General features: G+C 66.5%; 209 protein-coding genes, 5 tRNA genes and 3 pseudogenes (2 of these 217 running past the window's edge). 86 read left to right on the forward strand and 131 right to left on the reverse strand.

Annotation, left to right across the window (positions count from 1 at the left end):
• The 3 genes from der to V7S63_RS02420 all read right to left on the reverse strand — a co-directional run.
• On the reverse strand, positions 1–1,104 hold the 5' portion of the coding sequence (gene der, locus V7S63_RS02410; protein ID WP_100960129.1) for a ribosome biogenesis GTPase Der. 285 nt of this gene lie to the left of the window's left edge; 1,104 of the gene's 1,389 nt are visible here — the first part of the coding sequence; it begins with the start codon at positions 1,102–1,104; its stop codon lies off the left edge, out of view.
• 104 nt (positions 1,105–1,208) lie between these two features.
• Positions 1,209–1,871, reverse strand: coding sequence for a tetratricopeptide repeat protein (locus tag V7S63_RS02415; RefSeq protein WP_336529088.1), 663 nt, complete (start codon positions 1,869–1,871; stop codon positions 1,209–1,211).
• Between the two features lie 154 nt (positions 1,872–2,025).
• A complete protein-coding gene (locus tag V7S63_RS02420) occupies positions 2,026–2,631 on the reverse strand; it encodes a TetR/AcrR family transcriptional regulator (RefSeq protein ID WP_336529089.1) in 606 nt (201 codons plus the stop codon).
• Between the two features lie 70 nt (positions 2,632–2,701).
• Between V7S63_RS02420 and V7S63_RS02425 the strand changes: the two genes are divergently transcribed.
• Both V7S63_RS02425 and V7S63_RS02430 read left to right on the forward strand, forming a co-directional pair.
• A complete protein-coding gene (locus tag V7S63_RS02425; protein WP_100960123.1) occupies positions 2,702–3,106 on the forward strand; it encodes a VOC family protein in 405 nt (134 codons plus the stop codon).
• Positions 3,107–3,171: 65 nt separating this feature from the next.
• Positions 3,172–4,188: a purine-nucleoside phosphorylase gene (locus V7S63_RS02430; RefSeq protein ID WP_336529090.1), complete on the forward strand. Its 1,017-nt coding sequence runs from the start codon at positions 3,172–3,174 to the stop codon at positions 4,186–4,188.
• 3 nt (positions 4,189–4,191) lie between these two features.
• Here V7S63_RS02430 and queA read toward each other — a convergent pair whose 3' ends face one another.
• From queA to V7S63_RS02555, 25 genes are all read right to left on the reverse strand, one after another.
• Positions 4,192–5,286 carry a tRNA preQ1(34) S-adenosylmethionine ribosyltransferase-isomerase QueA gene (gene queA / locus V7S63_RS02435; protein WP_336529091.1) on the reverse strand — a complete coding sequence of 365 codons (1,095 nt, stop codon included), beginning with the start codon at positions 5,284–5,286 and terminating at the stop codon, positions 4,192–4,194.
• Positions 5,287–5,362: 76 nt separating this feature from the next.
• Positions 5,363–5,830, reverse strand: coding sequence for a peptidylprolyl isomerase (locus V7S63_RS02440; protein ID WP_091829418.1), 468 nt, complete (start codon positions 5,828–5,830; stop codon positions 5,363–5,365).
• A complete protein-coding gene (locus V7S63_RS02445; RefSeq protein ID WP_336529092.1) occupies positions 5,830–6,435 on the reverse strand; it encodes a hypothetical protein in 606 nt (201 codons plus the stop codon). The genes V7S63_RS02440 and V7S63_RS02445 overlap by 1 nt, the downstream gene beginning before the upstream one ends.
• A gap of 31 nt (positions 6,436–6,466) precedes the next feature.
• Entirely contained in the window at positions 6,467–7,039 is a 573-nt protein-coding gene (locus V7S63_RS02450; RefSeq protein ID WP_091829422.1) for a peptidylprolyl isomerase, read from the reverse strand.
• 394 nt (positions 7,040–7,433) lie between these two features.
• Positions 7,434–7,664, reverse strand: a complete 231-nt coding sequence (locus V7S63_RS02455) for a DUF1467 family protein (RefSeq protein WP_336529093.1) — start codon at positions 7,662–7,664, stop codon at positions 7,434–7,436.
• Complete coding sequence (locus tag V7S63_RS02460; protein WP_336529094.1) at positions 7,661–8,062, reverse strand: RidA family protein; 402 nt, start codon at positions 8,060–8,062, stop codon at positions 7,661–7,663. Before V7S63_RS02460 ends, V7S63_RS02455 begins: the two co-directional genes overlap by 4 nt.
• 3 nt (positions 8,063–8,065) lie before the next feature.
• A complete protein-coding gene (gene mce / locus V7S63_RS02465) occupies positions 8,066–8,470 on the reverse strand; it encodes a methylmalonyl-CoA epimerase (RefSeq protein WP_091829432.1) in 405 nt (134 codons plus the stop codon).
• 176 nt (positions 8,471–8,646) lie between these two features.
• Positions 8,647–10,317 (reverse strand): ribonuclease J, encoded by a 1,671-nt coding sequence (locus tag V7S63_RS02470; RefSeq protein ID WP_336529095.1) that lies wholly within the window; start codon positions 10,315–10,317, stop codon positions 8,647–8,649.
• A 106-nt stretch (positions 10,318–10,423) separates the two neighbouring features.
• A complete protein-coding gene (locus V7S63_RS02475; RefSeq protein WP_336529096.1) occupies positions 10,424–11,203 on the reverse strand; it encodes a biotin--[acetyl-CoA-carboxylase] ligase in 780 nt (259 codons plus the stop codon).
• An 8-nt stretch (positions 11,204–11,211) separates the two neighbouring features.
• Complete coding sequence (gene nuoN, locus V7S63_RS02480) at positions 11,212–12,642, reverse strand: NADH-quinone oxidoreductase subunit NuoN (RefSeq protein WP_100960106.1); 1,431 nt, start codon at positions 12,640–12,642, stop codon at positions 11,212–11,214.
• A 10-nt stretch (positions 12,643–12,652) separates the two neighbouring features.
• Positions 12,653–14,164 carry an NADH-quinone oxidoreductase subunit M gene (locus tag V7S63_RS02485; RefSeq protein ID WP_336529652.1) on the reverse strand — a complete coding sequence of 504 codons (1,512 nt, stop codon included), beginning with the start codon at positions 14,162–14,164 and terminating at the stop codon, positions 12,653–12,655.
• Positions 14,165–14,168: 4 nt separating this feature from the next.
• Positions 14,169–16,208 carry an NADH-quinone oxidoreductase subunit L gene (gene nuoL, locus V7S63_RS02490; RefSeq protein WP_336529097.1) on the reverse strand — a complete coding sequence of 680 codons (2,040 nt, stop codon included), beginning with the start codon at positions 16,206–16,208 and terminating at the stop codon, positions 14,169–14,171.
• A gap of 26 nt (positions 16,209–16,234) precedes the next feature.
• Positions 16,235–16,543 carry an NADH-quinone oxidoreductase subunit NuoK gene (nuoK, locus tag V7S63_RS02495; RefSeq protein WP_091829440.1) on the reverse strand — a complete coding sequence of 103 codons (309 nt, stop codon included), beginning with the start codon at positions 16,541–16,543 and terminating at the stop codon, positions 16,235–16,237.
• The gene (locus tag V7S63_RS02500; RefSeq protein WP_091829442.1) at positions 16,540–17,163 is read right to left on the reverse strand and encodes an NADH-quinone oxidoreductase subunit J; all 624 of its coding nucleotides are present in this window, start codon (positions 17,161–17,163) and stop codon (positions 16,540–16,542) included. Before V7S63_RS02500 ends, nuoK begins: the two co-directional genes overlap by 4 nt.
• Before the next feature lie 129 nt (positions 17,164–17,292).
• Positions 17,293–17,781, reverse strand: a complete 489-nt coding sequence (gene nuoI / locus V7S63_RS02505) for an NADH-quinone oxidoreductase subunit NuoI (protein WP_057192642.1) — start codon at positions 17,779–17,781, stop codon at positions 17,293–17,295.
• Between the two features lie 21 nt (positions 17,782–17,802).
• Complete coding sequence (locus V7S63_RS02510; RefSeq protein WP_091829444.1) at positions 17,803–18,042, reverse strand: hypothetical protein; 240 nt, start codon at positions 18,040–18,042, stop codon at positions 17,803–17,805.
• On the reverse strand, positions 18,042–19,061 hold the full coding sequence (nuoH, locus tag V7S63_RS02515) for an NADH-quinone oxidoreductase subunit NuoH (protein WP_091829447.1): 1,020 nt from the start codon (positions 19,059–19,061) through the stop codon (positions 18,042–18,044). The genes V7S63_RS02510 and nuoH overlap by 1 nt, the downstream gene beginning before the upstream one ends.
• 6 nt (positions 19,062–19,067) lie before the next feature.
• Entirely contained in the window at positions 19,068–21,131 is a 2,064-nt protein-coding gene (nuoG, locus tag V7S63_RS02520; RefSeq protein WP_336529098.1) for an NADH-quinone oxidoreductase subunit NuoG, read from the reverse strand.
• A gap of 4 nt (positions 21,132–21,135) precedes the next feature.
• Positions 21,136–22,440, reverse strand: a complete 1,305-nt coding sequence (gene nuoF / locus V7S63_RS02525; RefSeq protein WP_336529099.1) for an NADH-quinone oxidoreductase subunit NuoF — start codon at positions 22,438–22,440, stop codon at positions 21,136–21,138.
• 14 nt (positions 22,441–22,454) lie between these two features.
• Entirely contained in the window at positions 22,455–22,688 is a 234-nt protein-coding gene (locus tag V7S63_RS02530; protein WP_336529100.1) for a hypothetical protein, read from the reverse strand.
• A gap of 10 nt (positions 22,689–22,698) precedes the next feature.
• Entirely contained in the window at positions 22,699–23,943 is a 1,245-nt protein-coding gene (gene nuoE / locus V7S63_RS02535; RefSeq protein WP_336529101.1) for an NADH-quinone oxidoreductase subunit NuoE, read from the reverse strand.
• On the reverse strand, positions 23,943–25,133 hold the full coding sequence (locus V7S63_RS02540; protein WP_091829454.1) for an NADH-quinone oxidoreductase subunit D: 1,191 nt from the start codon (positions 25,131–25,133) through the stop codon (positions 23,943–23,945). The genes nuoE and V7S63_RS02540 overlap by 1 nt, the downstream gene beginning before the upstream one ends.
• A gap of 12 nt (positions 25,134–25,145) precedes the next feature.
• Positions 25,146–25,751 carry an NADH-quinone oxidoreductase subunit C gene (locus tag V7S63_RS02545; RefSeq protein ID WP_091829456.1) on the reverse strand — a complete coding sequence of 202 codons (606 nt, stop codon included), beginning with the start codon at positions 25,749–25,751 and terminating at the stop codon, positions 25,146–25,148.
• A 36-nt stretch (positions 25,752–25,787) separates the two neighbouring features.
• Positions 25,788–26,366, reverse strand: coding sequence for a NuoB/complex I 20 kDa subunit family protein (locus V7S63_RS02550; protein ID WP_091830506.1), 579 nt, complete (start codon positions 26,364–26,366; stop codon positions 25,788–25,790).
• Between the two features lie 67 nt (positions 26,367–26,433).
• Positions 26,434–26,799, reverse strand: coding sequence for an NADH-quinone oxidoreductase subunit A (locus tag V7S63_RS02555; protein WP_091830508.1), 366 nt, complete (start codon positions 26,797–26,799; stop codon positions 26,434–26,436).
• A gap of 419 nt (positions 26,800–27,218) precedes the next feature.
• Between V7S63_RS02555 and V7S63_RS02560 the strand changes: the two genes are divergently transcribed.
• Positions 27,219–27,827, forward strand: coding sequence for a YcbK family protein (locus tag V7S63_RS02560; RefSeq protein ID WP_336529102.1), 609 nt, complete (start codon positions 27,219–27,221; stop codon positions 27,825–27,827).
• Between the two features lie 203 nt (positions 27,828–28,030).
• Here V7S63_RS02560 and V7S63_RS02565 read toward each other — a convergent pair.
• A tRNA-Asp gene (locus V7S63_RS02565) sits at positions 28,031–28,107 on the reverse strand.
• Positions 28,108–28,461: 354 nt separating this feature from the next.
• Between V7S63_RS02565 and V7S63_RS02570 the strand changes: the two genes are divergently transcribed.
• Positions 28,462–28,537, forward strand: a tRNA-Val gene (locus V7S63_RS02570).
• Positions 28,538–28,555: 18 nt separating this feature from the next.
• Here V7S63_RS02570 and V7S63_RS02575 read toward each other — a convergent pair.
• The 6 genes from V7S63_RS02575 to V7S63_RS02600 form a co-directional block, all read right to left on the reverse strand.
• Positions 28,556–29,638 (reverse strand): MerR family transcriptional regulator, encoded by a 1,083-nt coding sequence (locus tag V7S63_RS02575; RefSeq protein WP_336529103.1) that lies wholly within the window; start codon positions 29,636–29,638, stop codon positions 28,556–28,558.
• 112 nt (positions 29,639–29,750) lie between these two features.
• Entirely contained in the window at positions 29,751–32,180 is a 2,430-nt protein-coding gene (gene lon, locus V7S63_RS02580; protein ID WP_336529104.1) for an endopeptidase La, read from the reverse strand.
• Between the two features lie 336 nt (positions 32,181–32,516).
• On the reverse strand, positions 32,517–33,785 hold the full coding sequence (clpX, locus tag V7S63_RS02585; protein ID WP_091829463.1) for an ATP-dependent Clp protease ATP-binding subunit ClpX: 1,269 nt from the start codon (positions 33,783–33,785) through the stop codon (positions 32,517–32,519).
• A 269-nt stretch (positions 33,786–34,054) separates the two neighbouring features.
• On the reverse strand, positions 34,055–34,675 hold the full coding sequence (locus tag V7S63_RS02590) for an ATP-dependent Clp protease proteolytic subunit (protein ID WP_100960805.1): 621 nt from the start codon (positions 34,673–34,675) through the stop codon (positions 34,055–34,057).
• A 144-nt stretch (positions 34,676–34,819) separates the two neighbouring features.
• A complete protein-coding gene (gene tig / locus V7S63_RS02595; protein ID WP_091829465.1) occupies positions 34,820–36,253 on the reverse strand; it encodes a trigger factor in 1,434 nt (477 codons plus the stop codon).
• A gap of 84 nt (positions 36,254–36,337) precedes the next feature.
• A tRNA-Leu gene (locus V7S63_RS02600) sits at positions 36,338–36,422 on the reverse strand.
• 166 nt (positions 36,423–36,588) lie between these two features.
• Here V7S63_RS02600 and V7S63_RS02605 point away from each other — a divergent pair.
• From V7S63_RS02605 to V7S63_RS02615, 3 genes are all read left to right on the forward strand, one after another.
• Entirely contained in the window at positions 36,589–38,034 is a 1,446-nt protein-coding gene (locus tag V7S63_RS02605) for a multicopper oxidase family protein (RefSeq protein WP_336529105.1), read from the forward strand.
• 66 nt (positions 38,035–38,100) lie between these two features.
• A complete protein-coding gene (gene kdsA, locus V7S63_RS02610) occupies positions 38,101–38,970 on the forward strand; it encodes a 3-deoxy-8-phosphooctulonate synthase (RefSeq protein ID WP_336529106.1) in 870 nt (289 codons plus the stop codon).
• On the forward strand, positions 38,963–40,180 hold the full coding sequence (locus V7S63_RS02615; protein ID WP_336529107.1) for an MFS transporter: 1,218 nt from the start codon (positions 38,963–38,965) through the stop codon (positions 40,178–40,180). Before kdsA ends, V7S63_RS02615 begins: the two co-directional genes overlap by 8 nt.
• A gap of 17 nt (positions 40,181–40,197) precedes the next feature.
• Here V7S63_RS02615 and queF read toward each other — a convergent pair whose 3' ends face one another.
• Positions 40,198–40,653: a preQ(1) synthase gene (gene queF / locus V7S63_RS02620; RefSeq protein ID WP_336529108.1), complete on the reverse strand. Its 456-nt coding sequence runs from the start codon at positions 40,651–40,653 to the stop codon at positions 40,198–40,200.
• 159 nt (positions 40,654–40,812) lie between these two features.
• On the opposite strand from queF, the gene eno reads away from it, so the two are divergent.
• Positions 40,813–42,096: a phosphopyruvate hydratase gene (eno, locus tag V7S63_RS02625; RefSeq protein WP_336529109.1), complete on the forward strand. Its 1,284-nt coding sequence runs from the start codon at positions 40,813–40,815 to the stop codon at positions 42,094–42,096.
• 100 nt (positions 42,097–42,196) lie between these two features.
• Positions 42,197–43,105 carry a DMT family transporter gene (locus tag V7S63_RS02630; RefSeq protein WP_336529110.1) on the forward strand — a complete coding sequence of 303 codons (909 nt, stop codon included), beginning with the start codon at positions 42,197–42,199 and terminating at the stop codon, positions 43,103–43,105.
• On the opposite strand, the gene V7S63_RS02635 is transcribed toward V7S63_RS02630, so the two are convergent.
• The 3 genes from V7S63_RS02635 to V7S63_RS02645 form a co-directional block, all read right to left on the reverse strand.
• A complete protein-coding gene (locus V7S63_RS02635; RefSeq protein ID WP_336529111.1) occupies positions 43,079–43,870 on the reverse strand; it encodes a hypothetical protein in 792 nt (263 codons plus the stop codon). The two genes, V7S63_RS02630 and V7S63_RS02635, sit on opposite strands and share 27 nt — an antisense overlap.
• Positions 43,867–44,988: a tRNA guanosine(34) transglycosylase Tgt gene (gene tgt / locus V7S63_RS02640; protein ID WP_336529653.1), complete on the reverse strand. Its 1,122-nt coding sequence runs from the start codon at positions 44,986–44,988 to the stop codon at positions 43,867–43,869. Before tgt ends, V7S63_RS02635 begins: the two co-directional genes overlap by 4 nt.
• Before the next feature lie 74 nt (positions 44,989–45,062).
• Positions 45,063–45,413, reverse strand: coding sequence for an ArsC family reductase (locus tag V7S63_RS02645; RefSeq protein ID WP_100960798.1), 351 nt, complete (start codon positions 45,411–45,413; stop codon positions 45,063–45,065).
• Between the two features lie 181 nt (positions 45,414–45,594).
• On the opposite strand from V7S63_RS02645, the gene V7S63_RS02650 reads away from it, so the two are divergent.
• The gene (locus V7S63_RS02650; RefSeq protein ID WP_100960079.1) at positions 45,595–46,176 is read left to right on the forward strand and encodes a phosphoribosyltransferase family protein; all 582 of its coding nucleotides are present in this window, start codon (positions 45,595–45,597) and stop codon (positions 46,174–46,176) included.
• Positions 46,177–46,194: 18 nt separating this feature from the next.
• On the opposite strand, the gene V7S63_RS02655 is transcribed toward V7S63_RS02650, so the two are convergent.
• Together V7S63_RS02655 and V7S63_RS02660 are read right to left on the reverse strand one after the other, a co-directional pair.
• Entirely contained in the window at positions 46,195–46,416 is a 222-nt protein-coding gene (locus V7S63_RS02655) for a 2'-5' RNA ligase family protein (protein WP_336529112.1), read from the reverse strand.
• A gap of 471 nt (positions 46,417–46,887) precedes the next feature.
• The gene (locus tag V7S63_RS02660) at positions 46,888–47,763 is read right to left on the reverse strand and encodes a helix-turn-helix domain-containing protein (protein ID WP_336529113.1); all 876 of its coding nucleotides are present in this window, start codon (positions 47,761–47,763) and stop codon (positions 46,888–46,890) included.
• A gap of 128 nt (positions 47,764–47,891) precedes the next feature.
• Here V7S63_RS02660 and pobA point away from each other — a divergent pair, with 128 nt between their 5' ends.
• On the forward strand, positions 47,892–49,061 hold the full coding sequence (gene pobA / locus V7S63_RS02665) for a 4-hydroxybenzoate 3-monooxygenase (protein WP_100960073.1): 1,170 nt from the start codon (positions 47,892–47,894) through the stop codon (positions 49,059–49,061).
• Positions 49,062–49,200: 139 nt separating this feature from the next.
• On the opposite strand, the gene V7S63_RS02670 is transcribed toward pobA, so the two are convergent.
• From V7S63_RS02670 to V7S63_RS02710, 9 genes are all read right to left on the reverse strand, one after another.
• Positions 49,201–49,620 carry a GFA family protein gene (locus V7S63_RS02670; protein WP_100960071.1) on the reverse strand — a complete coding sequence of 140 codons (420 nt, stop codon included), beginning with the start codon at positions 49,618–49,620 and terminating at the stop codon, positions 49,201–49,203.
• Positions 49,621–49,678: 58 nt separating this feature from the next.
• Complete coding sequence (locus V7S63_RS02675; RefSeq protein WP_248307390.1) at positions 49,679–50,137, reverse strand: SRPBCC family protein; 459 nt, start codon at positions 50,135–50,137, stop codon at positions 49,679–49,681.
• The gene (locus tag V7S63_RS02680) at positions 50,134–50,463 is read right to left on the reverse strand and encodes an ArsR/SmtB family transcription factor (RefSeq protein ID WP_336529114.1); all 330 of its coding nucleotides are present in this window, start codon (positions 50,461–50,463) and stop codon (positions 50,134–50,136) included. Before V7S63_RS02680 ends, V7S63_RS02675 begins: the two co-directional genes overlap by 4 nt.
• 327 nt (positions 50,464–50,790) lie before the next feature.
• Positions 50,791–52,011: a M20 family metallopeptidase gene (locus V7S63_RS02685; protein WP_336529115.1), complete on the reverse strand. Its 1,221-nt coding sequence runs from the start codon at positions 52,009–52,011 to the stop codon at positions 50,791–50,793.
• A 16-nt stretch (positions 52,012–52,027) separates the two neighbouring features.
• Positions 52,028–53,650 carry an ABC transporter ATP-binding protein gene (locus tag V7S63_RS02690; RefSeq protein ID WP_336529116.1) on the reverse strand — a complete coding sequence of 541 codons (1,623 nt, stop codon included), beginning with the start codon at positions 53,648–53,650 and terminating at the stop codon, positions 52,028–52,030.
• Positions 53,651–53,653: 3 nt separating this feature from the next.
• Positions 53,654–54,478, reverse strand: coding sequence for an ABC transporter permease (locus V7S63_RS02695; RefSeq protein ID WP_336529117.1), 825 nt, complete (start codon positions 54,476–54,478; stop codon positions 53,654–53,656).
• Positions 54,471–55,418 (reverse strand): ABC transporter permease, encoded by a 948-nt coding sequence (locus tag V7S63_RS02700; protein ID WP_336529118.1) that lies wholly within the window; start codon positions 55,416–55,418, stop codon positions 54,471–54,473. The genes V7S63_RS02695 and V7S63_RS02700 overlap by 8 nt, the downstream gene beginning before the upstream one ends.
• A gap of 21 nt (positions 55,419–55,439) precedes the next feature.
• Positions 55,440–56,993, reverse strand: a complete 1,554-nt coding sequence (locus V7S63_RS02705) for an ABC transporter substrate-binding protein (protein WP_336529119.1) — start codon at positions 56,991–56,993, stop codon at positions 55,440–55,442.
• An 11-nt stretch (positions 56,994–57,004) separates the two neighbouring features.
• Positions 57,005–58,330 carry a M20 family metallopeptidase gene (locus V7S63_RS02710; protein ID WP_336529120.1) on the reverse strand — a complete coding sequence of 442 codons (1,326 nt, stop codon included), beginning with the start codon at positions 58,328–58,330 and terminating at the stop codon, positions 57,005–57,007.
• Positions 58,331–58,464: 134 nt separating this feature from the next.
• Between V7S63_RS02710 and V7S63_RS02715 the strand changes: the two genes are divergently transcribed.
• Complete coding sequence (locus tag V7S63_RS02715; protein ID WP_336529121.1) at positions 58,465–59,277, forward strand: GntR family transcriptional regulator; 813 nt, start codon at positions 58,465–58,467, stop codon at positions 59,275–59,277.
• Positions 59,278–59,288: 11 nt separating this feature from the next.
• Here the strand turns inward: V7S63_RS02715 and V7S63_RS02720 are convergent, their stop codons facing one another.
• From V7S63_RS02720 to V7S63_RS02760, 9 genes are all read right to left on the reverse strand, one after another.
• Complete coding sequence (locus V7S63_RS02720) at positions 59,289–60,686, reverse strand: mannose-1-phosphate guanylyltransferase/mannose-6-phosphate isomerase (protein WP_336529122.1); 1,398 nt, start codon at positions 60,684–60,686, stop codon at positions 59,289–59,291.
• A gap of 150 nt (positions 60,687–60,836) precedes the next feature.
• Positions 60,837–62,264, reverse strand: coding sequence for an HlyD family type I secretion periplasmic adaptor subunit (locus V7S63_RS02725; protein WP_336529123.1), 1,428 nt, complete (start codon positions 62,262–62,264; stop codon positions 60,837–60,839).
• Positions 62,261–64,000 carry a type I secretion system permease/ATPase gene (locus V7S63_RS02730; protein WP_336529124.1) on the reverse strand — a complete coding sequence of 580 codons (1,740 nt, stop codon included), beginning with the start codon at positions 63,998–64,000 and terminating at the stop codon, positions 62,261–62,263. The genes V7S63_RS02725 and V7S63_RS02730 overlap by 4 nt, the downstream gene beginning before the upstream one ends.
• A 261-nt stretch (positions 64,001–64,261) precedes the next feature.
• Positions 64,262–66,715, reverse strand: a complete 2,454-nt coding sequence (locus V7S63_RS02735) for a right-handed parallel beta-helix repeat-containing protein (protein ID WP_336529125.1) — start codon at positions 66,713–66,715, stop codon at positions 64,262–64,264.
• A gap of 584 nt (positions 66,716–67,299) precedes the next feature.
• Positions 67,300–69,468 carry a GumC family protein gene (locus V7S63_RS02740; RefSeq protein WP_091829509.1) on the reverse strand — a complete coding sequence of 723 codons (2,169 nt, stop codon included), beginning with the start codon at positions 69,466–69,468 and terminating at the stop codon, positions 67,300–67,302.
• Positions 69,469–69,563: 95 nt separating this feature from the next.
• Positions 69,564–71,039, reverse strand: coding sequence for an exopolysaccharide biosynthesis polyprenyl glycosylphosphotransferase (locus V7S63_RS02745; RefSeq protein WP_336529126.1), 1,476 nt, complete (start codon positions 71,037–71,039; stop codon positions 69,564–69,566).
• A gap of 43 nt (positions 71,040–71,082) precedes the next feature.
• Positions 71,083–72,093: an NAD-dependent epimerase/dehydratase family protein gene (locus tag V7S63_RS02750; protein WP_100960045.1), complete on the reverse strand. Its 1,011-nt coding sequence runs from the start codon at positions 72,091–72,093 to the stop codon at positions 71,083–71,085.
• A gap of 106 nt (positions 72,094–72,199) precedes the next feature.
• The gene (locus V7S63_RS02755) at positions 72,200–72,961 is read right to left on the reverse strand and encodes a WecB/TagA/CpsF family glycosyltransferase (protein WP_336529654.1); all 762 of its coding nucleotides are present in this window, start codon (positions 72,959–72,961) and stop codon (positions 72,200–72,202) included.
• Positions 72,962–72,993: 32 nt separating this feature from the next.
• Positions 72,994–73,980, reverse strand: coding sequence for a UDP-glucuronic acid decarboxylase family protein (locus V7S63_RS02760; protein WP_091829515.1), 987 nt, complete (start codon positions 73,978–73,980; stop codon positions 72,994–72,996).
• Between the two features lie 336 nt (positions 73,981–74,316).
• On the opposite strand from V7S63_RS02760, the gene V7S63_RS02765 reads away from it, so the two are divergent.
• From V7S63_RS02765 to V7S63_RS02790, 6 genes are all read left to right on the forward strand, one after another.
• On the forward strand, positions 74,317–75,600 hold the full coding sequence (locus V7S63_RS02765) for a polysaccharide biosynthesis/export family protein (protein ID WP_336529127.1): 1,284 nt from the start codon (positions 74,317–74,319) through the stop codon (positions 75,598–75,600).
• Between the two features lie 142 nt (positions 75,601–75,742).
• Positions 75,743–76,177 carry a hypothetical protein gene (locus V7S63_RS02770; RefSeq protein WP_336529128.1) on the forward strand — a complete coding sequence of 145 codons (435 nt, stop codon included), beginning with the start codon at positions 75,743–75,745 and terminating at the stop codon, positions 76,175–76,177.
• A gap of 3 nt (positions 76,178–76,180) precedes the next feature.
• Positions 76,181–77,050, forward strand: a complete 870-nt coding sequence (locus V7S63_RS02775; RefSeq protein ID WP_336529129.1) for a methyltransferase, TIGR04325 family — start codon at positions 76,181–76,183, stop codon at positions 77,048–77,050.
• 259 nt (positions 77,051–77,309) lie between these two features.
• Positions 77,310–79,316, forward strand: coding sequence for an amino acid adenylation domain-containing protein (locus V7S63_RS02780; RefSeq protein WP_336529130.1), 2,007 nt, complete (start codon positions 77,310–77,312; stop codon positions 79,314–79,316).
• Positions 79,309–87,273 (forward strand): hybrid non-ribosomal peptide synthetase/type I polyketide synthase, encoded by a 7,965-nt coding sequence (locus V7S63_RS02785; protein WP_336529131.1) that lies wholly within the window; start codon positions 79,309–79,311, stop codon positions 87,271–87,273. The genes V7S63_RS02780 and V7S63_RS02785 overlap by 8 nt, the downstream gene beginning before the upstream one ends.
• A 6-nt stretch (positions 87,274–87,279) precedes the next feature.
• On the forward strand, positions 87,280–89,535 hold the full coding sequence (locus tag V7S63_RS02790; protein WP_336529132.1) for a condensation domain-containing protein: 2,256 nt from the start codon (positions 87,280–87,282) through the stop codon (positions 89,533–89,535).
• Positions 89,536–89,560: 25 nt separating this feature from the next.
• On the opposite strand, the gene V7S63_RS02795 is transcribed toward V7S63_RS02790, so the two are convergent.
• Both V7S63_RS02795 and V7S63_RS02800 read right to left on the reverse strand, forming a co-directional pair.
• Positions 89,561–90,259, reverse strand: coding sequence for a 4'-phosphopantetheinyl transferase family protein (locus tag V7S63_RS02795; protein ID WP_336529133.1), 699 nt, complete (start codon positions 90,257–90,259; stop codon positions 89,561–89,563).
• Positions 90,256–91,656 (reverse strand): lipopolysaccharide biosynthesis protein, encoded by a 1,401-nt coding sequence (locus V7S63_RS02800; protein ID WP_336529134.1) that lies wholly within the window; start codon positions 91,654–91,656, stop codon positions 90,256–90,258. The genes V7S63_RS02795 and V7S63_RS02800 overlap by 4 nt, the downstream gene beginning before the upstream one ends.
• A gap of 222 nt (positions 91,657–91,878) precedes the next feature.
• Here V7S63_RS02800 and V7S63_RS02805 point away from each other — a divergent pair, with 222 nt between their 5' ends.
• From V7S63_RS02805 to V7S63_RS02845, 9 genes are all read left to right on the forward strand, one after another.
• The gene (locus V7S63_RS02805) at positions 91,879–94,773 is read left to right on the forward strand and encodes a right-handed parallel beta-helix repeat-containing protein (protein ID WP_336529135.1); all 2,895 of its coding nucleotides are present in this window, start codon (positions 91,879–91,881) and stop codon (positions 94,771–94,773) included.
• Positions 94,774–94,862: 89 nt separating this feature from the next.
• On the forward strand, positions 94,863–95,519 hold the full coding sequence (locus V7S63_RS02810; RefSeq protein WP_336529136.1) for a class I SAM-dependent methyltransferase: 657 nt from the start codon (positions 94,863–94,865) through the stop codon (positions 95,517–95,519).
• 5 nt (positions 95,520–95,524) lie between these two features.
• Positions 95,525–96,394, forward strand: a complete 870-nt coding sequence (locus tag V7S63_RS02815) for an HAD family hydrolase (protein ID WP_336529137.1) — start codon at positions 95,525–95,527, stop codon at positions 96,392–96,394.
• Between the two features lie 970 nt (positions 96,395–97,364).
• Positions 97,365–97,919 (forward strand): methanogen output domain 1-containing protein, encoded by a 555-nt coding sequence (locus V7S63_RS02820; protein ID WP_336529138.1) that lies wholly within the window; start codon positions 97,365–97,367, stop codon positions 97,917–97,919.
• The gene (locus V7S63_RS02825) at positions 97,894–99,075 is read left to right on the forward strand and encodes a sensor histidine kinase (RefSeq protein WP_336529139.1); all 1,182 of its coding nucleotides are present in this window, start codon (positions 97,894–97,896) and stop codon (positions 99,073–99,075) included. Before V7S63_RS02820 ends, V7S63_RS02825 begins: the two co-directional genes overlap by 26 nt.
• A complete protein-coding gene (locus tag V7S63_RS02830; RefSeq protein ID WP_248307388.1) occupies positions 99,072–99,731 on the forward strand; it encodes a response regulator in 660 nt (219 codons plus the stop codon). The genes V7S63_RS02825 and V7S63_RS02830 overlap by 4 nt, the downstream gene beginning before the upstream one ends.
• Positions 99,732–99,986: 255 nt before the next feature.
• Positions 99,987–100,667 (forward strand): LuxR C-terminal-related transcriptional regulator, encoded by a 681-nt coding sequence (locus V7S63_RS02835; RefSeq protein ID WP_248307387.1) that lies wholly within the window; start codon positions 99,987–99,989, stop codon positions 100,665–100,667.
• 375 nt (positions 100,668–101,042) lie between these two features.
• Positions 101,043–101,795 (forward strand): response regulator transcription factor, encoded by a 753-nt coding sequence (locus V7S63_RS02840; RefSeq protein WP_091829545.1) that lies wholly within the window; start codon positions 101,043–101,045, stop codon positions 101,793–101,795.
• 31 nt (positions 101,796–101,826) lie between these two features.
• Positions 101,827–102,639, forward strand: a complete 813-nt coding sequence (locus V7S63_RS02845; protein WP_336529140.1) for a glycosyltransferase family 2 protein — start codon at positions 101,827–101,829, stop codon at positions 102,637–102,639.
• 88 nt (positions 102,640–102,727) lie between these two features.
• Here V7S63_RS02845 and V7S63_RS02850 read toward each other — a convergent pair whose 3' ends face one another.
• The 3 genes and pseudogenes from V7S63_RS02850 to V7S63_RS02860 all read right to left on the reverse strand — a co-directional run.
• The gene (locus V7S63_RS02850; protein ID WP_336529141.1) at positions 102,728–102,937 is read right to left on the reverse strand and encodes a hypothetical protein; all 210 of its coding nucleotides are present in this window, start codon (positions 102,935–102,937) and stop codon (positions 102,728–102,730) included.
• Positions 102,938–103,035: 98 nt separating this feature from the next.
• Positions 103,036–103,209, reverse strand: coding sequence for a hypothetical protein (locus V7S63_RS02855; protein WP_336529142.1), 174 nt, complete (start codon positions 103,207–103,209; stop codon positions 103,036–103,038).
• 374 nt (positions 103,210–103,583) lie between these two features.
• A pseudogene (locus V7S63_RS02860) lies at positions 103,584–103,766 on the reverse strand (ABC transporter ATP-binding protein); the annotation flags it as partial.
• Between the two features lie 10 nt (positions 103,767–103,776).
• Here V7S63_RS02860 and V7S63_RS02865 point away from each other — a divergent pair.
• Positions 103,777–103,968, forward strand: coding sequence for a hypothetical protein (locus tag V7S63_RS02865; protein ID WP_336529143.1), 192 nt, complete (start codon positions 103,777–103,779; stop codon positions 103,966–103,968).
• Positions 103,969–104,034: 66 nt separating this feature from the next.
• Here V7S63_RS02865 and guaA read toward each other — a convergent pair whose 3' ends face one another.
• The 4 genes from guaA to V7S63_RS02885 form a co-directional block, all read right to left on the reverse strand.
• On the reverse strand, positions 104,035–105,615 hold the full coding sequence (gene guaA / locus V7S63_RS02870; RefSeq protein WP_336529144.1) for a glutamine-hydrolyzing GMP synthase: 1,581 nt from the start codon (positions 105,613–105,615) through the stop codon (positions 104,035–104,037).
• Positions 105,612–106,064 carry a type II toxin-antitoxin system VapC family toxin gene (locus V7S63_RS02875; RefSeq protein WP_336529145.1) on the reverse strand — a complete coding sequence of 151 codons (453 nt, stop codon included), beginning with the start codon at positions 106,062–106,064 and terminating at the stop codon, positions 105,612–105,614. The genes guaA and V7S63_RS02875 overlap by 4 nt, the downstream gene beginning before the upstream one ends.
• Positions 106,057–106,284: a hypothetical protein gene (locus V7S63_RS02880; protein WP_091829609.1), complete on the reverse strand. Its 228-nt coding sequence runs from the start codon at positions 106,282–106,284 to the stop codon at positions 106,057–106,059. The genes V7S63_RS02875 and V7S63_RS02880 overlap by 8 nt, the downstream gene beginning before the upstream one ends.
• Positions 106,285–106,370: 86 nt before the next feature.
• Positions 106,371–107,669: an RsmB/NOP family class I SAM-dependent RNA methyltransferase gene (locus tag V7S63_RS02885; RefSeq protein WP_100959040.1), complete on the reverse strand. Its 1,299-nt coding sequence runs from the start codon at positions 107,667–107,669 to the stop codon at positions 106,371–106,373.
• Positions 107,670–107,826: 157 nt separating this feature from the next.
• Here V7S63_RS02885 and V7S63_RS02890 point away from each other — a divergent pair, with 157 nt between their 5' ends.
• Positions 107,827–107,964, forward strand: coding sequence for a hypothetical protein (locus tag V7S63_RS02890; protein ID WP_167561506.1), 138 nt, complete (start codon positions 107,827–107,829; stop codon positions 107,962–107,964).
• Between the two features lie 182 nt (positions 107,965–108,146).
• A complete protein-coding gene (locus tag V7S63_RS02895; protein ID WP_336529146.1) occupies positions 108,147–109,304 on the forward strand; it encodes a glycerophosphodiester phosphodiesterase in 1,158 nt (385 codons plus the stop codon).
• Positions 109,305–109,383: 79 nt separating this feature from the next.
• Here the strand turns inward: V7S63_RS02895 and V7S63_RS02900 are convergent, their stop codons facing one another.
• The 7 genes from V7S63_RS02900 to V7S63_RS02930 form a co-directional block, all read right to left on the reverse strand.
• A complete protein-coding gene (locus tag V7S63_RS02900; RefSeq protein ID WP_091829615.1) occupies positions 109,384–109,653 on the reverse strand; it encodes a hypothetical protein in 270 nt (89 codons plus the stop codon).
• Positions 109,654–109,791: 138 nt separating this feature from the next.
• Entirely contained in the window at positions 109,792–110,508 is a 717-nt protein-coding gene (locus V7S63_RS02905; RefSeq protein WP_091830542.1) for an amino acid ABC transporter ATP-binding protein, read from the reverse strand.
• Positions 110,509–110,598: 90 nt separating this feature from the next.
• Entirely contained in the window at positions 110,599–111,978 is a 1,380-nt protein-coding gene (locus tag V7S63_RS02910; protein WP_336529147.1) for an amino acid ABC transporter permease, read from the reverse strand.
• A 10-nt stretch (positions 111,979–111,988) separates the two neighbouring features.
• Entirely contained in the window at positions 111,989–113,179 is a 1,191-nt protein-coding gene (locus V7S63_RS02915) for an amino acid ABC transporter permease (RefSeq protein ID WP_244543673.1), read from the reverse strand.
• A 146-nt stretch (positions 113,180–113,325) separates the two neighbouring features.
• Positions 113,326–114,303, reverse strand: a complete 978-nt coding sequence (locus tag V7S63_RS02920; protein ID WP_425285407.1) for an amino acid ABC transporter substrate-binding protein — start codon at positions 114,301–114,303, stop codon at positions 113,326–113,328.
• A gap of 192 nt (positions 114,304–114,495) precedes the next feature.
• Positions 114,496–115,515 (reverse strand): amino acid ABC transporter substrate-binding protein, encoded by a 1,020-nt coding sequence (locus V7S63_RS02925; RefSeq protein WP_091829622.1) that lies wholly within the window; start codon positions 115,513–115,515, stop codon positions 114,496–114,498.
• A gap of 148 nt (positions 115,516–115,663) precedes the next feature.
• Positions 115,664–116,689 carry an amino acid ABC transporter substrate-binding protein gene (locus V7S63_RS02930; RefSeq protein ID WP_091829624.1) on the reverse strand — a complete coding sequence of 342 codons (1,026 nt, stop codon included), beginning with the start codon at positions 116,687–116,689 and terminating at the stop codon, positions 115,664–115,666.
• A 273-nt stretch (positions 116,690–116,962) separates the two neighbouring features.
• On the opposite strand from V7S63_RS02930, the gene metC reads away from it, so the two are divergent.
• On the forward strand, positions 116,963–118,153 hold the full coding sequence (gene metC, locus V7S63_RS02935) for a cystathionine beta-lyase (RefSeq protein WP_336529148.1): 1,191 nt from the start codon (positions 116,963–116,965) through the stop codon (positions 118,151–118,153).
• 11 nt (positions 118,154–118,164) lie between these two features.
• A complete protein-coding gene (locus V7S63_RS02940; RefSeq protein WP_336529149.1) occupies positions 118,165–118,872 on the forward strand; it encodes a transporter substrate-binding domain-containing protein in 708 nt (235 codons plus the stop codon).
• Positions 118,873–118,881: 9 nt separating this feature from the next.
• On the opposite strand, the gene V7S63_RS02945 is transcribed toward V7S63_RS02940, so the two are convergent.
• The 3 genes from V7S63_RS02945 to V7S63_RS02955 form a co-directional block, all read right to left on the reverse strand.
• Positions 118,882–119,226: a lipid-A-disaccharide synthase N-terminal domain-containing protein gene (locus V7S63_RS02945; protein WP_091829630.1), complete on the reverse strand. Its 345-nt coding sequence runs from the start codon at positions 119,224–119,226 to the stop codon at positions 118,882–118,884.
• The gene (locus V7S63_RS02950; protein ID WP_100959034.1) at positions 119,226–119,978 is read right to left on the reverse strand and encodes a glycosyltransferase family 2 protein; all 753 of its coding nucleotides are present in this window, start codon (positions 119,976–119,978) and stop codon (positions 119,226–119,228) included. Before V7S63_RS02950 ends, V7S63_RS02945 begins: the two co-directional genes overlap by 1 nt.
• 66 nt (positions 119,979–120,044) lie before the next feature.
• Complete coding sequence (locus tag V7S63_RS02955; protein WP_248307308.1) at positions 120,045–121,733, reverse strand: ArnT family glycosyltransferase; 1,689 nt, start codon at positions 121,731–121,733, stop codon at positions 120,045–120,047.
• A gap of 241 nt (positions 121,734–121,974) precedes the next feature.
• On the opposite strand from V7S63_RS02955, the gene V7S63_RS02960 reads away from it, so the two are divergent.
• Positions 121,975–122,199 (forward strand): hypothetical protein, encoded by a 225-nt coding sequence (locus V7S63_RS02960; RefSeq protein WP_091829634.1) that lies wholly within the window; start codon positions 121,975–121,977, stop codon positions 122,197–122,199.
• Positions 122,200–122,415: 216 nt separating this feature from the next.
• The gene (locus tag V7S63_RS02965; protein ID WP_336529150.1) at positions 122,416–124,230 is read left to right on the forward strand and encodes a caspase family protein; all 1,815 of its coding nucleotides are present in this window, start codon (positions 122,416–122,418) and stop codon (positions 124,228–124,230) included.
• A 100-nt stretch (positions 124,231–124,330) separates the two neighbouring features.
• On the opposite strand, the gene V7S63_RS02970 is transcribed toward V7S63_RS02965, so the two are convergent.
• The 5 genes from V7S63_RS02970 to V7S63_RS02990 all read right to left on the reverse strand — a co-directional run bounded on the left by V7S63_RS02970 (position 124,331) and on the right by V7S63_RS02990 (position 126,946).
• A tRNA-Arg gene (locus tag V7S63_RS02970) sits at positions 124,331–124,407 on the reverse strand.
• Between the two features lie 42 nt (positions 124,408–124,449).
• Positions 124,450–124,755, reverse strand: a complete 306-nt coding sequence (locus tag V7S63_RS02975; protein WP_100959032.1) for an ETC complex I subunit — start codon at positions 124,753–124,755, stop codon at positions 124,450–124,452.
• Between the two features lie 31 nt (positions 124,756–124,786).
• A tRNA-Pro gene (locus tag V7S63_RS02980) sits at positions 124,787–124,863 on the reverse strand.
• A 122-nt stretch (positions 124,864–124,985) separates the two neighbouring features.
• Positions 124,986–126,137: a M24 family metallopeptidase gene (locus tag V7S63_RS02985; protein ID WP_336529151.1), complete on the reverse strand. Its 1,152-nt coding sequence runs from the start codon at positions 126,135–126,137 to the stop codon at positions 124,986–124,988.
• Between the two features lie 14 nt (positions 126,138–126,151).
• Complete coding sequence (locus V7S63_RS02990) at positions 126,152–126,946, reverse strand: transporter substrate-binding domain-containing protein (RefSeq protein WP_336529152.1); 795 nt, start codon at positions 126,944–126,946, stop codon at positions 126,152–126,154.
• A gap of 155 nt (positions 126,947–127,101) precedes the next feature.
• Between V7S63_RS02990 and V7S63_RS02995 the strand changes: the two genes are divergently transcribed.
• Positions 127,102–127,818, forward strand: a complete 717-nt coding sequence (locus V7S63_RS02995) for an IclR family transcriptional regulator (RefSeq protein WP_336529153.1) — start codon at positions 127,102–127,104, stop codon at positions 127,816–127,818.
• A gap of 37 nt (positions 127,819–127,855) precedes the next feature.
• On the opposite strand, the gene V7S63_RS03000 is transcribed toward V7S63_RS02995, so the two are convergent.
• Positions 127,856–128,341: a DUF192 domain-containing protein gene (locus V7S63_RS03000; RefSeq protein WP_442896405.1), complete on the reverse strand. Its 486-nt coding sequence runs from the start codon at positions 128,339–128,341 to the stop codon at positions 127,856–127,858.
• Positions 128,342–128,623: 282 nt separating this feature from the next.
• On the opposite strand from V7S63_RS03000, the gene V7S63_RS03005 reads away from it, so the two are divergent.
• Complete coding sequence (locus V7S63_RS03005; protein WP_336529154.1) at positions 128,624–130,507, forward strand: hypothetical protein; 1,884 nt, start codon at positions 128,624–128,626, stop codon at positions 130,505–130,507.
• A gap of 106 nt (positions 130,508–130,613) precedes the next feature.
• The gene (locus tag V7S63_RS03010) at positions 130,614–131,201 is read left to right on the forward strand and encodes a CatB-related O-acetyltransferase (RefSeq protein WP_336529656.1); all 588 of its coding nucleotides are present in this window, start codon (positions 130,614–130,616) and stop codon (positions 131,199–131,201) included.
• Position 131,202: 1 nt separating this feature from the next.
• Here the strand turns inward: V7S63_RS03010 and V7S63_RS03015 are convergent, their stop codons facing one another.
• The 4 genes from V7S63_RS03015 to aspS are packed head-to-tail and all read right to left on the reverse strand — an operon-like array spanning position 131,203 to position 134,626.
• Positions 131,203–132,120: a glycosyltransferase family 2 protein gene (locus V7S63_RS03015; protein ID WP_336529155.1), complete on the reverse strand. Its 918-nt coding sequence runs from the start codon at positions 132,118–132,120 to the stop codon at positions 131,203–131,205.
• Between the two features lie 43 nt (positions 132,121–132,163).
• Positions 132,164–132,463 carry a hypothetical protein gene (locus tag V7S63_RS03020; RefSeq protein WP_336529156.1) on the reverse strand — a complete coding sequence of 100 codons (300 nt, stop codon included), beginning with the start codon at positions 132,461–132,463 and terminating at the stop codon, positions 132,164–132,166.
• A 6-nt stretch (positions 132,464–132,469) separates the two neighbouring features.
• Positions 132,470–132,841, reverse strand: coding sequence for a hypothetical protein (locus V7S63_RS03025; protein ID WP_336529157.1), 372 nt, complete (start codon positions 132,839–132,841; stop codon positions 132,470–132,472).
• 6 nt (positions 132,842–132,847) lie between these two features.
• Entirely contained in the window at positions 132,848–134,626 is a 1,779-nt protein-coding gene (gene aspS, locus V7S63_RS03030; protein ID WP_336529657.1) for an aspartate--tRNA ligase, read from the reverse strand.
• Positions 134,627–134,768: 142 nt separating this feature from the next.
• Between aspS and rnd the strand changes: the two genes are divergently transcribed.
• Together rnd and V7S63_RS03040 are read left to right on the forward strand one after the other, a co-directional pair.
• The gene (gene rnd / locus V7S63_RS03035) at positions 134,769–135,908 is read left to right on the forward strand and encodes a ribonuclease D (protein ID WP_336529158.1); all 1,140 of its coding nucleotides are present in this window, start codon (positions 134,769–134,771) and stop codon (positions 135,906–135,908) included.
• Between the two features lie 76 nt (positions 135,909–135,984).
• Positions 135,985–136,800: a bestrophin-like domain gene (locus tag V7S63_RS03040; RefSeq protein ID WP_336529159.1), complete on the forward strand. Its 816-nt coding sequence runs from the start codon at positions 135,985–135,987 to the stop codon at positions 136,798–136,800.
• 15 nt (positions 136,801–136,815) lie between these two features.
• Here V7S63_RS03040 and ppx read toward each other — a convergent pair whose 3' ends face one another.
• From ppx to V7S63_RS03055, 3 genes are all read right to left on the reverse strand, one after another.
• Positions 136,816–138,378, reverse strand: coding sequence for an exopolyphosphatase (ppx, locus tag V7S63_RS03045; RefSeq protein ID WP_100959000.1), 1,563 nt, complete (start codon positions 138,376–138,378; stop codon positions 136,816–136,818).
• Positions 138,314–140,530: an RNA degradosome polyphosphate kinase gene (locus tag V7S63_RS03050; protein ID WP_336529160.1), complete on the reverse strand. Its 2,217-nt coding sequence runs from the start codon at positions 140,528–140,530 to the stop codon at positions 138,314–138,316. The genes ppx and V7S63_RS03050 overlap by 65 nt, the downstream gene beginning before the upstream one ends.
• A 145-nt stretch (positions 140,531–140,675) precedes the next feature.
• On the reverse strand, positions 140,676–141,356 hold the full coding sequence (locus V7S63_RS03055; protein ID WP_336529161.1) for a TetR/AcrR family transcriptional regulator: 681 nt from the start codon (positions 141,354–141,356) through the stop codon (positions 140,676–140,678).
• Positions 141,357–141,564: 208 nt separating this feature from the next.
• On the opposite strand from V7S63_RS03055, the gene V7S63_RS03060 reads away from it, so the two are divergent.
• Positions 141,565–142,134, forward strand: a complete 570-nt coding sequence (locus V7S63_RS03060) for a hypothetical protein (protein ID WP_336529162.1) — start codon at positions 141,565–141,567, stop codon at positions 142,132–142,134.
• An 82-nt stretch (positions 142,135–142,216) separates the two neighbouring features.
• Complete coding sequence (locus tag V7S63_RS03065; protein ID WP_336529163.1) at positions 142,217–143,449, forward strand: acyl-CoA desaturase; 1,233 nt, start codon at positions 142,217–142,219, stop codon at positions 143,447–143,449.
• Between the two features lie 4 nt (positions 143,450–143,453).
• Here the strand turns inward: V7S63_RS03065 and V7S63_RS03070 are convergent, their stop codons facing one another.
• The 3 genes from V7S63_RS03070 to V7S63_RS03080 form a co-directional block, all read right to left on the reverse strand.
• Positions 143,454–144,152, reverse strand: coding sequence for a P-loop NTPase family protein (locus V7S63_RS03070; RefSeq protein WP_336529164.1), 699 nt, complete (start codon positions 144,150–144,152; stop codon positions 143,454–143,456).
• Positions 144,139–145,233 carry an AI-2E family transporter gene (locus V7S63_RS03075; protein ID WP_336529165.1) on the reverse strand — a complete coding sequence of 365 codons (1,095 nt, stop codon included), beginning with the start codon at positions 145,231–145,233 and terminating at the stop codon, positions 144,139–144,141. The genes V7S63_RS03070 and V7S63_RS03075 overlap by 14 nt, the downstream gene beginning before the upstream one ends.
• Positions 145,234–145,302: 69 nt before the next feature.
• A complete protein-coding gene (locus tag V7S63_RS03080) occupies positions 145,303–145,833 on the reverse strand; it encodes a CDP-alcohol phosphatidyltransferase family protein (protein ID WP_091829669.1) in 531 nt (176 codons plus the stop codon).
• A gap of 247 nt (positions 145,834–146,080) precedes the next feature.
• On the opposite strand from V7S63_RS03080, the gene purM reads away from it, so the two are divergent.
• Together purM and purN are read left to right on the forward strand one after the other, a co-directional pair.
• Complete coding sequence (gene purM, locus V7S63_RS03085; RefSeq protein WP_336529166.1) at positions 146,081–147,151, forward strand: phosphoribosylformylglycinamidine cyclo-ligase; 1,071 nt, start codon at positions 146,081–146,083, stop codon at positions 147,149–147,151.
• Positions 147,148–147,768 carry a phosphoribosylglycinamide formyltransferase gene (gene purN, locus V7S63_RS03090; protein ID WP_336529167.1) on the forward strand — a complete coding sequence of 207 codons (621 nt, stop codon included), beginning with the start codon at positions 147,148–147,150 and terminating at the stop codon, positions 147,766–147,768. Before purM ends, purN begins: the two co-directional genes overlap by 4 nt.
• A 9-nt stretch (positions 147,769–147,777) precedes the next feature.
• On the opposite strand, the gene V7S63_RS03095 is transcribed toward purN, so the two are convergent.
• Positions 147,778–148,524: a helix-turn-helix transcriptional regulator gene (locus tag V7S63_RS03095; RefSeq protein ID WP_091829673.1), complete on the reverse strand. Its 747-nt coding sequence runs from the start codon at positions 148,522–148,524 to the stop codon at positions 147,778–147,780.
• Positions 148,525–148,645: 121 nt separating this feature from the next.
• Between V7S63_RS03095 and V7S63_RS03100 the strand changes: the two genes are divergently transcribed.
• Positions 148,646–149,353 (forward strand): glutathione S-transferase family protein, encoded by a 708-nt coding sequence (locus tag V7S63_RS03100; RefSeq protein ID WP_336529168.1) that lies wholly within the window; start codon positions 148,646–148,648, stop codon positions 149,351–149,353.
• Between the two features lie 12 nt (positions 149,354–149,365).
• Here V7S63_RS03100 and V7S63_RS03105 read toward each other — a convergent pair whose 3' ends face one another.
• On the reverse strand, positions 149,366–149,680 hold the full coding sequence (locus tag V7S63_RS03105; RefSeq protein ID WP_143079640.1) for a hypothetical protein: 315 nt from the start codon (positions 149,678–149,680) through the stop codon (positions 149,366–149,368).
• A gap of 166 nt (positions 149,681–149,846) precedes the next feature.
• The gene (locus tag V7S63_RS03110; RefSeq protein WP_336529169.1) at positions 149,847–151,937 is read right to left on the reverse strand and encodes a molybdopterin-containing oxidoreductase family protein; all 2,091 of its coding nucleotides are present in this window, start codon (positions 151,935–151,937) and stop codon (positions 149,847–149,849) included.
• 226 nt (positions 151,938–152,163) lie between these two features.
• Between V7S63_RS03110 and V7S63_RS03115 the strand changes: the two genes are divergently transcribed.
• Positions 152,164–152,988: a MipA/OmpV family protein gene (locus tag V7S63_RS03115; protein WP_336529170.1), complete on the forward strand. Its 825-nt coding sequence runs from the start codon at positions 152,164–152,166 to the stop codon at positions 152,986–152,988.
• A 76-nt stretch (positions 152,989–153,064) separates the two neighbouring features.
• Here the strand turns inward: V7S63_RS03115 and ndk are convergent, their stop codons facing one another.
• Entirely contained in the window at positions 153,065–153,487 is a 423-nt protein-coding gene (ndk, locus tag V7S63_RS03120; protein ID WP_057192434.1) for a nucleoside-diphosphate kinase, read from the reverse strand.
• Between the two features lie 279 nt (positions 153,488–153,766).
• On the opposite strand from ndk, the gene V7S63_RS03125 reads away from it, so the two are divergent.
• Positions 153,767–154,309 (forward strand): GNAT family N-acetyltransferase, encoded by a 543-nt coding sequence (locus V7S63_RS03125; protein ID WP_100958991.1) that lies wholly within the window; start codon positions 153,767–153,769, stop codon positions 154,307–154,309.
• Position 154,310: 1 nt separating this feature from the next.
• On the opposite strand, the gene V7S63_RS03130 is transcribed toward V7S63_RS03125, so the two are convergent.
• On the reverse strand, positions 154,311–154,580 hold the full coding sequence (locus tag V7S63_RS03130) for a sel1 repeat family protein (protein ID WP_244543676.1): 270 nt from the start codon (positions 154,578–154,580) through the stop codon (positions 154,311–154,313).
• 362 nt (positions 154,581–154,942) lie between these two features.
• Between V7S63_RS03130 and V7S63_RS03135 the strand changes: the two genes are divergently transcribed.
• Positions 154,943–155,317 (forward strand): DUF2147 domain-containing protein, encoded by a 375-nt coding sequence (locus V7S63_RS03135; RefSeq protein WP_100958990.1) that lies wholly within the window; start codon positions 154,943–154,945, stop codon positions 155,315–155,317.
• Between the two features lie 130 nt (positions 155,318–155,447).
• Here the strand turns inward: V7S63_RS03135 and V7S63_RS03140 are convergent, their stop codons facing one another.
• The 4 genes from V7S63_RS03140 to gatB form a co-directional block, all read right to left on the reverse strand.
• On the reverse strand, positions 155,448–156,155 hold the full coding sequence (locus tag V7S63_RS03140) for a glutathione S-transferase N-terminal domain-containing protein (RefSeq protein ID WP_091829687.1): 708 nt from the start codon (positions 156,153–156,155) through the stop codon (positions 155,448–155,450).
• 113 nt (positions 156,156–156,268) lie between these two features.
• Positions 156,269–156,754, reverse strand: coding sequence for a GNAT family N-acetyltransferase (locus V7S63_RS03145; protein ID WP_336529171.1), 486 nt, complete (start codon positions 156,752–156,754; stop codon positions 156,269–156,271).
• A 32-nt stretch (positions 156,755–156,786) separates the two neighbouring features.
• Positions 156,787–157,293 (reverse strand): GNAT family N-acetyltransferase, encoded by a 507-nt coding sequence (locus V7S63_RS03150; protein WP_158673221.1) that lies wholly within the window; start codon positions 157,291–157,293, stop codon positions 156,787–156,789.
• Positions 157,290–158,771: an Asp-tRNA(Asn)/Glu-tRNA(Gln) amidotransferase subunit GatB gene (gene gatB, locus V7S63_RS03155; RefSeq protein WP_100958987.1), complete on the reverse strand. Its 1,482-nt coding sequence runs from the start codon at positions 158,769–158,771 to the stop codon at positions 157,290–157,292. Before gatB ends, V7S63_RS03150 begins: the two co-directional genes overlap by 4 nt.
• 249 nt (positions 158,772–159,020) lie before the next feature.
• Here gatB and V7S63_RS03160 point away from each other — a divergent pair, with 249 nt between their 5' ends.
• The 3 genes from V7S63_RS03160 (at position 159,021) to V7S63_RS03170 (ending at position 164,193) form a co-directional block, all read left to right on the forward strand.
• On the forward strand, positions 159,021–160,154 hold the full coding sequence (locus tag V7S63_RS03160; RefSeq protein WP_091829693.1) for an efflux RND transporter periplasmic adaptor subunit: 1,134 nt from the start codon (positions 159,021–159,023) through the stop codon (positions 160,152–160,154).
• A 133-nt stretch (positions 160,155–160,287) separates the two neighbouring features.
• A complete protein-coding gene (locus tag V7S63_RS03165; RefSeq protein WP_091829695.1) occupies positions 160,288–163,473 on the forward strand; it encodes an efflux RND transporter permease subunit in 3,186 nt (1,061 codons plus the stop codon).
• 12 nt (positions 163,474–163,485) lie between these two features.
• Positions 163,486–164,193 carry a glycine-rich domain-containing protein gene (locus V7S63_RS03170; protein WP_336529172.1) on the forward strand — a complete coding sequence of 236 codons (708 nt, stop codon included), beginning with the start codon at positions 163,486–163,488 and terminating at the stop codon, positions 164,191–164,193.
• A gap of 8 nt (positions 164,194–164,201) precedes the next feature.
• Here the strand turns inward: V7S63_RS03170 and V7S63_RS03175 are convergent, their stop codons facing one another.
• The gene (locus V7S63_RS03175) at positions 164,202–164,792 is read right to left on the reverse strand and encodes a DUF2345 domain-containing protein (protein WP_091829699.1); all 591 of its coding nucleotides are present in this window, start codon (positions 164,790–164,792) and stop codon (positions 164,202–164,204) included.
• A 143-nt stretch (positions 164,793–164,935) separates the two neighbouring features.
• Here V7S63_RS03175 and V7S63_RS03180 point away from each other — a divergent pair, with 143 nt between their 5' ends.
• Both V7S63_RS03180 and aac(3) read left to right on the forward strand, forming a co-directional pair.
• Positions 164,936–166,393 carry a cryptochrome/photolyase family protein gene (locus tag V7S63_RS03180; protein ID WP_336529173.1) on the forward strand — a complete coding sequence of 486 codons (1,458 nt, stop codon included), beginning with the start codon at positions 164,936–164,938 and terminating at the stop codon, positions 166,391–166,393.
• A gap of 9 nt (positions 166,394–166,402) precedes the next feature.
• Entirely contained in the window at positions 166,403–167,233 is an 831-nt protein-coding gene (aac(3), locus tag V7S63_RS03185) for an aminoglycoside 3-N-acetyltransferase (protein WP_336529174.1), read from the forward strand.
• Between the two features lie 40 nt (positions 167,234–167,273).
• On the opposite strand, the gene V7S63_RS03190 is transcribed toward aac(3), so the two are convergent.
• Positions 167,274–168,083, reverse strand: coding sequence for an SDR family NAD(P)-dependent oxidoreductase (locus V7S63_RS03190; protein ID WP_336529175.1), 810 nt, complete (start codon positions 168,081–168,083; stop codon positions 167,274–167,276).
• A 158-nt stretch (positions 168,084–168,241) separates the two neighbouring features.
• On the opposite strand from V7S63_RS03190, the gene V7S63_RS03195 reads away from it, so the two are divergent.
• Positions 168,242–168,964 (forward strand): alanyl-tRNA editing protein, encoded by a 723-nt coding sequence (locus V7S63_RS03195; protein ID WP_091830563.1) that lies wholly within the window; start codon positions 168,242–168,244, stop codon positions 168,962–168,964.
• A 211-nt stretch (positions 168,965–169,175) separates the two neighbouring features.
• On the forward strand, positions 169,176–170,030 hold the full coding sequence (gene sseA, locus V7S63_RS03200) for a 3-mercaptopyruvate sulfurtransferase (RefSeq protein ID WP_336529176.1): 855 nt from the start codon (positions 169,176–169,178) through the stop codon (positions 170,028–170,030).
• 4 nt (positions 170,031–170,034) lie between these two features.
• On the opposite strand, the gene V7S63_RS03205 is transcribed toward sseA, so the two are convergent.
• Positions 170,035–170,958, reverse strand: a complete 924-nt coding sequence (locus V7S63_RS03205; RefSeq protein ID WP_336529177.1) for a glutaminase — start codon at positions 170,956–170,958, stop codon at positions 170,035–170,037.
• Positions 170,959–171,087: 129 nt separating this feature from the next.
• Here V7S63_RS03205 and V7S63_RS03210 point away from each other — a divergent pair, with 129 nt between their 5' ends.
• Positions 171,088–171,837, forward strand: coding sequence for a proteasome-type protease (locus V7S63_RS03210; protein ID WP_091829711.1), 750 nt, complete (start codon positions 171,088–171,090; stop codon positions 171,835–171,837).
• Here the strand turns inward: V7S63_RS03210 and V7S63_RS03215 are convergent, their stop codons facing one another.
• Positions 171,838–172,422, reverse strand: a complete 585-nt coding sequence (locus V7S63_RS03215) for an ankyrin repeat domain-containing protein (RefSeq protein ID WP_248307312.1) — start codon at positions 172,420–172,422, stop codon at positions 171,838–171,840.
• A 367-nt stretch (positions 172,423–172,789) separates the two neighbouring features.
• Positions 172,790–172,995, reverse strand: a pseudogene (locus V7S63_RS03220) (TOBE domain-containing protein).
• A 115-nt stretch (positions 172,996–173,110) separates the two neighbouring features.
• Here V7S63_RS03220 and modA point away from each other — a divergent pair.
• Genes modA through modC form a run of 3 tightly spaced genes read left to right on the forward strand, consistent with a single transcriptional unit; the run spans position 173,111 to position 175,712 of the window.
• Positions 173,111–173,929: a molybdate ABC transporter substrate-binding protein gene (gene modA / locus V7S63_RS03225; RefSeq protein WP_336529178.1), complete on the forward strand. Its 819-nt coding sequence runs from the start codon at positions 173,111–173,113 to the stop codon at positions 173,927–173,929.
• Positions 173,923–174,624 (forward strand): molybdate ABC transporter permease subunit, encoded by a 702-nt coding sequence (gene modB / locus V7S63_RS03230; protein WP_137880396.1) that lies wholly within the window; start codon positions 173,923–173,925, stop codon positions 174,622–174,624. The genes modA and modB overlap by 7 nt, the downstream gene beginning before the upstream one ends.
• A complete protein-coding gene (gene modC / locus V7S63_RS03235; RefSeq protein ID WP_336529179.1) occupies positions 174,621–175,712 on the forward strand; it encodes a molybdenum ABC transporter ATP-binding protein in 1,092 nt (363 codons plus the stop codon). Before modB ends, modC begins: the two co-directional genes overlap by 4 nt.
• Before the next feature lie 4 nt (positions 175,713–175,716).
• On the opposite strand, the gene V7S63_RS03240 is transcribed toward modC, so the two are convergent.
• From V7S63_RS03240 to V7S63_RS03250, 3 genes are all read right to left on the reverse strand, one after another.
• Entirely contained in the window at positions 175,717–176,085 is a 369-nt protein-coding gene (locus tag V7S63_RS03240) for a winged helix-turn-helix domain-containing protein (protein ID WP_336529658.1), read from the reverse strand.
• A 57-nt stretch (positions 176,086–176,142) separates the two neighbouring features.
• A complete protein-coding gene (locus V7S63_RS03245; RefSeq protein WP_100958975.1) occupies positions 176,143–176,778 on the reverse strand; it encodes a pyridoxamine 5'-phosphate oxidase family protein in 636 nt (211 codons plus the stop codon).
• 86 nt (positions 176,779–176,864) lie between these two features.
• Entirely contained in the window at positions 176,865–177,692 is an 828-nt protein-coding gene (locus V7S63_RS03250; protein WP_336529180.1) for a phosphogluconate dehydrogenase C-terminal domain-containing protein, read from the reverse strand.
• A 220-nt stretch (positions 177,693–177,912) separates the two neighbouring features.
• Here V7S63_RS03250 and V7S63_RS03255 point away from each other — a divergent pair, with 220 nt between their 5' ends.
• From V7S63_RS03255 to V7S63_RS03265, 3 genes are read left to right on the forward strand one after another with little or no spacing between them, the layout of a single operon-like run.
• A complete protein-coding gene (locus V7S63_RS03255; protein ID WP_336529181.1) occupies positions 177,913–179,106 on the forward strand; it encodes a CaiB/BaiF CoA transferase family protein in 1,194 nt (397 codons plus the stop codon).
• Between the two features lie 10 nt (positions 179,107–179,116).
• On the forward strand, positions 179,117–179,899 hold the full coding sequence (locus V7S63_RS03260; protein ID WP_336529182.1) for an enoyl-CoA hydratase/isomerase family protein: 783 nt from the start codon (positions 179,117–179,119) through the stop codon (positions 179,897–179,899).
• Positions 179,896–180,780 (forward strand): NAD(P)-dependent oxidoreductase, encoded by an 885-nt coding sequence (locus tag V7S63_RS03265; protein ID WP_336529183.1) that lies wholly within the window; start codon positions 179,896–179,898, stop codon positions 180,778–180,780. The genes V7S63_RS03260 and V7S63_RS03265 overlap by 4 nt, the downstream gene beginning before the upstream one ends.
• Before the next feature lie 7 nt (positions 180,781–180,787).
• Here the strand turns inward: V7S63_RS03265 and V7S63_RS03270 are convergent, their stop codons facing one another.
• Positions 180,788–181,528, reverse strand: a complete 741-nt coding sequence (locus V7S63_RS03270; RefSeq protein WP_091829729.1) for a GntR family transcriptional regulator — start codon at positions 181,526–181,528, stop codon at positions 180,788–180,790.
• A 119-nt stretch (positions 181,529–181,647) separates the two neighbouring features.
• Between V7S63_RS03270 and V7S63_RS03275 the strand changes: the two genes are divergently transcribed.
• The 8 genes from V7S63_RS03275 to V7S63_RS03310 all read left to right on the forward strand — a co-directional run bounded on the left by V7S63_RS03275 (position 181,648) and on the right by V7S63_RS03310 (position 190,223).
• Positions 181,648–182,319 (forward strand): cyclase family protein, encoded by a 672-nt coding sequence (locus V7S63_RS03275; protein WP_091829730.1) that lies wholly within the window; start codon positions 181,648–181,650, stop codon positions 182,317–182,319.
• A gap of 39 nt (positions 182,320–182,358) precedes the next feature.
• Positions 182,359–183,756, forward strand: coding sequence for a flagellar biosynthesis protein FlgA (locus V7S63_RS03280; RefSeq protein WP_336529184.1), 1,398 nt, complete (start codon positions 182,359–182,361; stop codon positions 183,754–183,756).
• A gap of 166 nt (positions 183,757–183,922) precedes the next feature.
• A complete protein-coding gene (locus tag V7S63_RS03285; RefSeq protein WP_336529185.1) occupies positions 183,923–184,891 on the forward strand; it encodes an amidohydrolase family protein in 969 nt (322 codons plus the stop codon).
• Positions 184,888–185,433 carry a TRAP transporter small permease gene (locus V7S63_RS03290; RefSeq protein ID WP_199777325.1) on the forward strand — a complete coding sequence of 182 codons (546 nt, stop codon included), beginning with the start codon at positions 184,888–184,890 and terminating at the stop codon, positions 185,431–185,433. The genes V7S63_RS03285 and V7S63_RS03290 overlap by 4 nt, the downstream gene beginning before the upstream one ends.
• A complete protein-coding gene (locus V7S63_RS03295) occupies positions 185,430–186,713 on the forward strand; it encodes a TRAP transporter large permease subunit (RefSeq protein ID WP_091829739.1) in 1,284 nt (427 codons plus the stop codon). Before V7S63_RS03290 ends, V7S63_RS03295 begins: the two co-directional genes overlap by 4 nt.
• A gap of 39 nt (positions 186,714–186,752) precedes the next feature.
• Entirely contained in the window at positions 186,753–187,748 is a 996-nt protein-coding gene (locus V7S63_RS03300) for a TRAP transporter substrate-binding protein (RefSeq protein WP_336529186.1), read from the forward strand.
• Positions 187,749–188,030: 282 nt separating this feature from the next.
• The gene (locus V7S63_RS03305; protein WP_336529187.1) at positions 188,031–189,356 is read left to right on the forward strand and encodes an LLM class flavin-dependent oxidoreductase; all 1,326 of its coding nucleotides are present in this window, start codon (positions 188,031–188,033) and stop codon (positions 189,354–189,356) included.
• Between the two features lie 375 nt (positions 189,357–189,731).
• A complete protein-coding gene (locus V7S63_RS03310; protein WP_091829746.1) occupies positions 189,732–190,223 on the forward strand; it encodes a GAF domain-containing protein in 492 nt (163 codons plus the stop codon).
• Between the two features lie 9 nt (positions 190,224–190,232).
• Here the strand turns inward: V7S63_RS03310 and V7S63_RS03315 are convergent, their stop codons facing one another.
• Entirely contained in the window at positions 190,233–191,003 is a 771-nt protein-coding gene (locus tag V7S63_RS03315) for a DeoR/GlpR family DNA-binding transcription regulator (protein WP_091829748.1), read from the reverse strand.
• A 288-nt stretch (positions 191,004–191,291) separates the two neighbouring features.
• Between V7S63_RS03315 and V7S63_RS03320 the strand changes: the two genes are divergently transcribed.
• The 5 genes from V7S63_RS03320 (at position 191,292) to V7S63_RS03340 (ending at position 197,138) form a co-directional block, all read left to right on the forward strand.
• A complete protein-coding gene (locus V7S63_RS03320) occupies positions 191,292–192,206 on the forward strand; it encodes a PfkB family carbohydrate kinase (RefSeq protein WP_336529188.1) in 915 nt (304 codons plus the stop codon).
• A gap of 190 nt (positions 192,207–192,396) precedes the next feature.
• Positions 192,397–193,803 (forward strand): hypothetical protein, encoded by a 1,407-nt coding sequence (locus V7S63_RS03325; protein WP_336529189.1) that lies wholly within the window; start codon positions 192,397–192,399, stop codon positions 193,801–193,803.
• An 83-nt stretch (positions 193,804–193,886) separates the two neighbouring features.
• Complete coding sequence (locus V7S63_RS03330; RefSeq protein ID WP_336529190.1) at positions 193,887–195,167, forward strand: ABC transporter substrate-binding protein; 1,281 nt, start codon at positions 193,887–193,889, stop codon at positions 195,165–195,167.
• 187 nt (positions 195,168–195,354) lie between these two features.
• Complete coding sequence (locus V7S63_RS03335; RefSeq protein ID WP_100958961.1) at positions 195,355–196,248, forward strand: carbohydrate ABC transporter permease; 894 nt, start codon at positions 195,355–195,357, stop codon at positions 196,246–196,248.
• Positions 196,245–197,138: a carbohydrate ABC transporter permease gene (locus tag V7S63_RS03340; RefSeq protein WP_091829759.1), complete on the forward strand. Its 894-nt coding sequence runs from the start codon at positions 196,245–196,247 to the stop codon at positions 197,136–197,138. Before V7S63_RS03335 ends, V7S63_RS03340 begins: the two co-directional genes overlap by 4 nt.
• 130 nt (positions 197,139–197,268) lie before the next feature.
• Here V7S63_RS03340 and V7S63_RS03345 read toward each other — a convergent pair whose 3' ends face one another.
• Positions 197,269–197,748 carry an Lrp/AsnC family transcriptional regulator gene (locus V7S63_RS03345; RefSeq protein WP_336529191.1) on the reverse strand — a complete coding sequence of 160 codons (480 nt, stop codon included), beginning with the start codon at positions 197,746–197,748 and terminating at the stop codon, positions 197,269–197,271.
• Between the two features lie 117 nt (positions 197,749–197,865).
• Between V7S63_RS03345 and V7S63_RS03350 the strand changes: the two genes are divergently transcribed.
• Entirely contained in the window at positions 197,866–199,062 is a 1,197-nt protein-coding gene (locus V7S63_RS03350) for a diaminopropionate ammonia-lyase (protein WP_336529192.1), read from the forward strand.
• Between the two features lie 11 nt (positions 199,063–199,073).
• Positions 199,074–199,691, forward strand: coding sequence for a glutathione S-transferase family protein (locus tag V7S63_RS03355; RefSeq protein ID WP_336529659.1), 618 nt, complete (start codon positions 199,074–199,076; stop codon positions 199,689–199,691).
• A gap of 3 nt (positions 199,692–199,694) precedes the next feature.
• Here V7S63_RS03355 and V7S63_RS03360 read toward each other — a convergent pair whose 3' ends face one another.
• Positions 199,695–200,324, reverse strand: coding sequence for an FMN-binding negative transcriptional regulator (locus V7S63_RS03360; RefSeq protein WP_336529193.1), 630 nt, complete (start codon positions 200,322–200,324; stop codon positions 199,695–199,697).
• Positions 200,325–200,374: 50 nt separating this feature from the next.
• On the opposite strand from V7S63_RS03360, the gene pdxR reads away from it, so the two are divergent.
• Positions 200,375–201,841, forward strand: coding sequence for a MocR-like pyridoxine biosynthesis transcription factor PdxR (gene pdxR, locus V7S63_RS03365; protein WP_336529194.1), 1,467 nt, complete (start codon positions 200,375–200,377; stop codon positions 201,839–201,841).
• Positions 201,842–201,844: 3 nt separating this feature from the next.
• Here the strand turns inward: pdxR and V7S63_RS03370 are convergent, their stop codons facing one another.
• From V7S63_RS03370 to V7S63_RS03385, 4 genes are all read right to left on the reverse strand, one after another.
• On the reverse strand, positions 201,845–202,645 hold the full coding sequence (locus tag V7S63_RS03370) for an aldolase (RefSeq protein ID WP_336529195.1): 801 nt from the start codon (positions 202,643–202,645) through the stop codon (positions 201,845–201,847).
• Between the two features lie 94 nt (positions 202,646–202,739).
• Positions 202,740–203,837 (reverse strand): ABC transporter ATP-binding protein, encoded by a 1,098-nt coding sequence (locus V7S63_RS03375; RefSeq protein WP_336529196.1) that lies wholly within the window; start codon positions 203,835–203,837, stop codon positions 202,740–202,742.
• Between the two features lies 1 nt (position 203,838).
• Positions 203,839–205,554 (reverse strand): ABC transporter permease, encoded by a 1,716-nt coding sequence (locus tag V7S63_RS03380; RefSeq protein ID WP_336529197.1) that lies wholly within the window; start codon positions 205,552–205,554, stop codon positions 203,839–203,841.
• Between the two features lie 149 nt (positions 205,555–205,703).
• Positions 205,704–207,032, reverse strand: coding sequence for an ABC transporter substrate-binding protein (locus tag V7S63_RS03385; RefSeq protein WP_336529198.1), 1,329 nt, complete (start codon positions 207,030–207,032; stop codon positions 205,704–205,706).
• Between the two features lie 159 nt (positions 207,033–207,191).
• On the opposite strand from V7S63_RS03385, the gene V7S63_RS03390 reads away from it, so the two are divergent.
• Both V7S63_RS03390 and V7S63_RS03395 read left to right on the forward strand, forming a co-directional pair.
• Positions 207,192–207,836, forward strand: a complete 645-nt coding sequence (locus V7S63_RS03390) for a DUF47 domain-containing protein (RefSeq protein ID WP_091829777.1) — start codon at positions 207,192–207,194, stop codon at positions 207,834–207,836.
• Positions 207,837–207,857: 21 nt separating this feature from the next.
• Positions 207,858–208,865 (forward strand): inorganic phosphate transporter, encoded by a 1,008-nt coding sequence (locus tag V7S63_RS03395; protein WP_442896425.1) that lies wholly within the window; start codon positions 207,858–207,860, stop codon positions 208,863–208,865.
• Positions 208,866–208,874: 9 nt separating this feature from the next.
• Here V7S63_RS03395 and V7S63_RS03400 read toward each other — a convergent pair whose 3' ends face one another.
• A complete protein-coding gene (locus V7S63_RS03400) occupies positions 208,875–209,753 on the reverse strand; it encodes a TIGR01459 family HAD-type hydrolase (protein WP_336529200.1) in 879 nt (292 codons plus the stop codon).
• Positions 209,754–209,901: 148 nt separating this feature from the next.
• On the opposite strand from V7S63_RS03400, the gene phnD reads away from it, so the two are divergent.
• Genes phnD through phnE form a run of 3 tightly spaced genes read left to right on the forward strand, consistent with a single transcriptional unit; the run spans position 209,902 to position 213,388 of the window.
• The gene (gene phnD / locus V7S63_RS03405; protein WP_442896406.1) at positions 209,902–210,948 is read left to right on the forward strand and encodes a phosphate/phosphite/phosphonate ABC transporter substrate-binding protein; all 1,047 of its coding nucleotides are present in this window, start codon (positions 209,902–209,904) and stop codon (positions 210,946–210,948) included.
• A 20-nt stretch (positions 210,949–210,968) separates the two neighbouring features.
• Positions 210,969–211,760: a phosphonate ABC transporter ATP-binding protein gene (gene phnC, locus V7S63_RS03410; RefSeq protein ID WP_336529201.1), complete on the forward strand. Its 792-nt coding sequence runs from the start codon at positions 210,969–210,971 to the stop codon at positions 211,758–211,760.
• The gene (gene phnE, locus V7S63_RS03415; RefSeq protein WP_336529202.1) at positions 211,757–213,388 is read left to right on the forward strand and encodes a phosphonate ABC transporter, permease protein PhnE; all 1,632 of its coding nucleotides are present in this window, start codon (positions 211,757–211,759) and stop codon (positions 213,386–213,388) included. Before phnC ends, phnE begins: the two co-directional genes overlap by 4 nt.
• Positions 213,389–213,412: 24 nt before the next feature.
• Here the strand turns inward: phnE and V7S63_RS03420 are convergent, their stop codons facing one another.
• The 8 genes from V7S63_RS03420 to V7S63_RS03455 form a co-directional block, all read right to left on the reverse strand.
• Positions 213,413–214,483 carry an LLM class flavin-dependent oxidoreductase gene (locus V7S63_RS03420; protein WP_336529203.1) on the reverse strand — a complete coding sequence of 357 codons (1,071 nt, stop codon included), beginning with the start codon at positions 214,481–214,483 and terminating at the stop codon, positions 213,413–213,415.
• A 307-nt stretch (positions 214,484–214,790) separates the two neighbouring features.
• Positions 214,791–216,128: an MmgE/PrpD family protein gene (locus V7S63_RS03425; protein ID WP_336529204.1), complete on the reverse strand. Its 1,338-nt coding sequence runs from the start codon at positions 216,126–216,128 to the stop codon at positions 214,791–214,793.
• Positions 216,125–216,982: a nitrilase-related carbon-nitrogen hydrolase gene (locus V7S63_RS03430; RefSeq protein WP_336529205.1), complete on the reverse strand. Its 858-nt coding sequence runs from the start codon at positions 216,980–216,982 to the stop codon at positions 216,125–216,127. Before V7S63_RS03430 ends, V7S63_RS03425 begins: the two co-directional genes overlap by 4 nt.
• A 55-nt stretch (positions 216,983–217,037) precedes the next feature.
• The gene (locus V7S63_RS03435; RefSeq protein WP_336529206.1) at positions 217,038–217,928 is read right to left on the reverse strand and encodes a glycine betaine ABC transporter substrate-binding protein; all 891 of its coding nucleotides are present in this window, start codon (positions 217,926–217,928) and stop codon (positions 217,038–217,040) included.
• A 35-nt stretch (positions 217,929–217,963) separates the two neighbouring features.
• Positions 217,964–218,692, reverse strand: a complete 729-nt coding sequence (locus V7S63_RS03440) for an ABC transporter permease (protein ID WP_091829794.1) — start codon at positions 218,690–218,692, stop codon at positions 217,964–217,966.
• Position 218,693: 1 nt separating this feature from the next.
• Positions 218,694–219,800, reverse strand: a complete 1,107-nt coding sequence (locus V7S63_RS03445; RefSeq protein WP_336529207.1) for an ABC transporter ATP-binding protein — start codon at positions 219,798–219,800, stop codon at positions 218,694–218,696.
• Positions 219,797–220,342, reverse strand: coding sequence for an ABC transporter permease (locus V7S63_RS03450; RefSeq protein ID WP_336529208.1), 546 nt, complete (start codon positions 220,340–220,342; stop codon positions 219,797–219,799). Before V7S63_RS03450 ends, V7S63_RS03445 begins: the two co-directional genes overlap by 4 nt.
• Before the next feature lie 220 nt (positions 220,343–220,562).
• Positions 220,563–221,555, reverse strand: a complete 993-nt coding sequence (locus tag V7S63_RS03455; protein ID WP_336529209.1) for a GlxA family transcriptional regulator — start codon at positions 221,553–221,555, stop codon at positions 220,563–220,565.
• 183 nt (positions 221,556–221,738) lie between these two features.
• Between V7S63_RS03455 and V7S63_RS03460 the strand changes: the two genes are divergently transcribed.
• The 4 genes and pseudogenes from V7S63_RS03460 to V7S63_RS03475 form a co-directional block, all read left to right on the forward strand.
• Entirely contained in the window at positions 221,739–222,977 is a 1,239-nt protein-coding gene (locus V7S63_RS03460; protein ID WP_336529210.1) for an aromatic ring-hydroxylating oxygenase subunit alpha, read from the forward strand.
• On the forward strand, positions 222,974–224,026 hold the full coding sequence (locus V7S63_RS03465) for a flavin reductase family protein (protein WP_336529211.1): 1,053 nt from the start codon (positions 222,974–222,976) through the stop codon (positions 224,024–224,026). Before V7S63_RS03460 ends, V7S63_RS03465 begins: the two co-directional genes overlap by 4 nt.
• Positions 224,027–224,282: 256 nt before the next feature.
• Positions 224,283–225,668 carry an RNB domain-containing ribonuclease gene (locus V7S63_RS03470; RefSeq protein ID WP_336529212.1) on the forward strand — a complete coding sequence of 462 codons (1,386 nt, stop codon included), beginning with the start codon at positions 224,283–224,285 and terminating at the stop codon, positions 225,666–225,668.
• 160 nt (positions 225,669–225,828) lie between these two features.
• Positions 225,829–226,072: pseudogene (locus tag V7S63_RS03475) on the forward strand (integrase core domain-containing protein); the annotation flags it as partial.
• 60 nt (positions 226,073–226,132) lie between these two features.
• Here V7S63_RS03475 and V7S63_RS03480 read toward each other — a convergent pair.
• The 3 genes in view from V7S63_RS03480 to V7S63_RS03490 are tightly spaced (at most 26 nt apart) and all read right to left on the reverse strand, a layout consistent with a single transcriptional unit that may run on beyond the window.
• Complete coding sequence (locus V7S63_RS03480) at positions 226,133–226,489, reverse strand: hypothetical protein (RefSeq protein WP_336529213.1); 357 nt, start codon at positions 226,487–226,489, stop codon at positions 226,133–226,135.
• 26 nt (positions 226,490–226,515) lie between these two features.
• Positions 226,516–227,778 carry a TRAP transporter large permease gene (locus V7S63_RS03485; RefSeq protein ID WP_336529214.1) on the reverse strand — a complete coding sequence of 421 codons (1,263 nt, stop codon included), beginning with the start codon at positions 227,776–227,778 and terminating at the stop codon, positions 226,516–226,518.
• A 1-nt stretch (position 227,779) separates the two neighbouring features.
• Positions 227,780–228,135: the 3' portion of a TRAP transporter small permease gene (locus V7S63_RS03490; RefSeq protein ID WP_336529215.1), read on the reverse strand. The gene runs 277 nt beyond the window's last position; 356 of the gene's 633 nt are visible here — the last part of the coding sequence; the start codon falls outside the window, past its right edge — the gene reads right to left on this strand; it ends in the stop codon at positions 227,780–227,782.

The following is a 228,135-nucleotide window of genomic DNA, read 5'->3' on the forward strand; positions in this document are numbered from 1 at the left end:
CCAGACCTCATAGGAGCGGAACACCGCCTGCATCAGCCGGTCGATGCCCTCGCCGGCGATGCCGGAGAGCGGCACGATCTCGACGCCGCGGATCTGCGCCAGCAAATGATGCGCCTTCTCCTTGAGCTCGGCGAGCAGGCCCTGCTTATCGGCGACCAGGTCCCATTTGTTCAGGCCGATGACGACGGCGCGGCCTTCGCGCTCGCTCAGGTCGGCCAGGGTCAGGTCCTGCTTCTCGAAGGGGATGGTGGCATCGAGCAGGACGACCACTACCTCGGCGAAGCGGATGGCCCGCAGCGAATCCGCGACGGCGAGCTTTTCGAGCTTCTCGTCGATGCGGGCGCGCTTGCGCATTCCGGCGGTGTCGAACAGCTTGACCGGCCGTCCGCGCCATTCCCATTCGACCGAGATGGTGTCGCGGGTGATGCCGGCCTCGGGGCCGGTCAACAGGCGCTCCTCGCCGATCATCCGGTTGACCAGCGTCGACTTGCCGGCATTGGGCCGGCCGATGATGGTGACGCGCAGCGGCCGGTTCGGATCGATGTCCTCATCAGACGGGGCATCGGCGGGCACGTCGGCCCAGGCCTCCTCCTCGTCCTCCTCCGGCTCGTCGTCGACGTAAGGCGCCAGCGCCTCCAGCAGGTCGGAGGTGCCCTCGCCATGTTCGGCCGAGAACGGCACGGGATCACCGAGCCCGAGCGCAAAGGCCTCCATCACGCCATCCTTGCCCTTGTTCCCCTCGGCCTTGTTGGCGAGCAGGATGACGGGCTTGCCGGAGCGGCGCACCAGCTCGGCGAAAGGCTGGTCCATCGGCGTCAGGCCGAGGCGGGCATCGATCATGAACAGGATGACGTCGGCCTGGTCGATCGCGGTTTCGGTCTGGGCGCGCATGCGGCCAGCGAGCGAATCCTTGTCGGCCTCTTCGAGGCCGGCGGTATCGATCACCGTGAAGCGCAGATGGCCGAGGCTGGCGTCGCCCTCGCGGCGATCGCGCGTGACGCCAGGCTGATCGTCGACGAGCGCGAGCTTCTTGCCGACGAGCCGGTTGAACAGGGTCGACTTGCCGACATTGGGTCGGCCGACGATGGCGATGATGGCGCTCATGATCCGTCTTTAATGCAGCATCGGGCTTCGTCCGGAAAGTGGCTCCACTGTCCGGAAGAGGCCCAAGCCTGGAGGGCGGCCACCTGTGACGGCGGCGCCCGATGTCAGTTCTTGATGGTGACAGGGCCGCCGCGCACCAGCGTGAGATAGAGCTCGACGCGCTGGCGCAGCACCTGCGGTGATTGCGGATCGGCAACCACGGCGTCGAACCAGCGTCCGGCATCCTCGAACAGGTTGGCCTTCAGCGCGGCAATGCCGAGGAATTCGCGGGCCGAATGGCGCCACAGCCCGGTGGGCGTCGCCAGCGGCTCGAGCTCCTTGCGCAGCTCGGCGAAAGGCACGAGGTCGACGCGCAGCATGCCGGCACGCAGGCGGGCGAGATCGCGATAATACTGGTCGAGCGTGGTGTCGTTGGCGAGGGCGTCGAAAGCGGTCGCGCCGGCAGCCGCATCACGCTTGCCGACCTCGGAAGCGAGGCGGAAGCGCGAGAGCAGCCGGTAGCCGGCCGGCGCATTGGCGGCGAGCTCGGTCAGCGTCGTTTCGGCGGCGCTGGCGTTGTTGTCGCGCGAGGCGCGTACCGCCTCCTCGAACCTGGCGCCAACGGCCTCGGCCTTCTTGCGCTCCTGCTGCTGCCAGAACTGCCAGCCGGCAACGCCCGCCACCGCCAGCACGGCGATGGCGATGAAGACATTGCCATATTTCTTGAGGATGGCGCTCGCCTTGTCGCGGCGAACCTCCTCGTCGATCTCGCGGAAAATGTCGGACATGACGCCTCGAATTGATCTTCACGCGCCATCCGCTCGACCAAAATCGGCCAAACCGACAGAATTCGCGCAAAGCTGAAAAGCTGCGGCATGCCGGGTAGCATCTTTGCCGGCGGAATGCGAGCCGGAACGGCCACACGGAGCCGTCAGGGCAAGCCTATCGTGACGGCGCGCCCGGCGTAGCCAGGCCAGCCACCACAGCATCGATGAGCTTGTGCCATTCGCCCGGCTCAGCTCCGGCCGCGATTGCAAGAGCAGCGCGGTCATAGGCCGCGCCGAGCAACTGGGCTGTCGCCGCCAGCGGCAACTTCGGCAATGCACCAGCTTGTATCGCCGCTGCGAGCCCTTCGCGAAGCGTCCGCCCGCCATGGCGCGCATCGATCGCGTCGAGCTCCTCGCGGCCGAGCACCGCCACGGCATCGATCAGCAGAAGCTGGGTTCGGCCCGGTTCCCGCATCGCCTCCAGGAAGGCCGCGCCGCCCTTGCTGAGCGCTTTCAGCGGCGCCAGGCCGGGCCGGGCCGCGCTCTCGATCTCCCGCGCGACCGCCGCCGATTCCACCTCGACCACGGCCCGGAACAGCGCCCGCTTGTCGGCGAAGTGATGGTAGAGCGCACCGCGCGTCACCCCCGCCTCGGCGACAAGTTCCGGCGTGCCGGTCTCGGCATAGCCCCGGCTGACGAAGAGCTTGCGCCCCGCCGCAATCAGCGCGGCGCGCGTGGTGTCGGAGCGATCCTTGTTGGACCGGCGTCCAGCTTCTTGCATACGTGCAGCCTGTATGTTAATTCACATAAACATGCAGATTGTATGTTTTTGATGAAAGGCAGGCAAGCCCATGAAAGTCAGCAGTTATTACCCGGTGATCATGACCGACAAGGTCGCCGAGACCGCCGCCTTCTACATTGCTCATTTCGGCTTCGAGGCCCAGTTCGAGGCGGACTGGTATGTCCATCTGCAGTCGACCGTCGACGAGCGGGTGACGCTGGCGGTGCTGGACGGGAGCCACGACACCATCCCCCTCCCCGGCCGCGGCCGCGTCAGCGGTTTGATCCTGAACTTCGAGGTCGAAGACGTCGACGCCGAATATGCCAGGCTGACGGCAGCCGGTCTGCCGATCCTGCAGGAGCTGCGCGATGAATGGTTCGGCCAGCGCCACTTCATCACAGCCGATCCGAGCGGCGTGCTGATCGACGTGATCAAGCCGATCCCGATGAGCGCGCCGCCCGAAGCCCACGCTTGATCGCACCGTTCGTGGCAGGCACCTTGCTTCAGCGTCCACCATCACGCTGCGGCAAGGAGAGCGCCATGAACCGGATCGCCAGCAGGCTCGGAGCAGCCCTTCTCAGCCTCGCCCCGCTCGGCAATGGCGGTGCGGCAGAAGCGGCACCGATCAAGGTCAAGGTCTTCGTCGCCTCGATGTTCGAGATCGGCGCCAATACCGGCGACCGGGCTGGCGAGTTCCAGCACTGGTATGAGCGCTACTGGCAGAAGAGCCAGCCGCACGAGGTGCGCGGCGCGCTGAAGCCGGCCTATTGCAATGACGACGGTGTCTGCGGCGCGGTGCTCGGCATGGGCAAGGTCAACTCATCCTCCTCGATGCAGGCGATCCTGCTCGATCCCGAATACGACTTCTCGCAAGCCTATTTCGTCATCACCGGCGTTGCCGGCACGCCGCCTTCGCGCGGCACGATCGGCGACGTCTCCTGGGGCACCTGGCTGGTCGACTACGATCTCGGCCATCGCTGGGCGCCGGAGGAAGGCAAGCCGGGCGAGCCGGTATTCATCCCGCGCAAGGGCTATGAGGAGTACCGGGTCTTCAAGCTCAACCCGACGCTGGTCGGCTGGGCGACGCGGCTGAGCGCCGGGGTCAACCTGCAGGATTCGGAGTCGGCGAAGCAGTATCGCCAGCGCTATCCGGACGAGAAGGCACGGGCGGCGCCCTCCGTCCAGACCGGCACGCACATGACCGGCGACACTTTCTTCCACGGCCCGGGCCTGTCGAAGGAGGCGCAGTACATGGCGAAGCTCTATGGCGCCGACGACTATGTCATCACCGAGATGGAGGCCGCGGCAATCACGCTGGTGATCAAGCGCCAGTTCGGCACCGACCGGATCCTGAGCCTGCGCGGCGCGGTCAACTTCGACCAGGGCAATCCGAACGAGACGACGCAGCAGCATCTCGACCCGGCACCCGGCCAGACAGCCGGCGGCTTTGCCGAGACCGTGGCCAATGTCGAGGCGGTCGGCTCGCGTGTCGTCGATCACATCGTCGGCAATTGGGGCGAGTGGCAAAAGGGCGTGCCGCCGCTACCGGCGAAGTAAGGCTCAGGCCGAGGCGTCGGCCCGGAACAGCAGGCTGCCATCGCCATAGGAATAGAAGCGATAGCCCTCGGCGATGGCGTGGGCATAGGCGCGCTTCATCACATCGAGCCCGCTGAAGGCGCTGACGAGCATGAACAGCGTCGAGCGCGGCAGGTGAAAATTGGTCATCAGCAGGTCGACGGCGCGGAAGCGATAGCCCGGCGTAATGAAGATCGCCGTATCGCCCGAAAACGGCTTGACGACGCCATCCTCGCCGGTCGCACTTTCGAGCAGGCGCAGCGAGGTCGTGCCGACCGCGACGATGCGGCCGCCGGCGGCGTGAACCGCATTGAGCGCGTCGGCCGTCGCGGCGCCGACCGTGCCCCATTCGGCGTGCATGCGATGCTCGTCGGTGTCCTCGGCCTTGACCGGCAGGAAGGTGCCGGCGCCGACATGCAGGGTGACAAAATGGCTGGAGACGCCGCGCGTCCTCAGCGCATCGAATAGCTCCGGTGTGAAGTGCAGGCCGGCGGTCGGCGCGGCGACGGCGCCTTCCTCGCGCGCATAGGTGGTCTGGTAGTCGTGGGCATCGGCCTGGTCGGTCGCGCGCTTGCCGGCAATGTAAGGCGGCAGTGGCAACTCGCCGAGCCGTGCGATCGCCTCGTCGAGATAGGGACCCGTCAGCGAGAAGCGCAGGCCGATATCGCCGCCCTCCCCCTTGTCCTCGACTTCGGCCTGAAGCCGGGCGAGTTCGCAGGCATTGCCGGCGCCGTCGCTGTCGAAGACGATCGTCTCGCCGACATTGAGCTTCTTGGCCGGACGGGCGAAGGCGCGCCAGCGATCATCCGCTTCGCGCTTGTGCAGCATGATCTCGATGCGGGCCGAAGCCTCGCCGCGAGTGCGCCTCCCCCAGAGGCGGGATGGGATGACGCGGGTGTCGTTCAACACCAGCGCATCGCCCGGCTGCAGCAGCTCGACGAGATCACGAACGCCGCGATCCGCAAGAGGCTCAGGCGAGCCGGGGCGTACGACGAGCAGCCTGGCCGCATCCCGCGGAGTTACCGGCCGCAGCGCGATGCGTTCTTCGGGCAGATCGAAATCGAAGAGACCGACGTCCATGGACCGATCCTGAAAAATCATCCCGGGCCGACGAAGTCGACCCGGGATGACGTTGTTCGCAACGTGTGGGAACGCCTCAGGCGTCCGCCATCACCTTCATCGAGACGATGGAGTCGGGATCGCGCACCGGCTCGCCGCGCTTGATCCTGTCGACGTTCTCCATGCCCTCCACGACCTGGCCCCAGGCGGTGTACTGCTTGTCGAGGAAGCGGGCATCGTCGAAGACGATGAAGAACTGGCTGTTGGCCGAGTTCGGGTTCTGGGCGCGCGCCATTGAGCAGACGCCGCGGACATGCGGCTCGGCGTTGAACTCCTGGGCGAGGTCCGGATAGCTCGAGCCGCCGGTGCCGGTGCCGTGCGGGCAGCCGACCTGCGCCATGAAGCCGTCGATGACGCGGTGGAAGACGATGCCGTCATAGAAGCCCTCGCGCGCGAGCAGCTTGATGCGCTCGACATGGTTGGGGGCGAGGTCCGGCCGCAGCTTGATCACCACGCGGCCCTTGGTGGTCTCCATGACGAGGGTGTTCTCGGGATCGAGCGACATCAGACTGATCTTTCGTTGGTCGGCACACGGCCGAAGAAGCGGATTGTAATCGGGCGGCCTGCGATACTCCCTCCAAGCCCCAGCGACAACCTCATCGGCGTGCAATCGCGCACGGCCCTCATGAGGGAGTCGCTGAAACGCTCGCGCAGGCCGGTCGGCGCCCGCCGCATCTCCCAGGTGACGCGCGGCTGGCCGAAGAGCGTGCCGTCGCGGCGCAGGCTGAAGCGGACACTGGCGCTGGCGCCGCCGCTCTGGGCATCGAGCGCCGGCGGCTTCCAGCAGCGTCGCAGCGCCGGGCCGATCTGATCGAGCCGGTCGACAGTCTCTTCGCCAATTCCGATCGTCTCGGGATTGACGGTGCCGATGACGCCGCGATCGACGCCGGGCGTCGGCGACGGTGCCACCGGGCGGCGCGCGCCCTCGCCGAAGGGGCCGCCGATACCCGGCATGTAGCGCTGGCCCGATTGCGGAGGCAGCACCGGGTTCTGCGAGCCGGACGGCGGCGGCAGGACAGGGTTCTGGAAGCCCGACGCAGGGGGCAGGCCAAGATCGCGCGTGTCCTGCGCCTGTACCGGGCCGCTGGCGCAGGCCAGCAGCAGAAGCATGAGCACAAGCACGCGCGAGCCGCGCATCGGACTACTTGGCGTCCGCCAGCAGACGCATACGGATGATCTTGTCGGGGCCGCTCACCGCGCCGTTATTGGCGCTGCTGCCCTTCTTGATCTTGCGCACGGCGTCCATGCCGGAGACGACCTCGCCGAACAGGGTGTACTGGCCGGTCAGCGAGCCGCAACCCTCGAAGCAGATGAAGAACTGCGAATTGGCCGAGTTCGGGCTCTGCGAACGGGCCATGCCGACCGAGCCGACCTTATAGGGCGTCGGGGTGAACTCGGCCGGGATGTTCGGCAGGTCGGAACCGCCGGTGCCGTCTCCCTTCGGATCGCCGGTCTGGGCCATGAAGCCATCGATGACGCGATGGAAGACGATGCCGTCATAGAAGCCACGCTTGGTCAGGGCCTTGATCTGCTCGACATGCTTGGGTGCCAGGTCCGGCCGCAGGCGGATGGTGACGCGCCCGTCCTTGGTGTCGAGCGCCAGGGTGTTCTGCGGATCGAGATTGGCCGGTGCCGGCGCCTGGGCGTTGGCTTGAGACTGGGCCAGGCCGAGCGAAGCGGTAAGCGCCAGGGCGGCGAGCGTGGTGCGAAGCATCGAAAAACCTCTCCTGACCGCCGGAACGGCCCGGCGCATCTGACGTTGCGAGGTAGCGACATCCTATGACTGGAACAAGGCGAGGAATCGCGCCGAGCGAACAATGTTGCACTGCACAAGAGCAAATTGGAATAATTTTGCAAAAAAATCGATCTCGGGCTGCCTAAACAGGTGACAACATTATTGCGATGGGCTAATCACTCTGGCGCTGGGCACGCCCGACCGTTTTCAGGGCGCCGCGGACCAGGTCTCGGGAGGAACAAACAGCCGTTCAGTATATGAGTGCGCGGGAATAATGGTGCGCCGATACTGCGGTAAAAAACAGACTTCCAAAGGCAGGGCGCAAGCCTTGCCTTTTGTTTTGGTCTATACACTAAACACTACTGAACACTGTTCAGGCATCGAGCTGCGTCCAGATATACCAGACGATGCAGAAGACAATGCCAGCTATGATCGAGGTCGCGACCGCCTTCTTGGCCAAGCCCGGCAGGACAGGCGCACCCGGATCCGTGCCCTTCTGGACCTCACCACTCTCCGCCTGGCTGCGCACGCCGAAAGGCAGCGTCACGAACAGCACCGTCCACCAGATCACGAAATAGACCGCGAGCCCGCCGCCGATCGTCATGACGGCCTGTCCTCGTCAGCCAGGGCAATGCACGCGAACGCGACCTTGGCGTCGGTCGGCACGCCGAAGCGCGCCGTGTGCCGAGCCGGCAAGCCATTCGGGAAATGCTTCACATATTCAGCATTGCAGGCGGCATAGTCGCCGGGATCGGTGATCAGCATCGTCATCTGCACGACGCGCTCAAGGCTGCTGCCGGCCTCGGCCAGGATGGCGGCGACATGCGCCAGCGCCTGCCGCACCTGCTCGGCCGGCGTCTCCCCCCGCACGATACCCTTCGCAGGCTCATGGGGCGCCGACTGGCCGGAGACGAAGACGAGGCCGCCGGCCCGCGTCGCCAGGCTGAAGGGGCGCGGTGAGCCGGGTTCCGGCTCGCCGAAGAAGGCGATCTCGGAGATCATGGCTCAGGCCTGCTCCAGCTCGACGAGCGTGCCGCAGAAATCCTTGGGGTGCAGGAAGAGCACAGGCTTGCCATGGGCGCCGATGCGCGGCTCGCCCGAACCGAGCACGCGCGCGCCCTGCGCTTTCAACCGGTCGCGCGCCGCGAGGATGTCGTCGACCTCGTAGCAGATGTGGTGGATGCCGCCGTCGGGATTGCGCTCGAGGAACTTGGCGATCGGCGAATCCGCGCCCATCGGCTCCAGCAGCTCGACCTTGGTGTTCGGCAGTTCCACGAACACGACGGTGACGCCATGCTCCGGCTGCGGCAGCGGCTGCGAGACGCGGGCGCCGAGCGTGTCGCGGTAGAGCGCGGTCGAGGCGGCGAGGTCCTTCACGGCGATGGCGACGTGGTTGAGGCGTCCGATCATTGAGTTCTTCCCTGGCGCATCATCGTGACTTCAAACGAAGCGTCATCCCGGACAAGCCGCGATAGCGGCGCCGATCCGGGATCCATTCCTGAACCTCTATCGGATATGCTCCGGAATGGATCCCGGGTCTCCCTGCGGTCGCCCGGGATGACGCCGCAATTCAATACAAAGCTCTTCTACACCGTGATCACCAGTGCGTTCACCAGCGGCTTCTTGCCCCACTCCTCGTTGACCGCAGCGCGCACGCCGCGCTCGAGCGCGCTGCGCACGGCCTCGGGATCGCGGCGCTTGCCCTTGGGCAGGCCCTCGATCAGGTCCTCGACAGCGTCGGCGACGATATCGTCGAAGGGCGTGCCGTCCTTGGCGGCAAGCGGCAGGCCGATCAGTGCGACCTCCGGATCGCCGGCAAGTTCGCCCTTCTCATCCAGGGCCACCGCGATCGAGATGACGCCGGCGAAGGACAGCTTGCGGCGCTCGGGGATGGTGCGGTCGAGCGCGCCGATCAGAAGCTCACCATCCTGATAGAGTCGGCCATGCTGGACCTCGGTGAGCTTGCGGGCCCCGTCCTCGGCGATCACAACGACATCGCCATTGCCCGCGCGCAGCACATGCTTGACGCCGAGGCTGCGGGCGAAGGTGGCGTGCTCGGTCAGGTGCTGATCCTCGCCATGGGCGGGAATCGCGATCTTCGGCTTCAGCCAGCCATAGAGCCGCGCCAGTTCCTCGCGCCGCGGGTGGCCGGAGACGTGCACGAGATGGGTGCGGTCGGTGATGATCTCGATATTGTCGCGCGCCAGCCGATTGAGGATGGCGCCGACGGCCTTCTCATTGCCGGGGATGGTGCGCGAGGAGAAGATTACCCGGTCGCCCGGCGAGAGCGCGATCTCCGGATGGTCGTCGGCAGCAATCCGCGAGAGCGCGGCGCGCGGCTCACCCTGGCTGCCGGTCACGAGTGCCACGACCCGGTCGCGCGGCAGGTAGCCATAGGTCTCGACCCCGCGGAAAGCGGGAATGCCGTCGAGGAAGCCGCATTCGCGGGCGACGTCGATGACGCGGTCCATGGCGCGGCCGACAACGACGACCTCGCGCTGATTGGCCATCGCAGCCTCGGCGACGGCGCGCAGACGCGCCACATTCGAGGCGAAGGTGGTGACGGCGACGCGGTTCGGGGCAGAGGCGACCAGTTCCTTCAGCTTCGCCGCGACATCGGCCTCGCTCGGGCTGATGCCGTCACGCAGGACGTTGGTGGAGTCGCAGACCAGCGCCAGCACGCCCTCCTCGCCAAGCTGGCGCAGGCGGGCCTCGTCAGTCGGCAGGCCGACGCGCGGCGTCGGGTCGATCTTCCAGTCGCCGGTATGGACGACGAGGCCGGCCGGGGTGCGGATCGCGAGCGCGTTCGATTCCGGGATCGAATGCGCGACCGGCACGAATTCGATGTCGAACGGGCCGAGCGTGAAGCGCCCGCCCTGGGCGACGATGTTCATCTCGACCTTGGGCGCGCCCGGCTCGGAGAGGCGCCGCGTCGCCAGCAGGCCGGCGGCGAAGCGCGTGCACCAGACCGGCACGCGCAGTGAGGGCCAGAGCGCGGCGAGCGCACCGATATGGTCCTCATGGGCGTGGGTGATGACGATGCCGAGCAGGTTGGCCCGATCCTGGATGATGTAGCTGAGGTCGGGCAGGACGATGTCGACGCCCGGCGCCTCCGGCCCGGCGAAGGAGAGCCCGCAATCGACCAGGATCCATTTGCGCTTCTTTTCCGGCCCGAAGCCGTAGAGCGCGGCATTCATGCCGATCTCACCGAGGCCACCGAGCGGAACGAAGACGAGCTGGTCGCTGGAACGGGTCACTGGCAATCCTGACATTCTATGCTGAAGCTGGCGAAGCGGCCGGCGGCAGGCCTAGCATGCTCTCTGGCGCGCCTCCATAGCGGCAGGAGCAGGCGGAAGCGTTACCTCAACCTGCCGGTGTGCCAGAAGTGGGCATCGAGCCGAAATAGAGATCGCCGGCATCGATCAGCCGCCGGCCGGCTTCGGTTTCGAGTTCGAGCCGCCCGGAGGCGTCGAGGCCGAGGAAGCGGCCCGAGACCGGCCCCTCCGGCAGGCGCATGGTGATGGTCTCGCCGAGATAGGCGGCGCGCTCCAGCCAGGCGGCGCGGGTCGGGCCGAAACCGCCCGGCAGCGACCAGGCCGAGAAGCGCTGGTGCCAGGCATCCGACAGGGCTGCCAGCAGACGTTCTACAGTCACGTCCGCTGCATGCGCCAAAAGGTGGGCGGCGGGGTAAGGCGTGCCCTCCGGTGCAGAGGCCACGTTGACGCCGATGCCGATGACCACGTTGAAGCGCCCTGCCCGGCTCTCGCCCTCGAGCAACAGGCCCGAGGTCTTGGCCCCGCCGATCAGCAGGTCGTTCGGCCATTTCAGGGCAAGCGCCGGATGGGACAGGCCGGTCACGGCTGCAGCCGCATCGTGCAAGGCAAGGCCCGCAACGAAGCCGAGCTGCGGCGCCAGCGCCGGCTCGCAGGGAGTAACCAGCAGCAGGCTGGCATAGAGATTGCCGGGCGGCGAACCCCAATGCCGGCCATGCCGGCCGCGCCCGGCATTCTGGCTTTTCGCGACAATCCAGAGTCGTCCAGGATCGCCCTCGCGCAGCGCATGGCGCGCCTCCTCCATGGTGGAGGAGACCTCGTCGCGGACGATCAGGCGATAGCCGGCGGCGCGAGCGCCTTCGCCGAGCACTTAGGCGCTCAGAACAGCGACTTCGCCGCCGCGGCAGCGGAGTCGAACAGCGGCGCCGGCAGGAAGGACAGCACCAGCACGAACAGCGCCGAGATCAGCAAGACGCCGCGCACGCCGGCGTCGCCCTTGTCGAAGGCCGGCTTGGCGTCGTCGAAATAGATCACCTTGACGATGCGCAGATAGTAGTAGGCGCCGACGACGCTGGTGATCACGCCGACCACGGCGAGCACATAGAGCTTGGCCTCGATCGCGGCGAGGAAGACGTACCACTTCGCCCAGAAGCCGGCGAGCGGCGGGATTCCGGCGAGCGAGAACATCATCATCGACATCGCGAAGGCCATCCAGCCATTCGTGCGGGACAGACCGGCGAGCTCGCCGATATCCTCGACCGGCTTGCCATTGCGGTTCATCATCAGGACGCAGGCGAAGGCGGCGAGCGTGGTGGCGAGATAGATCGCCATATAGGTCATCACGCCCTGGACGCCGGCCGGCGTGCCGGCGGCGAGGCCGACGAGCGCGTAACCCATGTTCGCGATCGAGGAATAGGCGAGCAGTCGCTTGATGTTGGTCTGGCCGATCGCGGCGAAGGCGCCGAGCGCCATCGAGGCGATCGCCATGAAGACGATGATCTGCTGCCAGTCGTGCAGCGCGCCCGGGAAAGCGCCGACGAAGATGCGCACGGTCATCGCCATCGCCGCCATCTTGGGCGCCGAAGCGAAGAAGGCGGCGACCGGGGTCGGGGCGCCCTCATAGACATCCGGCGTCCACATATGGAACGGCACGGCCGAGATCTTGAAGGCGACGCCGGCGGCGACGAAGACGAGGCCGATGATCAGGCCGATGCCGGGATGGCCGCCCTTCACCGCTTCGGCGATGCCGGCATAGCTCACCGTGCCGGTGAAGCCGTAGACCATCGACGAGCCATAGAGCAGCATGCCCGAGGAGAGCGCGCCGAGGACGAAATACTTCAGGCCAGCCTCGGTCGAGCGCGGATTGTCGCGATCGAAGGCGGCGACGACATAGAGCGCGAGCGATTGCAATTCCAAGCCAACGTAAAGCCCGATCAGGTCGCTGGCCGAGATCATCATCATCATGCCGATGGTGGCGAGGACGACGAGGATCGGGAATTCGAAGCGCATGGCGCCGTCGCGACGCAGGAAATCGGCCGAGAGCACGATCGCGGCCGCGGCGCCGATCAGCGTCAGCACCTTCATGAAGCGGCCGAAGCCATCGGCGATGAAGGCGCCGTTGAAGGTAACGACCTTGCCCTCGCCGCGCAGGACGAGCACCAGCGCCAGCGCGAAAAGCGCAAGCGCCGCGATCTCGAGCGTGCGCGTCGAGCGCTCGCCCTGGATCGCGCCGTAGAGCACCATGGCGATGGCGCCCAGTGCCATGACGATTTCCGGGAGCGCCGGACCGAAAGCGGGCAAGGTGGTCATCGGAGCAGCCTTACTGGACTGCCAGCATCGCCGTCTTTGCGGCGGTGATGGCGGCCTGATAGTTCTTGATGAGGGCTTCGGTCGGCGCCGCGAAGGCGTCGAGGATCGTGCCGGGCGCAATGCCGTACCAGATCGTCAGCAGGACGAGCGGCACGAAGATCGCGATCTCGCGGGCGTTGAGGTCGGTGATGTCCTTGAGCTCGGGCTTGGTGAGCTCGCCGAAGACGACGCGCCGATAGAGCCAGAGCGCATAGCCCGCCGACAGGATCACGCCGGTGGTCGCCAGGAACGCCACCCAGGGATTGGCCTTGAAGGCGCCCATCAGCGTCAGGAACTCGCCGACAAAGCCGGCGGTGCCGGGCAGGCCGACATTGGCCATGGTGAAGATCATGAACACCACCGCATAGAGCGGCATGCGATTCACCAGGCCGCCATAGGCCGCGATCTCGCGGGTGTGCATGCGGTCGTAGATCACGCCGACGCAGAGGAAGAGCGCGCCCGAGACCAGGCCGTGGCTGACCATCTGGAACATCGCGCCCTGGATACCCTGCGGCGTCAGGGTGAACAGGCCCATGGTGACGAAGCCCATATGCGCCACCGAGGAGTAGGCGATCAGCTTCTTGATGTCCTCCTGCATCAGCGCCACCAGCGAGGTGTAGATGATGGCGATGACGGAGAGCGCGAAGACCAGCGGCGCGAACATCGCCGAGGCGTCCGGGAACATCGGGATCGAGAAGCGGATGAAACCGTAGCCGCCCATTTTCAGCAAGATCGCCGCCAGGATGACCGAGCCGGCCGTCGGCGCCTCGACGTGCGCGTCGGGCAGCCAGGTGTGGACCGGCCACATCGGCATCTTCACCGCGAAGGAGGCGAAGAAGGCGAGCCAGAGCCAGGGCTGCATCTGGACCGGGAACTTGTGGGCCAGCAGCGTCGGAATGTCGGTCGTGCCGGCGTTCCAGTACATCGCCATGATGGCGAGCAGCATCAGGACCGAGCCGAGCAGCGTGTAGAGGAAGAACTTGTAGGAGGCGTAGACCCGGCGCTTGCCGCCCCAGATGCCGATGATCAGGAACATCGGGATCAGGCCCGCCTCGAACAGCAGGTAGAACAGCACAAGGTCGAGCGCGACGAAGACGCCGATCATCAGCGTCTCGAGGATCAGGAACGCGACCATGTATTCGCGCACCCGCTTCTCGACCGAGGTCCAGGACGCCAGGATGCAGAACGGCATCAGGAAGGCGGTCAGGACCACGAAGGGGAAGGAGAAGCCGTCGACGCCGAGCTTGAACTTGATGATGTCCGAGACCCAGACATGGCTCTCGACCATCTGGAAGCCGGGATTGGCGGAGTCGAAGCGCCCCCAGGCGACCAGCGCCAGGATGAAGGTCGCGACCGTCGCGATCAGCGCCGCCCAGCGGGCGTTGGAGTTGACGGAAGCCTCGTCGCCGCGCTGCGCCAGGATGAAGGCGGCGCCGACCAGCGGCAGGACAAGAAGACCGGTGAGGATACCGAAGCCGAACATCATCTCACCCGCGGGCCATGAGGTACCAGGTCACCAGCCCGGCGACGCCGATCAGCATGGCGAAGGCATAGTGATAGACATAGCCGGTCTGCAGCCGCACGACCCGGTTGGTCACGTCGACGACACGGGCCGAGACCCCGTCCGGGCCGAGGCCGTCGATGACGGCGCCGTCGCCCTTCTTCCAGAGGAAACGGCCGAGCCACATCGCCGGACGTACGAACAGGAAGTCGTAGATCTCGTCGAAGTACCACTTGTTGAGCAGGAACTTGTAGAGAACCGGATTGGCGGCGGCGAGCTTGCCGGGGACGTCCGGGCGCAGCACGTACATGTAGAGCGCGAGCAGGAAGCCGATCAGCATCGCGACGAAGGGCGACCAGACCACCCATTTCGGCACTTCGTGCATGGCATGGAGGATGTGGTTGTCCTTGCCGGTGAACAGCGCCGTCTTCCAGAAATGCTCGTAGTCGTGGCCGATGAACGCCTCCTTGAAGGCGTAGCCGGCCAGGAGAGCACCGAGCGAGAGCACGGCGAGCGGGATCAGCATGACGAGCGGGCTCTCATGCGGCGTGTGGTCGTGACCATGGCCATGGCCGTGATCGTTGTGAGCATGCGCGGCGTGGGCATGGTCGTCATGCCCATGGCCGTGCGCGTGATCGTCGTGGCCGTGAGCGGCATGGCCGTGGCCGCCCCAGCGCGGGGCGCCCTCGAAGGTCATGAAGTAGAGCCGCCAAGAGTAGAACGAGGTCATCAGCGCGGCGACGACCAGCAGCACGAAGGCATAGGAACTGGCGAAGCCGCCATGCGCCACCGAGGCGTAAGCGCTCTCGATGATCGCATCCTTGGAGAAGTAACCGGCGAAGAGCGGGAAGCCGGTCAGCGCCAGCGTGCCGATCGTCATGGCCGCAGCAGTCAGCGGGATGTGCTTCCTGAGGCCGCCCATGTTCCGCATGTCCTGCTCATGGTGCATCGCATGGATGACCGAGCCGGCGCCCAGGAACAGCAGCGCCTTGAAGAAGGCGTGGGTGAACAGGTGGAAGATGCCGGCCGAGTAGGCGCCGACGCCCATCGCCACGAACATGTAGCCTAGCTGCGAGCAGGTCGAATAGGCGATGACGCGCTTGATGTCGTTCTGCACCAGGCCGACGGTCGCGGCGAAGAAGGCGGTGGTGGCGCCGATGACGACGACGACAGTCAGCGCGACCGGTGCGTATTCGAAGATCGGCGACAGGCGCGCCACCATGAAGACGCCGGCGGTGACCATGGTCGCGGCATGGATGAGGGCCGAGACCGGGGTCGGGCCTTCCATCGCGTCCGGCAGCCAGGTGTGAAGCAGGAACTGCGCCGATTTGCCCATGGCGCCCATGAACAGCAGCAGGCAGGTCAGCGTCAGCGCGTTCCAGTCATAGCCGAGGAAGCGGAAGCTGCGCTCCGTCAGGCCGGCGATCTGCGGGAAGATGCTGTCGAAGGCGACCGAGCCGGTCAGCACGAAGACCAGGAAGATGCCGAGCAGGAAGCCGAAATCGCCGACGCGGTTGACGACGAAGGCCTTGATCGCCGCGGCGTTGGCCGAGGGCTTCTGGTACCAGAAGCCGATCAGCAGATAGGAGGCGAGACCGACGCCTTCCCAGCCGAAGAACATCTGCACGAGGTTGTCGGCCGTCACCAGCATCAGCATGGCGAAGGTGAACAACGACAGATAGCCGAAGAAGCGCGGCCGCGACGGGTCCTCATGCATGTACTCGATCGAGTAGAGGTGCACGAGCGAGGAGACGGTGTTGACGACGACCAGCATGACCGCGGTCAGCGTGTCGATGCGGAACGCCCAGTCGACGCGCAGGTCCGCCGAGGCCAGCCAGGTCGCGACCTGGACGCGTGTGGTGCCGGAACCAAAGCCGACCTGGATGAAGGCGACCCAGGACAGCGCCGCTGAGATCAGCAGCAGCGTGGTGGTGACGATCTCCGAGGCGCGCGCGCCGATCAGCCGGCCAAAGAGGCCGGCGATCAGAAAGCCGATCAGGGGAAGGAAGACGATCGCTTGATACATGGCAGGTTACGGGCGCGTCGCCGCGCTCAGCCTTTCATCATGTTGATGTCTTCCACCGCGATCGTGCCGCGGTTGCGGAAGTAGACGACGAGAATGGCGAGCCCGATCGCGGCCTCGGCAGCGGCGACGGTCAAGACCAGCATCGCGAAGACCTGGCCGACAATGTCGTTCAGGAAGCTCGAGAAGGCGACGAAGTTGAGGTTGACCGAGAGCAGGATCAGCTCGATCGACATCAGGATGACGATGACGTTCTTGCGGTTGATGAAGATGCCGAGCACGCCGAGCGTGAACAGGATCGCAGCGACCGCGAGGTAAGATCCAAGCCCGACCATCACGCCATCTCCTCGGGAACGCCGGCGCGCGAGGGCACCTGCTTCACATCCATCGCCGCAGCCTTGGTGCGAGCGTTCTGGGTCGGGATATCCTGGCGCTTGATGCCCTTGCGGTCGCGCAGGGTCAGCACGATCGCGCCGATCATCGCGACCAGCAGCACGAGGCCGGCCGCCTGGAAATAGTAGATGTATTTCGTGTAGAGCACCTGGCCGAGCGCCGCGGTGTTGGTGACATTGGCCGGGATCGCCGCGACGGGCGCACGCACGATCTGCGGGTCGATCACCCACGCGCCGACGACCAGAAGCAATTCGACCGCGAAGATCAGTCCGATCAGGCCGCCGATCGGCAGGTATTGCAGGAAGCCCTGGCGCAACTCGGCGAAATCGACGTCGAGCATCATCACCACGAAGAGGAAGAGCACCGCGACCGCGCCGACATAGACGACGACCAGCAGCATCGCCAGGAACTCGGCCCCGAGCAGCAGGAACAGGCCCGCCGCGTTGACGAAGGCGAGGATCAGGAACAACACCGAATGCACCGGGTTGCGCGCCGAAATCACCATCAGCGCCGAGGCGATGGTGACGCCTGAGAAGAGATAGAAGAAAGCCGCTGCGGCATTCATCTTCGCCAGCCTTTCCGCCCTTGCGGGCGGCCCTCGTTTCATCAAGCGGCGGGCCCGAGTCCCGCCGCAGTTTGGAGCGTCTATAGTCAGGCCCGCCCAGCGCGACAACCGCGCGACGGGCCGCAGTCCTCAGCGATACGGCGCATCCATCGCGATGTTGCGCGCGATCTCGCGTTCCCAGCGGGCGCCGTTATCGAGCAGCTTGTCCTTGTCGTAGAACAGCTCCTCGCGCGTCTCGGTGGCGAACTCGAAATTCGGCCCCTCGACGATGGCGTCGACCGGGCAGGCCTCCTGGCAGAAGCCGCAATAGATGCACTTGGTCATGTCGATGTCGTAGCGCGTCGTGCGGCGGGTGCCGTCATTGCGGCGCGGGCCGGCCTCGATCGTGATCGCCTGCGCCGGGCAGATCGCCTCGCAGAGCTTGCAGGCGATGCAGCGTTCCTCGCCGTTCGGATAGCGGCGCAGCGCGTGCTCGCCCCGGAAGCGCGGCGAGAGCACGCCCTTCTCGAAGGGGTAGTTCAGCGTCGCCTTCGGCTTGAAGAAATAGCGCATCGACAAGGCGAACGCGCCGACGAACTCCTTGAGGAGCAGTCCCTTGGCGGCTTGCGCGAGTGACATCCGTCTCGTCCTTCTCTCGTCTCAGCCAAACAGAGTCCGGCCGATCAGGTAACCGACGATGGGCAGACCGCCCACCGAAACCACCAGCACCGCCGCCTTCAACAGGCGGATGCGCCGTTCGTAGTCGTCCTTCTCGGCCTCAGTCTTCGAGCTGTCGGTGCGGCGCAAGGCGCCGACCACCAGTCCAGTGACGAGCCGATACTCGATCAGGCCGACGACGAAGCCGATCAGGGCTCCGATCAGGCCGGCCTGACCCGCCATCAGGGAGCGGGCCCCCAACCGGTGATCTGCAGCACCGCCGCCACGATCACGACGCAAGCCAGCGACAGAGGCAGGAAGACCTTCCAGCCCAGCCGCATCAGCTGGTCATAGCGGTAGCGCGGCACGAAGGCCTTCACCATCGCGAACATGAAGAAGACCAGCATCACTTTCAGCACGAACCAGACCACGCCCGGCAGCCAGGTGAAGGGAGCGATCGGGAACGGCGGCAGCCAGCCCCCGAGGAAGAGGATCGTGGTCAGCGAGCACATGGTCATGATCGCCACGTATTCGCCGAGCATGAACAGCAGATAAGGGGTCGAGGAGTATTCGACCATGAAGCCCGCGACGAGCTCCGACTCCGCTTCGGCCAGATCGAAGGGCGGCCGGTTCGTCTCGGCCAGCGCCGAGATGAAGAAGACGATGAACATCGGGAAGAGCGGCAGCCAGTACCAGCCGAACAGGCCGGCCCTGGTGTTCTGCGCCTCGACGATCGCCGAGAGGTTCAGCGAGCCGACGCAGAGCAGCACGGTGACGATCACGAAGCCGATCGAGACCTCGTAGGAGACCATCTGTGCCGCCGAGCGCAGCGCGCTGAGGAACGGGTACTTCGAGTTCGAAGCCCAGCCGCCCATGATGATGCCGTAGACGCCGAGCGAGGATATCGCGAAGATGTAGAGCACGCCGACATTGATGTCGGCGATCGCCCAGCCTTCAGCCACGGGGATCACCGCCCAGGCCGCCAGCGCCAGCAGGCAGGTGACCAGCGGCGCCAGCAAGAACACGCCCTTGTTGGAGCCCGAGGGTATGATCGGCTCCTTGAAGACGAATTTCAGCAGGTCCGCGAAGCTCTGCAGCAGGCCGAAGGGGCCGACGACGTTGGGGCCGCGACGCAGCTGCACCGCCGCCCAGACCTTGCGGTCGGCGAGCAGCATGAAGGCGATGAAGACCAGCAGCGCCACCAAGAGCAGCAGGCTCTTGCCGGCGATGATCGCGAGATCGAGGACGAGGTCCCAGTTCATCGAGGCTTACTCCGCCGCCTGGCGCATGCGGCCGGAGGCCAGCGCCGAGCATTCCGCCATCACCGCCGAAGCGCGGGCGATCGGGTTCGTGGTGTAGAAGTCGGCGATGGCCGGGGTAAAGCCGGCCTTGTCGGTCGCGCCGCCCTGCCCAGCCAGCTTCGCCAGTCCGGAGCGATCGCTGTCGGCGACCGTATCGACTGCCGCGAAATGCGGATGGGCGGCATAGAGCTCGCGGCGCAGTGCCGACAGAGAATCGAAGGGCAGCGGCTTGCCGAGCGACGCAGAGAGCGCCCGCAGGATCGCCCAGTCCTCCTTGGCATCGCCCGGCGGGAAGGTGGCGCGCGCCGCCATCTGAACCCGCCCTTCTGTGTTGACGAAGGTGCCGGACTTCTCGGTGTAGGCCGCGCCCGGCAGGATCACGTCGGCGCGGTGCGCGCCTTTGTCGCCATGGCTGCCCTGGTAGACGACGAAGGCGCCGGCCGGCACCTCGATCTCGTCGGCGCCGAGCAGGAAGAGCACGTCGAGCGCGCCCTCCCTGGTCATGCCGGCGACGTCGTGACCGCCCTCGCCCGGCACGAAGCCGAGATCGAGACCGCCGACGCGGGCGGCCGCGGTGTGCAGCACGCCAAAACCGTTCCAGCCGTCCTTGACCGCGCCGAGGACGTCGGCCGCCTTGGCCGCGAGCGAGAGCACCGCGGCGCCGTCGCCGCGGGTGAGAGCGCCCTGCCCGACCAGCACCATAGGCCGCTCGCCGGCAGCACCGGCGCGCTTGACCAGATCGGCCAGCGTCTCGGCGCCAGCGCCGAGATAGTCATAGGCATAGGTCAGATCGACGGCCTCGCCGATCAGCGAGACCTTGAAATCGCCGCGCAGCCAGCGCTTGCGGATGCGGGCGTTGACGATCGGCGCCTCGCGGCGCGGGTTCGAGCCGATGATCAGCAGCGAGGTCGCGTCCTCGATGCCGGCGATCCCGGCGTTGAGGATGTAGCTGGCCCGGCCGAAGGCCGGGTCGAGCTTCGCCCCATCCTGGCGGCAGTCGAGATTGGCCGAGCCGAGGCCGGCCATCAGCGCCTTCAGCGCATACATCTCCTCGACCGCGGCGAGATCCCCGGCGATGGCGCCGATCCGCTCGGGCTTGGCGGCCTTGAGCTTGGACGCGACCAGCGCGAGCGCCTCGGTCCAGCTCGCCGGACGCAGGGCGCCGTTCTCGCGGATATAGGGCCGGTCGAGCCGCTGGGTCCGCAGGCCGTCGGCGATGTGGCGGGTCTTGTCGGAGATCCACTCCTCGTTCACCGCCTCGTTGACGCGCGGCAGAACGCGCATCACCTCACGGCCGCGCGAGTCGACGCGGATCGCCGAGCCGACCGCGTCCATCACGTCGATGGATTCGGTCTTGGTCAGCTCCCAGGGCCGGGCCTTGTTCTGGTAGGGCTTGGAGGTCAGGGCGCCGACCGGGCAGAGGTCGACGACGTTGCCCTGCAGCTCCGAGCTCATCGCGTGCTCGAGATAGGTGGTGATCTCCATGTCCTCGCCGCGGCCGATCGCGCCGAGGTCGGAGGCGCCGGCGACCTCGGTGGTGAAGCGGACGCAGCGCGTGCACTGGATGCAGCGCGTCATCGAGGTCTTGACCAGCGGGCCGATATACTTGTCCTCGACAGCGCGCTTGTTCTCGGCATAGCGCGAGGTGTCGACGCCGTAGGCCATGGCCTGGTCCTGCAGGTCGCACTCGCCGCCCTGGTCGCAGATCGGGCAGTCGAGCGGGTGGTTGATGAGCAGGAACTCCATCACCCCTTCGCGCGCCTTCTTGACCATGGGCGACTTGGTCGAGACGACCGGCGGCTCGCCGTTCGGGCCGGGGCGCAGATCGCGCACGCCGATGGCGCAGGAGGCCTGCGGCTTCGGCGGGCCGCCCTTCACCTCGACCAGGCACATGCGGCAATTGCCGGCGATCGAGAGCCGCTCATGGAAGCAGAAGCGCGGCACCTCGGCGCCAGCCGCCTCGCAGGCCTGGAGAACGGTGTACTCCGGCGGGACGTCGACCTCGATGCCGTCGATCAGAAGCTTGGTCATGGTCTTACTCCGCCGCCATGAGCCTGACCGGCTCGCCATGCGGGTTGGCGGCATAGTCGTCGATGCGCTGCTCGATCTCGTGACGGAAATGGTTGATCAGGCCCTGGATCGGCCAGGCGGCAGCATCGCCCAGCGCGCAGATGGTGTGGCCCTCGATCTGCTTGGAAACGTCGAGCAGCATGTCGATCTCGCGCTTCTGGGCGCGGCCTTCCGCCATGCGGCTGACGACGCGCCACATCCAGCCGGTGCCCTCGCGGCAGGGCGTGCACTGGCCGCAGCTCTCATGCTTGTAGAAATAGCTGATGCGGGCGATGGCGCGGATGATGTCGGTCGACTTGTCCATGACGATCACCGCCGCCGTGCCGAGGCCCGACTTCAGCTTGGAGAGGGAGTCGAAATCCATCGGCGTGTCGATGATCTGCTCGGCCGGCACCATGCGCACCGACGAGCCGCCGGGGATGACCGCCTTAAGGTTGTCCCAGCCGCCGCGGATGCCGCCGCAATGGCGGTCGATCAGCTCCCGGAAGGTCAGGCCCATCGCCTCTTCGACGTTGCAGGGCTTGTTCACATGCCCGGACACGCAGAACAGCTTGGTGCCGACATTGTTCGGCGTGCCGATCGATGAGAACCAGCTCGCGCCACGGCGCAGGATGGTCGGCGCGACCGCGATCGACTCGACGTTGTTGACGGTGGTCGGGCAGCCGTAGAGGCCGACATTGGCCGGGAAAGGCGGCTTCAGCCGAGGCATGCCCTTCTTGCCTTCGAGGCTCTCCAGCAGCGCCGTCTCTTCACCGCAGATATAGGCGCCGGCGCCGTGATGCACATAGAGATCAAAGGGATAGCCGTGCTTGTTGTTCTTGCCGATGAGGTTCGCCTCATAGGCCTCGTCAACGGCACGCTGCAGCGCCTCGCGCTCGCGGACATATTCGCCGCGGATGTAGATGTAGGCGGCGTGTGCGCCCATGGCGAAGGAGGCGATCAGGCAGCCCTCGACCAGCGTATGCGGGTCGTTGCGCATGATCTCGCGGTCCTTGCAGGTGCCGGGCTCCGACTCGTCGGCGTTGACGACGAGATAGTGCGGGCGCCCGTCGCTCTGCTTGGGCATGAACGACCATTTCAGGCCGGTCGGGAAGCCGGCACCGCCCCGCCCGCGCAGACCCGACTTCTTCATCTCGTCGATGATCCAGTCGCGCCCCTGCTCGAGCAGGAACTTGGTGCCGTCCCAGGCGCCACGCTGCATGGCGCCCTTCAGCGACAGGTCATGGAGGCCGTAGAGATTGGTGAAGATGCGGTCGCGATCAGCAAGCATATGGATGGTCCGCCTTACTGCGCCGGTTCCGAGATGAGATTCAGCCGGTTGTCGATCCGGTCCAACCGCACATCATGGGACGCAAGCTTGCCGTAGATGTTCGCGACATCCGTCTGGATCGCGAGCATATGGCCACGCATGGCAGCCAGCTCGGTGCGAATTTCCGTTTGCCCCTCGCGCAACGCGGCCGTATCGCCCTGAATGCGCTTCAGGACCTCATAGATCAGCTCGTTGGTGACTTCTGTCATCGCCACCTCCTCAGTTCGCCGGCTTGTCGCCGAGCTTGCTCTCCGGCCGCCAGCCGGTAGCGAGCTTCTTCGCCTGCGAGATCCAGTCGTCGCGGACCGCCCTGCCCTTGAAACCGGTCAGCCTTGCATCGACCCAGGCGAGTTCAGCCGGGGTCCAGGCAGAAATCTGGTCATAGTGCCAGACGCCCATCTCGTTGAGCATCTTGCCGAGCTTGGGACCGACGCCCCAGATCAGTTCGAGATCGTCGCCCTTGCCGTCGCGGGCCGCGGACAGCAGAGCGGGCTTGGATTCAGCGACGGCGGGAGCCGGGTCGGTGGCGGGTGCAGCCTTGGCCGCCGGTGCCTTCGGAGCCTCGGTCTTGGCGGTGTCCTTGATCGCCTTGCTCGTCGCGGACGGGGTGTCCTGCGCGGCGCTCGCCGGCTGCTTCGGATCGGAGGGCTGCGGGCGGCCGGGCGCGGCTGCCTCGGGAGCCGGCGCGGTCTTGACGTCGGTCGGGCCGGCCTTGGCCGCCGCGGCTGCAGTCTCCGCCTCCGCCTTGGCCTTGGCCTCGGCCGCAGCCTTCTCGCTGGCGATCCTGATCGCAGCTTCTTCGCGCTGCCTGGTGATGCGGGCCTGCCAGTCGCCGGCACCGATCACCGAACCGTCGAACAGGGCCGGGTCCTTCAGCGTGTCGCCGCCGCCGAGCGGCTCCGAGCAGGAGCGGTCGACCTGCGGGCCGGGCTTGATCGGGCGGCCGTGGCGCAGATCGTCCAGCAGCTTGCGGAAATTCTCAGGGTCGAGGTCTTCGTAGTAATCGAAATTGATCTGCGCCATCGGGGCGTTGCAGCAGGCGCCGAGGCACTCGACCTCGAGCCAGGACAGCTTGCCGTCGGCCGTGACGGTCGATTGCGGGCCGATCACGTCCTCGCAGACCTTCTTCAGCGCTTCGGCACCGCGCAGGGCGCAGGGCGTCGTGCCGCAGAGCTGGATGAAATGCGTGCCGACCGGCTGCAGGTTGAACATGGTGTAGAAGGTCGCGACCTCCAGCACCCGCATCGGCGCCATGCCAAGCTTTTGGGCAACCGCCTCGATCGCGGCGCGCGGCAGCCAGCCATGATGCTGCTCCTGCGCCTTCCACAGCAGCGGGATCACGGCCGAGGCCTGCCGGCCTTCGGGGTACTTGGCGATCTGCTGGTCGGCCCAGTTCTCGTTCGCCGCATTGAAGGCGAAGGAGGCCGGCTGAACGTGATCGGGCGCGAGACGACGGACGGACATCAGCGGTCCACCTCACCAAAGACGATATCGAGGGAGCCGAGGATCGCGGAGACGTCGGCGAGCATGTGCTTACGGCACATGAAATCCATGGCCTGGAGATGGGCGAAGCCCGGCGCCTTGATCTTGCAGCGATAGGGCTTGTTGGTGCCGTCAGAGACGAGATAGACGCCGAATTCGCCCTTCGGGGCCTCGACGGCGGCATAAACCTCGCCCTCGGGCACCTTGTAGCCCTCAGTGTAGAGCTTGAAGTGGTGGATCAGCGCTTCCATCGAGCGCTTCATCTCGCCGCGCTTGGGCGGCACCATCTTGCCGTCGAGCGAGGAGACCGGGCCGCCGCCATCGGCAGCCAGCAGCTTCTCGCAGCACTGCTTCATGATGCGCACCGACTGGCGCATCTCTTCCATGCGGATGCAGTAGCGGTCGTAGCAGTCGCCGTTCTTGCCGACGGGGATGTCGAATTCCATCTCCTCGTAGCACTCGTAGGGCTGCGACTTGCGCAGGTCCCAGGGCGCGCCGGAGCCGCGCACCATCACGCCCGAGAAGCCCCATTTCCAGCAGGTTTCGAGATCGACGACGCCGATGTCGACATTGCGCTGCTTGAAGATGCGGTTGTCGGTGAGCAGGCCTTCGAGGTCGTCGCAGACCTTGAGGAACGGGTCGCACCACTCGGCGATGTCGTGGATGAGCGAGGTCGGCAGGTCCTGGTGGACGCCGCCCGGCCGGACATAGGCCGCGTGCATGCGCGCGCCGCAGGCCCGCTCGTAGAAGATCATCAGCTTTTCGCGCTCCTCGAAACCCCACAGCGGCGGGGTGAGCGCGCCGACGTCCATCGCCTGCGTGGTGACGTTGAGGATGTGCGAGAGGATGCGGCCGATCTCGGAATAGAGGACCCGGATGAGCTGGCCGCGGCGCGGCACGGTCACGCCCATCAGCTTCTCGACCGCGAGCGCGTACGCATGCTCCTGGTTCATCGGCGCGACATAGTCGAGCCGGTCGAAATAGGGCACGGCCTGGAGATAGGTCTTGTGCTCGATCAGCTTCTCGGTGCCGCGATGCAGCAGGCCGATATGCGGATCGACGCGCTCGACGATCTCGCCGTCGAGCTCCAGCACCAGACGCAGCACGCCGTGCGCCGCCGGATGCTGCGGGCCGAAGTTGATCGAGAAATTGCGGATGTTGTGCTCTGACATCGCCCAGTCCGATCAGGCCGTCTTGGCTTTTTCATCGCCCGGGAGGACGTATTCCGTCCCTTCCCAGGGCGAGAGGAAGTCGAAGTTGCGGAATTCCTGGTTCAGCTTCACCGGCTCGTAGACGACGCGCTTCTGCTCATCGTCGTAGCGGACCTCGACGAAGCCGGTCAGTGGGAAGTCCTTGCGCAGCGGATAACCCTCGAAGCCGTAGTCGGTGAGGATGCGGCGCAGATCCGGATGGTTCGAGAACAGGATGCCGTAGAAATCGTAGGCCTCGCGCTCGTACCAGTTCGCAGCCGGGAAGACCTCGATCACGGAGGGGACCGGGGTCGCCTCGTCGGCCTGGACCTTGACGCGGATGCGCCGGTTATGGCGCGGCGAGAGCAGGTGATAGACGACCTCGAAGCGCTTCTCGCGCTGCGGATAGTCGGCGCCGGCGATGTCGGTGAAATTGACGAAGCGGAAGCGCTGATCGTCATAGAGGGTCTTGAGGACCCGCACGATCTCGGCCGCCTCGGCCAGCACCGTGATCTCGTCGAAGGCGACGACGATGTCGGTCACCGCGCCGGGCAGCGCCGCCTTGATCTCTTCGCCCAATGTCACGAGCGCTTCGCTCATCGCATCACCTTCGCAAGCCGCCGGTCGCCAAGCGCCTCAGCGCTCGATCGTCCCTGTCCGCCGGATCTTCTTCTGCAACAGCAGCACGCCATAGAGCAGCGCTTCCGCGGTCGGCGGGCAGCCCGGCACATAGACGTCGATCGGCACGATACGGTCGCAGCCGCGCACCACCGAATAGCTGTAGTGGTAGTAGCCGCCGCCATTGGCGCAGGAGCCCATCGAGATGACGTAGCGCGGCTCCGGCATCTGGTCGTAGACCTTCCGCAGGGCCGGGGCCATCTTGTTGGTCAGCGTGCCGGCGACGATCATGACGTCCGACTGCCGCGGTGAGGCGCGCGGGGCGAAGCCGAAGCGCTCGACGTCGTAGCGCGGCATGGAGAGCTGCATCATCTCGACCGCGCAGCAGGCGAGGCCGAAGGTCATCCACATCAGCGAACCGGTGCGGGCCCAGTTGATCAGGTCGTCGCTCGCCGTGACGAGGAAGCCCTTGTCGGCCAGCTCGTTGTTGATCTCGACGAAATAGGGATCGCGCGCGCCGAGCGGCTTGCCGTCGGGGCCGAGCAGACCCCTGGGAGCCTGCGCGACGAGCGGATCACCGCGATCGATCGCTGTCATGGCCATCAGTTCGAACCTTTGGGTTTCGTCGAATGTAAATTGATATCAGCCCGACGCGACAAAACGATCAATCCCACTCGAGCGCGCCCTTGCGCCACTCGTAGACGAAGCCGACCGTCAGCACGCCGAGAAAAACCATCATAGACCAGAAGCCAACCCAGCCGAGCCCGCCGAAGGCGACCGCCCAGGGGAAAAGGAAAGCGACTTCGAGATCGAAGATGATGAAGAGGATGGCGACGAGATAGAAGCGCACGTCGAACTTCATGCGCGCGTCGTCGAAGGCGTTGAAGCCGCATTCATAGGCCGAGAGCTTCTCGGCGTCCGGCTTGGAATAGGCCACGGCGAAGGGCGCGATCAGCAAGGCGAGGCCGATCACCAGCGACAGGCCGATGAAGATCACCAGAGGCAGGTAGTCCGACAGCAGGGACTGCACAGGAAGAGCTTGCATCTGTCACCCCGCTTCAACCCGGCGCCGCGACTGGCGCCCTCAATCTCGCCAGTCGATTAGACCCTGCTTTAGAATCACGCAAGGGTTCGCCGCGCCGCACAACGCGCCTGTCGCCATGTCTTTGCCGCATATGCGCGAGCCGCCCGCGGAAGCGTCGCGATTCCCGGCTGTTTCGGGGCCGATTTTCGTGATCGGCCGCGCCTGGCCCAAGACGGTTGTCGCAGCGCGCAGAAGCATGGCAAACGGGGACGCAACGCGAAGTCTTCGGCGCCGACACGATTCGTCGGCAGGCACTGCCGATGCGTCAGGAGCACCGTTGCGGGAATGCCGTGGCCAACAACGCATCGTGATCGCGCGCTCTTGGCCGCAGCCTTGTCATCGGCATCCCGGATCGCATGAGCGCAATGCGGAGGACAGCGCTGGCCTGCGCCATTGCGATGGCGTTCGGCGCCGAGGCGACGGCGCAGATGATGCTCGCGCCGCTGCCGCCCGAGCGCCCCTTCGATCTCGACCTGCAGGTCAAGCCGGGCGCGCCACCGGTCGTCGTGCCCCCCCAGGCTCCGATCGCGGCCAGCGTCGTGACCACGCCGGGCCCTGCGCCCACCCTCGCCCAGCCCGAGCCCGATGACGATGAGGGCCCCGAATGGCCTCAGCGCACGCCGGGACAGACCGCTGAGGAACCCGCCTTCGATCCCAACGAAAAGCCCGACCGGCCGGGAATCTCGACCGATCCAGGCACGTCGATCGTCTGCCTGCCGCCGGTGCTGAAGAGCATTCTCGGCAAGATCTCGGACAAGTACGGAGCGGTGAAGGTGACCTCGACCTGGCGGCCGCCCTGGCGGGCACGACGCGGCTCCTTCCACAAGCGCTGCGAGGCGATGGATTTCCGTGTGCCGGGCGTCAGGCCGCGCGCCGTGCTGGAATGGGCACGTACCCTGCCCGAGGTTGGCGGCAACAAAGTCTACTGGAACGGGCTGATCCACATCGACACAGGGCCGCGCCGGCCCTGGTGAGCTCATGCCGGCTCCTGGCCGGAGCGTGTCTGATCGCGTGATCCGGGCGCTCCCTCACCGCCTCGGCGCAGCATGGGCGACAGCCAAGCAAGACGTCGCATCGGACAGTGCAGGCAATTTGCGGAGGACGGGAACCTGTGTCCGAACAGCTTCAGCACGACATGAAGCAACAGCTTCAACAGACTGGGATCATGTGCTGAAAATGGCGCGGGCGACGGGGCTCGAACCCGCGACCTCCGGCGTGACAGGCCGGCACTCTAACCAACTGAGCTACGCCCGCGCGGGCGGCGGAGGAACTCGTCCCCGGCGGCGTTGGGATTATGGCCCCCGGCCCTGACTGTCAAGCACAGAAGCCGTCAAAATATCGATCACCGCCAAAGTCGGTGGAAAGAGGCTGAAACCGGCAGTTCTCCAGCTCTGCGATCGAGGCGACCTGCGTTGATCGATCGGCGTGCCCGGCCAGCGACGGCGAATCTGGGCGTCGGACTGCGCAATTGCGTCCTTCTGGCATGGCGCCTGGAGCTGTTCAGATCGCCCCGCGCGATTTGCCGCGAAACTCGCCGCTGGGCAAAGGCTGCGGACTCCGCGCCCTGTGGCTTGCGCAGCCGGCGCCATAGCCTTAAACGGCGGGCAAGGGCGGTTAGCTCAGTCGGTAGAGCGCTTCGTTTACACCGAAGATGTCGGCGGTTCGAGCCCGTCACCGCCCACCAGTCTTTCCTTTGAGCCACTCAGGCCGGCAGCATCCAGAGCGTGTGGACGCGGCCGTCCTGGCCGAAGCCAATGCCGCATTGCAGAGTGCCCTGGGCGAACTGCGCCTCGTAGATGTCGACGCCATCGTCGGCGACCCGGCGGAAGCTGAGCTTGCGCAGATCGCCCTTCGATTCGAGTTCGGCGCTGACGATCGGCTGCTGCTCGCGCACGATCGCCGCCAGCTCTTCACTCAAAAGCTCGGACGGCATGGTGCCGCACCGCTGCTGTTCGAGAAAGTCGCGCAAGGTTTCTTCGCTGCGCGGATGCGGGAAATGGTTGCGCACCCGCTCCCCGAGCTCCTCGCTCCGGCGCTTCGCCTCGGCCTCGTCGATGCGCGTGGCGACAGCCTGGTACCCACCCTGATGCAGCGTCAGCGTCTCGGCGCGGTCGCTCCCAGCCGACGCGAAGGTGAGCTGGGCCGGAACGACCTTCAGGAAGAAATTGCTGTCGCTCTCGGCGAAGAGCTCGACCTTGGGCTGGCCGGTGAGCTGCAGGAAGAAGCGATCGCCTTCCAGTGTGACGGCCATGATCAGCCCGACAGGATGCTTGTAGAAGCCCGTACAGCGCGCGAAGCGGCGTGGGTCGATCTTGACCTCGGTGCGCGGCCGCGCCTGGTCGTAGCGCCGCCAGGCAACGGTATCGGTGTTGCTCTCGGTCATGTTGGCCTCCTTCGCGAGCCTGATCAGTTCGTCGGCAGTGAGGGAGGCGCCTGTCGCCAGCTTGGCCTGCGCGGCTCGGACCAGGGCAAGCCCCTGCTCGGCCCGCTCGCGTTGCTCGGCGAGCAGATCGTGCTGGATGCTGAGAACCCCGGCGAGATCGATGGCCTTGCCCTGCAGCAGGGCCGTGATCCGCTGCAGGCTCAGGCCCAGCCGCTTCAGCGCGAGGATCTCGTGCAAGCGCGCGATCTCGTTAGCGCCGTAGAGGCGCCAACCCTTCTGCGTCCGCCGCGGCCGGATCAGGCCGTGCTCCTCGTAGAGCCGCAAAGCCCGCTTCGACAGCCCGATCCGGGCCGAACACTCATTGGCCTCGAGCCAGATCTCGCTATCGTTCCGCGCGCTCATCGGCACCTCCTGACCCAGCGCTAAGCTATGACGCAGGGTGCGGCTCAAGGGCCCAGCCAATAAAAAAGGCCGCCGGCGATGCCGGCGGCCTCTCAATTCGCGAGCGTTGGGCTCAGTGGGCGACGCCAGCCGTAGCTGCGTCGTCCTCGGGACCCTTGGGCACAGGTGCCTTCAGGTCCTCTTCCCAGACGATCGGCGTCGGCTGACGCACCAGCGCGTGCTGGAGCACCTGGTCCATCCGCGAGACCGGGACGATCTCGAGCCCGTTCTTCACGGACTTCGGCAGATCGACCAGATCCTTGGCGTTGTCCTCCGGGATCAGCACCTTCTTGATGCCGCCGCGCAGAGCAGCGAGCAGCTTCTCCTTGAGGCCGCCGATCGGCAGCGCCCTGCCCCGCAGCGTGACCTCGCCGGTCATGGCGACATCGCGGCGGACCGGGATGCCGGTCATGACCGAGACAATCGCCGTGGCCATGCCAATGCCCGCCGACGGACCATCCTTCGGGGTCGCCCCTTCGGGAAGATGGACGTGGATGTCGCGCCGGTCGAACAGCGGCGGCTCGATGCCGAAATCGATGGCGCGGGAGCGGACATAGGACGCCGCTGCCGAGATCGATTCCTTCATCACGTCGCGCAGATTGCCGGTGACGGTCATCTTGCCCTTGCCGGGCATCATCACGCCTTCGATCGTCAGCATCTCACCGCCGACTTCGGTCCAGGCCAGGCCGGTGACGACACCGACCTGATCCTCGGTCTCCGCCATGCCGAAGCGATAACGCGGCGGGCCGAGATAATCCTCCAGCACCGCAGGCGTGACCGCGACCTTCTTCTTCTTGGTCAGCACGATCTCCTTCACCGCCTTGCGGACGGTGTTGGCGATCTCGCGCTCGAGGTTGCGGACGCCGGCTTCACGCGTATAGCGCCGGACCAGCGTCGTCAGGGCCTCGTCGTCGATCGACCATTCCTTGGACTGCAGGCCGTGCTTGGCGATCGCCCCCGGAATCAGGTGGCGGCGCGCGATCTCGGCCTTCTCGTCCTCGGTGTAGCCGGCGATGCGGATCACCTCCATGCGGTCCAAAAGGGCCGGCGGGATGTTCAGCGTGTTCGCCGTGGTCACGAACATCACGTTCGACAGGTCGTAGTCGACCTCGAGGTAATGGTCGTTGAAGGTCGAGTTCTGCTCGGGATCGAGCACCTCGAGCAGGGCCGCCGACGGATCGCCGCGGAAGTCCTGACCCATCTTGTCGATCTCGTCGAGCAGGATGAGCGGGTTCGAGGTCTTGGCCTTCTTCATCGACTGGATGATCTTGCCGGGCATCGAGCCGATATAGGTGCGGCGGTGGCCGCGGATCTCGGCCTCGTCACGCACGCCGCCGAGCGACATGCGCACGAACTCGCGGCCGGTCGCCTTGGCGATCGACTTGCCGAGCGAGGTCTTGCCTACGCCCGGAGGGCCGACGAGGCACAGGATCGGGCCGGCGAGCCGGTTGGCGCGCTGCTGCACCGCCAGGTATTCGACGATGCGGTCCTTGACCTTGTCGAGGCCGAAATGGTCGTCGTCGAGCACCTTCTGGGCCGCGGCGAGGTCCTTCTTGATCTTGGACTTCTTGCCCCACGGGATACCAAGCAGCCAGTCGAGATAGTTGCGCACGACTGTGGCTTCCGCCGACATCGGCGACATCTGCCTGAGCTTCTTGACCTCGGCGAGCGCCTTGTCGCGCGCCTCCTTGGTCAGCTTGGTCTTGGCGATACGCTCTTCCAGCTCGGCCAGTTCGTCACGGCCTTCCTCGCCGTCGCCCAGCTCCTTCTGGATCGCCTTCATCTGCTCGTTGAGATAGTACTCGCGCTGGGTCTTCTCCATCTGGCGCTTGACGCGCGAGCGGATGCGCTTCTCGACCTGCAGCACCGACATCTCGCTCTCCATCAACGAGAGCACCTTTTCGAGCCGGTGGGCGACGTTCATCACCTCCAGCACGGCCTGCCGGTCGGCGATCTTGACCGCCAGATGCGAGGCGATCGTATCGGCGAGCTTGGCCGGCTCGTCGATCTGGGAGACCGCCGCGACGATCTCGGGCGAGATCTTCTTGTTGAGCTTCACATAGTTCTCGAACTCGCTGACGACCGAGCGGGCGAGCGCCTCGACCTCGACCTTCTTGCCCTCTTCCTCGGCGAGGGCCTCGGCCTTCGCCTCGTAGAAGTTGTCGGTCGCGGTATAGGTCGTCGCCTTGGCCCGGCCGATGCCCTCGACGAGCACCTTCACGGTCGAGTCGGGCAGCTTGAGCAGCTGCAGCACGCGGGCGAGCGTGCCGATTTCGTAGATGTCGCTGGTCTCCGGATCATCGTCGCCGGCATTCTTCTGCGTGGCGAGCAGGATCAGGCCATCGTTCTTGACCACCTCCTCGAGCGCACGAATGGACTTCTCGCGGCCGACGAAGAGCGGCACGATCATATGCGGGAAGACGACGATGTCGCGCAGCGGCAGGACCGGATAAGTATCGGTCGTGCCGGGGACGAGCGGAGCGCGGGGCGTCGAGCCAGTCATGTCTAGTCCTTCAAGTTTTCGCCCGGCCGACCCCTTCGAAAGGCAATCGATCGGACGTACTGCGCGGCGCGACCATTCGCGCCAGGCGCCCCCGCCGGCCGCGCCCTCGACAGGCACGCGACTCCAACAGGTGAGCATAAGGTGGATGCTTCGACGCCGGCTTTCAAGCGACGCCTCACGCAGTCCACCGCCGCTTCTGTCGCAACAGGCACACGAGGCCGTGAGGGATCCGGCGACGCAAGGGCGGTTTCGATGCAGCTTTGACCACACTGGCGCACAAGGCAAAACGCGCGCCGAAAGGCGCGCGTTCCAAAGTGACCCAGAATCTGCTTCAGCTCAGGCAGAGGCCGACTTGGTCTCCTCTTCGCGATCCGCATAGATGAACAGCGGACGCGACTTCGACTCGACCGCCTCGGGGCCGATGACGACCTGCTCGACGCCTTCCAGCCCCGGCAGCTCATACATCGTCTCGAGCAGGATGCCCTCCATGATCGAGCGCAGGCCACGCGCGCCGGTCTTGCGCTCGATCGCCTTGCGGGCGATCAGGCTGACGGCCTCGTCGGTGAAGGTGAGCTCAGTGTCCTCCATCTCGAACAGACGCTGATACTGCTTGACCAGCGCGTTCTTCGGCTCGGTGAGGATGGTCTTGAGCGCGGCTTCGTCGAGGTCCTCGAGCGTCGCCAGCACAGGCAGGCGGCCGACGAATTCCGGGATCAGGCCGAACTTCAGCAGGTCCTCCGGCTCGACCTCGCGGAAGATCGCGCCGGTACGGCGGTCGTCAGGAGACTTCACGGTCGCGCCGAAGCCGATCGAGGTGCCCTTGCCGCGGCCGGAGATGATCTTGTCCAGCCCGGCGAAGGCACCGCCGCAGATGAACAGGATATTGGTGGTGTCGACCTGCAGGAACTCCTGCTGCGGATGCTTGCGCCCGCCCTGCGGCGGCACGGAGGCGACGGTGCCCTCCATGATCTTGAGGAGCGCCTGCTGCACGCCCTCGCCCGAGACGTCGCGGGTGATCGAGGGATTGTCCGATTTGCGGCTGATCTTGTCGATCTCGTCGATGTAGACGATGCCGCGCTGCGCCCGCTCGACATTGTAGTCGGAAGCCTGGAGCAGCTTCAGGATGATGTTCTCGACATCCTCGCCGACATAACCGGCTTCGGTCAGCGTCGTCGCATCGGCCATGGTGAACGGCACGTCGAGGATGCGGGCGAGCGTCTGCGCGAGCAGCGTCTTGCCCGAGCCGGTCGGCCCGATCAGCAGGATGTTCGACTTCGCCAGCTCGACGTCGTTGTGCTTCGTCGCGTGGCTGAGGCGCTTGTAATGGTTGTGGACCGCGACGGAGAGGACCTTCTTGGCGTGGTCCTGGCCGATGACGTAGTCGTCGAGAACCTTGCGGATCTCCTTCGGGGTCGGCACGCCGTCCTTCGACTTCACCAGCGCGGACTTCGATTCCTCGCGGATGATGTCCATGCAGAGCTCGACGCATTCATCGCAGATGAACACGGTCGGGCCCGCGATCAGCTTGCGGACCTCGTGCTGGCTCTTGCCGCAGAAGGAGCAGTAGAGCGTGCTCTTGGAATCGCCGCCGCTGGCCTTAGTCATCGTGATTCTCCATCTCGGAGGACAAAATCCGCCACCGAAAAACGGCGGGCTGATGTCGTCTCCCCGTCATAATAGGCGCCCAGATCACGATTTTTGGGTTAACGCGTCGCTCTGGCGCAGGTGGCGACGAAACTGACCCAAAATCGGACCGCTCGAGCGCCTTGCTGCGCCCTTCAGATGCCCCATGCAAACATGGGGCCTAGTCTCAAGGCAATATGGCCCTTCGGGAGCCGCTCGCCAACCCACAGGCGCGTGTACCTCCAACGACCTCAGGCCGCCTCGTCCGCGCGCTTGTCGATGACCTTGTCGATCAGGCCGAATTCCTTGGCCTGGTCTGCGGTCATGAAATTGTCGCGCTCCAGCGCCGCCTCGATGTCCTCGTAGGAGCGGCCGGTGTGCCTGACGTAGATCTCGTTCAGGCGCCGCTTCAGGCTCTCGACCTCGCGGGCATGGATCAGGATGTCGGTGACCTGGCCCTGGAAGCCGCCAGACGGCTGGTGGACCATGATGCGGGCGTTCGGCAGCGCGAAGCGCATGTCCTTGGCGCCGGCGGTCAGCAGGAGCGAGCCCATCGAGGCGGCCTGGCCGACGCAGAGCGTCGTCACCGGGCAGCGGATGAACTGCATGGTGTCGTAGATCGACAGGCCCGAGGTCACCACGCCGCCGGGCGAGTTGATGTAGAAGGAGATTTCCTTCTTCGGGTTCTCCGCCTCGAGGAACAGCAGCTGCGCCACGATCAGCGAGGCGGAGTAATCCTCGACCGGGCCGGTCAGGAAGATGATGCGCTCGCGCAGCAGGCGCGAATAGATGTCGAAGGCACGCTCGCCGCGGCTCGACTGCTCGACCACCATCGGGACGAGATTGTTATAGGTCTCGATCGGGTCACGCATCATCGTCGGTCCTTGGGGTCAAAGCGGGCGGGAATCAGCCGATAGCGGCGAAGACCCCACATAAGCATGCCTGCGGCGGCTGAAAAGGGAAGCGCCGCCCGCAGAGTGCGGACGGCGCCGATATCGTCGATCAACTGGGAAGGATCAGGCCGAGGCCTCATCCGCCGCATCGGTCGCAGCCTTCTTGGTCTTCTTCGCCTTGGCGGCCTTCGGCTTGGCCTCGGCAGCGCCTTCGTCCTCGTCGTCGGCGAAGAGCGCCTCGCGCGAGACCGACTTGTCGGAGACCTTCACCTGACCGAGCAGATGGTCGACGACCTTCTCCTCGAAGATCGGGGCGCGGATCTCGGCGAGCGCCTGCGGGTTCTTGCGATAGAACTCCCAGACTTCCTTCTCCTGGCCCGGGAACTGGCGGGCGCGCGCGATCAGGGCCTGCGTCACCTCGTCATCGGAGATCTGGACCTTGGCCTGCTCGCCGATCTCGGCCAGCACCAGGCCGAGGCGAACGCGACGCTCGGCGATCTTGCGGTACTCCGCGCGAGCCTCGTCCTCGGTGGTGTTCTCGTCGGCGAAGGTCTTGTTGGCGTTCTTCATGTCCGCCTCGACCTGGCTCCAGACCGCGGCGAACTCCTGCTCGACCAGGGTCGGCGGCAGCTCGAAGCTGTACTTGCCGTCGAGCGCGTCGAGCAGGGCCTTCTTGATCTTGCGGCGCGACTGCTCGCCGAACTCGCGGCCGATCTGCTCGCGAATCGCGGTCTTGAGCGCGTCGAGCGACTCCATGCCGAAGCCCTTGGCGAGCTCGTCGTCGATCTTCAGCTCGCCCGGAGCCTGGACGTCGTCGACGGTGACGGCGAACTCGGCCGGCTTACCGGCAAGATGGGTCGCGGTGTAGTTCTCGGGGAAGGTCACCGAAACGGTGCGCTGCTCACCCTTCTTGACGCCCTCGAGCTGCTCCTCGAAGCCCGGGATGAACTGGCCGGCGCCGAGTTCGAGCGGGATTTCCGAGCCGGTGCCGCCATCGAAGGGCTTGCCTTCGAGCGTGCCGACGAAGGAGATCAGCAGGCGATCGCCCTTGGCGGCCTTGGCGCCGTCCTTCTTCGACTCGAAGGCGCGATTCTGCGAGGCCATGCGCTCCAGCGCCGCATCGACATCGGCCTCAGGGACGTCCGCGACAGGCTTCTCGAGCGACACGTCGGAGACGTCGGCAACCTCGATCTTCGGCAGAACTTCGAGCGCGACGGTGAAGGCGAGATCGCCCTTGGCCTCCATCGCGGCCTCGATCTCGTCCTTGTTCTCGGGGAACTTGATCTGCGGCTCGAAGGCGAGCTTCAGGCCATTGTCGGTGACGATCTTCTGGTTCGCCTCGTTGACGGCGTTCTGGACGACATCAGCCATGACCGAGCGGCCATAGAGACGGCGCAGATGGCCAACCGGGACCTTGCCGGGGCGGAAGCCGTTGATCTTGGCTTTGCCCTGCAGGTTCTGCAGCTCGCCATCGAGCCTCGACTTGAGGTCCGTGGCGTTCAGCACCACCTGGAATTCGCGCTTGAGGCCCTGGGACAGGGTTTCCGTCACGTTCATTGTTCGATCCGCCAACAGCTCGTTACTTCAATGTCCAAAGCGCGACGCCGGATGACCGCCGCCGCGCTCGCGAAATCCGAATCATGGTGCGGGCGGAGGGACTCGAACCCCCACGACTTTCGCCGCTGGTACCTAAAACCAGTGCGTCTACCAGTTCCGCCACGCCCGCCGACCCGGTGCGCGATATCGCAGTCTTCGCGACAGCAGCACCGTAGGCCGCGCCGCTATACCATTTCGGACGCGTCATGCAGCAAAAAAATGCGACAGTTCTGCGAACGCGGCTTCCAGGCGGCTTTACGCTCGCCAGAATGACCCGGTGAGGCTATGTCGCGAGCATGAGCAAAGACGCTTCGCCGCCGGCCGCGCGCCCTCATCCCAGTCGACGCCTCGTCATCGCACAGGGCGCGGGCATGGCGACCCTGTTCTCGCCATTGTCAGCACTGGCCCAGCAGACGCCGGCCGCTCCGCAGGCGGCGTCGGCAGGCGCCGCACGGAATCTCGTCGCAGCCCCCGCCAAGCTGCGCCTGCGACCGGCGCCGGCGCCCGAGACCGAGGTCTGGGCCTTCGACGGCGCAACCCCGGGCCCGGTCCTCAAGGTGAAGCAGGGCGAGACCTTGCGTCTCAACCTGCAGAATCGGACCGACAAGCCACTTTCGCTGCATTGGCACGGCCTGCGGGCCGATCACGTCATGGATGGCGTCGGCGGCTTCAGCCAGGAGCCGGTGCCGCCGGGTGGGCAGTTCGAGTACCGGCTGGCGCCGCCTGATTCCGGCACCTTCCTCTATCGGCCGATGCTGCTTGGCGGCTCATCCGAGCCGGCCGGACGCGGGCTCTCCGGCCTGCTCATCGTCGAGGAGAAGGAGCCGCCTTCGGTGGATCTCGATCTGCCCGCCTTGATCGGCGACTGGCTGCTCGGCGACGACCAGAAGCTCCTGCCGTTCGCTGCCGACGGGCAGGACGGCGCGGCGGCCGGCCGGCTCGGCAGCTGGCTCACCGTCAACGGCAAGCCGCCGCCGCTGCCGGTCAAGCTGCCGCCCGGCGCCCGCGTTCGGCTTCGTCTCGCCAATGCCTGCAATGCCCGGATCATGCGGCTGCGTTTCGATGAGATGAAGGCCTTCGTCGCCGCGGTCGACGGCCAGCCGACCGAGACCTTCGAGCCGGTCCGGGGCCAGCTGCCTTTCGCTCCGGGCACGCGCTACGACGTGATCTTCGACATGCCGGAGACGGTTGGCGCCGCCGCCAGCGTCACCGCGTTGATCGGCCCGGGCGTGCCGCTGGTGCGCTTCGTCAGCGAGGGCACGGCGAAAGCGGCGCGCCCGGCGATCACCGCGATGCCGCTCAACCCCGCCCTGCCGGCGGCGGTGCGACTCCAGGATGCCAGACGCTCGGAGATGATCATCGAGGGCGGAGCCAAGGTCACGCCGGAGAACAAGCTCGACCTGACGGGTCTCGACCTTGCGAAGCCCTGGACCGTCAATGGTGGCCAGGGCGATCCGAAGGGCAAGCCGCTGTTCAGCGTCAGGCGCGGCTCGCCGGTGGTGATCGGCATCACCAACAAAACGGCCTTCGTGCAGCCCTTCCATGTCCACGGCCACTGCTTCCGCCTGCTGCACCCGCTCGACGACGGCTGGGAGCCCTATTTCCTCGATACGGTGCAGATTCCCGAGGGCAAGCGCCTGCACATCGCCTTCATCGCCGACAATCCCGGGCGCTGGCTGATCTCCTCCACCGTGCTGGAGCGCTTCGACCGGGGGCTATGGAGTTGGTTCGAGGTGACGTGACGCCGCGTTGGCTTGTCAGCTTCGCGGGTGGCTTCTAAACCCGCGCCCTTAGCCAAGGAGCCCACCATGACCGCCAACGCCATCGTCACCGTGGGCGCTGATCTCTCCAGCCCCGTCCGCTTCGGCAATGGCCTGCCGCTCGCCTTGATCGCCGGCCCCTGCCAGATGGAAAGCCGCGATCACGCGCTCGAGATCGCGCTGCAGTTGAAGGAGACGGCTGAAAAGCTCGGTATCGGGCTGGTCTTCAAGGCTTCCTTCGACAAGGCCAACCGCACCAGCGTGAAGGGACAGCGTGGCATGGGCCTGGACGCCGCCCTGCCCGTCTACGCCGAGATCCGCGAGCGTACCGGGCTGCCGGTGCTGACCGATATCCACGATGTGAGCCAGTGCGCGCCGGTCGCCGAGGTGGTCGACATCCTGCAGATTCCGGCCTTCCTCTGCCGGCAGACCGACCTGCTGGTCGCCGCCGCCAGGACCGGCCGCGTCGTCAACGTCAAGAAGGGCCAGTTCCTGGCGCCCTGGGACATGGTCAACGTCGCCGCCAAGGTGACCGAGAGCGGCAATCCGAACGTGATGCTGACCGAGCGCGGAGCTTCCTTCGGCTACAACACGCTGGTCACCGACATGCGCGCTCTGCCGATCATGGCGGAGATCGGCGCGCCCGTGATCTTCGACGCCACCCATTCGGTGCAGCAGCCCGGCGGCAAGGGCGCCTCGACCGGCGGCCAGCGCGAATTCGTGCCGGTGCTGGCGCGTGCCGCGGTCGCGGTCGGCGTCGCCGGCGTCTTCATCGAGACCCATCCCGACCCCGACAACGCCCCGTCGGACGGGCCGAACATGGTGCCACTGCGTGACTTCCATGCACTGATCGCAGAGCTGCAAGAGTTCGATCGGCTTGCCAAGCGCTCGGCGCATTCTACGCTGGCGTATGTCTGAGACGTCAGCCAGCACCGCTCCGCCCGCGCGCCCGCAAGGTTCGCTGAATTCACTCATCCTCGTGCTCGGGGCGTGCGGCTTCGCCTCGACCTTCACCATGCGGCTGCTCGACCCGCTGGTGCCGACGCTGGCGGCCGAGTTCGGCCGCAGCATTGCCCAGGTCGCTACCGTCGCGACCGCATTCTCCTTCGCCTACGCCGTCGGCCAGCCTTTCCTCGGACCGATCGCGGATTCTCTGGGCAAGCTCCGGACGATCGCGACCTGCCTCGGCGCACTCGCGCTGCTGTCGCTCGCCGTGACTTTCGCCGGCTCGTTCGAAGTGCTGACGGTCGTGCGCATGGTCGCCGGCATCGCCGCCGGGGGCATCATTCCGGTCGCGATGGCGGCGATCGGCGACCGGGCTCCCATGGCCGAGCGGCAGGTCATGCTCGGCCGCTTCCTGGTGCTGATGATCGTCGGGCAGATGGTCGGGGCGGCTTGCTCCGGCCTGGTCGCCGAGCATCTGGGCTGGCGCTACGTCTTCCTGATGGCCGGCGCAATCGCCGCAATCGCCGGGCTGCTCGTCGTGCTGGTGCTGAAGCCGCGGCCGGATGCGCGACGCGCGCCACTCAGCTTCGCCGGCGCGCTCGCGAACTATGCCGCCGTCTTCGCCAATCCGCGTTCGAAGCTGCTTTATGGGCTCGTCATCGTCGAGGGCAGCCTGATCTTCGGCATGCCGCCCTATATCGCCGCGATCCTGCAGGAGCGCGCCGGCGTCGGGCCGTCGCAGGCGGGCCTCGTCATCGCCGGCACCGGGCTCGGCGGCATCGTCTATGGCGTGCTGACCCGCATCCTGGTCGAGCGGCTCGGCCCGACCCGGATGACGACGCTGGGCGGCATCGTGATGGGCCTCGCCTTCGCTCTCTTCTCGCTCCCCTTCCTGCCCTGGTGGAGCGCGGTCGCGATCTTCACGTTGAACGGCTTCGGCTTCTTCCTGATGCACGGCACCTTCCAGGCACAGGCGACCGAGCTTGCACCGACCGCGCGCGGCTCGGCGGTGGCGCTGTTCGCCTGCGCGCTGTTCTGCGGCCACGCGCTCGGGCCGGTGCTAATGGGCGCCGCCCTGCATCTGTTCGGCACCAGCGGCGCAATCCTGCTTTTCGCCGCCGGGATCACCCTGCTCGGCTTCGCAACGCCGCGCGTGCTGCCGCTGGCCGGCAGCCGGACTTAGAGGTTCAGCGCTGGGCGTCAGCGCCCGCGATAAGGCGCGACGCCCTGATCGGGCAGCCAGAGGCCTTTCGGAGCCTCGCCGGTCTGGAAGAAGACGTCGATCGGGATGCCGCCGCGCGGATACCAGTAGCCGCCGATGCGGAACCATTTCGGCTCGAGCAGCTCGACCAGCGTCTTGCCGATGCCGACGGTGCAGTCCTCGTGGAAGGCGCCGTGATTGCGAAAGGCGCCGAGATATAGCTTGAGCGACTTCGATTCGACCAGCCAGTCGCCCGGCAGATAGTCGATCACCAGGATACCGAAATCGGGCTGGCCGGTGACCGGGCAGATCGAGGTGAATTCCGGGCAGGTGAAACGGGCGAGATAGTCGGTGCCGGCATGCGGGTTCGGCACGCGGTCGAGGCGGGCCTCCTCCGGCGAGCGCGGCAGGTCGCTCGCCTTGCCGAGCTGGAGGGTCGAGGCGTCGATGGTCATGGGCGTCATCCTGAACAGGTGGCGCCCATCGATGGCGGGCGCTGGAGTTGCCGGGGCTTTTAATGCCGGGCCCGGATAAACGCCACCGCCCCTTCCCGTCGCCGCCTGTCTTGTCTAGAAGCGCGGCATCCCTTGCCCACCTCAGCTCCGGAGCCTGCCATGACCGCGATCATCGACATCATCGGCCGCCAGATCCTCGATTCCCGCGGCAACCCGACGGTCGAGGTCGATGTCGTGCTCGAGGACGGCTCGATGGGCCGCGCCGCCGTGCCGTCGGGCGCCTCGACCGGCGCGCATGAAGCGGTCGAGCTCCGCGACGGCGACAAGAGCCGCTATCTCGGCAAGGGCGTGCTCAAGGCGGTCGAGGCCGTCAACGTCGACATCGCCGAGGCGATCGTCGCGATGGACGCCGAGGACCAGGCCGCGATCGACCAGGCGATGATCGAGCTCGACGGCACGCCGAACAAGAGCAAGCTCGGCGCCAACGCCATTCTCGGCGTCTCGCTCGCCGTCGCCAAGGCGGCGGCCGACGCCTCCGGCCTGCCGCTCTATCGCTATGTCGGCGGCACCTCGGCCCGCGTCCTCCCCGTTCCGATGATGAACATCGTCAATGGCGGTGCCCATGCCGACAACCCGATCGACTTCCAGGAATTCATGGTGATGCCGATCGGCGCGCCCTCCTTCGCCGAGGGGCTGCGGATGGGTGCCGAGATCTTCCACACGCTGAAGAAGGCGCTGCACGACGCCGGCCACAACACCAATGTCGGCGACGAGGGCGGCTTTGCCCCCAACATCAAGTCGGCGGAAGCGGCGCTCGACTTCGTCATGCAGGCGGTCGAGAAGGCTGGCTACAAGCCCGGCGAAGACGTCGCGCTGGCGCTCGACTGCGCCGCGACCGAGTTCTTCAAGGACGGCTCCTATGTCTATGAAGGCGAACGCAAAACCCGCGACCCGAAGGCGCAGGCGAAGTACCTCGCCAAGCTGGTCGCCGGCTATCCGATCGTCTCGATCGAGGACGGCATGGCCGAGGACGACTGGGAGGGCTGGAAGGCGCTGACCGACCTCGTCGGCAGCAAGTGCCAGCTCGTCGGCGACGACCTCTTCGTCACCAACGTCACCCGCCTGTCGCAGGGCATCAAGGCGAAGACCGCCAACTCGATCCTGGTCAAGGTCAACCAGATCGGCACGCTGACCGAGACGCTGGCGGCCGTCGAGATGGCCCAGCGCGCCGGCTACACCGCGGTGATGTCCCATCGCTCGGGCGAGACCGAGGACGCAACCATCGCCGACCTCGCCGTTGCGACCAATTGCGGGCAGATCAAGACCGGCTCGCTGGCCCGCTCCGACCGGACTGCGAAGTACAACCAGCTGCTGCGCATCGAAGAGGAACTCGGCGCGCAGGCGGTCTATGCCGGCCGCTCGGCGCTGAAGGCGCTGGCCTGAGCCTGTTGCACCGGAATAGCCAGCGGCGCGGCCGCGCCATGCGCTGGCACCACTAACCGCATGCTCCAGCTTTGAACTAGGTTGGGGCATGCATCAAACCGTGCCCCTTTCGGACGAGCGGCTGCGCCGGCGCCGGCAGCTCGCCTTTGCCGGCATGACGTTCGCCATGCTGATCTTCGGGGCCAACTTCGTCGTCAGCCGTCACGCCGTGCTGAACGGGCTTTCATCGCACGACATGCTGGCGCTGCGCTTCGTCACGGCCGGCTTCCTGCTGCTGCCGAGCTTCATGATGGCTGGCGGCCTGCGCGATTGCGCCGGTCTCGGCTGGAAGCGCGGTCTGGTCCTAGCGGTGATGAGCGGTTTCCCGATGAGCTTCCTGCTCATGACCGGGCTGACCTTCGCCCCGGCAGCGCACGGCGCAGTGATCGGACCGGGCACCGTCACGGTGATCGGCATCGTCGGCAGCGTCGTCCTGTTCGGCGCGCTGTTGACGCGGCAGCTCGTGCTCGGCGTGATCGCGGTGCTCGTCGGCCTCGCATGTCTCGGCATTGCCGGCACGACGCATTCCAATCCGAGCATCGTTTTCGGCGATCTCTGTTTCCTCGGCGTCGGGCTGGTCTGGGGCGGCTATCCGCTGCTAATCCAGCTCTGGCGGGTCAATGCACTCAAGGCCACGGCCGTCGTTTCGGTGCTGTCGATGGCCTATCTGCCAATCTACTTCGCCTTCTATTTCCGCGGCTTCGACGTCGCGCCCTGGTGGGTTCTGCTGCTGCACGCGATCAATCAGGGCGTCCTCAACGTCATCGTCGGCCTGTGGATCTGGAGCTGGTCGACGCCGGTACTGGGCCCCTCCGTCGCTGGGCGCTTTCCGCCGATGATCCCGGTCGCCGGCACGCTGCTGGCGATCCCCGTGCTCGGCGAGATTCCGAGCGGGCTGCAGGTCGGCGGCATCGCGCTGATCATCGCAGGACTGTTCGTCGCCTCATGGCGGCGCGTGGCGGCGCGCTAGCGCCATCAGCCCCAAGTTCCAGACAATGCAGACCAGCAGGCCGAGCCCGAGCGCCGGCCACGAGCCGAGCCGCACGGCCGCGACATGGACCAGCGCCATCGCGAAGCCAAAACCGAGCAGGCCCAGCAGGCTGTTGGCAATGACCGCAGCGCTGGCCGGCCCGCCGATACGCGGCTGCAGGATCGCGATCAGGCTCGACAGGACGATCGGAAAAGTCGCCAGCACGCCCGACCAGGCCGGGCCGACGCGCGCGCTGATGGTGGTGACCGTGCCGGCCAGTGCCGCGACCGCTGCGGCCCGCAGCGGGATCGCATACCAGGGCCGCCGCGGTGTGATCGCGGGGCGCGCGGCGAGGTAAGGCCGCACGATACGGTGCAGAATCAGGAAGACGACCGGCGTCGCCACCAGCAAGGCACTGAACGGCAAGGCCAGCGCCTGCAGGCCGGAGACCAGCACGAAGAAGGTCAGCAGCGCCGCAACAAGGCAGGTCACGGTGCCGAAGCGCTGCGCCAGCAGGACATAAACCAGCGACAGGCCGGCATTGGAGAGATTGGAGCTCATGCTGGCGAGCGCACTCGCCGAGATGAAGGCGGCGTCATGGTCGAGCGCCAGAAAGACATAGACCGGCCCGGCCGAGATCGGCAGCGTCGCGATCATCGCCGCGAGCAATGGCCCGCTCCGTTCGGCCAGCAGCGAACAACTGACGACGATGGCGGCCGCGACCGCCATCTTCAGCAGCAGCAGGCCGAGCCATGGTTCGATCACGCCGGCTCGCCCTTGGCCCAGCCTTCCTTGGTCTCAGCGATAAAGTCTTCCAGGCGCCCTGCTGCGATAGCGGCGCGCAGGCCCGCCGTCAGCTCCTGGTAATAGGCGAGGTTGACCCAGGTCAGCAGCATCTTGCCGAGCATCTCCTCGGCCTTGACCAGATGGTGCAGATAGGCGCGCGAATAGCTGTTCGCCGCCGGGCAGGAGGATTGCGGATCGATCGGCCTGGCATCCTCGGCGTGCTTGGCGTTCTTCAGGTTCATCCGGCCGAAGCGGGTGAAGATCTGGCCGTGGCGTCCGGCCCGCGTCGGCATCACGCAGTCGAACATGTCAACGCCGCGCCTGACCGCCTCGACGATGTCGTCGGGCGTGCCGACGCCCATCAGATAGCGCGGCTTTTCCTGCGGCAGATGCGGCTCGACCGTCTCGATCATCGCCAGCATCACATCCTGCGGCTCGCCGACGGCGAGCCCGCCGATGGCGTAGCCTTTGAGATCCATGGCGGCGAGCTCGCGGGCGCTCTCGACGCGCAGGGCCGGCACGGCGCCACCTTGCACAATACCGAACAGCGCCCTCCCCGCCGGATCGCCGAAGGCTTTCCTGCAGCGCTCGGCCCAGCGCAGCGACAGATGCATCGCCTTCTCGGCAACCTTGTCCTCGCAAGGCAGCGAGACGCATTCGTCGAGCTGCATGACGATGTCGGAGCCGAGCAGGTTCTGAATCTCGACCGAGCGCTCCGGCGACAGCACATGCTTCGAGCCGTCGATGTGGGACTGGAAGGTAACGCCTTCTTCGGTCAGCTTGCGCAGATTGGCGAGCGACATCACCTGGAAGCCGCCGGAATCGGTCAGGATCGGGTGCGGCCAGTTCATGAACTTGTGCAGGCCGCCGAGCCTGGCGACGCGCTCGGCGCCGGGCCGCAGCATCAGGTGATAGGTGTTGCCGAGCACGACATCGGCGCCGAGCGCCTTGACCTGCTCGGGATACATACCCTTGACCGTCGCGGCGGTGCCGACCGGCATGAAGGCCGGCGTGCGGATCACACCGCGCGGCATGCGGACCTCGCCGGTGCGGGCAGCGCCGTCCCGGCCGAGAAGATGGAAGCTGAAATCCGTCATCATGGGCGCGGGCCTAGCCCAGCGCGGCACTCTACGGAAGAGCCTTGCGCGCTGTGCGGGCCTGTGTCGGCAGCTCAGCGCTTGGCGAAAGCCGCATCGTAGGCGTCGGGCTTGAAGGCGAGGATACGGCGGTCGCCGAGATCGAGCACCGGGCGCTTAATCATGGTCGGCTGTGCCAGCATCAACGCGATCGCCTTCTGCTCGTCGAGACCCTGCCTGTCGGCCTCGGGCAGCTCGCGGAAGGTCGTGCTTCCCTTGTTGAGCACCTTCTCCCAGCCGAGCTCGCGGCACCAGGCTTCGAGATGGGCCTTGTCGATGCCTGAGACGCGGTAATCGTGGAAGACGTAGGGGACCTTGTGCGCGTCGAGCCAGCTCCAGGCCTTCTTCATCGTGTCGCAGTTCTTGATGCCGTAGAGCGTGACCATCGTCCGGGCCGTCCCTGATTGCCGTCGGCGCGGGTTGGCATGATGGCCGTTGGAGATCAAGCGACGTCTCCGCGGAGCCTCAACGCATGAGGCCCAAACCCATTCGGCTCCCCTCGCGCTCCGTCATGCTATCGGTAACGATGGCGCGTATCGGGCGAGCAGAGAATCGAATGGACGTGTCATGATCGATGGACTTGATCCACTCGCGACGGGCGACGACGATTTCGACATTCCGTTCCGCCCCTGGAAAAATCATCCTGCCGCCGGCGTCGATTTTCCCGATATCTCGATCACAACCGTCGACGCGACCCTGACGCGACGCATGGTGGACGAGTTGGCGCAACGAGTTCCGGCGAAGGTCGAGATCCTCGCCGGCATCGACATTGGCGGGCTCGGCCTCGCCGGCGCGCTGGCCTCTCGCAACGGCCTCGGCTTCTTCGACATCCGCAAGGTCGATTCGCTGCGCAACGGCGTGATGCGCAGCATCATGGCGAACTACGAGCTCGGCGAAGGCGTCGTGATCTCGAAAGGCGCGCGGCTGGCGGGGCGCCATGTCGCGATCGTCGACGATTGCCTGATCTCCGGCGGCACGGCGCTGGCGGCGGCGCGCCTGATCCGCCGGCTCGGCGGCCATTGCAACACGGCGCTCTTCGTCTTCGACATCGAGGGCATGGGCGGGCGTGAGCGGCTTGCGGGTGGCGGCATTACGGCAGAGGTGTTGCGCACTGTCCCGCGGATAGCACCTGAAGGAGAAGGCGCCTAAGCGGACGCTGCGTGGTCATCAACTGCCGAGTGACCAGCGGGCGAGATGGTCGTGGCGGCTCGCGCCATGGACGCTGCGGATCAGGACGAACTCGGGAACGGTGAAGCTCAGACGCGGTATCTCGATCCGGGGAACGGGCCGCTTGTCGTAGAGCAGAGTGATGTGCGGATCGAACCGCTCGGCGACAGGTATGCTCGCCGCCTGCATGGCATCATGAAGGCGTCTTTGGAGTGCGAGCAAGGCGGGCAGCGTGTCACTGGCCGTAAGAAGAGCGACCGCTTTCCGTACGAGCTACCAAACGCTTCCGCCTGGTCAAAAAAGATATCGAAGCGTGGCTCGTGAATTGACGCACCAATCTGCTTCAGCCGATCGACAATCCCAGACGGGGCTTCGCCGAATGCGCCGATACCGCAAAGGCTGACATGATAGCGATCGGGCCCGACCAGATTGCTCCGCAGCTTCATTGATTGCCGAAGCTGACGCCCGAGCGCGTCGATCGACCGAGCGATGTCGGATGGCGGCACGACAGCAAAAAAGTAGCTGCTCCAAGCCGCGTCAGATTGGCCCTCGGCCTGCAACGAGGGCTTCGCGGGTCCAGTGTCTCCACCTCCGCCGAATAGGTCGAACTGGTCGGGAGATAATCTCCTCATCTTCGGATAGTAGAACAAAAAGAGAACATGAACAACCGCTGAGCCCGGTCCCTGAACGCCCTCACCCCGCCGCCCGGTACTCCGACGGCGACATTCCCGCCCGCGCCGCGAAGAAGCGGGAGAAATAGGCCGGATCGGAGAAGCCGAGCCGGAAAGCGATCTGCGAGACCGTCGAGCGGGTATAGACGAGATCCCGCCGCGCCTCGATCATCAGCCGCCCCTGGATCACCCGCATGGCGGAATGGCCGAGCACTTCGCGGCAGACACGGGTCAGGTGCGGGCCGGTGACGCCGAGGTCACGCGCATAGGCGTCGAGCGGCTCATGCGTGTGGAAATGGCTCTCGACCCGCTCGATGAAGCGGCGGACGAGCACGGCGCGGGCATCGTTGGCGCCGCTGGCCGCGACCGCATGCGAGCGCGCAATTCGGGCAAACCAGATCGCGATCAGCCCTGCATGGGCGGCGAGCGCGAGCTCGCGGATGCCGCGGTTGCGGGCGAATTCGGCCAGCGCGGTCTCCATCACCACTATGAGCTCGATGATGCTGGCGTCGTCCACCCCTCGCCGACCTACGAAGGCCTCCCCCAGCACGGCCCCGAGCGCCGGCTCGGCCTCGATCAGCGGCGTCAGCGTCGAGGTCGCGACACTGGCGACGAAGCCTTCGGTATCCGGATCGAAACGGAACTCATGGATCGCCAGCGGCGGCAGCAGCAGGACCGTGCCGGGGATGAGACGATGGTCCGTGCCGTCGATCCGCACCAGCCCACCGCCCGAGGCGATCAGGAAGAACTGCGCCATGTCCTGATGGCGGTGCGGTTCGATCCGCCAGTCGCGCGGGGCGCTGCGGGCGCTGATCCGCTCGATATGCAGCGCATCCGGGAACCGCTGCTCTCGCGGCTCGTCATAGAGCCAGTAGGCGGGCACCGAGGCGAGGGGCATTCGAACCATCCGATGTTCGATTTGTCCAAGAGGTTGGGTGAAAGCTCCATTCACGTCAATCAATCGCAATGGCAGATTCACGTGAAAGTACCGAGGCTCGGCGAGCCGGGGATTCCAGGGAGAACGCCATGCGCACGCAAGTCGTGATCGTCGGCGCCGGACCGTCCGGCCTGCTGCTTGGGCAGTTGCTCAGCCGGCAGGGCATCGACAACGTCATCCTGGAACGCAAGAGCGCCGACTATGTGCTCTCGCGCATTCGCGCCGGCGTGCTCGAACAGGGCACGGTCGACCTGCTGCATGAAGCCGGCGTCGGCGCGCGCCTGGCGGCGGAGGGTCTGCCGCATGACGGCTTCTCGCTTGCCTTCGAAGGCCGCCTGCAGCGCGTCGACCTCAAGGGCCTGACCGGCAAGCAGGTCACGGTCTACGGCCAGACCGAGGTGACGCAGGACCTGATGGAGGTACGGCAGGGCGCCGGCACGACGAGCTTCTACGAGGCAGAGGACGTCCAGCTGCATGATTTCGACGGCACCTTGCCGCGCGTCAGCTTCATCGTCGCGGGCAAGCGCCGCGAGATCGCCTGCGATTTCATCGCCGGCTGCGATGGCTTCCACGGCATCTGCCGCGCCTCGGTCCCGATCGAGGCGATCAAGACGTTCGAGCGCGTCTATCCTTTCGGCTGGCTCGGCCTGCTGGTCGACCGGCCGCCGGCTGCACATGAACTGGTCTATGCCAGCTCGCCCCTTGGCTTCGCGCTCTGCTCGATGCGCTCGCAGACCCGCAGCCGCTATTATGTCCAGGTGGCACTCGACGAGACGGTCGAGGCCTGGTCGGATCAGCGCTTCTTCGACGAGTTGCGTCGGCGCGTGCCGGAAGAGGTCGCAGCGGCGGTGACGCCAGGACCGTCGCTGGAAAAGAGCATCGCGCCGCTGCGCAGCTTCGTCGCCGAGCCGCTGCGCTTCGGCCGGCTCTTCCTCGCCGGCGATGCCGGCCACATCGTGCCGCCGACCGGCGCCAAGGGGCTGAACCTCGCCGCCAGCGACGTGCACTACCTGTTCGAGGCGCTGCGCGAGCACTATGCCGAGCGTTCCGATGCCGGGCTCGATGCCTATTCGGCGAAGGCGCTGGCGCGGGTCTGGAAGGCGGTGCGCTTCTCCTGGTCGATGACCAACCTGCTGCATCTGTTTCCGGAGGCGAGCGCCTTCGACCAGCGCATCAGGCGCGCCGAATTCGACTACCTCGCGCAATCGCAGGCCGCGCTCACAAGCGTCGCGGAGAACTATGTCGGCCTGCCCTATTGAGGCCGGCAAGATTGCTCCGCCAAAGTTGGTGTCGCCGGAGCGAAGCGGAGATCCGGGACCGATTCCGGAGCCTTTCCGAGTGAGGTTCCGGAATGGGTCCCGGGTCAAGCCCGGGATGACGGCGTGATTCCGAAGATGCTCAACCTCCCCGAGGCGGCAGCTTCTCGAACTTCGTGGCCTCTGGAGGCACATGGTCCCACGGTTGGGCGACAGAATGCCAGAACACCATCTCCGGCTTGTAGCGGGCGGGCTCGTCGAGGCTGCCGGCGCGGATGATGAACAGGTCGGGAATGTCCGGGAAGGTCAGGTAGACCGGTGAGCCGCAGGTTGGGCAGAAGGCGCAGCGCTTGACCGTGCCGCCCTCGCCGGCCACGTCCCAGGTGCTCGCCTTGCCCTCGACCGTGACGGGCGCGCCGGCGAAGCTGAGATAAGAGCTGTGGCCGGTGCCGCTCTGGCGCTGGCACTGGCGGCACTGGCAGTCATTACTCGCGACCGGTTCGGCAGTGATCTCGTAGCGGATCGCGCGGCAGGCGCAGCCGCCCGTATAGGCATGGCTCATCGTCATTCTCCAGGAAGGGATGGGAAACAGCCGAGACTGTGGAAGGCGTCGGCGGTGGTCAGTCGTCCTCGCCAGCGAAATCGCCGAGGCGCGGCAGGATACTCTTCCAGCCGCGGCCCATATTGGTGAGGGCGATCTCGTTGCGCGGCAGCTCGAAGCCGGAATGGACGAGGCGCACGCGCGTGCCGTCCCCTTGCCTGGACAGCGTCCAGGTGACGACCGTGTCGAGCCGGGAGCCGTAGCCGACATTGCCGTCGTCACCGCCCTTCCAGGAATAGGACAGTCGCTCGTTCGGGATCACCTCGAGCACCTGGCAATGGATCGTGCCGTCCCAGGCGCCGGCCGGCGTCGTCTTGAAGGTGAAGCGCGTGCCCTGGACGGGCGCGAAGCCCGTGGGTTCCATGATCCAGCGGGCGATCAGCCTGCTCGAGGTCAGCGCCTTCCAGATCGTTTCGGGCGCGTGCGGCAGGATCTCGTCGACGATGATCGCCTGTGTGGCGGGCTTCAGGTCGATCACGGATCGATCTCCTTGAGAAGGCTGCGAAGGTTGGCGAAGCGCTCGCGCCAGAACACGCCGTAATGGCCGATCCAGTCGATGAGCGGCGCCAGGCCTTCCGGCTCGGCGCGATAGAAGACGTTGCGACCCTCCGGCCGCTCGGCGACGAGGCCGGCCTGCTTCAGTGATTTGAGATGCTGCGAGATGGCGCCCTGCGTCACGCCGCTACCGCGGGTGAGCTCCGCGACGGTGATCTCGTCGCAAGCGGAAATGCGCTCGAACACGGCACGCCGGGTCGGATCGGCGAGCGCACGCATGACGGTGGAGACGGGAGCGATCTCGAGCATACAAATCAATTAGCAATCGCTAATTCATTAGTCAATACTAATTCGACTGAGCCAAGAAGGCCGGCCGGCGAAAGGCCGGCCCTCCCTCTCTCTCAGTCCATGCGGTTGGTGAGCAGCCCGCCCGGCGTCGCGGTCAGTCTCCGGCAGCCTTCGGCCCCTCGCGCGGCAGGAAGGCGACGCGATAAATCGTCTCAGAGACGGTATAGCTGGTCAGTCAGGACAGTAATTCGGCATGGTCGACCGGCAGCGGCTCGGCGCCCGCTTGCGCCATGGCGGTCCGGGCCCTGGCGACCCGGCGGGTGAAGTCCTCGCGCGGGAAGACCGGACTCACGCCACTTCGCAGATGTCAAGGATGGTCAGCATGTAGATGCGGACCATGTCGAGGAAGTCGCGGATCTCGACGCGCTCGTCGGGCATGGTGTTGTAGCGCCCGCCGGGACCGCAGACGATGCCTTCCATGCCTGCCTCGGCATAGAGATGGCCGGCATCGGTGCCGAAGAAGCCGGGTGGCTTGATCGCCCCGGTCGGCTGCGCCTCGCCGCGCACCACCTGGTAGGCGGCGTTGATGCTCTTGACGATGCGGGCGTCCTTCGCGACCTCGAAGGCCGGCATCGACTGGTGCCCCTCCTTTTTCTCGATGCGGATCGCGGTCTTGAGGCCGGGGAAGCGCTGCTCCAGCGCGGTGAGCTCGCGCCGCATGTCGGCGAGCGCGCCTTCCTGCGTCTGGCCGGGCGCATAGCGGCCGGAGCCCTTGAGCTTGCAATAGTCCGAGACCTGCGGGGCGCGCCATTCGTGCAGTTCCTTGCCGAGCGCGCCGTGGACGACGCCGACATGGACGCGGTTGATCGATTCATGCTCGGGCGACGGCGCGCCGGAGAAGGTCATGGCGTTCAGCTTCGGGATCAGGTCGCAGGCGGCCATGATCGCATCGACCGCCTGCTCGCGCTTGGAGAGGTGGCGCGTGTTGCCGGTGAGCTCGATCACGAAGGAGAATGCACAGGCGTGCATGGTCACGGCCTGCAGGTCGGTCGGCTCGCTGTTGACGAAATAGTCGGCGCGAATGCCGTTGCGGATCGCCGCGACTGTGCCGACGCCGCCCTGCAACTCGCCGACGACGAAAGTCAGGATCACGTCGCCCTTCAGCTTCACGCCGGCGTCGATCAGCGTCTTGACCGCGCAATAATAGGCCGCGTCGCCCGCCTTCATGTTCGAGACGCCGATGCCGTAGATGAACTCGTCGTCGACCACCCCGCCCCAGGGATCGACCGTCCAGCCCTCGGTCGCCGGATTGGTGTCGAGATGGCCGTTGAACAGCAGGCTCTTGCCGCCGCCAGTGCCTTTCCAGCGACCGATGGCGTTGGCGCGGCGGCCGTCGTCGAAGGGCTGCGCCTCCGCCTCGAGGCCCATCGCCTGCATCTGCCCGACGACATGGTGGACGAGCGCCTTCTCACCTTCGGTTTCGCTGTAGCTCTTGTGCTTCACCCAGTCGGAGAGGAGCGCGAGGCAGGCCTTCTCGTCGAGCGCATGGATCAGGTCGCGGGGGTTCATCGTCGGCCTCGCAAGGTCAGGCGGCGGCCGTGGCCGGGGCGGGCACGGCGGCGAGCAGGGAGCGGGTGTAGGGGTGGAGATCGCCACCGGAGAGCGCGGCGACATCGACGAGATCGACCAGGTCGCCGCGATACATCACCGCAATCCGGTGGGCGATCTGGCGGACCAGATTGAGGTCGTGAGTAATGAAGAGATAGGCCGTGCCGAAGCGCTTCTGCAGGTCGACCAAGAGCTCGATCACCGAAGCTTGCACGGAGACGTCGAGGGCCGAGGTGATCTCGTCGCAGATCACCAGCTTGGGCCTGGAGGCGAAGGCGCGCGCGATCGCGACGCGCTGCTTCTCGCCGCCGGAAAGCTGGTGCGGATAGCGCTCGGCATAGGATGCCGGCAGCCTGACCTGCTCCAGCAGTTCGCCGATCGCGGCTGCATCCTTGCGCGCTCTCGGCTCGCCGTAGAGCGCGAGCGGGCGCGACAGGATCTCGCGGATGCGCTGGCGTGGATTGAGCGAGGAATCGGGGTGCTGGAAGATGATCTGGACGTCGCGGCGATAGGCCCGGTCCATGTCGGAAAGGCCGGTGATCCTGCGGCCGGCGAAGCGGATCTCGCCCTCGAAGCGGTTCAGGCCCGTCATCGCCTTGGCCAGCGTCGACTTGCCAGAGCCGGATTCGCCGACGATGCCGAGGATCTCGCCCGGCTTGATCGACAGGCTGACCTCGCGATTGCCGGTGAATTGCGTGTTCGCCCGGCCGAGCAGGTGCCCGAGAAAGGGCTTGCGGCCATAATGGACGCTGACCTTCTCGACCTCGACCAGCGGCCTGTCCGCCGTCTCGGGAGCCGCCTCGACCAGGCGATGATCGGGCCGCGGCACCGCGGCGAGCAGCCTTTGGGTATAGGCGTCGCGCGGCCGTGCAAAGACCTCGCCCACCCCACCCTGCTCGACGATCTTGCCGCGATGGATCACGGCGACTCTGCTCGCGATCTGCGAGACCAGCGCGAGATCATGCGAGATATAGAGCGAGGCGACGCCGGTCTCCTCCTGCAAGTGCTTGAACAAGTCGAGGATCTGCCGGGCGGTGATGACGTCGAGCGCCGTCGTCGGCTCGTCGAAGATGATGCATTCGGGCTGGCAGGCGAAGGCGGTGGCGATGACGACACGCTGCTTCTCGCCGCCGGAGGCCTCGTGCGGATAGCGCCGCATCATCTGCTTGGGGATCTTGAGGCCGACATGGGCGAGGCGCTCCTCGCCTTCCGCCCAGGCCTGCCGGCGCGTCAGGCCGCGATGGCGCACCAGCACCTCGGCGAGCTGTTCGCCGAGCGGCAGCGTCGGGTTGAGCGAGGTGCTGGGGTCCTGGAAGACCATGCCGATGCGCCGGCCGCGGATCGCCTCGATCTCGGCCTCGCTAGTCTTGAGCAGGTCCTGACCCGTCAGGCTGATGCGGCCGGCCTCGCGCGCGCTCTTGGGCAAATGGCGCATGATCGCCCAGGCGAGAGAGGTCTTGCCCGAGCCGGATTCGCCGACCAGGCCGAGCACCTCGCCCCTGGCGATCGCCAGCGTGACGTCATCTAGCGCGCGGGTGAAGCCGCTCGGCGTCGCGTAGTCGAGGCTGTAGCCGGCGATGTCGAGGATCGGTTCGCCCATCGCTCAGCTCCTCGGGTTCAGCACGTCGCGCAGCCCGTCGCCGAGCAGGTTGAAGCCGATCGCGACCAGGGCGACGGCAAGGCTCGGCCACAGGATCATCCATGGGCTCAAATGCATGAAGCGCCGGGCTTCCGAGACCATCAGCCCCCATTCGGAGGCCGGCGGCTGGGCGCCGAGGCCAAGGAAGGACAGCGTCGCGAACAGCATCACCGCAAAGGCGACGCGGATCGTCATCTCGACGATGATCGGCGCGATGACGTTCGGCAGCATCTCGCGCCCGACGATGAAGGCGGCGCTCTCGCCACGCGCGATCGCGGCGTTGACATAATCCTGCTTGCGCACCGAGAGCGCGACCGAGCGGGTGACGCGCGCCATGCCCGGCGCGAAGGCGAGCGCGATGGCGAAGAGCGCATTGAGGCTGCTCTTGCCGAGCAGGTTCACGATCAGCAGCGCCAGCAGCAGGCTCGGGATCGACATGATCGCGTCGACGGTGCGCATGATCGCCTCGTCGCTGCGCCCGCCGAGGAAGGCGGAGACAGTGCCGACGACCGCCCCGACCAGCGTGCCCAGCGCCGTCGCCAGCACGGCCAGCAGGACGGTGGCGCGGGCGCCGTGCAGCAGCCGGCTCAGGATATCGCGACCATACTGGTCGGTGCCGAGCCAGAACTGCGCGCTCGGCGGCTTGTAGCGCGTCAAGGGCGCCATCTTCTCGGGGTCGTAGGGCGCGACGGCGGGCCCTACGATGACGACGAGCAGGATCAGCCCGACGATCACGAGGCCGAGCGCGCCTTGCGGCGAGCGCAGCATGCGCCGGAGGATCTCAATCATACTGGATCCTCCGGTCGAGCCAGGCATAGGCGATATCGGCAAGGAAATTGGCGATGGCATAGGTCGTTGCCATGATCAGCGCGCCGGCCTGGATCGAGGGCAGGTCGCGCGCCTGGATGGCGACGATGAGCTGCCGGCCGATACCGGGGAGCGCGAAGATCTCCTCGACCACGATGACGCCGCCGAGCAGATAGCCGACATCGAGCGCGACGATGGTGATGGTCGGCAGCAGCGCGTTGCGCAGCGCGTGTTTGAACAGCACCTGCCGCTTCGACAGCCCCTTCAGTCGCGCCGCGCCGATGTAATCGGAGTGCAGGACATCGACGAGCTCGGAACGCACCATGCGCGAGACATGGGCGATCAGGATCAGCGACACCGTCAGCACCGGCAGGACGAGGTGTTTCAACCCCCGCAGCGGATCCTCGGTCAGCGGCACATAGCCGGTCGCCGGCAGCCATTGCAGCCAGTCGGCCAGCACCAGCACGATCAGCGTCGCGGTGACGAATTCCGGGAGGGAGACGCCGACATAGGACAGGAAGCCGACACCGAGATCGGCCGCCCTGCCCCGCCTGACCGCGGCGACGATGCCGAGCGGGATCGCCACCGCCAGCATCAGCGTGATCGAGAACAAAGCGAGCAGCAGCGAGCGGCCGAGCGCTTCCAGCATCGCCGGCGCGACCGGCTGGCCGGTGCGCATCGAGACGCCGAAATCGCCGCGCAACACGCCGGAGAGCCAGTGCAGGTACTGCATCCAGATGGGATCGTTCAGCCCCATCCTGGCACGCAGCGCCGCCAGCGCGTCCGGCGTCGCATTCTCGCCCAGCATCATCACGGCCGCGTCGGCCGGCAGAACCTGGGTGATCGCGAAGACGATCAGCGACACGACCAGCAGCGTGTAGCCGATCAGCAGAATGCGCTTGAGGACGTAACTCGGCGACACGGCGCTGCAATCCCGTCCGGCTCAGCCGCGCTTCGGCGCCTTGGCGCCGAGCGAGACATGGTCGAGCCGGAAGACGGCGCCGCGCGGATGCAGCTGATAGCCCTCGACCCAGTCGCGCTGGGCGCCGAGCAGGTCGAAGAAGGCCGGGATGATCGAGGGCACCTCGGCATTCATCAGCTTCTGCGCGTCGGCATAGAGCGCGCGGCGCTTGGCCTCGTCGACCGTTGCCCTCGCCTCGAACACGAGCTTGTCGAAGGCCGCGTTGTTCCAGCGCGTCTCGTTCCAGGCGGCATTGGAGGTGTAGAGCAGCGAGAAGATGGCGTCGGCCGTCGCCTGCATGTTGTAGAAGCCGACATAGAACGAGCCCTTCTTCCAGACCTGGTCGAGATAGGTCGCGTGCGGCATGGTCTCGACCTTGATGTCGAAGCCGGCGAGCTTGGCCATCTCGCGCAGCGCGACCGCGAGCTGGGTGCGCTGGCCCGGCCGGTCGGAGGCGATCAACGTGGCCTCCAGCCCCTTCGGATAACCGGCTTCGGCGAGCAGCGCCTTGGCCCTGGCGATATCGGCCTTCTTCAGCGGCTGCTCGGCATAGAAGCGATAGGCCGGGTTGAGCGGCGTGTCGTTGCCGGCGGAGCCGAAGCCTTCGGTGACGAAATCGACCATCGCGGCGCGATCGACGGTGAGCGCCAGCGCCTGGCGTACGCGCACGTCGTTGAACGGCTTCTGGTCGCAGCCGAAATTGACATTGCAGAACTGGCCCGACGGCACGCGCAGCGCCTTCACACCGGACGCCTTCTGCAGGCGCCCGAACTCGGTCGGCGGGGTCGTGGTGATGAGGTCGGTATCGCCCGCGATCAAAGCGGAAGCCTCGGCGCTGACGTCCGGGTAGACCACCACTTCGATCCGATCGAGATAGGGCCGCTCCTTGTCGTAGAAGGCGTCGTTGCGGGCGACGACGATCAGTCGCTCGGGCTCGAAGGAGACGAGTTTGAACGGGCCGGTACCGACCGCCTGGCGGTCGAGCTTCTCCAGCCCGCTTTTGATCACGGCGGCCGGCACGATCTTGGCGTTGGTATAGGCCAGCGTCACCGGCAGGTCGGCGAAGGGGGCGGAGAGGTTGAAGACAACGGTGTTGTCGTCCTTGGCCGTGACCTTGGCGATCGGCCCGACATTCTGGCGGGCGGGCGAAGCGGTCTTGGCGTCGAGGATCGCCTCGAAGGTCGCGACGACGTCGGCAGCGGTGCAGGGCGAGCCGTCATGAAAGGCTAGGCCCTTGCGCAGAACGAAGGTCCATTCGGTCAGATCGGCGGAATTGCTCCAGGATTCAGCGAGATCGGGCTCGGCACTCATGTCGAGCTTGAGCCGGGTCAGGCCGGAATAGAGCAGTTCGGCGACGAGATATTCCGGGTTCACCCGGGTGACGAGCGGGTTGAGCTTGGCGACCGCCTGGTCGACGCTGACGCGAAGCGTGCCGCCGCGGCGCGGCGCCTGGGCGAAGGCCGGCATGCCGGAGAGGGCTAGGCCGCTCAGGGCTGCGGAGGCGACGAGGAAATCGCGACGATGGATGCTCGGCATGGGGCGCTCCTTCAGCTCTGGGACGGCGGGGTATCGGGGTTGAGATCGGGCCTGAAATCGGCGGCGAGATAGGACAGCACCGCCTGCGCCAGCGAGACGATGTCCGGCACCGTCGTGTATTCGCCGGGCGAATGGATGTTGCGATCGGGCCGGCCGAGACCTCCGAGCAGAACCTCCTGCCGGCCGGTCGCGCGTTGGACCCAGCCGAAATCGGAGCAGCTCGCCGCCCCCCAGCGCCGGAAATCCTCCGGCGCGTAGCCGAAGCCCTCTCCCATCGCAGCCTGCCAGCGCGGCCAATGCGGGCCGGCCGGATCGGCCGTCGGCATGAGATGGCCGACCAAGGCGGTCTCGACCGTGAGGCCGGGTACTGTGGCAGCGCTGCGGCGGATCACCGCCTCGATCTCGGCCAGCGCCTTCTCGAAACGCTCCTCGGGGGCATAGCGGCGGTTGATCGTCAGCTCGAGCAGAGCAGGAACCTGGCCCCCGGCCGTGCCGCCTGCGATCGCGGCGAGATTGAGCTGGGCAGCGAGCGGCGGCTTGCCGGGCGGCGGCGGCAAGGCGGAGATCCGGGTCGCGACCTGTGCCTTCAGCGCCATCAACGCGTTGAGCAGCGGCAGGGCGCTCTCTATGGCGTTGAGGCCGGAGCCTTTGCCATTTCCCTCGCCGGCATGGACGGCCTGGCCATGGATGCGCACCAGCAGGTTGAACAGGCCGAAGCAGCCGGCCCAGATCCGCGCCTCAGCGCTGCCGTTGAAGTTGAGGACATGCCCGGAGAGCCTACCCTGCTCGGCGAGATAGCGAATGCCGGGATAAAGGCCGCCCTCCTCGTCGGTGCAGAACAGCAGCATCGGGTCATAGGCGAGCGCGACACCGCAGGCCTGCGCTGCGCGCAAAGCCAGCAGGATCGCGGCGATGCTGCCCTTCATGTCGGCGGCGCCAAGGCCGATCAGGCGATCGCCATCGCACTGCATCCGCAGCGGGTCGGTCGCCCAGCCAGCGGCAGCGGGCACGGTGTCGACGTGGAAATACAGGCCGCAGACTGGCCGATCGCCGGGGCGGCTGGCGATCAGGTTGGTGCGCGGGCCAACGGCCGGGCCGTTCGGCACCTGCCACAGCGTCTCGGGCACGGTCACCCGTTCGGTCGCGAAACCGAGCGGCACGACGAGGTCCTCCATCAGCCCGGCGAACTCGTCATAGCCCTGGCCCGGCGGAAAGGAGGTGTCGACCGCGATCATCCGGCCGAGCTCGGCGACGGCGACATCGACATTGGCGGCGATCCAGCCTTGGGCCTCGGCCAGCGCTGTCTTGTCATACAGCAGGGATGCAGGCGCGGTCATCGCTCAGCCGACGACGCAACGCTTGTCCGGCACCGGTGCGATCTGCGATGGAGCCGTCGACAAGCCGCAGTGGGCAAAGCCATTTGCGGATACCTCTTTTTCATATAAACTATATAGAAATAGGAACGAACGGCATGCCTCCTGTCAATGCCAAAAAAACGACGGCAACTGCCGCCGGAACGGGCAACGGCTCCGGGGCCTCGGCGCCGACGCTGCCGAATTTCGGCGCTGCGGAGGCCGCGCCGCTCTATGAGCGCGTGAAGCGGCACATGTCGGAGGCGATCCTCGTCGGCGAATGGCCGCCCGGCATGGTGCTGCCGAGCGAGACCTCGCTGGCCCAGGGCTTCGGCATCGCCGTCGGGACGGTCCGCCGGGCGATGGCCGATCTGGTGGCGGAGGGGCTGCTGACGCGCCGCCGCAAGACCGGGACGGTGGTGACCGGACGCACACCGCATCACAGCCTGCGCTTCGTCTTCCAGTATTTTCGCCTGCACCGGGCCGATGGCAGCCTGGTGCGCTCGACCAGCCAGTTCCTCAGCGTTGAAGCCCTGCCTGCCACGCAGGCACAGGCCGAGGCCCTCCAGATCAAGGCCGGCGGCGTGATCCGCGTCCATCGCATCCGCCATGCCGACGGCCGCCCGGTGATGCACGACAAGCTGGTGCTGGCGCAGGAGCGGCTGCGGGACTGGCCGCGCGACATCGCCGAGCTGCCGCCTCTGCTCTATCTCCATCTGCTCGAGCGCTACGGCATCCGGATTTCAGCCATGCGCGAGCAGATCACCGCCGACATCGCAAGCGCGGAGGACGTCGCGCTCCTGGCACTCGCCGCCGGTGATCCGGTGCTGACGATCGACGAGGTCGCCTATGACCAGGCCGGAGTTCCCACGGTCCTCGGCTGGCATCGCGCCACGACGCGAGCCCACATCTACGTCAACGAGGTGCGGTAACCACGGCGCTTTCAGCAGCGCTGATAGATGTCCTCGATGCGGATGATGTCGTCCTCGCCGAGATAGGAGCCGACCTGGACCTCGATGATCTCGAGCGGAATCTTGCCCGGATTGGCCATGCGATGGACGCAGCCGATCGGCAGGTAGATCGCCTCGTTCTCATGCACGAGGATGGTCTCGTCGTCGCGCGTCACCTGCGCGGTGCCGCGGACCACGACCCAGTGCTCGGCGCGGTGATGGTGCTTCTGCAGGGAGAGGACGCCGTTCGGCTTGACGGTGATGCGCTTGACCTGATGGCGCTCGTCGAGATCGACGGAGAGATACTTGCCCCAGGGCCGGTGGATCTCGCGATGGCTGGCGGCTTCCGGCTCATGGTTCGCCGCAACCAGCGCGACGACGTCCTTGACCTTGTCGGCCTTGGCTTTCGACGTCACCAGGATGGCGTCGCGGGTCGCGATGACGGCGACATCGTCCAGGCCGACAATGGCAACGACGGCATCCTCGGAGCGGACCAGATTGTTCGTGCCATCGAGCACGTAGCCGCGTCCCTGGACGACGTTGCCGTGCGCGCCCTTCTCGGAAAGCTGCCAGACCGCGGTCCAATTGCCGACATCCGACCAGCCGAAATGGCCGGCGATCACCGCTGCGGTATCGGCCTGCTCCAGCGCTGGGGGCTCCGCTGCAATCGCCGGCAGTTCGGCGGAAGCGTCGGTTTCGAGCATGCGGATGCCGAGACTGGCCCCGTTCGCCTTACCGTTGCCGATCGCTCCCCTGGCGGCAGCCTGAAGCCTCGTCCGCATCGTCGCCGCGTCGAAGACGACATTGCCGGAGTTCCAGAGGTAGCCTTCGGCGAGATAGCGCGCCGCCAGCGCCGCATCTGGCTTCGCCGCCACGTCCTCGACCCCGCGTACGCCGTCGGCGATCTCCGTTCCCGGCCGGATGTAGCCATAGGCAGTCGCCGGATGGCATGGAGGTATGCCGATCGCGACGATACGGCCCTGTGCGGCGACAGCGGCGGCTCTCGCGCAGGTTTCGACAAAGAGCTTGCCGTCCTGCACGACATGGTCGGCCGGAAAGATGCCGACAAGCGCCGTCTCGCTGCGGGCAAGGCCGAGCTCGGCCGCGGTCGCCGCGGCGGAATCAGCCCCGCGCCCGGCGGGCTCCAGCACGATCTCGGCGCGCAGGCCGATCGCCTGCAACTGGTCGGCGATGGTGAAGCGCTGGTCCGCGTTCGTCACCACGATCGGCAGATCGAACACATCGGGATCGGACAGCAGCCGAAGCGTGCGCTGGAAGGAGGAATCCCGGCCGAACAACGGGATGAACTGCTTCGGCATCGTCTCGCGCGCGATCGGCCAGAGGCTGGCGCCATGTCCCGTGCACATCACGACCGGGATGATCTTGGGCATAGGTTTGGCTCCCCGAAAGCGGCTGCTGATCGCGCCGCAATACTGGAAGAGAAACCTGCGGGCTCAAGCGGCCATCTCGGCTGATCGGCCGAGCGAAGTTGCCGTGCCGCAGGGCGATCGGCTCCTCCGATCGCCCTACCCCGTCCGCGCTCACTCCTCGCGGAAGCTCGACCGCATCGAGTCGGTCAGCGGCTGCATCAGATAGGCGATGGCGGTGCGCTCGCCGGTCGGGACATAGACCTCGGCCGGCATGCCGGGCCTGAGCTTGGCCCTGACCTTGGGCGGGAAGCCCGAGGCCGAGACGCTGACGCGCAATTCATAGACCATCTGCTGCAGGACATCGTCGCGCAGCGCATCGGCGGCAACCGATTTGACCTCGCCGACGGTGAAGGGCGTCGCCCGCCCCTTGAACGATGGCAGGCGAACCTCCGCGGCCATGCCCGGATGCAGGTTGTTCACGTCCATCGGCGAGACCTTGGCGGTGACGATCAGCTCGTCGTCCTGCGGCACGATCTCCATCAGTGTCTCGCCCGGCTTGACCACGGCCCCGACGGTATGGATCTTCGAAGCCACGACCCGCCCGGCCCGCGGCGCGCGGACTTCGGCGCGCGCCAGCACGTCCTCGGCGATCCGCAGCTTCTCGCGGGCGTCGGCGAGCTTGACCCGGCATTCGGCAAGCTTTGTCGAGGCCTCCTCGGAGGCTTTCAGGCCGATCTGGCTCATCTGGAGCCGGATCTCGTCATTGGCGACGGCCAGCCTTGCCAGATCGGCCTCCAGCGAGCCGATGCGGCCCTGCAGTTCTGTCAAAGAGCGCTTGAGCGGGTTGATCCGGGTCGAGGCGACAAACCCTTTGTCGGCGAGAGGCCGCAGGCTGGTCAGCTCCTCGTTGATGCTAGCGGCCTGGCTGATCGCGGCCTCGCGCTGCGCTTCGTTCGACTGGTACTGCTTTTCGGACTGCGTCAGCCGCTCCTTGAGGATCGAGACCTCCAGCTTCTGCGTGGACTGCCGTTCCTTGAACAGGCGCTCCTGGTCGAGCATGACCCGGCGCGCCTCCTTCGTCTCAGCGGTATCGAGCAGTTCGCTCGGGAAGGTGATGCGGTCGAGGCGGTCGATCTCGGCGGTGAAGCGCGCCTCCTCACCCAGGGCCTGCAACACGATCAGCCGCGCCACGCTGCGCTGCGCCGCCGCCTGCGTCGTATCAAGGCGCAGGAGGGTTTCGCCGGCCTTGACGTCGGCCCCGTCGCGCACCGCGATCGCCTCGACGAGCCCGCCCTCGAGATGCTGCACCGCCTTGCGATCGCTCTCGACGACGATGCTGCCATGCGCCACCACGGCGCTGTCGAGCCGCGCGGTCACCGACCAGAGGCCGCCGGCTCCCAGCGCGAGACCGACCACGACATAACCCTTGCGCACCGGGGCGCGCCAATCGCCATCCCCCTGCGCAGGCACGCTCGTGCGCTGGAGCCATTGTCTCGCGAACGCGAGCAGAGGTTCGAGATGCCGGCGCCAGGGCAGCCGGTTCAGGACGGATTTCATTGTGTGCGGGACGAGCTTCAGCTTGTTCAGGACGGAGTTCATCGACGTGCCCACCTTGCTGCCGAGAGCGGCTCGACCTGTCCCGTCTGACCGCGCTGTGGCGGCTGGATGCGTGCGCCATTGCCCGGCTGCAGCAGCACCGGCAGGATTTCGTCGCGCCCGCCGACCCTGACGGCCTGGCCCTTCTGCATCAGGATGATCTTGTCGACCTGCGAGAGCAGCTGCGGGCGATGGGTGATCACGACGACGATCGCGCCGGCGTCGCGCAAGCCAGCCAGGGAGCGCGCCAGCGCGGCATCGCCATCCATGTCGAGATTGGCGTTCGGCTCGTCGAGCACGACCAGCGCCGGCTGCCCGTATAGCGCGCGCGCCAGCCCGATGCGCTGGCGCTGCCCGCCGGAGAGGGTTGCCCCGCCCTCGCCGATCTGCGTCGCATAGCCGTCCGGGAAGCCCTGGATCAGCTCATGCGCGGAGGCGGCCGAGGCGGCCGCGACGGCGGCCTCGTCGGTCGCGTCGGGATCGAAGCGGGTGACGTTGTCGCGCACGCTGCCGGCGAACAATTCCACGTCCTGAGGCAGATAGCCGAGGATGCGCCCGCGCTGCTCGTCGGGGAAATGCCTGATGTCGTTTCCGTCGAGCCGCACCACGCCATGGGTAGGGGACCAGACGCCGACCAGCGCCCGGGCCAGCGACGACTTGCCGGAACCGGTCAGCCCGACCACGGCAGCGATCTCCCCCGGCTCGACTTCGAACGAGACATTGTGCAGCAGCAATGCGTTCCCGTTCGGGCTGCGCACGCTCAGGCCTTCGACCCGCAGCGAGCCGGCCGGATTCGGCAAGGTCATCGGCGTCGCATCATCCGATGGCGCCTTCAGGCTCCGGCTCAACCGCTGCAAGGCGCTGCGGGCGGAGACGAAGCTCTTCCATTGGCCGACGGCGCCCTCGATCGGCGCGAGCGCGCGGCCCATGATCAGCGATGCCGCGAACATCGCGCCGGCCGCGAGGTTCTGGTTGATCGCGAGATAGGCGCCGACGCCAAGCACCGCGCATTGCAGCGTCAGCCGCAACAGCTTCGTCGCGGCCAGCAGCGTCCCGCCCCAATCGGCCGCGGCCGTATGGTAAGCCAGCGCCTGGCCACGCTGCCGTTGCCATTCGGTTCGGATCGGCTGGCCCATGCCGAGCGCCTTGATGACTTCGGCGTTGCGCAGCGAGGCCGTCAGTCGCTCGTTTGCGCCATGGCCGAGCTCCGAGGCGCGGATCAGCGATCCCTTGGTGATGCGCTCGTTCAGCAGGGCGACACCCAGGATCGCGATGGCGCCGAGCGTGGCTACAGCGCCAATCGCCGGATGCAGGATGAAACAGAGGGCGAGATAGATCGGAATCCAGGGCGCATCCATCAGCGATGGCACGAGGCTGCCCGACAGCGTCGCCCGCAATGTCTCGACATCGCGAATGGGCAGGGTCGGCGAGCCCTTCGCGTCAAGCGCACCGTGGAAGGCGGCTTCGAAGGCAGGCTCGGACAGCGCCTTGTCGACGCACAGGCCGAGCTGGACCAGCGCTCTGCTGCGGAAATGCTCAAGCGCGGCATAAGCCGCGAACAAGGCGAGCACGATCAGCGACAGCATGACCAGCGTGGTGCCGTTTCGGCTGGTCAGCACCCTGTCGTAGATCTGCATCGTGTAGAGCGGGGAGACGAAGACGAACAGGTTCAGCACGAAGGAAAGCCCGAACAGCGATGCGAATGCGGGCGTCAGCTTGCGAACCGTTTGCGAGAGCATGTCCGTCGGTTTCCTTTGGCGCAATTGCAGCCGTCGACGCCGGCGTATCCGGGCGGGCGGCAATCATTGGAAGAGGAAGGCGAGGCCCCCGCGAAGCGCGCCGCGGAGAATGGCGACCCGGCCGCCATGGCCGGGTCGCCTCGAGGCAGCGGCCAGATCGCCGTGCGTCCTAACGGACGCAAAATGGCGATCTAGCCCTTTGTTTCGGCACCGGATTTCCCCGAAAAGTCGATCCCGCTTTTCGGTCCAATGCTTCCGGCGCTACCAGTGCCAGTGCGAGAGCTGGCTGTGGCAGTGGTGGTCGTTGTCGTCGTCATGGCGCGACTGGCCCCCTCGCCAGTCGTTGCGGCCACCACCGCCGGTATCGTCGTCGTTGCTTGCCTGACTGTCCCGCGACCCGTTGCGCCCGCCGCCATGGTCGTCGTCACCACGACGCGATGAGCCGCCATCCCAGGACCAGCGGCCGCCGCTGAGGCCGCCCCAGCCACCATGGCCGCCCCAGCCACCACCTCCGGAATTCGACGGCGTTTCCGCGTCCGTCCCGCCCGTGCCGGTATCGACATCGGGGATGGTGATCACGTCCGGGTTCCCGCTGTCCGGTTCGGAGGTGTCGGGCGTCGTGCCTTCCCCGGTCGCCGGAGTCGTCGGCGCCTCCTCGCTCGGCGTCGACGGCTCGGCCGTCACCGGAGGCGTTTCGTTGCCGGGCTCGGAGGTGCCGGGCGACGTGCCTTCCCCGGTCGATGGAGTCGTCGGCGTCTCCTCGCTCGGCGTCGACGGCTCGGCCGTCACAGGCGGCGTTTCGGTGACCGGCTCGGAGGTCGTCGGCGGCGTGCCGCTGCCGTTCCCGCTCGACGGCGTCTCGACCTCGGGCGAGGTGCCGGTCAGCGCCGAGCCGACCGAGTCGAACGGCACCGAGTCGATGCCATGCGCCTGCGCCACGGATCCCGACACGAAGCTGTAGTCGCCATTCGCCGCATCGGTGAAGCCGGCCTGGCTCGTCTCGGTGCTGCCGGAATCGCCGCCCTGGCGCTGGAAACTCGCCAGCGAGACGTCGGCAATGGTCAGCTCGCCACCGTCCGGGTTGTAGTAGACATTATCGTGGATCAGGCTCGGATCGGTCTGGTCCGTATCGATCGTGTTGCTGCCGTCTCCGGAGACCTGGATGAAGTTGTTGTAGGTCTCGTTGCCGTCGATCGGATTGCCGTCCGCCTCGATCGTCGAGATCCCGTACTTGCCGTTGTCGAGCAGCGTGTTGTCGTGGATCTCGTTGTTCGAGCCGCCATGGACGAGGATGCCGCTGAACGTCGTCCCTTGGACAAAGTTGCCGTAGATCTGGGCATTGCTCGCCATGTTGTCGAGATAGATGCCGGAGCTCCAGTCCTCCGCAAAGCCGCCATCCTTGGTGTTGGTTCCACCGGTGTCGACGATCGTGTTGTAGCGGATGATGCTGCCGTCAGCGCCGGAGTCATCGGCCGAGAACAGGTAGATGGCGCCGGTATCGGGCGTCTGCTGTCCGGAATGGCGGATGTCGTTGTACTCGATCGTGTTGCCGCCGGACTGGTTGTCGGGATCGTAATTGACCTCCGAGATGCCGAAGCGCGGCACGTTGGTGATCGTGTTGTGGTCGATCTGGTTGCCTGCAGACTCCTGCATGTCGATCGAGCCGTACTGGACGTACACCTCGTTCGAGTGGTCAACGGTATTGTTGGTGATGCGGTTGTCGCTGGTGCCGGCCGTCATGGCGATGGCGCTCGACCAGGTGTGCTCGAAGCTGTTGCTCGAGACGGTATTGCCGCTGCTGTCGCCGTGCAGGGCGACGCCGACGCCGACATTGACGAACTGGTTGCCGTCGATGACCACGCCGTTGGCGTCGTTCACCTCGATCGCCGCGGTGGTCGGGTCGCCCGAGCTCGAGGCGGTGTCGGTAAAGGTGATGCCCTTGACAGTGACGTTGTCCGCTCCGTCGATGGAGATGATGCTGTGGTCGCCGGAGACGACGCCGCCCTCGCCGGTGAAGCCGTCCGGAGCCTTGTAGGAAATGGTCTGCGTCTCGGCATCGTAGGACCATTCGCCGACATTATCCGGCGTGTCCTGGGAGACGTAGTAGCGGCTCGCGGCGCCGAGATCGTAATTGGCCTCCGTGGTGAAGGTCATCACATTGCCTTCGACCGAGGCGATGGTCAGCACCTCGCTGGCATAGCCGTTCTCGGTGTAGACCGTAACGGTGTCGCCGGCCTTGGGTTGCTCGCCGTCTGGGTAGTCCGAGGGGTCGAACGCCATCGACTTCTGGGCGTCGTATCCTGCCGGGAGGTCCTGCCCCCAGAGCCAGCCGCCATGAACGGGATCGTTCGGATCGACGTCGGGGTAGCGGCTTTCGGTCTGCTTCTCGCCGTTGACGGTGAATTGCTGGACGTCTTGCGCGTCGACATGGGCCGTCCAGATGCCGTCGGAACCTTGCGTCCAGCCGCTGACCTGCGTGCCGCCGCTGATCACGACGTTCTCGCCGGACATCGCCACGAAGGAGGAGCCGGAATCGGCGGAGGTCAGCTGCAGAGCATCGTCCACATAATAGGTACCTCCAGCGATGTAGACCGTGTCGGCACCATTGCTCTGGTGCATGGCTTCGACCGCCCGCTCCAGCGTCTGGAAAGATGAATTCTCATCCAGACCCGTATTGCTGTCGCTTCCGGTGGTCGAGACGTAGAATGTGGCCATAAAGGGGCTCCTTTTTTGGCTGCAACACATTAAGTGATCGCTGCCTAGATACCCTTGAGGCCTGATTCGGTGCTACCTAAACCGGCGAGCCCTTACTCGTAAGGATTAGTCCGAACGGACTAATCGTCTTGTTTTGGTTCAGTATATCAATGGATTAATTCTTGGCGTCGCCAGCCTCATCCTGTTGACGGATTGGCCTCATACGCCCCGAGGCAGTGGTTTGCCTCACAGATCGGGCCCTCAAATGGCCTCATTCTCGAAACCAGAAGGCGAACTCACCGCCTATGTCAACGCGGTCGGGTCCGCCCGGGTTCCACCGTCCGAATGGCAGACCGTCAGATGATGGTCGCAGAACCTGGCACTCGCAGCCAGGCGATCGACATAGGTCCGGAAGGCCGCCAGCGTTGCGACCGGGCGCTGACAGCCGTCGCAGATGACCAGCGCCTCGGGTGACAGCTCGCTCGGCAGGTGGACAGCGGGCGACCCGCACTCCGTGCAGCTGAATCCGCCAGCCTGCGGCGCCGGCGAAGATCCGCCGAGATCGGGCGCTGCAAGCAGCGCGGCGTAGCGATGCAAGCGCCGGCTCATGCCGAGGCCTGATAGAAGGACTTGTAGTTGCGATAGACCCGGCCGCGGTCGGAGACGTCGTACCGGCCCTGCTCTTCGAGATCGACGCCGTTGAGCACAACGCCCGCGACATCCAGACCGAGCTTGCCGAGATGATCGAGCGTCGCCGACACGGTGCTCTTCAACGTGTCGTTCCATCTGACCACATGCAACACGGTGTCGGCGTGCTCGCGCAGCAAGGCACTGTCGGCGGAGAGCAGCACGGGCGCCACCTCGAACAGGATGACGTCGTAGCGCGCCCGCGCCTCGCGCAACATCGCCTCGAAAGCCGGATTCGAATAGACGTTCTGGCTGTCGCGCAGGCCGGACGCGCGCCGGACCGTGGCGACCGGGCTCGTTCCCGGACCGCCGGCGTCGCCGACCTGCGGCAGGCACTGGTCGAGCAGCGCCTCGTGCGGAAAGTTCTGGCCGAGCAGCAGGCGCCGGGGCGAGCCGTCCACGACCAGGACCCGCTGGCCCATCATCGCCAGCACGCGCGCCATGGCGGAGGCGACGAAGGACTTGCCCTCCCCCGGCGCCGACGAGGTGATCAGCACGAATTTGGGAGGATTGCTGGCCGGGAACAGCTCGGCCACCATCGAGCGCACCGCCTCGGCGAAGACCAGGCTCTCCAGCCCACCCGGATAATGCTCGAGATTCGGCAGAAGGCCGACGCAGTTGGTCCTTGTCTCGGTGGCGAACTCGTTCTCGCTGCGGAAGCCGCGATCGCGCTTCTCCAGCAGGTAGGAGAGTCCTGCCCCGGCCATCAGCCCGCCCGCCATGGCCAGCCCCAGCAGCAGCGACGGCTTGATCGAGCTCGGCAGCGAGGGAATGTCGGCCGGCGCGACGATCTGGGCGATGATCGGCCGCAATTCGCTCACGGCGCTGGCCTGCTGGTGGGCATCCGAAAGCTGCTTCAGGCGGTCGCGTGCCGCCGTCGCTTCAGCCTGCAAGGTGCGCAGCTGTCCTTCCAGACCCCTCGCCTCGATCGACTTGGTCTGCAAGGCGGCGACGCGCTCGCGCAGCGCCGCCTCGGCATTGCGAGCGGCCTGGACGTCGGTCTCGATATTGGCGACGGATTGCGCCAGCTGCTTCTGCAGCCGTTCCTGCACCGCCGTCAGCGACAGCCTCAGCCGCTGCACGGCCGGATGACGCTCGCCCGACACTGCGACCATCTCGTCGAGCGCCCGGCGGGCCTTGCCCTCCTCGTCGAGCAGCTGCTGGACCACTGGCGAACTGCCGAGATCGCTGGTCTGCGGGATGTTGCCGGCTGCAAGCGAGACCCGCGCGCGCTGCAATCGGGTTTCCTCGCCGAGCCGCGTGGCGGAGACTGTATTGAGCTGGGTCAGCATGTCGCGCAGCTGCTGCTGCTGGATGTCGGCGCCGTCCTGCCCGAGCTCGACGAAGCCGGTCCGTACCCGGAATGCCTCGATCTCCTTCTCGATCCGTCCGAGATTGGCGCGGGCCTCCTGCGCCTGCGCCCCGTACCACTGGCTGGAGCGCTGGGAGGCGTTCGCCGTGGCTTCCATCTTCCGGCGCAGATACTCGTTTCCGAAGGTGTTGACGATCAGCGCGGCGCGGTCGGGATCGGTGTCGCGATAGGTCAGCGTGACCAGATAGGCCTTGGTGTCGTTACTGACGCCCAGCGACGCGAGCAGCCGCTGGGCGGCGATGTCGCGCTGGGTCGGCTCGGCGGCATCGCCGAAACCGGTGAGGTCGCGCAACGTCCTGCGCACAGCCGACGGAAAGATCAGTTCGGCCGCCCCTCCGAGAAGGCCGGAGGACTGCGTCCTTGTCTCCTGGTCGAGGCCAAGGCGCGCCGCGACGGCGCGCGCCGTCGCGAGCGAGCGGATGATCCGCGCCTCGCTTTCGACCAGCGTCGAGGCATCGAGCGCGACGCTGCTCGCCTTGCCGCCCCCGCCGCTGTCTTCGCGCGTGAAGTCGAATTGCAGCACCAGGTCGGCGGTGTAGCGCTGCGGCGTCACCATCAGATAGAGGGCCGCCATCAACATGACCCCGCAGGTCACTGCGGCGATCAGCAATCTGCGGCGCCAGAGCATGGAGAGAAAGTCGAAGGTCACCACATCATAGTGCCTGGCGAGCGTCACAGGCTGACGGGGGCCTCGCATATCGCTGAAGAGATCCATGGCCTGATGCCTCGCCTGCGGTTTCACCCGGGGATACCGATCGACCCGGCCGGCGCCTCGCGAGCGACCGGCTCCGGCTCAGATCGACTTGCGTACTATTTCGCGCCGCGCCCGTGCAGAACGGCCGGGACCGTCTGCAGCAGCACGTAGAAATCCAGCCAGAACGACCAGTTGTGGATGTAGAAGCTGTCCTGCCGTTTCTGGACGACGAGATCGCCTTCGCTGCGATCCGTGACCTGCCAGAGTCCGGTCAGGCCAGGTGGGACGCTGGTGCGCAGCGCCTGGAAGGCGGTGTCGAAGCACTGGTTGTGATAGGCCGGGAACGGCCTGGGCCCGACGATGCTCATCTCGCCGCGCAGGACGTTCCAGAGCTGGGGTAACTCATCCAGGCTTGTGCGGCGGATGAACTGGCCGATCCTCGGCAGGATTCGGGGGTCGTTCGACAGCTTGAAGAAGCGCTCCCATTCATGCCGCGCCGCGCTGTCGGCCTCCAGATGCGCAGCGAGCCGCGCCTCGGCATCGACGTACATGCTGCGCAGCTTGTAGACCTTGAAGACGTGGCCGTTACGGCCGATCCGCGGCTGGGCATAGAAGGCAGGCCCGCTGTCGACCGCCTTCACCGCCAATGCGAGCACCGCGATCACGGGCAGAGCGAGAAGGGCGAGCGGGATCGCGACGACGAGGTCGAGCACCCGTTTCAGGCGCAGGTTGCGCGGCATGTGGATGGCGCTGCGCAATTCGAGGCCGAGCAGCCCGCCCATGGCCCGCAATTGGGGATTGAGGACCTGCAGCATCGAGGCGTCATGGACCACGAAGATCTGGCGCAGCGGCAGGCGAGCCAGCCAGTCGGCCTTCTCGACATGGAGATCCCCCGAGGCGCAGAGCGCGACCTCGATGCCCGGCGAGATGATGTTGGCCTGGCCGCGGGTGATCACCGGAAGGCCCGCAGTCTCCAAAGCCTCGGTGAGCACATCGGCCTCCTCGTCGGTGAGGATGGCGACCGGCTTCAGGCCGAGCTCCGGGTGCAAAGCCAGATCGCGCGCCAGGGCGAGGCAGGCCGGCATGGTGCCGTAGAGCACGGTCGGGGCGGACCAGAGATCGCGCCGCACCAACGCACCACGGACCAGCGCTTCGACATAATAGCCGAGCACGACCGACAATCCGGCGCCGGCGACCACGAAGCCCCAGAGATGGCTGGCCGGATCATCGACCGCCAGCCAGGTGAGCACCACGGCAGCCGCGACGACGTTGCCGAGCGTGCGCCGGCGCAAGCGGTCGACCGGCTCGGCCCGATCCGAGCCATAGAGCCTGAAGCCGCCAAGGGCGCCGCACAGCGCCAGGGCCCAGACCAGCATCAGGCTCGCCATATTGGTGTCGGTATCGGACGCGGCCATGGCCGCGCCCAACTGAAGCAGTCCCATGACGATGGTCAGCGTGACGAGGTCTCCGACCATCAGAGCGGCAGCGACAAGCCGCCGCCGCTCGGCTGGCGTGACATTGGCGCCGAGCGGCCGGCCCGGCTTTGCCATGCCGACCGAGGCGGGCACGACAGTCGTGACTACATCCGGCATGACATACTCCAGGGATCTTGCTCGGCCAGGCGGAAAGGCGGCGCTATTGCGCCGCGATCGTCGGAATGTGCTCGATGCCGGCCTCGCGCTCGGCCCGCGCTTTCACCTCGCCCGAGATCCAGGCATAGGTCGGGATCAGCCCCTGGCTGAGATGGATCGACGGTTCCCAGCCGAGGACCTCGCGCAGGCGGTTGTTGTCGCTGTTGCGACCGCGCACGCCCTGCGGACGATTGGTGTTGAAGCGCTTATGGATCGTCTTTCCGGAGATGCCGGCGATGATGTCGACCAGCCCGCTGACATCGACCAGCTCGTCCGTGCCGAGGTTGAGCGGCCCGGAATAGTCAGAGCGCATGATGCGGTAGATGCCCTCGACGCAGTCGTCGATGTACATGAAGGAGCGGGTCTGCTTGCCGTCGCCCCAGACCTCGATCGTCTCGCCCGACTTCGCCATCGCGACCTTGCGGCAGATGGCGGCCGGCGCCTTCTCCTTGCCGCCGTCCCAGGTGCCGAGCGGCCCGTAGACATTGTGGAAGCGGACCAATCGGGTCTGGAAACCGTAGTCCTGCGTGAAGTATTCGCACAGTTTCTCGGTGTAGAGCTTCTCCAGCCCGTATCCTGGTTCGGGATCTGCGGGGAAGGCATCGTCCTCCTTCAGCGGCACGACCGAGGGCACATCCTGAAGATATTGCGGATAGACGCAGGCCGAAGACGAGAACAGGAAGCGCTGGACCTTGGCATCGTAGGCCGCCTTCAGCATCTGCGCGCTGATCATCGTGTTGTTGAAGGTGATCGAGGCGTGCGCGCCGGAGATGTAGCCGATACCGCCCATGTCGGCCGCGAGATTGTAGACCTCGTCCATGCCCTGGACCGCCTCGCGGCAATCGTCCATCTCGCGCAGGTCCAGGATGCGGAACTCGTCCGCCGCGCTGGCTTGATACTCGGGGTCCTTGATGTCGACCCCTCGAACCCAATAGCCTCGATCCTTGAGGTAATTGACAAGATGGAAGCCGATAAAGCCGCCAGCACCGGTAACCAGCACAGATTTCTTGGACATTACTTCGCTCCACTGAAGAATGGAACTCAGTGATAGCGTTTTTATCTTTTTAAATCAGGTGGTTAAACGGAACTATAACCCTTTTGGGACTAGTTATCTGTTGGGGTTAGATCGACCTCTTCGAGGCAGCAGCGAGCACGGTCTTCTGCCGGAGCAGTTGCAGACTGGCGCCGAGCATGAACTGCGGGACGATCTTGCCGTAGCGGCGCCAGAGCCGCCGCGGTTCCGAGAGCAGCCTGAACAGCCATTCGAGCCCGCGCTTCTGCATCCAGGCCGGGGCCTGGCGCTTGGTGCCGGCGAGGAAATCGAAAGCCGCGCCAACGCCGATCATGACCGGCGCCTCGATCCGGTCGAGGTGCGCCGCCATCCAGTATTCCTGCTTGGGCGTACTGAGCCCAACCCAGACGATGTCCGGCTTGGCGGCGTTGATCATGCGCACGATCTCCTCGTCCTCCTCCGCCGAGGAAGGCCGGAAGGGCGGCGAAAAGGTGCCCACGACGGCGAGCCCGGGAAAGCGCGCGGCGAGACGCTCGCGCAAGCGCTCGGCAAGGCCGGGCGCACCGCCGAAATAGTACTGGCGATAGCCCTTCTCGGCCGACAGTGCCGTGAGCCGCAGCATCAGGTCCGGGCCGTAGACCCGCTCGGTCCGGCCATGGCCGAGCTTGCGGGCCATCCAGACCAGCGGCATGCCGTCGGGCGTTGCCATCCCCGCGCGCTCATGGATCGCCATGAGCCTGGGATCCGACTGGCTCTCGATCACGCCATGGACGCCGGTGATGCAGACATAGTTCCGATCTTTGCGGGCTATCCAGCCTTCGACCGCGCCAAGGGCGTCCGCCATGGTGATGGCACTGACGTTGACGCCCATGATGCGGGCGCGGGGAAGCGTGCCGTCCTGCGTCACGAGTTCGCCCTCGCGACCTCGACCCGGCGCACGGGGTCTTGCATCCTCGACAGCACGCCTTCGAAATAGGAGATCGTCCGCTTCAGCCCGTCCTGCAGGGACACCTTGGGCCGCCAGTGCAGCAGCTCCTGCGCCTTGCTGATGTCGGGGCAGCGCTGGCGCGGGTCGTCCTGCGGCAGCGGCCTGAACACGATCGGCGAGCGCGAGCCGGTCAGCGAGATGATCAGATCGGCGATCTCGGCCATGGAGGTCTCGACCGGATTGCCGAGATTGACCGCGCTGTCCAAAGGCTGGGTCACGTTCATCAGCCGCATCAGGCCTTCGACCAAGTCGTCGACGAAGCAGAAGGCGCGGGTCTGGCGGCCATCGCCATAGAGCGTGATCGGCTCGTTGCGCAGCGCCTGGACGATGAAGTTGGAGACGACGCGGCCATCCTCCAGATTCATCCGCGGTCCGTAGGTGTTGAAGATGCGGGCGACGCGGATCTCGACGCCATGGCGCCGCTTGTAGTCGTAGAACAGCGTCTCGGCGCAGCGCTTGCCTTCATCATAGCAGGCGCGCGGCCCGCTGATGCTGACGAGCCCGCGATAATCCTCGACCTGCGGATGGACGTCCGGGTCGCCGTAGATCTCGCTGGTCGATGCCTGCAGGATCGGGATGCCGAGCCGCTTGGCCATGCCGAGCATGTTGATCGCGCCGAGGACGCTGGTCTTCGTGGTCTGCACGGGGTCGCGCTGGTAATGCACCGGCGAGGCCGGACAGGCGAGATTGTAGATCTCGTCGACCTCGAGATAGAGCGGGAAGGTCACATCGTGCCTGAGCGCCTCGAAATTGGGCAGGCCGAGCAACGCCGTCAGGTTCTCGCGGCGCCCGGTATAGTAGTTGTCGACCGCGATGACCTGGTGCCCCTGGGCGACCAGCCGTTCACAGAGGTGGCAGCCAACGAAGCCGGCGCCGCCAGTGACGAGGATACGCTTCTGCATGTCTGAGCTCCGCCGGATCGTGCACGGGAGGGAGCCAAAAGCTTTGCTGCAAGCGCCGCCTTCTCAAAGGACGCTTTTGGGAGGTAAGCGCCTCGGCGCCAACAAGGAAGGGCTACTCCCAGGCGACGCGAACGGCACCCCCGCCCAAGGATGGCTGCCGCGCTCGACTATGGGGTTAATCCGGTAGCGACACGCCTTGGCCCGAATGCCAATGCGGAAAGTGGCCCTGCCCTGACATCCTGCCGGCATCGCATCGCCCCTCTGCGGGCAAGACGGTCGGAGCCGGCTTTGGACACGTCAATCCACCCCCGGAAATTTCACCATGCCTCGCGCGCCGTGGCACTTGCTATCCCATCGGGATGGCATCGGCTGCACCCGCTCATCCTGGCGCTGGCGGCTTGGACACTCATCCTGGTCGCGACCGTCTCGGCCGCCGAGCGCGAGGCGGCCGAGACGCTCTCGATCGGCGACAAGGTCACGATCTCGGTCTTCGGCCAGACGGACCTTTCCGGCGACTTCGTCCTAGACGGCTCCGGCGCGGTCAACATGCCGCTCGCCGGGCGCATCAAGGTCGCAGGCCTCACGGCGATGGAGGCGGAAGCAAGGATCCGCAGCGGCCTCATGGACGGTTACCTCAAGGATGCCGTGGTCAGCCTGCGGATCGCCGAGCTGAAGCCGGTCTACATCATGGGCGAGGTGCGCTCGCCGGGAACCTATCCCTTCCGGCACGGGCTCAACATCCTCGCGGCGGTCGCATTGGCCGGCGGCTATCGGGTCGGCGACGAGTCGATCGCCGTGCTCAAATCCGAGCTCCTGCTCGCCGACGAGCGCGAGCAGTTGCTCACCGCCTCGCTGCAGACGCTGACGGCACGCCGCCAGCGCCTCGAAGCCGAGCGCGACGGCGTCAAGCAGCTCGTGGCCGATGCACGAAGCGCAGGCAGCCCCCAGATCCTGGCCGGCGAGCAGGAGATCCTCGACTTCCAGCGGCGGGCCCGCGAGGGCGAGCGCGACTTGCTGAGCCAGCAGGTCGCGCGGCTCCAGTCCGAAAAGGCCGCCCTGACCGAGCAAGCCCGACTGGTCGAGAGGCAGGTCGAGCTGACGCGCGAGCAGTCGACCGAATATAACAAGCTGGCGACGACCGGCCATGGCCTGCGCACCGTCCAGGTCGAGCGCGAGCGCGACTATGCCCGCACGCAGGGCGAGGCGGCGCGCCTGAGGGCGGAGCTGGCCAAGAGCGAGACGGCGCTCGGCGAGCTGACGCTGCGGCTGCGTGAGCTCGACACCACCTATATGCGCCGTGTCGTGCTCGAGCTGCAGGACACCCGGCAAAAGATTCTCGAGGTCGAGCGCAGCCTGCCGACCGCGCGCGAGATCGCCGAAAGCCGGCGCCGCCGGGTGGTGGCGAGCCAGGGCTCCGGCGCGGCAGCGGATTGGGACATCAGGATCACGCGGCAGGCCGGCCTCGCACCGGTGACGCTCCAGGCGAATTTCGAAACCACCCTTCAACCCGGCGACATCGTCCAGGTGAGCCCGAAGACGCGCGCCGCGGAGAGTTCCATTCCCGGGGAGGCGGCAAAGACGCCGGTACGCCAGCTTACCGGCCTCGCCAGCCAGCAATGACCCCGTCACGGCTCGAGCCGGCCGCGCCGCCATGCCTGAAAGGGCAGCTGTCGACGACGCCGAGCGCGATCCAGTTCAATGATCGGGCGATCTCGAGGCGAGGGCGAGAGCAAGCCCTCTCCCGGCCAGGACGGAGGCAGTCTTGACGAGTTCGGAGAAGCACAGCCGGGATGATGGCAGCAGCGCACGCACCGCCCCCTTGCTTCCGGCGGTCCGGAACTCCGCCTTCGCGAAGCACTGGCTCGCTATCGACGAAGGCGGCGCGGAGCTGACCAAGGCCGTGTTCGGTGCACCCGCGCGGCGGGCATCACCCCCGCCAAATCCGAACAAGGCTGCACAATCCTCGACCTCTTCCACACCCGCCTCGCACAGCGCGCCGGCCCCTTCCCGCCTGCGGGCGACCGTCGCCCTGCTGCTGCTCGTCCTGGCCGTGCTTTTCGCCACGCCTGCCGCCAGGCTGCTGGGCTTCGCGCCGCGGCCCGAGCGGGCCGGCACCGCCGAGGTCTCGCCGCGCGGCAAGGCGCCGCTCCTGAAACCGAGCCCTCGCCCCGAGGCGAAACGCGCCGGCGAGGCCTGAGCGATGTCCGCCAGCGCCACATGGAAACAGAGCCTGCGCCTGACGGCCCGCACGGCCTCGGCGCACTGGCCCGGCATCGCCCAGCTTCGCCGGAAGCTCTACGAGGCCCGCTTTCGCGCCGGTCGCTATCACTGCGGCTACAGCGGCAGGTTTGCCGGCTTCGAGGCGGCCGAGCGCGCCTTGCCGACGGGCCTGTCCGGCTTCGATCATGACGCGATGGCGGACATCGACCACTACACCACCATGGCCGGCGGAATCGAGCCGATGCCGGCGACCGAGTACCCTTTGCTGTTCTGGCTGCGCGGCGCGCTCGACGAAGGCGCCCGGACGCTGCTCGATCTCGGTGGCTATGTCGGGCACGCCTTCCGCCAATACGATCGGTATCTCGGCTTTCCCGATGACTTCCGCTGGACCGTCTTCGACCTGCCGCACATCACCCGGGCAGGACAGGCGATAGCCGCACGGCAGCCCACGCCACGCCTGCGCTTCACCAACAGCGTCGACGACGGCTGCGGCATGGAGATCCTGCTCGCAGCGGGTTCGCTGCAATACCTGCCGGAGAACTATCTGCACGAGCGGCTGAAGGCCTGGCCGAAGCGCCCCCGGCATCTGATCGTCCAGCGCACGCCGCTCCACGCGCGACACTCATTCGTGACGATCCAGTCGGTGATCACGCGAACGGGCGAGGTCTCGTTCTGCCCCTACAGCGTTCCGGCGCGCACCGGCTTCATCGATGGCCTGCTCGCGCTCGGCTATGAGCTCGTGGATTCCTGGGAGAAGCCCCGCAGCCTCGATGTGCCTTTCCATCCGGAATGCCATGTCGAAACCTATTCAGGGCTCTACTTCCAGCTACCGCATCCGACCGAAAAGTGAGATCCACTTTTCGGAAAAATCCGACGTGATAACAGAGTGATAGATCATCGTGATCGCGTCCATTCGGACGCGCGATGATCCAGGATCCTGACGTCCCCGCACCACGCCCCCGCATCCACGGCCCTTTCGGGCATGCTTCGCCCGGCTGAGCGCGTTTGGCATGCGTCATCCCCGCCCCGTGCCCCTACCCCGTGGGAGAATGGCGTTACTCCACCTGCTCCAATGTTGTCGGGGGGGCTTGGCGCATAGCCTTCCCTGCATGACACAGACCATCGACAGGAAAGCTGCCCGCCAGGCCCCGCGTCGTAGCCGGCCCCGGGCGTCCGCCGCTCCCGATCTCGCCGGAGTCGCCCGCCCACAAGTCGCCCGGCAGGAAGCGCCACAAAGCGCGCCAGCCGCGCCGGCGACCCTGGTCGATCTCTTTGCCGCGCAAGTCGCGGCCCGGCCGCGTGCCGTCGCCTTGTCATTCGGCGCGACCCATCTCTCCTATGCCGACCTCGATGCGCGCGCCGAAAAACTGGCCGGGCAGCTGACCATGTTGGGCGCCGGCCCCGGCGCAATGGTCGGGCTCTGCCTGCCGCGCTCGCTCGACCTCATCGTCGCGCTGGTCGCGATCCTGAAGAGCGGAGCCGGCTATCTGCCGCTCGACCCGGCCTATCCGGGCGAGCGCCTCGCCTTCATGGTCGAGGATGCCAATGCCTTGCTGATAATCGCCTCCGAGCGCGCCGACTGGCTGCCGCCCGGCCGGCAACGGATCGATCCGCATCAGGCCGAAGGCTCCAAGGCGACCCCTTCGCCGACACGGCGCGCGGCTGCGGCCAGCGATCTCGCCTATGTGATCTACACCTCTGGCTCGACCGGCAAGCCGAAGGGCGTCGCCATCGAACATGCGGCGGTCACACGGCTCTTCAGTGCGACGGATGGCTGGTTCGGCTTCCGGCCCGGCGATGTCTGGACCCTGTTCCACTCCGTCTCGTTCGACTTCTCGGTCTGGGAGATCTGGGGGGCGCTGCTTCACGGCGGGCGTCTCGTGATCGTGCCGGAGAGCACGACGCGAGACCCCGCCGCTTTTTTGCGGCTGCTCGCCGACGAGGGCGTAACGGTGCTCAACCAGACACCGTCGGCTTTCGCTGCCCTCGACCGCGCCGATCATGACCGCGGCGGACGCGACCAGCTCTCACTGCGGCTGGTGATCTTCGGCGGCGAAGCGCTCGATCCGCGCCGCCTCGCCGGCTGGTACCAGCGCCGCGGCGAGCATGCCCATCTCGTCAACATGTACGGGATCACGGAGACGACGGTGCACGTCACCTATCGTCCGCTCTCCCCCACGGATACGGAACAGCGGTCGAGCCTGATCGGGCGGGCGATCCCAGACCTCAAGCTGCTGCTGCTCGACGGCGAGACCATGCGCCCGGTGCCGCGCGGCGAGATCGGCGAGATCTTCGTCGCCGGCGCGGGGCTGGCGCGCGGCTATCTCAATCGGCCAGAACTCAACGCTGCGCGCTTCGTGCCGCATCCGGACGAGCCCGGCGCCCGGCTCTACCGCTCGGGTGATCTCGCCCGCCAGGTCGACGAGGACGATTACGAATATCTCGGGCGGGCCGACCAGCAGGTGAAGATCCGCGGTTTTCGCGTCGAGCTGGGCGAGATCGAGACAGCGCTGATGGCCCATCCCGGTATCGGGCAGGCCGCCGTGTTGCTTCGATCCGACGACGGCAACGAGCGGCTCGTCGGCTATCTCGTGGCCGATGGCACGGAACGCCCCTCGGCCGCGGCGCTGAAGGCTCGCCTCGGCGAGACCCTGCCGGCGCATATGGTGCCGGCGGCCTTCGTCTTCGTGCCCGAGATCCCCCTGACCGTGAACGGCAAGCTCGACCGTGCCGCACTGCCGGCGCCCGGCCGCGCCCGGCCGGAGACAGCCGCGCCCTATGCTGCGCCCCGCAATGCCATGGAACGGCGGTTCGCCGACGCCGTCGCCGACATCTTCCAGATCGACATCGTCGGCATCGACGACAATTTCTTCGATCTCGGCGGCAATTCCCTGCTCGTCGCCGAACTGCACCGGCGCCTCGTTCGGGACCTGCCCTGGTTCGTTCTGGTCGACCTCTACCGCTATCCGAATGTGCGGGCGCTGGCCGGCCATCTGACGCCACAGAAGCCCAGCGTTCTCGGCAGCCTCGCGGCGGCACGCGAACGCGGCCTGCGCTCGCGTGGCCTGTCCGCATCCTTCCCAGAAGGCACGTCGATAGGCGGTTCGCATGACTGACCAACTTCCCGAGCGCGCCATCGCGATCATCGGCCTGGCCGGCCGCTTCCCCGGCGCACCGAATGTCGGCACGCTCTGGCAGAACCTGCTTGATGGCGTGGAGTCGATCACGAGGTTCGATCCCGCCGAACTCGAGGACGCTTTCGACGCTGCGACGCGCGCGCTCCCGAACTTCGTTGCGGCTAAGCCCGTGCTCGATGGCGTCGACCAGTTCGACGCACCCTTCTTCGGCATGATGCCACGCGAGGCCGCGCTCACCGATCCGCAGCAGCGCCTGCTGCTCGAATGCGCCTGGGAAGCCCTGGAGGATGCCGGCTACGACCCCGCAGTGCCTGGCCAGTGCATCGGCGTCTTCGCCGGCGCCACCTCCAGCACCTATCTGCTGCAGAACCTGCTGCACGACCGCTCGGCGATCGCCGACTACACCTCGGGCTTCCAGATCGGCAACCTGCCGCTGCTGGTCGGCTCGGCTGCGGATTTCACCGCGACGCGGATCGGCTACAAGCTCGGCCTCACCGGCCCCTGCGTCGCCGTGCAGTCCGCCTGCTCAACCTCCCTGCTCGCCGTCGCCCAGGCCGTGCAGAACCTGCTCTGCCATGGCTGCGACATGGCCCTGGCCGGCGGCGTCTCGATCACCTTCCCGCAACGGCGCGGCTATCTCGCTCAGGAGGGTGGCATCGTCTCGACGGACGGCCATTGCCGTGCCTTCGACGCCAGCGCCAGCGGCACGATCTTCGGCAGCGGCGCCGGACTCGTCGTGCTGAAGCGGCTTGAAGATGCGGTCGCCGATCGCGACCAGATCTACGCCGTCATTCGTGGTGCCGGCGTCAACAATGACGGCGCCGGCAAGGTCGGCTTCACCGCGCCGAGCGTCGACGGCCAGGCCGCGGCGATCGCCATGGCGCATGCCGCCGCCGATATCGATGCGCGCTCGATCGGCTATGTCGAATGCCACGGCACCGGCACGCCGATGGGCGACCCGATCGAGGTCGCCGGTCTCACCGCCGCCTTCCGGCTGACGACAGAGGATCGCGGGTTCTGCGGGCTCGGCTCGATCAAGTCCAATATCGGCCATCTCGACGCCGCCGCCGGTGTGACGGGGCTGATCAAGGCCTCGCTCGCGGTGAAGAACGGGGTGCTGCCGGCGAGCCTGCACGTCACGCAGCCGAATCCGGCGCTGGAGCTGCCCGACAGCCCGTTCTTCATCGCCGACCACAGGCAGGAATGGCCCGAACAGCGCGGACCACGCCGGGCCGGCGTCAGCGCCTTCGGCTTCGGCGGAACCAATGTCCATCTCGTGCTGGAGCAGGCCCCCGCGGGCGAAACCGTGGCGCCAGCCCGCCGCAACCAACTGCTGACGCTTTCGGCCCGCAGCGCCGCGGCGCTCGGGCAGGCGCGGGACAGGCTGGCGGAGCATATCGAAGCGCACCCCGAGCAGAGCCTCGCCGACATCGCCTTCACCTTGCAAGCGGGGCGACGGCCCTTCCCGCACCGTCTCGCCGTGGTCGCCGGCGATCACGCCGAGGCCGCCGTTGCCTTGCGCAAGCAGAACACCGAACGCTCTGCCGCAGTGACCGGCGCCGGCGATCTCGTCTTCATGTTTCCCGGCCAGGGCTCGCAATACCCGCAGATGGCGCGGGAGCTCTATGCCGGCGAGCCGGTCTTCCGCCGGACCGTCGATCTCTGCTGCGAGCTGCTGAAGCCCGAGCTCGGGCTCGACCTGCGCAGCCTGCTCTATCCGAGCAATGGCGGCGATCCGGAAAAGCTCTCGGCGACGCTGCTCGCCCAGCCGGCGATCTTCACGCTCGAGTACGCGCTGGCGCAACTGCTGATGAGCTGGGGGCTGCAGCCCGTCGCCATGATCGGCCACAGCGTCGGCGAGTTCGCCGCCGCCTGCCTCGCCGGCGTGTTCTCGCTCGAAGACGCCCTCTTGCTCGTCGCCAGGCGCGGCCGGATGATGCAGGAGCTGCCCGGCGGCGCCATGCTGGCCGTGCGCCTGCCCGATGCCGAGATCGCGGCGCTGGCGCGGGACGGCACCAGCGTGGCGGCGGTGAATGCGCCAGGCATGGGCGTGCTCGCCGGGCCGTTCGACGCGATCGAGGCACTGGAAGCCGAGCTGGCGCAGCGCGGGGTGACGCATCGCCGCCTGCAGACTTCACATGCCTTCCACTCGGCCATGATCGACCCGCTGATCGAGCCGTTCACCGAGGCGGTCGCAGCCATTCGCCTCAATGCGCCGGAGCTGCCTTATATCTCCGGCGTGACCGGTGACTGGGTCAGCGCCGCACAGACCACCGATCCGTCTTATTGGGCGCGGCACGCCCGCGAGCCCGTGCGCTTTGCCGACGGCATCGCGACGCTGGCGCGCAGCCTCTCGCCCATATTGCTCGAAGTGGGACCCGGCGCCGCACTGGCCAGTTTCGCGTTGCAAGGCGCTGGTGCGGGCCGGGCCGCCATCTCCTGCCTGCCCGATGCGCAGGGCGATGCCGAGGGCATGCTCGCCGCTGCGCTCGGCCGCCTCTGGACCGCCGGAATCGCGCCCGACTGGTCGGCCTATCAGGCCGGCGGCCAGCCACGCCGCGTCTCGCTGCCGACCTATCCATTCGAACGCAGCCGGCACTGGGTCGAGGCACCCGCCGTCTCCGCCACCGCGATAGCGGCCGTGCCCGCGGCCGCCCCCATTCAAGCTCTGCCTACTACCCAACCCGAGCAGGAACCGGCCATGGCTTCCCACGCTGACACCGACATCCCCCTGGGCCGTTCGGAGCTCGGCGGCCGGGTCGCGGCGATCTTCGAGAACCTGTCCGGGCGCGCTTTCGGCGCGGACGAGACCGGCGCGAGCTTCCTCGAGCTCGGCTTCGACTCGCTCCTGCTGACCCAAGCCGCGCAGGGCCTGCAGACGGCCTTCGGGGTTCAGATCCGCTTCCGCCAATTGCTCGACGACCTGCCGAGCGTCGACGACGTCACGCGCCATATCGCCGAGCTTTGCCCGCAGGAGGCCGCGAAGCCGGTTGCCCCTGTGCAAGCCGCCGCACCAGCTGTTGCCACGACAGGTCCTGTTGCCGTCGCGCCTGCTGCCACCATCCTGGCCGAACGGCCCTCCGGCTCGGGCCTCGATGCGCTGATGCGCGAGCAGCTCGACGTGATGTCGCGCCTGATGGAGCGCCAGCTCCAGACCCTGAGCGGGCAACCCGCAGCGCCGGCCATCGCAGCCGTAACGCCGGCCTTGCAGCTCTCGCCCGCCCCGCAGCCGCCGGCGGCTGCGCCGTCTAAGCCAGCGTCGGCTTCCCCGGCCGCAAGCGCCGCATCCGGCTCGACTGCCCGGTTCAAGCCCCTGATCCGCACCGGCAGCGAAACGCTTACCGAAGCCCAGCGGGCGCATATCGCCCGGCTGACCAAGCTTTATGTCGGCAAGACCGCGACCTCGAAGCGCCTCGCCGACCAGCACCGACCGGTCCTGGCCGATCCGCGCACCGTTTCCGGCTTCGCGGCCGACTGGAAGGAAATGGTCTATCCGATCGTCTCCGCCCGGGCGAAAGGGGCCCGGATCTGGGACGTCGACGGCAACGTCTATATCGACCTCGTCAATGGCTACGGCCAGACCGCCTTCGGCCATGCGCCGGATTTCGTCGTCGAGGCGGTCCAGGCGCAGCTGAATGACGGCTTCGCGATCGGGCCGCAATCGCCGCTGGCACATGAGGCCTCGACGCTGTTCTGCGAACTGACCGGCCATGCCCGGGTCGCCTTCTGCAACACCGGCTCCGAAGCGGTGATGGCGGCGATGCGGGTCGCCCGCACCGTCACCGGCCGGGACAGAATCGTCGCATTCTCAGGCGCTTATCACGGCCAGTTCGACGAAGTTCTGGTCCGTGGCGTCGGCGAGCAGCACCGCTCGGTGCCGGCGGCTCCGGGCATTCCGGCCGAGGCCGTCGGGCGCATGACCATCCTCGACTACGGCACCGATGAGAGCCTCGCCTGGCTGCGCGAGCACGCGCATGAGCTCGCCGCCGTCCTGGTCGAGCCGGTGCAGAGCCGCCGACCGGGCTATCTCCCGGTGGCGTTCCTCAAGGAGTTGCGCGCCATCACTGAGCAGGCCGGCAGCGCGCTGGTCCTCGACGAGGTCGTCACCGGCTTCCGCGTCCATCCAGCCGGCGTGCAGGCCCTGCTCGGCATCAAGCCGGACCTCGCTACCTATGGCAAAGTCGTCGGCGGCGGCCTGCCGGTCGGCCTGCTGGCAGGCACCCCGCGCTTCATGGATGCGCTCGATGGCGGCGCCTGGCGCTTCGGCGACGACAGCGTTCCCGAGGTCGGCGTCACCTTCTTCGCCGGGACCTTCGTCAGGCATCCGCTGGCGCTGGCGGCGACGGTCGCGGTGCTCCGGCACATCAAGGAAAAGGGGCCGGCGCTGACCGACGCCCTTACGCAGCGCATGCAGGGCCTCGTCGAGGCGCTGCGGCGCGCCTTCGCCAAGGTCGGCTGGGACGTGCCGATCGAGAGCTATGGCAGTGTCGCCTATTTCGAGCCCGGCCGCGATCACCGGCTCGGCAGCCTGCTGCACTACCATCTGCGCGCCCGCGGCATCTTCATCCAGGAGCACTATCCCTGCTTCCTGACGACCCAGCACGGCGACGCCGAGATCGCGGCGATCATCGCTGCGTTCCAAGACTGCCTCGCTTTGATGCGCCGGGACGGAATGCTGCCTGGAGCCGCAGCCGAAAGCCTGCCGCCGGACATGCCAGCTGCGCCTTCGGAGATCGAGCTTCCGCTGACCGAGGCCCAGACCGAGATCTGGCTGTCGGACCAGACCGGCCCCGAGGCCAGCGCCGCCTTCAACGAATCCGTCAGCCTGACGCTCGACGGCGATGTCGATGCGCTGCGCCTCGCCGAAACGATCAGGCGGGTCGCCGGCCGGCACGCGATCCTCAATGCGCGCTTCTCACCCGATGGCGAGACGATGCAGGTCTCGTCCTCTGGAACGTTCCCTGTCGCGATCAGCGACCTGCGCGGCGAGTGCGACCCGCAGGCCACGCTGCAGGCCAGGATCGAAGCCTATGCCAGCCGCCCCTACGATCTCGTGCAAGGGCCAGTGGCCGAAGCCGAAATCATCCGGCTCGGCGAGCGGAAGCATGTGCTGATCCTGTCGGCGCATCACATCGTCTGCGACGGCTGGTCGACCAATATCCTGCTCGACGAGATCGCAACGGCCTATCGCTCAAACATCGACGCACTGCCGGAAGCGATGCCCTTCGCGGACTATGCAACAGCAGCCCGCGAGGACCCGCGCACGGAGGAAGCAGCGGCCTACTGGGCCAAGATGTTCGCGGAACTTCCCGCGCCGCTGGAATTGCCGACGGACCGGCCGCGGCAGGCGCCGCGCAGCTTCAATGGCGGCACGCGCACGAGCTTCATCGAGGCCGAGCTCTATCGCCAGGTGAAGGCGGCGGGTGCAAAGCGCCGGCGGACTCTCTTCGCCACGCTCTTCGCCGGCTTCCAGGTGCTGCTGCTGCGGCTCTCGGGCCAGCGCGACCTCGTCATCGGCGTACCTGCCGCCGGACAATCGCAGCTCGAAGGCCCCTCGCCCGTCGGCCATTGCGTCAATTTCCTGCCGATCCGCGGCGGAATCGATCCGGCCGAGCCGTTCAGCGCCCATCTCGACAAGGTCGGACGCCTCGTCCTCGACGCCTACGACCATCAGAGCTTCACGCTCGGCGCCCTGTTGAAGCGGCTGCGCGTCCCGCCGGTCTCCGGGCGATTGCCGCTGGTCGAAGTGCAGTTCAATCTCGAGCGGCTCGCCGGCAATCTCGACTTCGGTCCTGCGATCAAAGCCAGCGCCGAGCCGAACCCCAAGGCCTTCTCGACCTTCGATCTCTATTTCAACATCGGCGAGTCCGATGATGGACTACGCATCGATTGCTGCTATGGCGCCGATCTCTTCGACGCGGCGACGATCGACCGCTGGCTCGGCCATTACCGTACGCTGCTCGCCGCCTTCGTCGCCAATCCCGACATGATCATCGCGGCGATGCCGCTGATCGAGGGCGACGAGCGCCAGCGCCTCGTCTCCGACATCAACGACACCCAGGTCACGCTCCAGAGCGACGACGGCACGATCCAGGCCTTCGAACGCAAGGTCCAGCAGCAGCCCGAGGCGATCGCCGTGTCATGCGGCGACCAGCAGCTCTCCTATGCCGCGCTCAACGCCTGGGCCGACCGGATCGCCGCCGAGCTGACCGCGCGCGTCGACACTCCCGAAAGTCGCGTCGGCCTCCTGATCGAGCGCTCGCCGGCGCTGGTCGCCGGCATGCTCGGCGCGCTCAAGGCGGGCTTCCCCTATGTGCCGCTCGATCCGGTCATGCCGAAGGCGCGCATCCAGCGGATCCTGCGGGATTCCGAGGCGGTCGCGCTCCTGACCGCGGGACCTTCAGATCCGGCTATCGTCGAGGCGGACGAGCACCTCATGCTGATCGATGTCGACCAGACCACGGCGAATCTCGCCGGGATCCGGACGGCGGCGATCGGCCCCGGCCAGCTCGCTTATGTGATCTACACCTCCGGCTCGACCGGCGCGCCAAAGGGCGTCGAGGTCAGCCATGGCGGGCTGTCGAACCTGCTGTTAGCCATGGCACGCGAGCCCGGTTTCTCCAGCGCCGACACGATGCTCGCCGTGACCACGGTGACCTTCGACATCGCCGCGCTGGAATTGCTGCTGCCATTGATCCAGGGCGGCCGCGTCGCCATCGCGACCGCGGATGAAGCCAAGGACGGCGCCGAATTGCTGGCGCGTCTGCAGCAGAGCGGCGCCAACGTGCTGCAGGCGACGCCGATGACCTGGCGCCTGCTGCTCGAAGCCGGCTTCCGCTCACGGCCGGGATTCCGCATGCTCTGCGGCGGCGAAGCGCTGCCGCTCGACCTCGCACGCAAGCTGCTCGAAGGCGGCGGCGAGCTCTGGAACATGTACGGGCCCACCGAGACGACGATCTGGTCCTCGGTCGCCCGCATCCAGCCGGAGGACGAGGTCGTCACGATCGGCCTGCCGATTGCCAACACGCAATTCTACGTCGTCGATGACAACAACCAGCCCGTCGGCGTCGGCATCCCCGGCGAACTGTTGATCGCCGGCGCAGGCCTGGCGCGCGGCTATGCCAACAATCCCAAGCTCACCGCCAGGAGCTTCATCGCCAACCCGGTCGATCCGGGCACCAGCGCCAGGGCCTACCGCACCGGCGACCGTGCCAAATATCTCCCCGACGGCCGTATCGTGCATCTCGGGCGGCTCGACCATCAGGTGAAGCTGCGCGGCTTCCGCATCGAGCCCGGCGAGATCGAGGCCGTCCTCGCCCGCAAAGCCGGCATCGTCTCGGCGGTGATCCTGCGCGAGGACGTCCCGGGCGAGCCGCGCCTGGTCTGCTACTACGTCATGGATACGGACAGTCCGCCGCCGGCCGAATTGCGGGCGGCGCTGGCGCAGGACCTGCCGGACTACATGGTCCCGACCGCCTGGGTCGGCCTGCCGGCCCTGCCGCTGAACGCGAGCGGCAAGCTCGACCGTGCCGCGCTGCCGGCGCCGGATGCCCAGAGCGCTGCGCCCAAGACCGAAAAGGCGGCAGACAAGGCTGCGCCGCGAACCCCAGTGGAGGAGACGCTGATCCGGATCTGGAGCGAGGTGCTGCGGCGCGAGGACATCGATGTCGACGACGACCTCTTCGATCTCGGCGCAGATTCCCTCAGCATCTTCCAGATCACCAGCCGTGCCCGCCGCGAAGGCCTCAAGGTCGCGGCCCGGGATTTCTTCCGGAACCGGACCATCGCCGCCGTCGCAGCCGCACTTCCCGATGAGCCCGCGGCCGCAGCGGCCGCGCCTGCCGCGACGTTCTGGAAGCGGCCATGGCGACGCCCGCGCGACGGCGCGCAGCAGCCGAACGAGCCGAGCGCCGCCTCGCAGCGCGAGAGAGGGTGAACGATCATGGCAAATCAGTTCACCCGCGAACCGGAGCCGCAACTGCGCGAACCGGAGCGCATCGTAATGACGGCCAGGTGCTCGTCAGCGCAGCAGCGCTATTGGGAGATCGACGCCAGGGATCCGGGCACACCAGCGCTCAACATCGCCGTGAAATGGCGGATCCGCGGGCATCTGGACGCGTCACTGGCGCAGGATGCGTTCCAGGCGATGCTCGATCGCCATGAATCCCTGCGAACGGCGATCCGGCTGGAGGATGGCCGGCCCGTCCAGGCAATTGCCGAGCATGTTCCTTTCAAGCTGCCGGAGATCGATCTCTCCGGCCTGCCCGAGGCAGGCCGGGCCCGGGAGGCCGACCGCATCGCCCAGAGCGAAGCCTGCACGCGCTTCGATCTCGGCGAAGCCCCTTTGCTGCGGGCGACGCTGCTACGCAAGAGCCGCGCCGAAGCGGTGATCCTGGTCGTCGCCCATCACATCGTCAGCGACGGCTGGTCGATGGGTCTCATCGCCAAGGATTTCGTCGCGGCCTATCAGGCGCTGGGCCGCGGCCGCGAACCGGTCCTCTCAGAGCTTCCCCTGCAATATTCCGACTTCGCCGAAGGCAGCCAGGACAGCCTGGAAGGCGGTGCGCTGGCATGCGAGGAAGCCTATTGGCAAGGCAAGCTCGCCGATCTGCCAGCCGTCGAGGTGCCGGGCGATCGTCCGCGGCCGGCGACGCGGAGCACGCACGCCGCCTCGCTGTCGCGGCTGCTTCCCCGCCCCCTGACCACGGGCCTCGCCGATCTGGCGCGGAAGGAAGGCACGACTTTCTTTTCAGTCGCTTACGCCGTTCTCCTGACCCTGCTTCGGCAACGCACCGGCGCGTCCGACCTCGTGCTGAGCACGCAGATGGCGAACCGGGACGACATCGAGCTTGAAGCGATCGTCGGTCCTTTCGTCAACACGCTCGTACTGCGGACCAAGGTCTCCGGCGATCAGAGCTTCCTCGACCTGTGCCAAGCGGCGCGTGAGACCTTCGAGGACGCGGTCGATCATCATCAATGGCCGTTCGACAGGCTCACCGAACTGCTGCCAAGCCATGGCGACGCCGGCCGGCCGCCGATCTCGATCAACTTCATCGTCCAGCGCGCCTTCATCGGCGAGCTCGCCAACGACAGTTTCCAGCTTTCGGGGATTCCATCGCCTTTGCCGGGCGCGCTCTACGACCTGAACTTCATCCTGGTCGAGCGCGAGGAAGGCTGGCGCCTGACCTGCGAGTATCATCTCGACCTCTATGACGAGGCGACTGCCAGCGAGCTGGCGGCGCAGTTCGAGAGCCTGGCGGAGGCGCTCGTCGCCAACCCGGCCGCGAAGCTGCCGCATCCGGCGCCGACCTCCCTGCCGATCGCATCGCCGCTCTGGCTGCCGGCGGCCCCGGCCTTGCCGCCGGTGATCGACGTGACGGGCCTGCGCCGGACCTGGTTGCAAAAAAGCGGCACGCAGCCGACCTTGTTCGCGCTCAACCACACCGCCCATAATCTGCGTCTGTATCGGCCGCTGGCGCAGGAACTCGGGCCTGACCACCCTTTCGTCGCGCTGCAATTGCTTGACCCGCTGGTGAACGGCGCAGCGCCGAGCTCGATCGAACAGCTCGCCGCCGCCTATTGCGAAGCGATCATCGCGACGGAGCCGAATGGCCGCTATCGGCTTGCGGGCTTCTGCCGCTCCGGCGTGATCACCGTCGAGGTCGCAAAGCAGTTGGTAGCGAGCGGCAGGCAGGTCGATCTGGTCATGCTGATCGACTGCTGGGCGCCCGGCTACTTCCTGCGGCAGCCCTATGGCGCACGCCTTTGGTTCCGGCTGAAGCGTGCCGGCCGCTTCGCGCGGCGCTTCTGGCAGGGCGGGCCACGCAGCTTCGTGACGCGCATGTCGTTCTGGCTGCAATCGACCGCCGCCGTCAGGCAGGCGAAGCGACTGATCTTCTGGCGCCCGGCCGAGGAAGCAGCCGACGAGGCCGATTTCTGGCGGACGACCGACGAGCTCGAGGCGCTGGTCCAGCGCTATGCGTTGCCGAACTATGACGGGCGCGTCCTGGTCTTCCGGAGCGGGGCGATCCCGGCCGGCTGGCCGCCGGATGCCACCCTCGGCTGGGCGGGGCATCTTGCGCCGGGCACACCCTGCTTCTCGGTCGACGGCGAAGGCCATGAAGGCGCCTTCTCCGAAGCCGGATCGCGGACCATGGCCGAACGGATTCTCGAGGCCACAGGGCGGAACCGGGGCTGATCGCGGCGCCTTTAGTCGTCGAGGATCAGGGCCGGGCCATCCAGACCGGGGACCAGCCGCGATGGCGCGCGGCCAGCGTGCCGCAATAGCCGGGTGCCGGTTCCAGATCGGCGAGCTGCCAGAGATCGGCCTCCGCCGGGTCGGATTCCACCGTCAGAAGCCGCGCCCTGAACGGATCGAGCGAGACCTCGAAGCTCGACGGCGAGCCGTTGAGGCCGACGCCGATCGCCTTCAGGCAGGCCTCCTTGCGCGTCCAGCAGCGGATGAAGGATTCCTCGCGCAGCTCGGGCGTCAGGGCCGCGAGCATGGCGAACTCCCGCGGCGCGAGACAGCCTGCCAGGAGATCAGCCGAGACCGGCCTGATCCGCTCGATATCGACGCCGACCGGCATGCCCTCGGCGACCGCGACGATCGCGAGCTCGCCGGAATGACTGAGGTTGAACGCGATCGGGCGCCCGCTGTACTCGTTCACGAGGAACGGCTTGCCGAACGCCGTTTCGCCGAAGCGGAGCCGGGGCGGCGGAATCGGAACGTAGAGCGCCAGGACGCGCCGCAGCCAGTTGCGCGCCACGATGAAGGCGATCCGCGCCTTGGCGTCGTGGAAGCGGTCGGCACGCTCACGCTCCTCAGCCGAGAGGATTCCGCGCCGTTCAGCCGCCTCCATCGCAGGAAGATCGACCCGGCAGCACCAAAGATGCACTTGGGAGGGCGGCAGCGGCATCATGGCGAGGACGCCGTCATGATGCGGCCGCCGACCGGCCCGGCCGGCGGGCGGGCAAGCAGGCCCGGAACCCGCAGCGCGAGCATAGTCAGTACGACGAGAGCGGCGAGTTCCGACAGGAGGGTCACCGCGATCAGCCCGGCCACACCGAAGGTCGCCGCGGCCGGATAGACCGCGAGCAGGCTGAAACAGCCTCCGACAAGCGATGCGATGAAGACGGGCCGCGTGCGCTCCAGCGCCCGGAAGGCGCAGCCGAGGACCAGGCTCGTCAGCGCCATGGGGAAGGTGAAGGCGTACCAGATGATCACCCAGTCGAATTCGAGGATCTCGCCGCCATAGAGCTGGTGCAGCAGCCAGGGGCCGAACAGGCCGAGACCGAGAACCGTCGCGCCCCCGGTCAGTCCGGCGAACAGCATGGCGCGACCGAGGGTGCGATGGAGAGCTTGCATGCCGCCCTCGGCAAAGGCTTTCCCGGCCATCGGCGGCACGATGTTCTCCAGCGCCTCACGCACCACGTTGAGTACGGCGAGCAGGCTCTGCGCCGCCCGGAGCGCGCCGAGCACCTTCGGTCCGAACAGGCCGGCCGTCACCAGGAGCCCGCTATAGCTCAGCACCCATTGCACCGAGCCGGTCAGGACCAGCCAGCGCGCCGAGCGCCATTGCCGCGCGGTCACGCTGATCAGAATCTCCCGGCGCCACAGCAGCGGTCCCGACATGCTCAGTCCGCACAGCGTCGAGACGGTGGCGGCACCGGCGACGGCCCATAGCGCATTTGCGACGCTGATCATCCCCGCCTGCCAGAGGGCTGCGAGCGCACCGATCTTGAGGAGCTGGTTGATCGCGTCGATTAGCAGGATTCCGGCGGGCCGCCGGCGGGCGAACAGGTAACGGCGCAGGAAATCCTGCGTCAGATAGGAGGCCGCAGCCATAGCGCCCGGCAGCGCGGCATCGGCCAGGCCTGAGTCCGCGCCTGCCGCGAGGACCAGGGCGGCGAAGATCGCGGCGGTCGCGACGACGACGTAACCGGCCTGATGCAGGAAGACCACGGTGTAGTAGGCCTCGGCCTCAGCCCCCTGCTCTTTGGTGCCGATACTCATCATCGGGCTGACGATGAGGCCGAGCTGAAGACTCATCGCGAGATAGAGCGCGAGCCAGACCATCGTGTAGACGCCGAAGGCTTCGAGCCCGAGCGCGCGAGCAAGCAGGATGGTCGTCAGGAAATTGCAGGCGCTCGACAACGCCTGGTCGGTAAAGGATAACGCCGGATCGCGCATTGCCCGCAGGCGTGCCCATTTGCCCTCGTATACCTCGCCCGGGCTGCGCTGATCTGAGGCGACACTGGCCGGCTCGCGTCGCGCCCGGCCGAAATGCCCACCCATCTTGCCTGCGCTGAACGTCATCGAGCCCCCGCCGGCCATCGTCCGGCCGCATCTTCTCGGGCGAAGTCTAGCGTCGCCCTCGTCCTGACGGCGCTGGGCATAGGGACTGCCCAGAAGGAAGGTTGGCCAGGTGTCTCGCCGGCCTGGCTACCTCGGATGCCCAGCCTGCTTCAGCCCGGCCCGGAGTTACGCTGCTCCCGGGACGGCAGCCGCCGCGCAGAGCAAAGGTCGACCGTGAAGGGAATGCCACGAGCACCGGCCAGCGCCGCGATTGACCGGCGGGCGACCGACCGCTACCTGCCGATCCTGGCGCTCGGCTTTGCCGGCTATGTCGTCTTCGGCAAGAGCTTCGCCTATCTCGGCCTGCCGCCGCTCTTCGTCGGTGAGATGCTGTTCGCGCTCGGCCTGCTCGCCTTCCTCGCCTCGGGTTGCACCGCGGCGCTGCTGACCACCGTGCCGGCGCTCAGCGCCGCCCTGCTGATGGGCTGGGTCCTGCTGCGGACGCTGCAAGGCATCGGTGCCTACGGGGTCGACGCGTTGCGGGACGGCGCGGTCGCGCTCTATGGCGGTTTCGCCTTCATCGTCGCGGCGCTGATCGTGGAGCGTCCGATCCGCATCGCGCAGATCATGGGCTATTTTCGCGTCCATGCCCGCGTGCTCATCCCGATCGCAATCGTGTTCTATCTGATCGCGCGCTTCTTCAATGCCTATATCCCGAAGCTGCCGGGCCAGAATATCGAGATCATCTCGGTGCGCTCCGGCGAACTCGCCGCGCATCTGTGCGGCGCGCTCGTTCTCGTCCTGGTCGGCCTGTGCAGGGTCAGCCGAACCTGGCTCGTCGCCGCGCTCGGCGCGGCCCTGCTCGTGGCCAGCCAGAGCCGCGGCGGCATGCTGGCCCTGCTGCTTCCCCTGCTTTTGTGCATGGTCCTAACCGGCCAGATCGGTCGCCTCGCCAGCATCACCATGGCCCTCACACTCGTCATGATGGTGGCCTACGCCGCCGATTTCGAGCTCGCCCTGCCGCGAGGCGAGCGGCCGATCAGCGCGGCCGCCGTGGTCGAGAACCTCGCCAGCGTCGCCGGATCGAGCGACGCCAATAATCTCGACGGGACCAAGCAATGGCGGCTGAGCTGGTGGCAAGCCATTCGCAACTACACCATCCACGGCCCCTACTTCTGGACCGGCAAGGGCTTCGGCGTGAATCTGGCGGAGGCGGACGGCTTCGTCGTCGGCCTCGAACGCGGCGGACCCATCGTGCGCAGCCCTCACAGCGTACACATGACCTATCTCGCGCGGGGCGGCGTGCCCGGTCTCGCCCTCTGGCTCCTGGCCATCGGCAGCTGGACGATCGCGCTGCTGCGGGCCGCCCACCTCGCCTGGCGGCGCGGCGACCTCGACTGGGCGCGCTATTTCGTCTTCTTGGTCTGCTACCTCGCCTCGATCGTCATCGACGCCTCCTTTGACGTCGCGCTCGAGGGACCGATGCTCGGCATCCCCTTCTGGATCCTGTTCGGGATCGGCTTCGGTTCGCTGATGGTCTACCGCGCCTGGCACATCGTCGCGCCGCCGGTCCGCTTCGGTCGCGCTGCACGCGGCGGCGCGCACCTCGCCGGCGCAGCTCTTCTCGGAGCGATGACATTGCTGGGCAGCTCGCGCTCCGACGCTGCCGAAAATGCGCATTGCCCATCCGGCTCGATCCTGGTGCCGGTGGGCGCCTCCATCCAGGCGTTTGTCGACAAGGCCGCGCCGGGCGCCACTTTCTGCATCGCAGCCGGCGTTCATCGAGACCAGTTGGTCACGCCAAAAGATCGACAAACCTTCATCGGTCAGCCCGGCGCCATTCTGAACGGCGCCGAGCTGATCACCGACATCAGCCCGAAGGACACCGTCTGGGTGACCGCCATGCCGCAGTTCGGGACCAAGCGGTTCGGCTCCTGCCTGCCCAATCGCGCCCGCTGCAACGATCCGCGACGTTTCTTTCTCGATGGCCAACCGCTGGAGCCGGTTTCCGACCGTGCCGAGCTGCAGCCGGGCCGCGTCTATTCCGATGCCGCAACGGGGCTGAGCTATCTCGCGGACGATCCGCGCGGCCGAACGCTGGAGCGGGCGCGCCTGCTCTATGCGTTCAACAGCCGGGGCGCGCGCGGTGTCACGGTCAAAGGCCTGATCGTCGAGAAATACGCGACCCCCGCCCAGCAGGGTGCGATCTTCGGCGACGAGCATCCCCGCGCCACCGACTGGCTGATCGAGGACAACGAGGTCCGCTTCAACAGCGGATCCGGGATCGCGACCGGGGAGAGGAGCATGGTCCGCCGCAACAAGGTGCACCATAATGGCCAGCTCGGCATCTCGCCCAACGGCAGCGATGTCGTGATCGAAGACAATGAGATCTATGAGAACAACATCTACGGCTTCGATGCTGCCTGGGAGGCCGGCGGCGTCAAGGCCGGCAAGGTCGAGCGCCTGACGCTGCGCGGCAACCATGTGCACGACAATTACGGCTCGGGGCTCTGGTGCGATGTCGATTGCCGCAACGTCCTGTTCGAGAACAATCTCGTCGAGCGCAATTCGGACGCCGGCATTTTCTACGAGATCAGCTTCGACGCCATCATCCGCAACAATACGGTTCGCCTGAACGGGACCGGACGCGGCGGCCAGCAGGGCAGCGCCTGGATCTGGGGCGCCGGCATCCAGATCGCGGCGTCCGAAGGCGTGAGCGTCTACGGCAACAAGGTCACAGTAGCTTCGGGCGGCACCGGCATCGTCATCGTCGACCAGGGCCGTGAGCGGCTCGATCAGCCCAGACTGAAGGACGGCCAAAAGAAGCTGTTCTATCTGACGGCGCGCAACGCCGTGCACGACAACGAAATTGTCTACGACGGCAACTCCGGCCTGTCCGGCGGAGCAAGCGACGTTCCCGCTTCCAATCCGAATTTCGGGATCATCGAAACAGGCGGAAACCGGTTCGACCGCAACACCTATGTGCTGCGCGGACCGACCAAAGCCCCGCTCTTCATCTGGGGCGGAGAGCCGGTCTCCTACGAACGCTTCCGCGATCTCGGCCAGGAGGCGAACGGCCGGATCATCCGGGCCGACCAGGGGCCGCCTGCCCAGAACGGCTTAGTCCAGAAGCCCTAGCGCTCAGCCGTCGGACCAGGCTGCCGGCTGAACGCCTGGCGCTAGGATTGCGCACGGGAACCGGTAGATCATCGCGAGGCGAAGAGCTCATGAACATGATTCCGCGCTCGTTCCGCCGCTCCCAGTTCCGCGAAGAACGGTTCAAGACCTATGTCCGCCCGATCATCGACGCGGTGATCGAGAAGCGGGGCTCCTGCCGCATCCTCGACCTCGGAGGGGACGCCGATTACTGGCAGTTCGACCTGCCCCCTTCGGGGGTGGAGATCTCGCTCCTGAACATCGAAGCCAAGCCCCCTTCGCCCGATCCGCGCTTCCATGTCGTCCAGGGCGATGCGCGCGACGTCAATGCGTTCGGCGACCAGAGCTTCGACTTCGTCCATTCCAACTCGCTGATCGAGCATGTCGGGCGCTGGGCCGACATGAAGCGCGTCGCAGCCGAGATCAGACGGCTGGCACCGAACTACTACGTGCAGACACCGAACTTCTGGTTTCCGCTCGATCCGCACAGCAACGCGCCGATCATGCACTGGCTGCCGCAACCGCTGCAGCGGCGGATGGTGTCGAGCAAGGCCCGCGGCTTCTACGCGAAGGCGGCCTCCCTCGACCAGGCGATGCAGATCGTCGAAGGCACCACGATGCTTGACCGGGCCCAACTCGCCGAACTCTTTCCGGACGCGAAGATCCTGACCGAGAACGTCCTGTTCCTGCCGAAATCGCTGATCGCCATCAGGGCTCCCGCCAGGTGAGACAGGTGGGGCCCCCCCGGCCGGACTTCGCATTCCTGGCCCTCGCCAAGGATTGTGCAGCCACGATCCCGCCGTTTCTGGAGCTGCTGCAAACGCTGAGGCGCAGCGGCTCGAGCGTTGCCGCCTTTGTCGGGGAGAACGGCTCGCGTGACGGAACGCAGGCGTTGCTCGATCAGGCCCAGAGGCGCGGGGAGCTTATCCTCGTCCCGACCGCGTTCATGGCAAGCGAGCCGGAGCGGCTGAGGCGGATGGCGCTCGGCCGACAGCGGCTCAAGAGCGAGCTCGAAGCATCGGGCCTCGAACCCCGTGTCGTCTGCGTGCTCGACATCGACAACGTCATCGCCGTGCCGCCCCCCATTCCGGCGCTGCTCGCCGCTGCCGCGAAACTGGACCGGCCGGGCGTCTTCGGCGTATCGGCAAGCTCTCGCCCACACTATTACGATCTGCTGGCCTACGAAGACGAGCACAGGTCCTTCACGACGTTACTTGACGAGCTTGCGATCAATCGGTCAGGGATCGTGCAATACTACCGCTTCTTCCGCTCACGCATCTATCCGCACCAGCGCGCCCTCACCTCCGATCGCGAGATCTCCTGCGCCTCGACGTTCAACGGCCTGTGCCTCTATCGCGCCGAGACGTATCGTCTCGGCAGCTATCGTCAGGCAGGCCCCGTCATCTGCGAGCATCTCGTCTTCAACCGCCGCCTCGCCGCCCTGACCGGCGGAGCGATGCTGATCGACCCCGATCTGGTGCTGCGCACGCCTCGCGATCACGCCGAGCAGAGCTTCCTGCCCTTCGCCTGGCGGCGCTTTCGCAAGCTGATCTCGCAGCCTCGTCCTCGGCACATCAGCCTGCCGAACCTGCCGGCCGAGTGACGCAACGGAATTCTGTTGCGGCCAACATCTTGACAAATGTGAACAGCCGTCAACATTGACCCGGCGGCAACCGAGCACGCCGACGCCTTGCGCGACGTTTTCGCCGCGGAATCGTGCGTCTGGGCGCACCGATCACGAAATTATTACCAGGACGATGATCTGGCGACCGGCCCTCATTCCTACAGATACGAATCATTTTAGACAAACGAAAATTAGCCATATCTAGTCCGAACTATCATTGATTATAGATTCTAAGCTTATTTCATATCTCCAACAATCACCTGCAAATTGTTTGAATCTTATTTCAAATATTAAAATAATATATTTATTTGAATAATATTTTCATATTTCTTTGTCTATTCGTCCCCGCAGGCGGCACCCCCAGCTGTCTAAAATTCGAAACAGAATCGAGGATACAACTTATGTTAGAATTCATAGTTCAAAGGAGCCGTTTTGGAAATACATCCACGAATCTGGGCAGACAAACGCCGACAATGTGCTATTATCACCCTGAAGATAAGTGCCCCAACCTGAGATGGCCGGTACGATCCGTTCTCTCGACGCCTGACTGACCACTGCTCTCCTGTATTTTTTATCCGTATATCAACCATGAGAATCCACGCAGAATTTGAGACGAACTGCCCCAACAGAACCGGTTGTTTCGATATTTTACGGGCCTGGAAATGGATTTTATGTTGTAAACGATAACTCTCTAATACCTCTTGTCTTGAACTCAATTTTGTTATTTTTCAGAAAATATCATTCGCTAAACGATTTATAGATACAAAAAGAGAAATACACCAAGAAACACATCTCTGATCCAAGAGATAAGTTTCTGAACTATTCCTTCCCGAATCCAATCGGAGAAAGGCTCTTGGTCTAACCTCCCTCGCGGATCAGCAGCCTCGTACAGAGCTGCGTGCAAAGAATGATCGCCTGGGGCGTGTGTCAATTCAGGGGGCTAGCGAGCGTGACTCCATCCGTCTCCAATATTTCGCCGAGTATCGGCGCTCTCGAGATCGACTTCGATCATCATGGTCTTTTCAACATCTTGGTGGCCGACATGGCCGAGCTGCTGGAAAGCATTGCAGGGGTCGAAGACGCCTGCGCCTATGTCAGCGGCATCGCCGCGCGCCTCGGCACCGATATCGAGAAACAGTACAAGACGGCACTCGGTGTCCAGCGTCTCAACCGCGATCAACTGCTCGAGATCCTGATCGACCTGAAAAACCGCGCCGGCGGCGCATTCTCGATCGTCGAGCAGGACGAGGACAGGGTCGTGTTCAGCAATTGCGCGTGCCCGCTTGGCCGGGCGGCAGCGAACCGTCCCTCACTGTGCATGCTGACATCGAACATCTTCGGCCGCCTGACCGCCAACGCAGTCGGGTACGCCGCGGTCGATCTGGAGGAGACGATTGCCTCGGGGGCGGCTGAATGCCGCGTGGTCCTCCGTCTGAAGCGGATCGAGCCGGGCCCGGGGACGAGGGAATATTACCGAGATGATGCATCTGCAGCTTCGGCATGAGCTGGATCTCGAGGTCTATCTTGAGCCGTCGGTCATCGCCCTGACCGACGGAAGCATCCGTGCGCTCAATCGCGCCGCCAGCCAGTTGCTTGCCCCCGGCCGAGCAGCCACGTCGCTGCTCGACGTCTGCGCGAGCCGGGTCGATGCATTGCGGACCTATCTCCTCGCCTGCTCGGGCTCGCGCCAGCCCCTGATCGAAAGGGTCGGCTTCAATGGTCCCGACGGCCCCGGCGACTACCGCTGCTTCGGCAATGTCCTGGTCCCGCGGCGCAAGAGCCAACCGGCGACGCTCCTCCTGCGGCTCTTCCCCCTGCTCGACCCGCGCTTCTCGGCAGCTGCGGAGCGGATGAGACGCTTGACGGCCGAGCGGCAGCGTCGCCTTGCCATGCAGCAATTCGACGAGTTGCGCAGCGACCGCCTCCGGCTGGTCGAGCAATATTGCTTCGTTGCCGAGGCGCTGCGGATCGTGGAGGCGCGGACGCACCGGCTCGAGGATGAACTCAACCACATCCGAGCCGACGAGCGCGCGCGCATAGCACGGGACCTGCACGACCATACCGGGCAGGAGATGGCCCGGGTCCTCATCGAGCTGAGAGCCTTGCAGGAGAGCACGAAGGGACTTGCAAGACGGCGCCTCGACGAGATCGTCGAGCATGTCACCGGGGTCGGGCGCAAGATCCATCACGCCGTCGTCAGCGGCCGACCACGCATCGTCGAGGAACTCGGCTTCAGCCGTGCCATCGAGGCCATGGCGGCGTCGTTCGCAGCGGATGGGCGGCTCCAGCTCTGTTTCAGGAAGAAGGGGGCCGAGCCGGACCCGATGCCTGCCGTCATCGAGGACACACTCTACCGGGTGGCGCAGGAAGCTCTGACCAACACTCTCAAACATGCACTCGGCGCGCGAAAGCTCGATGTCGTGCTGGACTTCGCGAGGAGTTCGGTCTCGCTCAGCATAGCCGATGACGGCATCGGACTTCGAAGTCAGCCCGAGCGGCCGGGAGATGGGCTCCAGACCGGCATCGGGCTGCCAGGCATGCGCCAGCGCATGGCGGATGTCGGCGGTACGCTCGGTATCGGGCCCCGCTGCGGCAAGGGCACGATCGTCACCGCGGTCGCTCCCTTGACCGGCGTCGTGCCGCGGAGCGTCTCCTCGTGACGACGCGGATCATCCTGGTCGACGACCACCCGGTCGTTCTGGCCGGACTGAAGGCTCTCGTGCTCGGCCAGCCGGATTTCGAGCTGGTGGGACAGGCGAGTTGCGCGGCCGAGGCGCTCGCGCTCGTGCGCGGTCAACGACCGGATCTTGCTGTCCTCGACATGGGGCTTCCCGGCATGAACGGCCTGACGCTGGCCGAGCGCATCCTCGAAGAACTGCCCGAAACCCTGATCGTCATGCTGACCCATTATGCAGAGCCGAGCTATGTCCAGAAGGCGCTGCGGGCCGGCATTCGCGGCTACGTCCTCAAGGCATCGGCGAGCGACAAGGTGGCCCAGGCGTTGAGGACGGTCCTGAGCGGCGGGGTCTATATCGATTCCGAGCTGGAGGATTTCCGCTCGGAATGGATCCGCAAGCTGTGTCCGGCAGCCGGCGTCAGCACGGCGACCGCGAGTGACACACTGACCTATCGCGAGATGCAGGTTCTGCGCCTGGCTGCGGTCGGCCACTCCAACAAGGAGATCGCCCGGCGCATCGGCCTCGGCATCAAATCGGTCGAGACCTACCGCTACAGGGCCTGCAAGAAGCTGATGCTGCACTCGCGTCTCGACATCATCAGATACGGCGCCAGCCATGGCTGGATTCTCGACGTCTGACGATACTGACTAAGCCATTGGCGCGTTGAATTGCCAGACCTGCTCCTGTGAGGAGTACTCAGCTTGGCTTGACTGACACAATAATGGCCATGCTCCCGTAACGGCATCTCCCGAAGAGCGTCGCGACTTGAACAGCCGTTCCCGCTACGACAGGCCGGGGATAGGGGCCTGCGCTCGGGAACCGCCTTCGAACGGCGGAGCCCGATATTGCGGCCGCGTCCCCACCGAAAAAACGACCAGAGCGGCGGCACGACCATGGCAAGGATTCTCGTTGCCGACGAACATGCGCTCTACCGCACGGGTCTGCGTACGATCCTGCAGGCCGCGTTGCCGGAGGCCGAACTCCTCGAAGCCGAAGACTTCGACGGCCTGATGCGCAACCTGATGGAAGAACAGCCTATCCATCTCGTGCTGGTCAGCCTTGGCCTGACGGGATCCACCGATCCGGCGATCATCTGGGATTTCAAGCGGGCCTCCCCGACGACACGCTACGTCGTCATCTCGGGCAACGGCACCTTCGACCAGGTCCTCCACTATATCGCGGAGGGCTTCCACGGCTTCATCTCGAAGCTGCAGCGGGACGACGAGATCATCGAAGCGGTTCAGGAGGTGATCGCCGGCCGCCTCGCGGTGCCACGCGGCCTCACCCCGTTCGGCTCGGCCGCCGAGGCCTACCGCTCTCGCGAGGCGCCGCAGCGCCGGACCAGCTCGCAGCAGGATCCGTTCGGGCTGACGCGCCGGCAGCGGGATGTCCTCGCGCTGCTGGCGGACGGGCTCTCCAACCGGGAGATCGCCCAGGCCCTCCATATTGCGGAACCGACGGCCAAGATCCACGTCTCCGCACTGATGCGGACGCTCAACGTCCGCAATCGCACCGAGGCGGCCGTGCTGGCCAAGGATCTGATCCGCATCCTCAAGACCGATCCGACCGGCTGAGACGGCTCGCCCGGAAAGCGGCCGATCATCCGCGTCTTCCTCTACGGCAACCTGAAGATAATCTCCCTCCCAGCTTGCAAGCCAAGCTGGTGAAATCGGACGCTTTGTCGCAGGTCGCGTGTAAGGCTTTTCCTGACGGGATCGTATTTTTCCTGACAAGACGACTACATCCGAATGAACTAATTATTAACGATGACATTCAGGGTGCTTGCATCCCTCAGTGTCACTTTGTGGCCGTTTTGGATTAGTCACTGCCTGCTTCATCTCGGAATTTCTCAAACAGCGCTACGGAATACCTCCGCTGGTGCGGCTGGGCGACATGCGCCTGGCTGCATCCGCCACCCCAGTTTTGTGTCGAGTAAGAGGGAAGTACCGATGTCAGACATCATCGAGACCGCTGTACTGAGCGACAATGCCCTTCTGCGCGAAGGCATAACCAAGTTGTTGGATGGCGCTCGCTTCCACGTAAGCCAGAGAACCACCAGTCTCGACCTGCATCGATACGATAACGGCCAGCAGGCGCCCGATCTTTTCATCGTCGTGATCGACGACATGTCCTGCTCCATCGTCGGCGACATCAAGCGACAGTTCAAGAGCGCCAAGATCGTAGCGCTCGCCCTCCGCGGCAGCCGGGAGTTGATGCATCGCGCGATGCAGCTCGGTGCGGTCGGCTATCTCGTCGAGTCCGTCTCGGCGCAAGATCTCATCACCTCTCTGGAAGTCGTCATCGCCAACGGCGCAGTGTTCCCGCCCGAGCTGCTATCGCAGCTCTCCGAGGTGGCGGTCGAGCCGCAGCGCCTGCTGCAGGGCGTGCAGCGCCGGGCTGACGGCTCCCCGTTCCAGGGGCTTTCGGTCCGCGAGGTGAGTATCCTGGAAGGGCTCATGCTCGGCGAGTCCAACAAGGTGATCGCACGCAAGCTGGAGATCGCCGAAGCCACCGTGAAGGTGCACGTCAAGGCGATCCTTCGGAAGGTCCGGGTCAGGAACCGTACCCAGGCGGCGATGTGGGCCATGCAGAACGCGGTAACCCGGATTCCGGTCGTCGAAGAGGCCGACACCGCGGAAGCGGCGCCGATGCCGATGATCCCGGCGAGGCCCGACATGGCTTCCGCTCCTCGGCACGTCTGACCGCACCGGCTCCAGCAGCGGAACTGCGCCAATGATCGTGACAATCGTGACCCCGACGCTGAACGCCGTCGACTATCTCAAGGAATGCATCGAATCCGCGCGCCGCAATGCGACGCGCGGGATCGAGATCGAGCATGTCATCGTCGACGGCGGCAGCACCGACGGGACCGTGGAGCTCGCGCGCAGCTATGGGCTGAAGGTGATGCAGGGCAAGGACAGCGGCATCTTCGACGCCATCAACAAGGGATCCTTCAATTCCTCGGGCGAATTGCTGGGCTTCCTGGGCGCCGACGACGTCATGCTCCCGGGCGCGGCGACGGCGGTCGTCGACGCCTACCGCAAGAGCCGGCGGCGCTGGGTGGTCGGCGCGATCCGATGGATCGATTCGAACGGACATGGCCTCGGCGGGCTCGCGGCGCCTCCGAACTGGATGACGCCGGCGATGCTTGTCTGCCTGGGCTGGAATCCGATCATGCACATGGCGACCTACTTCTCCCGGACCTTTTTCGAGGAACTGGGCGGGTTCGACATCGCCTACCGGGACGCCGGCGACTACGACATGTTCTGCCGGGCCCTGGCGAAGGAGCCTTACGGCCGGATGACCCAGCCGATCGCCTGCTTCCGACGGACGGGCGTCAACAACAGTGCGATCCATGGGAGCCGTACCGCCGCCGAATGCGCGCGGGTCTACGCCCAGCACGGACCTTCATCGCAGGCGGAACGCCTGTTCTGGCGGGTGCTGCTGAAGGCCTATTTCAACCTCGGCAATCCCGACTGGATGCTGTCGAAGATGGCCGACACGACGCGTGCGACGCTGAGGCTTCAGCCGAAAGCGCATTTCTGACCCGCCCGGCCACCAGGCTGCTCAGGCAAGCCACATTCCGACGGGCCATGCCAGTCCGCCGGGGTGTCGGTTGTCCGGCGCTGAAGCGTCAGCGCATCGTGGGCAGACATTGCTTCCGTCGTCCTTGTGTCAGCAGCAGGACACAGGCGACGAGTGGCCAGATGGCGCAGACCAGAGCGACGATGAGGATGTCTTTGGCGGTGAGCCGCTCACGCTCGGCTTCAAGAACCGAATTGAGCGCGATCAGGCTCGCGATCAGCAGATGGGCCGCCGTTAGACTGACGAACGTGATGACCATCTGAACCGCCTCTCGGCGAATGGCTTCCGTAGGTCACGCTAGCGCCAACGCAGGCATCGGCAAGGAGGCAGGAAGGTATCTCTGCCGACCATTCGGGACTACCGCAGCGGCCCGGCGTACAGCACAGCAACCGCCTCGCGCGCCATGAGCGCAGAGGATATCGCAGTGGCCAATCCCGATCGCAGCGCGCTCACCCCGACCCGCAGAAACGCATCGCCGTCCATCACGCTCGGAATGTCGAAGGCGACCCATTGCCGCTGTCCGTCGCTCATCCGAGGCGCGCCTTCGATGATCCTCGGCCGTCGGGCCAAGCCCGATGCTCGGCAAGGCGGAAGGCTGTGCCCTCGGCCCCCAATGCCTGAAGCAGAGCTTGGATCACGGTGACCGGTCCGCCAGTCCCCGAGCCGAGAGAGCTGAGGGAGGCGTACACGAGAACCGTGTCCCCAGGGACGCGCCCAGCGACAGCGGGTCTTTCCCAAGGCTTGCAGCCGTGACGGGCCTTGCGCTTCTGGCAATGCCTTCTTCTTCGGTCGTCCGGCATCCGGCCAGGCGAGATCCCGCTGCCCTTCGCCATCAGCCCGGCACCAATCATGCGAGCGCGCATTCGCACAGTCCGGCAATAGCCTGAGCAAGCCGGCGCGACGGTTCAATGCCCCTCGCCGCCCCCGAGATAGGCGGCGATGAGTTTTGGATCGTGGATCAAGGTATCTGCCTTGCCCTGCTGGACGATCTCGCCGGTCTCCAGCACATAGCCGTAATCGGCGGTCTCGAGCGCGGCGCGGGCATTCTGTTCGACCAGCAACACCGAGACGCCGAGCTCGCGCATCGTGATCGGCAGGGTGCTCAATGCCCATATCGACGACCGCTTCGTCATCGATGCAGAGCGGCGCTACATCGACACGCCGGGGCTGAAGCTCATTGCCCGCCTGCACGCGAGCGGGGGGTATCTGCGCTCGACGGATCGGTTCGATATGGTTCGGCCGAGCTGGGCGAAGCGGCAGGCAAAGCGCCCTGCGACGCCAGAAGCCTAAAGCCCGCTTGGCATGCCCCCATGAGCGGCCAGTTCAGGCTCGTTCATGGTTGGCTTGTGGCAAAAATCATTCCCACTCGATCGTGCCTGGGGGCTTGCTGGTCACGTCGTAGACGACCCGGTTGATGCCCTTGACCTCGTTGATGATGCGGGTCGCGGTGCGGCCGAGGAAGGCCATGTCATAAGGGTAAAAATCCGCCGTCATGCCGTCGACCGAGGTCACGGCGCGCAGCGCGCAGACATGGTCGTAGGTGCGGTAGTCGCCCATCACGCCGACTGTTCGCACCGGCAGCAGCACGGCGAAGGCCTGCCAGATCACATCGTAGAGGCCGGCCTTGCGGATCTCCTCGAGATAGATCGCATCCGCCTTGCGCAGAATGTCGAGCTTCTCCTTGGTGATCTCGCCGGGGCAGCGGATGGCAAGACCCGGCCCCGGGAAAGGGTGGCGGCCGACGAAGGCCTCGGGCAGGCCGAGCTCGCGGCCGAGGACGCGGACCTCGTCCTTGAAGAGCTCGCGCAGCGGCTCCACGAGCTTCATCTTCATGCGTTCGGGCAGGCCGCCGACATTGTGGTGGCTCTTGATGGTCACCGACGGGCCGCCGCTGAACGAGACGCTCTCGATCACGTCGGGATAGAGCGTGCCCTGGGCGAGGAAGTCGGCGCCGCCCAATTTGGCCGCCTCGGCATCGAAGACGTCGATGAAGAGCCGGCCGATGGTCTTGCGCTTTGCTTCCGGGTCGGCACCGCACTTGGCGAGCTCGGCGAGGAAAAGCTCCTCAGCCTCAACATGGACCAGCGGGATGTTATAGTGGTCCCTGAAGAGACGTACGACCTCATCGGCCTCGTTCATCCGCATCAGGCCATGGTCGACGAAGACGCAGGTGAGCTGGTCGCCGATCGCCTCGTGGATCAGCACGGCCGCGACGGCCGAATCGACGCCGCCAGAGAGCCCGCAGATCACCCGGCCCGTGCCGACCCGGTCCCGGATCTTCTTGATCATCTCGGCGCGATAGGCCGACATGCTCCAGTCGGGCTTGCAGCCGCAGATGTCGACGACGAAGTTGCGCAGCAGCCTGGCGCCATCCGGCGTATGCACCACCTCGGGATGGAACATGGTCGAATAGAAGCGCTTCTCCTCGTCGCTCGCCACCGCATAGGGGGCGTTCTCCGAAGTCGCCTTGACGGTGAAGCCGGCCGGCAGCTGCGTGACGCGGTCGCCATGGCTCATCCAGACGGGATAACGCCCACCCTCTTCCCAAACGCCCGCGAACAGGGCGGAGGGCGTGACGATCTCGACATCGGCGCGGCCGAATTCGGCGGCATGACCGCCCTCGACCGTGCCGCCGAGCTGATGGGCCATGGTCTGCTGGCCATAACAAATGCCGAGCAGCGGCAGCCCCGCGGAGAACACCTCCTGGGGCGCGCGCGGCGAATTGCCGTCGGGCACCGAGGCCGGGCCTCCGGAAAAGATCACGCCTTTCGGCTTCAGCCGCTGGAAGGCATCGGAGGCCGACTGGAACGGCGCGATCTCGCAATAGACGCCGATCTCACGGACCCGGCGCGCGATCAGCTGCGTGACCTGGCTGCCGAAGTCGATGATCAGGATGGAGTCGTGATGGGCGGGGTTCTGGGGCTGGGAGCTCGTCATGGCTCGCCATAGAAGATCAGGCCGCTTTCGTCGACGCATAAAATCAAGGGGGCGAATGGCGTTGGACGCAATTTCTCCGCGAGCTTGCGATCCGCGGTGAGCATGAGCGCGCCGGCCTGATCAGCCAAGGCGACATAGAGAGCGTCGTAGACCGAAACGCCGTGATCGATGGCAATCTTGGCTGCCACAGCGAGCAGAGAGGTCAAATCATTGCTGGCAACCCGCCGCGTCGCCGAATCCAAGGCGCGCTCGAACTGAACGGATTCGATCGATCCCTTCCGCAGCTTGCGGCAAAGCACCTCGCCGATTTCAGCTAGCGCGTGGCTGGGAGCAAGGAAAACGCTGCCGGCCGCTTCATACCCTTCGAGCACAGCTTGCGCGAGCCTGGAGCCGCTTTCGTCGACGAGCAGTTTGACGATGAAACTTGCGTCGAGAACAACGCTACTCATCCCTCAACGCCCGAATGATGTCGACGCTGTCCTCCTGAGGCCCCGGCGGTGTCAGTGCGCGGATCGCCGCAAATTCCTTCGAGATCGGCAGATGCTCAGGCCGGTTTGCGAGCACGGTCCAATCTTGCGCGCGCCGAGCGTTCTCGGCCGCCCGCCGTACCTTTGCCAGAACCTGCTGCAAGGTCACACCATCAAGCCGCGACGCTTCAACGACCACCATGGAAGCTACTCCCGACAGACTGATTGGCTGCCCCCATGATATAGGGACGGCCCAAGCTTCGCAAAACCTTCGCTTGGATCGACGATTCAGCCCGGCGCCGCAAGGCAGCTCAAATAGAATCCGTCGGTCCCGGTCCGGCGCGGCGAGAGCTGCAAGCCGAAGCGCGTGGCGAAACGGGCGAGCAGGCCGAAATCGACCTCGCCGGTATCGAGCAGCGAGCGCGTCGCGACCGGCACGAAGCCGGGATGGCGCACCAGGAAGGCCTCGACCGCGCCGTCATTCTCCTCCGGCAGCATCGAGCAGGTGATGTAGGCAATGCGCCCACCTGGTTTCACCAGACTGGCGGCACGCGTGAGAACCTGCGCCTGTTCCTTGATGCGCTCGGCCAGCGCGCCGGGGCGCACCCGCCATTTCGCATCCGGATTGCGGCGCCAGGTGCCGGAGCCGGTGCAGGGCGCATCGACGAGCACGAGATCGATCGTGCCGACGAGATCGGCAAGCGCATCATGGCCGCGGCTCCTGGGCACGCGGACCTCGACATTGCCGGCGCCGGAGCGGGTGAGCCGGTCATGCAGCGGCGCCAGCCGGCGGCTGTCGAGATCGGTGGCGAAGATGCGCCCGTCTCCGCCGAGGACAGCAGCCAGTGCCAGCGTCTTGCCGCCGGCGCCGGCACAGAGATCCACGACACTCATGCCGGGCTGTGCGCCGGCGAGCAGCGTCACGAGCTGCGAGCCCTCGTCCTGGATCTCGAACTCGCCGTTGAAGAAGCTCGGCTCGCTCTGCAGCGACGGGCCGCGGCCATCGGGGCCGGGCAGGAAGCGCAAGGCATCGGGCGACCAGGCGCCCGGTTCGGGCTGAAGATGCGCCAGCGCTGCACGCAGCCTGTCGCGATCGGTCTTCAGCCGATTGGTGCGGATATCGGCCGGCGCACGGCCCGCCAGAGCCTGTCCTTCGGCAACCGCATCGTCGCCGAAGCCTGCCATGAAGGAAGACCAGAGCCAGTCGGGTACATCGGCCTGCATCCAGCCTGGCGCGGCGTTGAGATCGAAGGCGGCGAGCCCGGCGACCTCGAACTCGGTCAGCGGTGCGGGGGCATGATTCTGTCCGCTGAAGAGGTCCGAGATTTCCTCGACGCCGAGGCCGCGCTGGCTGACCAGCATGCCGAGCACGAGCGCCCGCGGCGTCTCCTCACCAAGCGCATGCACCGAGGACGCGCGGCGGCGCAGCGCATCGTAGACGAGCGAAGCGACGGCGGCGCGATCCTTCGAGCCGGCGAAACGGCGTGACAGCCCCCAGTCCTTGAGCGCGTCGGCCGCCGGGCGCCGGCGCTCGATCAGGTCCGCCAGGACCTCGATGGCGGCGCTGATGCGGGCGGCGGGAGTCATGTCCGGCGGTTCCTGTGCTTGCTTTGCATCGCAGCCCTCGAGCCCGGCGCCATTTCGAACGATTCCGAAGCGCGACAGCACCCTTGACGCCCTCGTCCCACAGGGCGCAAGACGATACAACTCCTTCCGCAACGCCAACCGCCCAGGAACCACTGCAATGACTGCCCTCTCCCGCCTCGCGCTTGCCGGCCTGTTCTGCCTGTCGCTTGCCGCCTGCGCCACCCAGCCGGTCGACACCACGCCGCCGCCGGCCAAGCGCCTGGACGCCAAGACCTCGCTCGAAGGCCGCCGCTGAGATTCCGGAGGCACCCGCCGCCGGATAGCGAGCGAGCGCCTCGACCAGTTTCCGATACTCCCCTTCGCAGCGCCCATGACGACATGTTCGAGGCGCTGCGCAGGGGCACGAAGCCTTCACCAGCCTGTCATATCCGCCGAGCAGTTTCGCCGCCTTTCCGCAGGAAGCGAGGATCGGACGAGATGAAGCCCCTGTTGCAGCCGGCGACCATGCTGGCGACCTTTGCCCTGGCACTGGCCGCCCAGGCCCAGAGCCCCGTGCCGACGCTCGACGGAAAGCCGGCCCTGATTGCCGGCCATCGCGGTGCCAGCGGCTATCTCCCCGAGCACACGCTCGAAGGCTACAAGCTCGCGATCGAGCAAGGCGCCGACTTCATCGAGCCTGATCTGGTCGCGACCAAGGACGGCCATCTCGTCGTTCGCCACGAGCCGATGATGTCGGGCACCACCGATGTCGCGACGCGGCCGGAATTCGCCGCGCGCAAGACGACCCGCAAGGTCGACGGTGTCGACACCACTGACTGGTTCGCCTCCGACTTCACGCTCGCCGAGCTCAAGACGCTGCGGGCCAAGCAGGCCTTCGCCGATCGCGACCAAGCGCATAACGGCAAATACGAGATCCCGACCCTGCAGCAGGTCATCGATCTCGCCAAGGCCGAAAGCGCCCGCACCGGCCGCACAATCGGCATCTACCCGGAGATCAAGCACTCGACCTATCACTCGGCCCTGGGCCTGGCGATCGAGGACAAGCTGCTCGATCAGCTCAAGGCCGCCGGCTGGACGGAGAAAACCTCGCCGGTGATCATCCAGAGCTTCGAGACCGCCAACCTCAAATATCTGCGCGGCAAGACGCAGCTGCGCCTGATCCAGCTCGTCGACGCCGACGATGTCGACAAGGATGGCGGCATCGTCCTCGCCGCGCCCTTCGACAAGCCCTACGACTTCGTCGTCACCGGCGACAAGCGCACCTTCAAGGACCTCGTCACCGCCGAAGGCCTGAAGGAGGTCAGGACCTATGCCGACGGCGTCGGCCCCTGGAAGCCCTATCTGATGCCGGCCAAGCAGGTGATCGGCGACGACGGCAAGCCGCGTGACCTCAATGGCGACGGCACGATCGACGAGCGCGACCGCGTCTTGCTGCCGCCGACCGATGTGGTGAAGAACGCCCACGCCGTCGGCCTCTTCGTCCACACCTGGACTTTCCGCAGCGAGCCCAAGCGCCTCGCCTCCGACTTCAAGGGCGACCCGGCCGCCGAGTACAAGGCCTATCTGGCGCTCGGTATCGACGGGCTGTTCTCGGACTTCCCGGACCAGGCGGTGAAGGCGCGCGACGCCAAGTAGTCGCACCGCAAGACAAGACCGCCGCACCAAATGGGCGCGGCGGTCTCATGGACACAACTAAACCTAACTCAACTCACGCTTAGTCGCAGACACGTACCGTGCGACGGATTTCCCCGCGCGGAGTTTCGCGAATTCGCGTCTCGGTGCGGCAGTCGCGCTCCGCGCGATAGGCTCGGCGGCGCTCCCAGCGATCACGCTCGCGCCAGCGATCCTCACGGTCCATCGCGCGCTGCTGCGGCGTGCGCGGGTCGATCCTGACACCGCCCGGCCCGATATCGACGGACTGCGCGAAGGCGCCGGAGCCGGCCAGCAGCAGGCCCGCGGCAAGGGTCGAAGCAAGCAGTTTCATCGGCTTTTCCTCCATTGTCGGGAAAAGCAACGAGATGGGCCGGCAAAGGTTCCCTACCGATACCGCCTCCAAATTCAGCCCGCCAACGAGAACGGCGCCCGCAAGGGGCGCCGTCGCAGAAGGAACCGAGCTGCCGGATCAGTGCAGGATCTGGCTGAGGAAGAGCTTGGTGCGCTCGTGCTGCGGGTTCTTGAAGAACTCGTTGGGCTCGTTCATCTCGACGATCTGGCCGGCGTCCATGAAGATCACCCGGTCGGCGACCTGGCGGGCGAAGCCCATCTCGTGGGTAACGCAGAGCATCGTCATGCCTTCGTCCGCCAGCGAGACCATGGTGTCGAGCACCTCCTTGACCATTTCGGGGTCGAGGGCCGAGGTCGGCTCGTCGAACAGCATGATCTTCGGGCTCATGCAAAGCGAGCGGGCGATGGCGACGCGCTGCTGCTGGCCGCCCGAGAGCTGGCCGGGATACTTGCTCGCCTGCTCCGGAATCTTGACGCGCTTGAGATAGTGCATCGCGATCTCCTCGGCGTCCTTCTTGGGCATCTTGCGAACCCAGATCGGCGCCAGCGTCAGGTTCTCGAGGATCGTCAGATGCGGGAACAGGTTGAAGTGCTGGAAGACCATGCCGACGTCGCGGCGGATCTCGTCGATCTTCTTGAGGTCGTTGGTGAGCTCGGTGCCGTCGACGATGATCTGGCCCTTCTGGTGCTCTTCCAGCCGATTAATGCAGCGGATCATCGTCGACTTGCCCGAGCCGGACGGGCCGCAAATGACCAGCTTCTCACCGCGCGACACCTTCAGGTTGATGTCGCGCAGCACGTGGAACTCGCCGTACCACTTGTTGACGCCGATCATCTCGACGGCGGTCGCGGTGTTGAGCGCGGTCTGCTTCAGCGCGGACGGGCGCGAGCTGGTGGTTTCTGCCATAGCCATGATTTGATCCCCTCAACGCTTCTGGCCGGCGGCGAGCCGCTTCTCGACCGCGATCGAGTAGCGAGACATGCCCCAGCAACACAGGAAATAGAAAACAGCAGCGAATGCATAGCCCGTCGCGCGGGTGGTCGGCGTCGCCCAGGTCGGATCGACCAGGGTCGCCTCGATGGTACGCAGGAAATCGAAGATGCCGACGATGGTGACCAGCGTCGTGTCCTTGAACAGCCCGATGAAGGTGTTGACGATGCCCGGGATCACGATCCGCAGCGCCTGCGGCAAGACGATCAGCCGCATCATGCTCCAATAGCCGAGGCCGAGCGACATCGCGCCCTCGTACTGGCCCTTGGGCATGGCCTGCAGGCCGCCGCGCACCACCTCCGCCATATAGGCGGCCGCGAAGAGCGCGACGCCGACCAGCGGGCGCAGCAACCGGTCCGGTGAATATTCCTGCGGCACGAACAGCGGCAGCATGGTGTTGGCCATGAACAGCACGGTGATCAGCGGCACGCCGCGGACGAACTCGATGAAGATCACCGAGAGCAGCTGGATGATCGGCAGCTTGGAGCGCCGGCCGAGCGCAAGGACCACACCGAGCGGCAGCGAAAAGACGATGCCGACCGCCGCGATCAGGAAGGTCACGGTCATGCCGCCCCAGAGGCCTGTATCGACCCTGGGCAGCCCGGGGCTGCCCGCGAGCAGGCTCAGGAAGCCGAAGACGACCAGCGCGAACAGCACGAGCTGCTTCGGCCCGAAGAAGCGCTTCCAGACCGGGAGTTGCTCTACGACCGCCAGCGCTGCGCCGCCAATGTAGAACCGGACGAGCTGCGGCACGAATGACAGGATGACGTAGAGCGCGGCGAGCGCCAGCGTCAGCGTCAGGCAGAAGCCGAGGAAGCGTTCGGCGCCGGGGCCGCCGAGCAGCAGCACATAGGCCGAGATCGGCATCAGCACGAAGAAGAAGAAGATGCCGAGCTTCTTCTTCGGTGCATTGGTCCAGAGCAACCAGGCAACGCCGAGCGCGAACATGGCGAAGACGATGTTCACGCGCCAGCGCTGCGCGATCGGGTAGGAACCGTAGATGAAGTACTGGAAACGGTCGGCGATATAGGCCCAACACGCGCCGACGGGTCGGCCGACCTTCTCGGCGAGGCAGGCGTCGCGGCTGGTGCCGGACCAGACGGCGTCGAGGAAATAGAACCTGACCAGCCCCGGCACCGTATCGATCACGAGGTAGAGGCCAAGCAGCGTCAACGCGATGTTGAGCGGACTGGAGAGCAAATGCTGCCTGACCCAGGCGAGCGGCCCGGCGACGGAGAGCGGCGCCGGCTGTTGCTCCAGCGTTTCCTTGCGGACGAAGGCGTAGGGAGCCATTTCGGTGGTTGCGTCGGTCATCGGGGCGCCCTCACCGTTCCACCAGCGCCATGCGCTTGTTGTAGATGTTCATGAACAGAGACGTGACCAGCGAAATGGTCAGATAGACCGCCATGGTGATGGCGACGACCTCGACCGCCTGGCCGGTCTGGTTCAGCACCGTGCCGGTGAAGACCTGGACGAGATCGGGATAGCCGATCGCCACCGCCAGCGAAGAGTTCTTGGTCAGGTTGAGATAGTTCGAGGTCAGCGGCGGGATGATCACCCGCATCGCCTGTGGAATGACGACGAGCTTGAGCGTCGGCCCAGCGCGCAGGCCGAGCGCATTGGCTGCCTCGGTCTGACCTTTGGATACGGCGAGAATGCCGGCACGGACCACCTCGGCGATGAAGCCGGCGGTATAGGTCGTCAGGCCCACCAGCAGCGCGACGAACTCCGGGAAGATCTGGATGCCGCCGCGCAGATTGAAGCCGGCGAGCTCGGGATAGACGAAGGAGATCGGCCGACCGGTGACGAAATAGACCAGCGTCGGCAGGACCACGATCAGGCCGAGGGCGACGAGGCCGATGGGATATTGCTTGCCGGTCGCGGCCTGCTGCTTGCGGGCCCAGGACCGGAAAACGAAGGTGGCGACGAGGCCGATCAGAAACGCCCAGATGATCAGGTTGCCGCCGGGCCCAAACTGCGGATCGGGCACATAGAGGCCGCGGTTGTTGAGCAGGAAGCCGGCCGGCAGCACGATCGACTGGCGCGGATTGGGCAGTGGCTTCAGCACCGCATTGTACCAGAAGAACAGCTGCAGCAGCAGCGGCACATTGCGGATCACCTCGACATAGATCATCGCGATCTTCGAGACGATCCAGTTGCTCGACAGCCGGGCGACACCGACGAAGAAGCCGAGGAAGGTCGAGAGCACGATGCCGATCGAGGCGACGAGCAGCGTGTTCAGCAGGCCGACCCAGAAGGCGCGCCCGTAGGTGCCGGTCGAGGCGTCGTACGGAATCAGCTTCTGGTTGACGTCGAAGCCGGAGGCGTTGTGCCAAAAGCCGAAGCCGGAGGCGATCTTCTGCGCCCGCAGGTTCTCGATCGCGTTCGAGGCGGCCGACCAGATCAGGAAGCCCACCACGGCGAGCAGCAGGAACTGATAGGCATAGCCCCGGATCTTCGGGTCGTAGAGCAGCGAGGCCTTGCCCGGCTTGATCTCTGCGGAAGTAATCGACACGTCTGACGCCCTTTTCGAGTTTTGGCGACCGAGGGTCCGGCAACCACCCTTAAGCGGATGGCTGCCGGCCGGTATTGTTATCCGGTTCGCCGGAACAAGACAGCTTCAAGGATCAATACGCGGTGGATGCCGCGCATTGGTGTTTCTCAGCGGATCGGCGGCGCGTATTGCAGGCCGCCCTTGCTCCAGAGCGCGTTCTGGCCGCGCGCGATCTTGAGGAGCGAGCCGGAGCCGACATTGCGCTCGAAGCTTTCGCCGTAATTGCCGACATGCTTGACGATCCGATAGGCCCAATCATTGGCCAGGCCCATCGGCTCGCCGAACTTGCCTTCGGTGCCGACGAAACGCTTGATCTCCGGGTTGTCGGATTTGAGCATTTCGTCGGCATTGGCCTTGGTTATGCCCAGCTCCTCGGCATTGATCATGGCGAAGAGCGACCATTTGACGATATCGAGCCAGACATCGTCGCCATGGCGCACAACCGGGCCGAGCGGTTCCTTCGAGATGATCTCCGGCAGCACCATGTGGTCTTCCGGAGTCGAGAGCGTCAGGCGCTCGGCGTAGAGGCCGGAGGCATCGGTGGTGAAGGCGTCGCAGCGGCCGGACTCGTAGGCCTTGACCGTCTCCTGGTTGGAGGCGAAGGCGACGACCTCGTACTTGATCTTGTTGCTGCGGAAATAGTCCGCGAGGTTGAGTTCGGTCGTGGTGCCCTGCTGGGTGCAGATCGAGGCGCCGGCGAGCTTCAGCACGGAATCGATGCCGAGCTTCTTGCGCACCATGAAGCCCTGGCCGTCATAATAGTTGACCCCGGCGAAGTTCAGGCCGAGCGCGGTGTCGCGCGAGAGCGTCCAGGTCGTCGTGCGCGACAGCAGATCGACCTCACCCGACTGGAGCGAGGTGAAGCGGTCCTTGGCCGAGAGCGGGATGAACTTGACCTTGGTCGGATCGTTGAAGATGGCCGAGGCGACGGCGCGGCAGACGTCCACATCCATGCCGCTCCAGTTACCCTGCTGGTCAGGGATGCCGAAACCGGCGAGACCCGTGCCGGAGCCGCAGTGCAGGATGCCGCGATTCTTGACCTGCGCCAGAGTGGGCGACTGGGCCAGCGCTCCGCTCGCGCACATGGCGGCGGAGACGGCGATGAGCGCCGCGCCAATGATCTGTTTCATTGTTGTTGTCCCCTGTTTGGCGGAACGGGTTTTCCCGCTCTCGATTAGCTAGCAAGCTCCAGGCCAGTCCCCACCGGCCGCCCTCTCCTTTCCATTCTCCTGGACAAACCACCCCGCCGATCCGTCGGCGCCTACGTCGCCCGAACCTCACCGGATCGGCGGCGCATATTGCAAGCCCCCTTTGGTCCAGAGCGCGTTCTGGCCGCGCGACATCCTCAGCACCGAACGGCTGCCGACGGTCCGTTCGAAGCTCTCGCCGTAATTGCCGATATGCTTGACGATCCGGTAGGCCCAGTCGACCGTCAGGCCGAGGCCTTCGCCGAACTTGCCGTCGATGCCGAGCAGGCGCCTGATCTCCGGGTTGGTCGAGCCCCGCATCTGGTCGACATTGGCCCTGGTCACGCCAAGCTCTTCGGCGTTCAACATGGCGAAATGGACCCAGCGCACCAGCTTGAACCATTGCGAGTCGTTGTCGCGGGTCAGCGGGCCGAGCGGCTCCTTCGAGATGATCTCGACGAGGACCATGTGGTCGTCCGGCACTGTCAGCTTAAGGCGCTCGGAATAGAGCGACGAGGCGTCCGTGGTGAAGGCGTCGCAACGGCCGGCATCGTAGGCCTTCAACGTCTCCGGACCGGTGTCGAAGGACACGATCGTGTGGCGCAGATTATTAGTCTTGAAGAAGTCGACGAGGTTGAGCTCGGTCGTCGTGCCGCGCTGCACGCAGATCGAGGCGCCGGCCAGCTGCATCACCGACATGACGCCAAGCTTGCGGCGCACCATCAGGCCCTGGCCATCGTAATAGTTGACGTTGGTGAAGAGCAGGCCTGGCGGCGTGTCGTTGCTGATCGTCCAGGTCGAATTGCGCACGAGGACATCGACCTCGCCGGCCAGTAGCGCCTTGAAGCGGTCATTGGCCGAGAGCGGGATGAACTTCACCTTGCTCGGATCATTGAAGATCGCGGCGGCGATGGCGCGGCAATATTCGACGTCGAGGCCGCTCCAGTTGCCCTGCGGATCAGGCGCGCCAAAACCGATCAGGCCGGTGTTGGAGCCACAGTTCAGGACGTCCCTGCTCTTGATCTGAGCGAGGGTCTGCTGCGCCTGCGCGCTCGCGGAGCCGAGCAACGCCGCGACGGCGAACAGCGCCGCGCTGATGATCCTGACCATGCATGTCCCCTGTCTGGCGGAACGGGTTTGTCCCGTTCTCGATCGGTAGGCGAGCGGGCCGTACCCAGCCCGGTCCCGCAAACCACCTTGTCCAGTCCCCTGGAAAAGAATCGGGGCGGACGCTGAAGCGCCCGCCCCGCATGGGCCCTTAGCGGACCGGCGGCGCGTATTGCAGGCCGCCCTTGGTCCACAGCGCGTTCTGGCCGCGGGCTATCTTCAGCAGCGAGCCCTGGCCGACGTTCCGCTCGAAGCTTTCGCCGTAATTGCCGACATGCTTGATGATCCGATAGGCCCAGTCTGTCGTGAGGCCGATGCTCTCGCCGAACTTGCCCTCGGTGCCGAGCAGGCGCTTGATCTCGGGGTTGCTCGACTTCAGCATCTCGTCGACGTTCGCCTTGGTCACGCCGAGTTCCTCGGCGTTCAGCATGGCATAGTGGACCCACTTCACCAGGCCAAACCACTGGCTGTCATTGTTGCGGGTCGACGGGCCGAGCGGCTCCTTCGAGATGATCTCGGGCAGGACCATGTGATCGTCCGGCGCGGTCAGCTTCAGGCGCTCGGCGTAGAGGCCCGAGGCGTCGGTGGTGAAGGCATCGCAGCGGCCGGAATCATACGCCTTGACCGTCTCGTCCGCACTCGCGAATGCGACGACTTCGTACTTCAGGTTATTGGCGCGGAAGAAGTCGGCGAGGTTGAGCTCGGTCGTAGTGCCCTGCTGGGTGCAGACCGAGGCGCCGTTAAGCTGCAGCGCCGAGGTCACGCCGAGCTTCTTGCGGATCATGAAGCCCTGGCCGTCATAATAGTTGACGCCGGTGAACTGCAGGCCGAGCGCGGTGTCGCGCGACATCGTCCAGGTCGAGTTGCGCACGAGCACGTCGACCTCGCCCGACTGCAGGGCCGTGAAGCGGTCCTTGGCCGAGAGCGGGATGAACTTCACCTTGGTCGGGTCGTTGAAGACCGTGGCGGCGATGGCGCGGCAGAACTCGACGTCGAGGCCGGTCCAGTTGCCCTGCCCATCCGGCACGCCGAAGCCGGCAAGGCCGGTGTTGGAGCCGCAGTTCAGCATGCCTCTGCTCTTGACCTGAGCGAGGGTTTGCGGCGCCTGCGCCTGTGCGCTCGCCGCGGCCAGCGCGAAGCCGAACCCGGCGACCGCGGCTGCCATGAATTTCTTCATATCGATGTCTCCCATTGATGGCCCTGCCGGCGTTTGCCGGCCGGAACGTGCCGGTCCCCTCGCATCGTCGCGACTTGCTGCCCCGTTCGATGCCCAAAACTTATGCGAAGCTCGGCGCTGGCCGATTGCCAGAGCCACGCATGAGCGTCAAGCAAGGGCAGCTGGTATATCTGCCTCTTTTCACGGCCAACATCACATGCGACTTTCGGGGGGTGGTCAAGTGCGGCCACAACCTGCCCCATTCCGGTCCCGCCCAGGCTCGTCTCCCGCCCCATGAAAAAGCTGTCAAAGCCCGAATTCGCGCAGCTCCGCGAGAAGACCCGGCTTGCCCTCGCCGGCCGCGATCCATCCGACAGCTATGGTTTCGTCAACCCGCCGATCGTCCGCGGCTCGACGGTTGTCTATCCGAACACCGAGGATTTCCTCGTCCGCAAGGCGCGCTACAGCTACGGCACCGCAGGCAGCCCGACGATCGATGCGCTTCTGGCCGCCGCCGATACGATGGAGGGCGGCGCCGGCGTGCTCGCCTGCTCGTCCGGCCTGCTCGCCTGCACCTTGCCCACGCTCGCCTTCCTGAGGGCGGGCGACCATTTCCTCGTGACCGACAGCGTCTACCATCCGATGCGCAATTTCTGCGAGCGGATGCTGCCGCGCTACGGTGTCGAGGTCACCTATTACGACCCGCTGATCGGCGAAGGCATCGCGGAGCTGTTCAAGCCGAACACAAGGGCGGTCTGGACCGAGTCGCCGGGTTCCCAGACCCTGGAGGTCCAGGACATCCCGGCGATCGTGGCCGCGGCGCATGCCCGCGACATCATGGTGATGATGGACAACACCTGGGCGACGCCGCTCTTCTTCGACGCGCACAAGTTCGGCGTCGACGTCTCGGTCCAGGCCGGGACGAAATACTACGCCGGGCATTCCGACGTGCTGATCGGCACGGTCTCGGCCCGCACGGCGGAAATCCATGCCCAGCTCAAGCTGACCTGGGACGCGCTCGGCGTGATCATCGCCGCCGAGGACGCCTATCTGACGCTGCGCGGCATCCGCACCATGGCCGTCAGGCTGAAGGAGCAGCAGCCTGCCGGCCTGGAAATGGCGAACTGGCTGGCGGCACGTCCCGAGGTCGCCCGCGTGATCCACCCGGCCTTGCCCAGCGATCCCGGCCACGCCATCTGGAAGCGCGACTTCACCGGCGCCTGCTCGCTGTTCACGATCGAGCTCGAGCCCGTCTCGATGAAGGCGGTCGCAGCCATGCTCGACGGGCTCGCCCTGTTCGGCATGGGCGCATCCTGGGGCGGCTACGAGAGCCTGGTGCTGCCCTTCGACTGCAAGCGCTATCGCACCGCGACCAAGCCCGGCTTCAAGGGCCCGACGATCCGTCTCCATATCGGGCTCGAGGATCTCGAAGACCTGAAGGAGGATCTGGACGCCGGCTTTGCGCGCCTGAGGGCGGCAAGCTGAGCGCTGCCTCGATGTCGGGACGGCCGATCGTCTTCGCCTACCTCGACGAGCCGCCATTCTGCTGGCCGGCGCCGGGCGGCACGGCGCAAGGCTGCGACGTCGAGCTGGTGACGGCGGCTTTTCGGACGCTCGGGATCACGACGTTCGAGCAGCAGCTGACGACATTCGCCGAGCTGCTGCCCGGGCTCGCCAGCGGACGCTGGACAGTGACCACGCCGCTCTTCGTCACGACAGAGCGCCGGCGGCTCGTCGATTTCAGCCGCCCCGTCTGGGCGCTTGCCGATGGGCTGCTGGTCCGGTCAGCCGATCGTGGGCTGCTGACAGGCTACCGCGCCGTCGCGGTCGCCGGCGTCCGCCTCGTCGTCGTCGGCGGGCAGGTTCAGGAGCAAGCCGGGCTCGCTGCCGGCATTGCGCCGGAGCGGCTGATCCGCGTCGCGACGCAGGAGGAGGCCGTAGCAGCGGTCAGAACCGGCCAGGCCGATGCCTATGCCAGCGTGGCCATGGCCCATCGCGGCTACCTCGCCCGCCAGCCCGATGCAGACCTGGCGGTCGTGGCCGTGCCCACCAGCGAAAGCACACCAGCCGCCGGAGCGTTCGCCTTCGGCAAGCAAGACGCCACGCTGCGGGAGCGCTTCAATGCCGCCCTCGAAAGCCTCGTCGGCGGCGACTGGCACCGCGCCATGATGGCGCGCCACGGTTTCCCGGCTGGCGAATACTGACGTCTCGCCTCAGCCTGGCCCGGAATTCGTGTCCTCGCCGCGCGCCCTGGCCCGCAACACGAATTGCAGATTGCGCAGGTAGACGAACACGCCGAAGCCCTGGCCGAGAATGAAGACCGGGTCGCGGCGGTAGAGCGCGTAGATCAGCAGCAGCATGCCGCCGCCGATCGAGAACCACCAGAACGTCATCGGCACGACCGAGCGCTGCGCCTTCTCGCTGGCGAGCCACTGCACCACGAAGCGCATGGTGAACAGGCCCTGCGCGACCACGCCGAGCAACACCCACCAATCGACATTGTTGACGAAGACGTCGTGAAAATAGGTCCCGATCATGTTCTGCAGGTCGATGAGCATCAGCGCGCCTCCGTCACGATCTGCGGCACGCGCTTGCGGCGCCTGATCAGCCACCAGACCCCGGCAAGATCGAGGATGCCGACCCAGAGCCGGTCGAAGAAGCCATAGTTCGAGACGCCGGTCAGGCGCTGGCGGTCGCGCACGTCGTGATGCAGGACCGCGAAGCCTTCGCGCACGACCAGCGCCGGCATGAAGCGATGCAGCGCGTCGAAATAGGGCAGCGCCAGATACGTCTCGCGCCGGAAGCATTTCAGGCCGCAGCCGGTGTCGCGCGTGCCGTCCCTGAGGATGGCGCCGCGGACCTTGTTGGCGATGCGCGATTGCATGCGCTTGAACCCGGTATCCTTGCGGCCGACTCGCTGGCCCTGGACCAGGCCGGCCGAGGGGCCAGCCGCCTCGATCTGCGCCAGCATCGCCGGGATGAAGGCCGGGTCGTTCTGGCCGTCGCCGTCGAGCGTCGCGACGATGGGTGCCCTCGCCGCCCTCACCCCGCTGCGCACCGCCGCCGACTGGCCGCAGGACTCGGCATGGCGGACGACCAGCAGCCAGGGCCGCGTCGGCGAAAGCGCGGCCAGCGCCGCAGCGGTGCCGTCGCTGGAGCCGTCATCGACGTAGATCAGCTCGAAGGCGCCGATGCCAGCGCAGGCCGTCTCGATGTCGCCGACGAGCGGGGCGATGTTGCCCTGTTCGTTGCGCACGGGCACGACGATGCTGATACGCAGCTGGCCGTCTGAAGGCACGGGTTCGGTCACGGATTGAAGTCTTTCTGCATGGCGGCGCGCAAACTGCGTCAAGCGCCGCGATGGGGCAAGCGTCGATCACTCACGGACATAGACGCTCATCGCGATGGGCTTGCCCCCGTTGAGGTTGAAGCCGGAGATCGTGGTCAGCAGCCGCGGCGCCACGCCAGAGGCGGCAAGCCCCTGCCGGAAACCGTCGAGGAAACGGCTCTCGACCAGCGCGACTCGGCAACCGGGTTCGCGCAGGAACGAGGCGGCGATGCTGCCGTCCGCCCCCATGCGCAGATTGGTGCCGACCAGGAAGACGAGGCTAGGCTCGCGATAGCCGACGGTCATGACCTCGGGATTCGCACAGGTGACAGCCTGCACCGCCTCCGCCAGCCGCGGCGAGAGCTTGAGCCCGCGCAGGCTCGGCGCGGCGAGGCCGTAGACGCCGGCGCCAAGCAGCAGGCTCGCGACCACGCCACGCCAGAGCGCACCCTCGAAGGCGCCCTCGCGATAGGCCAGGAAGCTGCGGAAGGCGACGATAAGCGCCAGCGCCAGAACCGGCAAGGCGAGCCAGGGCAAGGTCCGGTCGAGCGTCCAGGTGCCGTAGAGCAGCACGCCGACCAGTGCCGCCGGCACGGCGACGACGAGGAAGGCCGTCAGGTCGGAACCACGGCGCAAGCGGTTGATGCCGCCATTGACCAGAGCGAGCAGGAGCAGCGCCGTGATCGCCGGATAGAGCGGCAGCACGTAGTGCGGCAGCTTGGTCGGCACGGCTTCGAAGACAATCCAGGACGGCACGATCCAGGCGAGCAGGAACAGGATCTGCGGCTCGCGACGCTTCACCCAGGCGAAGGGGATGGCCATCGAAGCGAGCGCGGCCGCGGGCCAATAGGTGCCGAAGAACAGCAGCAGATAGAGGCCGGGCGGCCCCCAATGCTTCTCCTGCCCCTCGCCGACCTTGGCGAGCATGTCCTTGCCGACGCTCTCGGCGAAGAAATCGCCGCCGGTCTTGATCGCGATGGCGACGAACCAGGGCAGCACGACGATGAGGCAGAGCAGCAGGCCGAGCCCCGGACGCAGCGGCGCGAACCAGCGTAGCGAGCGCTCGCGGATAGCGAGCACGATCATCGCCAGGCCCCAGACCATCGGCACGATCGGCCCCTTGAGCAGCAGGCCGAGCGCCGTCGCCGACCAGAACACCAGCCAGTTCCAGCGGCTCGGCACGAAAGCGAGCGAACGTGTCCAGTCGAGCCAGGCGCGGGCGAGTGCGCCCATGGTCGCGACCGCGCAGGCGGCGAGCAGCGCGTCGGTCTTGGCGAAACGCGCCTCGACGCCGAGCAGCACGCAAGCGGCCATCATGGCCCCGCCGAGAAGAGCAAGACGGGCGCCGACGAAAGCGAGGAGCGCCCAATAGGTCAGCAGCACGGTCGCGACGGCGCCGATGAGCGAGGGCAGCCGATAGAGCCACATCGTGGTCCGGGCCTGCGGCACGCCGAGCGCTTCGCCGGCGGCAACGCTCGCCGCTTGCAGCCAATAGATGCCGACCGGCTTCTTGTGCCGCGCCTCGTCCTGGAAGCGGATGTCGACGAAGTCGCGCGTCTCCAGCATCTGCTTGCTGGCCTGGGCGAAGCGCGGCTCGTCGCGGTCGAACGGCTGCAGGCTGGCGAAGCCCGGCAGGAACGCCGCCAGCGACAACAGGACGAGCAGCAGGCAGGCGCGCCGATGGCTCGCGGACGCGAAGCTAGCGAGCCGGTCGAGACCGGAGCCGAGCGAGATCATCGACACTCCTTGTGGCCGAACCATGCATGGCCCGCCCCTTGCGGGCAGCGGACCGGCGAACAGGCAAGCGGGTTGGCCGCGGCGCGTTTACGGCCTCGCATCGCTCGCGGCAAGCGCGCAGGCGCAATCCGCAGTGACGCAAGGCCCCCGCCGCGAGCCATGGCAGGTTGGCATTCGGGGCCAAGTTTGTTCCGAACATGGCAAAACCAGCTCTCGCCCCCCACATCCGCAGGAGGTTCGCTTGCGCGCCGTGCGCGCCGCAGGTCGCAAGGCCACATATCAGGAGGGCAGGAGCACGATGAAGATGCCGATCGCCGTTCACACCGATGAAGACTATGAGCGCGCCCAGCAGCGCGTGGCCGAGCTCAACGCCGCGCCCGACAGCAAGGAAAAAGAGCGCGAACTGGAAGCGCTGGCGGACGCCATGCTCGCCTTCGAGCTGCGCCGCGACGAGGCGCAAGAGTGACGCTGCGAGGCATCGACGGCCCCTCTGAACAGGAGCCGGCGCCGACCTCGTTTGCGTCATCGCCGGCCCGCGGCAAGCTCGCCAAAGCAGAATTTGCCACTTATTATCTGCAGCGTTCGTCTTCACAGCAGCCTACTCTGCCCCAGCCAATGTGGCAGCCGAGCCTAGGTGATCCAGGACGCGATGAGCAGGCGCCACCGTCATTCGACCATGATCATGGCTCGAATCTTCACCCTTCTTGCGTTCATGCTCGGCTTTGCCGCGCCGGCGGCCATGGCGGAGCCGGCACGCATCCTGGACGACAATTCGGATTCGATCGCGGTGGTGATCGGCAACCGCGACTACAAGCAGACCAGCACGGTTGACTACGCCCATAACGACGCCGAGGCGATCCGCGACTATCTCGTCCGCGGGCTGCGCTTCCGCGAGCAGAACGTCTTCCTGTTGAAGGATGCGACGCTCGGCGAACTCACTCAGATGTTCGGCAGCGAGGCCAATCCGCAGGGCGGCAAGCTCTGGCGCAGCGCGGTCGAAGGGCGTTCCAACGTCTTCGTCTATTATTCAGGCCATGGCGTGCCGGACCTCGCCACGCGGCAGCCCTTCCTGTTGCCGCAGGACGGCAGCCCGAACGCCAGCGAAAGCGGCTATGCGCTGCAGACGCTCTACCGGAACCTCGAACTGGTGCGGCAGAAGATCGGAGCGCAGCGGCAGCTGATCGTGATGATCGACGCCTGCTTCACCGGCGAGACCGGGCGCAAGGGCGAGAGCCTGCTCGCGGTCTCGGCGCCAGGTTTTACCCCGGCCAAGCCGCGTGCAGGCGGCGGCATCATCAAGCTGGTCGCGACCTCAGGCACGACTCCGGCCAATTGGGACGCCAACCAGAAGCTCGGCCTCTTCACCAGCCGCTTCCTGATGGGCGCCGCCGGGCTGGCGCAGGCCGGCAGCGATAGGCGGATCAGCTGGGCCGAGCTGCAATCCTATGTCGTCCGCGAGGTCGAGACGGCCGCGCGGCGCGACAGCGGGCGCGAGCAGAAACCCGAATTCGACATCGCCAACCTGTCGCTGCCGGCCGTCGAGCCGTCGGCCACCATCCGCCGCAGCTTCGAAAGCGCACAGGACGAAGCGCGCTGGCTCAGCGCGACGGCCGACGGCTCGCGCGAGGCCCTCGAACGCTATGTCGCGCAATGCACGCCCCCCTGTGCCTATCGGCAGCAGGCGATGGATCGGCTGCTGCAACGGCAGCGCAACGCCGAGGCGGCCAAAGACGACGAGAGCTGGCGGCAGTTCGGCGCCGAGGGCAAATACCAGGCCTATCTCGACGCCTGCAACCGGATCTGTGCCTACCGGCAATTGGCGCTCGGCTATCTGGGCAAGGATACGGTCGCAGCGACCAGGCCGGAGGACACGCAAGCTAAGCCGCAAGGACTCGGATCGGCAGCACAGCCGACCGTGACCAGCAATCCGGCCCTCGCCCTCGCCGAAGCGAAGGCGGCGGGGACGATCGAAGCGCTGGACCGCTTTCTCAAGGCCCATCCCGAAGGCAGGCTGGCGACGGAAGCTTTTGCCGCACGGGCTGCGCTGGTCCAATCCGCCAGGCAAACTGGTGCCGGCCATGCGCCGACCGCGGCGGCCGATGCGCGCTACGCCCCCGGTCAGATGCAAATCGAAGCCGGGGCTCCCGCAGACGCCAAGCCAGCGCCCGATACGCGCTCCGAGGCCTGCACGTCCCAGGGCATCGTCGTGAAACTCGGGCCACGTCGCCCGGAAGACCCGAAGAGCGGGTTCCTGTCCGTGCGATCCGGGCCGGGCGGCAGCGGCTATTTCGAGACCGACCGTGTCTACAACGGCGACCGACTGATCATCTGCAACACGATCGGCCCGTGGCACGCCATCGTCTACCCGAATCGGGGCCAGTCGCTTCAAGAGTGTCGAGCGAATCTGACTGTGAAGTCAGCGGGCCGCGCGACGTATTCCGGCCCGTGCCGCTCGGGTTGGGTTCACAAAAACTATGTCGAAATAACCGCGAGATAAGCGCCCATCCGCGCGGCGGCGCTCCTGATCACCATGTCGGACCCCGACGGCCGGCGAGGTGATTTTGTCCCAATCGGAGCAGACAACTGAGCGACAACAATGGCGAGCCCGACAGGATTCGAACCTGTGACCAGCAGCTTAGAAGGCTGCTGCTCTATCCAGCTGAGCTACGGGCCCTGAAGGGAGCGGCTGACTTGGTGTCCGCCGCTCACTTGAACTTCAATGCGTCCACTGGCCGACGCGGTTGAACTTGAAATTGTCCGAATAGGTCATGGCGCGGCGCTTGGCCTGATGCGGCTGCTCGAGGCGGTAGGCGATACCGTTGCGCGTCGCGTAGGCGACAGCTTCCTCGGCCGTGTCGAACCAGAGCCTGAGCTGGCTCTTCATGTCGCCCGACGAGGTCCAGCCCATCAGCGGCTCGATCTCGCGCGGCCGCTCGGGCTCGTATTCCAGCAGCCAGCGGCCGGTCTTGGCCGTGCCGGACTGCATCGCGTTGCGGGCCGGCGAATAGATGCGTGCCGTCATGCTCCCCCTCGCCTTCCGGCAAAGCCCAAAATGGTCGGGGCACCAGGATTCGAACCTGGGACCCTCTGCTCCCAAAGCAGATGCGCTACCGGGCTGCGCTATACCCCGAATATCCTGCAAGTGCATGGAATCACTTACCGAACCGTCGCCGTACCTCGACGAGGCGAAGCAACGCGCTACGCCATAGCATCGAACAGGCGGGATGGGAACAGCCCGCGCAGCCGCAATGCCTAGACGACGATGAGATCGCGCGAGCTGCGTGACAGCAGTTCGCAGCCGCCCCGGGTGACCAGAACGTTGTCGATGAGGCGCGCGCCCAGCCCTTCCTCGTGCAGGAAGACCGGCGGCTCGACGCTGACGACCATGCCGGCGCGCAGCGTGTAGCGACTGCCGCCGATCATGTGCATCGGCTCGCCCCAGCTCGGCGGGAAGCCGGGCGCCAGCCCGTAGCCGGAGGTGTGGACGCGGCCATGCTCGAGGCCGGCCTCGCCGATCACGCGCTTGGCCGCCTCGTGCGGAGCGGTCGCGGGCGCTCCGTCGCAAATCTCGGCGATGCAAGCGTCACAGGCGCGGCGGGCTATTTCGTAGAGCTCGCGCATCCTGGCGTTAGGCTGGCCGAGGCAGAATTGCCGGCCGAGCGTTGCGGTGTAACGCCGGACCGTCGCGCCGTATTCGACGCTGCCGTAGTCGCCGGCCTGCAGCCGGCGCTCGGTCGGGGCGCCATGGCTGTAGCAGGAGCGTTCGCCGGAGACGAGGTTGATCGGGCTCGCCGCCAGGCCGCTGCCGCGCGCCAGCAACGCGCCATAGACCTCGCCGGCGACCTCGAGTTCGCTGCGGCCGACGCGCAGCGCCTTGCCGAAGACGGTCAGCGCTTCATCCGCGATCGCCGCCGCCCGCCTGATATAGCCGAGCTCGGTCGGCGATTTCACCAGCGTGAAATCGTGGACGAGATTGGTCGCTTCGACGAAACGCGAGCCGAACAGGTCGCGGATCGCGCTGTAATGATGCGGGTGGAGATAATAGGCGGGCACCTCGACGCCGATCTGGCCGGCCAGCATGCCGAGTTCGTCGGCGAGACCTGCGAATCGCGGAATCGGGTCCTCGTTCTCGCCACCTCCGAAGGTCTCCAACCGGTCGACCAGGGCATCGTCGAGGATCTCGGCCCGCTCGCCCTCGCGCGCCATCATCGCGATCGGCCCATCCGCCGCCGGCACCAGCAGGCACTGGAACTCCTGGTAGCTCTTGGCGTCCGAGCCGGTCAGCCAGCGGATCGAGACGGGATGGAAGAGCACCAGCCAGTCCAGCCCCTGTTCCGCCATCTCCCGCCGCACTTGGGCGCGCCGTTCGGCGAATTCCTCGACCGCGAAGTCGTGCCTCGACATCTCCCGCGCCGCTCTCAGAGCGCGGGCAGCGGCTGCATCGGCCCGCCCAGCCATTTCCTGTGGAGTTCGTCGAGATCGCCGTTCAGCGTGCTCTGGAAGATCAGCGTGTCGAGCCAGCGCAGCAGGTCGTGCTCGCCGCGGCGGATGGTGATGTGGGCCGGGGCCCGCCGCAGCGCGAACTTGAAGTCGAATTCCTTGCTCGGGTTCTGCTTGGCGAGTTCGACCACGACGACGCTGTTGGCGGCAAGCAGTTGTGCATGGCCGGCCAGATAGGCCTGCACCGCCGTGGCGTTGTCCTCGGTGCGCATGATGTCGGCCGAGGGCGCCAGCGCCGAAAGGACGAGGTCCTCGGTCGTACCCTTGGCGACGGCGATGCGGTTGCGGCCGAGATCGGCGCCCGCTTTCACCGCCAGCGCCTTGGCGCCGTAGACGGCGAGCGCGGTGTCGGCATAGGGCGCGCTGAACATCACCTGTCGAGCGCGCTCTGCAGTGATCGACATCGCCGCAATGTTCATGTCGGACTTGTCGGTGAGCAGGAAGGGGATGCGGCTCGCCGCCGGCACCGGGACCAGCTCCAGCTTCACGCCCAGCGACTTGGCGACGAGCTTGGCCATGTCGACGTCGAAGCCTTCGAGCTCGCGCTTGGCGTTCATCATGCCGAAGGGCGGCACATCGGCGAAGACGGTGATGCGCACTACGCCCTTCGACAGGATGTCGTCGAGCTTGTCCGCATGGGCCTCGAGGCTGGCGACCAGCCCGGCGAACAGGGCAAGGGTGCCGAAGATCGCCGATCTGAAAGCGTGTCCCATGATGCTCCCCCGATTTGTCGTTGATGCCGGCCGCTTCTGCAGCCGGACGGCCAGTCGCGCTGCGCTCATCGGCAGAGCGACGATGACGTAGCGGAATGCTATCGGTTTCGTATATGCAGTCAAGCTTCGCTAATAAAGCAAACCGGAGAGAGCCGATGACGGCCGAGACCGCCGCCGACGCCCGCACCCGCCCCTATCCAGCGCCGGCTCTGGAAAAAGGCCTGGAGATCATCGAGTTGCTGGCGCTGGCGCAGACGCCACTTTCAGCGCGGGCGATCGCAGAGCGGCTCGGGCGCTCAAAGAACGAGATCTTCCGCATGCTGTTCGTGCTGATCGAGCGCGGCTATCTCGATCGTGATCCGGCGACCGACGAGATCGCACTCAGCAACCGCCTGTTCGAGCTTGGCATGCGGGTGCCGCGCGCCCGCGACCTGGTCGAGGTCGCTACGCCTGCGCTGGAGGTCTTGAGCGAGAGGATCGGCCAATCCTCGCATCTGGTTGTGCTGAGCAAAGCTGAGACCGTGGTGATCGTCGCGATCGCCGGGCCCGGCGACATCAATTTCACGCTGCGGCTGGGCTATCGCCGGCCGGCCGCCGCCTCGACCTCGGGCCAGGTCATCCTCGCCTTCCGCGATGGCGCTGATTCTGATTCCGGGCTGGCAGCCATCGCCGCGGATGGCTTCCTGATCGCCGACAGCCACGACGTCGTCGGCGTAACCGACATCAGCGCACCGATCCTCGACCGCAAGGGCCAGGCCATCGCCAGCATCGTCGTGCCCTATCTGAACCGGCGCGAAGCGCGTCCGCAGCATCGCGAGGCGCTGGCGGCGTTGCTCGCCACCTGCCGCGCCATTTCCGAAAGACTGGGGTGAGCCGGACGTTCGGCCCAACAGTCAGGCCAAGAGAAGGTCAGCGCTTGAACAGCGGATGCTCGACCTTGTCGCCGGGCTTGATGCCGAGCTTCTCGGCGATGCCCGCGTTGAGCTCGAGCACCGACAGAACCGGCTCGCCCGAGGGAATCGTCCGGGTCGAGAGCGGCTCCGCCCGCTCGGCGATGCGCGCGACCGTGCCGTCGGCGCGGATGAACAGCATGTCGAGCGAGATATAGGTGTTCTGCATCCACATCGCGACCGGCTCGACCTGCTTGAAGTCGAAGAGCATGCCGCGATCGGCCGGCATGAACTGACGGTGCATCAGGCCCCGCGCACGCTGCTCCGGCGTTCGCATCACCTCGACCTGGAAGGCGTGACGTCCGGAGCTCGTGACGATGGCGAGCGGCTCCAGCCCCGCAGCTGGCGCGCCCTGCGCTTCGGCGGATTTGGGCAGCATGGCGAAGGCGCCGGCGACCAGCACGACGGCGAAGACGCCCCGCAGCACACGTTCTACAACAGACATCATCGCGCCTCGCGCCCCAAAGCCATCCCCGCGGCAGCCTTGCCGCGGCCTCGTGGCGGTTCTGGGGCCAATGGCACGAAGCTGCGCCCCTCCGTCAAGCTTTTCGCCGATCGGCACCGCTCGCATCTTCCTTTCGCCGCCGCCTTGCGGCAGGGTCTGCGGCGACTTCCCACCGGAAGCGAATTCGCCGTGCCATCGGCGAATCCGCCTCTGACGTCACCAATCGGAGCTTGGCCCGGGCTATGCGCTCGCGGGCCTCGACGATGCTTCAGGAGACCATCAATGACGATCTTGTCCGGCCGCCGCCTTGCCAGCTCCCGGCCGCTGCCCACGGCGGGGCTCCTGCTCCTCCTCCTGACGGGCTCAGCTTCCGCCGCCGACTTCCAGCTCGACAATCTGAAGCTCGACTTCGGCAAGTTCGTCGTGTCGATCCCGAAGCTCGATGTGAAGGGTACTCCGCTCGACCGCGACAGCTTCCGCGCGCTGCTCCTGTCAGGCACCAGCGCCGCCCCGGCCGGCGGCATGGCCGGCGCGAGCCAGCCCGGCGAGAGCGCAATCACCCGGCTCGGCAAGCTCACGGCCAGCGAGATCAGCGCCCCCACCCTGGTGATGGAACAGAGTTTCGGCCCGCAGAAACAGGTCACCACCTATCGCAACATCAAGTTCTTCGACATCAGCGAAGGCCGGATCGGCCGCGGCGAATCGAGCGACGGCACGATCAAGGTCGAGGGCGCGGCCACCGGCCCGATGAACGGCGAGATCAAGCGCACCAGCTTCGAAGTGCTCGACCTGATGCAGATCGCCCGTATCTTCGGCGAGAAGGCCAAGCCCGGCGAGACCCCTCCACTGCAGCCGATCATCGGCAAGATCGATCAGGACGGCTACGTCCTCGACCTCGGCGAACAGGGCAAGGTCACCGCCGGCAAGGCCTCGATCCGCGGCTTCAAGGCGCGCGTCGCCTCCGAGCCGATGGGCGAGCTGCTGACCCGCATCGCCGAGCTCAGCGACGAATCGGAGAAGGCCTCGCGCAATCTCAACAGCAAGGAAGACCCGGCGATCAGCGAGGCGCGCGACCGCAAGCTCCTCGTCGCCATGGCCGAGATCTTCGACGCCGTCGACTATGGCAGCGGCGACGTCCGCGACATCGTGATGGCGCTGAAGACGCCGCCCAAGCCCGGCGCCAAGGCGGAGCCGGTCGACATGCGCTTCTCGCGCATCGCCTTCGGCGAGGACGCCCCCGAGAAATCGGGCGTCGCCATCGAGGGCCTGCAGTTCGAAGGCAGCGGCGCCAAGGGCGTCATCGGCCTGCTCGGCTATTCCGGCTTCTCGCTGGAAGGTGTCATCCGCGAGATCAAGGCCGTCGCCAACTCCGCAGTCGACATCAAGACGCTCGACTTCCGCCGCTTCATCCCGAAGCTCGGCACGGTCAAGATGAGCGGCGTGCAGATGAGCGTGCCGCAGGACGGCAAGCGCGGCCGCCCGGCCGGCCCGCCGATCCAGGTCGGCCTCGGCAATTTCGAGCTCAAGGCCGGCGAGCAGCTCAACGGCATCCCCACCGACATGACGCTGACGCTCGACAAGATCACCTTCCCGATCGTCGAGAGCGCCGACAATCCCGCCGCCAAGGACCTGCTGGCGATGGGCTACCGCAATATCGACCTTTCGGCGAAGCTCTCCCTGGCCTGGCAGGAGGCGAGCAAGGAGTTCGCCATCCGCACGCTCTCGCTCGGCGGCGCCGGCATGGCCAGGCTCGACGCCACCGGCATGCTCGGCAATATCGGCAAGGAGGTCTTCACCGGCGATATCGCGCTCGCGCAGGTCGCGCTGCTCGGTGCCACCGCCAAGACTGTCGAGCTGAAGCTGCAGAATCTCGGCCTCGCCGAGAAGCTGATCGAGAACGAGGCGAAGAAGTCGAAGCGCAAGGTCGAGGACGTCCGGCGCGAATACGGCATGATGGCGAGCCTCGGCCTCGCGGCCATCCTCGGCCCGTCCGACGGCGCCAAGGCGCTGGCGAACGCCGTCGCCCGCTTCGTCGCCAAGCCGGGCACGCTCACGGTGAAGGCCACAGCCAAGACACCGGCCGGTCTCGGCCTCGCCGATGTGATCGCGCTCGGCGAACCGACCGAGATCTTCGACAAGATCAACGTCGACGCCACGGCGGAGTGAGGTCGGCGCGTTGAGCTCGCCAATCCTGCCTGCTCCGGACGCCGACTGGCGTCCGGATGCCCTTGCCATCTGTTGGGCCGGTCTCCCGACCGGCCCACGCGGCTTTCTGCGCCGCTGGATCAACCCGCATAACCAGACGCGCCTTCATCTCGCCAATCTGGTGGCGCGTCGGCCCGGCCAGATCACGATCGGCGCCTATTCCTATGGCCGGCCCAAGGTCCGCTTTCCCGAGAGTGGCGCGAAGCTGACGATCGGCCGCTATTGCTCGATCGCCGACGGGATCGAGATCATGCTCGGCGGCAATCACCGCACCGAATGGGCGACGACGTATCCCTTTCCCGCCATGTCCGGCCTCTGGCCCGATGCCGCGGGCCTTGCCAGAGCCGATGTCTCGCGCGGCGACGTCGTCATCGGCTCCGATGTCTGGCTGGGCTCGCAGGCGCTCATCCTCTCCGGCGTCGGCATCGGCCATGGCGCAGTGGTGGCGGCGCGCGCGGTGGTGACGAGGGACGTGCCGCCCTATGCGATCGTCGCCGGCAATCCGGCCCGCATCGTGCGCTACCGGATGAGCGAGGAGCGCATCGCGGCGTTGCTGCGCAGCAGCTGGTGGCTGCTCCCGGAAGCCGAGATCAAGCGGCTCATTCCGACGCTTCTGTCCGAACGGATCGAGGACCTGCCCGGCGCGGCACCTTAGCTCATCGCAAGACAGGGTCCGTGCCAGCAAGGAGGGGCTGCTCACTCAGCCCCTGTCGCGCCAGTGCGCTGCGACCGGCCCGGCCGGCGAGCGCGCCCAGTGCCGAGCCAGCATGGGCGTACATCTTGTCGCGATTCAGGATCAGGCCGTAACCGATTGCCTTGGCGAGGTTTTCGGCGATCTTTCCTGAACCTGGCAGCGGCAGCCCCCATTTGCGCGCGACATGATGTTCCGACCAGGCGAGATGCCAGCGCGCCGTGAAGCGGCGCTGTGGCGACGGGGCGCTCGACTTGCCGCGTCCGTGACGCGCGCCCGCCCCATCGACATGGATCAGCGCGTGACCAGCCTCGCGCAGGCGGCGGCAGAGATCGTCGTCCTCATAGAACAGGAAGATGGCAGGATCGAAGCCGCCAAGCCCCAGGAAGACCTCGCGTCGCAGCAATAGGCAAGCGCCCGACAGGAAGGGCAGGCAGGCATCGCCCTCCGGCAACACGATCCGGCGCGCCCGGTTGAGATGATCGGGCGAGAGCAGCGAGCGCGGTTGCAGGAACACCCGCCCCGACGGCTCGACCAGCCGCGGCGCGAAGGCGGCGGCGTCAGGATAAGCTTCCGCCGCCGCCAGCAGGGCTGCGACCGCCCCGGGCTGGATTTCGAGATCGGGATTGACGATCAGGATGAAGGGCGTCGCCGCCGCGCGTGCGCCCTGGTTGCTGGCCCGGCCATAGCCCTCGTTGCGCTCGTTGCGCAGGACCTGGGCACCATGCCGCTCCGCGAGCTCAGGCGAAGCGTCGCTGCTGGCATTGTCGACGACGATGGTCGCGACATCCTCGGCTGCCAGCGCGGCGAGGCAGGCCGGCAGCACCTGCTCACTGTCGAAACTGACGACGATGGCGGTGACGTCGGTGGCGGAATGGCTCATGGCTTGCATCTGCGCGGGGTGAACGGCTTTCGGCAAGAGCCGATCAGCGCTTGGAACCCAGGCGCAGCTCCGCCTGGAGCCGTTCGCGCTCGGACGCCTCGCAGCGGCGCGGTGCGTTGTAGGATTTCACCGCATAGCTCGCATTGGCGGCAACGAAGCGCCCGCGCTGCTCGGCCGGCAGGCGCGCGATGATACGGCCGCGGTCGACCCTCAGCCCGCAATCATAGGCCCGCGACACCTGCGCGGCCGTGGACTCGGGTGTGCCTGGCATCGGCCCCATGGCGGTGCAGCCGGCGAGGCCGGTGGCCGCGAGTGCGACGAGGCTGAGCTTCAGCGCAGCCATGGACGGTCAGGGCACTTCGAAGCGGCCGGCGCGGACATCGTTCATCTTGCCGCGCAGCGTCGCCCGCTCTTCGGCGGTGCAGGGTTGCGGGCGGATGTCCTGGTTGATCGTCTCGGCCTCTGAGATCGTGACATAGGCCGAGCGGGCCGCGGCGAGCTGGTCGTCGCTCGCCCCGCGCGCCTTCTCGGCGGCGAGGAAGCGGTCCAGCGTCGTGCGCTGCGGCGAGCCGGCCTTGCAGGCGATCGCGCGCGACACGGTCGTCGCCAGCAGGGAGGCGCGCCCGGCTGCGGTATCGGCATGACCGGCGACGCAGGCACCGAGCGGCAGCGCGACGAAACAGGCGAGCAGCAAGGCTCGCCCGGCAGGCAGGAAGGCCATGGTTGCTCAGCCTTCCTTTTCGGGCAGGTTCACGCGCAGATGCGCTTCGCGCAGCTGCTTCGGCGTCGCCGGCGAGGGCGCGCCCATCAGGAGATCGACGGCCTGCTGATTCATCGGGAACAGTGCGACCTCGCGCAGGTTCGTCGCCCCGGCGAGCAGCATGATGATGCGGTCGACGCCCGCAGCCATGCCGCCATGGGGCGGCGCGCCGTACTGGAACGCGCGGTACATACCGCCGAAGCGCTCGATCACCGTCTCCTCGCCATAGCCGGCGATCTCGAAGGCCTTCACCATCGCCTCGGGGCGGTGGTTGCGGATACCACCCGATGCCAATTCGTAACCGTTGCAGGCGATGTCGTACTGGAACGCCTTGATCGAGAGCGGATCGTCCTCGACCAGCGACTTCAGGCCGCCCTGCGGCATCGAGAACGGGTTGTGCGAGAAGTCGACCTTCTTCTCGTCCTCGTTGTACTCGAACATCGGGAAGTCGACGATCCAGGCGAAGGCGAAAGCATTCTCGTCGATCAGCCCGAGCTCGGAACCGACCTTGTTCCGGGCGCTGCCGGCGAACTTGTAGAACTTGTCGGGATCGCCGGCGGCGAAGAAGCAGGCATCGCCGGCCTTCAGGCCCATCTGGGCGACGATTCCCGCGACACGCTCGGGGCCGATGTTGTTGGCGATCGGGCCTTGGCCCTCGCCGCCTTCCTTGACCATGAGATAGCCTAGGCCGGGCTGGCCTTCCCCTTGAGCCCAAGAGTTCATGCGGTCGCAGAAGGCGCGGGAGCCGCCGCCCGGCGCGGGGATCGCCCAGACGCGGTTCTTCTCGCCCTCAAGGATGCGGGCGAAGACCTTGAAGCCCGAGCCGCCGAAATGCTCGGATACGTCCTGCATCTCGATCGGGTTGCGCAGGTCCGGCTTGTCGGAGCCGTATTTGCGCAACGCCTCGGCATAGGGGATGCGCGGCCAGTTCCTGGTGACGGACTTGCCCTCGCCGAACTCCTCGAACACGCCGGCGATCACCGGCTCCATCGTGGCGAACACGTCCTCCTGCTCGACGAAGCTCATCTCGACGTCGAGCTGGTAGAACTCGCCCGGCAGGCGGTCGGCGCGCGGATCCTCGTCGCGGAAGCAAGGCGCGATCTGGAAGTAGCGGTCGAAGCCCGCCATCATCAGCAGCTGCTTGTACTGCTGCGGCGCCTGCGGCAGGGCGTAGAACTTGCCCGGATGCAGGCGGCTCGGCACCAGGAAGTCGCGCGCGCCCTCGGGGCTCGACGCGGTCAGGATCGGCGTCTGGAACTCGGAAAAGCCCGAGGCCTGCATGCGCCGGCGCAGCGAATCGATCACCCTGGTGCGCAGCATGATGTTGCTGTGCAGCTTGTCGCGGCGCAGATCGAGGAAACGGTACTTGAGGCGGGTGTCCTCGGGGTATTCGAGGTCGCCGAACACCGGCAGCGGCAACTCGGCCGAGGGGCCCAGCACTTCGAGCGCGGTCGCAAAGACCTCGACCGCGCCGGTGGCGAGGTTGGCGTTCTCGGTGCCGGCAAGGCGCGGCTTGACCTTGCCGTCGATGCGGATGACCCATTCCGAACGGGCCTTCTCGGCATCGGCGAAGGCCGGCGAATCCGGATCGACCACGACCTGGGTCAGGCCGTAATGGTCGCGAAGGTCGATGAAGAGCACGCCGCCATGGTCGCGGATGCGATGGCACCAGCCGGAGAGGCGCACGGAGGCGCCGATGTCGCTCTCGCGGAGCGCGCCGCAGGTGTGGGAACGGTAGCGATGCAGGGTCACTGGCTTAAGCTTTCCGGGCGTCCATGCGGCCGTGGTCGGGCGCGCAAGCGATTTGGCGCCGTAACCACACGCGCGCGGCGCGGTTGTCAAGAACGCCCGCGACATGGCGCGCTGTGATCTGCTAAGAGCGCCGTCCATGAAGCTGATCAATACCACCCAAGAGTTGGCCGACGCCTGCTCCCGCCTCGCCCTGCACCCGTTCGTCACCGTCGACACAGAGTTCCTGCGCGAGACCACCTATTATCCGAAGCTCTGCCTGATCCAGATGGCTTCGCCGGACGAGGCCGTGATGGTCGATCCGCTGGCGGAGGGGCTCGATCTTGCCCCCTTCATGGCGCTGATGACCGACCAGAACGTGGTCAAGGTCTTCCATGCCGCCCGCCAGGACCTCGAAATCGTCTGGATGCTCGGCCGCGTGCTGCCGACGCCACTGTTCGACACGCAGGTCGCCGCCATGGTCTGCGGCTACGGCGACTCGGTCGGCTACGAGCAGCTGGTCAACGACCTCGCCAAGGCGCGCGTCGACAAGTCGTCGCGCTTCACCGACTGGTCGCGCCGCCCGCTCAGCGAGGCGCAGCTGGTCTATGCCGAATCGGACGTCACCCATCTGCGCGACATCTACCTCGCGCTGCAGGGCGATCTCGCCGCCAGCGGCCGTGAGAGCTGGGTCGCCGAGGAGATGGCGGTGCTGAACTCGCCGGGGACCTATGAGGTCAAGCCCGAGAACGCCTGGCAGCGCCTGAAGGGGCGCCTTCGCAAGCCGAAGGAGCTGGCGGTGCTGATGGAGCTCGCCGCCTGGCGCGAGCGCGAGGCGCAGCATCGCGACGTGCCGCGCCAGCGGGTGCTGAAGGACGATGCGCTGATGGACATCGTCCAGCGTGCGCCTCGCTCCACCGAGGCGCTCGGCGAGTTGCGCTCGGTGCCGAACGGCTTCGAGCGCTCGCGCGCCGGCGGCGAGGTGATCGCCGCGGTCGAGCGGGGGCTGGCGATCGATCCGCGCGACCTGCCCCGGCTGGAGCGCGAGCGCGGCCGGCCGGGCAATGGCGCCGTACTCGACCTGCTCAAGGTGCTGCTCAAGGCGACCGCCGATGCCGAGCGCGTCGCGCCGAAGATCATCGCCTCCACGGATGACCTCGAAGAGATCGCCAGCGACGACGAGGCGGATGTGCCGGCGCTGCATGGCTGGCGCCGCGAGATCTTCGGCGAGAAGGCACTGGCGTTGAAGAATGGCTCGCTCTCGCTCAAGATCGTGCGCGGGCGGGTGACGGTCGGCTAGACGGCCACCACCGGGAAAGCCTGTTCCGGTCTATTCGGAAGGCGGGGCTTGTCCGGCGCGAGGAAACTGAGGTCTGTTGCGATCGTTCGAGCGCAGGCAGATTCTCGGGGGCGAAGTGTTCATCCTGTTCCATCAATTGCCGCTGGCCGCCATGTTCCTCGCCGTGCTGGCGCTGAGCCTTGCGACCTGCTGGCTGCTGATCGTCCTCGTGCGCTTTGCCATCCCGCGGCTCGGCTACCGGCTGGACCAGCCGCTGCCGATCCGCGATTCCATCATCAACACCTGCGGGGCGCTGTTTGCGCTGATCGTCGCCTTCTCGGCGGTGGGCATCTGGAACGACGCCGTCTCGGCCCGGACTGCCGTGCAGCGCGAGGCGGATGCGGTGGAGACGGCGCTCACCCTGGCCGTGGTGCTGCCCGAGGAGACGCGCGCCCCGCTCACCAAAGAATTGCAGGACTATCTCCGCGGGGTCGTCACCGTGGACTGGCCGGCGATGGCCAAAAGCAAGCCAGCCAACGATCCGGCCTTCGACCCATCGGAAAAGCATCTGCTCGGCGCGATCGATCTCGTCTCGCGGCTTAAAATCACTGCCGCCTATTCGCCTCTGCTCAACCAGCTCCTGGAGATCCGCCACGCCCGGCTCGCACGGCTCACCGCCTCGGTCGCCGGTGTCAGCTGGGCGCAATGGTGCGCGATGTGGCTGATATCGACGACCACCCTGCTCTCGATCATCATCTGCAACAGCCATGCCTTCCGCATGCAGATCGTGGCGGCGCACCTTTACGTGCTGGTCGCCTCGGCCGCCTATTTCGTCATCCTGGCGCACGACCGGCCCTTCATCGGCCGGATCTCGATCCAGCCGACGGCATTCGAAGGCCTCATAAAGCGCTAGAAGCGCTCTCGCCGTTCAGCGGATGTCGATCTCGCGCCCGAGCAGCTTGGCGAGCTGCTTCAGCCGCCCGGTAACGCGCTCGCTCGCCAGCGACTTCAGATCATCCGGCAGGCGCAGGACGAGCCGGCTGTCGACGCAGGCCAGCGGCGCCCGCGACAGGATGCCGGGCATGCCGGCCGAGATCAGATAAGCGACCCTGAAGGCCGCAGCGAGGATGTGCATGCGCTCGAGCAGGCGCACCGTCAGCAGCCGTCGCAGCCCTTCCGCCACCGGCGCCGAGGCCTTCAGGCCGGCATAGCGATAGAACGCCGTCAGCGCCAGGAAAGCGCGCCCGGCATGATCGACGCCGCTGAACGAAGCATGGGCGATGACGTTCAGCGTCTGCTCGCCGCGATAGTCGGGATGGGCGCGCCAGCCGATGTCAGAGAGCAGGCAGGCGGCGAGCTGCAGCCGTTGCAAAGCAGGATCGTCGTGCGGGTAGGCACTGGCGACGAGCTTGTCGGTCCAGGCGATCAGGTCGGCGGCATGGCGCGGGTCGCGCGCACGCAGCTTGTTGTAGTCCTCGGCGCCGCGCAGCAACGCGTCGGCAGAGCGCTCGCTTTCGTCGAGCTGCTCGTGCAGCAGGCCTTCGCGGACACCATTGGCGGAAATCACGACATTGCGCGGCCGGCCGCGCTTGATGATCTGGTCGAGCACCAGCGCGCCATAGGCGAGGAGCGGACGCCGCGCCGAAGAGACCGCCTCGATCGCTTCGAGCATCGAGGCGTCGGCGCGTTCTACCAGCCGGACGAAGTCGCTCGCCTCGCGCGCCGGCACGATATAGCCGTGCATGACGTTGAGCGGGTAGCCAGACTGGCGCTGATGCAGGGTCGCGAGCGCACGCCAGGTTCCGCCGACGGCGTAGAAATCGCGCCCGCGCATGGCGGCGAGCTGCGGGTGATGGTCGAGATCGTCACGGACGATCTTCTCGGCCGCCTTCATGGAGCTCCGCGAGCGGTCGATCAGTGCCAGGCCGCCGAGCGGCAGGCTGATCCCCTCCCCGACCCTGTCGCCGTCGACCGAGATCAGCTCGAGCGAGCCACCGCCGAGGTCGCCGACGACGCCGTGCGGCTGGTCGAAGCCGGAGATCACGCCGAGCGCCGAGAGATAGGCCTCGCGGTCGCCGGAGATCAATTCGATCGGCTGGCCGACGGCGGCCTCGGCGCGCGCGATGAAGTCGGGGCCGTTCGACGCATAGCGGGCCGCCGCGGTGGCGATGACCCTGAGCTGCCCGACATGCATCGCCTCGCAGAGGATGCGGAAACGCACCAGCGCCGAGAGCGCCTTGTCGATCGCATCCTGCGCCAGCATGCCCGTCGAGGCGACCTGCCGGCCGAGCCCAGCCATCTCCTTCTCGTTGAAGACCTGCGCGGGCGCCCGCGACAGGTTCTCATAGACGACGAGACGGACCGAGTTCGAACCGATGTCGATGATCGCGATGGTGTCGTCGACGCTCAGACGGCCCGAAGCCTGCTCAGGCCTTCTTGCCGGCGCGGCGGGAGAGGCTGCGAGGGCTCGAACTGGAGAGAGATTTGCCACGACCTGACAGACTCGGATTCGTCATGAAATACTTGTGGGCGTTGAACGACTCTTCGGCCGATGGCGGGACAATGCGTCGCGAGCCGCCATCGGGCAAGATGGTCCAGCTCTGTTCGTTGTCGAGAAAGTTCGCCAGCATGATCTGCTCGAGCATCTGCTGGTGGACTGTCGCGTTCAGGATCGGCGTCAGCGCCTCGACGCGGCGGTCGAGATTGCGCGGCATCAGGTCGGCCGAGGAAATATAGAGCTTGGCCTTGGCCGAGGGCATGCCGTGGCCGGCGCCGAAGGCGTAGACGCGGGTGTGCTCGAGGAAGCGGCCGACGATCGACTTGACGCGGATATTGTCGGAGAGCCCCGGCACGCCCGGCCTGAGGCAGCAGATGCCGCGCACGACGAAGTCGATCTGAACGCCGGCCTGGCTGGCGTCATAGAGCGCGTCGATGATCTCGGGATCGACCAGTGAGTTGCACTTGCCCCAGATGGCGCCCTTGCGGCCGGCCTTCACATGGGCGACCTCCTCGGCGATGTCGTCGAGCAGGCGCTTCTTCAGATTGACCGGCGAGACGGCCATGCGCTCGAGCTCAGCCGGCTCGGCATAGCCGGTGATGAAGTTGAAGACACGGGCGACATCCTGCGCCATCACCGGATCGGCGGTGAAGAAGGAGACGTCGGTATAGATGCGCGCCGTGATCGGGTGGTAGTTGCCGGTCGCGATATGGCAGTAGGTCGCGAACTGCCCGGCTTCGCGGCGGACCACCATCGAGAGCTTGGCGTGGGTCTTGAGCTCGATGAAGCCGTAGACGACCTGCACGCCGGCACGCTCCAGATCCTTGGCCCAGCGGATGTTCGCCTCTTCGTCGAAGCGCGCCTTGAGCTCGACCAGCGCCGTCACCGACTTGCCGGCCTCGGCCGCCTCGGCCAGAGCCTGGACGATCGGCGAGTTCGAAGAGGTGCGATAAAGCGTCTGCTTGATCGCGACGACGTTGGGATCGCGCGCCGCCTGCTGCAGGAACTGGACGACGACGTCGAAGCTCTCATAGGGGTGGTGGACGATGAGGTCCTTCTGGCGGATGGCTGCAAAGCAGTCGCCGCCATGCTCGCGGATGCGCTCGGGGAAGCGGGCATTATAGGGCTTGAACTTCAGGTCCGGGCGGTCGACGCCGACGAGCTGGGACAGCTCGTTCAGGCCGATCATGCCGTCGACGACCACGATCTCGTCGGGATCGACCTTGAGTTCGCGGATGATCATGCTGCGCAGATGGGCGGGCATGTCGGCATGGAGCTCGAGACGGATGACGACGCCGCGGCGGCGCTGCTTCAGCATGGTCTCGAAGACGCGGACCAAGTCCTCCGCCTCCTCCTCGATGTCGAGGTCGGAGTCGCGGATGATGCGGAAGGAACCCGTGCCCTTGACCTCGTAGCCGGGAAAGAGCTTGCCGATGAACAGCGCGACAAGGTCCTCCAGCATGATGAAGCGCTGGACGCCCTCGCGGGCCAGATCGGGCAACTCGATGAAGCGGTCCATCTTCACCGGCACGCGGATCAGCGCATCGAGCGCGCGCCCGTCGCTGACGCGTTCCAGCGCCAGCGCGATGGTGAAGCCGAGATTGGGGATGAACGGGAAGGGATGGGCCGGGTCGATCGCCAGCGGAGTCAGAACCGGGAAGACATAGTGCAGGAAGCGGTCTTCCAGCCAGATGCGGTCCTGCGCACCGATATCGGCGGGGCGCAACAGCACGATCCGGTTCGCTTCCAGGTCCTGCTTCAGCTCGGTCCAGCGGATCTGCTGGTCACGGGTCAGGGCCGAGACCGCCTCGCCGAGGGCCGCAAGCTGCTCGGCCGGGCTGAGGCCATCCTGGCTCGGCGTCACCACGCCGGCCTTGAGCTGCTCGCGCAGACCGGAGACGCGGACCATGAAGAACTCGTCGAGATTGTTCGCCGAGATCGAGAGGAAACGCAGCTGCTCCAGCAGCGGGTGGTTGCGGTTGGAGGCCTCCTCCATCACCCGCCGGTTGAACTGCAGCCAGGACAGTTCGCGATTCATGAAGCGCTTCGGCGACTGCCGGAGATCTTCGTCCAGATGAAGGACCGCAGCCTCGGGAGCCGGCACTGCCGTTTCCGGAACCGGCGCTTCCGCCACATCTTGGGTCATGCGCTTTGCTCTCGCTGTCGACGCCGCTCGTGCCACTGCCGGTCCTGTAGCTGTGTTCTGTGTCGGTTTGCTTGCAGCCGCAGTGGCCGCCCTCGCCTTGAAGCCATCGTAGCGTGACGGTTCGATGACAGGCGAGGCGCAGACGTCATGAACGCTCTTCTGTCACCGGATGTTTCAGCAAGCCGGCGAGGAAAAGATCGAGCGAGCGTTCCATCACGTCCTCGGCCTCGTCCTCCGCGACGCCCCAACTCGGGAACTGCCCGTCGATCAGCATGCGCGCCAGGCCGTAGACCAGCGCCCGCCCGGTGGTCTGGATCAGCTGCGGGTCGTCGACCCTCAGGAGCCCGCGCCGGCCCGCCTCCTCCAGCAGGCTCACCATCTGCGCCTGGATCCGGGCATTGTCTGCGCCGAGCGAGGCCGAGCCGGCGAAATCGATCGCCCGGCGCGAAGAGATGATCTCGAAATGCGTCGGATTGCGCCTCGCCCAGTCGAGAAAGGCCTTGCCGATGGCGCGGATGCGCCGGATCGGATCGTCGCTGGTCTCGCGAGCCAACGCGGCAGCGATCTCGACCTGGAAGCGCGCCATCGCCTCCTCGGCCACCGCCGTCATCAGCGCGACCTTGTCGGGGAAATGCCGGAAGGGAGCCGCCGGCGAGACGCCGACGCGGCGCGCCACTTCGCGAATGCTGACCGCCTCGAGCCCGCCTTCGGCAGCCAGCGCCAGCCCTTCCGCGATCAACGCCTCGCGCAGGTTGCCATGATGATAGGACGAGCCGCTTGCCCCGCTCTCGCCCGATCCCGTCCGACTCGCTTTCGCCGTGCTCATCGCAGCGAGCCTAGACCAGATTGCCATTCCCCTGCAGCCATCGGGCCGCTCATCACGATCATGTAATCATCGATTACATTCCGTTGCCACACCCCTCACCGAATGTAATCGTTGATTACATCCTGAAGCACGCAAGCGGGTAGCGACAATGTCGAACGAAGCAAAAAGCAGCCCGGTTCGTCCACCTAGCCTCGACGGCTGGCCCCTGTTGGGTGCCCTCGCCGCCATCCTGACGATTGCAGCCCTTGCCGCCTTCGCCTCGACTGGCGGCAGCGAGGGCATCCGCATGGCGATCCGGCTGACAGCGCGGACCTCGCTCGCCCTCTTCCTCCTCGCCTTTACTGCCTCCGCCATGTTTCGCATCTGGCCGAATCCATGGACGCGCTGGCAATTGCGGAACCGGCGGCAGCTCGGCCTCGGCTTCGCGGTCTCGCACCTGCTGCACGCCATCGCCATCATCGCGCTCGCGGTCACCGATCCGAAGCTGTTCGCGGAACTGGGCGGATCGAGCATGCTGGCCGCCGGCGGCAGCGCCTATCTCGTGATCGCGGCGATGGCGGCGACCTCGTTCGACCGGACGGCCGCGTTGATCGGCGCGGTCGCCTGGCGTCGGCTGCACCTGTTCGGTGCCTGGTACATCTGGCTGAGCTTCATGGTCACCTTCGGCAAGCGCGCCCAGCTCGACATGGCGTACTGGCCTTTCATCGCAGTGCTGCTCGGCGCCGCCGCGCTGCGCCTCATCGTCAACGTCCTGCCATTTCCAGTGCTGCGACGCTGACGGCGCTTGCACCCGTCACGCCCCTGCTGTTTGGTCGGCATGTGAATCCCGCATGCCTTCAAACGTATTCCAGAGAGCCAACTTGTCAGAGCAGAACCAGCACGCCGACGACCACGGCGATATCGTCTACCCCTCGGCCATTCCCTTCGTACTGGCGCATCTGGCCTGCTTCGGGGCGCTCTGGAGCGGCGTCAGCGCCACCTCGCTCTGGCTCGCCTTCGGCCTGTACTGGCTGCGCATGTTCGCGGTGACCGGCGGCTACCACCGCTACTTCTCGCACCGGACCTACAAGACCAGCAGGATCGGCCAGTTCGTCCTCGCCTTCTTGGCCCAGTCGACGGCGCAGAAGAGCGTGATCTGGTGGGCCTCGAAGCACCGGCACCATCACCGCTTCTCCGACACCGAGCACGATGTGCACTCGCCGGTGCAGACCTCGTTCTTCTATTCCCATGTCGGCTGGATCTTCAGCAACGGCCATGACCGCTGCGATACCTCGACCGTCACCGACCTGACGCGCTTCCCCGAGCTCAATTTCCTGCATCGCTTCGAATTGCTGCCGGCCTTCGCGCTGGCGCTGATCTGCTTCGCCATCGATGGCTGGAGCGGGCTGTTCGTCGGCTTCTTCTGGTCGACGGTCGCGGTCTACCATGGCACCTTCTGCATCAACTCGCTGGCGCATGTGCATGGCGACAAGGACTATGTCACAGGCGACGAGAGCCGGAACAACTGGTGGCTGGCGATCATCACCATGGGCGAAGGCTGGCACAACAACCACCACGCCTATCAATACAGCGTCCGCCAGGGTTTTCGCTGGTGGCAGTGGGACCCAACCTATTACCTGATCCTCGGCCTGTCGAAGCTGCGCCTGGTCTGGGACCTGCGGGCTCCGCCTCAGGCGGTGGTCGAACGGTCGCAGGCGCTGCCGCCGCGGGTGATCGAGCGCTCGGCCGAGCGGCTCGCCGCCTCCGTCCCGGTCGAGCGCATCGTCCAATCCGTGCGTGACGCCTATGCCAACGTGCCCGGCCTGCCCGAGCTGCATCTGCCGACGCTGACGCTACCCGAGTTCCGCGAGGCGCTCGCCGCGCTGCAGGCGCGGGCCAGCGAGCAACTGCATGCGATGCAGGCGCAGGCGCAAGACGCGATCGCGCAATGGCACATGCCGACCCTGCCGAGCCGCGAAGAGTTGGCCGAGAAGGCAGCCGCCATGTTCGTCAAGACGCCGTCGCTCGACGCGATCGCGGCGCGGGCGCACGACCTCCTGATCGAGACAATCCACGCCCGCCTGACCGGCACGGCGAATACGGCGAAGGCCTGAGCGATCACTCGTCCGGGAAAAGCGAGGCGACCACCTCGGTGGCCATGGCGCGAGTGACGCGCCGGCCACGCTCGAGCGAAAGCTTGTCGAGCGCATCGACAAGATCGCGCGCCGCAGCGAAGGAGCGCTCCATTCGCAGTGCCAGCGCTTCGATCGTGCCGGTGTCGACGATGAGCTGACGATCGACGAAGAGCTTGACCAGAAGCGCGCGCAGCAGCGCATCATCTGGCGGCGCGATCTCGGCTTGCGGCGCCAGACGCAGGCGCGAAAGCAGGTCCGGCACCTTCAGGCCCCATTGTCCCGGCTCGGTCCGCGCCGTCAGCAGCACCGAGGCGCCGCGCGCCTTGGTGGCGTTGAGCAGATGGAACAGTGCCGGCTCGTCGAGCGGCGCGCGGTCGCAATCCTCGATCACAAGCGCGCCGCCCGAAGCCAGATGCGGCACCTTGGCTTCGTCGAGTTCGGCGGCGGACAGCGTCCAGGCATGGGCCCGCGCTGCCCAGATCGCGGCGAGATGGGTCTTGCCCGCCCCTTCCGGCCCAACCAGCCGCAGCCACGAAGCCGGCCAGCCCGGCCAGCTCTCGATCAGCCCATAGGCCTGCTCGTTCGAGGGGCCGACGAGGAAATCCTCGACGCCGTGACGGCTGTCGACCGGCAGGTCGAAGGCGAGCTGGCGCGGCTTCGCCGGCGGCTCAGGGTTCGGCACGGGGCACAGTCACCTGGCCGGTGTGGCCGCGATAATACGGGCTGGCGAGATACTGCCGCAGCACGAAGCGGGCGAGCACGCCGATGACCGCCGCGAGCGGTACGGCGAGCAGCAGGCCGACGAAGCCGAAGAGGGAGCCGAAGGCGAGCAGCGCGAACATCAGCCAGACCGGGTGCACGCCGATCGAGTCACCGACGAGCTTGGGCTGCAGGATATTGCCCTCGATGAACTGGCCGGCGGCGAAGACGGCGAGAGTCAGCAAGGGCATGGTCCAGTCCGGCCAGAACTGCACGGTGGCGACGCCGACGGAGAGCACGAGGCCGGTCAGCGAACCGACATAGGGAATGAAGGACAGAAAGCCGCTGATGATGCCGATCAGCGCGCCGAAATTGACGCCGACCAGCGACAGCCCGATCGCATAGAACGTCCCGAGCAGCAGGCAGACCAGTGCCTGTCCGCGCAGGAAGCCGGCGATGGCCGTGTCCATCTCGTGCAGCAGGCCGCGGATCGTGTCGCGATGGTCGAGCGGCAGCCAGCTGTCGACTGTCGCGACCATGCGGTCCCAATCGGCGAGCAGGTAGAAGGCGATGACTGGGGTCAGCACTAGGAGCGAGAACACGCCGATGATCGCGGTGCCGCCCGACCAGAGTGATGCCAGCAAGCCGCCAGCCCATTTGGTCGCCTCACCGACAAGATTGCCGAGCGAGCTTTGCGCATCCTCGGCGAGTTTGGCGCCGCCGAAGCGCTCGATCAGCGGCGCGCCGCGCTCCATGATCAGCGCCTGCAGCTTGGCGGCATCGCCTGGCAGACGTGCCACCAGCCCGGCGAGTTGCTGGCTGAGCAACGGTGCCAGCAGCACCGTTCCAACGATGAAGACGAGCAGGAAGAGGCAGAGAATCGCGATCGTCGCGGTCAGCCGGCTGAGGCCCCAGCGCTCCAGCCGATCGGCCAGCGGATCTAGCAGATAGGCCAGCGCCAGCGCTGCGATGAAGGGCAGCAGCACGTCCCGGAACAGCACCAGCGCGAGCACGAGAACGGCGAGGGCGAGCAACCAGAAGAGCAATTGACGCTGAAGACTCATGTACTCGCCTCTACACGACCCATGGCGCTTGATTATGGTGATCCACCGCAGATCATCCAAGGTTCTGGGTCAGCCCGCCATGTGCCGCAGCCAGAGCGCGAGGTAGGCGCCCATGGAGGCTAGCGTCAAGGCCGCAACGAGGATCTGCGCCGCCGGCATGATGGCGCCGACGTCGATCTCCAGGGATTTCGAGCCGAGCACCAGCGCCGCAAAGACCAGCTGGGCGGCGGTGTTGAGCTTGCTGACGACGATGGGCGCGATCGTCACCGGCTTCTCCAACAGCCAGGACAGGATGACCGCCGTGACGATCATCAGGTCGCGTGAGACGACGACGATCACCAGCCAGACCGGAATGATGCCGATGATCGCGAGGGTAATGTAGATCGACACGATGAGCGCCTTGTCGGCGAGCGGATCGAGATAGGCGCCGAGCTCGCTCTTCATGTCGAAGCGCTTGGCGATGAAGCCGTCGATCGCGTCGGAGACGCCGGCCGTGACGAACAGGAAGAAGGCTTCGTCCCAGCGGCCGTTGACGATCATGACGATCACCAGCGGCACGAGGATCAGCCGGGCGATGGTGATCAGGTTCGGAAGCGTCATCGCGGGAAACCTGCCGACGGAATCGCGTCTCAGGGTAGAACATGGGCGGGAGAAGTGCGAAACGCTTTCGCGGAAGGGCTTGCCCCCCGCCCTGCCCTTGCCTATTCGCTCGCGAAGCAAGAGCCGGATCCGATCAGGTCGAAACGACCTGATCGGTGAATCCGTCTCTCACTTATGGTTTAAAGACCGTTTGACCGATCAGCTTGCGCAGCAAGCCGATCGGAACGGGCTTTAGGAGCGAGTGCCGATGACCAAACCGGGCGCCAATGGGCTGACCTATGCGCAGGCGGGCGTCGACATCGATGCCGGCAATGCCATGGTCGACGCGATCAAGCCGCTGGTGCGCTCGACGCGCCGGCCCGGCGCCGACGCGGAGATCGGCGGCTTCGGCGGATTGTTCGATCTGAAGGCGGCCGGCTTCAGTGATCCGATCCTGGTCGCCGCCAATGACGGCGTCGGCACCAAGGTCAAGATCGCGATCGAGAGCGGCCGGCACTCGACCATCGGCATCGATCTCGTCGCCATGTGCGTCAACGACCTCGTCGTCCAAGGCGCGGAGCCGCTGCTCTTCCTCGACTACTACGCCACCGGCAAGCTCGACCCGAAGGCCGGCGTCGAGATCGTCCGCGGCATCGCCGAGGGCTGTCGCCAGGCAGGCTGCGCCCTGATCGGCGGCGAGACCGCCGAGATGCCGGGGATGTATGCCGGCAGCGACTACGACCTCGCCGGCTTTGCCGTCGGCGCCGCCGAGCGCGGCACCCTGCTGCCGCGCGCCGATGTCGTCGCGGGCGACGTCGTGCTCGGCCTGCCCTCCTCCGGCGTGCACTCGAACGGCTATTCGCTGGTCCGCCGCATCGTCGCCCTCTCGGGCCTCGGCTGGGAGGCGCCCGCCCCCTTCGCGCCGGAGCAGACGCTGGCCGAAGCGCTGCTGGAGCCGACCCGGATCTATGTGAAGAGCCTGCTGCAGGCGCTGAAGGCGGCGCCCGGCATCAAGGCGCTTGCCCACATCACCGGCGGCGGCTTCCCCGACAACATCCCGCGCGTGCTGCCCGACGATCTCGGTGTCGCGATCGACCTGCCGGCGATCGCCGTGCCGCCGGTATTCGGCTGGCTCGCAAAGGTCGGCGGCGTCGCCGAGCGCGAGATGCTGCGCACCTTCAACTGCGGTGTCGGCATGATCGTCGTCGCCGAGGCCGCTCAGGCCGATGCCGTCATGGCGGCGCTGACCGAGGCCGGCGAAAAGCCCGTGCGGCTCGGCGAAGTCACGGCGCGCGGCGCGGACGAGGCCGTCACCTATCGCGGGAAGCTCGCCCTGTGAGCACGGCAAGGCGGGTGCCGACCGCGATCCTGATCTCCGGGCGCGGCTCGAACATGGTCGCGCTGATCGACGCGGCCAGGGCTGCCGAGTTTCCGGCCGAGATCGTGCTGGTCGCCGCCAACCTGCCGGATGCCGGCGGGCTAGAACGGGCGGCGGCGGCCGGCATCGCCACGGCCAGCGTCGACCACCGCCCCTTCGGCAAGGACCGCGAAGCCTTCGAGCGAGCCCTGGACGCCGAGCTGCAGGCCCACAGCATCGAGCTTGTCGCGCTCGCCGGCTTCATGCGGGTGCTGACACCCTGGTTCGTGACGCGCTGGCAGGGCCGGCTGATCAATATCCACCCCTCGCTGCTGCCGGACTTCCGCGGCACGCACACCCATGCCCGCGCGCTCGAAGCCGGCGTCGCCGAGCATGGCTGCACGGTGCATTTCGTCGTGCCAGAGCTCGATGCCGGCCCGACCATCCTGCAGGCCAAGGTGCCGGTCCTGCCCGGTGACGACGAGGCGAGCCTGTCGGCGCGCGTGCTGGAGCAGGAGCACAGAATCTACCCGCAGGCGCTGGCACTGGTGGCGTCCGGAGCCGCTAGGCTGGAAGACGGAGTGGCAATCGGCCGCTGAACAAGCTGCCTACTGCACCGGCACCGCCTCACCCTGCACGCTGTGCTGCTCCATCGCCCGGCGTGTGGCAGCCTCCTGCTCCTCCTTCTGCCAGCGCCGGAACAGATCGGCGCGGCGGGCGGGATAGCGCTCCTCGCGGGCGGTAAGCTCGGCGATTCGGTCGGTGCGGAAATGGCGGAAGGCCTGCCTGAGCTCGCACCAGGCGATGACAACGCGGACCCGGTCGAAGAAGGTCATGCCGATCGGCCAGATCATCCGCCGCGATTCGGCCCCGGCCTCGTCGCGATAGGCGATGTCGAGCTTGCGGCCATTGCGGATCGCGGCGCGGATCGCAGCGGCGTCGACCTGGTCGACAACAGCCGAATCCTTGCAATAGGCCGGCGCGAACAGCGCCCCGTCGAGCAGGATGGGCCGCAGATGCGGCGGCAGAACCGCCGCGACCTTGGCGACGACGTCCTCGGCGGCGCGCGCCAGCGTCGGATCGGCGCGCTCCGAGAGCCAGCGCATGCCGACCAGAACCGCCTCGATCTCGTCGGGCGAGAACATCAGCGGCGGCAGGTCGAAGCCGGCGTCAAGGACATAGCCGATGCCGGCCTCGCCGCGTACCGGTACGCCCTGACGGAGCAAAGCGGCGATGTCGCGATAGACGGTGCGGACGGAGACATCGAGCTCGGAGGCGAGCGTCTCGGCCGTGACGGGGCGACGCCGGCGGCGCAGCCCCTGAATCAGATCGAGCAAGCGTTCAGCGCGCTGCATGGCATAGTTCCGCTGATAGGAAGATGGCGTAAGCTCATCCTGCTCTACTCGCCCTGACATGAATTGTCAGGAGCGTGTCAGCAGCATGCTGCATACCGAATGCATCGGCTGGGGAGGAAACATGCTGGAGCTTCACGTCTTCGGGCCCGCCTTCGGCCAGCCCGACCCGAGCCCGTTCTGCATGAAAGGCATCATTCTGATGGAGATGTCGGGCCTGCCCTATCGCCGCGTACGCGGCAATCTGCAGAAGGCGCCGAAGGGCAAGCTCCCGGTGCTGCGCGACGGCGACAAGACCATTCCCGACACCACCTTCATCCGTATGTATCTGGAGCGGAATTATGGGGTCGATTTCGACAAGGGCCTGTCAGCCGAGCAGCGCGGCACGGCCTGGGCGGTCGAGAAGATGCTCGAGGATCAGGTCTACTGGCTGGTGGTGCAGGAACGCTGGACCAATCCTGCCAATTTCGACCGGGGGCCGCGCCGCTTCTTCGACTCCGTGCCCGCGCCGCTGCGGCCGCTGGTCATCGCGATGATCAAGCGCCGGATCAGCCGCAACCTGCATGGCCACGGCATCGGCCGCCACAGCGACGCCGAGCGGCTGGAACTGGGGCGGCGGGCGCTCGGCGCGGTTGCCGGAATCCTGGGCGGCAAACCCTACCTGACCGGGCCCGATCCATCCGGGGCCGATGCGACGCTCGGCGCCTTCATGATCGCCGGACTGTGCGACGTCTTCGACTCGCCGATCCGCAGCGCGCTGCAGGAGCACGCCAACCTCGTCGCCTATGCCGGGCGCATGCGCTCGCGCTATTTCAAGGACGAGGCGGCGTAGCCCGCCGACCCGTCAGGGCCGCTTCAGCTTGCAGCGGTCGATGAAGTCGTAGCCCTTCTCGCGGGCCGAGTCGTTGAAATAGCCGGTGTCGCGGAAGGCCTGGAGCTCGTCCTTGGTCATGGCGTTGACCGTGCCCTTGGCATAGCAGCTGCACGGGGTGTGCACCGCCTCGCGGGTCGTGTTCATCAGCCGCGACTGGGTGACCAGGCAGGCGTCAAAAGCGCGCAGCTGGATCATGTAGGGCGTCAGGTTCTTCGCCGTCGGGTCCGGCGCCGGTAGCGAGCTCGTGCTGCCGGCGGCCAGCGCCGCCCCCGCGGAAACCAACAAGGACAATCCCGCGGCCCAGAGGACCGCACCAACCCGCCGCTTCGTCATCGTTCGCACTGTCCGTTTCCGCGGCTCAAGCCCGGGAGACCCGAATCTCCCCGACAGGCCATGCCGTCGCCCGGCGCGGATCGTCCATAGCGCCGCCGAAAAAGCAATGACGCAAAGGTCACACCGCCTTGCGAATCCAGACCTTATTGTCGTGAAAAGCGGCGCCGCCATAAGGCGCGGGCGAATCCGCGCCGGTGATGGTGTTGATGCCACGGCCGCCGCGATGGGCGCCGTTCGGCCAGATCGATTCGGCGATGACGACGCCGCGCACCAGGCCGTCGAACAGCACCGCGTCGAGCTCGACCGTGCCACGCCGGTTGCCGACCGTGACATGATCGCCCGCGGCGATGCCGAGCGCCGCCGCGTCGAGAGGATGCAGCATCAATGTCGGCGCGCCCTCCTTCTTCTGCGAGGTCGGCGTTTCGGTGAAGCTGGAGTTCAGGAAATTGCGGGCCGGGCTCGTGCCGAGCCGGAACGGATGCTCTTCATCCGCCTGCTCGATCACATCCCAATGATCGGGCAGCGAGGGCAGCGCCTCATGCGGACCGACAAGACCCTCGTTGCTGTTCGGCACCTTGGTCCAGTCCGGCTTGAAGCGGAACCTGCCGTCACGCCAGCCGAAGCCCTTGAGATAATGCGCCGTCTCGAAATCCGGCTGCACGTCGATGAAATCATTGGCGACCAGCTCCTCGAGCGTGCCGCGGCCGGTCTCCCGCAATGTCCAGTCGACGAGCTCCCGCGGCGTCATGCCGAAGCCGCGATGCTCGGCGCCGAGGCCCTGCGCCAGGGCACAGATCACCTCATGGTTCGAGCGGCATTCGCCCGGCGGGTCGACGAGCTTGCCGCCCCACATGATGTGCTGGTGGCCGCCGCCCTGGTAGAGGTCGTCATGCTCCATGAACTGCGTCGCCGGCAGCACGATGTCGGCCATCGCAGCGGTCTCGGTCATGAACTGCTCGTGCACGACAGTGAAGAGGTCGTCGCGCGCGAAGCCGCGTTTCACCAGCTCCTGCTCGGGCGCGACCGTGACCGGGTTGGTGTTCTGGATGAACAGCGCCTTGACCGGTCCGCCCTGGCGCAGCGCCTGCGCATCGCCGGTGAGGACGCGGCCGATCTGCGACTGGTCGAGCTGACGGACATTGCGGTCGACCTTGTCGAGGCCCTCGATCAGGCCCTTGCGCCATTTGTAGATGCCGCTGTTCGAGTGGAAGGCGCCGCCGCCCTCGTGCTGCCAGGCCCCGGTCACGGTCGGGATGCAGGAGGCAGCGTGGATGTTGACCGCGCCGTTGCGCTGGCGGGCGAAGCCGTAGCCGAGCCGGAAAAAGCTCTTCTTGCGCGTGCCGACGAGGGTGGCGAATTCCTCGATCTCGCCGACGCTGAGGCCGGTGATCGCCGCCGCCCATTCCGGCGTGCGGGTGGCAAGATGGGCTTCCAGCTCCGCCGGCGCATCGGCGAAGCGGGCAAGATAGTCGCGGTCGGCATGGCCGTCGCGGAAGAGCACATGCATGACGGCGCAGGCGAGCGCACCGTCTGTGCCGGGCTTGAGCACGAGCGGCAGATCAGCCTGGTCGAGCGTGGCGTTGCGATAGATGTCGATCGCGACGATCTTCGCTCCGCGCTCCTTCCGCGCCTTGACGGCGTGGTGCATGACGTTGACCTGCGTATGCACCGGGTTGGTGCCCCAGATCACCACGCAATCCGACTTCGCCATCTCGCGCGGATCTGGGCCGGAGAGCCGGCCGGTGCCGGCGATGAAGCCGGTCCAGGCGGTGGTCGTGCAGATCGTCGAGAACTGGCCGGAATAGCGCTTGGCGTGGCGCAGGCGATTGATGCCGTCGCGCATCACGAGGCCCATGGTGCCGGCATAGTAATAGGGCCAGACCGCCTCGGCGCCGTGCTCGGCCTCGATCGCGAGGAAACGCCTGCTGATCTCGTCCAGCGCCTCGTCCCAGGAGATGCGCTCGAAGGCACCGGAGCCCTTCGGGCCGGTGCGGCGCAGCGGATGCAGCAGCCGGTCCGGGTGATGGATGCGCTCGGCGTAGCGGGCGACCTTGGCGCAGATCACACCGTCCGTGTAGCTCTGGCGCTTGTTGCCGCGGACACGGCCGATCGTCCGGCCGTCGATGACCTCGACCTCGAGCGAGCAGGCCGAGGGGCAATCATGCGGGCAGACCGAAGGCAGGCGCGCGATACGAGGAAGCTCTGTCATCCCTCCTTCCTAGAACAGGTCCAGGGTTGGCGGAAGCGGGGCGGTTGCATTGCCCTGCGGCGGCAGGGCAAGGTGCGGGTCACCGGCGGCTGGGGATTCGGCCGGGCCATCAGCCATACGAGCAGCGGTGCCGCTGGCGGCTGCTCGTCAACTCCGGGTTAAGACTAATGATTCAAGTTGACCGCATCCGAGTAGTCCAAGGCGCTCACGCGCCGGAGTTCTGACGATGCGTTGCGTTGCGTTCCTTGCCGGCCTTGCGGCCGCATGCCTTTCCCTGGCGCTGACCGCCCCGGCGAAGGCACAGTCCTCCCAGTATGCGCAATACACCTCGCCCGAGCAGGTGCAGAACTGGCACCTGACGCTGGGCGCCGGCCTGCGCTACCAGCCGGACTATTCCGGATCGAACGACTACGTCTTCCGGCCGCGGCCGATCATCTCGCTGGGGCGCGGCACCAAGAGCACCTGGTGGACCTCCGAGGACGACGCGATCAGCATCGGCTTCTTCTCGGGCCAGGCCTGGCGCGTCGGCTTTTCCGGCAACCTGCTCTGGCAGCGCAAGGCCGATACCAATGTCGCCCTGCGCATCATGGGCGTGCCCGACACCAAATTCGGTGCCGAGGCCGGCGCCTTCGTCGAGTTCTATCCGACCTCCTGGCTGCGCACCCGCATCGACCTGCGCCGCGGCATCGTCGCCCATGACGCCATGGTCGCCGAGGCCAAGGTCGACGTCTTCCAGCGCATCGGGTCGTGGTCGCTCGGCGTCGGCCCACGCATGACCATCGTCGGCGCCGACTATGTCCGCACCTATTTCGGCGGCACGACCGCGGGCACCGGCGGCCTGCTGCAGCGCTACAATGCCGGCGTGCACTCGGTCGGCGCGATCGCGCAGGCGACCTATCACTGGTCCGACAAGCTGCAGACCACCGCCTATGTCGAATACAAGCGCCTGATGGGCGACGCCGCCAAGGCGCCGATCGTCAAGGCCTTCGGCGACCGCGACTCCGTCACCTTCGGCATCTCGGCGAGCTACGCCTTCGATCTCGGGTTCTGAGGCGCTTCAAGCCACGCAACGAAAAAGGGCGGGTCCAGCGGACCCGCCCTTCTTGTTTCCGGAACAGACGATCGGCTCAGCCGACGATCTCGTTGCCAGCGAAGAACTGGGCGATCTCGATCGCGGCGGTCTCCGGCGCGTCCGAGCCGTGCACGGTGTTCTCGCCGACCGACTGGGCGAAGAGCTTGCGGACGGTACCCTCGGCGGCATTGGCCGGGTTGGTCGCGCCCATCACCTCACGGTACTTGGCGATCGCGTCCTCGCCTTCGAGGACCTGCACGACGACCGGGCCCGAAGTCATGAACTCGACGAGCTCACCGAAGAAGGGGCGCTCCTTGTGGACGGCGTAGAAGGTCTGCGCCTGCGCCGTGGTCATCTGGATGCGCTTCTGCGCGACGATGCGCAGGCCGGCCTTCTCGATGACCGCGTTGACCGCGCCGGTGAGATTGCGCTTCGTCGCATCGGGCTTGAGAATGGAGAAGGTACGCTGGACAGCCATCGTTGTGATCCTTGCGGGAAAATCGGGGAATGCGGCGCGCTTATAGCGGCGCCCTCCCCCGGCCACAAGGCTGAGACGCACCTTGCAGGCCCGCGATCCGCCGTTATGATCCGCGCCATGATCGCCGCGGCTGCCCTCGTAATCCTGATGTCGACGCACCCGGAAGGGTGTGCGGGATCGGCATTGCGCTAAGCGCGCCGCGATCATCCCCCACGCACCCTGCCGCGGCGAGCAGGGTTCGATCGAATTCAGCTCTCCCGGCTATCCAGGAGAGCAGACATGACAATCGAAAGAGCCGATCCATCCGACGAAGCGGAGCAGTCACCTGGCTCCGGCCGGCTGCTGATCCGGGCTGTGCGCAGCGATGATGTGGAAGCGCTGACGACGCTGGTCAATTTGCCGCGTTTTCGCGCCGGAACCTTGCGCCTGCCCTATCAGCGAACAGAAGTGACGCGGCGCTGGCTGGAGAATCCGGATACCGAGGGACTTAACATCGTCGCATTGCGCGATGGCGAACTCATCGGTCAGGCCGGCATCGAGCGCTATCGCGGCCGGCGGGCGCATGTCGCCTATATCGGGATCGGCGTGCACGATAATCACCATGGCACCGGCGTTGGCACGGCGCTGCTTGGCGAACTCGTCGACGCCGCCGACAACTGGTTCGGGCTGAAGCGGCTGGAACTGACGGTCTACTCCGACAATGCGGTGGCTATCGCGCTCTACCGCAAGTTCGGCTTCGAGCCGGAGGGTCTTCTGCGCGCTTACGCTTTCCGTGCCGGCAGCTATGTCGATGCGCTCACGATGGCGCGGCTGCGGGTCTGATTCAGTGCCGGGTCAGGAACCTGCGCGCCTCGCGCAGCGCCTCGGCGACCTCGTCACGGCTCATCTCGAGCGCGAGCTCGGTACGGTGCGCCGCGGCGCGGGCGCAGCCCTTGGCGAAGGCGACGTTGAACCAGGTCTGCGCCGCGACCAGATCGACCGGGCCGGAGCGGCCGGACGCATGCATCAGGCCGAGCTCGTAATAGGCGTCGGCGGAAGCTTCCATCGGGATCGCCAGCGAGGCCGGGATCGCGCTCATTTCCATGCGTGCCATGACAAACTCTCCCTGTTTTCCTTCGATGCCAGCCCGTCTGGAGGCCGCAACTCGTGAGGAGAGGTTCGGGCCGGGCAGTAAAACAACCCGCTAAATTTTGAGATGAATCGAAGCTCAACGAGTCGCAAACGAGCGGTTAAAGCAAGATTCGATTCAGATTCATCGGTTCAATTCATCAGCAATTTCAATAGGATCGGAATCCGGCAGCGACCGGCGCGTCAACCTGCGATTCACCTTGCCCCAAGGTCAGCGCGACGAGCGGCCCTTCATGACTTGCCATCTTGGAAGCCGGCGCCGGTTCGGATATGGTTTACATCTGAACCATCTGAGCGACGAAGATCGCCATCCCGAGGAGGAACGCCATGGCCATTCGCCCCATCATCACCGCTGCCGGCCTGCTGCTCGCAGTCGCCGTTCCCGCGGCGGCGCAGGACGTCACTGGCACCTGGCTGCGCGACACCGGCGCCTCGAAGGTGCGCTTCACCAAATGCGGCGAGGCGATGTGCGGCACGATCTCCTGGCTCAAGGAGGCCAATGGCCCCGCGAAGGTCGGCCAGCGCATCTTCTACGACATGAAGCCGGCCAGTGCCGGCAAGTGGAACGGCAGCGCCTTCAACCCGGAGGACGGCAAGACCTATTCCGGCACGATGTCGCTTTCGGGCGACACGCTAACCACCTCCGGCTGCGTCATGGGCGGGCTGATCTGCCGCTCCGTGAAGTGGTCGCGCAGCAACTGAAACCAAGCTCGAGCGTCATGGTCGGGCTTGTCCCGACCATCCACGCCTTTGCTTCGCCGCTCGCATGCGATGTCAGAGACGTGGATGCTCGGCACACGGCCGAGCATGACGACAGTGCCAAGTCGGCGCCTCAGCGCGCCTTCTGGCCGAACAGGACCGCCTTTTCCTCCGGCGTCGAGATGCCCGCCGGGTTGCGCAGTTCCTCGGCGACCTTGAGGCCGCGCTTCACGGCGGGACGGGCCAGCACCGTGTCGAGCCAGCGCCCGACATTGGGGAACTGCTTGATGTCCTGGCCCTGGCGCTCCCAGCCCCGGGCCCAGCCGACGCAGGCCATGTCGGCGATCGAATAGTCGTCGCAGATGTAGTCGCGGCCTTCGAGACGCTTGTTCAGCACACCATAGAGGCGGTTGGCCTCGTTGGTGTAGCGGTCGATCGCGTAGGGCACCTTCTCCGGCGCGTAGATGCGGAAATGGTGGGTCTGGCCGAGCATCGGGCCGAAGCCGCCCATCTGCCAGAACAGCCACTCGTCAACGGCGACGCGGCCGCGCTCGTCGGTCGGATAGAACTGTCCGGTCTTGCGGCCAAGATATTGCAGGATCGCGCCGGATTCGAATACCGAGATCGGCTTGCCGTCCGGCCCCTCGGGATCGACGATCGCCGGCATGCGGTTGTTCGGCGAGATCGCCAGGAACTCCGGCTTGAACTGGTCGCCTTTGCCGATGTTCACCGGGATGACGTTGTACGGCAGCCCCGTTTCCTCGAGCATGATGGAAATCTTCCAGCCGTTCGGCGTCGGCCAGTAATGGAGATCGATCGGCTTGCCCTGCACTGCTGCCATGTCCCAGTCCTCGCGGGTTGTTGCGGGTCGACAGGACATCTAGGTCGTGGGTCCGGCCAGCGTAAGCGCCGGCGCCGTGCGCCCGGAGCGGGCGCGGCATGCGGGCAGCGCGTTTACAACGCCAGCTTGAAGCCTTCGTGGGTCTGGCTGAAGCCGATGCGAAGGTAGAAGCGATGCGCCGCCTCGCGCGACTTGTCCGAGGTGAGCTCGACGAGGCCGGCGCCCTTCCGGCGGGCGACCTCGACGGCATGGGCGACCATGGCCTCGCCGACGCGCCGGCCGCGCAGGTCGGGGTGGACGTGGACGCTTTCGAGCTTGGCGCGCTTGCGGCCGCGATAGGCCAGGCCCGGGATCAGCGTGAGCTGCAAGGTGCCGACAACCTTGCCGTCGAGCTCGGCGACGAAGAGCGTGTTGTAGGGGCTGGCGTCGACTTCCGCGAAGGCAGCGAGATAGGCCGGGTTCTGCGCCTCCTCCTCGATCTCGGCGAGCGTGCGCGTCTGCGTGGCGGCGCCCAGCATGATCAGGGCAGCGATGCGTGGAACGTCCTCGGGCCGCGCCTCGCGCATGGTCACTGCGGCATGATCGGCTGCCTCGGCCATCGTCGTCTCCATCAGGAATCCGCCAGGAGCGCTCAGATCATAACCAGCCGCTTGGCCATGATCAGCGTGTTGGGCGTGTCCTCGCGTCCGTCGAAGCGGGCCTGACGCTGGAGGAAGAAGCCCATGCGCTCGTAGAACGCGATTGCGAGCTCGTTCTGGCTCTCGACCTCCAGCCGCGCCACCGGCGCATCGGGAAAACAGGCGAGCGCGACCTGCAGCAATGTGCGTCCTATGCCCTCGCCCTGCCGCGCCGGCGAGACATAGAGCCGCGTCAGCATCGCCGCCCGGTCTGGCTCGCTCCGGGCGGAGGCGGTGCCGACGATCTCCTCGCCCAGAAGCGCAACCAGGAAGACGCCGCTGTCGCGGCCGAGCTGGGCTGCGAGCGCATCGAGCGAGTGCCAGGCATTGGTGATCTCGGCGACGCGGCGCCAGCCATAGATGCCGTCATAGGCGTCGTGCCAGGTCTCGACCAACAGCGAGCGGACCGCCGGCAGATCGGCGGTCTCAGCATCGCGGATAATCAAGTCCTTCTGCGTCACTCTATGCCCAGCTTCTTCTTCAGGATCTCGTTCAGCGCCTGCGGATTGGCCTTGCCGCCCGAGGCCTTCATCGCCTGGCCGACGAACCAGCCCAGCATGGTCGGCTTCGCCTTGACCTGCTCGACCTTGTCCGGGTTGGCGGCGATGATCTCGTCGACCGCCTTCTCGATCGCGCCGGTGTCGGTGACCTGCTTCATGCCGCGGGCCTCGACGATCTCGCGCGGGTCGCCGCCCTCGGTCCAGACGATCTCGAACAGGTCCTTGGCGATCTTGCCGGAGATCACGCCCTCGCCGATCAGGTCGACCAGGCCGCCGAGCTGCGCCGCCGAGACTGGCGAGGCCGAGACGTCCTTGCCTTCCTTGTTGAGGCGGCCGAACAGCTCGTTGATCACCCAGTTCGCGGCGGCCTTGCCGTCGCGGCCCTTGGCGACCGCCTCGAAATAGTCGGCCTGATCGCGCTCGGCGACGAGCACCGAGGCGTCGTAGGGCGAGAGCCCATATTCGGCGATGAAACGGCCCTTCTTGGCGTCGGGCAGCTCCGGCAGCTGCGCCTTCAGCCCGGCGACGAAGGCATCGTCGAATTCGAGCGGCAGCAGGTCCGGATCGGGGAAATAGCGGTAGTCGTGCGCCTCTTCCTTGGAGCGCAACGAGCGGGTCTCCCCCTTGCCGGGATCGTAGAGGCGGGTCTCCTGATCGATCGTGCCGCCATCCTCGAGGATGCCGATCTGGCGGCGGGCCTCGACCTCGATCGCCTGGCCGATGAAGCGGATCGAGTTGACGTTCTTGATCTCGCAGCGCGTGCCAAAGGGCGCGCCGGGCTTGCGCACGGAGACGTTGACGTCGGCGCGCAGGTTGCCCTTCTCCATGTCGCCGTCGCAGGAGCCGATATAGCGCAGGATGGTACGCAGCTTCGAGACATAGGCCTTGGCCTCGTCGGCCGAACGCAGATCCGGCTTGGAGACGATCTCCATCAGCGCCACGCCCGAGCGGTTGAGATCGACGAAGCTCATGGTCGGGTGCTGGTCGTGCATCGACTTGCCGGCGTCCTGCTCGAGGTGCAGGCGCTCGATGCCGACGCTGATCTGCTCGGTCGGCGACAGGTCGACCGCGATCTCGCCCTCGCCGACGACCGGATGCTTGTACTGGCTGATCTGGTAGCCCTGCGGCAGATCGGGGTAGAAATAGTTCTTGCGGTCGAAGACCGAGCGCTTGTTGATCTGCGCGTTGAGGCCGAGCCCGGTGCGGACCGCCTGGCGCACGCATTCCTCGTTGATCACCGGCAGCATGCCCGGCATCGCCGCGTCGATGAGGCTGACATGGGCGTTCGGCTCGCCGCCGAAAGCGGTCGAGGAGCCCGAGAACAGCTTGGCGTTGGAGGTAACCTGCGCGTGGATCTCGAGGCCGATCACGATTTCCCAGTCGCCGGTCGCACCCTTGATCAGCTTCTTCGGGTCGGCGGGACGGACATGCGCATTCATGAGGGGACTTCCACGAGATGTTGCTGCTGACGCTGTCGCGTGCGTCCCTCAGGTAGAGCTTCGGCCCGTCGCCAGCAAGCGCCTGTTGTACCGGTTTCAGCCGGCGATGGAGCGAACATGGCCTGTTACGGTGAAAATTGCAGCAAAATGTCGAGTGAAGAAACTTGACAATCGTCAGTATGATGGAGTTGTTGCGCATTGGCCGGAAACCGTGAAGGTTGCGCCGCGCCCGCATTTTCGGAGTTTCACATGATCCGCCGCTCCAGCCGGGCCATTGTTGCCCTGGCGGCCCTGCTCCCGGCCCTTTCAGCCGAGGCCCTCGCTCAAGGTGCACCGCCGGCTCCGCCGGTGACGGTCGCGACCCCGCTCGCCAAGCGCGTCACAAACTGGGACGAGTTCACCGGGCGCTTCGAAGCGAGCGAACAGGTCGAGGTCCGCGCCCGCGTCTCCGGCTTCCTCGATTCGGTGCACTTCCGCGACGGCGACCTGGTCAAGGCCGGCGACCTGCTCTTCACCATCGACCAGCGGCCCTACAAGCTCGCCGTCGATGCGGCCAGAGCCGAGGTGGCGCGCGCCAAGGCGCAGGTCGACCTCAACCAGAACGAGGTCGAGCGCGCCGAGGCGCTGACGCAGAACCGTACCATCACCGCCCGCGACATCGACCAGCGCCGTGCCAACCTCAACGGCGCGATCGCCAGCCAGCAGGCGGCCGAGGCCAATCTGAAGACGGCCGAGCTCAACCTCGAGTGGACGCAGGTCCGCGCGCCGCTCGCCGGCCGCGTCTCGAACAAGCGCGTCGACCAGGGCAACCTGATCGCCGGCGGCCAGTCGGGCGCGACACTGCTGACCACGATCGTCGCCGTCGATCCGATCAAGTTCGTCTTCGACGCCTCGGAGGCCGACTATCTGCGCTACGCAAAGTCGCAGGATCTGCGCAAGCCCGGGACGCCAGTACGCGTGCGGCTTTCGAGCGAAACCAAATGGGACCGCGAAGGCAAGATCGATTTCGTCGACAACGCATTGAACGCCCGCTCGGCGACGATCCGGACCCGCGCCGTCTTCCCGAATCCCGACGGGCAGCTGACGCCGGGGACCTTCGGGCGGCTGCGCCTCTTCGCCGGCGAAGGCGACGCGTTGCTGGTGCCGGATGCGGTCATCGTCTCCGACCAGGCCAACAAGATCGTGTTCACGGTCGGCGCCGACAACAAGGTGGTGCCGAAGCCGGTTCAGCTCGGCGCGATCAGCGACGGGCTGCGTGTCATCACCAAGGGCCTCGCTGCGAGCGACAAGGTGATCGTGAACGGCATCGCCAATCCGATGGTGCGCCCGGGCGTCGCCGTGACGCCGCAGCCGACCGAGATCAAGGCCGCCGCTGCCAACTGACGGCCGCAACAGGCCGCACCAAGAGTGGACGGCATTGTCCGTCCGCCCTGCCCAAGCCTTCGTATTCGCCGCAATTTTGAACGGAAAACTGGTCTCCACTTTTCCTGGAATTGCTTAAGGCCAGGACCATCGCATGTTCCGCTTCGCCCATTTCTTCATCGACAGGCCGATCTTCGCGACCGTGCTCTCGGTGCTGCTGACGATCGCCGGCGCCATCACGCTGCGCACCCTGCCGATCGCAGAATATCCCGAGATCGCGCCGCCGACCGTCACGATCACCGCGAACTATCCGGGCGCCTCGGCCGAGGTCGTCGCCTCGACGGTGGCCGCGCCGATCGAGCAGGAAGTCAACGGCGTCGACGACATGCTATACATCTCGTCGCAGTCGACCGGCGACGGGCGCGTGACGATCAACGTCGTCTTCAAGGCCGGCACCGACGTCGACCAGGCTCAGGTGCTGGTGCAGAACCGCGTTTCCGCGGCCGAGCCGCGCCTGCCGCAGGAAGTCCGCACGCTCGGCCTGCAGGTCCGCAAGGCCTCGCCGGACTTCCTGATGGTCATCCACATGCTGTCCCCGGACGGCTCGCGCGACCAGCAATACGTCTCGAACTACACCACGCTGAACGTCAAGGACGTGCTGACCCGCGTCGAGGGCGTCGGCGACGTCCAGGTCTTCGGTGCGCGCGACTATGCGATGCGCGTCTGGCTCGACCCCGCCAAGGTCGCGGCACGCAACCTGACCGCAGGCGATGTCGTCGCCGCGATCCGCGCCGCCAACATCCAGGTCGCGGCGGGTGCGATCAACCAGCCGCCGGCGAAGTCGGACGGGGCCTTCCAGCTCTCGGTCAACACGCTCGGGCGCCTGACCAGCATCGACGAGTTCTACAACATCGTCGTCCGCTCGGATGCCGACGGCGGCACGATCCGCGTGCGCGACATCGCCCGGGTCGAGCTCGGCGCGCAGGACTACCTGTCGAACTCCTATCTCGACAACAAGGAGGCCGTCGCGATCGGCGTCTTCCAGCGCCCCGGCACGAACGCGCTGGCTGCCTCGGAAGCGCTCATCAAGACGATGGAGACGCTGTCGAAGAGCTTCCCGGCCGGCGTGGAGCACACCATCGTCTACAACCCGACCGAGTTCATCAGGGAATCCGTCTCGGCCGTCGTCGCGACCCTGCTCGAAGCGATCGTGCTGGTCGTGATCGTGGTGATCCTGTTCCTGCAGACCTGGCGCGCCGCGATCATCCCGATCATCGCGATCCCGGTCTCGCTGGTCGGCACCTTCCTGATCATGAGTGCGGTCGGGATCTCCTTCAACACGATCTCGCTGCTGGCGCTCGTGCTGGCGATCGGCATCGTCGTCGACGACGCGATCGTCGTGGTCGAGAACGTCGAGCGCTATCTGGCGCAGGGAATGAGCGCGGTCGACGCAGCACACAAGACGATGGACGAGGTCGGCGGCGCGCTGCTGGCGATCGCCCTCGTGCTCTGCGCCGTGTTCATTCCGACCGCCTTCATCACCGGTCTGCAAGGCACGTTCTACCAGCAGTTCGCGGTCACGATCGCGGCCTCGACGGCGATCTCCTGCTTCGTCTCCCTGACCCTGTCGCCGGCCCTGGCCGCAATCCTCCTGAAGCCTCACAGCCATGAGGAGCCGAAGGGCTTCCTGGCGGTGCTGAGTGCGCCGCTGCGCTGGTTCTTCAAGTACTTCAACAAGGCCTTCGACTGGCTCTCGCACGCTTACGGCTCGGCGACCTCGCGCCTGATCCGCTTCGGCGTGATCATGCTGCTGGTCTATGCGGGCCTGATCGCGGTCGCCGGCCAACGGCTCGCGGCAATCCCGACCGGCCTCGTCCCACAGCTCGACCGCGGCTACTTCATCGCGGTCTTCCAGCTGCCGCCCGGCTCGTCTCTGCCCCGAACCGATGCCGTCATCCGCAAGGCGACCGATGTCCTCCTGTCACGGCCGGGCGTCGCCCATGCCGTCGCCTTCGCCGGCCTCGACGGCGCGACCTTCACGCTCGCCCCGAATGCCGGTGTCGCCTTCGTCACGCTGACCGACTTCAAGGAGCGGGCCAAGCAGGGGCTTACAACCCAGGGCATCCTCAACGACCTGCGCACCCAGCTGTTCTCGATCGGCGAGGCTTTCGCCCTGATCATCGAGCCCCCGGCGGTTCCCGGCATCGGCAATGGCGGTGGTCTCAAGGGTTATGTCCAGGATCGTGGCGGCAAGGGCCTGGCAGCGCTGGAAGGCGCGACCTGGGCCGTGGCCGGGACAGCCGGCCAGACGCCCGGCATCCAGCAGCCGTTCACGCTGTTCTCGACCAAGACGCCGCAGATCTATGCCGATATCGACCGCACCAAGGCGGAGATGCTCGGCGTCCCGGTGACGCGCGTGTTCGAGACGCTGTCGATCTATATGGGCTCTGCCTATGTGAACGACTTCAACATCCTTGGCCGCACCTTCCGCGTCACGGCCCAGGCCGACAATCCCCAGCGTCTCGACATCCGCGACGTCGCCGATCTGAAGACGCGCAATGCCGATGGCGAGATGGTGCCGATCGGCTCGGTGGCGACCTTCTCGGACACGACCGGCGCCTATCGCGTGCCCCGCTACAACCTCTATCCGGCGGCTGAAGTGCAGATGTCGATGGCGCGCGGGTATTCGACCGGCCAGGGCATCGCGGCGGTGGAGAAGATCGCGAACCAGGTGCTGCCAGCCGGCTTCGGCTTCGAGTGGACCGAGATCGCGCTGCAGGAGAAACTCGCCGGCAATACCGCGATCATCGCCTTCGGCCTCGCCGTCGTCTTCGTCTTCCTCTTGCTGGCGGCGCTGTACGAAAGCTGGACCCTGCCGCTGGCGGTCATCCTGATCGTGCCGATGTGTATCCTCGCGGCGATGATCGGCGTCGGCTACAAGGACTTCGACCGCAACGTGCTCGTCGATATCGGCCTTGTCGTGCTCGTCGGCCTCGCGGCGAAGAATGCGATCCTGATCGTCGAGTTCGCCAAGCAGGCCGAGGACGAGGGCATGAGCCGGCGCGATGCCGCGATCGCGGCAGCCCGTACCCGGCTGCGGCCGATCCTGATGACTTCGCTGGCCTTCATCCTCGGCGTTCTGCCGCTCACGACGTCTGTCGGCGCCGGCGCGGAAATGCGGCAGGTGCTGGGTATCGCGGTGTTCTCCGGCATGATCGGCGTCACGCTGTTCGGCCTGCTGTTCACTCCGGTGTTCTACGTCGTGGTGCGCTGGCTCGCCTCGCTCGGCGGCAAGAAGAAGCCGGCCGAGCCGAAGCAGGCGACGCCACAGGCGCACTGACGAGCGAACACGATGAACGCCGCCACCATCATCATCGGCATGGTGGTGGCGGTCGTTCTCCTGCTCGTCGCGGGCAATGCGCTCGCTTCGTACAAGCGCCTGCGCCGGGCGGAGTTCATCCGGCGCTACCCCTGGCCACGGGGGCTGCTCGACAAGCTCGCCCAGCAGCACCCCGGCTTCACCCGCAAGGAGTCGGCGCTGGTCTCCGAGGGCCTGCGCCAATTCTTCCTGGCCTATCTCAATTCCGGGCGGCGCGAGGTCGCGATGCCCTCGCAGGTCGCGGACGATCTCTGGCACGAGTTCATCCTCTACACCCGCGACTACGGCCGATTCTGCAACCAGGCCTTCGGGCGCTTCCTGCATCACACGCCGGCCGTCACGCTGCGCGAGGGCGCGCAGCGCGACAATTCGGCCCTGCGCCGCGTCTGGTGGCAATGCTGCCGCGACGAGAACATCGACCCGGTCCGCCCGACGCGCCTGCCGCTGCTCTTCGCGCTCGACACCAAGCTCAGGATCGCAAACGGCTTCGTCTATGCGCCCGATTGCGAGGCGCTGCGGCGCAATGGCGACCGCGGCACGCAATGCGGCGGCGATTTCTCGAGCTCTTCCATCGACGGAGGCACGGACGGCTTCGGTGACAGCAGCAGGTCCTCCGGTGACGCCAGCTCCGACAGCGGCGGCGGCGATGGCGGGGGCTGCGGCGGCGGAGGCGGCGACTGAGTAGCGGCTCAGTTCTGCTTGATCTTCGAGCCCTTGATCACGACATCGGAACTCGCCGTCGCATTGATCTTGCCGCTCGCCTTGATCGTGACGTCCTTGCCCTTGAGGTCGACGGAGCCATCCTTCTTCAGGTTGAGTTCGGCCGAACCGGTGTCGAGCAGGATGCTGTCGGCAGCTTTCACCACGAGCGCCTTGCCGCTGGCGATCTCGAAGTCCTTGCTGCTGTCGAGATCGATGCTGACCGCAGCCGCAACCTCGAAGGCGCGCGTCGCCAGGCTGATCTCGCGATTGGCGTTCATGCTCAGCGCAGTGCCCGCGATGATGCCGATACTCGTGCCCGCAGTCGTTCGGACGGCGTTGCCGACATTCACGACATAGGCCGAGCCCACGGACGTGCGGAAATTGCTTCCGACGGTCAGCGCGAGTTCGGCGCCGACATTGACGGTACAGGTGCCGCCGACGGAGATCGAGAGCCCGGCCGGGGCCGTGATCGCGACCGCGCCACCGCGCCCGACATTGAAGGCCTGCAGCAAAGCTGCGAGTTGCGCCTCGAGGACGGCGATCCGCCGGCTCAGCGCCTCGACTTCCGGCGTAGCCATGAATTCGTCCCCCCTTCTTTCGGGCGCAGCCAGCCCAATCTATCACAAACCGCTGCGGCTCGTGACGCACTATCCCTTTGCGCCACGAAACCAGTCCAACCCCGTCGGCGTATCAAAGCATCGCATAGAGAAGGCTGACCTAAGTGACTGCACGCCCTGCCCTGTTCTGGTTCCGCGACGATCTGCGCCTGTCCGACAATCCAGCTTTGAGAGCGGCGAGCGAGGACGGCCCTCTCACCTGCGTCTACATACTCGACACGTCGACGGAGCGCCAGGCGCTCGGCGGCGCTGCGCGCTGGTGGCTGTCGCGCTCCTTGCAGGCACTGTCGGACGCCATCGCGGCGAAAGGCGGCGAACTGCTGATCCTGCGCGGCGATCCGGCAGAGCTTTTGCCTGATGTCGTCGAGCGCACCGGCAGCGGCTATGTCGCCTGGAACCGGCGCTATGACAGCGCCGCTATCGCTCTCGACAAGGCGCTCAAGGCCGAGTTGACCGAGGCCGGCGTCGCGGTCGAGAGCTTCAACGCCAACCTGCTCAACGAACCCTGGCAGGTTAAGACCAAGGCGGATGGACCATTCAAGGTGTTCACGCCCTATTGGCGCGCCGTGCGCGAAAGCGGCGAGCCGTCGGCCCCGCTCCCTGCCCCAGCCAGGCTTAGCAAAACGAGGCTGCCAGCGGCCCTGCGTGAACAGACTCTCACGGTCGCAGGTCTCGCTCTGGAGCCGACGACGCCCGACTGGGCCGGTGGGCTGCGTGAAGCCTGGACACCGGGCGAGGATGGGGCGCGGGATCGGCTCGATACTTTCCTCGACGAAACGATCGCCGGCTATCGCGAGGCCCGCGACCTGCCGGATCGGCTGTCGACCTCGCGGCTGTCGCCGCACCTACGCTTCGGCGAGATCAGCCCGCGCCAGATCTGGCATGCGACCCGTGCTGCAGAGGAGGCAGGCAGAACGCCGGGCTCGGCCGCCGATATCGAAAAATTCTTCAGCGAGATCGGCTGGCGCGAGTTCTCCTACCATCTGCTCTTCCACAATCCCGAGCTCGCCAGCGTCAACTATGATCGCCGTTTCGACGCGATGTCCTGGGAGACCGACGAAGCCGGCCTGGCGGCATGGCAGAAGGGCCTGACCGGCTATCCGATCGTCGATGCTGGCCTGCGCGAGCTCTGGCAGACCGGCTGGATGCACAACCGCGTCCGAATGATCACGGCCTCCTTCCTGATCAAGCATCTGCTGACCGACTGGCGTGCCGGCGAAACCTGGTTCTGGGACACGCTGGTCGATGCGGACCCCGCCAATAATCCGGCGAGCTGGCAATGGGTCGCCGGCTCCGGCGCCGATGCAGCTCCCTATTTCCGCGTCTTCAACCCGGTAACGCAAGGCGAGAAATTCGATCCGAAGGGCGCTTATGTCAGGCGCTTCGTTCCCGAGTTGGCAGAGCTGGACGACAAGTTCATCCACCGTCCATGGGATGCACCTGCGGGCGAACTGAAAAAGGCCGGGATCATCCTCGGCAGCGACTATCCGAAACCGATCATCGCCCTCGACTTCGGCCGCCAGCGCGCCCTCGACGCCTTCGCTGCCCTTCGTTCGGAATAGCTGACCGCCATGGCATCGCCTCCCGCCTCCTTCGTCACGCGAGCCTCGCTCGCTGCCGACCTGTCCCGGCTCGGCATCGCACCCGGCGACGCGGTCATGGTCCACGCCGCCGTGAGCAAGGTCGGCCGCCTGATCGACGGCCCCGACACGATCATTGCCGCGCTGTGCGACGCAGTCGGCCCCGCGGGGACCGTCCTCGCCTATGCTGATTGGGAAGCGCGTTACGAGGACCTCGTGGACGACGAAGGCCGCGTTCCGCCGGAATGGCGCGAGCATGTCCCGCCCTTCGACCCGCAGCGTTCGCGCGCGATCCGCGACAATGGCGTGCTGCCGGAGTTCCTGCGGACCACGCCGGGCGCGCTGCGCAGCGGCAATCCCGGCGCCTCGCTCGTGGCGCTCGGCGCGAAGGCGGAGTGGTTCACCGCCGACCACCCGCTCGACTACGGCTATGGCGCGGGCTCGCCATTGGCGAAGCTGGTCGAGGCGGGCGGCAAGGTGCTGATGCTCGGGGCGCCGCTCGATACGCTGACCCTGCTGCACCATGCCGAACATCTGGCCGACATACCCGGCAAGCGCATCCGGCGGCTAGAGGTCCCGCTGGTTACGCCGACCGGTGCGCAGTGGCGCATGATCGAGGAGTTCGACACCAGCGACCCGATCGTCGCGGGGCTGGACGATGACTATTTTGCGGGGATCGTCACGGAATTCCTTGCCGCCGGCGAGGGCCGGCAAGGCCTGATCGGCGCCGCTCATTCCGTGCTGGTCGAGGCTGCGGCAATCACCGCCTTCGGCGTCGATTGGCTGGCATCGCGGTTCGGCTCTTCCTCACTTCGATTATGAGCTTCCTGGCGCAAGCCATTGGGTCAGGAATCTTCTGCGGTCAGACCGCGCCGTCACGCCGGCCGCCGCGATGCTCTCCGGCCAGTCTGCGCACCATCCAGAAATAGACCGGATAGGGCAGCAGCCGCAGCGCCTTCATCAGCCAGGCAAGTCGGCGCGGAAAGGCGACTTCGAAGCCGCCGCGGGCGAAGCCGTCGACGACCCGCGTCGCCGCTTCATCGAGCGTCAGCATGAACGGCATCGGAAAGCTGTTGCGCTTGGTCATCGCCGTGTCGACGAAACCGGGGTTGACCAGCTGCAGGCGGATGCCTTGCCGCTCGCAATCGAACCTCAATGCTTCGCAAAGATGGATCGCGGCGGCCTTGGAAGCGCCGTAGGCCGCTGCGCCCGGCAGGCCGCGATAGCCCGCCAGCGAGGCATTGACCGCGATCTGGCCCTTGCCGCGCGAGGCCATGCGTTCGGCGACTGCGGCGGCACCACGCACGACACCGATGAGATTGACCGCGAAAACCTGCTCGAAGGCCGCGACGTCGATCAGGCCCGGCCCATTGCGCGGTGCGATGCCGGCATTGAGGAAGGCGAGCGCGATCGGCCCATGCACGCTCTCGATGCCTTCGACCACCGCCGCCATCGCGGCGGGATCGACGACATCACCGACATGGGCGACGATCCGCCCCGGCAACCCGTCTGCTCCGAGCGCCAGCGCCTCGAGCTTGTCGAGCCGGCGCGCAGTCGCCGCGACCGTCCAGCCGCGGCGCGCCAGCTCCAGGGCCACGGCCGCGCCGATCCCCGAACTCGCCCCGGTCACCCAGGCGATGCCGTCCTTGGGCTGCATGCGCGGCGGGGTCATGTTGCGTTCGGGCCTCCATGCCGCGGCAGTCCTGGCCGGACCCTAGTGATGCGGAGGCCGCAGCGGAAGCCCTGCCAGCGGCATCTCCGCCTGGCTACCCACCATCTTTTCCGCACCGTCCGCGCCTGCGATAACCTCGGGCGATGAAGGAGATCGCGATGCCGACCGAATTGCTGTTCCGAGACGACGCCTATCTCACCGAGACGCCCGCGACCGTCGTCGCGATCAACGAGCGCGGCGGCATCGAGCTCGACAGGACCGTATTCTACGCCACCGGTGGCGGCCAGCCGGGCGATGCCGGCATCCTCGTCCGCAGCGACGGCACCGAGATCACGATCGGCACGGCGATCTACAATCCCGAGGACAAGAGCCGCATCCTGCATGTCCCGCTTGAAGGCCAAGGCACGCCCGCTGTCGGCGAGACCGTGACGGCGAAGCTCGACTGGGAACGCCGGCTGAAACGCATGCGCATCCACACCGCGCTGCATCTGCTCAGCGTTGTCCTGCCCTATCCGGTCACCGGTGGCGCGATCGGCGATAGCGGCGACGGCCGGCTCGATTTCGACATTCCCGAGGGCGGTCTCGACAAGGCGGAGTTGACCGAGAAGCTCGGCGCATTGGTGGCCAAGAACGCCGCGATCAGCGAGCGCTGGATCACCGACGAGGAGCTCGATGCCAATCCCGGCCTGGTCAAGACCATGTCGGTCAAGCCGCCACGCGGCTCGGGGCGAGTCCGGCTGGTCTCGATCGAGGGCATCGACCTGCAGCCCTGCGGCGGCACGCATGTGCGCAACACCGCCGAGATCGGCGCGGTCGTGGTCACCGACGTCGAGAAGAAGGGCAAGCAGAACCGGCGCGTGCGCATCGCGCTAGTGTCGTGATCTCGAAGTTCGCTTTCGTTCGATATCAAGTGAAGCGCGAACTTCGAAATCAAAAAACGACACTAGAAAACCTATGAGTTGCCCGTGTCCCCTATGATTCTGAAATTCGCTCCGCGCTTGATATCTGGCAGTGGCGAATTTCAGAATCGGGACACTGGCTTGAGCTTTCCGCCATAACATTATGAAAACAGACTCTTTCGAGGACCCGCGCATGGCCCGCAACGACATCTTCGTCTCCACGCAATGGCTGGCCGAGCGGCTCGACGCCCCCGACATCGTCGTGCTCGACGGCTCGTACTACCTGCCGGCTCAGAACCGCGATGCTGACGCTGAATATGCGCAGCAGCGGATTCCTGGCGCAGTGCGCTTCGACATCGACGCGGTCAAGGACAAGAGCTCGAGCCTGCCGCACATGCTGCCGCGGCCGGACGCCTTCGCCGCCGCGGTCGGCGCCATGGGCATCGGCGACGGCATGCGTATCGTCGTCTACGATGGGCTCGGCCTGTTCTCGGCGCCGCGCGTGCGCTGGACGTTCCGTACCTTCGGCGCCAAGGACGTCGTCATCCTCGATGGCGGCCTGCCGCAATGGCTGGCCGAGGGCCGGCCGGTCGAGGACGGCCCGCCACGGCCGCGGGCGCCGCGCAGCTTCACCGCCAGGCTAGACCATTCCGCCGTCGCCGACGCCCATGACATCGAGCGCGCCATCGCGAGCAATTCGGCCCAGGTCGTCGATGCGCGCGCCGCCGACCGCTTCCGAGGCGAAGCGCCGGAGCCGCGCGCCGGCCTGCGCTCCGGCCACATTCCCGGCTCTCTCAATCTTCCCTCCTCGGCGCTGGTGGCGGACGGCAAGCTCAAATCGCCCGAAGCCATCCTCGCCGCCTTCAAGGATGCCGGCGTCGATCTCGACCGGCCGGTGATGACGACGTGCGGCTCGGGCGTCTCCGCCGTGATCCTGTCGACGGCGCTGGAATCGATCGGCAAGCCGACCCGCGCCGTCTATGACGGCTCCTGGTCGGAATGGGGCGCGAGCGACCGTCCCATCGCGACCGGGCCGGCGAAGGGCTGAAGCTTCAGAAAACCGACCAGCCGGTGCGCTCGACCAGGCGTTCGAGCGCGAGCGCACCGACATGCGAGGTGCCGGCGGCGTTGAGGCCTGGCGACCAGACCGCGATCGCCGCCTGCTTCGGCACGATGGCGAGAATGCCGCCGCCGACACCGCTCTTGCCGGGCAGGCCGACCTTGAAGGCGAATTCGCCGGACGCGTCGTAATGGCCGCAGGTCATCATCAGCGCCTTGACGCGGCGCGCCCGCGCCGGGCGGCAAACGACGGCGCCGGTCAAGGGATCGACGCCGTCACCGGCGAGGAAGAGACCGGCGCGGGCGAGCTGGACGCAGCTCAGGCTCAGCGCGCATTGATGGAAATAGACGTCGAGCACCTCGGCGACCGGATTCTTCAGATTGCCGAAGGCGCGGATGAAATTGGCGAGGCTGGCATTGCGGAAGCCGGTCTGTGCTTCCGAGCCCGCCACTTCCTGGTCGATCGCGACCGCACGATCGCCCGAGCATTTGCGCAGGAAGGCGAGGATTTCGGCCGACGTCTTCCTCGGGGTCCGGCCGGTCAGCAGCGCATCGGTGACGACCAGCGCTCCGGCATTGATGAACGGGTTGCGCGGCACGCCGCGCTCCTGCTCGAGCTGGACGATGGAATTGAAAGGCGAGCCCGACGGCTCGCGCCCGACCCGGTGCCAGAGCCGGGCACCGACCCGCTCCAGTGCCAGCGTCAGGGTGAAGACCTTGGAGATGCTCTGGATCGAGAACGGGACATTGGCGTCGCCTGCCTGCGCATGCTCGCCGGAGCAGGTGACGACGGCGAGCCCGAAACGGCGCGGATCAACCCGCGACAAGGCCGGGATGTAGTCGGCGACCTTGCCGGCGCCGATATGCTCGGCCATGTCGGCATGAACGCTCGCGACGATGTCCGACAGGTTGCGCATGTCCGAACTCCGCCACGGCCTAGTCAAGGTGACCTTGGCATTCGTCCGACCCTGCCGCAATCGCGGCGGAGAGAGCTTGGCAAAGTCCCTGCCCCTGCGCATGCTGCCGCCCGTGCCGGGGAGCCACGCATGACCTATTGCCTCGGGATCCTGCTGCCGTCGGGCCTGATCCTCGCCTCCGATTCGCGCTCCAGCGCCGGCGTCGACCAGATCGCGGTGGTGAAGAAGCTCGCTCTGTTCGAGGTACCGGGCGAGCGCGTGATCGCGATCCTCTCGGCCGGAAACCTGGCGACGACGCAGGCCGTGATCACGATGATCAGGCAATACACCCGCCATAAGCAGGATAGCGCCGCAGGCGGCGAGAACCGCGACATCCTGGCGGCGCGGACCATGTTCGACGTGGCGCAGATCGTCGGCGGCGTGCTGCGCGAGGTGCTGCGGCTCAATCGCAGCTTCGTCGAACCCTATGGCGATCCGAACGGCTCCTTCATCGTCGCCGGCCAGATCGCCGGCGAGCCGCATCGCCTCTTCCAGGTCTATTCGGCAGGCAATTTCGTCGAGGCCTCCGGGCGCACGCAGTTCCTGCAGCTCGGCGAGACAAAATACGGCAAACCGATCCTCGACCGGGCGCTGCAGGAGGCCAGCGGCCTCGACGAGGCGGCCAAGCTCGCTCTGCTGTCCTTCGATGCGACGGTGCGGTCGAACCTCTCGGTCGCACCGCCGATCGACCTCTTGCGCTACGAGGCCGACAGCTTCTCGACCAAGCATCTCGCCAAATACGACAGCCACCATCCCTACTGGGCCGATTTGCGCCAGCGCTACAGTGACGGGCTTAGCGCGCTGGTCGCGAGCCTGCCGGCGCCGGATTTCCCCGCCTGACTACTGCAGCAGCGCGACCATCGCCGCGTAGCCGCGGCGGCGGGCATGATCGAGCGGGGTTACACCATCGCGATCGGCGAGGTCGCGCCGTGCACCTGCCCCGACCAGTGCCCTCACCGTCTCGACATGGCGCGGCCCGCCATTACCGAGGATCACCGCCTCGATCAGGGCGGTCCAACCGAGATTGTTGACATGGTCGAGCGGCGCGCCGGCCGCGATCAGTTCGCGCACCACGCCGTCATGGCCGAGATGAGCGGCCGCGATCAGAGCCGTGCCGAGATAGGGGCTGGTGATGGCGCGCGGGTCGCCACCGATGGCGAGCGCAGTGCGCATGGTCTCGATATCGTCAGCGACCGCCGCGATGGTGATCGCGTCATAGGCGCGGTTGTCGAGCGCGCGCGGATCGGCTCCCGCCTTGGCGAGCTCCTGCATCGCCTCGCGCTGGCGGGCATGGGCGGCGGCCAGCAGTGCGGTGCGGCCCTCGCCGTCGCGGGTTTCGAGGCCGCGGCCGGTCGCGATGGCCTGCCGGAGGGCTGCAAGATCGCCACGATAAGCCGACAGGTGCAGCCCGTCATAGGCTGACACCTCTGCCAAAGATGGCGGAACCTGAGCACCGGCAGTCCCGCCCGCGCTCACTGCCAAAGTGATCAGCAGCGCCGAAAATCCATTTCGGCAAACGTTCGCCCCGCGTCGTTTCGTCCCAGGCATCTGTCCCTTATCCGCCACTTCGCCCGAACGGCGCGAAAAATCGCATCTTGCACAAATTAAGGTCAGCCCTGCTGTCCCTTCCCTCTTGCAGGCCGGCCCGAAGCGCCCTATCTCTTGTGCACCGCAGCAGCGATGTTGCGGCGCCCTCCTTGGGCGTTTCCTCCCTAGACTTGGGCCTGCGCTCCGGCGTGGGCCTTTTTCTTTTGCGGGAAGGCTAGCGCGGCCGGCATCGGCCACGCAACGATCAATCGATCGCGATCATCACGTCGGAAGTCTTCACCACGGCATAGGCCTGTCGCCCGACTGCGAGCTTGAGCTCGTCGACCGCGGCATTGGTGATCGCCGAGAGACGATGGCGCCGCCGAGATCGAGCTTCACATGGGCGGTGATCGAGCCCTTCACGATCTCGACGATGGTGCCCTTGAGCTGGTTGCGGGCGGAAATCTTCAGTCTGGTCTGCCCGATCTGACGTCCTCGCCAAGTCCGCACCGGGCGGACTCGACCTTTGGTCGCGCGCCGTTATATTCGGCTGCACATAGCGACAGCAACCGCAGCGAGCGCCGTCATGTCATCGAACCGTCGAAACGCGGGCTTCGGCTTCCTGGGGTTCACGGCCGCGCTGCTGATCGGCGTCTCTTCCTTCACCGGCCCGGCCCTCGCCCAGAGCAAGGAGCTGGTGGTCTTCGCCGCCGCGAGCCTGAAGACCGCGCTCGACGAGGCCGCGGCCAACTGGGTCAAGGAAAGCGGCAAGCCGGCGCCGAAGATTTCTTATGCGGCGAGCAACGCGCTGGCGAAGCAGCTCGAACAGGGCGCGCCAGCGGACCTCTTCCTCTCGGCCGATCTCGACTGGATGGACTACGCCCAGCAGAAGAACCTGATCGTCAAGGAGAGCCGGGTCAGCCTGCTCGCCAACCGGATCGCGCTGATTGCGCCGTCCGACGCCAAGACCACGGTAACCCTGGCGCCGGGCATCGACCTCTCCGCCGCACTCGGCCAGAGCCGGCTCGCCATGGGCAATGTCGATTCCGTACCGGCCGGCAAATACGGCAAGGCGGCGCTGGAGAAGCTCGGCGGCTGGGACAAGGTCAAGGACAAGATCGCGCAGGCCGACAATGTCCGCGCCGCGCTTCTGCTGGTCTCGCGCGGCGAAGCGCCGCTCGGCATCGTCTACACCACCGACGCCGCCGCCGATCCGAAGGTCAAGGTGATCGCGACCTTCCCTGAGGACACCCATCCGCCGATCGTGTATCCGGTCGCCATCACCAAGGATTCGGCCAATCCCGACGCGCAGGGCTTCCTTATCTATCTGCGCGGCAACGGCGCCAAGGCCAGCTTCGAGAAGCAGGGCTTCACGGTCCTGAACAAGCCCGCTTCCTCATCGTGAGCGACTGGCTGTCCCCGGAGGAGTGGACGGCCGTCCGCCTCAGCCTGATCGTCGCCACCACCGCCATGCTCGCGAGCCTCCCCTTGGGGCTCGCGATCGCCTGGCTGCTGGCACGCGGGCGCTTCTGGGGCAAGTCGCTGCTCGACGCCGTCATCCACCTGCCGCTGATCCTGCCGCCGGTCGTCACCGGCTATCTCCTGCTGATCGGCTTTGGCCGTCGTGGGCCGATCGGCCAGTTCCTCTATGACTGGTTCGGCATCGTCCTGTCCTTCCGCTGGACGGGGGCGGCGCTGGCCTGCGCGGTGATGGGCTTTCCGCTGATGGTCCGGGCGATCCGGCTTTCGATCGAGGCGATCGACCGCAAGCTCGAGGATGCGGCCGGAACGCTCGGCGCCGGTCCGTTCTGGGTGTTCCTGACCGTGACGCTGCCGCTCGCGCTGCCCGGCATCCTCGCCGGGATGATCCTGTGCTTCGCCAAGGCGATGGGCGAGTTCGGTGCGACCATCACCTTTGTCTCCAACATCCCCGGCGAGACGCAGACCCTGCCCTCGGCGATCTACACGTTCACGCAGGTGCCCAATGGCGATGCCGGGGCGATGCGGCTGACCCTGATCTCGATCGCTATCTCGGTCGCGGCATTGTTCGCTTCGGAGTTCCTGGCGCGATTGGTCGGCCGGCGGATCGCCGTCGAATGAGCGCCATTATCGAAGTTTCCGTGGCGCACCGGCTGGGCGCCTTCACGCTCGATGCAAGCTTCACCTCGGACGGGCGCCTGACGGCGCTGTTCGGCCGCTCCGGCTCGGGCAAGACTTCGCTGGTCAACGTGATCTCGGGCCTGATCCGGCCGCAAGCCGGCCGCGTCGTCATCGACGGGCGGGTGATGGTCGACAGCGCAGCCGGCATCTTCGTGCCGAAGCATAAGCGCCGCATCGGCTACGTCTTCCAGGAAGCACGGCTATTCCCGCATCTCTCCGTCAGGCAGAACCTGCTCTATGGCCGCTGGTTCGCGCCCAAGGCCGATGATGGCGGCAGCACGCTCGACGACGTGCTCGACCTGCTCGGCATCGGCCATCTGCTTGAACGGCAGCCCGGCGGGCTCTCCGGCGGCGAGAAGCAGCGCGTCGCGATCGGCCGGGCGCTGCTGGCCAAGCCTCGGCTGCTGCTGATGGACGAGCCGCTCGCCTCGCTGGACGAGCAACGCAAGGCCGAGATCCTGCCTTACATCGAGCGCCTGCGCGACGGCTTCGGGATCCCGATCGTCTATGTCTCGCATTCCATCGCCGAGGTGGCCCGGCTCGCCACCCATCTCGTCATCCTCGAGCAGGGCAAGGTCTCGATGAGCGGGCCCACCGCCGAATTGATGTCGCGCCCCGACGTTCCGGTCCTGTCCACCTCGGCGGAGGCCGGCGCGATCCTCGAGGCGCGCGTGCTGCGCCATGAGCCGGAGCACGGCCTGACGGTCCTGGAGACCGCGGCGGGGCCTTTACAGATCGCTCGGCGCAAGGTGCCGGAAGGGACGGCGCTGCGTGTGCGCATCCTCGCCAGCGACGTGATGCTGAGCCTGAAGCCGCTCGACGGGATCAGCGCGCTCAACGTCTTGCCCGGACGGGTCTCGGCGATCGGGGCGCCTCACGGCGATGGTGGCGCGCTGGAAGTCAGGCTCGACTGCGATGGCGTCGGCCTTCTCGCCCGCCTCACCGTGAAGTCGGCCGAGCAATTGCGGCTGGTGCCCGGCGGCCCGGTCTATGCGGTGATCAAGAGCGTCTCGATCGATACGCCGTGAGGGTTCAGGCCTTCTCGCCGGGCGCGCGCACTGGAGCCTTCGGCGAGACTGCCGCACGCAGCGCAGAGATCTCCGCCGCCCCTGCCTCCAGCGCCTTCGCCTCGATGGCGCGATAGTTCGCGACGATCTCGCGGCCGAGCGGCGTCAGATGCGCGCCGCCGCCCTTCGCTCCGCCAGGCTGGGCCTCGACCAATGGTGAGCGGAAGATGCGGTTGAGATCGTCGACCAGCAGCCAGGCACGGCGATAGGACATCTTCATCGAGCGGCCGGCAGCGGAGATCGAGCCGGTCTCGCCGATCGCCTCCAGGAGTTGCACCTTGCCGGGACCGAGACGCCCGCCCGGCGTGAAGTCGAGCCGGAAGCTGAAGCGCATCTCGGGCAGGGACTGGTCAGCCTTCGACAAGGTCGGCCCTCCGCGGTTGCGCAGCGCTCAATAGAGCCGCGTGCGGTAGCCTTCTTCCATGGTGGCGTCGGCCTGGACGGCGTCGATCGCCCTGGTCTGCTCGGCGACGATGCGACCGAGCGTCGGGAAGCTGGCGCGCTCGACCTGCGATCCTTGCGCCCAGAGCTTCGAGCGGATCAGCGCCTTGCCGCAATGGAAGTAGGCTTCGTCGACCTCGACGATCAGGCCGAGCTTCGGCGCCTTGTCCTGCATCGCCAGGGGTTGGAGCAGAGCGGCGTCGGTGGTCATCCGGGCCCTGCCGTTGACGCGCAGCGTCTCATTGATGCCCGGCACGAAGAAGACCAGGCCGACACCGGGCGCACTCAGCACATTGCCGAGGGAATCGACCCGGTTGTTGCCGCGCCGGTCGGGGATCAGCAACGTCCGCTCGTCGAGCACCTGGACGAAGCCCGGTCCGTCACCGCGCGGACTGGCATCCGCCCTGCCCTCGCTGTCGGCGCTGGCCAGCACGAGGAAGGGCGATAGCGCGATGAAATCGCGGCAAAACCGGTCGAGCCGGTCGAGCACCTTCTTCTCGGCCAGCGGGTGCACTTCGCCGACGAGCGCGCGCAGTTGGGCAGCGTCATCGACAGTCGTGTCCGGCTTCTCGCTGATGGCGCTCATTTTTTGTCTCCGCAGGCATGCCAGCCGAGCCGGCGAAGCAGCCATAACATGCCTTCGAATGCTGCCGAAGCCTCACCGCACAACCTCTAGGTGATGCGCCGGACGCTGTCCGCGATCTCCTGCGGCTCGAACAGGCGTTTCCAGTCCGGCCGGAGGATCGTTTCCTTGCCGAAGACGATCGCCTTGTTGCAGGCGTCCGAGAACACGCCCTGGACCTCGCCGAAGGTGACCGCCGCCAGGATGTTCATATGGCCGAGCAGGAAGTCGCGCGCCGCCTCGCGCGGCACGCCGCGGGCGATCGCCTCCTCCATCGCCTCGCGCATCGCGTCGAGCAAGGTGGCGCAGACGGTTTCCGAGAGGCCGGGCTCCAGGATCGCCATCTGCTCGACGGTGACGCGGTGCGAGCGCATCACCGGCGCCCAGATCGCCCGCGCGACTTCCTCGCCGAGGGCGTAGTGCGCCTCAGGCCCCTGCATCAGCGCGTTGACGATGTGCTGCTTGGCCGCGATGCCGCCGAAATGGTCGGCGCGCGCCGCCGCCTCGGTCTCGTCGTTGAAGATCGGCGGATGGCAGGGATGGGTAACGAAATAGGTGATGTCGGCGCGCTCGGGGAGATGGCCGGCATGCGGTGCCGCGGCGTCGAGGATGACGACGATCGTCCCGGCCGCGAGCTTCGGTACGAGGCCGGCCGCGACCACCCCGACGGCGGTATCCGGCACCGCGAGAATCACGACGTCGGCTCTCTCGATCGCCGAGTCCGGATCGACGCAGTCCGCACCGAAAGCTTCGCGGATGCGATCCCGGCCCGCCGGGCTGATCTCGACATGGCGGGTCTCGAAGCGCGAGCGGGCGAGATTGCGGCCGAGGCGCATGCCCATCTTGCCGCCGGCACCGAACAGTGCGACCACCGTCATCGTCATCCTCCGGGCTTCCGCGTCCGTTGCCGACGCTGTCCCGCCAAGCTCGCAGGGCTTTCCGCCGGAGGTCAACGCCGATTTTCCGCTGCTCGCCACCTCCCGTCGTCCGGCTGGCGCATGGCTCATCTGCCGATCTTGCATGCAAGATGAAGCTAAAGATTGACGCCCCGGGACGATGACGGGATAGTCGCGGCCCTTGTGACGCATCCGGATCATCATGCCTCGCCCGAAGCCGTCGACCGCCCTCGAAGCCCTGCGCGTGCTCGATCTGACGCGCGTACGCGCCGGGCCGACCTGCGCCCGCATCTTCGCCGATTTCGGCGCTGACGTGATCAAGATCGAAAGCCCGCCGGGTATCGATCCCAATGAGAACATGAGCGGGCCTCGGCATGGCTACGACATGCAGAACCTTCACCGGAACAAGCGCTCTCTGACGCTCAACCTGAAAAAGGAACCGGCCAAGGCGATCCTGCGCAAGCTGATCGCCGATGCCGATCTCCTGGTCGAGAACTTCCGGCCGGATGTGAAGGAGCGGCTCGGCCTCGATTTCGAGACGCTCCATGCACTCAACCCGCGCCTGATCCTGGTCTCGATCTCGGGCTTCGGCCAGAGCGGCCCCTATCGGCTGCGCGCCGGCTTCGACCAGATCGCCCAGGGCATGGGCGGGATGATGTCGGTCACCGGCCTGCCCGGCCAGGGGCCGGTGCGTGCCGGCATCGCCGTCGCCGATTCCGCCGCCGGGCTCTATGGCGCGATCGGCGCGCTGGTGGCGCTGCAGGAGCGCGCCGTCTCCGGCAAGGGTCAGTGGGTGCAGACCTCGCTGCTCGAAGCGCAGATCGGCATGATGGACTTTCAGGTCGCGCGCTATCTGGTCGAGGGCAAGGTGCCGCCGCAGGCCGGCAACGACCACCCCTACGCGACGCCGATGGGCGTCTATGCGACGCGCGACGGCCATATCAATCTCGGCGTCGGCGCCGAGGGGCACTGGCGCTCCTTCTGCGGCGCGCTCGGCCGGCCCGAGCTCGCGACCGATCCGCGCTATGACAATATGGAGAAGCGCTTCGCGGCGCGGCCGGAACTGCGCGCGCTGCTCGAGGAGATCATGTCGACGCAGGACAGCGCCTATTGGCTCGAGGCCTGCGAGAAGGCCTCCGTGCCGGCTGGGCCGATCTATGCGGTCGATGCCGTGTTCGATGATCCGCAGGTGCAGCACCTTGGCATCGCGCAGCCGGTCCGGCATCCCAAGCTCGGCGAGATCCGCGTCGTCGGCGAGCCGGTCAGCCTGTCGCGTACGCCGTCCAGCATCGCGACGCCGACGCCGGACGCCGGCGACCACAACCTCGAAATCCTCACCGAGCTCGGCTTCGACGAGGCGGCCATTGCCAGCCTCAAGGCCGAAGGCGCGATCTGAAAGGTATCCGATGAACGACGAAATCCTCTACGACGTCGCCGATGGCGTCGGCACGGTCACGCTCAACCGGCCGCAGGCGCGCAATGCCCTGACCTTCGCCATGTATGAAGGGCTGGCCGAGATCCTCGGCAATCCCGAGAAGCACGGCGCGCCGAAGGTTTTCGTGGTAACGGGCGCCGGCGAAAAGGCCTTTGCCGCCGGCACTGACATCTCGCAGTTCCGCGAGTTCAAGACGGCCGAGGACGCCCTCGCCTATGAGAACCGGATCGAGCGGGTGATCACCACGATCGAGAGCTGCCCGGTGCCGACGATTGCAGCGATCGCCGGCGCGGTCACCGGTGGCGGCGCGGCGATCGCCTGCGCCTGCGACCTCAGGATCGCTACGCAGTCGGCCCGCTTCGGCTTCCCGGTGGCGCGCACGCTCGGCAACTGCCTGTCGATGGCGAACTATGCCCGGCTCGCCAGCCTGCTCGGCCCGGCCCGCGTCAAGGACATCATCTTCACCGCAAGGCTGGTCGAGGCCGAGGAAGGCCATCGCATCGGCCTCTACAACGAGCTCGTCGCCGACCATGCCGCGCTGATGGCGCGGGTGAAGGAGCTGGCGGAGACGATCCGCGGCCACGCGCCGCTGACCATGCGCGCCACCAAGGAAGCGCTGCGCCGTCTCACGGCGGCGGCGAGTGCCCACGTCGATGGCGATGACCTCGTCACCCTCTGCTATACCAGCGCCGATTTCCGTGAGGGCATGGAAGCCTTCCTCGGCAAGCGCACGCCGAACTGGCAAGGCAGATGAGCGAGACCATCGGCTTCATCGGCCTCGGCTTGATGGGCGCGGGCTTCTGCAAGCGCCTGCTCGCGACCGGCCGCAAGGTCGTCGGCTACGATCTCGACCCGGCCCGGCGGGCCGAAGCCGAAGCGCTCGGCGTCGTCCTCGCCGCCTCGCCTGCCGAGGTGGCCGAGCGCGCCAATCCCGTCTGCATCGCGGTGACCACGACCAAGGCGGTGCAGGCTGTGGTCAGCGGCGACGGCGGCATCCTCTCGGCGAAGCTGCCGCTAGGCGCCATCGTCATCGACTTCTCGACGACCGAGATCGGCGTGACCAAGGCGCTTGCAGCGGCGCTGGCGGGGGCCGGCATCGGCTTCATCGACGCGCCGGTCTCCGGCGGCCCACCGGCGGCGGAAGCGGGCAAGCTCGCGATCATGGCCGGCGGCGCGCCCGAGATGATCGCCGCGGTGCGGCCATTGGCGGAGAGCCTCGGTCTCTTTACCCATATGGGCGCGGTCGGCGCCGGCCAGGCGACCAAGCTGGTCAACCAGGCACTGTGCCTGACCAACTACGTGGTCGTGGCGGAATCGCTGCGGCTGGCCGAAGCCTATGGCGTCGACGCCGGCAAGATCCCGGCCGCGCTGGCACCCGGCCTCGGCAATTCGGCGGTGCTGCAGGCGATGATGCCCCGCATGGTCGCGCGCGACTTCGCGCCGAAGGGCTATGCCCGGCAGGTGCTGAAGGACCTGGAAATGCTGATGGAGGCCGGGCGCGAGCAGCATCTGGCCATGCCGATGGTCGCGCAGGCGACGACGCTTTATCGGATGCTGGTCGCGCAGGGCGATAGCGAACTCGACGCGATCGCGGTGCTGAAGCTGCTGCCGGAGGTTGGGCAGCCCTCTCACTGACCTGCGATCAGGCGCTGCCCGGTTTGGCGGCCTCACCCCTCTCTTTCAGCGCCGCGACGAGCCCTGACAAGCCGTTGCGGACATGCTCGCGCAGGCGCTGGCTCGCCAGTGCGGCATCCCCGGCGGTCAGCGCCGCCAGGATCTGCTCATGCTCCTGGATCGCCATCTTCCAGCGCTTCGGCCAGAGATTGGATGAATAGCGGGCGCGGTCGACCCGGAGCGCCAGCAACTCCCAGATCCAGAGCAGGACCGGATTGCCGGCGAGCTCGACGATCCGGCGATGGAAGGCTTTGTTGGCCTCGAAATAGCCCGGCAGCTCGTCGCGGGTGTGATGCAGCATCATCCGGTAGTGCAGCATGCCGATCTCGGCGACGGCCTCATCGGTGGCGCGCGCTGCGGCGAGCTCGCCGGCCAAGCCCTCGATCGTCGAGACGACATCGATCAGCGCCTCGATCTCGCCGACATCGAGCTCGGCGACGACGGACGACTTGTTCGGCAGCGCGCGCAGCAAACCGTCCTGCGTCAATGTTTTGATCGCCTCGCGCACCGGCGTGCGCGAGACGCCGAGCTGGAGGCAGAGCTCGCGCTCGTTCAGCTTCGCTCCCGGCGCGAGCGCGCCCGTGACGATCAGATTACGCAATTGCGCAACCGTGCTGCCGTGCAGGGCGCCCTTGCGCCGGCCCGGCTCGGGCTGTGGAACCTTGGCGAGAAGCGCTGCGAGCGGGGTCGTGTCGGCCGGACTATCCATGACGCTCTGTATATCGCGTGGCCGCTCCGCTGTCGAAAAATTCTTGCATACAAGAATTTCGGCCTCTAGAACGGAGCCGCCGGGTTGCCGGCGTCCCTTTCCGCAATCCGGACAGCGCCATGCACATTGTCGACCTTTCCATGCCGATCGCGCCGCATTTCCGCTGGCCGGTGGAGCTTTCGATCAAGGGCGACATCGCGGCGGGCGACCAGTTCCGGGTCTCGAAGATCAACGGGCCCTGCCATGGCTTCTCGCATGTCGACGCTGCCGCGCATTTCGTCGCCGGAGCGCCGACGATTGAGGCGACGCCGCTCAGCCAGGTGGTCGGCCCCTGCCGAGTCCTCGATCTGAGCGCGCGCCCGGCCAATCAGCCGATCGGCCCCGAGCATCTCGCCGCCGCCGATCCCGGCGGGGCCGATGGCGAGATCCTGCTGCTGGCGACGCAGTGGAACGACCGGCGCGATTACAACGACAAGAGCTTCTGGACTGAAGCACCCTGGCTGACGCTTGAGGCGGCGCAGTGGCTGGCGCAGCGCAAGCCGAGCGCCGTCGCTTTCGACTTCCCGCAGGACTACCCGATCCGGCTCCTGCTCGAAGGCAAGGAGGTGCCAAAGCCCGAGCATGTGACACACCATGTCCTGCTCAGCCATGGCGTCACGCTGATCGAATACGTCGTCAACACCAGCAAGCTGACGGCGCCGCGCAACCTGTTCTCGGCGGCGCCGCTGCTGATCCCGAACGCCGACGGCGCCCCTGCCCGCATCTACGCCATCGAGGGCCTGGCCGTCTGACGGCCGCCGCCCTGCCCAGCTCGAACGAAAGCGACACCAGTGAACATCGAGAACCTGTTCGCGCTGAAGCCCAGCGCGCCCGATCGCGTCATCTCCGCTGCTTTGGTCGGCGCCGGCGAGTTCGGCGCGAGCTTCATCGGCCAGGCCCGCCGCGCGCCGCATATCGAGCCGCGCGTCGTCTGCGACCTCGACATCGGCCGCGCCCGAAAGGCCGCGCTCGCCGGCGGGCTCGACGAGAGCGAGATCGTCGACTGCCATAGCGGCACCGAGGCCAAGGCGGCACTCGATCGCGGGCTGGTCGCGCTGATCGGCGATGCCGCCCATCTCGAAGGCCTGCCCGTCGATGTCGTCGTCGAGGCGACCGGAGACCCGGAAGGCGCGGCGATGACCGCGCTCGCCGCGATCGAGGCCGGCCGCCATCTCGTCATGGTGACCAAGGAAGCCGAATGCATCATCGGCCCGATCCTGGCGCATCGCGCCAAGCTGAAGGGCGTCGTGCATACTCCGGTCGACGGCGACCAGCCGAGCCTGCTGATCGGCCTGATCGGCTGGGCCCGCATGCTCGGGCTGCCGATTGTCGCCGCCGGGAAGTCGTCTGAATCCGATTTCGTCTGGGATTCCGAGGCCGGCACGGTCACGGCCTGGGAAAAGGCCGTTCCGGCCGCCGATTTCGCGGCGGCCTTCGGCAAGCTCGGCAACGATCCGCTCAGCCTGCTCGACGCCCGCGCCAAGCTGCCCTTCCCGCGCGCCACCGTGCCCGATCTCTGCGAGATGGGCATCGTCGCCAACCATACCGGGCTGATGCCGGACGTGGCCGCGATGCATGCACCGATCGCTCGCACCACCGAGCTGCCGAGCCTGTTCCGCCCGGCGGCCGAGGGCGGCCTGCTCGCCGGCACGAGCCGGGTCGACATGTTCAACTGCTTGCGACGGCCGGACGAGCTCTCCTTCGCCGGCGGCGTCTTCGTCATCGCCGAGACGCCTGACCTCGCCACCGGCAAGCTCTTTGCCGGCAAGGGCATCCCCTGCTCGCCGGATGGCCGCTACGTCCTGCTGCACAATCCTGTGCACCTGCTCGGGGCGGAGGCGCCGATGTCGGCGCTCTCGGCCGCCCTGCTCGGCCAGTCGACCGGCGGCGCGGAGGTGCTGCCGCGTGTCGACCTGACGGCGCGGGCGAGCCGCGACCTCGAGCCCGGCGAGACGCTGACCATGGGCTATCGCCATGTCATCGAGGGGCTGGAGCCGCAACTGACGCCGGCCCGTCCGCTCGGGCCGAGCGAGCCCGTCCCCTATTACCTCACCGCTGGCCGAACGGTGGTGCGCAAGGTCGCCCGCGGCGCGGTGGTCACCTGCGCCGACATCGCGCTCGACGAAAGCACGACCCTGGTTCGCCTGCGCCGCGAGCAGGATGCGCTGTTCAACCCCGGCGCGCTTTGACTCTGCGTCAACATTCTGTATGCAGCATACAACACTCAGATAGAACTAATCGCGGCGGGCGACCGCTGAGGAAACGATCGGGAGGCAGGGGATGATGGGCGCGAGCACCGGACCGGCCGGGTACAGCCCGAACCACATCTGCCTTCCGCCGCAGCGGAGCTGAGCCATGGTGGCCAGCTCCGACCAGCGCGCCCGCTTCCTCGCCTCCGGCGCCGATGACGACCTGCCGATCATCGACGCCCACCACCATTTCTTCGACCTCGCCCGCAATTATCACCCTTGGCTGAGCGACCATCCTGTCGCCTTCCGCTATGGCGACTACAGTGCGATCAAGCGCGACTTCATGCCGGCCGATTATCGCCGCGCCACCACTGGTCATCTCGTCGTCGGCAGCGTGCTGATGGAAGGCGAATGGGACCCGCGCGATCCGATCGGCGAAATGCGCTGGGCTTCCGAGGTCGCGCGCGAGCACGACCTGCCGAGTGCTGCGATCGGCCAGATCTGGCTCGATCGCGACGATGTCGGCGAGGTCGTCGCGGCCTATAGCGAGATGCCGCTGGTCCGCAGCGTCCGGCACAAGCCCAAGGCCCTACCCCGCGCGGATTATCGGCCGAATTTCGCCGCGCCGGGCTCGATGCGTGATCAAAAGTGGCGCGACGGCTATGCCCTGCTGGCGGGCGCCGGGCTCAGCTTCGACCTGCAGACGCCCTGGTGGCATCTGGGTGAGGCCGCCGAGCTCGCTCGCGATTTCCCGGATACCACCATCATCCTCAACCATGCCGGCTTGCCAGCCGATCGCGGCCCCGAGGGCCTTTCAGCCTGGCAGGCTGCGCTGGAACGGCTGGCGCGCGAGCCCAATGTCGTCGCCAAGATCTCCGGCATCGGCGTGCCCGGGCAGGCCTGGACGCTTGAGCTGCAGGCACCGGTGATCGAGGGCGTAATCTCGGCCTTCAGCGCCGAACGCTGCGCTTTTGCGAGCAATTTCCCGGTCGACAGCCTCTGCGCCTCGTTCGGCACGATCTTCGACGTGTTCAAGGCGGCGGTCAGCGAGCGGCCGGCGATCGAACGCCTCGCACTGTTCCACGACAACGCCGCGCGCTGGTACGGGCTCGCTGGCAACGGAGCGACACCATGAGATTGCGCGCCCTGCTCCTGCGCCTGACCGAGGACGTGCTGATCGCCGGCTTTGTCGTGATGATCGCGATGGTCTTCGGCAACGTCGTGCTGCGCTATGCCTTCAGCTCCGGCATCATCTCCTCGGAGGAATTGTCGCGTCTGATCTTCGTCTGGCTGACCTTCGGCGGTGCCTTCCTGGTGGCGAAGGAGGGCCAGCATCTCGGCATGACCACCGTCGTCACCATGCTCGGCCGCAATGGCCGCTGGTGGTGCCGGCTCGCAGTCGAGGCGCTCTCGCTGCTCTGCATGGGCATGTTGGTCGTCGGCTGCTGGCAGCAGGGCGTGATCAATATCGAGAACCACCAGCCGGTCACCGGGGTGCCCGTCGCGGTGACCTATCTCGCCGGGCTCGTCGGCGGCATCGGCATCGGCGCGCTCAACCTGATCGCGCTGGCGCGGCTCCTGACCGGCCGCATGCCGGATGACGAACTGGTCGTCGGGGCGGAATCGGAAGAGCTCACCGCCTTCGAGAACCAGCAGGCGGCGGAGAAGCGCTCGTGACCGTCTTCATCTTCCTGGGCTCGCTGATCGGGGCGATGGCTCTCGGCATGCCGATCGCGATGGCGCTGCTGGTCTGCGGCGTCGCGCTGATGCTGCAGCTCGGCACCTTCGACTCGCAGATCCTGGCGCAGAACCTGATCGGCGGCGCCGATTCCTTCCCGCTGATGGCGGTGCCCTTCTTCATGCTCGCCGGCGAGCTGATGAATGCCGGCGGCCTGTCGCGCCGGATCATCGCGCTGGCGGTGACGCTGGTCGGCCATGTCCGCGGCGGGCTCGGCTATGTCGCGGTGCTGGCGGCGCTGGTCATGGCGAGCATTTCCGGCTCGGCCGTCGCCGACACCGCCGCGCTCGCTGCGATCCTGCTGCCGATGATGAAGCAGGCCGGCTACAACCTGCCGCGCGCCGCCGGGCTGATCTCGGCTGGCGGCATCATCGCCCCGGTGATCCCGCCCTCGATCGGCTTCGTCGTCTTCGGCGTCGCCGCCGGCGTCTCGATCACGCGGCTGTTCATCGCCGGCATCGTGCCCGGCATCCTGATGGGCCTCGCGCTGCTGATCACCTGGTACATCGTCGCCCGCGACGAGCCGGCCGCCCGCGTCCAGAGAGCCAGTATTCGCGAGATCGGGCATGCGGTGATCGACGGGCTCTGGGCGCTCGGCCTGCCCGTCCTGATCATCGGCGGCATGAAAGCCGGCATGTTCACTCCGACGGAAGCGGCAGTGGTCGCCGCGGTCTATGCCGCCTTCGTCGGCGGCTTCATCTATCGCGAACTGAAGCTGGAGGATCTGCGCCCGGCCTTGCTCGCGGCGCTGAAGACCTCGGCGGCCGTGATGTTCCTGGTCGCGGCGGCGATGGTTTCGGCCTGGCTGATCACCATCGCCGACATTCCGGCACAGGTCTCCAGCCTGCTCGGCCCGTTGATCGACAACAAGACGCTGCTGATGCTGGCGATGATGTTCCTCGTCGTCGTCGTCGGCACGGCGCTCGATTTCATCCCGACCGTGCTGATCCTGACGCCGGTGCTGATGCCGATCGTCAAGCAGGCCGGCATCGACCCGGTCTATTTCGGCGTGATGTTCATCATCAACAACGCGATCGGCCTTCTGACCCCGCCGGTCGGCACGGTGCTGAACGTCGTCTGCGCCGTCGGCCGCATCCCGATGGACAAGGTCATTCGCGGCGTCATGCCGTTCCTGCTGGCGCAGCTCGCCGTGCTGCTGCTGCTGATCTTCGTGCCCGAAATCGTCACGGTCCCGGCGCGCTGGCTCTACGGGCGCTGACCGCGCCCGCCCATACGACAACACAGGGAGGAGACGCTCATGACCATCACCCGCAGGACTGCCCTCGCCGGCGCGAGCGCCGGCATCGCCCTTTTCGCCATCGGCCGCCCGGCCCTGGCGCAGGCGACGAAATTGCGCTTCGCCCACCCGCATCCGGAGGCCGACAGCTGGCACAAGGCGGCGCTGCTCTTCGCCGAGCAGGTCAAGGCCAAGAGCCAGGGCCGCTACGAGGTCCAGGTCTTCCCGAACGGCGCGCTCGGCTCGGACGCGCAGACGATCAGCGCGGTGCGCGGCGGTTCGCTCGACATCTGCCTGACCGGCAACCCGTTCTTCACCGGCCTCGCGCCCAAGCTCAACGTGCTCGACCTGCCCTTCCTGATCCAGAGCCGCAAGCACGCGGCGGCCGTGATGGACGGCCCGATCGGCGATGGCCTGCGCAAGGAACTCGAAGGCTCGAACCTGAAGGCGCTCGCCACCTGGGAGATCGGCTGGCGCAACCTCACCAACAACCGCCGCCCGGTCGCGACCGCCAACGACCTCAAAGGCCTGAAGATCCGCACCACGCCGAACCCGGCCCATATCAAGGCCTTCCAGCTGCTCGGCGCCATCCCGACGCCAATGGCCTTCACCGAGCTCTTCACCGCGCTGGAGACCGGCACGGTCGACGGCCAGGAGAACCCGGTTACGCTGATCCTCAACGCCAAGTTCAACGAGGTGCAGAAGCATCTCTCGCTGACGCGCCACGCCTTCACCACCGGCCCGGTCGTGATGAACAAGGGCAAGTTCGACGCGATGCCGGCCGACATCCAGCAACTGCTCGCCTCGATCGCCCTCGAATGCGCCGGCATCCAGCGCAAGATGAACGAGGACACGGAAGGCTCGAGCCTCGACGCGCTGAAGAAGGCCGGCATGCAGGCGGTCGAGAATCCCGATCGCGATTCCTTCGCCAAGGTCGTCACCGCCGAGGTCGAGAAGGAGTTTGTCGGCAAGTACGGCAGCGACGTGCTGGACGCGATCAAGAAGACTGCGGTCTGAGGGCCCACGCCTCGACACCGTCATGCTCGCCCTTGTGGCGAGCATCCACATGCTGAACACCGCATTGTGTCCAAACAGGCGTGGATGGTCGGGACAAGCCCGACCATGACGCGCTCGACAGGCAGGAGAGCAATTCTCCCTATCTCACAGCCCCGGGAGACGATTTTGGCGCAGCTGTCGACCTAGAGAGAACGTTGTCGGCTTTTTGCGCGGCGCCATGGCGCAGCGACGGACTCAGGCATAGCTGAGCCTCCACTGAGCAACCGTCTGCCGAGGCCAGCCATGACGACTGCGCGCCAGCTTCATTTGGGGGCCTTCATGCGCCCCGTCAGCATCCATACCGGCGCCTGGCGCTATCCCGGCGCCTATCCCGATGCGAACTTCAATTTCGGTCACCTCAAGCGCTTCGCGCAAAAGCTGGAGGCCGGCAAGTTCGACGCCTTCTTCATGGCCGACCATCTCGCCGTGCTGAACATGCCGGTCGAGGCCCTGAAGCGCAGCCATACCGTGACCTCGTTCGAGCCGTTCACCCTGCTCTCGGCGCTCGCCGGCGCGACCGAGCGCATCGGGCTCGTCGCCACCGCCTCGACAACCTTCGACGCGCCCTATCACATCGCCCGACGCTTCGCCTCGCTCGACCATATCAGCGGTGGCCGCGCCGGCTGGAACATCGTCACCACCTCGAACCCGGACGCCGCGCCGAACTTCGGCCTCGACGCCGAGGTCGACCACGGCGAACGCTATGACCGGGCGCGCGAGTTCTACGATGTCGTCACCGGACTATGGGATTCCTTCGCCGACGACGCCTTCATCCGCGACCGCGAGAGTGGGCTTTATTTCGACCCGGATAAAATGCGGCGGCTCGATCACAAGGGCGAGCATCTCTCGGTGCGCGGGCCGCTCAACATCGCAAGACCACCGCAGGGCTGGCCGGTGATCGTCCAGGCCGGCGCCTCGGAACCCGGCCGCCAGCTCGCCGCCGAGACGGCCGAGGTCGTGTTCGCCGCGCATGGCACGCTCGCGGCGGGCCAGGCCTTCTATGCCGATGTGAAAGGCCGGATGGAGCAGGCCGGCCGCAATCCCGACCACCTGAAGATTCTGCCCGGCGTGCTGACCGTGGTCGGCGACAGTGTCGAGGAAGCGCGCGAGAAGCGGGCGCTGCTCGATTCCTTCGTGCACTATGACAGCGCCATCGCCTCGCTTTCGATCGCGCTCGGCCATGACGCGACCGGCTTCGATCCGGACGGCCCGCTTCCCGAGATTCCCGAGACCAACCACAGCAAGAGCGGCCGCGAGCGGACGATCGCGCTCGCCCGCCGCGAGAACCTGACCGTCCGCCAACTCGCCCAGCGCCTTGGCGGCTATGGCGGGCTCGCCTTCGTCGGCACGCCGAAGACGATCGCTGACGAGATGGAGCAATGGCTCACCGAGCGCGGCAGCGACGGCTTCAACGTGATGTTCCCCTATCTGCCGGAAGGGCTCGACGACTTCGTCGACAAGGTCGTGCCCGAATTGCAGCGACGCGGCCTGTTCCGCCGGGAGTATCAGGGGCCGACGCTGCGCGACCATCTCGGCCTGCCGCGGCCGGCCAACCGGCATTTCGCCTGAATATTCCCCGGGAGACCGCCGCCTGGGACAATTGCGCCTGCTGTCATCAAATCTTTGAACAGCCGTTTCATTGACCCGGCAGCGGCGATTGCGAATGATCTGAGTATCGAGCCGCAGCGATGCGAGCCGGTCGGGGGATTTGCCGGAGCAGCTTGCACCGCGTCACCAAAGCTAAAAGCGCCACGAGACTGTCGTGGGCTCCCAGTCAGGAGACGCATGATGGTCTACGTCCTCTATTTCGCTACACGGCAGCTGCGGCGCCTCTCTGCCTTCCTGCTCTGGACGCGCAGCTGCCCCCCACCCTCCGACCCGTCATAACCCTCGCAAAATCCGCGCGGGCGGCGCATATCCAGCCTCGACGGTACGGAGGCGACGATGTTCCAAGCGGCGACGATCTCGGCCAGCGACAAGCCGGGTTTCTACAGGGAGCTCGTCCAGCAGCTCCAAGGCCTGCTGCATGGCGAGCGCGACGCGATCGCCAACGCCGCCAACCTTTCGGCGCTGCTCTTCGACGCGATGCCGCGGCTGAACTGGGCCGGGTTCTACCTGATGCGCGGCGGCGAACTCGTGCTCGGCCCGTTCCAGGGCAAGCCGGCCTGCGTGCGTATCCCGGTCGGGCGCGGCGTTTGCGGCACGGCCGTTGCCAAGCGTGAATCCATTCTGGTCGAGGACGTCCATGCCTTCCCCGGCCATATCGCCTGCGACGCCGCTTCGCGCTCCGAGCTGGTCGTGCCGCTGATCCGCGATGGCGATGTCATCGGCGTGATCGATCTCGACAGTCCGGAGCCCGGCCGCTTCGACGCCGACGACCAGGCCGGCATCGAAGCGATCGCCAACATCTATCTCGAAGCCAGCGACCGCTTCTGATCGGGCCGCTCAGCTGGCTACGATCAATTCGCAGCGTGCGTCGCGGATCATCTGCGCCGTCGACGCTGCCGGCTGGCGGTCGGTCACCAGCGTCGAGATCTCGCTGAGATGCGCCAGGCGCGACATCGCCACCCGGCTGAACTTGGTGTGGTCGGCGAGCAGCACCGAGCGGCGGGCATTGCGCAGCATGGTGCGTCCGACCACCGCCTCGTCGTCGCGGTATTCGAGCAGGTTCCCGGCCGCATCGATGCCGCCGATGCTGGTCATGTGCAGGTCGCAGCGATAATTCTCGATGAAGGCGGCGGCGTGCATGCCGCCGCAGGCGCGGTTCGGCCCGAGCCAGTGCCCGCCGGTGATCAGGATCGAGATCTCCGGACATTTGTCGAGGATCGCCGCGGCTGCCGTGCTGTTGGTGACGACGCGCAGGCCGCGCGGGCGGCGCTCGGCGATCGCCTTGGCGAGCGCGTCCATCGTCGTGCCGGGCGTCATGAACAGCGAGGTGCCTGGCGTCACCAGCTCGGCGGCGGCCTGCGCCATCGCGGCCTTCTCGCCCGCCGTCTCGACGACGCGCAAGCCGTAGTCGGTGTTCGCCGTGGAGAGATTGGCGCTCGCTCCACCATGATGGCGGCGCAGCAGGCCGCGGTCGGCGAGGTCCTGCAGATCGCGCCGCACGGTCTGGGGTGTGACATTGAAGGCCGAGACGATCTCCTCGATCGCGACATAGCCGCGCTTGCCGAGGATATCGAGAATGTCGGCGTGACGTTTGCTCAGCGGTTCCATTGCAGGCCTGCCTCAGAGCCGAATCCGGGCCGGCTTCATAGCCCGATCGGCTGGAACTCTCTACGACCGCAGAGTCTCTACACGCAATGCGCGTTTGCGAAAATGGTGTTGCGAAAGTGAAAGCGTCGGGCATCATCACTTTCGCTGCGCAACCGGATCCTGCCAGCACGATAGAGAATGAGATCCGGCGGGACGAAACATGCTGACCACGCGGCCAGGAAGCCGGCGGATCCGCCGCCATGCCCACATCTCCCAATTGCTCGCCTTTGCCGGCACGGGATGGCGGGCATGAGCGGCCGCCTGATCGTCTGCGTCGGCAATCTCGTCCAGGACGAGGTCTTCGAGGTCGAGGCCCTGCCCTCGGCCGGCATCAAGACCGGCGTGCTCGGCTACACCGAGCGCTTCGGCGGACCGGCCGCGACTGCCGCGGTGGCGATCTGCCATCTCGGCGGGCAAGCCTCCTATTGGGGCCGTGTCGGCGCCGATGCCGCCGGCGAGACGGGCCTGCGGCTGTTGCGCGGCCACGGCGTCGACTGTAGCGGCGTCGCCATCCTGCCCGAAGGGCGCACGCTGCGAGCAATCGTCCTGGTCGACCGGCGCGGCGAGCGCAGCATCGTCTCGAACCGGCGCAGCCTGTCGCAGGATGCGAGCGTGCTGCCGCAGGATGGGCTCGATGAAGCAGGCGCCGTGCTGGCCGATACGCGCTGGCCGGGCGGCGCGGGAATCGTCCTCGATCGCGCCCATGCGGCCGGCATTCCCAGCGTACTCGACGTCGATGGCGGCACGCCGGAGGATAATCGCCGCCTGATCGCCAAGGCCGACCACATCGTCTTCTCGGCCGAGGGCCTGCGCGATTACGCCGGTAACGGCTCGGCCGAAGAGCTGTTGCGGCGTTGCGCCGATGGCTCGGACAAGGTCTTCGCCGTGACGCGCGGCAGCGCCGGCAGTCTCTGGCTGATCGGCGGCGAGTTCGTCGGTGTCCCCGCCTTCAAAGTCGCGGCGAAGGACACCACAGGTTGCGGCGACGTCTTCCACGGCGCCTATGCGCTTGGCCTCTGCGAGGGCCAAAGTCCTCTCGAGGCAGCGCGCCTCGCAGCCGCCGTCGCGGCGCTCAAGGCCGAGCGCGCCAATGGCTGGGACGGCATGCCCGATCGCGCTGCGGTTCGGGCCCTACTTGCGACCGGAGAGACCTATCCGAGCTGAGGCCCGCTTCGATTGCGCATTGCAACATGGCTTATGCTGCAATGCGCGAAAACGATAATATGACTTGCGATAACGAAAGCGCCGTGCATTCATTGCGAACGTGACGAGGCAGCGGCCCGACCAGCCTCGCCGGACGCCCGGACATCCGCCGGCGCCGTCCGTTTCGAAGCCGTTCTCGAAGGTATGACCCATGGCATGCGCCTCGCTCGCTGAACTGACCGATGACCTCAAGACGATCGGCGTCGACCTCGCCGGCTCTTCGCCCGACTTCAGCAAAAGCAAGCGCCCGCCGGATGCGATGATAGACCGCTGGGCCGAGACTGCGGCGCTGGCCGAGCCGGAGACGCGCGCCGTGGCGATCTGGGCGATCCGCGAGGCCGCCCATGCCGCCGGCATCGTGCCGGCCTCGATCCAGGAACTCTATCTCGCCTGCGCCGCCGGCAAATGGTCGGGCAAGACCGTGCCGGCGATGAACCTGCGCGGCTGGAGCTATCACACCTGCCGCGCCGTCTTCCGCGCCGGCCAGGAGCTCGATTCGAAGCTCTTCATCTTCGAGCAGGCGGTAGGCGAAGCGCTGTACGCCCAGCAGCCGCCGCTGGAATACGCCGCGGCGGTGCTGGCGGCGGCGCTGCGCGAGGGCCACGTCGGCCCGGTCTTCCTGCAGGCCGACCACGACCAGATCAACGCCAAGGCCTATCTCGCCGATCCGAAGGCGGAAGTTCGCAAGCTCGAGAACATCATGCGCGAGCAGATCGCGGCCGGTATGTACAGCATCGACATCGACGCCTCGACGGTGGTCGACCTGTCGCTGGCGACGGTCGAGGACCAGCAGCGCGTCAATGCCGAGCTGACCGCGCATTTCACCGAATTCGTGCGCGGCATCGAGCCGAAGGGCGTCTCGATCTCGCTCGGTGCCGAGATCGGCGAGGTCGGCCACGAGAATACGACGCCGGAAGAGCTACGCGCCTTCATGAAGGTCTATCTGGAGGAGATGGCCAAGCGTGGCGCCAAGCTGCCGATCGTCAGCAAGATCTCGATCAATTCCGGCACCTATCACGGCGGCAAGGTGCTGCCGGACGGCACGCTTGCCGAGGTCAACGTCGACTACGATCTGCTGAAGACGATCTCGACGATCTGCCGCCAAGAGTACAACATGGCCGGCGCGGTCCAGCATGGCGCCTCGACCCTGCCAGGCACGCAGCTCGCCAAGCTCCCGAAGGCGGAGGCGGTCGAAGTCCATCTCGCGCTCGGCTTCAACAACCTGATCTTCGACCACCCGGCCCTGCCGCAGGCGATCAAGGACCAGATCCGCGAGTACACCTTCGCCAATCACCTCTCGGAGAAGGGGGCGGGCGAGACGGATGCGCAGTTCTTCTACAACACCCGCAAGAAGTCCTGGAAGGTGATGAAGAAGCCGTTCTGGGAGATGCCGAAGGCGGCCGAGACCGCGATCATGGCTTCGCTGCAGGAGATGTTCCGCAACATGTTCACCTGGATGAACGTGGGCGGAACCAGCAGGCTGGTCGACGAGAACACCACGCTGGTCAAGGTCGCCCCGCCGGTACCCGAGGCTCTGCGCAAGGCGCGCGCGGCCTGAACTACTTCGTGACTACGGCGCGCCCGCAACGACGGGCGCGCCGCTCAAGCCCAAAAACGATAATCAACCGGGAGGAAACGCATATGGATCAGCATCGCAGGTCTTCCTTGCTGACGCTCGCGGCAATGGCGCTCGCCTCGGCGATCAGCCTGCCGACGCTCGCTCTCGCCCAGCAGAAAGAGGTTCGCTGGGGTCAGTGGAAGGGCACCGAGGTCGGCGAGAAGTTCATGGGTGAGCTCAAGGCCGCCTTCGAGAAGGACCATCCCGACATCAAGCTGACGCCGGTCGACTCGCCGTTCACCGGCTTCCATGACCGTGCCATCGTGCTGCACCAGGCCAAGAAGCTGCCGGACGTGCTGCTGGTCCAGGTCGACTGGGTCGCCGAGTTCGCCGATCTCGGCATGATCGAGCCGCTCGACGAGCGCATCGCCAAGGAGCCGAAGGAGTTCTTCTCGAACATCCCGGAGACCTTCCATGCGAAGTGGAAGGGCAAGCAGTACTACCTGCCGATCGAAAGCGGTGCGGTCGCGCTGTTCTGGAACACCGACCGCTTCAAGGAGGCCGGTCTCTCAGGGCCGCCGAAGACCTGGGACGAGTTCGCCGAGTACGCGCGCAAGCTGACCAACCCGGACAAGCGCCAGTTCGCGATCACCGGCACGCTCCAGGCCGAGCCGCCGACCAACATGACCTACGACATCTACCCGCTGCTGCTGCAGGGCGGCGCGACGCTGATGGACCCGGCGACCAACAAAGCCGTGTTCAACAGCCCCGAGGGCGTCGCCGCGATCGAGTGGTACATCGACCGAGTCAACAAGGACAAAGTCTCGGTGCCGGGCGTGCTGAGCAATGGCGAGAAGGAAAAGCGCGCCAACTTCGCCTCCGGCAATGTCGCGATGATGTTCGAGGGGCCGTGGGGCGTCGCCATCCAGAAGCAGCTCAACCCGAACCTGAACTACGACATCGCCCCGCTGCCGAAGGGCAAGAGCACCGGCACCATGGTGCGCGGCTCGCTCAATACCATCAGCAGCCAGGCGCAGGACAAGGACGCAGCCTGGACCTTCGTGAAGTGGCTCTCGGGACCTAAGGGAATCGAGATGTGGGCGAAGGGTTCGGGCGGCTTCCCCGCGCGCACCGACGTCGCCAACCAGGACTGGTTCAAGGAGCGCAAGCTCTTCCAGGCCTTCGTGACGCAGATGGCGCAGCCGAACGCGCAGTCGCCGTTCCTGTCCATGCCCAACGCCGTGCAGATGAACAAGGTGATGAGCACCGAGATCCAAAACGCCGTGCAGGGCAAGAAAACCGCCAAGCAGGCGCTGGATGACGCCGCGGCCGAGTGGAACAAGGTGCTCTCCGCGGCCAAGTGATCCCTCGGGATTCACTCTGTCAGTCGTCCCGGGCGACCGAAGGGAGACCCGGGACCCATGCCTGAGCCTTCGTCTGTGAGGCTCCGGAATGGATCCCGGATCGGCGCGGCTTCGCCGCTTGTCCGGGATGACCCCGATTTTCTGACAGGCCGGCTCTGAGCCGCGCTTCCGCAACGATCGGCGAGTCATGCTGCTGACGCTCAAACGCAAATACCGCGAGGAAGTCCTGGCCGCGTCCTTCCTGTGGCCGTCCCTTCTCATCCTCGTCGCGCTCCTGATCTACCCGCTGATCGACGTGGTCCGCCTGAGCCTCCACGACAGCAACCTCCAGCGCGAGGTCTGGGTCGGCTTCGGCAACTACATCGCGCTCGCCAACGACCCGCTGTTCTGGCGCGCCTTCTGGCAGACCGTCGTCTTCACCTTCTTCAGCGTCGTGCTGCATCTGGTGATCGGGCTCGGCCTGGCGCTCCTGCTCAACATGAACCTCGACCCGGCCTTTCGCACGCTCGCGCGCGGCCTGCTGATCGTGCCCTGGCTGCTGGCGCCGACCGTCGCCGGCATGATCTGGGTGCTGATGCTGCAGCCTTTCGGCGTATTCAACGGACTCCTCGCCTCGCTCGGCATCATCGACGCCAACTTCACCATCTCCTGGCTCGGCGATCCCTCGACGGCGCTGGGGTCGGTGACGGCGATGAACGTCTGGCGCGCCTTCCCCTTCTTCATGGTGATGCTGCTCGCCGGCCTGCAGGCGATCCCCAAGCAGCTCTACGAGGCCGCCGAGATCGACGGCGCCTCGCTGTTCCGGCAATTCTGGCACATCACTTTGCCGCAGCTGCGCGGCGTCATCACCACGATCGTGCTGCTCGACTCGATCTGGACGTTCCGCGCCTTCGACCCGGTCTATGTGATGACCGGCGGTGGCCCGGCGCACAGCTCGGAAGTGCTGGCGACGGCGATCTATTTCGACGGCTTCCAGAAGCTGAAGTTCGGCTACGCCTCGGCCGAGGCCGTGGTCATGTTCATCGTGCTCTTCATCGTGAGCGCCATCTATGTCCGCCGAACCATGAGCAATCAGCAATGACCGTCGCCCAGTATGGCGCTGTCGCGCATACACGTCCCTATCTCGGCAAGATCGGCATTCGCGGGCGCGAGCGCCTGATCAATGCCGCCTCCTATCTCCTCCTGCTGATCGCGATCGCGATCGTGTTCTTCCCGCTCGCCTGGATGCTGACGGTCTCGGTCAGGCCGAACATCGAGGTGATGCGGATGCCACCGACATGGCTGCCGCAGGTGTTCACGCTTGAGGGCTACCGCAAGATCTTCGCGAGCCCGCGCTATCTCCTCGTCTTCGCCAATACGATGATGGTCTCGCTGGTGGTGACCGCGCTCTCGCTCCTCCTCGGCGCGATGGCGGCCTATGCGCTGGCGCGCTTCAAGTTCGCCGGCCAGCGGGCGGTGCTGATGTTCCTGATCACCACGCAGATGTTCCCGCTGGTGCTGCTCTGCATCCCCTATTTCCGGATCTTCATCACGCTCGGGCTCTACGACACCCGGACCTCGCTGATCGTGGTCTACCTGACCTTTACCTTGCCCTTCTGCATCCTGATGCTGCGCAGCTACTTCATCAACATCCCGCGCGACATCGAGGAAGCGGCGATGGTCGACGGCTGCTCGCGCCTGGGCGCGATCTTCCGGACGCTGGTGCCGATGTCCTATCCCGCCTTCATCGGCGCCGGGCTCTACACCTTCCTGCTCGCCTGGAACGAGTTCCTGTTCGCGGTGGTGCTGATCGAATCCTGGGAAAACCGGGTGCTGACCATGGCGATCTACAGCCTGATGGCCGAGTTCGTCACCGACTGGAACACGATGATGGCCTTCTCGGTGCTGGCGAGCCTGCCCCTGGTGATGGCTTTCATCTTCCTGCAGAAGTTCATGGTCCAGGGCATGACGGCCGGCGCGCTGACGTCGTAGCGCGGGCTCACCGCTGCTCCATCTCGTCATGCTCGCCCTTGTGGCGAGCATCCATGTCTTGAACACCGCATTGCTTGAGCGAAGACGTGAATGGCCGGGACAAGCCCGACCATACGGGAGAGGCAGCGTCTTACCCCGCCGGCACAGTCAGCCCTGTCTTGACCCGGTCCATCGCGACGAAGGTCCGGAACTTGCGGATGTTGGCGTCGGCAAAGAACAGCCGGCGCGTCAGCGCCTCATAGGCTGCCATGCTCGGCACCAGCACGACCAGCATGAAATCGACCTCGCCGGTGACGTAGTAGCATTGCTGCACCTCCGGCGCGGCGAGGAAGGCGCGCTTGGCGGCGTCGATGTCCTTCGCCGTCTCGCTGACCAATTCGACCTCGACGAAGAGCGTGATCGGGTGGCCGAGCGCCGCCGGCTCGACGATCGCGACATTGGCGGTGATGACGCCGTCCTTCTCCATCCGCCGGATGCGGCGCTGTACGGCCGGCGCCGACAAGTTGACCTTTTCGCCGATCACCCGCTGCGGCGTCGTGTTGTCCCGTTGCAGGATGACGAGGATCGCCCGGTCGAAGGCATCGAGGGCGGAAGCGGATGGTTCGCTCAAGCGAAGCTCCAGGGGCAGTATTCGTGAAACAAACTTGCAAGGCTGGCGGCTGATTGCAGCGCCTTTTTCGCGACGCTTGCAATATCTCTTCACCTGGTCATCTCAATGAGGCAAGCCGTGCTCCTGCTCAACCAGCTCCCGGACTTCCACCAGCCGCTCCACCCGGTCGATGCGCAGACGCTCGGCTCAAGCGGAGCCGACGCCATCGAGCGGCATCTTGCCGGGCGGGCCGAGCATGTGCCGACACCGCTGCGCGCCCTACCAAGCCTGGCCGCGGAGCTCGGCATCGGGGCGCTGCATCTCAAGGACGAAGGCCAGCGGCTCGGTCTCGGCAGCTTCAAGGCACTCGGCGGCGCCTATGCCGTCACGCGCCTGGTGCTGGAGGCGGCAGCTGAGCGGCTCGGACGAACGCTCGACGAAACTGACCTGACCTCGCCGGAGGTTCGCGCGATCGCATCCGAAATGACCTTCGCCTGCGCCACCGACGGCAATCACGGCCGCTCGGTCGCGCAGGGCGCGCAGCTCGTCGGTGCGCGCTCGGTGATCTTCATGCATGGCGGCGTCAGCGAGCCCCGCGCCGCGGCGATCGCCCGCTTTGGCGCTGAGATCGTGCGCGTCCCCGGCACCTATGACGATTCCATCGTCGAGGCCGCGCGCGTCGCCAATGAGAACAGCTGGACCACCGTCTCCGACACCTCCTGGGACGGCTATGAGCGCATCCCCGGCCTCGTCATGCAGGGCTATACCGCCATCATCCGCGAGGCGCTGCGGCAGCTGCCGGAGCCGCCGACCCATGTCTTCGTCCAGGCCGGCGTCGGCGGCATCGCGGCGGCAATCGCGGCGCAGCTTGCGCTGGAGTTTGGCGAGAAGCGGCCGGTCTTCACTGTGGTCGACCCGGCTCGCGCCGCCTGCCTGTTCGAGAGCGCCCGCGCCGGGCGACCGACCAAGATCGCCCATGGCGAGCCGACAGTGATGGCAATGCTGGAATGCTACGATCCCTCGCCTTTGGCCTGGCGCGTGCTATCGCGCGTCGCCGATGCCTTCATGACGGTCGAGGACGAGGTCGCGGTCGAAGCAATGAACCGGCTGGCGCGCCCGGCCGGCAGCGACCCGGCCATCGTCGCCGGCGAGAGCGGCGCGGCGGGCTTTGCCGGTCTGCTCGCAGCCCTGCGCGATCCGCAGGCGCGTGCGGCGCTGAAGCTCGATGCCACCTCGCGCGCCTTCGCCGTCGTCACCGAGGGCGCGACCGATCCGGAGCGCTACGCCGAGTTGGTCGGATTGACGCCGGCCGAGGTCGCCGGAAAGACCGCATGATGTCGGACAAGCTGACTTTGCTCTACCAGAGCCATTCACCCTATGCCCGCAAGGTGCTGGTCTGCGCCCATGAGCTCGGATTGGTCGACCGTCTCGATGTCGTCCACCATGAGACCAGTCCGACCAATCGCAACGACGCCGTGTTCGCGCAGAACCCGCTCGGCAAGGTGCCGGTGCTGCTGACGCCCGATGCCGGCGCGCTCTTCGATTCCGTGGTGATCTGCGATTATCTCGACCGGCTCGCCGGCCAGGGCTCGCTGATCCCGTATGACGCGCCGGCGCGCTATGAAGCGCTGCGGCTGCAAGCGCTGGCGCAGGGCCTGTGCGATGCCGGCATCGCGGTGCGCTGGGAGACCGAGCGCCGGCCGAAGGCGCTGCGCTATCCGCCGCTCGCCGAAGGGCAGACGACCAAGCTGCTCGAAGCCTATGACTATCTCGAAGCGCAGGCCGATCTCGACGGGCCGGTCACGGTCGGTCAGATCGGGCTGGCGACCGCCCTCGCCTGGCTGAGTTTCCGGCGCCTGCCCCATTTCCACGCGCGGGCGCCAAGGCTCACCGGCTGGTATAACCGCTTCAACCAGCGCCCGTCGATGCGCGCCACGCCCTATGAGGGCGAGACGCACGACTGAGCCTCAGCTCTCGATCGGCACCATCGCGGCAACAGCCAAGTCGCCAGGACGCTCGCTCTGGGCCAATCCCTCGGCGACGCCGACGCGATCTGCCAGCGGGCGGTTCTGGCTCATCTTGCGCTTGCCTTCGAGCCTCGTGATCGGGATCCGCAGGCCGACGATGCCGCGCAGCTGCGCCTTCACGAACTCGGGCGGCGCATCATCGACCGTCCACGGCTGCGCCCGCGTGCCCTCATGCAGATTGGTCAGGCGCGTCACCGCATCGAGCAGACGCTCGGGGTCGTCGAAGAACTCGGCCGGGCCATAGGCGTGGACCGCCTGGTAGTTCCAGGTCGGGACGACCTTGCCGGTCTCGCGCTTGGTCTCGTACCAGGACGGCGTGACATAGGCGTCGGGCCCGTTGAACAGCACCATAGCCTCGCCGATCGCCGCGGCCTTCCATTGCGGATTGGCGCGGGCGAGATGGCCGTGGAGCACGCCGAACTCGCCCTCCTCCTCCGCCAGGATCAGCGGCAGCGGTGTCGCGAGCAGCCCCTCGGCCGTAGCGGTCACGAGCGTGGCCAGACGGCAGGCACGCATCATAGCATGGATCTCGGCGCGGTCGTCGACGCGGAAGGCCGGCGGCGTGTACATGAAACAGGTCTCCTTGCGGTCGCCGTCGTCATGCCGCTAATCTGGCCTGCATGAAACGACCAGTTTTAAGCATTCCTACTGGACCAGTCGACAGCGAGATCGGTGCCCAACGCCGGGTCATCGCGGCGATCAAGCGCGAGATCGCGGCCGGTGTCCATGCGCCTGGCTCGCGCCTGCCATCGACGCGGGCGCTCGCCGCCGAATGGGGCCTGTCGCGCACCACGGTCACAGCCGCCTTCGAGCAATTGGCCGCCGAGGGCTATCTCGAGACGCGGCCGGGCGCGCGGGCTCGGGTCGCGGTGGGGCTGGCACAGGTGGAGGCGGCAGAGGTAGACACTCCCGAATCTCGCACGACCAAACTTTCCGCCTATGGCCGGCGGCTGGCATCCGCCGCGCCGATCCCATGGAACCCTCAGCCTTTCGCGCTCGATTTCCGCTATGGCGAGCTCGCCGGCGGCGATTTCCCGACATTGGCCTGGCGACGGGCTCTGACGAAAGCCGTAACCAGGCGACCTGCCCGGCTGCGCTATGGCGATCCGCGCGGCTTGCCGGAATTGCGGACCGCCTTGCAGGGCTATCTCTGGCGCGGCCGCGGCCTGCGCTGCGATATCGACGACATCCTCGTCGTCAACGGCTCGCAGCAGGGCTTTGATCTGTGCACGCGCCTGCTGCTCGATCCCGGTGACCGCGTCGTGATCGAGGACCCCGGCTACAATCTGGCGCGCCAGGCCTTCCTGACGGCGGGCGCCGAGCTTGCGCCGCAACCGGTCGATCGCGAGGGCATGCAGACCGCGACACTGCAGCCGGCACGGCTCGCCTTCGTCACGCCGTCCCATCAGCTCCCGCTCGGCAGCATCCTGTCGGCGCCGCGTCGGCAGGAACTGCTCGCCTGGGCGGCACGCCATGGTGCCTTTATCATCGAGGACGATTACGACGCCGAATACCGCCACGGCGTCGGCCCGGTGCCGCCCTTGCGCTCGCTCGACCAGGCCGGCAGCGTCATCTATCTCGGCACGGTGTCGAAGACGCTCTCGCCGACCTTGCGGCTCGGCTATCTCGTCCTGCCGCCGGCGCTGCGCGAGGTCTTTGCCAGGGCCAAGCGCATGGTCGACCGGCATACGCCCGAACTCGAACAGGCCGCCCTGGCCGAGCTGATCGAAAGCGGTGCCTATGAGCGGCATGTCCGTCGCATCCGGCGCCGCAATGGCGAGCGACGAGCCGCCCTGCTGAAAGTGCTGCGCGAGCGGCTGGGCGAGCGCGTCAGCATCGTCGGCACCGATGCGGGCCTCCATGTCCTCGCCTGGATCAACGGGCTGCCGCAAACGCGCGAGGCCGAGCTGACGGAGCGGGCAGCAGCGGCCTCGCTCGGGCTCTATGGCGTCAGCGGGCTTTATGACCGGCCGGACGATCCTGAGCGCCGCGCCGGCCTCGTCATCGGTTATGCGGCGCTCGACGAGGCGCAGATCGCCGCAGGCATCGCGCGATTGGACGGGCTGCTGCGCGAACTCGGTGCGTAGACCTCAATCCAGGTACACCGGCTCCTCGGCGTCGAGCTGGCGGCGGATCGAGGCCAGATGCAGCCGCGCCGATTCCGGATCGCCTTCGCGCATCTGCTGGTAAGCCGCTTCGGCGATCTCGGGTTTGACCGGCAGCACCTGGCGCCCGGTCGAAAGCGCGAGCGCCTGCACCTCGCAGGCGCGCTCGAGATAATAGAGATCGTCCCAGGCCTCGGCGATGGTCGGGCCGAGCACCATGACGCCATGGTGCTTCATGAAGACGATGTCGGCGTCGCCGACCGCGCCGGCGATGCGGTCACCCTCGCGCTCGTCGAGGGCAAGGCCGTTATAGTCGCGATCGACCGCGGTGCGGCCGTAGAACTTCAGCGCGGTCTGGCCGGCGAAGATCAGCGGATCGCCCTCGGTCATCGAGAGCGCCGTCGCATAGGGCATGTGGGTGTGGAAGGCGACGCGGGCGCGCGGCAGGTTCTTGTGGATGCGGGCATGGATGTAGAAGGCGGTCGCCTCGGGCTGGCCCTCGCCGGCGACGACATTGCCGTGGAAATCGCAGATCAGCAGTTTTGATGCGGTGAGCTCACGGAAGGCCCAGCCATAGGGATTGACGATGAAGAGGTCGTCATAGCCCGGCACCAGCGCCGAGAAATGGTTGCAGATGCCTTCCTCGAAGCCATAGCGCGCCGCCATGCGGAAGCAGGCGGCGAGATCGCGCCTGGCCTCCCAGATTGCATCGGAGTCGAGGTTCGGCTGGTTCGGGCCGGCGGAAGCGGTCGCCGGCGTCGCGCCGGGCTTGAGTGAGTGTGCCATGACGCCAGTCTAGGGCTGCTCTGGAACGAGGCAAGCGAGCTGCCCTGCGCCTGGTGAAGACACCTGTGCTGATGCCCGCATGGCGGCGGCCTCCTCAGGCAGAGAGCCAGTGAAGCGACCCCGGGGCGAGCTTCAAGCTGGCTTCGCTACCGACCTCGAACAGCTCGCGCCCGGACTGGAACGGCATGTCGACCGCCACCTCGGCAGACCCGATCCGGGCGCCATAGCGGACGCTCGCACCGAGGAACTCGCGGTTGGCGATGACGCAGGGCAAGGATAGCGCGCCCTCCTTCGAGCCCGCCGGCTCGACGAGGCTGGCATGCTGCGGGCGAAAGACCAGCGCAGCGCCATCGGGAACGGCGGCCCCGTCGCCGATCGGGAACTTCACGCCGCCCTCGATCTCGAAGCTGCGCTCCGCGCCGCTGCCGACGACACGCCCCTTCAGGATATTGGCCGTGCCGAGGAAGCCGGCGACGAAGAGGTTGGCGGGACGCTCATAGAGCTCCATCGGCGTGCCGACCTGCTGGACGATGCCGTCGTTCATCACGGCGATGCGGTCGCAGATGGAATTCGCCTCCTCCTGGTCATGGGTGACGAAGATTGTGGTCAGGCCGAGCCGCTGCTGCAGGTCGCGCAACTCGCGCCGGACCTGCACGCGCATCTTGGCGTCGAGATTGGAGAGCGGCTCGTCGAGCAAGAGCACCTTGGGCTCGACCGCGACCGTTCGCGCCACCGCGACACGCTGCTGCTGGCCGCCGGAGAGCTGCGAGGGCCGGCGCTCGGCGAGATGGCCGAGCCCGACAAGCCCGAGCGCCGCCTCGACCCGCCGCTCGATCTCGGCGCGCTTCACGCCACGCTCCTCAAGGCCGAAAGCGACGTTGCGGCGCACGCTCATATGCGGCCAGAGCGCATAGGACTGGAAGACCATGCCGACATCGCGTTTCCACGGCGGCAGGCCGGAAATGTCCTGCCCGCCGATGGCGACGCGACCGGTGTCAGCGTGATTGAAGCCGGCGATCAGGCGGAGCAGCGTGGTCTTGCCGCAGCCGGAGGGGCCGAGAAAGGCGAAGAACTCGCCGGGCTCGATCGAAAGGTTCACGTCCTTCAGCACATGGTTGTCGCCATAGGACAGGTTGACGCCCTCGATCGCGACCGAGACGGCCGGCGTGGTCAGGGAGACGTTTGCGTTCATGTCAGTGGCCCATTCCCTTGGCCTTCTGGCTGCGTTCGACGATGAGGTGCGACAGGAAAGTGCAGGCCGCGACGAGCACGACCGCGACGACGCCGAGCGCCGCGCCAGGGCCCCGCCCGGCGGCCGACTGCATGAAGACGTAGAGCCCATAGGCCAGCGGCGCATCGGAATTGGATTGCACCAGCATCAAGGTCGCGGAGAGCTCGACCGCCGCCGTCGCGAACGAGGTGACGAAGCCGGCGAGGATGCCGCCGGTCATCAGCGGCACGACGATGCGGCGCACCGTGCGGGCCTTGGTGGCGCCGAGGTTCTCGGCCGCCTCCTCCAGCGAGACCGAGATCTGCTGCAGCGCGGCATGGCAGGCCCGCAACGCATAGGGCAGGCGCCGGATCGCCAGCGCCATGACGATGGTGATCCAGAGCGCCGCAAGCGGCGTGCCGTCCGGCAGGGTGATGCCGTAGAAGGTCCTGAGATAACCGATGCCGAGCACGACTCCGGGGATGGCGAGCGCCGCCGTGGCCATCCAGTCGAGCCATTCGCGGCCGACGAGCTTCGTGCGCAGCACGAGATAGGCGATGGCCACGCCAAGCACGACATCGATGCCGCCGGCGATGGCGGCATAGATCAGGGTGTTCTTGATATAGAGCGAGCTCTCGCCGAAGACGCGGCCGTAATGGGCGATCGTGTAGGCGTCCGGCAGCGGCGAGAACGACCAGATCGTCGCAAAGGAGAGCAGCAGCAGCGCCAGATGCGGCGCCAGCACCAGCGCCAGGATCAGGATGACGACGCCATAGCCGAGCACTGCCTCGTGCGGGCGCATCACCCGCCGGGCGAGCCCGCCGCCGCCGCGCTGGGTCGTGGCGTAGTCACGGCCTTTCAGCGCCAGCGCCGAGAGCCACATCGCCAGCACCGAGGCGACGATCAGCACGACCGAAATGACGTAGCCCATCGGGTCGGCGATGCCGATCGAGGCCACCCGCAGATAGGCCTGCGGCGCCAGCATGTCCTTGACGTTGAGCAGGAGCGGCGTCGCCAGATCGTCGAAGACCTTGACGAAGACCAGCGAGGCCCCGGCGAGATAGCCCGGCAGCGCCAGCGGGAAGACGATGCGCCGGAACAGACGGAATCCGGAGGAGCCGAGGTTCTGCGCGGCCTCCTCCATGGCGCGGTCGATATTGCGCAGCGCCGCCGAGAGATTGATCAGGATGAACGGAAAATAATGGACCGACTGGACGAAGATGACGCCGTTCAGCCCCTCCATGAAGTCGATCTTGAAGCCGAGCCAGTCGTCGAGCAGCAGGTTTATCGAGCCGTTGCGGCCGAAGAAGAGCTGCATCGCCACGGCGCCGACGAAGGGCGGCATGATCAGCGGCAGGAACCCGAGCGTCTGGACGATCGCAGCGCCGCGAAAGGCGAAGCGCGTGGTGAGATAGGCCAGCGGCAGCGCCAGCACCGAGGCCCAGACCACCGACATCGCAGAGACATAGAAGGAGTTCCACAAGGAGCGCATGAACAGCTCGGTGCGGACGAAATCGTAGAAATTGACCAGCGTGAAGGTCGAGGTGCCCTTCTCGGTAAAGGCGACATAGATCACCGTCGCCACCGGCAACACCAGGAAGACGAGCAGGAAGGCCGCGATGGCGAGCGCCAGCGCGATCTGGCCGGGCGTGGCGGCGAGCGCGCGGGCACGGGTCGGGGTCGTGGGGACGGCGGTCATAGGCTCTAGGCTCGCAGGGTCATATCGATCGAGCTCTTCCGTCATGGTCGGGCTTGTCCCGACCATCCACGTCTTCGCCCGACTGATCGAATGCCGTGTTCAAGACGTGGATGCTCGCCACAAGGGCGAGCATGACGGTGTGAGGCTGATCATTTCGCCGCCTTCAGCGCCTCCTCGGCCTTGGCCTTCGCCTTGGCGTAGTTGTCGCGGGCGAAGCTGGCCCATTGCGCCTCGACCTCGGCCTGGCGCGCGCCCTTCTCCTTGCCGCCGGTGAAAGCGCCGCGCAGCTCGGGGCTCGCGGCTTGTGCTTCCGTCACCGGCAGGGCGGCGATCAGGTTGCGCGCTTCGTCGGCGAGTGCCTTGGCCTGGGCGTTCGGCTTCTTGGCGAGCGCGGCGTCGACCTCGTGCAGCGTCTTGGTGACGCCCTTCAGTGCATCGAGCTGGAACGAGATCAGCTGGTCGAACAGCGTGTCGACCACGGCGGTGCGGGCTTCCGACTTGTCGACGTCGAAGCCGATCATCTTCTGGAAGCGCGGATCGGTGAAGGGGTTGGGATAGTCGGCGCCGGCCTTGGCATAGACCGCCGGATTGACCGGCAGGCGGCGGATGCCGGGCTCGAGCAGCACCTCCTGCCCGGTGGGCGAGAGCAGGAACTCGATGAAGGCCTCGGCCGCCGCCTTGTTCGGCGGATTGGCGATGATGCCGACATTGGCCGGCACGACGGTGGTCACGGTCGGGTAGACGAACTTGACCGGGAAGCCGGAGGCCTGCGCCGAGAAGGCGAAGAAGTCGATGACGATGCCGACGCCGACCTGCCCGGAGTTGACCGCCTCCGGCACGCCGAAGGAACGTTCGGTGATCGAATGGAAATTGCCGGACATCTCCTTGAGCGTCCGCCAGCCCTTGTCCCAGCCCTCGCCCTGCAGGATGGTCTCGACGGTCAGATGCGTCGTGCCCGAGCGTGCGGGCGAGGCGATCGAGACGTGGCCGTAGAAGGCCGGCTTGGCGAGATCCTGCCAATCCTTGGGCTCGGGCAGCTTGTTGGCCTTGGCGTAGCGCTCGTTCCACATGATGCCGTAGCCGGACGCCGCGAAGCCGAAATAGAAGCCGGCGGGATCGTTGATCGGATAGGAGCCGATCTTCTCGGGGATGCCGGACGCCTTAGGCTTGTAGGCGGTCAGCAGCTGCTTGCCCTTCAGAACCTCGAACGCGTCGGGCGCCGAGGCCCAGAACAGGTCGACCTGGTTGTTGGCCTTGGTCTCCTCGACATATTTCACGCCGGCATTGGTGTTGCGGTTCTGGACTTCGAGCGTGACGCCCGGCACGGCCTTCTCGAAGGCCTTCTTGATCGGGTCCGTGACGTCCTTCGAGAACGAGGTCACCACCGTGACCTTGCCCGCCGGCGCCTGCGCGTGAACGGCAGAGGCTGCCAGGGCCAGTCCGAGCGCCGAGACGAGCGCGATCCTGCGAGTGAACATTCTGATCCTCCCTATCGTTTTCCGTGTCCGCCGGCGTCGAGGCCAACGGTGGCAAAGCGGGAATCCGGATTGCCGTTGTCGCAAAACTGTCACAAAAGGCGCAGGCATGTCATCCCGCTCTTTGCCGCGGGCAGACTAAGTTGGCGAGAGGCCGTTCCGATGCTGGGCTGGTTCCAAAAGCTGTTGCCGAAGGAAGACAAGTTCTTCGTGCTGTTCGAGCGTCATGCGCAGACGCTGCAGGCCGGCGCGGCAGCTCTGGACGGCGTCCTTAGCGGAACGACAGCGATCGCGGCCGGCTGCGCCGAGATCTTCGCCGAGGAGAACCGCGCCGATACGATCGCCGGCGAGGTCATGCTCGAGGTCGGTCGCACCTTCATCACGCCCTTCGACCGCGGCGACATCGAGGAACTGATCGGCTCGATGGACGACGCCATCGACCAGATGCAGAAGACGGCCAAGGCGATCCAGCTCTTCGAGGTCGAGCGCTTCGAGCCGAGCATGCAGGAACTCGGCAAGACCATCGTCACCGCCTCGCACAAGGTCGGCGAACTCCTGCCGATGCTGCGCGACATCAAGAAGCACGCCGTCGGCATCGGGGCGCTCGCCAAGGAGATCGGCGCGATCGAGGAGCACTCCGACCGGCTCTACGACCAGGGCCTGAAGGAGCTGTTCAAGGCCCATCGCGGCAGCGACGCCATGGGCTTCATCGTCGGCGCCGAGATCTACGACCACCTCGAAAAGGTGGTCGACCGTTTCGAGGACGTCGCCAAGCGCGTCAGCCGCATCGTGCTCGAACACCTCTGAAAGGCGCACCGCGCCGTGGACATCGCCAGCCTCGCCCCTGCCCTCATCTTCCTGATCGCCGTCGCGCTGCTGTTCGATTTCCTGAACGGCCTGCACGACGCCGCCAACTCGATCGCGACAATCGTCTCGACGAGGGTGCTGGCGCCGCAATGGGCGGTGTTCTGGGCCGCCTTCTTCAACTTCATCGCCTTCCTGTTCTTCGGCCTGCATGTCGCCCAGACGGTCGGCTCCGGCATCATCCAGGCGACGATCGTCGACGACCGGGTGGTCTTCGGCGCGCTGACCGGCGCGATCGTCTGGAACGTGGTGACCTGGATCGCCGGCATCCCGTCGAGTTCCTCGCATGCGCTGATCGGCGGGCTGGTCGGCGCCGGCCTGTCGAAGGTCGGCTTGTCGTCGATCGTCTGGTGGGGGCTCGGCAAGACCTTCCTCGCGATCTTCATGTCGCCGGCGATCGGCTTCGCGCTTGCGCTGCTCCTGGTGCTGATCGTCTCCTGGACCTTCCTGCGAGTGGCGCCCATCAAGGTCGATTCGACCTTCCGCCTGCTGCAATTCGTCTCGGCCTCGCTCTACTCGCTCGGGCACGGCGCCAACGATGCGCAGAAGACGATGGGCATCATCGCCGTACTGCTGTTCTCGCACGGCATGATGGGCGACACCTTCTCGGTGCCGTTCTGGGTCGTGATCTCCTGCCAGGCGGCGATGGCGCTCGGCACGCTCTGCGGCGGCTGGCGCATCGTCCACACCATGGGCTCGAAGATCACCCGTCTCTCGCCGCAGCAGGGCTTCTGCGCCGAGACCGGCGGCGCGATCACCCTGTTCATGGCGACCTATCTCGGCGTCCCCGTCTCGACCACGCACACCATCACCGGTGCGATCATCGGCGTCGGCGCCGCGCGGCGGGTCACGGCGGTGCGCTGGGGCGTCGCCCGCGGCATCGTCTTCGCCTGGATCGTCACCATGCCGGCGGCGGGCCTGATCTCGGCACTGGCCTATTTCCTGTCAGGCTTCTTCCTGACCGGGCGTTGAGCCAAAGCGTCAGCCAAGCAGCGGCAGCGCATAGGTCGGGCTTCGCCCCGCACGAGCGAAGAGCGCAAGACAGCTCGCCGGATTCATCGCCGCGCCATCCCAAACGATCTCGCCGCGATGGATGCCGCCGCCGATGAAGACACTGTCGATGCCGGCGCCTTGCGCACCGGCGATGTCGTGCTCCAGCGAATCGCCGATCGCCACGACGCGCCCGCGGTCGAGCCCGAGCTTCGCCAGGCAGGTGCGATAGATGCGCGGCTCAGGCTTGCCGTGATAGCGCACGATACCGCCGAGTTGCTCATAGGCGCGCGCGACGAGGCCCGGCGCCTCCTGCAGGCCGCCATCGGGGCTAGCGCGATGCAGGTCCGGATTGGCGCAGACCATGGGCAGGCGCCGCGCGCTGGCCGCTTCGAGCAAGCTCATCCAGCCGGCGACCGATTGCCGGGGCGGGTCCATCGTCATCAGAAGGATGAAGTCGGCCAGGGCGACGTCATCGACCAGGTCGAGGCCGAGCCCTTGCGCCAGATGCGCCTCGCCCTCGCGTGCCAGCAACAGGCAGCGCCGGCCGAGCGCGCGATGGAATGGTTCGTCGCGCGCCGCTAATGCATCGCGGGCGTCGTCCCCGGCCGAGACGACCTCGTCATAAAGCTCGCCTGCAAAGCCGAATTTCGCCAGCTGCGTGGCATTCTCGGCGCCACGGCGCCCGGAATTCGAGAGGATGATCACGCGCTTGCTCGCCCGGCGCAGCATCTCCAGCGCGGCGACGGCACCCGAATACGGCCGGATACCGTCATGCAACACGCCCCATTGGTCGAGCAGGAAGCCGTCATAGCGCGGCATCAACGCCGCGAGATCGTCCGGGAAGGTTGTAGAAGAAAGACTCTGCATCGTCAGGGTTGGTGAGTGCCCGACCGTCGCGGTGGACAAGACCACTATAGTCGTAAGTCGAGACGTTTCGCCCGGCTGGAATATGACAGTTTTGTGTCACATACTATAGCCAGCTCATAATCAAGATCGACCGGGAGAGACGCCGACCATGACCAAGATGCTGACTTGCCTGACCGCCACGACCTCGCTGCTCGTTGGCCTCGGGCTCGCTGGGGCGGCGCAGGCACAGGACGCCTGCCCCAATCGCGGCCAGCTCGACACGATGTATTGCGACGCCAACAAGGACCTGGTCGCCGACGTGCCGACCGATCCGTCGAAGCTGAAGGACCCGTCTGCGCTCGTCTGGGCCTATACGCCGGTCGAGGACCCCGCCGTCTACGCCAACATCTTCAAGCCGCTGACCGACCATCTCGCGGCCTGCACCGGCAAGCGCATCGTCTACTACCCCGTCCAGTCGAACTCGGCAGAGATCGAGGCGATGCGCTCGGGCCGCCTGCATTTCGCCGGATTCTCGACCGGGCCGACCGGCTTCGCCGTCAACCTCGCCGGCGCGATCCCGTTTGCCGCCAAGGGCTCGGCGGCCGGCGTGCGGGGCTATAATCTCGTCGCCGTGGTCAAGGCCTCCAGCCCCTACCAGAAGCTGTCGGACCTCAAGGACAAGAAGGTCGCCCACACCTCGCCCTCGTCCAACTCAGGCAACCTCGCCCCGCGCGTGCTCTTCCCCGAGCACGGGCTGGAGGCCGACAAGGACTACAAGCCGCTGATGTCGGGCGGCCACGACAAGTCGATCCTCGGCGTGGTCTCGGGCGACTACGACATGGGCGCCGTCGCCGGCGACGTCTATGAGCGTATGATCGTGCGCGGCACGATCAAGAAGGACGACACCCGCGAGATCTATCGCAGCGCGATCTTCCCGACCTCGTCCTTCGCCTATGCGCACGATCTCAAGCCCGAGCTCGCCAAGAAGCTGACCGACTGCTTCTTCTCCTTCCGCTTCACCCCGGAAATGACCAAGGAGTTCAACGGCGACGACCGCTTCCTGCCGATCACCTACCAGAAGGACTGGGCGATCGTGCGCGATGTCGCCGAGAAGTCGGGCACGCCCTACAACAAGTCGGCCTACGACGCCGAAGCCAAGCGCGAGGCCGAGGCCGCCGCCAAGAAGGCGCAGCAGCCCGCGCCGGCCAAGCCCTGACCGAAAGCCTTTCGCAGCTCATGAGCGCCCTTCCCGTCGCAGAGGCGCCCGGCCATGGCCGGGCGCTCGTCATCCGCAACCTCGTCAAGGAGTACCGCAAAGGCCAGCCGGTCCTGCGCGACATCTCGCTCAGCGTCTCCGAGCCCGGCATCGTCGCGATCATCGGCCCGTCCGGCACCGGCAAGTCGACGCTGATCCGCTGCATCAACCGTCTGGTCGACCCGACCTCCGGCTCGATCATGCTCGGCGGGATCGATCTGGCGAAGCTGCAGGGCGAGCCTCTCAGGGCGGCGCGCCGACGCCTCGGCATGGTCTTCCAGGAATACAACCTGGTCGAGCGGCTGACGGTGATCGAGAACGTGCTCTGCGGCCGCCTCGGCTATGTCCCGGTCTGGCGCGCCTGGACGCGGCGCTTCCCTGAAGCAGACATCGCCCGCGCCTTCGCGCTGCTGGAATCCGTCGGGCTCGGCGATTTCGCCACCCGCCGCGCCGACCAGCTCTCCGGCGGCCAGCGCCAGCGCGTCGGCATCGCCCGCGCGGTGATGCAGGAGCCGGACCTGATCCTCGCCGACGAGCCGACCTCGTCGCTCGATCCCAAGACCTCGGTCGAGATCATGGAGCTGCTCGCCAAGGTCGGGCGCGAGCGCAATATCCCGGTGCTGGTCAACATCCACAACGTCGCGCTGGCGCGACGTTACGCGCTGCGGATGATCGGTATGTCCAAGGGCCTCGTCATCTATGACGGGCCGCCGGCCGGGCTGCAGGACAGCCATCTCGCCGAGATCTATGGCGGCGAAGGCTGGATGGAATGAGCGCCCCTCCTGTGAGCGCCGGCGGCAGCCTGCGCGCCCGCGCCTTCCCGCCGAACTGGCCGCTGCGCCTCGGCGCGGTGCTGTTCGTCGCCTATGTGATCTACGCCGCCGGCATCGTCGACATCCGCTGGGAGCGCTTCGTCCAGGGCCTTGGCAACGGTGCGCGCTTCCTCGGCCGCATGTTCCCGCCGAACCTGGCGCACGACAAGCTGCAGCTGCTCGCGCAGGGCATGCTGGAATCGCTGCAGATCGCCATCATCGCGACCGGCGCCGGCGTGCTGCTCGCCTTGCCCGTCGGCCTTTGCGCCGCCCGCAACCTGATGCCTCTGCCGGTGACGATCCTGGCGCGCGGCTTGATCGCGCTCTGCCGGACCTTCCACCCGGTCATCGTCGCCATCCTCTTCGTCAAGGCGGTCGGCTTCGGTGCGCTCGCCGGCATCCTGGCGCTGATCGTCGCCACCATCGGCTTCATCGCCAAGCTGATCGCCGAGGCGATCGAGGAGATGTCGATGAAGCCGATCGAGGCGCTGCGCGCCGCCGGCTCGCCATTCCTCTCGGTCGTGGTCGTGGGCGTGGTGCCGCAGGTGCTGCCGCGCTTCATCGGCTTTGCCGCCTACCAGCTCGACTCGAACCTGCGCAATTCCGCCCTCGTCGGCCTGGTCGGCGGCGGCGGCATCGGCGCGACCCTGTTCACCGCCTTCCAACGCTTCGACTACGATTTCGTGCTGACCATCATCATCGCGATCATCCTGGCGGTGATGGCCGGCGAGATCCTCTCCGCCTTCATGCGCCGGGTCTATCAGGACGAAGCGCCGAGCGGCGAGGTCAAGCAAGGCGCATCCGGCCCGGTCTGGCATCGCTTCACCGCGGCCGAGCGCGGCATGCGCCTCACCTTCTGGGGCGTAGCGGCGCTGGCGCTGGGCTGGTCGGTCCAGACCATCGAGGTGATCCCGGAATTCCTCTACGACGCGCCGGCGCAGACGGTCGACCTCTTCGCGAGGATGTGGCCGATCGACTGGGCCTACTTCCCCAAGACCGTGCAGCAGGCGCTGATCGAGACGCTGCATACCGCGACGCTTGGCACGGTGCTGGCGATCCTCATGGCGACGCCGGTCGCGCTGATGTGCGCCCGCAACATCTCGTCTTCGCTCTGGGTCAACACGCTCGGCCGCTTCATCCTGGTCGCGACCCGCTCGGTGCATACGCTGGTCTGGGCGCTGCTCTTCGTCGCCATCTTCGGCCCCGGCGCCCTCGCCGGCGTCATGGCGGTGGCGGTGCACTCGATCGGCTTCACCGGCAAGTTCCTGGCCGAGGCGATCGAGGAGGCCAAGCCCGGCCCGATCGAGGCGCTGCGGGCCGCCGGCGCGCCTTGGCGCTCGGTCCTGCTCAAGGGCTTCTGGCCTCAGGTGAAGCCGGCTTTCCTCGCCGTCAGCCTGTTCCGCTGGGACATCAATGTGCGCGAGAGCGCCGTGCTCGGCCTGGTCGGCGCCGGCGGCCTCGGCGTCGCCCTGCAGGCAGCGATGGACAATCTCTACTGGGATCAGGTCGGGCTCGTGCTCGTCGTGATCTTCGCGGTCGTGGTTGTCACCGAGATCGTCACCGCGACGCTGCGCGCAAAGGTGATCTGAGACGGGAGGCGGAGGCCTCCCGTTTCAGCTCCGCAGCAAGGGCAGCAGCTGCTCGCCCTGCCTTCTGATCTCGGGCAGATAGGGCGTGTCCGACAGGACGAAATGACTGATGCCAAGGTCGCGATACTTGCGCAGCGAGCGCGCGACGTCCTCAGCCGAGCCGACCAGCCAGGTGGTGCCGGCCCCGCCGCCGCCGAACTTGCCCGGCGTGGTGTAGAGATTGTCGTCGAGCACCTCGCCGCGGCCCTGCAGGTCGAACAGGCGCTGCTGGCCGACGGCGACACCGCGCCGGTGGTCGTTCCAGCCCTGGCCCTTGCCCTGCGCCATCTCGGCGACCTTGGCCTGGGCTTCAGCCCAGGCCTGCTCCGTGGTGTCGCGGACGAAGGTGGTGACCCGCAGTCCGAATTCGAGCGGCGGCAGGTCGCGGTCGAGATCGCGGCTCAAGGCCTTCAGCCGCTCGATGCGCTGACGGACATCGTCGAGCGGCTCGCCCCAGAAGAGCTGGACATCCGCTTCGGTCGCGGCCACCCGCTCGGCCGCATCGGAGGCGCCGCCGAAATAGAGCCTGGGATGGCGCCGCGCGCCGCGCTGTTCGATACGCGGCACCACGGTCGATCCGTCGACCCGGAAATGCTCGCCGGCGAAGTCGACATTCTCTTCAGTCCAAAGCCTGCGCACCAGGCGCATGAACTCCTTGGTACGGCCGTAGCGATGCGCCTGGTCGCCCTCGCTGTCGCCATAGGCGGCGAGATTGTCCTTTCCGGACACGATGTTGATGCGCACGCGCCCGCCGGTCAGGTGATCGAGCGTCGCTGCGGCGGAGGCAAAGTTTGCCGGCCGCCAGTAACCCGGGCGGATCGCGATCAGCGGCTCGAAGGTGGTGGTGCGGGCCGCGAGCGCGGTCGCGACCGTAAAGGTGTCCGGCCGGCCCCAGCCGGTGCCGAGCAGCGCGCCTTTCCAGCCATGATCCTCCAGCGCCCTGGCGTGGCTGGTCAGCGTCTCCAGGCTGTTATGGCCTTCGATCGTGGAATCGCCGCGATGACCGGGCTCGACGACATTGGGGATGTACCAGAGGTATTCGGATTCAAGGCTCATATCGTCGTGTCGCAGTCAGCTGGTCAGCAAGTTTGCGCCTCGCCCGAAGACAATATCGGGCGGCATTTGCGCATGCTCCAGAGTGCGCGCCGGCCCAGCGCTGCGTCAATGAAAACGTTCGATCAAAAGAACGATACAGTTGGAATAACGATCTCCATTTTGCCCTGACGGGAGAATGCCGTACTCGATCACTTCATTCTTCAGCTCATCTCCGGAATCCACAGCCCCCGGACACGCCATCGGGAGCGCCGGGCTTGAGCGGCAATCGTCCAGCCTTCGCGCGGATCCAGCCGCAAGAGAGCTCGTGTCAGATGGGCGCGAACAGGTCGCGGCTAAGGCGCCAGGCCGTAGAACCTTCAGCCAGGGTCATGCAGCCATGGCCGAGCTGAGCCCTCCGCTCATTGCCGAGCAGGGCTGCATACAGGTCGAACTTTGCCCACAGATCGGCATCTGTCAAAGGACGCCGCCGGTCACCGCGGGCAGACGAGACGTCCGACTCGGCGACATGGCCTGATTTCAGGACGATGCGCAGGCGCGCGAGCCTCTCCGCGGGAAAACGGCGGGAGAGCTCGGCCACTTCGACCAGCCGTATCCGTTGCAGCATCTCCTTGATCGCGGGATCGGCGAGGCCGGCGCCGCCGATCTCCTCAGCGCCGAGTCTCCCGCGAACGATGAAGGCCGCCAGCGGAAAGCCGATCGCGTACTGCGCCATCTCTGTCGATGCGGGCAGTTGCGCGCCGAGCCGCACGGCTTGGTGGAACGTCTCCACCTCGATCAGATCAATGTCCGAAGCCTCGAATTGATGCCGGCCAAGAAGGCTGCTGGCCGCCTCGATCGCAGGCTGCGCCCAGCGGCAGACCGGCCAGGGCTTGAAATACTGGTCGAGGATCAGCCAGCGTTCGCCGAGATCGGCCCAGATCGCCGCCTGTTCGGGCGCCTCCAGCGTGACCGCCGGTGCGCCGGTGAAGCCGTCCTTCGCCAGATAGGCGGCGCTGACGCCAGCCAGCGCACCCCAGCCCGAGCCGTCCTTGACCATGGTCGGGTGGTCGATGCAGCGCATCATCTGGCTGCGTGGTCCGTGGTATTCGGCGATGCCGAGCGCGTGGCGCGTGCGCTCGCCGTCGAGGCCGAGCAGGCGGGCGGCGACGGCGGCGCAGCCGAGCGAATTCCAGGCGCCGGAGGTGTGATAGTCGCAGGCGCTGGCGTGCAGCGCGATGCCGGCCCGCGTCGCGATCTCGTAGCCGAGGACGAGGCCGGTCAGCAGCGCCTCGCCATCGAGAGCGCCGTCCTCGAGCAGGCCTTCGGCATCGGCGACAGCAAGCAGCGCCGGCATGATCGCGACGCCGGCATGGCCCTTGGTCAAAGCGTGACCGTCATGGGCGTCGAAGGAATCGATCGTCGTCGCCCCGGCGAAGGCCGCGCCGGCTGCGCTCACGCGGCGCCCGTCGAAGAGCAGGCGCGCGCTCTTTCGCCCGGCGCCGAGATGATCGACCGCGAAATCATGCGCGATGCGCGAGAGCGCGGTCTGCCGACCACTGATGGCGACGCCGACGAGATCGAGCAGGCAGCGACGGGCCTGGTGGACGACCTCGGGCGGCAACTGCGCGAAACTCAAACCGTGGATGAAGTCGATCGGGCCGGTCATGGGCTGATGCGCTCGCTGTTCGAGATCAGACTGCACAGCAAGGCGCCGACCAGCGCCGGATCGCTGTCGCGGGCGGTCGGCAGGCGCCGCCTTGCCGCTTCGCCATCGGCTTGCGACAGCTCCGCCATGATGAGTTCCGGCGCTTCTCCCGCACGCGCCAGCTCGCGGCCGGAGGCATCGAGGATGCGCGATCCGCCCCAGAACGCAGCGCCACCGCGCCTGCCGCAGTGATTGGCGAAGAGGGTCGGCAGGCTGTAGGTCATCGCGGTGTGGGCGAGGTTGATCTCCCAGCCGCGCGGATTGTCGAAGCCGTTGCCGACAGCGCCGAGCGCCGACGCTGCCGGTAGAAGCAGCAGGCTGGCGCCGCCGAGCGCGGCGAGCCAGGGCAGCGCCGGGTTCCAGGCATCGGCACAGATCAGCGTGGCGGCGTGCCAGCCCGCAGCGAGTTCGACCGAAGCAAGACCGCTGCCGCGGGCATAGACACGATCCTCGCGCAGGGCGCCGTAACCCGGCAGATTAAGCTTGCGATGGATCGCGAGCAGCCTGCCGTCGCGGAACAGGCCCTGGCTGTTGAAGAAGCGGCCCTCTTCGCCGCGCTCGATGAAGCCGGCCGAAACCGTGAGGCCGTCGGCCGCCTCGGCGAGGCGCGTAAGCGCGTCGGCGTCCGGCCTCAGTGCCAGCGCCCCGCAGTCCGGCGTGACGAGATAATCGGTCAGCGACAGCTCGGGAAAGAGCAGCAGCTCTGCGCCCTGCCCGCGCGCCCGGGCGATGGCGTCGAGGTGCATGGCAAGGTTTGCAGAAAACTCGGCCGGCTCGCACCGGATCTGGGCGATCGCGACCTTCAGCGACGACATGGGGCTCTCGCAGGACAGCCGGAGACGCGGTGCGCCTCCGGCTCGGGCGGAACGATCAGACCAGCGACTGCGCCTTGAGGAAGCCGGCAGCGACCTCCTCGATGCTCTTCTTGTCGACATCGACCGAGGCGTTGAGCCTGGCCATCGTCGCGTCGTCGAGCTTGGCGGAGAGCCCGTTCAGCAGCTCGGCCAGCTTCGGGTTCTTGTCGAGCGTCTCCTTGCGGACGACGGGCGTCATCGCATAGGTCGGGAAATAGCCCTTGGTGTCGGCCAGGATGACGAAATCGAAGGCGGGAACGCGCCCATCCGTGGCGAAGACGAGGCCGACATCGACTTGGGCATCGCGCAGCGCCTGATAGACGAGGCCGGTATCCATCCGCACCACGTTCTCGCGGCCGAAATCGAAGCCATAGGCCTTCTGCAGCGGAGCGAGCCCGTCGGGGCGGGCGTAGAACTCGGCATTGCAGCCGAATTTCAAGGACTGGCCAGCGGTCACCTTGGCGGCGAGATCGTCGAGCGTCCTGACGCCCTTGGCCTCGGCGTCCTTCTTGCGCATGGCGAGCGCGTAGGTGTTGTTGGCCTTGGACGGGTTCAGCCAGACGAGCCCCTTGGCGGCGTCGAGCTCCTTGACCTTCGCATAGGTCGCGGCCGCATCCATCTTGTCGGCGACCTTGTTGAAGGTGATCAGCGAGGTGCCGGTGTACTCCCAGTAGAGGTCGATCTGCCCGGCTTCCTGCGCCTGGCGCAGCGGCGCGGTGCCCAAGCCCGCGCGCTTGTCGACGGTGAAGCCCTTGGCCTTGAGCAGCTGCGTCGTCATCTCCGACATGATCTGCTGCTCGGTGAAATTCTTGCCGCCGACGACGATGGTCTGCGCCTGCGCGGCGAGCGGCAGGGCGGCGAAGGCCAAAGCGGCGGAAGCGAGCCCCAGGAAACTGCGCTTGTGCATGGTCGTACTCCCCTTTTCTGGTTGTGTGCCGCTGCTCAGCGCAACGGGTTGACGCCTTTCGGAACCAGCCAGAACTGGATCTGGCCGATCAGGAAATCGACGAGCACGGCGAGCAGCGCCGTCGGGATCGCGCCCGCCAGCAGCATGCTCGGCTCCATCAGGTCGATGCCGGTGAAGATGAGTTCGCCGAGGCCGCCGCCGCCGATCAGGAAGGCGAGCGGCACGGTGCCGATATTGATGGCGAAGGCAGTGCGCACGCCGGCGAGGATGACGAAGACGGCGTTGGGCAGCTCTACCCGCCGCAGGATCTGGCCGGGCGTCATGCCCATGCCGCGCGCCGCCTCGATCAGATGCTGCGGCACCGAGCGCAGGCCGGCGATGGTGTTGAGCACGATCGGCAGCAGCGTCAGCACGAACAGCGCGAAGACCGCGGGCGGCGAGCCGATGCCGAGGAAGGACATCGAGATCGCGAGCAAAGCGAGGGTCGGGATCGTCGTGCCGAGATTGACGATCTGCGTCACCGCATCGGCGAAGATCTCGAAGCGCGGGCGCGTCAGCAGGATGCCGAGCGGGATGCCGACGATTAGTGCGATGGCGCCCGACATCGCCGCGAGAGCGAGATGCTGGCGGATGAGATAGGTCACGTCGCCCGAGTGGCTCAGTATGGCGGGGATGGTGCCGCGCGCCTGCAGCCAGGCGCCGAGCGCGAAGGCACCGAAGACGACGAGCCAGCGAAGCGTTCCTGCCAGGCCCGCGCGCGCCATCTCAGCTTTCCCGGTAGGTTGCGCCGAGCACCTGGGTGATGCTCTTCTGGGTGATGTAGCCCTTGTAGAAGCCGTCATCGTCGACGCAGGCGAGCCAGGTCACGCCATGGGTGAACATCTGCGAGACCGCGGTGCGCAGGTCGTCTCGGAGATTGACGACGCCGGGCAGCGGCTCCTGGTGCTCGCCGACCGTGCCCTTGCGCTCGCGCGCCTCCTCCAGCCGCACCACGCCGCGGGCCCGGCCGCGCGGCCCGACCATCACGATCGAGACATGGCCATGCTCCTCCATCAGCTTCACGGCGGTGTCGAGCGTGTCCTCGGCGCGCACGCGCGGCGGCTGCGCCATCATGGCGTCGGTGACCTTGATCAGCCGCAGCCGCTTCAGGGTCCGGTCGGAGCCGACGAATTCGGAGACGAAAGCATCGATCGGATGGGCGAGGATGTTGTCGGGCGTGTCGTACTGGATCAGTTTGCCGTCGCGGAAGATCGCGATGCGGCTCGCCATCTTCACGGCTTCGTCGATGTCGTGGCTGACGAAGACGATGGTCTTCTTGAGCTCCGCCTGGAGCTTCATGAACTCGTCCTGGATCACCTCGCGGTTGATCGGGTCGATCGCGCCGAAGGGCTCGTCCATCAGCAGGACCGGCGGGTCGGCGGCGAGCGCCCGCACCACGCCGACGCGCTGCTGCTGGCCGCCGGAGAGCTGCTTGGGATAGCGCTTGAGGAAGACCGAGGGGTCGAGATTGACCATGTCGAGCAATTCGGCGGCGCGCTTGCGCGACTTCGACGCCGGCCAGCCGAGGAGGTCCGGCACGACGCAGATGTTTTCCTCGATCGTCATGTTGGGGAACAGGCCGATCTGCTGGATGACGTAGCCGATCGAGCGCCGCAGCGTGACTTCGTCGACCCCGGCCGTATCCTTGCCGTCGACATAGATCCTGCCCGAGGTCGGCGGGATCAGCCGGTTGATCATCTTCATCGTCGTGGTCTTGCCGCAGCCGGATGGGCCGAGCAGGACGCAGACGGCGCCGGCGGGCACCTCCATGTCGATGCGATCGACGGCGATCATCGTGCCGAAATGCTTGGAGACCTGCTCGAGACGGATCATTTCAGCTTCAATCCCGGCGAGGTGAGCAGGCGCTGCGCGAAGAGCAGCCCGTAATCGGCGAGGATCGCGAGCAGGCTGACGGCGATGGCGCCGGTCAGGAGCTGGCGGATATCGGTCTGCGAGATGCCGCGCGAGATGAAGGTGCCGAGGCCGCCGGCGCCGATATAGGTCGCGATCGCGGCGATCGCGATGTTCAGCACCACCGCGCTGCGCACCCCGTTCAGGATCACCGGCAGCGCCAAGGGCAGCTCGACCCGGCGCAGCCGCTCCAGCGTGGTCATGCCCATGCCCCGGGCCGCCTCGCGCAGCGCCGGATCGACGTTCATGATCGCCGTATAGCTGTTCCGGATGATCGGCAGCTGCGCGTAGAGGATCAGCGCGATCACCGCCGGCAGGTAGCCGATGCCGTGGCCGATGGTCGAGAGCAGCGGGATCAGAAGGCCGAACAGCGCGATCGAGGGGATCGTGATGATGATCGAGGCGATGTAGAGGACGAGGTCTGCCGCACGCTTGCTCTGGGTGATCGCGATGCCCGTCGGCACGCCGGTCAGGATCGCGACGCCGACGGAAACGGCGACCAGCAGACATGCTCGAGCATGCGCTGTCCGATCACCGGAAGGTTCGCCATGATGAAGGCGATCGTCTCCACTCTCGTCCCCTCGCAGCGGTTTTCCGCCTTTTCGAGGGAAAGTGTCGATCAGAACCGTTCCAGCCTCGGGCCGGGAATGCGACATGGCATGTCGCGCTTGCGACCTGCCGTGCTCAACTGGCAGAAGTCGGCGCCGCCTCCTCGCTCGCAGGCCGTCCGCGGAGCTGGCTCGGCCGCACGCCCTGCAGCTTCTTGAACCAATGGGCGAAATGCGATGTCGAGGTGAAGCCGGCCGCGATCGCGACCTCGAGGACAGGACGGTCGGAATAAAGCAGCAGCTCGCGCGCCCGGTCAATGCGCAAGGAGAGATAGTAGCGCGCCGGCGAGGTCTGCAGATAGCGCAAGAACAGTCGCTCGAGCTGGCGCGGGCTCATGCCGATTTTCTCGGCGATCTCGGCAATCGAGATCGTATCCTCGACATGGCGCTGCATCAGCTTGAGCGCGTTGCGCACCGCCGGCGGCAGGCTCGACATCCGCTCCAGCCGGCCGCCGCTCTGGTTGTCGCGCTCGTCGCGGATGCGGTCATGGTGGAACTGGTTGGCGACGCGGCGGGCGAGATCGGCGCCATGGCGCTCGGTGATCAGGTGCAGCATCAGGTCCATCGCCGCCGTGCCGCCCGAGCAGGTCATCCGGTCGCGATCGATCTCGTAGAGCTTGTCGGTACAGACGAGATCGGGGAACTCCTCCTGGAAGGCGGGGCGGTTCTCCCAGTGGATCGTCGAGCGATAGCCGTCGAGCAGGCCGGCGCGCGCCAAGAGATAGGTGCCGGTCGAGAGCGAGCCGACGCGGACGCCGCTGCGCGCCGCCTTGCGCAGGATGGACAGATAGCGCCGCTCATCGACCGACTGGATGCGCAGGCCGCCACAGACGAAGAAGTAATGCGAGCCGGGCAAGGCGGTCTCGGCCGCCTCGGTCGGGATCGGAATGCCGTTCGACGCCGCTAGGACGCCGCCGTCGAGGCTCGCCAACCGCCAGCGCCAGGCCTCGCGATCGACCAGCCGGTTGAGCGAGCGCAGCGGCTCGATGGCCGAGGCGACGCTCATCATCGAGAAGCCCTCGACGAGCAGCAGCGTGACGATCTGGGTGCCGGCCGGCGCCTCGTTCATGCCTTGGCCTCCTGCCCTGATCATCCCGCCTGGAACCGATCCAAGCAAAGCGGATTTCCGACATTGTTGCAATGAAAGCGACATGCCCTCGTCGCAAAGCTTGCCGGCGAGGTCGGAATGCTCCGGCCCCCCTGCCCTGCGTCGGCGCAAGATCGCGGCATCCGTCCGCAGGGTCTTCAGCCGATGATCGATCGCGACCGCATCCGCCAGCTCCTTGCCGAGCGCCGCGAGGGCCATAGCCTGCCGCAGGCCTTCTATGTCGATCCGGCGATGCACGAGACGGACATCAAGGCCGTGTTCGAGACCGACTGGCTGTTCGCCTGCAATGCCTGCGAGATCAAAAGACCGGGCGACTACCTGACCTTGACAGTCGGCGAGAATCCGGTGGTCGTACTGCGCGACCGGGACGGACAGGTGCGCGCCTTCCACAACAGCTGCCGGCATCGCGGCTCGCGCATCTGCGGCCATGAGAAGGGCCGCGCCAATCGGCTTGTCTGCCCCTATCACCAATGGGTCTACGAGCTCGACGGCTCGCTGCTCAACGCCCGCCAGATGCCCGCCGATTTCGACCGTTCGGCCCATGGGCTGAAGCCCGTCCATGTCGAGGTGATCTGCGGCATGGTCTATATCTGCCTCGCCGAGAGCCCCCCCGACCTGACGCGCTATCGGGAGGCGGTGACGCCCTATATCGCGCCGCATATGCCGGAGCGCACCAAGGTCGCTTTCGAGATGACCCTGATCGAGGACGCCAACTGGAAGCTCGTCATCGAGAATAACCGCGAATGCTATCACTGCGCCGGCAACCATCCGGAGCTCCTGGTGACGCTGGTCGAGTTCGCGCTGCCGGACGATCCGCGCGGGCCGGCCGAGTTCAAGGAGCTGATGGAGCGCAAGACGGCGAAATGGGATGCGCTGGGCCTGCCGCATCAGCCGGCCGATGGCGGCGAGGAATTCCGCTGCATCCGCCTGCCCTTCCACGAAGGCGCCCTCTCCTTCACGATGGACGGCGGGCCGGCCTGCAACAAGCTGCTCGCCGATTTCACCGAGCCCGATCTCGGCTCGGTCCGGATGTTCCGGGTTCCCAATAACTGGAACCACTTCCTCGCCGACCACATCCTGCATTTCAGGGTGCTGCCGCTGTCCCAGGACAAGACCGCGGTGCGCACGACCTGGCTGGTGCATGAGGACGCGGTCGAGGGCGTCGATTACGACATCAAGAGGCTGACCGAGGTCTGGATCGCGACCAATGCGCAGGACGCCGAGCTCGCCGCCGTGAACCATGCCGGCATCCGCTCCATGGGCTACCAGCCCGGGCCCTACGCCCCGACCGAGTTCATGCTCACCAACTTCACCAACTGGTATGCCGGCAAGATGGCCGCCTATGCCGGCGAGCCCGCGCCGCTCAGGATTGCCGCAGAATGAGCCTGGGCAGCCTGGAAGCGCCGATCGCTGCTCCGGCAGCCGATCTGCTGCAGCTCGTCGTCGCCGAGATCCGCGACGAGACGCATGACGTGAAGACCTTCGTCTTCCGGCCGGAAGGCGGCGTCCCGCGCTATGCAGCCGGCCAGTCGATGACGCTGAAGCTTTCGATCGATGGCGAGACGCTGTTCCGCACCTTCTCGCTCGCCTCGGCACCGGACGCGTCTGGCACGATCGCGATGACGATCAAGGCGCATGCCAAGGGCCGCGCCACGCGCTGGCTGCACGATGCTCTCATGGTCGGCGCACGGCTCGACGGCCGCCTGCCGAAAGGCCGCTTCACCATCGACAGCCGCACGACCGACAGGGTCGCCCTGGTTTCGGCCGGCTCGGGGGCGAGCCCGTTGATGGCGATGTTGCGCCATCTCGCTGCGACCAAGCCCGATATCGACGTGCACTGGCTCCACGCCGCACGCACGCCACGTGACATCCTGTTTGCCCACGCGCTCGCCGGGCTGCAGGCGCGGATGCCCAATCTCAAGGTCGCCATGCTCGCCAGCCGACCGGAGCCCGGCTGGTTCGGCTTCGCCGGCCGACTCGGGCGGCGACTGGTCTCGGTCGCACTGCCGGATTACGGGCGCCGCGAGGTCTTCTGCTGTGGCCCGGCCGGCTTCATGGAGGAAGCGCGATTGATCCACGCCGCCGAGGGCGGCGCCCGCGAGCTCTTCCATGTCGAGCATTTCGGCGCCGTCGCGGCCGTCCCGCCACCGCCGGTTCCAGCCGATGCGCCGGTCGAAGGCTATGCGGTCAGGCTCGGCGACAAGCATTTCACCGCCCGGCCGGGCGAGACGCTGCTGCAGGCCGCGACGCGCCAGACCATCGTCATCCCGTGCGGCTGCGCCTCGGGCATGTGCGGCACCTGCCGGGTCACTCTCGTCGAGGGCTCGGTCGAGATGCGGCACGAGGGCGGAATCTCGCCGGAAGAGGAGGCGCAGGGCTATATCCTCGCCTGCTCCTCGCGCCCGCGCTCGGATGTGACGATCGCATTGTAGGACGCGCTGCCAGCGTCACTGCGAAGCGGCCGGAGGCATGGATCGCCCCGTTCAACGCGATGACCGAAGCGGTGAACGCGCGCAGCCTCTCGCACGCAGGGTGGCCGGCACATACTGGCACCACCCGGGATTGCGCGGGACGCTGCGGATGGGGCCTGCTGCTTCGCGTTGCGCTCGGCTAACATGGCCATTGGCAAAGTCCCTGGCCGGTGCCTTCGCAGCCTGCCGAACGACAGGTGGAGGCCGGCAGCACGGCATGAAGACGCTCATCGACTCCACCAATGCGCTGATCGACGGACTGGCGGCAATCCGCCTGCAATTCAGCGTTGCCGACCAGTTTCCTGCCGAAATCCTCGCCGCAGCGGAAGCTGCAGCCGGGCGCCTGCCGACCGAGCATGCCGATCGCACCGACCGGCGCTTCGTCACGCTGGATCCCGCGACCTCGACGGATCTCGACCAGGCCTTCGCGATCGAGCGCAGCGGCGGCGACCTGCTGCTGCATTACGCCATCGCCGATGTCGCCTGGTTCGTCGACGATGGCGACGCTGTTGACCAGGAAGCCTGGCGGCGCGGCACGACGATCTACCTGCCGGACGGCAAGGCCGGGCTGTATCCGCCGATCCTCACCGAGGGCGCCGCGAGCCTGCTGCCGGCGGTATCCCGGCCGGCCGTGATCTTTACGACCCGGGTCGACGCGGACGGCAATGTCCGTCTCGACGGCGCCGAGCGGGCCGTCATCCGCAGCACTGCCAAGCTCGCCTATGACAGCGTCGACGCCGCCGACCTGCCGCCCGATTTCGACGAGTTGTCCCGCCGTATCGATGCCGCCGAAAGCCGGCGCGGCGCGGCGCGCGTCGACCCACCCGAACAGGAAGTCGGCGCTCTCGGCGACGGCCGCTACCAGCTGACGTTCCGGCCACGCCTGCGAAGCGAGGAGCAGAATGCGGCCTTGTCGCTGGCCAGCAACCTCGCCATAGCCGACGCGCTCCTGGCGGCCCGTACCGGCCTGTTCCGGGTCATGCCCGAGCCGGATGAGAAGGCCGTCCAGCGCCTGCGCCACACTGCGCAGGCGCTGGGATTGACATGGCCGGAGATGGAGCCCCTCGCCCAGTTCGAGAAGACGCTAAATCTGTCCGACAGCCGACATGCGGCCTTCACGCTGGCGGTGAGAAGGGCCAGCGGCGGCGCGAGCTATCTCCCCTACCGCGAAGGCGTCGTGCCCTGGCATGCGCCGATGGCGGCGAGCTATGTGCATGCCACGGCGCCGCTGCGCCGGCTGGCAGACCGCTATGTGGTGCGCGCCGCCCTCGCGGTCGCAAACGGCCAGCCGGTGCCGCCGGCGGTATCGTCCGCATTCGAACGATTGCCCCAAGTGATGGCGCGGGCCGACGCGCGCGACGGCCAGATCGACCGGGCCGTGATCGACCTGGCCGAGGCCCTGATGCTCAAGGGCAGTGAAGGCACCCTATTCAAGGCGGTGGTGACCGATGCGGACGAGCACGGGCTGCGCATCCAGCTCTGCGAGTTGCCTGTAGTCGCGCGGGTCCGCGGACAAGGTGGCACCCCGGGCGACAGGATCGAGGTCAAGCTGACCGCCGCCGATCCCCTGCGCCATACGATCACTTTCGAACGAGCAGGCTGAGCGCGCGCGGCCCGGCCGCGGACGCAGCTTCTTCGGTTGGACTTGTCGGGATGGCGTCCTGCAATTGCCTGGCGCCGCCGTCAGGCCGGGCGGCGCAGCGGGATGATCGAGCCTTTGTAGCCGAGGATCCACGACGCCTTGATCGCGGCGCGCAGGACGGGGTCAAAGGATCAGCATGGACGGCAGGTGCGCCTGGCGCGACAACGTCTTCGTCGAGCGCCTCTGGAATCAGTCGAATACGAGGAGGTCTACTTGCGCGCCTATGCCAGCGTGTCGGAGGCACGCACCTCGATCGACCGGTATCTCGACTTCTGCAACAGCCAGAGGCTCATCAGGGCCTGACGCGACAGACGCCCGACCAGGCTTGCTTCGACGCACTGCTGCCAATCCCGGCGGCGGCATAACCGAGGCCGAAACTCTCTTTGAGACAGCAGCGAAACTGTTCAGATCAACCGAGCCAGCTCTTAAATGCGCATCGCATCTGCCAGCATCCAGTTGCAGGAGACGACGCTCAGGATCTGAACGCTGCTGGGCAGTTCGAGAAGATATTCAGGGTCCTTGTCCAGATGCCTGATCCGGGTCGGGTCGGCTCCGGCCCAGCGGGTCATCGCCTCCATGCTGTCCCAGAACGACGTGACCATGAAGAAGCTGGAATCCGCCTGGTCCTCGCGGAACATCTGGACGCCGCGCGCCCCAAGCGATTCGAGCTTCTTCACCCCGTGGTCGTAGAGATAGCGGGTGTACTCGTCCGCCAGGGCGCTGCTGGTCCGGCCTCGCCAGATGCGGGCGACGCCGCCAGGTGCCGTGCTCGACTGATTCATCGCGATTGTCCTGTTTGCGCGTGGAGTTATCTGATCAGCGCCAGCGTGAACCATGGCCAGATGCTGAGCATGACCAGGACCACGCAGGTTGCGAGGCAGAAGGGGAGTGACATGGCGAAGACGTCGCTCGGTTTGGTATTCGTCAACGACGCGCCGACGAACAGCGCAGCCCCGACTGGCGGCGAAACCAACCCGAGTGTCAGATTGATCGAGACCACCACCCCGAAATGGATCGGATCGATGCCATAGAGGCCAGTCGCGATCGGATAGAGGATCGGCACGATCAGGATCAGCCCGGCGACGCCGTCGATCACCGTGCCGATGACCAGCAGGATGAGGTTGAGCCAGAGCATGAAGCTGACCGGTCCGCTCGCCACCGAGGTCATCCAGTTGGCGACGACCTGCGGCACCTGGCCGTGGATCAGAACCCAGGTGAAGACGTTGGCCGCGGCGACGAGATAAAGCACAAGCGCCGTGTTGAGTCCGGTCCGCAGGAACATCTGCGGCAGCTGGCGCAGATCGATCTCGCGATAGCCCAAGCCGAGAACCAGCGCTGCGACGCAGGCCAGCGCCGCCGATTCCGTCGGGCTCGCCAATCCGGTCATGATGCTGACCAGGATGACGATCGGGATCAGCATGGTGGGCAGGCCGCGCATGAACCGGCCGATGCGCTCGCGGACCGAAGCGTGGGGCTCGATGGGATAGGCGAGCCAGAAGCCCATCAGCCAGATCACCAGGCAGAAGGTCGCGATGATCAGCAGGCCGGGAATGATCCCCGCGACGAACATGTCGCCGATCGGTGCCTGCACCATCACGCCGTAGATCACGAAGATCAGCGAGGGCGGGATGATAGGCCCGAGCAATCCCGCCGAGACGGTGGTGGCGACGGCAAAGTTCTTGTCGTAGCCTTTGCGCACCATTTCCGGCACGAGCGTCTGCGCCATGATTGCGATCTGGGTCGTCGACGATCCCAGGATCGACGAGATCAACCCGTTGGCGAAGACGTTGACATAGGCGAGGCTGCCGCGGATCCGGCCGGTGATGGCCATGGTCATCCCGAGCAGCCGCGTCGTGATCCCGCCTGCGTTCATGAACTCGCCGACCAGGATGAACAGTGGCAGGGCGAGCAGGCCGTAGGAATCGATGCCGCCGAAGAGCTGGATCAGATAGGAATCGAAGAGCTGCCAGTTTCGCGTCGCGACGACATAGGACAACGTCGCAAGGCAGAGCACGAGCCCGATCGGCAGGCCGCCCAGCAGGAACGCGGTGAAAGCTGCACCAGTGATCATGTCAGCCGGCCTCCAGGGTCGCGGCGCTGTCGGCGGCGATCCGTTCGCGCTCCGCCCAGCCCAGGTCCTCGACCAGATTGGCGAGGCAATGAATGCTGACGCCGACGGCGTAGAGCGGCAGCACGAGCAGGACGACCCATTTCGGAATGCCCAGCGTCTGGGTCGGATCGGTATAGAGGAAGTTCAGCGAGGCCGCGGTGTAGGCCGCGATGTCGAAGCCCGACCATGCCAGCTGCACCGGGTCGAAGAGCCGCCAGCACAGCACGATCAGGAACAGCCCGTAAGAGAGGCCGATCACGGTCAGCATCGCGTCGACGACCCTGCGCTTGGCTTGCCCAAGCGTGTCGATGACGAGCG

The organism is Allobosea sp. CCNWLY174 (assembly GCF_037120455.1).
GTDB classification, from domain to species: domain Bacteria; phylum Pseudomonadota; class Alphaproteobacteria; order Rhizobiales; family Beijerinckiaceae; genus Allobosea; species Allobosea lupini.

Coding starts and splice junctions, on each gene's coding strand:
- V7S63_RS02415 (WP_336529088.1), bottom strand. CDS start 1,871: ATGTCCGACATTTTCCGCGAGATCGACGAGGAGGTTCGCCGCGACAAG.
- V7S63_RS02420 (WP_336529089.1), bottom strand. CDS start 2,631: ATGCAAGAAGCTGGACGCCGGTCCAACAAGGATCGCTCCGACACCACG.
- V7S63_RS02425 (WP_100960123.1), top strand. CDS start 2,702: ATGAAAGTCAGCAGTTATTACCCGGTGATCATGACCGACAAGGTCGCC.
- V7S63_RS02430 (WP_336529090.1), top strand. CDS start 3,172: ATGAACCGGATCGCCAGCAGGCTCGGAGCAGCCCTTCTCAGCCTCGCC.
- queA (WP_336529091.1), bottom strand. CDS start 5,286: ATGGACGTCGGTCTCTTCGATTTCGATCTGCCCGAAGAACGCATCGCG.
- V7S63_RS02440 (WP_091829418.1), bottom strand. CDS start 5,830: ATGTCGCTCGATCCCGAGAACACCCTCGTCATGGAGACCACCAAGGGC.
- V7S63_RS02445 (WP_336529092.1), bottom strand. CDS start 6,435: ATGCTTCTGCTGCTGGCCTGCGCCAGCGGCCCGGTACAGGCGCAGGAC.
- V7S63_RS02450 (WP_091829422.1), bottom strand. CDS start 7,039: ATGCTTCGCACCACGCTCGCCGCCCTGGCGCTTACCGCTTCGCTCGGC.
- V7S63_RS02455 (WP_336529093.1), bottom strand. CDS start 7,664: ATGACGATCGGCGGCGGGCTCGCGGTCTATTTCGTGATCTGGTGGACG.
- V7S63_RS02460 (WP_336529094.1), bottom strand. CDS start 8,062: ATGATCTCCGAGATCGCCTTCTTCGGCGAGCCGGAACCCGGCTCACCG.
- mce (WP_091829432.1), bottom strand. CDS start 8,470: ATGATCGGACGCCTCAACCACGTCGCCATCGCCGTGAAGGACCTCGCC.
- nuoN (WP_100960106.1), bottom strand. CDS start 12,642: ATGACCACCTTGCCCGCTTTCGGTCCGGCGCTCCCGGAAATCGTCATG.
- V7S63_RS02485 (WP_336529652.1), bottom strand. CDS start 14,164: ATGTTCGGCTTCGGTATCCTCACCGGTCTTCTTGTCCTGCCGCTGGTC.
- nuoL (WP_336529097.1), bottom strand. CDS start 16,208: ATGTATCAAGCGATCGTCTTCCTTCCCCTGATCGGCTTTCTGATCGCC.
- V7S63_RS02500 (WP_091829442.1), bottom strand. CDS start 17,163: ATGAATGCCGCAGCGGCTTTCTTCTATCTCTTCTCAGGCGTCACCATC.
- nuoI (WP_057192642.1), bottom strand. CDS start 17,781: ATGTCACTCGCGCAAGCCGCCAAGGGACTGCTCCTCAAGGAGTTCGTC.
- V7S63_RS02510 (WP_091829444.1), bottom strand. CDS start 18,042: ATGGCGGGTCAGGCCGGCCTGATCGGAGCCCTGATCGGCTTCGTCGTC.
- nuoH (WP_091829447.1), bottom strand. CDS start 19,061: ATGAACTGGGACCTCGTCCTCGATCTCGCGATCATCGCCGGCAAGAGC.
- nuoG (WP_336529098.1), bottom strand. CDS start 21,131: ATGACCAAGCTTCTGATCGACGGCATCGAGGTCGACGTCCCGCCGGAG.
- nuoF (WP_336529099.1), bottom strand. CDS start 22,440: ATGCTTGCTGATCGCGACCGCATCTTCACCAATCTCTACGGCCTCCAT.
- V7S63_RS02530 (WP_336529100.1), bottom strand. CDS start 22,688: ATGACAGAAGTCACCAACGAGCTGATCTATGAGGTCCTGAAGCGCATT.
- nuoE (WP_336529101.1), bottom strand. CDS start 23,943: ATGTCCGTCCGTCGTCTCGCGCCCGATCACGTTCAGCCGGCCTCCTTC.
- V7S63_RS02540 (WP_091829454.1), bottom strand. CDS start 25,133: ATGTCAGAGCACAACATCCGCAATTTCTCGATCAACTTCGGCCCGCAG.
- V7S63_RS02545 (WP_091829456.1), bottom strand. CDS start 25,751: ATGAGCGAAGCGCTCGTGACATTGGGCGAAGAGATCAAGGCGGCGCTG.
- V7S63_RS02550 (WP_091830506.1), bottom strand. CDS start 26,366: ATGACAGCGATCGATCGCGGTGATCCGCTCGTCGCGCAGGCTCCCAGG.
- V7S63_RS02560 (WP_336529102.1), top strand. CDS start 27,219: ATGCGGAGGACAGCGCTGGCCTGCGCCATTGCGATGGCGTTCGGCGCC.
- V7S63_RS02575 (WP_336529103.1), bottom strand. CDS start 29,638: ATGAGCGCGCGGAACGATAGCGAGATCTGGCTCGAGGCCAATGAGTGT.
- lon (WP_336529104.1), bottom strand. CDS start 32,180: ATGACTGGCTCGACGCCCCGCGCTCCGCTCGTCCCCGGCACGACCGAT.
- clpX (WP_091829463.1), bottom strand. CDS start 33,785: ATGACTAAGGCCAGCGGCGGCGATTCCAAGAGCACGCTCTACTGCTCC.
- V7S63_RS02590 (WP_100960805.1), bottom strand. CDS start 34,675: ATGCGTGACCCGATCGAGACCTATAACAATCTCGTCCCGATGGTGGTC.
- tig (WP_091829465.1), bottom strand. CDS start 36,253: ATGAACGTGACGGAAACCCTGTCCCAGGGCCTCAAGCGCGAATTCCAG.
- V7S63_RS02605 (WP_336529105.1), top strand. CDS start 36,589: ATGAGCAAAGACGCTTCGCCGCCGGCCGCGCGCCCTCATCCCAGTCGA.
- kdsA (WP_336529106.1), top strand. CDS start 38,101: ATGACCGCCAACGCCATCGTCACCGTGGGCGCTGATCTCTCCAGCCCC.
- V7S63_RS02615 (WP_336529107.1), top strand. CDS start 38,963: ATGTCTGAGACGTCAGCCAGCACCGCTCCGCCCGCGCGCCCGCAAGGT.
- queF (WP_336529108.1), bottom strand. CDS start 40,653: ATGACCATCGACGCCTCGACCCTCCAGCTCGGCAAGGCGAGCGACCTG.
- eno (WP_336529109.1), top strand. CDS start 40,813: ATGACCGCGATCATCGACATCATCGGCCGCCAGATCCTCGATTCCCGC.
- tgt (WP_336529653.1), bottom strand. CDS start 44,988: ATGACGGATTTCAGCTTCCATCTTCTCGGCCGGGACGGCGCTGCCCGC.
- V7S63_RS02645 (WP_100960798.1), bottom strand. CDS start 45,413: ATGGTCACGCTCTACGGCATCAAGAACTGCGACACGATGAAGAAGGCC.
- V7S63_RS02650 (WP_100960079.1), top strand. CDS start 45,595: ATGATCGATGGACTTGATCCACTCGCGACGGGCGACGACGATTTCGAC.
- V7S63_RS02660 (WP_336529113.1), bottom strand. CDS start 47,763: ATGCCCCTCGCCTCGGTGCCCGCCTACTGGCTCTATGACGAGCCGCGA.
- pobA (WP_100960073.1), top strand. CDS start 47,892: ATGCGCACGCAAGTCGTGATCGTCGGCGCCGGACCGTCCGGCCTGCTG.
- V7S63_RS02670 (WP_100960071.1), bottom strand. CDS start 49,620: ATGAGCCATGCCTATACGGGCGGCTGCGCCTGCCGCGCGATCCGCTAC.
- V7S63_RS02680 (WP_336529114.1), bottom strand. CDS start 50,463: ATGCTCGAGATCGCTCCCGTCTCCACCGTCATGCGTGCGCTCGCCGAT.
- V7S63_RS02685 (WP_336529115.1), bottom strand. CDS start 52,011: ATGAACCCCCGCGACCTGATCCATGCGCTCGACGAGAAGGCCTGCCTC.
- V7S63_RS02690 (WP_336529116.1), bottom strand. CDS start 53,650: ATGGGCGAACCGATCCTCGACATCGCCGGCTACAGCCTCGACTACGCG.
- V7S63_RS02695 (WP_336529117.1), bottom strand. CDS start 54,478: ATGATTGAGATCCTCCGGCGCATGCTGCGCTCGCCGCAAGGCGCGCTC.
- V7S63_RS02705 (WP_336529119.1), bottom strand. CDS start 56,993: ATGCCGAGCATCCATCGTCGCGATTTCCTCGTCGCCTCCGCAGCCCTG.
- V7S63_RS02710 (WP_336529120.1), bottom strand. CDS start 58,330: ATGACCGCGCCTGCATCCCTGCTGTATGACAAGACAGCGCTGGCCGAG.
- V7S63_RS02715 (WP_336529121.1), top strand. CDS start 58,465: ATGCCTCCTGTCAATGCCAAAAAAACGACGGCAACTGCCGCCGGAACG.
- V7S63_RS02720 (WP_336529122.1), bottom strand. CDS start 60,686: ATGCCCAAGATCATCCCGGTCGTGATGTGCACGGGACATGGCGCCAGC.
- V7S63_RS02725 (WP_336529123.1), bottom strand. CDS start 62,264: ATGAACTCCGTCCTGAACAAGCTGAAGCTCGTCCCGCACACAATGAAA.
- V7S63_RS02730 (WP_336529124.1), bottom strand. CDS start 64,000: ATGCTCTCGCAAACGGTTCGCAAGCTGACGCCCGCATTCGCATCGCTG.
- V7S63_RS02735 (WP_336529125.1), bottom strand. CDS start 66,715: ATGGCCACATTCTACGTCTCGACCACCGGAAGCGACAGCAATACGGGT.
- V7S63_RS02740 (WP_091829509.1), bottom strand. CDS start 69,468: ATGGATCTCTTCAGCGATATGCGAGGCCCCCGTCAGCCTGTGACGCTC.
- V7S63_RS02745 (WP_336529126.1), bottom strand. CDS start 71,039: ATGCCGGATGTAGTCACGACTGTCGTGCCCGCCTCGGTCGGCATGGCA.
- V7S63_RS02750 (WP_100960045.1), bottom strand. CDS start 72,093: ATGTCCAAGAAATCTGTGCTGGTTACCGGTGCTGGCGGCTTTATCGGC.
- V7S63_RS02755 (WP_336529654.1), bottom strand. CDS start 72,961: ATGGGCGTCAACGTCAGTGCCATCACCATGGCGGACGCCCTTGGCGCG.
- V7S63_RS02760 (WP_091829515.1), bottom strand. CDS start 73,980: ATGCAGAAGCGTATCCTCGTCACTGGCGGCGCCGGCTTCGTTGGCTGC.
- V7S63_RS02775 (WP_336529129.1), top strand. CDS start 76,181: ATGTCCGCCAGCGCCACATGGAAACAGAGCCTGCGCCTGACGGCCCGC.
- V7S63_RS02780 (WP_336529130.1), top strand. CDS start 77,310: ATGACACAGACCATCGACAGGAAAGCTGCCCGCCAGGCCCCGCGTCGT.
- V7S63_RS02785 (WP_336529131.1), top strand. CDS start 79,309: ATGACTGACCAACTTCCCGAGCGCGCCATCGCGATCATCGGCCTGGCC.
- V7S63_RS02790 (WP_336529132.1), top strand. CDS start 87,280: ATGGCAAATCAGTTCACCCGCGAACCGGAGCCGCAACTGCGCGAACCG.
- V7S63_RS02795 (WP_336529133.1), bottom strand. CDS start 90,259: ATGATGCCGCTGCCGCCCTCCCAAGTGCATCTTTGGTGCTGCCGGGTC.
- V7S63_RS02800 (WP_336529134.1), bottom strand. CDS start 91,656: ATGACGTTCAGCGCAGGCAAGATGGGTGGGCATTTCGGCCGGGCGCGA.
- V7S63_RS02805 (WP_336529135.1), top strand. CDS start 91,879: ATGCCACGAGCACCGGCCAGCGCCGCGATTGACCGGCGGGCGACCGAC.
- V7S63_RS02810 (WP_336529136.1), top strand. CDS start 94,863: ATGAACATGATTCCGCGCTCGTTCCGCCGCTCCCAGTTCCGCGAAGAA.
- V7S63_RS02825 (WP_336529139.1), top strand. CDS start 97,894: ATGATGCATCTGCAGCTTCGGCATGAGCTGGATCTCGAGGTCTATCTT.
- V7S63_RS02835 (WP_248307387.1), top strand. CDS start 99,987: ATGGCAAGGATTCTCGTTGCCGACGAACATGCGCTCTACCGCACGGGT.
- V7S63_RS02840 (WP_091829545.1), top strand. CDS start 101,043: ATGTCAGACATCATCGAGACCGCTGTACTGAGCGACAATGCCCTTCTG.
- V7S63_RS02845 (WP_336529140.1), top strand. CDS start 101,827: ATGATCGTGACAATCGTGACCCCGACGCTGAACGCCGTCGACTATCTC.
- V7S63_RS02850 (WP_336529141.1), bottom strand. CDS start 102,937: ATGGTCATCACGTTCGTCAGTCTAACGGCGGCCCATCTGCTGATCGCG.
- V7S63_RS02855 (WP_336529142.1), bottom strand. CDS start 103,209: ATGAGCGACGGACAGCGGCAATGGGTCGCCTTCGACATTCCGAGCGTG.
- guaA (WP_336529144.1), bottom strand. CDS start 105,615: ATGACGAGCTCCCAGCCCCAGAACCCCGCCCATCACGACTCCATCCTG.
- V7S63_RS02875 (WP_336529145.1), bottom strand. CDS start 106,064: ATGAGTAGCGTTGTTCTCGACGCAAGTTTCATCGTCAAACTGCTCGTC.
- V7S63_RS02880 (WP_091829609.1), bottom strand. CDS start 106,284: ATGGTGGTCGTTGAAGCGTCGCGGCTTGATGGTGTGACCTTGCAGCAG.
- V7S63_RS02885 (WP_100959040.1), bottom strand. CDS start 107,669: ATGACTCCCGCCGCCCGCATCAGCGCCGCCATCGAGGTCCTGGCGGAC.
- V7S63_RS02890 (WP_167561506.1), top strand. CDS start 107,827: ATGACTGCCCTCTCCCGCCTCGCGCTTGCCGGCCTGTTCTGCCTGTCG.
- V7S63_RS02895 (WP_336529146.1), top strand. CDS start 108,147: ATGAAGCCCCTGTTGCAGCCGGCGACCATGCTGGCGACCTTTGCCCTG.
- V7S63_RS02900 (WP_091829615.1), bottom strand. CDS start 109,653: ATGAAACTGCTTGCTTCGACCCTTGCCGCGGGCCTGCTGCTGGCCGGC.
- V7S63_RS02905 (WP_091830542.1), bottom strand. CDS start 110,508: ATGATCGGCGTCAACAAGTGGTACGGCGAGTTCCACGTGCTGCGCGAC.
- V7S63_RS02910 (WP_336529147.1), bottom strand. CDS start 111,978: ATGACCGACGCAACCACCGAAATGGCTCCCTACGCCTTCGTCCGCAAG.
- V7S63_RS02920 (WP_425285407.1), bottom strand. CDS start 114,303: ATGTGCGCGAGCGGAGCGCTGGCCCAGTCGCCCACTCTGGCGCAGGTC.
- V7S63_RS02925 (WP_091829622.1), bottom strand. CDS start 115,515: ATGGTCAGGATCATCAGCGCGGCGCTGTTCGCCGTCGCGGCGTTGCTC.
- V7S63_RS02930 (WP_091829624.1), bottom strand. CDS start 116,689: ATGAAGAAATTCATGGCAGCCGCGGTCGCCGGGTTCGGCTTCGCGCTG.
- metC (WP_336529148.1), top strand. CDS start 116,963: ATGAAAAAGCTGTCAAAGCCCGAATTCGCGCAGCTCCGCGAGAAGACC.
- V7S63_RS02940 (WP_336529149.1), top strand. CDS start 118,165: ATGTCGGGACGGCCGATCGTCTTCGCCTACCTCGACGAGCCGCCATTC.
- V7S63_RS02945 (WP_091829630.1), bottom strand. CDS start 119,226: ATGCTCATCGACCTGCAGAACATGATCGGGACCTATTTTCACGACGTC.
- V7S63_RS02955 (WP_248307308.1), bottom strand. CDS start 121,733: ATGATCTCGCTCGGCTCCGGTCTCGACCGGCTCGCTAGCTTCGCGTCC.
- V7S63_RS02965 (WP_336529150.1), top strand. CDS start 122,416: ATGGCTCGAATCTTCACCCTTCTTGCGTTCATGCTCGGCTTTGCCGCG.
- V7S63_RS02975 (WP_100959032.1), bottom strand. CDS start 124,755: ATGACGGCACGCATCTATTCGCCGGCCCGCAACGCGATGCAGTCCGGC.
- V7S63_RS02985 (WP_336529151.1), bottom strand. CDS start 126,137: ATGTCGAGGCACGACTTCGCGGTCGAGGAATTCGCCGAACGGCGCGCC.
- V7S63_RS02990 (WP_336529152.1), bottom strand. CDS start 126,946: ATGGGACACGCTTTCAGATCGGCGATCTTCGGCACCCTTGCCCTGTTC.
- V7S63_RS02995 (WP_336529153.1), top strand. CDS start 127,102: ATGACGGCCGAGACCGCCGCCGACGCCCGCACCCGCCCCTATCCAGCG.
- V7S63_RS03000 (WP_442896405.1), bottom strand. CDS start 128,341: ATGTCTGTTGTAGAACGTGTGCTGCGGGGCGTCTTCGCCGTCGTGCTG.
- V7S63_RS03005 (WP_336529154.1), top strand. CDS start 128,624: ATGACGATCTTGTCCGGCCGCCGCCTTGCCAGCTCCCGGCCGCTGCCC.
- V7S63_RS03015 (WP_336529155.1), bottom strand. CDS start 132,120: ATGAGCCATTCCGCCACCGACGTCACCGCCATCGTCGTCAGTTTCGAC.
- V7S63_RS03020 (WP_336529156.1), bottom strand. CDS start 132,463: ATGGCTGCGCTGAAGCTCAGCCTCGTCGCACTCGCGGCCACCGGCCTC.
- V7S63_RS03025 (WP_336529157.1), bottom strand. CDS start 132,841: ATGGCCTTCCTGCCTGCCGGGCGAGCCTTGCTGCTCGCCTGTTTCGTC.
- rnd (WP_336529158.1), top strand. CDS start 134,769: ATGAAGCTGATCAATACCACCCAAGAGTTGGCCGACGCCTGCTCCCGC.
- V7S63_RS03050 (WP_336529160.1), bottom strand. CDS start 140,530: ATGACCCAAGATGTGGCGGAAGCGCCGGTTCCGGAAACGGCAGTGCCG.
- V7S63_RS03055 (WP_336529161.1), bottom strand. CDS start 141,356: ATGAGCACGGCGAAAGCGAGTCGGACGGGATCGGGCGAGAGCGGGGCA.
- V7S63_RS03075 (WP_336529165.1), bottom strand. CDS start 145,233: ATGAGTCTTCAGCGTCAATTGCTCTTCTGGTTGCTCGCCCTCGCCGTT.
- V7S63_RS03080 (WP_091829669.1), bottom strand. CDS start 145,833: ATGACGCTTCCGAACCTGATCACCATCGCCCGGCTGATCCTCGTGCCG.
- purM (WP_336529166.1), top strand. CDS start 146,081: ATGACCAAACCGGGCGCCAATGGGCTGACCTATGCGCAGGCGGGCGTC.
- V7S63_RS03095 (WP_091829673.1), bottom strand. CDS start 148,524: ATGCAGCGCGCTGAACGCTTGCTCGATCTGATTCAGGGGCTGCGCCGC.
- V7S63_RS03100 (WP_336529168.1), top strand. CDS start 148,646: ATGCTGGAGCTTCACGTCTTCGGGCCCGCCTTCGGCCAGCCCGACCCG.
- V7S63_RS03110 (WP_336529169.1), bottom strand. CDS start 151,937: ATGACAGAGCTTCCTCGTATCGCGCGCCTGCCTTCGGTCTGCCCGCAT.
- V7S63_RS03115 (WP_336529170.1), top strand. CDS start 152,164: ATGCGTTGCGTTGCGTTCCTTGCCGGCCTTGCGGCCGCATGCCTTTCC.
- ndk (WP_057192434.1), bottom strand. CDS start 153,487: ATGGCTGTCCAGCGTACCTTCTCCATTCTCAAGCCCGATGCGACGAAG.
- V7S63_RS03125 (WP_100958991.1), top strand. CDS start 153,767: ATGACAATCGAAAGAGCCGATCCATCCGACGAAGCGGAGCAGTCACCT.
- V7S63_RS03130 (WP_244543676.1), bottom strand. CDS start 154,580: ATGGCACGCATGGAAATGAGCGCGATCCCGGCCTCGCTGGCGATCCCG.
- V7S63_RS03135 (WP_100958990.1), top strand. CDS start 154,943: ATGGCCATTCGCCCCATCATCACCGCTGCCGGCCTGCTGCTCGCAGTC.
- V7S63_RS03140 (WP_091829687.1), bottom strand. CDS start 156,155: ATGGCAGCAGTGCAGGGCAAGCCGATCGATCTCCATTACTGGCCGACG.
- V7S63_RS03145 (WP_336529171.1), bottom strand. CDS start 156,754: ATGGCCGAGGCAGCCGATCATGCCGCAGTGACCATGCGCGAGGCGCGG.
- gatB (WP_100958987.1), bottom strand. CDS start 158,771: ATGAATGCGCATGTCCGTCCCGCCGACCCGAAGAAGCTGATCAAGGGT.
- V7S63_RS03160 (WP_091829693.1), top strand. CDS start 159,021: ATGATCCGCCGCTCCAGCCGGGCCATTGTTGCCCTGGCGGCCCTGCTC.
- V7S63_RS03165 (WP_091829695.1), top strand. CDS start 160,288: ATGTTCCGCTTCGCCCATTTCTTCATCGACAGGCCGATCTTCGCGACC.
- V7S63_RS03170 (WP_336529172.1), top strand. CDS start 163,486: ATGAACGCCGCCACCATCATCATCGGCATGGTGGTGGCGGTCGTTCTC.
- V7S63_RS03175 (WP_091829699.1), bottom strand. CDS start 164,792: ATGGCTACGCCGGAAGTCGAGGCGCTGAGCCGGCGGATCGCCGTCCTC.
- V7S63_RS03190 (WP_336529175.1), bottom strand. CDS start 168,083: ATGACCCCGCCGCGCATGCAGCCCAAGGACGGCATCGCCTGGGTGACC.
- V7S63_RS03195 (WP_091830563.1), top strand. CDS start 168,242: ATGCCGACCGAATTGCTGTTCCGAGACGACGCCTATCTCACCGAGACG.
- sseA (WP_336529176.1), top strand. CDS start 169,176: ATGGCCCGCAACGACATCTTCGTCTCCACGCAATGGCTGGCCGAGCGG.
- V7S63_RS03205 (WP_336529177.1), bottom strand. CDS start 170,958: ATGCGCAACCTGTCGGACATCGTCGCGAGCGTTCATGCCGACATGGCC.
- V7S63_RS03210 (WP_091829711.1), top strand. CDS start 171,088: ATGACCTATTGCCTCGGGATCCTGCTGCCGTCGGGCCTGATCCTCGCC.
- modA (WP_336529178.1), top strand. CDS start 173,111: ATGTCATCGAACCGTCGAAACGCGGGCTTCGGCTTCCTGGGGTTCACG.
- modC (WP_336529179.1), top strand. CDS start 174,621: ATGAGCGCCATTATCGAAGTTTCCGTGGCGCACCGGCTGGGCGCCTTC.
- V7S63_RS03240 (WP_336529658.1), bottom strand. CDS start 176,085: ATGCGCTTCAGCTTCCGGCTCGACTTCACGCCGGGCGGGCGTCTCGGT.
- V7S63_RS03245 (WP_100958975.1), bottom strand. CDS start 176,778: ATGAGCGCCATCAGCGAGAAGCCGGACACGACTGTCGATGACGCTGCC.
- V7S63_RS03250 (WP_336529180.1), bottom strand. CDS start 177,692: ATGACGGTGGTCGCACTGTTCGGTGCCGGCGGCAAGATGGGCATGCGC.
- V7S63_RS03255 (WP_336529181.1), top strand. CDS start 177,913: ATGCCTCGCCCGAAGCCGTCGACCGCCCTCGAAGCCCTGCGCGTGCTC.
- V7S63_RS03260 (WP_336529182.1), top strand. CDS start 179,117: ATGAACGACGAAATCCTCTACGACGTCGCCGATGGCGTCGGCACGGTC.
- V7S63_RS03265 (WP_336529183.1), top strand. CDS start 179,896: ATGAGCGAGACCATCGGCTTCATCGGCCTCGGCTTGATGGGCGCGGGC.
- V7S63_RS03270 (WP_091829729.1), bottom strand. CDS start 181,528: ATGGATAGTCCGGCCGACACGACCCCGCTCGCAGCGCTTCTCGCCAAG.
- V7S63_RS03275 (WP_091829730.1), top strand. CDS start 181,648: ATGCACATTGTCGACCTTTCCATGCCGATCGCGCCGCATTTCCGCTGG.
- V7S63_RS03285 (WP_336529185.1), top strand. CDS start 183,923: ATGGTGGCCAGCTCCGACCAGCGCGCCCGCTTCCTCGCCTCCGGCGCC.
- V7S63_RS03290 (WP_199777325.1), top strand. CDS start 184,888: ATGAGATTGCGCGCCCTGCTCCTGCGCCTGACCGAGGACGTGCTGATC.
- V7S63_RS03300 (WP_336529186.1), top strand. CDS start 186,753: ATGACCATCACCCGCAGGACTGCCCTCGCCGGCGCGAGCGCCGGCATC.
- V7S63_RS03305 (WP_336529187.1), top strand. CDS start 188,031: ATGACGACTGCGCGCCAGCTTCATTTGGGGGCCTTCATGCGCCCCGTC.
- V7S63_RS03310 (WP_091829746.1), top strand. CDS start 189,732: ATGTTCCAAGCGGCGACGATCTCGGCCAGCGACAAGCCGGGTTTCTAC.
- V7S63_RS03315 (WP_091829748.1), bottom strand. CDS start 191,003: ATGGAACCGCTGAGCAAACGTCACGCCGACATTCTCGATATCCTCGGC.
- V7S63_RS03320 (WP_336529188.1), top strand. CDS start 191,292: ATGAGCGGCCGCCTGATCGTCTGCGTCGGCAATCTCGTCCAGGACGAG.
- V7S63_RS03325 (WP_336529189.1), top strand. CDS start 192,397: ATGGCATGCGCCTCGCTCGCTGAACTGACCGATGACCTCAAGACGATC.
- V7S63_RS03330 (WP_336529190.1), top strand. CDS start 193,887: ATGGATCAGCATCGCAGGTCTTCCTTGCTGACGCTCGCGGCAATGGCG.
- V7S63_RS03335 (WP_100958961.1), top strand. CDS start 195,355: ATGCTGCTGACGCTCAAACGCAAATACCGCGAGGAAGTCCTGGCCGCG.
- V7S63_RS03340 (WP_091829759.1), top strand. CDS start 196,245: ATGACCGTCGCCCAGTATGGCGCTGTCGCGCATACACGTCCCTATCTC.
- V7S63_RS03360 (WP_336529193.1), bottom strand. CDS start 200,324: ATGTACACGCCGCCGGCCTTCCGCGTCGACGACCGCGCCGAGATCCAT.
- pdxR (WP_336529194.1), top strand. CDS start 200,375: ATGAAACGACCAGTTTTAAGCATTCCTACTGGACCAGTCGACAGCGAG.
- V7S63_RS03370 (WP_336529195.1), bottom strand. CDS start 202,645: ATGGCACACTCACTCAAGCCCGGCGCGACGCCGGCGACCGCTTCCGCC.
- V7S63_RS03375 (WP_336529196.1), bottom strand. CDS start 203,837: ATGAACGCAAACGTCTCCCTGACCACGCCGGCCGTCTCGGTCGCGATC.
- V7S63_RS03380 (WP_336529197.1), bottom strand. CDS start 205,554: ATGACCGCCGTCCCCACGACCCCGACCCGTGCCCGCGCGCTCGCCGCC.
- V7S63_RS03385 (WP_336529198.1), bottom strand. CDS start 207,032: ATGTTCACTCGCAGGATCGCGCTCGTCTCGGCGCTCGGACTGGCCCTG.
- V7S63_RS03390 (WP_091829777.1), top strand. CDS start 207,192: ATGCTGGGCTGGTTCCAAAAGCTGTTGCCGAAGGAAGACAAGTTCTTC.
- V7S63_RS03400 (WP_336529200.1), bottom strand. CDS start 209,753: ATGCAGAGTCTTTCTTCTACAACCTTCCCGGACGATCTCGCGGCGTTG.
- phnD (WP_442896406.1), top strand. CDS start 209,902: ATGACCAAGATGCTGACTTGCCTGACCGCCACGACCTCGCTGCTCGTT.
- phnC (WP_336529201.1), top strand. CDS start 210,969: ATGAGCGCCCTTCCCGTCGCAGAGGCGCCCGGCCATGGCCGGGCGCTC.
- phnE (WP_336529202.1), top strand. CDS start 211,757: ATGAGCGCCCCTCCTGTGAGCGCCGGCGGCAGCCTGCGCGCCCGCGCC.
- V7S63_RS03420 (WP_336529203.1), bottom strand. CDS start 214,483: ATGAGCCTTGAATCCGAATACCTCTGGTACATCCCCAATGTCGTCGAG.
- V7S63_RS03425 (WP_336529204.1), bottom strand. CDS start 216,128: ATGACCGGCCCGATCGACTTCATCCACGGTTTGAGTTTCGCGCAGTTG.
- V7S63_RS03430 (WP_336529205.1), bottom strand. CDS start 216,982: ATGTCGTCGCTGAAGGTCGCGATCGCCCAGATCCGGTGCGAGCCGGCC.
- V7S63_RS03435 (WP_336529206.1), bottom strand. CDS start 217,928: ATGCACAAGCGCAGTTTCCTGGGGCTCGCTTCCGCCGCTTTGGCCTTC.
- V7S63_RS03440 (WP_091829794.1), bottom strand. CDS start 218,692: ATGGCGCGCGCGGGCCTGGCAGGAACGCTTCGCTGGCTCGTCGTCTTC.
- V7S63_RS03445 (WP_336529207.1), bottom strand. CDS start 219,800: ATGATCCGTCTCGAGCAGGTCTCCAAGCATTTCGGCACGATGATCGCC.
- V7S63_RS03455 (WP_336529209.1), bottom strand. CDS start 221,555: ATGAACGAGGCGCCGGCCGGCACCCAGATCGTCACGCTGCTGCTCGTC.
- V7S63_RS03460 (WP_336529210.1), top strand. CDS start 221,739: ATGATCGATCGCGACCGCATCCGCCAGCTCCTTGCCGAGCGCCGCGAG.
- V7S63_RS03465 (WP_336529211.1), top strand. CDS start 222,974: ATGAGCCTGGGCAGCCTGGAAGCGCCGATCGCTGCTCCGGCAGCCGAT.
- V7S63_RS03470 (WP_336529212.1), top strand. CDS start 224,283: ATGAAGACGCTCATCGACTCCACCAATGCGCTGATCGACGGACTGGCG.
- V7S63_RS03480 (WP_336529213.1), bottom strand. CDS start 226,489: ATGAATCAGTCGAGCACGGCACCTGGCGGCGTCGCCCGCATCTGGCGA.
- V7S63_RS03485 (WP_336529214.1), bottom strand. CDS start 227,778: ATGATCACTGGTGCAGCTTTCACCGCGTTCCTGCTGGGCGGCCTGCCG.